The 230,686-nt window shown below is 63.2% G+C and carries 199 protein-coding genes, 7 tRNA genes and 3 pseudogenes (1 of these 209 cut by a window edge); 130 read left to right on the top strand and 79 right to left on the bottom strand.

All coding sequences use genetic code 11. The features are described from left to right. The 3 genes and pseudogenes from ASN89_RS05915 to ASN89_RS05925 form a co-directional block, all read left to right on the top strand. A pseudogene (locus ASN89_RS05915) lies at positions 1-8,405 on the top strand (DUF11 domain-containing protein); the annotation flags it as partial. 52 nt (positions 8,406-8,457) lie between these two features. After that, entirely contained in the window at positions 8,458-11,763 is a 3,306-nt protein-coding gene (locus ASN89_RS05920; protein ID WP_152988460.1) for a hypothetical protein, read from the top strand. A gap of 41 nt (positions 11,764-11,804) precedes the next feature. Beyond that, positions 11,805-12,842 (top strand): OmpA family protein, encoded by a 1,038-nt coding sequence (locus tag ASN89_RS05925; RefSeq protein WP_161911736.1) that lies wholly within the window; start codon positions 11,805-11,807, stop codon positions 12,840-12,842. A gap of 1 nt (position 12,843) precedes the next feature. Here the strand turns inward: ASN89_RS05925 and ASN89_RS05930 are convergent. Further along, positions 12,844-13,260 (bottom strand): annotated as a pseudogene (locus tag ASN89_RS05930) (alpha/beta fold hydrolase); the annotation flags it as partial. Between ASN89_RS05930 and ASN89_RS05935 the strand changes: the two are divergent. Then, positions 13,240-13,939, top strand: a pseudogene (locus ASN89_RS05935) (LysR family transcriptional regulator). The pseudogenes ASN89_RS05930 and ASN89_RS05935 sit on opposite strands and share 21 nt — an antisense overlap. Before the next feature lie 482 nt (positions 13,940-14,421). Here ASN89_RS05935 and ASN89_RS05940 read toward each other — a convergent pair. After that, a complete protein-coding gene (locus tag ASN89_RS05940; RefSeq protein ID WP_058048608.1) occupies positions 14,422-17,121 on the bottom strand; it encodes a M1 family metallopeptidase in 2,700 nt (899 codons plus the stop codon). 251 nt (positions 17,122-17,372) lie between these two features. Here ASN89_RS05940 and ASN89_RS05945 point away from each other — a divergent pair, with 251 nt between their 5' ends. After that, entirely contained in the window at positions 17,373-17,996 is a 624-nt protein-coding gene (locus tag ASN89_RS05945; RefSeq protein ID WP_046684020.1) for a glutathione S-transferase family protein, read from the top strand. Between the two features lie 92 nt (positions 17,997-18,088). Here the strand turns inward: ASN89_RS05945 and ASN89_RS05950 are convergent, their stop codons facing one another. The 4 genes from ASN89_RS05950 to ASN89_RS05965 all read right to left on the bottom strand — a co-directional run bounded on the left by ASN89_RS05950 (position 18,089) and on the right by ASN89_RS05965 (position 22,180). Further along, positions 18,089-20,194 (bottom strand): prolyl oligopeptidase family serine peptidase, encoded by a 2,106-nt coding sequence (locus ASN89_RS05950; RefSeq protein ID WP_058048609.1) that lies wholly within the window; start codon positions 20,192-20,194, stop codon positions 18,089-18,091. A 177-nt stretch (positions 20,195-20,371) separates the two neighbouring features. After that, a complete protein-coding gene (locus ASN89_RS05955; RefSeq protein WP_058048610.1) occupies positions 20,372-21,031 on the bottom strand; it encodes a hypothetical protein in 660 nt (219 codons plus the stop codon). Next, the gene (locus tag ASN89_RS05960; protein WP_058048611.1) at positions 21,024-21,659 is read right to left on the bottom strand and encodes a hypothetical protein; all 636 of its coding nucleotides are present in this window, start codon (positions 21,657-21,659) and stop codon (positions 21,024-21,026) included. The genes ASN89_RS05955 and ASN89_RS05960 overlap by 8 nt, the downstream gene beginning before the upstream one ends. Before the next feature lie 125 nt (positions 21,660-21,784). Then, entirely contained in the window at positions 21,785-22,180 is a 396-nt protein-coding gene (locus ASN89_RS05965) for a RidA family protein (RefSeq protein WP_046684597.1), read from the bottom strand. 128 nt (positions 22,181-22,308) lie between these two features. Between ASN89_RS05965 and ASN89_RS05970 the strand changes: the two genes are divergently transcribed. Further along, a complete protein-coding gene (locus ASN89_RS05970) occupies positions 22,309-23,241 on the top strand; it encodes a LysR family transcriptional regulator (RefSeq protein ID WP_058048730.1) in 933 nt (310 codons plus the stop codon). On the opposite strand, the gene ASN89_RS05975 is transcribed toward ASN89_RS05970, so the two are convergent. Next, positions 23,225-24,925: a CehA/McbA family metallohydrolase gene (locus tag ASN89_RS05975; RefSeq protein WP_058048612.1), complete on the bottom strand. Its 1,701-nt coding sequence runs from the start codon at positions 24,923-24,925 to the stop codon at positions 23,225-23,227. The two genes, ASN89_RS05970 and ASN89_RS05975, sit on opposite strands and share 17 nt — an antisense overlap. Positions 24,926-25,247: 322 nt before the next feature. On the opposite strand from ASN89_RS05975, the gene ASN89_RS05980 reads away from it, so the two are divergent. Genes ASN89_RS05980 through ASN89_RS06010 form a run of 7 tightly spaced genes read left to right on the top strand, consistent with a single transcriptional unit; the run spans position 25,248 to position 36,013 of the window. Continuing rightward, positions 25,248-26,543, top strand: coding sequence for an MFS transporter (locus ASN89_RS05980; RefSeq protein WP_058048613.1), 1,296 nt, complete (start codon positions 25,248-25,250; stop codon positions 26,541-26,543). Positions 26,544-26,553: 10 nt separating this feature from the next. Continuing rightward, positions 26,554-29,106, top strand: a complete 2,553-nt coding sequence (nirB, locus tag ASN89_RS05985) for a nitrite reductase large subunit NirB (protein ID WP_058048614.1) — start codon at positions 26,554-26,556, stop codon at positions 29,104-29,106. A 12-nt stretch (positions 29,107-29,118) separates the two neighbouring features. After that, positions 29,119-29,472, top strand: coding sequence for a nitrite reductase small subunit NirD (gene nirD / locus ASN89_RS05990; RefSeq protein ID WP_034754999.1), 354 nt, complete (start codon positions 29,119-29,121; stop codon positions 29,470-29,472). Beyond that, on the top strand, positions 29,469-30,707 hold the full coding sequence (locus ASN89_RS05995) for an NAD(P)/FAD-dependent oxidoreductase (protein WP_058048615.1): 1,239 nt from the start codon (positions 29,469-29,471) through the stop codon (positions 30,705-30,707). The genes nirD and ASN89_RS05995 overlap by 4 nt, the downstream gene beginning before the upstream one ends. A 22-nt stretch (positions 30,708-30,729) precedes the next feature. After that, positions 30,730-33,399, top strand: coding sequence for a nitrate reductase (locus ASN89_RS06000; protein ID WP_058048616.1), 2,670 nt, complete (start codon positions 30,730-30,732; stop codon positions 33,397-33,399). A 24-nt stretch (positions 33,400-33,423) separates the two neighbouring features. Beyond that, entirely contained in the window at positions 33,424-33,993 is a 570-nt protein-coding gene (cysC, locus tag ASN89_RS06005; RefSeq protein WP_235501885.1) for an adenylyl-sulfate kinase, read from the top strand. Positions 33,994-33,997: 4 nt separating this feature from the next. Beyond that, on the top strand, positions 33,998-36,013 hold the full coding sequence (locus ASN89_RS06010; protein ID WP_082654419.1) for a diguanylate cyclase domain-containing protein: 2,016 nt from the start codon (positions 33,998-34,000) through the stop codon (positions 36,011-36,013). A 3-nt stretch (positions 36,014-36,016) separates the two neighbouring features. Here ASN89_RS06010 and ASN89_RS06015 read toward each other — a convergent pair whose 3' ends face one another. The 3 genes from ASN89_RS06015 to ASN89_RS06025 form a co-directional block, all read right to left on the bottom strand. Further along, positions 36,017-36,934 carry a pyridoxal-phosphate dependent enzyme gene (locus ASN89_RS06015; protein ID WP_058048619.1) on the bottom strand — a complete coding sequence of 306 codons (918 nt, stop codon included), beginning with the start codon at positions 36,932-36,934 and terminating at the stop codon, positions 36,017-36,019. Positions 36,935-37,019: 85 nt separating this feature from the next. After that, positions 37,020-37,523 carry a MarR family winged helix-turn-helix transcriptional regulator gene (locus ASN89_RS06020; protein ID WP_046684031.1) on the bottom strand — a complete coding sequence of 168 codons (504 nt, stop codon included), beginning with the start codon at positions 37,521-37,523 and terminating at the stop codon, positions 37,020-37,022. Positions 37,524-37,878: 355 nt separating this feature from the next. After that, positions 37,879-38,637 carry a DeoR/GlpR family DNA-binding transcription regulator gene (locus ASN89_RS06025; protein ID WP_185982124.1) on the bottom strand — a complete coding sequence of 253 codons (759 nt, stop codon included), beginning with the start codon at positions 38,635-38,637 and terminating at the stop codon, positions 37,879-37,881. Between the two features lie 192 nt (positions 38,638-38,829). On the opposite strand from ASN89_RS06025, the gene glpD reads away from it, so the two are divergent. The 8 genes from glpD (at position 38,830) to glpK (ending at position 48,022) form a co-directional block, all read left to right on the top strand. Beyond that, positions 38,830-40,389 (top strand): glycerol-3-phosphate dehydrogenase, encoded by a 1,560-nt coding sequence (glpD, locus tag ASN89_RS06030; RefSeq protein WP_058048620.1) that lies wholly within the window; start codon positions 38,830-38,832, stop codon positions 40,387-40,389. Positions 40,390-40,463: 74 nt separating this feature from the next. Then, positions 40,464-41,558 (top strand): ABC transporter ATP-binding protein, encoded by a 1,095-nt coding sequence (locus ASN89_RS06035; RefSeq protein WP_058048621.1) that lies wholly within the window; start codon positions 40,464-40,466, stop codon positions 41,556-41,558. 1 nt (position 41,559) lies between these two features. Then, on the top strand, positions 41,560-42,660 hold the full coding sequence (locus ASN89_RS06040) for an ABC transporter ATP-binding protein (RefSeq protein ID WP_058048622.1): 1,101 nt from the start codon (positions 41,560-41,562) through the stop codon (positions 42,658-42,660). Next, positions 42,660-43,544 (top strand): carbohydrate ABC transporter permease, encoded by an 885-nt coding sequence (locus ASN89_RS06045; RefSeq protein WP_034754965.1) that lies wholly within the window; start codon positions 42,660-42,662, stop codon positions 43,542-43,544. Before ASN89_RS06040 ends, ASN89_RS06045 begins: the two co-directional genes overlap by 1 nt. After that, a complete protein-coding gene (locus ASN89_RS06050) occupies positions 43,541-44,347 on the top strand; it encodes a carbohydrate ABC transporter permease (RefSeq protein ID WP_034754968.1) in 807 nt (268 codons plus the stop codon). Before ASN89_RS06045 ends, ASN89_RS06050 begins: the two co-directional genes overlap by 4 nt. Positions 44,348-44,375: 28 nt before the next feature. Beyond that, positions 44,376-44,651, top strand: coding sequence for a DUF2160 domain-containing protein (locus tag ASN89_RS06055; RefSeq protein ID WP_034755012.1), 276 nt, complete (start codon positions 44,376-44,378; stop codon positions 44,649-44,651). Positions 44,652-44,723: 72 nt separating this feature from the next. After that, positions 44,724-46,451 carry an ABC transporter substrate-binding protein gene (locus ASN89_RS06060; protein ID WP_034779106.1) on the top strand — a complete coding sequence of 576 codons (1,728 nt, stop codon included), beginning with the start codon at positions 44,724-44,726 and terminating at the stop codon, positions 46,449-46,451. A gap of 77 nt (positions 46,452-46,528) precedes the next feature. Beyond that, the gene (gene glpK / locus ASN89_RS06065) at positions 46,529-48,022 is read left to right on the top strand and encodes a glycerol kinase GlpK (protein WP_058048623.1); all 1,494 of its coding nucleotides are present in this window, start codon (positions 46,529-46,531) and stop codon (positions 48,020-48,022) included. A gap of 10 nt (positions 48,023-48,032) precedes the next feature. Here glpK and ASN89_RS06070 read toward each other — a convergent pair whose 3' ends face one another. Together ASN89_RS06070 and ASN89_RS06075 are read right to left on the bottom strand one after the other, a co-directional pair. Then, complete coding sequence (locus ASN89_RS06070) at positions 48,033-48,593, bottom strand: YdcF family protein (RefSeq protein ID WP_058048624.1); 561 nt, start codon at positions 48,591-48,593, stop codon at positions 48,033-48,035. A gap of 54 nt (positions 48,594-48,647) precedes the next feature. Continuing rightward, positions 48,648-49,280 carry a cysteine hydrolase family protein gene (locus tag ASN89_RS06075; RefSeq protein ID WP_058048625.1) on the bottom strand — a complete coding sequence of 211 codons (633 nt, stop codon included), beginning with the start codon at positions 49,278-49,280 and terminating at the stop codon, positions 48,648-48,650. Between the two features lie 142 nt (positions 49,281-49,422). Between ASN89_RS06075 and ASN89_RS06080 the strand changes: the two genes are divergently transcribed. After that, entirely contained in the window at positions 49,423-50,391 is a 969-nt protein-coding gene (locus tag ASN89_RS06080; protein ID WP_414842505.1) for a GlxA family transcriptional regulator, read from the top strand. On the opposite strand, the gene ASN89_RS06085 is transcribed toward ASN89_RS06080, so the two are convergent. The 3 genes from ASN89_RS06085 to ASN89_RS06095 all read right to left on the bottom strand — a co-directional run bounded on the left by ASN89_RS06085 (position 50,368) and on the right by ASN89_RS06095 (position 52,302). After that, positions 50,368-51,228 (bottom strand): tetratricopeptide repeat protein, encoded by an 861-nt coding sequence (locus ASN89_RS06085; RefSeq protein WP_058048627.1) that lies wholly within the window; start codon positions 51,226-51,228, stop codon positions 50,368-50,370. The two genes, ASN89_RS06080 and ASN89_RS06085, sit on opposite strands and share 24 nt — an antisense overlap. A gap of 77 nt (positions 51,229-51,305) precedes the next feature. Beyond that, complete coding sequence (locus tag ASN89_RS06090) at positions 51,306-51,653, bottom strand: hypothetical protein (RefSeq protein WP_034754978.1); 348 nt, start codon at positions 51,651-51,653, stop codon at positions 51,306-51,308. A 148-nt stretch (positions 51,654-51,801) separates the two neighbouring features. Then, positions 51,802-52,302, bottom strand: coding sequence for an Lrp/AsnC ligand binding domain-containing protein (locus ASN89_RS06095; RefSeq protein ID WP_034754979.1), 501 nt, complete (start codon positions 52,300-52,302; stop codon positions 51,802-51,804). A 106-nt stretch (positions 52,303-52,408) separates the two neighbouring features. Here ASN89_RS06095 and ASN89_RS06100 point away from each other — a divergent pair, with 106 nt between their 5' ends. From ASN89_RS06100 to ASN89_RS06160, 13 genes are all read left to right on the top strand, one after another. Beyond that, positions 52,409-53,698: a D-amino acid dehydrogenase gene (locus ASN89_RS06100; protein WP_058048628.1), complete on the top strand. Its 1,290-nt coding sequence runs from the start codon at positions 52,409-52,411 to the stop codon at positions 53,696-53,698. A gap of 13 nt (positions 53,699-53,711) precedes the next feature. Further along, positions 53,712-54,827: an alanine racemase gene (gene alr, locus ASN89_RS06105; RefSeq protein ID WP_235501886.1), complete on the top strand. Its 1,116-nt coding sequence runs from the start codon at positions 53,712-53,714 to the stop codon at positions 54,825-54,827. 88 nt (positions 54,828-54,915) lie between these two features. Next, positions 54,916-55,473, top strand: a complete 558-nt coding sequence (locus ASN89_RS06110; RefSeq protein WP_058048630.1) for an NADPH-dependent FMN reductase — start codon at positions 54,916-54,918, stop codon at positions 55,471-55,473. 142 nt (positions 55,474-55,615) lie between these two features. Then, positions 55,616-57,190, top strand: a complete 1,575-nt coding sequence (locus ASN89_RS06115) for a sensor domain-containing diguanylate cyclase (RefSeq protein ID WP_058048631.1) — start codon at positions 55,616-55,618, stop codon at positions 57,188-57,190. A 117-nt stretch (positions 57,191-57,307) separates the two neighbouring features. Further along, positions 57,308-57,844, top strand: coding sequence for a hypothetical protein (locus tag ASN89_RS06120; protein ID WP_058048632.1), 537 nt, complete (start codon positions 57,308-57,310; stop codon positions 57,842-57,844). 41 nt (positions 57,845-57,885) lie between these two features. Then, on the top strand, positions 57,886-58,305 hold the full coding sequence (locus ASN89_RS06125; RefSeq protein ID WP_058048633.1) for a hypothetical protein: 420 nt from the start codon (positions 57,886-57,888) through the stop codon (positions 58,303-58,305). Positions 58,306-58,416: 111 nt separating this feature from the next. Continuing rightward, positions 58,417-58,779, top strand: a complete 363-nt coding sequence (locus ASN89_RS06130; protein ID WP_058048634.1) for a hypothetical protein — start codon at positions 58,417-58,419, stop codon at positions 58,777-58,779. Then, complete coding sequence (locus ASN89_RS06135; RefSeq protein ID WP_082654420.1) at positions 58,766-60,139, top strand: TolC family protein; 1,374 nt, start codon at positions 58,766-58,768, stop codon at positions 60,137-60,139. The genes ASN89_RS06130 and ASN89_RS06135 overlap by 14 nt, the downstream gene beginning before the upstream one ends. 2 nt (positions 60,140-60,141) lie before the next feature. Beyond that, positions 60,142-61,524 carry a multicopper oxidase family protein gene (locus tag ASN89_RS06140; RefSeq protein WP_058048636.1) on the top strand — a complete coding sequence of 461 codons (1,383 nt, stop codon included), beginning with the start codon at positions 60,142-60,144 and terminating at the stop codon, positions 61,522-61,524. Positions 61,525-61,684: 160 nt separating this feature from the next. Beyond that, entirely contained in the window at positions 61,685-63,340 is a 1,656-nt protein-coding gene (locus ASN89_RS29770) for a methyl-accepting chemotaxis protein (protein WP_082654421.1), read from the top strand. Between the two features lie 77 nt (positions 63,341-63,417). Then, positions 63,418-64,182 carry a hypothetical protein gene (locus ASN89_RS06150; RefSeq protein WP_058048638.1) on the top strand — a complete coding sequence of 255 codons (765 nt, stop codon included), beginning with the start codon at positions 63,418-63,420 and terminating at the stop codon, positions 64,180-64,182. A gap of 90 nt (positions 64,183-64,272) precedes the next feature. Beyond that, positions 64,273-64,788, top strand: a complete 516-nt coding sequence (locus tag ASN89_RS06155; protein WP_046684047.1) for a hypothetical protein — start codon at positions 64,273-64,275, stop codon at positions 64,786-64,788. Positions 64,789-64,803: 15 nt separating this feature from the next. Further along, positions 64,804-66,102 carry an NAD(P)/FAD-dependent oxidoreductase gene (locus ASN89_RS06160; protein WP_058048639.1) on the top strand — a complete coding sequence of 433 codons (1,299 nt, stop codon included), beginning with the start codon at positions 64,804-64,806 and terminating at the stop codon, positions 66,100-66,102. A gap of 42 nt (positions 66,103-66,144) precedes the next feature. Here ASN89_RS06160 and ASN89_RS06165 read toward each other — a convergent pair whose 3' ends face one another. Both ASN89_RS06165 and ASN89_RS06170 read right to left on the bottom strand, forming a co-directional pair. Next, entirely contained in the window at positions 66,145-66,660 is a 516-nt protein-coding gene (locus tag ASN89_RS06165; protein ID WP_058048640.1) for a DUF6265 family protein, read from the bottom strand. A gap of 76 nt (positions 66,661-66,736) precedes the next feature. Next, on the bottom strand, positions 66,737-67,450 hold the full coding sequence (locus ASN89_RS06170) for a sensor histidine kinase (RefSeq protein ID WP_046684050.1): 714 nt from the start codon (positions 67,448-67,450) through the stop codon (positions 66,737-66,739). 282 nt (positions 67,451-67,732) lie between these two features. Here ASN89_RS06170 and ASN89_RS06175 point away from each other — a divergent pair, with 282 nt between their 5' ends. Then, positions 67,733-68,128: a hypothetical protein gene (locus ASN89_RS06175; RefSeq protein WP_034754991.1), complete on the top strand. Its 396-nt coding sequence runs from the start codon at positions 67,733-67,735 to the stop codon at positions 68,126-68,128. Positions 68,129-68,202: 74 nt separating this feature from the next. Here the strand turns inward: ASN89_RS06175 and ASN89_RS06180 are convergent, their stop codons facing one another. After that, positions 68,203-69,186 (bottom strand): diguanylate cyclase domain-containing protein, encoded by a 984-nt coding sequence (locus ASN89_RS06180; RefSeq protein WP_046684051.1) that lies wholly within the window; start codon positions 69,184-69,186, stop codon positions 68,203-68,205. 305 nt (positions 69,187-69,491) lie between these two features. Further along, positions 69,492-71,999, bottom strand: a complete 2,508-nt coding sequence (locus tag ASN89_RS06185; protein ID WP_058048641.1) for an ATP-binding protein — start codon at positions 71,997-71,999, stop codon at positions 69,492-69,494. A gap of 428 nt (positions 72,000-72,427) precedes the next feature. On the opposite strand from ASN89_RS06185, the gene ASN89_RS06190 reads away from it, so the two are divergent. The 4 genes from ASN89_RS06190 (at position 72,428) to ASN89_RS06205 (ending at position 73,055) form a co-directional block, all read left to right on the top strand. Beyond that, positions 72,428-72,504 (top strand) — tRNA-Arg (locus ASN89_RS06190). A gap of 82 nt (positions 72,505-72,586) precedes the next feature. Next, positions 72,587-72,663, top strand: a tRNA-Arg gene (locus ASN89_RS06195). A gap of 78 nt (positions 72,664-72,741) precedes the next feature. Further along, a tRNA-Arg gene (locus ASN89_RS06200) sits at positions 72,742-72,818 on the top strand. Between the two features lie 160 nt (positions 72,819-72,978). Next, positions 72,979-73,055: transfer RNA gene (locus ASN89_RS06205), tRNA-Arg, on the top strand. A gap of 55 nt (positions 73,056-73,110) precedes the next feature. Here ASN89_RS06205 and ASN89_RS06210 read toward each other — a convergent pair. Further along, positions 73,111-73,986 carry a helix-turn-helix domain-containing protein gene (locus tag ASN89_RS06210; protein WP_058048642.1) on the bottom strand — a complete coding sequence of 292 codons (876 nt, stop codon included), beginning with the start codon at positions 73,984-73,986 and terminating at the stop codon, positions 73,111-73,113. A 115-nt stretch (positions 73,987-74,101) separates the two neighbouring features. On the opposite strand from ASN89_RS06210, the gene ASN89_RS06215 reads away from it, so the two are divergent. Both ASN89_RS06215 and ASN89_RS06220 read left to right on the top strand, forming a co-directional pair. Then, on the top strand, positions 74,102-75,061 hold the full coding sequence (locus ASN89_RS06215) for a phytanoyl-CoA dioxygenase family protein (RefSeq protein WP_058048643.1): 960 nt from the start codon (positions 74,102-74,104) through the stop codon (positions 75,059-75,061). Positions 75,062-75,143: 82 nt separating this feature from the next. Beyond that, on the top strand, positions 75,144-76,289 hold the full coding sequence (locus ASN89_RS06220) for an alpha-hydroxy acid oxidase (protein WP_046684055.1): 1,146 nt from the start codon (positions 75,144-75,146) through the stop codon (positions 76,287-76,289). On the opposite strand, the gene ASN89_RS06225 is transcribed toward ASN89_RS06220, so the two are convergent. The 4 genes from ASN89_RS06225 to ASN89_RS06240 all read right to left on the bottom strand — a co-directional run bounded on the left by ASN89_RS06225 (position 76,286) and on the right by ASN89_RS06240 (position 80,295). Beyond that, on the bottom strand, positions 76,286-76,792 hold the full coding sequence (locus ASN89_RS06225) for an AAA family ATPase (RefSeq protein WP_058048644.1): 507 nt from the start codon (positions 76,790-76,792) through the stop codon (positions 76,286-76,288). The two genes, ASN89_RS06220 and ASN89_RS06225, sit on opposite strands and share 4 nt — an antisense overlap. Positions 76,793-76,998: 206 nt before the next feature. Beyond that, positions 76,999-77,796, bottom strand: coding sequence for a DUF6624 domain-containing protein (locus ASN89_RS06230; protein WP_058048645.1), 798 nt, complete (start codon positions 77,794-77,796; stop codon positions 76,999-77,001). Between the two features lie 136 nt (positions 77,797-77,932). Next, positions 77,933-78,694 carry a CPBP family intramembrane glutamic endopeptidase gene (locus tag ASN89_RS06235; protein WP_161911737.1) on the bottom strand — a complete coding sequence of 254 codons (762 nt, stop codon included), beginning with the start codon at positions 78,692-78,694 and terminating at the stop codon, positions 77,933-77,935. Between the two features lie 8 nt (positions 78,695-78,702). Continuing rightward, on the bottom strand, positions 78,703-80,295 hold the full coding sequence (locus tag ASN89_RS06240; protein ID WP_058048647.1) for a sensor domain-containing diguanylate cyclase: 1,593 nt from the start codon (positions 80,293-80,295) through the stop codon (positions 78,703-78,705). A gap of 138 nt (positions 80,296-80,433) precedes the next feature. Between ASN89_RS06240 and ASN89_RS06245 the strand changes: the two genes are divergently transcribed. The 10 genes from ASN89_RS06245 to ASN89_RS06285 all read left to right on the top strand — a co-directional run bounded on the left by ASN89_RS06245 (position 80,434) and on the right by ASN89_RS06285 (position 84,977). Then, positions 80,434-80,997: a GNAT family N-acetyltransferase gene (locus tag ASN89_RS06245; RefSeq protein ID WP_058048648.1), complete on the top strand. Its 564-nt coding sequence runs from the start codon at positions 80,434-80,436 to the stop codon at positions 80,995-80,997. Further along, the gene (locus tag ASN89_RS06250) at positions 80,994-81,341 is read left to right on the top strand and encodes an SMI1/KNR4 family protein (RefSeq protein WP_058048649.1); all 348 of its coding nucleotides are present in this window, start codon (positions 80,994-80,996) and stop codon (positions 81,339-81,341) included. The genes ASN89_RS06245 and ASN89_RS06250 overlap by 4 nt, the downstream gene beginning before the upstream one ends. Positions 81,342-81,356: 15 nt before the next feature. Further along, entirely contained in the window at positions 81,357-81,911 is a 555-nt protein-coding gene (locus ASN89_RS06255; protein ID WP_058048650.1) for a GNAT family N-acetyltransferase, read from the top strand. Further along, positions 81,908-82,468, top strand: coding sequence for a response regulator transcription factor (locus ASN89_RS28025; RefSeq protein WP_235501887.1), 561 nt, complete (start codon positions 81,908-81,910; stop codon positions 82,466-82,468). Before ASN89_RS06255 ends, ASN89_RS28025 begins: the two co-directional genes overlap by 4 nt. 5 nt (positions 82,469-82,473) lie before the next feature. Next, positions 82,474-82,623, top strand: coding sequence for a hypothetical protein (locus tag ASN89_RS28935; protein WP_161911738.1), 150 nt, complete (start codon positions 82,474-82,476; stop codon positions 82,621-82,623). Next, entirely contained in the window at positions 82,624-82,959 is a 336-nt protein-coding gene (locus ASN89_RS06270) for a hypothetical protein (RefSeq protein ID WP_058048652.1), read from the top strand. 72 nt (positions 82,960-83,031) lie between these two features. Then, a complete protein-coding gene (locus ASN89_RS29415; protein ID WP_235501888.1) occupies positions 83,032-83,259 on the top strand; it encodes a hypothetical protein in 228 nt (75 codons plus the stop codon). After that, positions 83,165-83,914, top strand: coding sequence for an alpha/beta hydrolase family esterase (locus ASN89_RS06275; RefSeq protein WP_235501894.1), 750 nt, complete (start codon positions 83,165-83,167; stop codon positions 83,912-83,914). The genes ASN89_RS29415 and ASN89_RS06275 overlap by 95 nt, the downstream gene beginning before the upstream one ends. A gap of 89 nt (positions 83,915-84,003) precedes the next feature. Continuing rightward, positions 84,004-84,468: a hypothetical protein gene (locus tag ASN89_RS06280; RefSeq protein ID WP_058048653.1), complete on the top strand. Its 465-nt coding sequence runs from the start codon at positions 84,004-84,006 to the stop codon at positions 84,466-84,468. Continuing rightward, complete coding sequence (locus ASN89_RS06285; protein WP_235501889.1) at positions 84,465-84,977, top strand: DUF1993 domain-containing protein; 513 nt, start codon at positions 84,465-84,467, stop codon at positions 84,975-84,977. The genes ASN89_RS06280 and ASN89_RS06285 overlap by 4 nt, the downstream gene beginning before the upstream one ends. Positions 84,978-84,980: 3 nt before the next feature. On the opposite strand, the gene ASN89_RS06290 is transcribed toward ASN89_RS06285, so the two are convergent. From ASN89_RS06290 to ASN89_RS06300, 3 genes are read right to left on the bottom strand one after another with little or no spacing between them, the layout of a single operon-like run. Then, positions 84,981-85,439 carry a hypothetical protein gene (locus tag ASN89_RS06290; protein WP_058048654.1) on the bottom strand — a complete coding sequence of 153 codons (459 nt, stop codon included), beginning with the start codon at positions 85,437-85,439 and terminating at the stop codon, positions 84,981-84,983. Further along, positions 85,436-86,407 (bottom strand): D-2-hydroxyacid dehydrogenase, encoded by a 972-nt coding sequence (locus tag ASN89_RS06295; protein ID WP_058048655.1) that lies wholly within the window; start codon positions 86,405-86,407, stop codon positions 85,436-85,438. The genes ASN89_RS06290 and ASN89_RS06295 overlap by 4 nt, the downstream gene beginning before the upstream one ends. Continuing rightward, positions 86,404-87,366, bottom strand: coding sequence for a LysR family transcriptional regulator (locus tag ASN89_RS06300; RefSeq protein WP_058048656.1), 963 nt, complete (start codon positions 87,364-87,366; stop codon positions 86,404-86,406). Before ASN89_RS06300 ends, ASN89_RS06295 begins: the two co-directional genes overlap by 4 nt. A 190-nt stretch (positions 87,367-87,556) precedes the next feature. Here ASN89_RS06300 and ASN89_RS28940 point away from each other — a divergent pair, with 190 nt between their 5' ends. The 6 genes from ASN89_RS28940 (at position 87,557) to ASN89_RS06325 (ending at position 95,559) form a co-directional block, all read left to right on the top strand. Further along, on the top strand, positions 87,557-87,727 hold the full coding sequence (locus ASN89_RS28940) for a hypothetical protein (protein ID WP_166446692.1): 171 nt from the start codon (positions 87,557-87,559) through the stop codon (positions 87,725-87,727). Continuing rightward, positions 87,724-88,584 (top strand): alpha/beta hydrolase, encoded by an 861-nt coding sequence (locus ASN89_RS06305; protein ID WP_058048657.1) that lies wholly within the window; start codon positions 87,724-87,726, stop codon positions 88,582-88,584. Before ASN89_RS28940 ends, ASN89_RS06305 begins: the two co-directional genes overlap by 4 nt. 271 nt (positions 88,585-88,855) lie before the next feature. Further along, positions 88,856-90,100: an efflux RND transporter periplasmic adaptor subunit gene (locus ASN89_RS06310; RefSeq protein WP_058048658.1), complete on the top strand. Its 1,245-nt coding sequence runs from the start codon at positions 88,856-88,858 to the stop codon at positions 90,098-90,100. 2 nt (positions 90,101-90,102) lie between these two features. After that, complete coding sequence (locus tag ASN89_RS06315) at positions 90,103-93,303, top strand: efflux RND transporter permease subunit (RefSeq protein ID WP_034751959.1); 3,201 nt, start codon at positions 90,103-90,105, stop codon at positions 93,301-93,303. 44 nt (positions 93,304-93,347) lie between these two features. Next, complete coding sequence (locus ASN89_RS06320) at positions 93,348-94,793, top strand: efflux transporter outer membrane subunit (RefSeq protein WP_058048732.1); 1,446 nt, start codon at positions 93,348-93,350, stop codon at positions 94,791-94,793. A 208-nt stretch (positions 94,794-95,001) separates the two neighbouring features. Further along, the gene (locus ASN89_RS06325) at positions 95,002-95,559 is read left to right on the top strand and encodes a fasciclin domain-containing protein (protein WP_058048659.1); all 558 of its coding nucleotides are present in this window, start codon (positions 95,002-95,004) and stop codon (positions 95,557-95,559) included. Positions 95,560-95,626: 67 nt separating this feature from the next. On the opposite strand, the gene ASN89_RS06330 is transcribed toward ASN89_RS06325, so the two are convergent. From ASN89_RS06330 to ASN89_RS06355, 6 genes are all read right to left on the bottom strand, one after another. Further along, positions 95,627-95,890, bottom strand: coding sequence for a hypothetical protein (locus tag ASN89_RS06330; protein WP_046684064.1), 264 nt, complete (start codon positions 95,888-95,890; stop codon positions 95,627-95,629). A 45-nt stretch (positions 95,891-95,935) separates the two neighbouring features. Then, complete coding sequence (locus ASN89_RS06335) at positions 95,936-96,286, bottom strand: hypothetical protein (RefSeq protein WP_046684065.1); 351 nt, start codon at positions 96,284-96,286, stop codon at positions 95,936-95,938. Positions 96,287-96,401: 115 nt separating this feature from the next. Continuing rightward, positions 96,402-97,415: a serine hydrolase domain-containing protein gene (locus ASN89_RS06340; protein ID WP_058048660.1), complete on the bottom strand. Its 1,014-nt coding sequence runs from the start codon at positions 97,413-97,415 to the stop codon at positions 96,402-96,404. A 213-nt stretch (positions 97,416-97,628) separates the two neighbouring features. Continuing rightward, positions 97,629-97,970, bottom strand: coding sequence for a hypothetical protein (locus ASN89_RS06345; protein WP_058048661.1), 342 nt, complete (start codon positions 97,968-97,970; stop codon positions 97,629-97,631). 39 nt (positions 97,971-98,009) lie between these two features. Next, a complete protein-coding gene (locus tag ASN89_RS06350) occupies positions 98,010-98,360 on the bottom strand; it encodes a hypothetical protein (protein ID WP_046684065.1) in 351 nt (116 codons plus the stop codon). A gap of 222 nt (positions 98,361-98,582) precedes the next feature. After that, positions 98,583-98,894, bottom strand: a complete 312-nt coding sequence (locus tag ASN89_RS06355; protein WP_058048662.1) for a hypothetical protein — start codon at positions 98,892-98,894, stop codon at positions 98,583-98,585. Between the two features lie 210 nt (positions 98,895-99,104). Here ASN89_RS06355 and ligD point away from each other — a divergent pair, with 210 nt between their 5' ends. Beyond that, a complete protein-coding gene (gene ligD / locus ASN89_RS06360) occupies positions 99,105-101,603 on the top strand; it encodes a DNA ligase D (protein ID WP_058048663.1) in 2,499 nt (832 codons plus the stop codon). On the opposite strand, the gene ASN89_RS06365 is transcribed toward ligD, so the two are convergent. From ASN89_RS06365 to ASN89_RS06375, 3 genes are all read right to left on the bottom strand, one after another. Beyond that, the gene (locus tag ASN89_RS06365; RefSeq protein ID WP_082654424.1) at positions 101,587-103,899 is read right to left on the bottom strand and encodes a PAS domain S-box protein; all 2,313 of its coding nucleotides are present in this window, start codon (positions 103,897-103,899) and stop codon (positions 101,587-101,589) included. The genes ligD and ASN89_RS06365 overlap by 17 nt on opposite strands. 120 nt (positions 103,900-104,019) lie before the next feature. After that, complete coding sequence (locus tag ASN89_RS06370; protein WP_058048664.1) at positions 104,020-104,895, bottom strand: Ku protein; 876 nt, start codon at positions 104,893-104,895, stop codon at positions 104,020-104,022. Between the two features lie 3 nt (positions 104,896-104,898). Next, positions 104,899-105,885 (bottom strand): SDR family oxidoreductase, encoded by a 987-nt coding sequence (locus ASN89_RS06375; protein WP_058048733.1) that lies wholly within the window; start codon positions 105,883-105,885, stop codon positions 104,899-104,901. A 127-nt stretch (positions 105,886-106,012) separates the two neighbouring features. On the opposite strand from ASN89_RS06375, the gene ASN89_RS06380 reads away from it, so the two are divergent. From ASN89_RS06380 to ASN89_RS28945, 6 genes are all read left to right on the top strand, one after another. Continuing rightward, positions 106,013-106,582 (top strand): TetR/AcrR family transcriptional regulator, encoded by a 570-nt coding sequence (locus ASN89_RS06380; RefSeq protein ID WP_058048665.1) that lies wholly within the window; start codon positions 106,013-106,015, stop codon positions 106,580-106,582. 67 nt (positions 106,583-106,649) lie between these two features. Beyond that, the gene (locus ASN89_RS06385; protein WP_058048666.1) at positions 106,650-108,290 is read left to right on the top strand and encodes a SulP family inorganic anion transporter; all 1,641 of its coding nucleotides are present in this window, start codon (positions 106,650-106,652) and stop codon (positions 108,288-108,290) included. Continuing rightward, entirely contained in the window at positions 108,287-108,676 is a 390-nt protein-coding gene (locus tag ASN89_RS06390) for an Imm1 family immunity protein (protein ID WP_058048667.1), read from the top strand. Before ASN89_RS06385 ends, ASN89_RS06390 begins: the two co-directional genes overlap by 4 nt. Continuing rightward, positions 108,676-108,948, top strand: coding sequence for a hypothetical protein (locus tag ASN89_RS06395; protein WP_058048668.1), 273 nt, complete (start codon positions 108,676-108,678; stop codon positions 108,946-108,948). Before ASN89_RS06390 ends, ASN89_RS06395 begins: the two co-directional genes overlap by 1 nt. After that, on the top strand, positions 108,938-109,315 hold the full coding sequence (locus ASN89_RS06400) for a DUF2750 domain-containing protein (protein ID WP_152988462.1): 378 nt from the start codon (positions 108,938-108,940) through the stop codon (positions 109,313-109,315). The genes ASN89_RS06395 and ASN89_RS06400 overlap by 11 nt, the downstream gene beginning before the upstream one ends. Beyond that, positions 109,308-109,481: a hypothetical protein gene (locus ASN89_RS28945; RefSeq protein WP_161911740.1), complete on the top strand. Its 174-nt coding sequence runs from the start codon at positions 109,308-109,310 to the stop codon at positions 109,479-109,481. The genes ASN89_RS06400 and ASN89_RS28945 overlap by 8 nt, the downstream gene beginning before the upstream one ends. Positions 109,482-109,485: 4 nt before the next feature. On the opposite strand, the gene ASN89_RS06405 is transcribed toward ASN89_RS28945, so the two are convergent. The 7 genes from ASN89_RS06405 to tssF all read right to left on the bottom strand — a co-directional run bounded on the left by ASN89_RS06405 (position 109,486) and on the right by tssF (position 118,700). Then, positions 109,486-109,965: a GNAT family N-acetyltransferase gene (locus ASN89_RS06405; protein ID WP_058048670.1), complete on the bottom strand. Its 480-nt coding sequence runs from the start codon at positions 109,963-109,965 to the stop codon at positions 109,486-109,488. 72 nt (positions 109,966-110,037) lie between these two features. Beyond that, positions 110,038-111,165, bottom strand: a complete 1,128-nt coding sequence (locus tag ASN89_RS28950) for a T6SS immunity protein Tli4 family protein (protein WP_235501890.1) — start codon at positions 111,163-111,165, stop codon at positions 110,038-110,040. Beyond that, a complete protein-coding gene (locus tag ASN89_RS28030; RefSeq protein ID WP_082654425.1) occupies positions 111,162-113,021 on the bottom strand; it encodes an esterase/lipase family protein in 1,860 nt (619 codons plus the stop codon). Before ASN89_RS28030 ends, ASN89_RS28950 begins: the two co-directional genes overlap by 4 nt. After that, positions 113,018-115,609 carry a type VI secretion system Vgr family protein gene (locus tag ASN89_RS06415; protein ID WP_058048671.1) on the bottom strand — a complete coding sequence of 864 codons (2,592 nt, stop codon included), beginning with the start codon at positions 115,607-115,609 and terminating at the stop codon, positions 113,018-113,020. The genes ASN89_RS28030 and ASN89_RS06415 overlap by 4 nt, the downstream gene beginning before the upstream one ends. Positions 115,610-115,621: 12 nt before the next feature. After that, a complete protein-coding gene (locus ASN89_RS06420) occupies positions 115,622-115,876 on the bottom strand; it encodes a PAAR domain-containing protein (protein WP_046684079.1) in 255 nt (84 codons plus the stop codon). Positions 115,877-115,905: 29 nt separating this feature from the next. Further along, on the bottom strand, positions 115,906-116,886 hold the full coding sequence (gene tssG, locus ASN89_RS06425; protein ID WP_058048672.1) for a type VI secretion system baseplate subunit TssG: 981 nt from the start codon (positions 116,884-116,886) through the stop codon (positions 115,906-115,908). A gap of 8 nt (positions 116,887-116,894) precedes the next feature. Further along, complete coding sequence (tssF, locus tag ASN89_RS06430; protein ID WP_058048673.1) at positions 116,895-118,700, bottom strand: type VI secretion system baseplate subunit TssF; 1,806 nt, start codon at positions 118,698-118,700, stop codon at positions 116,895-116,897. A 174-nt stretch (positions 118,701-118,874) separates the two neighbouring features. Here tssF and tssK point away from each other — a divergent pair, with 174 nt between their 5' ends. The 12 genes from tssK to ASN89_RS06490 all read left to right on the top strand — a co-directional run bounded on the left by tssK (position 118,875) and on the right by ASN89_RS06490 (position 133,822). Continuing rightward, positions 118,875-120,221: a type VI secretion system baseplate subunit TssK gene (gene tssK / locus ASN89_RS06435; RefSeq protein WP_046684082.1), complete on the top strand. Its 1,347-nt coding sequence runs from the start codon at positions 118,875-118,877 to the stop codon at positions 120,219-120,221. A 161-nt stretch (positions 120,222-120,382) separates the two neighbouring features. Continuing rightward, complete coding sequence (locus ASN89_RS06440; RefSeq protein WP_058048674.1) at positions 120,383-123,454, top strand: PAS domain-containing hybrid sensor histidine kinase/response regulator; 3,072 nt, start codon at positions 120,383-120,385, stop codon at positions 123,452-123,454. Continuing rightward, positions 123,451-125,616 carry a sensor histidine kinase gene (locus tag ASN89_RS06445; protein WP_058048675.1) on the top strand — a complete coding sequence of 722 codons (2,166 nt, stop codon included), beginning with the start codon at positions 123,451-123,453 and terminating at the stop codon, positions 125,614-125,616. Before ASN89_RS06440 ends, ASN89_RS06445 begins: the two co-directional genes overlap by 4 nt. Positions 125,617-125,790: 174 nt before the next feature. After that, the gene (locus ASN89_RS06450) at positions 125,791-127,995 is read left to right on the top strand and encodes a GGDEF domain-containing response regulator (RefSeq protein WP_058048676.1); all 2,205 of its coding nucleotides are present in this window, start codon (positions 125,791-125,793) and stop codon (positions 127,993-127,995) included. 137 nt (positions 127,996-128,132) lie between these two features. Beyond that, positions 128,133-128,999 (top strand): urease accessory protein UreD, encoded by an 867-nt coding sequence (locus tag ASN89_RS06455; protein ID WP_058048735.1) that lies wholly within the window; start codon positions 128,133-128,135, stop codon positions 128,997-128,999. A gap of 25 nt (positions 129,000-129,024) precedes the next feature. Beyond that, the gene (locus ASN89_RS06460) at positions 129,025-129,327 is read left to right on the top strand and encodes an urease subunit gamma (RefSeq protein WP_034751936.1); all 303 of its coding nucleotides are present in this window, start codon (positions 129,025-129,027) and stop codon (positions 129,325-129,327) included. A 27-nt stretch (positions 129,328-129,354) separates the two neighbouring features. Then, complete coding sequence (locus ASN89_RS06465) at positions 129,355-129,684, top strand: urease subunit beta (RefSeq protein WP_034751935.1); 330 nt, start codon at positions 129,355-129,357, stop codon at positions 129,682-129,684. Between the two features lies 1 nt (position 129,685). Then, complete coding sequence (ureC, locus tag ASN89_RS06470) at positions 129,686-131,386, top strand: urease subunit alpha (RefSeq protein WP_058048677.1); 1,701 nt, start codon at positions 129,686-129,688, stop codon at positions 131,384-131,386. Positions 131,387-131,399: 13 nt separating this feature from the next. After that, the gene (gene ureE / locus ASN89_RS06475) at positions 131,400-131,924 is read left to right on the top strand and encodes an urease accessory protein UreE (RefSeq protein ID WP_058048678.1); all 525 of its coding nucleotides are present in this window, start codon (positions 131,400-131,402) and stop codon (positions 131,922-131,924) included. Then, positions 131,924-132,604: an urease accessory protein UreF gene (locus ASN89_RS06480; RefSeq protein ID WP_046684088.1), complete on the top strand. Its 681-nt coding sequence runs from the start codon at positions 131,924-131,926 to the stop codon at positions 132,602-132,604. Before ureE ends, ASN89_RS06480 begins: the two co-directional genes overlap by 1 nt. A 22-nt stretch (positions 132,605-132,626) precedes the next feature. Further along, on the top strand, positions 132,627-133,265 hold the full coding sequence (ureG, locus tag ASN89_RS06485; protein ID WP_034783159.1) for an urease accessory protein UreG: 639 nt from the start codon (positions 132,627-132,629) through the stop codon (positions 133,263-133,265). Positions 133,266-133,276: 11 nt separating this feature from the next. Beyond that, complete coding sequence (locus ASN89_RS06490) at positions 133,277-133,822, top strand: HupE/UreJ family protein (protein WP_046684089.1); 546 nt, start codon at positions 133,277-133,279, stop codon at positions 133,820-133,822. On the opposite strand, the gene ASN89_RS06495 is transcribed toward ASN89_RS06490, so the two are convergent. Then, positions 133,819-134,430, bottom strand: coding sequence for a 1-acyl-sn-glycerol-3-phosphate acyltransferase (locus ASN89_RS06495; protein WP_034751930.1), 612 nt, complete (start codon positions 134,428-134,430; stop codon positions 133,819-133,821). The genes ASN89_RS06490 and ASN89_RS06495 overlap by 4 nt on opposite strands. A 250-nt stretch (positions 134,431-134,680) precedes the next feature. Between ASN89_RS06495 and ASN89_RS06500 the strand changes: the two genes are divergently transcribed. Further along, positions 134,681-134,902 carry a hypothetical protein gene (locus ASN89_RS06500; RefSeq protein ID WP_046684090.1) on the top strand — a complete coding sequence of 74 codons (222 nt, stop codon included), beginning with the start codon at positions 134,681-134,683 and terminating at the stop codon, positions 134,900-134,902. 108 nt (positions 134,903-135,010) lie between these two features. Here ASN89_RS06500 and ASN89_RS06505 read toward each other — a convergent pair whose 3' ends face one another. The 5 genes from ASN89_RS06505 to ASN89_RS06525 form a co-directional block, all read right to left on the bottom strand. Then, positions 135,011-136,075, bottom strand: a complete 1,065-nt coding sequence (locus ASN89_RS06505; RefSeq protein WP_058048679.1) for an alkene reductase — start codon at positions 136,073-136,075, stop codon at positions 135,011-135,013. Positions 136,076-136,131: 56 nt separating this feature from the next. Beyond that, complete coding sequence (locus tag ASN89_RS06510) at positions 136,132-136,428, bottom strand: ArsR/SmtB family transcription factor (protein WP_058048680.1); 297 nt, start codon at positions 136,426-136,428, stop codon at positions 136,132-136,134. A 125-nt stretch (positions 136,429-136,553) separates the two neighbouring features. Then, entirely contained in the window at positions 136,554-137,726 is a 1,173-nt protein-coding gene (locus ASN89_RS06515; RefSeq protein WP_046684093.1) for a helix-turn-helix transcriptional regulator, read from the bottom strand. Between the two features lie 74 nt (positions 137,727-137,800). After that, the gene (locus ASN89_RS06520) at positions 137,801-138,382 is read right to left on the bottom strand and encodes a hypothetical protein (RefSeq protein ID WP_138829141.1); all 582 of its coding nucleotides are present in this window, start codon (positions 138,380-138,382) and stop codon (positions 137,801-137,803) included. A gap of 164 nt (positions 138,383-138,546) precedes the next feature. Continuing rightward, positions 138,547-138,906 (bottom strand): DUF1304 domain-containing protein, encoded by a 360-nt coding sequence (locus tag ASN89_RS06525; protein WP_034751924.1) that lies wholly within the window; start codon positions 138,904-138,906, stop codon positions 138,547-138,549. 213 nt (positions 138,907-139,119) lie between these two features. Here ASN89_RS06525 and sugE point away from each other — a divergent pair, with 213 nt between their 5' ends. Then, complete coding sequence (sugE, locus tag ASN89_RS06530; RefSeq protein ID WP_046684095.1) at positions 139,120-139,440, top strand: quaternary ammonium compound efflux SMR transporter SugE; 321 nt, start codon at positions 139,120-139,122, stop codon at positions 139,438-139,440. Positions 139,441-139,463: 23 nt separating this feature from the next. After that, a complete protein-coding gene (locus ASN89_RS06535; protein WP_152988471.1) occupies positions 139,464-139,793 on the top strand; it encodes an SMR family transporter in 330 nt (109 codons plus the stop codon). Here the strand turns inward: ASN89_RS06535 and ASN89_RS06540 are convergent, their stop codons facing one another. Further along, positions 139,794-140,756, bottom strand: coding sequence for a succinylglutamate desuccinylase/aspartoacylase domain-containing protein (locus ASN89_RS06540; protein ID WP_082654427.1), 963 nt, complete (start codon positions 140,754-140,756; stop codon positions 139,794-139,796). It lies immediately after the preceding gene. A gap of 138 nt (positions 140,757-140,894) precedes the next feature. Between ASN89_RS06540 and ASN89_RS06545 the strand changes: the two genes are divergently transcribed. Next, entirely contained in the window at positions 140,895-142,007 is a 1,113-nt protein-coding gene (locus ASN89_RS06545; protein ID WP_058048736.1) for an acyltransferase family protein, read from the top strand. A gap of 3 nt (positions 142,008-142,010) precedes the next feature. On the opposite strand, the gene ASN89_RS06550 is transcribed toward ASN89_RS06545, so the two are convergent. Then, entirely contained in the window at positions 142,011-142,475 is a 465-nt protein-coding gene (locus ASN89_RS06550) for a hypothetical protein (protein ID WP_058048683.1), read from the bottom strand. 137 nt (positions 142,476-142,612) lie between these two features. Between ASN89_RS06550 and ASN89_RS06555 the strand changes: the two genes are divergently transcribed. The 12 genes from ASN89_RS06555 (at position 142,613) to ASN89_RS06605 (ending at position 153,335) form a co-directional block, all read left to right on the top strand. Beyond that, positions 142,613-142,689: transfer RNA gene (locus ASN89_RS06555), tRNA-Val, on the top strand. A gap of 63 nt (positions 142,690-142,752) precedes the next feature. Further along, positions 142,753-142,829, top strand: a tRNA-Val gene (locus ASN89_RS06560). A gap of 211 nt (positions 142,830-143,040) precedes the next feature. Next, a complete protein-coding gene (gene thrS, locus ASN89_RS06565; protein ID WP_058048737.1) occupies positions 143,041-144,948 on the top strand; it encodes a threonine--tRNA ligase in 1,908 nt (635 codons plus the stop codon). 12 nt (positions 144,949-144,960) lie between these two features. Further along, positions 144,961-145,521: a translation initiation factor IF-3 gene (gene infC / locus ASN89_RS06570; protein ID WP_205711303.1), complete on the top strand. Its 561-nt coding sequence runs from the start codon at positions 144,961-144,963 to the stop codon at positions 145,519-145,521. 227 nt (positions 145,522-145,748) lie between these two features. Beyond that, positions 145,749-145,946, top strand: coding sequence for a 50S ribosomal protein L35 (gene rpmI, locus ASN89_RS28035; RefSeq protein ID WP_038493025.1), 198 nt, complete (start codon positions 145,749-145,751; stop codon positions 145,944-145,946). A 26-nt stretch (positions 145,947-145,972) separates the two neighbouring features. Beyond that, positions 145,973-146,332 carry a 50S ribosomal protein L20 gene (rplT, locus tag ASN89_RS06575; protein ID WP_010399214.1) on the top strand — a complete coding sequence of 120 codons (360 nt, stop codon included), beginning with the start codon at positions 145,973-145,975 and terminating at the stop codon, positions 146,330-146,332. A 145-nt stretch (positions 146,333-146,477) separates the two neighbouring features. Further along, positions 146,478-147,494 (top strand): phenylalanine--tRNA ligase subunit alpha, encoded by a 1,017-nt coding sequence (gene pheS / locus ASN89_RS06580; protein WP_046684098.1) that lies wholly within the window; start codon positions 146,478-146,480, stop codon positions 147,492-147,494. A 78-nt stretch (positions 147,495-147,572) separates the two neighbouring features. After that, complete coding sequence (gene pheT / locus ASN89_RS06585; protein ID WP_058048684.1) at positions 147,573-149,999, top strand: phenylalanine--tRNA ligase subunit beta; 2,427 nt, start codon at positions 147,573-147,575, stop codon at positions 149,997-149,999. 170 nt (positions 150,000-150,169) lie between these two features. Then, positions 150,170-150,517: an integration host factor subunit alpha gene (locus tag ASN89_RS06590; protein WP_010399205.1), complete on the top strand. Its 348-nt coding sequence runs from the start codon at positions 150,170-150,172 to the stop codon at positions 150,515-150,517. A gap of 10 nt (positions 150,518-150,527) precedes the next feature. Continuing rightward, positions 150,528-150,932 (top strand): MerR family transcriptional regulator, encoded by a 405-nt coding sequence (locus ASN89_RS06595; RefSeq protein ID WP_058048685.1) that lies wholly within the window; start codon positions 150,528-150,530, stop codon positions 150,930-150,932. Positions 150,933-151,142: 210 nt separating this feature from the next. Beyond that, the gene (locus tag ASN89_RS06600; protein WP_034783185.1) at positions 151,143-151,775 is read left to right on the top strand and encodes a response regulator transcription factor; all 633 of its coding nucleotides are present in this window, start codon (positions 151,143-151,145) and stop codon (positions 151,773-151,775) included. 144 nt (positions 151,776-151,919) lie between these two features. Next, entirely contained in the window at positions 151,920-153,335 is a 1,416-nt protein-coding gene (locus tag ASN89_RS06605) for a CHASE3 domain-containing protein (RefSeq protein ID WP_046684101.1), read from the top strand. A gap of 75 nt (positions 153,336-153,410) precedes the next feature. Here the strand turns inward: ASN89_RS06605 and ASN89_RS06610 are convergent, their stop codons facing one another. Then, positions 153,411-154,220, bottom strand: a complete 810-nt coding sequence (locus tag ASN89_RS06610) for a Crp/Fnr family transcriptional regulator (RefSeq protein WP_046684102.1) — start codon at positions 154,218-154,220, stop codon at positions 153,411-153,413. A 226-nt stretch (positions 154,221-154,446) separates the two neighbouring features. Continuing rightward, positions 154,447-156,504, bottom strand: a complete 2,058-nt coding sequence (locus ASN89_RS06615) for a methyl-accepting chemotaxis protein (protein WP_058048686.1) — start codon at positions 156,502-156,504, stop codon at positions 154,447-154,449. 174 nt (positions 156,505-156,678) lie between these two features. On the opposite strand from ASN89_RS06615, the gene ASN89_RS06620 reads away from it, so the two are divergent. After that, a complete protein-coding gene (locus ASN89_RS06620) occupies positions 156,679-158,355 on the top strand; it encodes a peptide chain release factor 3 (RefSeq protein WP_046684614.1) in 1,677 nt (558 codons plus the stop codon). Between the two features lie 168 nt (positions 158,356-158,523). Here the strand turns inward: ASN89_RS06620 and ASN89_RS06625 are convergent, their stop codons facing one another. Beyond that, positions 158,524-160,416, bottom strand: a complete 1,893-nt coding sequence (locus ASN89_RS06625) for a putative bifunctional diguanylate cyclase/phosphodiesterase (RefSeq protein ID WP_058048687.1) — start codon at positions 160,414-160,416, stop codon at positions 158,524-158,526. A 266-nt stretch (positions 160,417-160,682) separates the two neighbouring features. Beyond that, positions 160,683-160,811 carry a hypothetical protein gene (locus ASN89_RS29680; protein ID WP_268766381.1) on the bottom strand — a complete coding sequence of 43 codons (129 nt, stop codon included), beginning with the start codon at positions 160,809-160,811 and terminating at the stop codon, positions 160,683-160,685. 184 nt (positions 160,812-160,995) lie between these two features. Here ASN89_RS29680 and rnk point away from each other — a divergent pair, with 184 nt between their 5' ends. Next, complete coding sequence (gene rnk / locus ASN89_RS06630; RefSeq protein ID WP_162835757.1) at positions 160,996-161,403, top strand: nucleoside diphosphate kinase regulator; 408 nt, start codon at positions 160,996-160,998, stop codon at positions 161,401-161,403. Between the two features lie 64 nt (positions 161,404-161,467). Here the strand turns inward: rnk and ASN89_RS06635 are convergent, their stop codons facing one another. The 3 genes from ASN89_RS06635 to ASN89_RS06645 form a co-directional block, all read right to left on the bottom strand. Next, positions 161,468-162,496, bottom strand: coding sequence for a transporter (locus tag ASN89_RS06635; protein WP_185982122.1), 1,029 nt, complete (start codon positions 162,494-162,496; stop codon positions 161,468-161,470). A 115-nt stretch (positions 162,497-162,611) separates the two neighbouring features. Beyond that, entirely contained in the window at positions 162,612-163,310 is a 699-nt protein-coding gene (locus ASN89_RS29775) for a YXWGXW repeat-containing protein (RefSeq protein WP_082654428.1), read from the bottom strand. A gap of 188 nt (positions 163,311-163,498) precedes the next feature. Continuing rightward, a complete protein-coding gene (locus ASN89_RS06645) occupies positions 163,499-163,735 on the bottom strand; it encodes a hypothetical protein (protein ID WP_058048688.1) in 237 nt (78 codons plus the stop codon). Positions 163,736-164,067: 332 nt separating this feature from the next. Between ASN89_RS06645 and ASN89_RS06650 the strand changes: the two genes are divergently transcribed. The 5 genes from ASN89_RS06650 to ASN89_RS06670 all read left to right on the top strand — a co-directional run bounded on the left by ASN89_RS06650 (position 164,068) and on the right by ASN89_RS06670 (position 170,861). Continuing rightward, a complete protein-coding gene (locus ASN89_RS06650; protein ID WP_058048689.1) occupies positions 164,068-166,383 on the top strand; it encodes a hypothetical protein in 2,316 nt (771 codons plus the stop codon). 19 nt (positions 166,384-166,402) lie between these two features. After that, positions 166,403-168,718, top strand: coding sequence for an SUMF1/EgtB/PvdO family nonheme iron enzyme (locus ASN89_RS06655; RefSeq protein WP_058048690.1), 2,316 nt, complete (start codon positions 166,403-166,405; stop codon positions 168,716-168,718). 62 nt (positions 168,719-168,780) lie between these two features. Then, complete coding sequence (locus ASN89_RS06660; protein WP_058048691.1) at positions 168,781-169,500, top strand: SIMPL domain-containing protein; 720 nt, start codon at positions 168,781-168,783, stop codon at positions 169,498-169,500. Positions 169,501-169,578: 78 nt separating this feature from the next. Beyond that, the gene (locus tag ASN89_RS06665) at positions 169,579-169,977 is read left to right on the top strand and encodes an OsmC family protein (RefSeq protein ID WP_046684109.1); all 399 of its coding nucleotides are present in this window, start codon (positions 169,579-169,581) and stop codon (positions 169,975-169,977) included. Next, positions 169,974-170,861, top strand: a complete 888-nt coding sequence (locus tag ASN89_RS06670; protein ID WP_058048692.1) for a pirin family protein — start codon at positions 169,974-169,976, stop codon at positions 170,859-170,861. The genes ASN89_RS06665 and ASN89_RS06670 overlap by 4 nt, the downstream gene beginning before the upstream one ends. A gap of 6 nt (positions 170,862-170,867) precedes the next feature. On the opposite strand, the gene ASN89_RS06675 is transcribed toward ASN89_RS06670, so the two are convergent. The 6 genes from ASN89_RS06675 to ASN89_RS29685 all read right to left on the bottom strand — a co-directional run bounded on the left by ASN89_RS06675 (position 170,868) and on the right by ASN89_RS29685 (position 178,044). Next, on the bottom strand, positions 170,868-173,342 hold the full coding sequence (locus ASN89_RS06675) for a TonB-dependent siderophore receptor (RefSeq protein ID WP_058048693.1): 2,475 nt from the start codon (positions 173,340-173,342) through the stop codon (positions 170,868-170,870). 138 nt (positions 173,343-173,480) lie between these two features. After that, complete coding sequence (locus tag ASN89_RS06680; protein WP_152988463.1) at positions 173,481-174,446, bottom strand: FecR domain-containing protein; 966 nt, start codon at positions 174,444-174,446, stop codon at positions 173,481-173,483. After that, a complete protein-coding gene (locus ASN89_RS06685) occupies positions 174,443-174,961 on the bottom strand; it encodes a sigma-70 family RNA polymerase sigma factor (protein WP_200899222.1) in 519 nt (172 codons plus the stop codon). Before ASN89_RS06685 ends, ASN89_RS06680 begins: the two co-directional genes overlap by 4 nt. Before the next feature lie 116 nt (positions 174,962-175,077). Then, a complete protein-coding gene (locus ASN89_RS06690) occupies positions 175,078-175,671 on the bottom strand; it encodes a metal-dependent hydrolase (protein ID WP_046684111.1) in 594 nt (197 codons plus the stop codon). A gap of 389 nt (positions 175,672-176,060) precedes the next feature. Next, complete coding sequence (locus ASN89_RS06695; RefSeq protein WP_235501891.1) at positions 176,061-177,503, bottom strand: FHA domain-containing protein; 1,443 nt, start codon at positions 177,501-177,503, stop codon at positions 176,061-176,063. Positions 177,504-177,921: 418 nt separating this feature from the next. After that, positions 177,922-178,044: a hypothetical protein gene (locus tag ASN89_RS29685; RefSeq protein WP_260687187.1), complete on the bottom strand. Its 123-nt coding sequence runs from the start codon at positions 178,042-178,044 to the stop codon at positions 177,922-177,924. A gap of 40 nt (positions 178,045-178,084) precedes the next feature. Between ASN89_RS29685 and ASN89_RS06700 the strand changes: the two genes are divergently transcribed. Continuing rightward, complete coding sequence (locus tag ASN89_RS06700) at positions 178,085-178,504, top strand: DUF2177 family protein (protein ID WP_058048738.1); 420 nt, start codon at positions 178,085-178,087, stop codon at positions 178,502-178,504. Here the strand turns inward: ASN89_RS06700 and ASN89_RS06705 are convergent. The 3 genes from ASN89_RS06705 to ASN89_RS06715 all read right to left on the bottom strand — a co-directional run bounded on the left by ASN89_RS06705 (position 178,485) and on the right by ASN89_RS06715 (position 180,687). Further along, a complete protein-coding gene (locus ASN89_RS06705; protein ID WP_058048696.1) occupies positions 178,485-179,435 on the bottom strand; it encodes a PP2C family protein-serine/threonine phosphatase in 951 nt (316 codons plus the stop codon). The two genes, ASN89_RS06700 and ASN89_RS06705, sit on opposite strands and share 20 nt — an antisense overlap. A gap of 148 nt (positions 179,436-179,583) precedes the next feature. Further along, positions 179,584-180,036 (bottom strand): glycine zipper 2TM domain-containing protein, encoded by a 453-nt coding sequence (locus ASN89_RS06710; RefSeq protein ID WP_046684114.1) that lies wholly within the window; start codon positions 180,034-180,036, stop codon positions 179,584-179,586. A 120-nt stretch (positions 180,037-180,156) separates the two neighbouring features. Further along, complete coding sequence (locus ASN89_RS06715) at positions 180,157-180,687, bottom strand: GNAT family N-acetyltransferase (protein ID WP_046684115.1); 531 nt, start codon at positions 180,685-180,687, stop codon at positions 180,157-180,159. Positions 180,688-180,861: 174 nt separating this feature from the next. Here ASN89_RS06715 and ASN89_RS06720 point away from each other — a divergent pair, with 174 nt between their 5' ends. After that, positions 180,862-182,310 carry a M20/M25/M40 family metallo-hydrolase gene (locus ASN89_RS06720; protein ID WP_058048697.1) on the top strand — a complete coding sequence of 483 codons (1,449 nt, stop codon included), beginning with the start codon at positions 180,862-180,864 and terminating at the stop codon, positions 182,308-182,310. Between the two features lie 6 nt (positions 182,311-182,316). Continuing rightward, complete coding sequence (locus ASN89_RS06725; protein ID WP_058048698.1) at positions 182,317-183,222, top strand: LysR family transcriptional regulator; 906 nt, start codon at positions 182,317-182,319, stop codon at positions 183,220-183,222. Between the two features lie 14 nt (positions 183,223-183,236). Here ASN89_RS06725 and ASN89_RS06730 read toward each other — a convergent pair whose 3' ends face one another. Continuing rightward, a complete protein-coding gene (locus tag ASN89_RS06730) occupies positions 183,237-184,667 on the bottom strand; it encodes an MFS transporter (protein ID WP_058048699.1) in 1,431 nt (476 codons plus the stop codon). A gap of 127 nt (positions 184,668-184,794) precedes the next feature. Then, positions 184,795-185,652, bottom strand: a complete 858-nt coding sequence (locus ASN89_RS06735; protein WP_058048739.1) for an MBL fold metallo-hydrolase — start codon at positions 185,650-185,652, stop codon at positions 184,795-184,797. Between the two features lie 176 nt (positions 185,653-185,828). Between ASN89_RS06735 and ASN89_RS06740 the strand changes: the two genes are divergently transcribed. From ASN89_RS06740 to ASN89_RS06770, 7 genes are all read left to right on the top strand, one after another. Next, positions 185,829-186,065, top strand: a complete 237-nt coding sequence (locus tag ASN89_RS06740; protein WP_046684120.1) for a hypothetical protein — start codon at positions 185,829-185,831, stop codon at positions 186,063-186,065. Between the two features lie 123 nt (positions 186,066-186,188). Beyond that, positions 186,189-186,437 carry a hypothetical protein gene (locus ASN89_RS06745; RefSeq protein WP_034751890.1) on the top strand — a complete coding sequence of 83 codons (249 nt, stop codon included), beginning with the start codon at positions 186,189-186,191 and terminating at the stop codon, positions 186,435-186,437. A gap of 354 nt (positions 186,438-186,791) precedes the next feature. After that, the gene (gene prpB, locus ASN89_RS06750) at positions 186,792-187,679 is read left to right on the top strand and encodes a methylisocitrate lyase (RefSeq protein WP_058048700.1); all 888 of its coding nucleotides are present in this window, start codon (positions 186,792-186,794) and stop codon (positions 187,677-187,679) included. A 70-nt stretch (positions 187,680-187,749) separates the two neighbouring features. Further along, entirely contained in the window at positions 187,750-188,904 is a 1,155-nt protein-coding gene (prpC, locus tag ASN89_RS06755) for a 2-methylcitrate synthase (protein ID WP_046684122.1), read from the top strand. A gap of 23 nt (positions 188,905-188,927) precedes the next feature. Then, the gene (gene acnD / locus ASN89_RS06760) at positions 188,928-191,522 is read left to right on the top strand and encodes a Fe/S-dependent 2-methylisocitrate dehydratase AcnD (protein ID WP_058048701.1); all 2,595 of its coding nucleotides are present in this window, start codon (positions 188,928-188,930) and stop codon (positions 191,520-191,522) included. A 120-nt stretch (positions 191,523-191,642) separates the two neighbouring features. After that, positions 191,643-192,833, top strand: a complete 1,191-nt coding sequence (gene prpF / locus ASN89_RS06765) for a 2-methylaconitate cis-trans isomerase PrpF (RefSeq protein WP_058048702.1) — start codon at positions 191,643-191,645, stop codon at positions 192,831-192,833. A 102-nt stretch (positions 192,834-192,935) separates the two neighbouring features. Beyond that, a complete protein-coding gene (locus ASN89_RS06770; RefSeq protein ID WP_058048703.1) occupies positions 192,936-194,822 on the top strand; it encodes a propionate--CoA ligase in 1,887 nt (628 codons plus the stop codon). A gap of 43 nt (positions 194,823-194,865) precedes the next feature. On the opposite strand, the gene ASN89_RS06775 is transcribed toward ASN89_RS06770, so the two are convergent. Continuing rightward, positions 194,866-195,579 (bottom strand): helix-turn-helix transcriptional regulator, encoded by a 714-nt coding sequence (locus ASN89_RS06775; RefSeq protein WP_046684126.1) that lies wholly within the window; start codon positions 195,577-195,579, stop codon positions 194,866-194,868. Positions 195,580-195,728: 149 nt separating this feature from the next. Between ASN89_RS06775 and ASN89_RS06780 the strand changes: the two genes are divergently transcribed. From ASN89_RS06780 to ASN89_RS06865, 18 genes are all read left to right on the top strand, one after another. Continuing rightward, on the top strand, positions 195,729-196,145 hold the full coding sequence (locus ASN89_RS06780) for a FeoC-like transcriptional regulator (RefSeq protein WP_058048704.1): 417 nt from the start codon (positions 195,729-195,731) through the stop codon (positions 196,143-196,145). Positions 196,146-196,170: 25 nt separating this feature from the next. Then, a complete protein-coding gene (locus ASN89_RS06785; RefSeq protein ID WP_046684128.1) occupies positions 196,171-196,713 on the top strand; it encodes a zinc finger-like domain-containing protein in 543 nt (180 codons plus the stop codon). A gap of 347 nt (positions 196,714-197,060) precedes the next feature. Further along, positions 197,061-198,266, top strand: coding sequence for a phage tail tube protein (locus ASN89_RS06790; RefSeq protein ID WP_058048705.1), 1,206 nt, complete (start codon positions 197,061-197,063; stop codon positions 198,264-198,266). A gap of 76 nt (positions 198,267-198,342) precedes the next feature. Continuing rightward, the gene (locus ASN89_RS06795) at positions 198,343-198,786 is read left to right on the top strand and encodes a hypothetical protein (protein WP_034751875.1); all 444 of its coding nucleotides are present in this window, start codon (positions 198,343-198,345) and stop codon (positions 198,784-198,786) included. A gap of 140 nt (positions 198,787-198,926) precedes the next feature. Beyond that, positions 198,927-199,130 (top strand): hypothetical protein, encoded by a 204-nt coding sequence (locus ASN89_RS06800; protein WP_052755775.1) that lies wholly within the window; start codon positions 198,927-198,929, stop codon positions 199,128-199,130. Positions 199,131-199,154: 24 nt separating this feature from the next. Beyond that, positions 199,155-202,460 carry a hypothetical protein gene (locus tag ASN89_RS06805; RefSeq protein ID WP_152988464.1) on the top strand — a complete coding sequence of 1,102 codons (3,306 nt, stop codon included), beginning with the start codon at positions 199,155-199,157 and terminating at the stop codon, positions 202,458-202,460. Continuing rightward, complete coding sequence (locus ASN89_RS06810; RefSeq protein ID WP_058048707.1) at positions 202,457-203,926, top strand: hypothetical protein; 1,470 nt, start codon at positions 202,457-202,459, stop codon at positions 203,924-203,926. Before ASN89_RS06805 ends, ASN89_RS06810 begins: the two co-directional genes overlap by 4 nt. Then, positions 203,923-205,935, top strand: a complete 2,013-nt coding sequence (locus ASN89_RS28540; protein WP_152988465.1) for a hypothetical protein — start codon at positions 203,923-203,925, stop codon at positions 205,933-205,935. Before ASN89_RS06810 ends, ASN89_RS28540 begins: the two co-directional genes overlap by 4 nt. Continuing rightward, positions 205,935-206,423, top strand: a complete 489-nt coding sequence (locus tag ASN89_RS06820; RefSeq protein ID WP_058048709.1) for a DUF4376 domain-containing protein — start codon at positions 205,935-205,937, stop codon at positions 206,421-206,423. The genes ASN89_RS28540 and ASN89_RS06820 overlap by 1 nt, the downstream gene beginning before the upstream one ends. Beyond that, complete coding sequence (locus ASN89_RS06825; RefSeq protein WP_058048710.1) at positions 206,420-207,250, top strand: hypothetical protein; 831 nt, start codon at positions 206,420-206,422, stop codon at positions 207,248-207,250. Before ASN89_RS06820 ends, ASN89_RS06825 begins: the two co-directional genes overlap by 4 nt. Then, entirely contained in the window at positions 207,250-209,112 is a 1,863-nt protein-coding gene (locus ASN89_RS06830) for a hypothetical protein (protein WP_058048711.1), read from the top strand. Before ASN89_RS06825 ends, ASN89_RS06830 begins: the two co-directional genes overlap by 1 nt. 453 nt (positions 209,113-209,565) lie before the next feature. Continuing rightward, a complete protein-coding gene (locus ASN89_RS06835) occupies positions 209,566-210,513 on the top strand; it encodes a hypothetical protein (protein ID WP_152988466.1) in 948 nt (315 codons plus the stop codon). Then, positions 210,514-211,818: a hypothetical protein gene (locus tag ASN89_RS06840; protein WP_152988467.1), complete on the top strand. Its 1,305-nt coding sequence runs from the start codon at positions 210,514-210,516 to the stop codon at positions 211,816-211,818. Positions 211,819-211,886: 68 nt separating this feature from the next. Then, entirely contained in the window at positions 211,887-212,315 is a 429-nt protein-coding gene (locus ASN89_RS06845) for a hypothetical protein (RefSeq protein ID WP_058048714.1), read from the top strand. Positions 212,316-212,329: 14 nt separating this feature from the next. Further along, positions 212,330-212,827, top strand: coding sequence for a glycoside hydrolase family 19 protein (locus ASN89_RS06850; protein ID WP_058048740.1), 498 nt, complete (start codon positions 212,330-212,332; stop codon positions 212,825-212,827). Continuing rightward, on the top strand, positions 212,824-213,150 hold the full coding sequence (locus tag ASN89_RS06855) for a hypothetical protein (protein ID WP_046684142.1): 327 nt from the start codon (positions 212,824-212,826) through the stop codon (positions 213,148-213,150). Before ASN89_RS06850 ends, ASN89_RS06855 begins: the two co-directional genes overlap by 4 nt. Before the next feature lie 113 nt (positions 213,151-213,263). Continuing rightward, positions 213,264-213,443, top strand: coding sequence for a hypothetical protein (locus tag ASN89_RS06860; RefSeq protein ID WP_152988468.1), 180 nt, complete (start codon positions 213,264-213,266; stop codon positions 213,441-213,443). Positions 213,444-213,733: 290 nt separating this feature from the next. Continuing rightward, complete coding sequence (locus ASN89_RS06865) at positions 213,734-215,233, top strand: nucleobase:cation symporter-2 family protein (RefSeq protein WP_235432919.1); 1,500 nt, start codon at positions 213,734-213,736, stop codon at positions 215,231-215,233. A gap of 27 nt (positions 215,234-215,260) precedes the next feature. Here ASN89_RS06865 and ASN89_RS06870 read toward each other — a convergent pair whose 3' ends face one another. The 9 genes from ASN89_RS06870 to ASN89_RS06920 form a co-directional block, all read right to left on the bottom strand. Beyond that, on the bottom strand, positions 215,261-220,303 hold the full coding sequence (locus tag ASN89_RS06870) for a diguanylate cyclase domain-containing protein (protein ID WP_058048717.1): 5,043 nt from the start codon (positions 220,301-220,303) through the stop codon (positions 215,261-215,263). 399 nt (positions 220,304-220,702) lie between these two features. Continuing rightward, positions 220,703-221,104, bottom strand: coding sequence for a hypothetical protein (locus tag ASN89_RS06875; protein WP_058048718.1), 402 nt, complete (start codon positions 221,102-221,104; stop codon positions 220,703-220,705). Positions 221,105-222,191: 1,087 nt separating this feature from the next. After that, positions 222,192-222,278 (bottom strand) — tRNA-Leu (locus tag ASN89_RS06890). A 102-nt stretch (positions 222,279-222,380) separates the two neighbouring features. Further along, entirely contained in the window at positions 222,381-224,675 is a 2,295-nt protein-coding gene (locus ASN89_RS06895) for a TonB-dependent receptor (RefSeq protein WP_414842503.1), read from the bottom strand. A gap of 436 nt (positions 224,676-225,111) precedes the next feature. Continuing rightward, entirely contained in the window at positions 225,112-226,836 is a 1,725-nt protein-coding gene (locus ASN89_RS06900; protein ID WP_058048722.1) for a methyl-accepting chemotaxis protein, read from the bottom strand. Between the two features lie 265 nt (positions 226,837-227,101). Then, on the bottom strand, positions 227,102-227,491 hold the full coding sequence (locus ASN89_RS06905; RefSeq protein ID WP_058048723.1) for a DUF4440 domain-containing protein: 390 nt from the start codon (positions 227,489-227,491) through the stop codon (positions 227,102-227,104). After that, positions 227,491-227,703, bottom strand: coding sequence for a hypothetical protein (locus ASN89_RS06910; protein WP_046684150.1), 213 nt, complete (start codon positions 227,701-227,703; stop codon positions 227,491-227,493). The genes ASN89_RS06905 and ASN89_RS06910 overlap by 1 nt, the downstream gene beginning before the upstream one ends. Before the next feature lie 51 nt (positions 227,704-227,754). Next, complete coding sequence (locus tag ASN89_RS06915; protein WP_058048724.1) at positions 227,755-228,258, bottom strand: DUF2939 domain-containing protein; 504 nt, start codon at positions 228,256-228,258, stop codon at positions 227,755-227,757. A gap of 125 nt (positions 228,259-228,383) precedes the next feature. Beyond that, on the bottom strand, positions 228,384-228,830 hold the full coding sequence (locus ASN89_RS06920; RefSeq protein ID WP_058048725.1) for a DUF2939 domain-containing protein: 447 nt from the start codon (positions 228,828-228,830) through the stop codon (positions 228,384-228,386). Between the two features lie 112 nt (positions 228,831-228,942). Here ASN89_RS06920 and ASN89_RS06925 point away from each other — a divergent pair, with 112 nt between their 5' ends. Beyond that, positions 228,943-229,782, top strand: coding sequence for a hypothetical protein (locus tag ASN89_RS06925; RefSeq protein ID WP_058048726.1), 840 nt, complete (start codon positions 228,943-228,945; stop codon positions 229,780-229,782). Between the two features lie 15 nt (positions 229,783-229,797). After that, on the top strand, positions 229,798-230,686 hold the 5' end (the start) of the coding sequence (locus ASN89_RS06930; protein WP_058048727.1) for an acylase. The gene runs 1,337 nt beyond the window's last position; 889 of the gene's 2,226 nt are visible here — the first part of the coding sequence; its start codon is at positions 229,798-229,800; the stop codon falls past the right edge of the window.

Here is a 230,686-nt window from a genome sequence, read left to right on the forward strand (position 1 = left end):
CCGTGCCGGCCGGCCTGGCCGCGAACGGCGGCATCGGCGGTTTTACCGTCACGGCCCAGCCCACGGCTGCCGGCAGCTATGCCAATAGCGTCGTGCCGTCCGGTCCCGACAACCCGGCGTGCGCCACGCCCGCCGATTGCGCCACCACCAGCACGGTGACGAGCCCCAGCGTGGCCGTGACGAAAAGCGTCGACAAGACCACCGTCAACCTGAGCGACACCATCACCTGGACCCTGAAAGCGCGCAACAACGGCAGCGGTCCGACGAACGCCGTCATCACCCTGACGGACAGCTTGCCCGCCAACGTGGGCGCGCTGCAGATATTGCCCGTCGCGCCAGCTTCATGCGGCGTGCCGGTCGGCACCACGCTCACGTGCAGCGTGCCGGCTGGCCTGGCCGCCAATACGGAAGCGAGCATTGTCGTGAAAGCCGTGGCCAATGCGCCGGGCACGGTGGCCAACAGCCTCGTGCCGTCCGGTCCCGACAATCCCGCCTGCGCCACGCCGGGCGCGTGCCAGACGACAACGACCGTCACCAGCCCGAACGTGAGCGTGAAGAAAACCGTCGACAAGACCACGGTCAACGTGGGCGAGATGATCACCTGGACCTTGAATGTCAGCAATAGCGGTACGGGCGCCAGCACGGGCATCGTGACCTTGAACGATACCTTGCCTGCCGGCTTGACGAATGTCATCGTCAGCCCGCAATCGCCCGCCACCTGCGCCCCGCTGGCCGGCGCGACCCTGACGTGCGGCGTGCCGGCCGGCCTGGCCGCCGGCGCTTCCGTCAAGGTGTTCGTGAGCGCCACGGCCACCCTGGCCGGCGCCGCCGTCAACAGCGTGGTGCCGGGCGGTCCCGACAATCCAACCTGCGTGCTGCCCGGCGATTGCGGCACCACCACCACCGTGGTCAAGCTGCTGGTCGACGTTACCACCACCTTGAACAATTTCCCGCCAAACACCCTGGCCGGCGACAGCATTTCCGGCATCGTCACGTATGCCAACGTGGGACCCGGCCCTGCCGAAGGCGTGACGTACACCCTGCAACTGACGCCGGGCCTGGCCAACGTCACCTTGACGGGCGCCGTGGGCAGCTACAATCCGGCCACGGGCCTGGTGACGCTGTCCGGCTTGCCCGCGACCCTGGCGAATGGCCAGAGCACGAGCTTCAATATCGGCTACACGCAGCCGGCCGATAACCTGTCGACGGTGACGTCGACGATCGCCACCACCTCGGTGGAAGTGGCGAACGACTTGCCGAACACGGCCATGGCGACGGTGCCTGGTCCCATCATCCGCGTGACGAAACTGGCCGACAAGACGACGGCCAACGTGGGCGAGACAGTGACGTGGACCATCACGGCCACGAACACGGGCAGCCTGGCCAACCTGGGCGTGGTGACCCTGACGGATATCCTGCCGGCCAACGTGACGGTACTGTCCGTGACGCCGGGCGCGGGCGTGACGTGTCCGCCGCTGGCCAGCTGGCTGGCCAACAGCGCGCAAGCGTGCACCATCTCCCCCGGCCAGCTGGCCGCCGTGAATGGCAGCCGCAGCATCACTATCAGCGCGACGGGAACGGCAGGCGGCAGCCTGGGCAATAAAGTGCTGCCGAGCGGACCGGACAATCCCGCCTGCGCGCAGGCCGCCTCGTGCCAGACCACCACCACCATCCTCAGCCCGCAGGTGGCCGTGCGCAAGACCGTCGACAAGAGCAATATCAATGTTGGCGATGCGTTGACGTGGACCATTGCCGTGGCCAACACGGGCACGGGTGCCACGCGCGGCGTCATCACCCTGACCGATACCTTGCCGGCCAACCTGACCGTATGGCAGGTGCTGCCCGCATCGCCCGCCACCTGCGCCGTGCCGAATGGCAACCAGCTGGTGTGCGCGATTCCCGCCGGCATGGCGGCAGGTTCCACCTTGAATATCATCGTCAAGGGCCTGGCCACGGCGGCTGGCGCCTTCGTCAACACGGTGGTGCCGAGCGGTCCGGACAACCCGGCCTGTCCGCAGGCCGGCGATTGCAGCACAACCAGCACGGCAGTCAAGCTGCTGGTCGACGTGACCACCACCTTGAACGGCTTCCCTGGCAGCACGAACGCGGGCGACACGATTTCCGGCACGGTGACCTTCAGCAATATCGGTCCCGGCGCGGCCGAAGGCGTGACCTACAGCCTGCAACTGGCGCCCGGCCTGGCCGGCGTCACTTTCAATGGCGTGACGGGCAACTACAATGCAGGCTCGGGCCTGGTGACGTTCAGCGGCGTACCCGCCACCCTGGCGCTGGGGCAGGGCTTCAGTTTCCAGCTCGGCTACACCCAGCCGGCCAGCAATCTGTCGACCGTGGTCAGCCGTATCACCACGACCTCGACGGAAGTGGCGAACGACCAGCCGAACGTGGCGACCGTCACCATGCCTGGCTCCATCATCCGCGTCAGCAAGACGGCCAACAAGGCCGTGGCGAACGTGGGCGAGGAAATCATCTGGACGATTACAGCCAGCAACACGGGCAGCCTGGCCAACCAGGGCGCCGTGGTGTTGACGGACTTGCTGCCGCCAAATATCGTCATCACGGCAGTGACGCCGGACAGCGGCGTGACGTGCCCGCCGCTGGCCAGCTGGGTCGCCAACAGCAGCCAGAGCTGCAGCGTGGCCATCGGCCAGCTGGCGGCGGGCAATGGCCAACGCCAGATCGTGCTGACCGGCAAGGCCAGCGCGGGCGGCACCCTGGCCAACCAGCTGATGCCGAGCGGTCCGGACAATCCGGCCTGCTTCCAGGCCAGCAGCTGCCAGACCAATACCACCATCACCAGCCCGGCCCTGGCGCTGAAGAAGACCGTCGACAAGACTGCGCTGAATATCGGCGATAGCCTGAGCTGGACCATCACCCTGGCCAACACGGGTACGGGCGCCAGCACGGCCGTTGCCAGCGTGACCGATACCTTGCCGGCCGGCCTGGCGAATATCGTCGTCACGCCCGCCGCGCCCGTCACCTGTGCGCCGCTGGCCGGCAATGTCCTGACGTGCAGCGTGCCGGCCGGCCTGGCTGCGGGCAGCGCCGCCACGCTGCAGGTGACGGCGCGCGCCGTCGCCGCTGGCAGTCTGGCCAATAGCGTCGGCGCCAGCGGCACGGATAATCCCGTTTGCCTGCAGGCCGGCGATTGCAGCACCACCAGCACGGTCAGTTCGCCCCTGCTGACGGCCAGTAAAACCGTCGACAAGACGGTGGCCAACGTGGGCGACACGCTGACGTGGAGCTTGAGCCTGCGCAATACCGGCACGGGTCCCAGCACGGCCATCGCCACCCTTGGCGACACCTTGCCTGCGGGCCTGGCGAACGTGCTGGTCACGCCGGTGGCGCCCGTCACTTGCGCCGTACCGGTGGGCAATGTCGTCACGTGCAGCGTGCCGGCCGGCCTGGCCGCAGGCAGCGCCGCCAGCGTCAAACTGAGCGCCACGGCCACCGCGTCGGGCAGCCTCGTCAATGCGCTGGTGCCTGGCGGACCGGATAATCCCGCCTGCGCCGTGCCCGGCGATTGCCAGACCACCACGGTGGTGTCGAAATTGCTGGTCGACGTGACGACGACCTTGAACGGCTTCCCCGCCAGCAGCAATGCGGGCGACGCCATCCGCGGCGTGGTGACGTTTGCCAATACGGGGCCCGGCGTGGCCGACAATGTCACCTACAGTCTGCAGCTGGAAGCGGGCCTGGCCGGCGTGTCGCTGAGCCCCATCAGCGGCGCGCCCGGCATCAGCGGCGCCTACAACAGCGGCACGGGCCTGTTCGTGCTGAGCGGCTTGCCAGCCACCCTGATCGCCGGGCAAAGCGCCAGCTTCAACCTGTTTTATACGCAGCCGGCCAGCAACAGTTCGCGCATCGTCAGCGTGGTGGGCACCAGTTCCACGGAAATCGCCAATGACTTGCCGAACACGGCGACGACGAATTTGCCGGGTCCCGTGATCCGCGTCAGCAAGACGGTCGATAAGGCGAATGCGGCCGTGGGCGATATCCTGACCTGGACCATCACGGCCGTCAACACGGGCAACTTGCCGAATCAAAACCCGGTCGTCGTCAGCGACGTGCTGCCGGCAAATATCGTCATCGTCAGCGTGACGCCCGATGCGGGCGTCACCTGTCCGCCAGCGGCCAGCTGGGCGCCAGGCAGCGTGCAGGCGTGCACGGTGGCGGCAGGGCAATTGGCTGCCAGCAATGGCAGCCGCAAGATCGTCGTCACGGGGAGGGGATCGTTGGGCGGCAAGCTGTCGAACCGCGTGCTGGCCAGCGGCGGCGACAATCCCGCCTGCGACACGGCCAGCGCCTGCCAGGCCACGACCACCCTGGTGGCGCCGCAGGTAACGGTGCGCAAGAGCGTCGACAAGAGCACGGCCAACGTGGGCGATTTGCTGACCTGGACCATTACCGCCAGCAATGGCGGCACGGGCGCGACCAAGTCCGCCATCGTGCTGACGGATAACCTGCCCGCCGGCGTCAGCGGCGTGCAAGTGCTGTCCACGCAACTGGCCACCTGCGCGCCCGTGGCTGGCAATATCGTCACCTGCAGCGTGACGGCCGGCCTGGCGCCCGGTGGACAGGCGCAAGTCGTGCTGCGCGCCACGGTCAGCGCCGCCGGCGTGCTGCAAAACACGGTGCTGCCTGCCGGTCCCGACAACCCTGTCTGCGTCCAGGCGGCCGATTGCACCACCAGTACCACGGCCATCAAGCTGCTGGTCGACGTGACGACCACCTTGAACGGTTTCCCCGGCACCACCAATGCGGGCGACCAGATCAATGGCATCGTGACTTTCAGCAATGCGGGCCCCGGCACCGCCGAGAACGTGACGTACAGCCTGAAACTGGCGCAGGGCCTGATGGGCGTGACCTTGAGCGGCGCCGTGGGCAGCTATGACGCCGTCAGCGGCATGCTGACGGTGCAGGGCTTGCCGTCCAGCCTGGCGCCGAACGACGTGCTCAGCTTTGGCCTGTCGTATATCCAGCCGGCCAGCAATGTATCGACCATCGTCAGCATCATCGCCACCAGTTCCACGGAAGTGGCAAACGACTTGCCGAACACGGCAACGGTGACCATGCCGGGTCCCGTGATCCGCGTCACGAAGAGCACCAGCACGGTCAACGCCAACGTGGGCGACAGCATCGTCTGGACCATCACGGCCGTCAACAGCGGCGGCGTGGCCAATGCGGGCATCGTGACCCTGGCCGATATCCTGCCGGCGAATATTGCCGTGCTGGCCGTCAGCGCCGACGCCGGCGTGACGTGTCCGCCGCTGGCCAGCTGGGTGGCGAACAGCGTGCAAAGCTGCCGCATTGCGGCAGGTCAATTGGCTGCCGTGAATGGCGCGCGCAGCGTGCGCGTCACGGCCACCGGCACGGTGGAAGGCAATCTGTCGAACCGGGTCCTGCCGAGCGGTCCGGACAATCCGGCCTGCGCGCAGGCCAGCAGCTGCGAATCGAGCGTGGTGCTGACGGGGCCGAAAGTGGCCGTGAAGAAAATCGCCAACCGCGCGGCCGCCAACGTGGGCGAGACCGTGGTGTGGACGATCAGCGCCACCAACTCGGGCAGCGGCCCCACGCGCGCCGCGATGACCCTGGTCGATACCTTGCCGGCCGGCTTGACGAATGTGGTGGTGACGCCGCTGCGCGCCACCTGCGCGCCCGTGGCCGGCAATGTGCTCACCTGCAGCGTGCCTGCCGGTCTGATCGGCAACGGCGGCGAAGCCAGCGTGGAAGTGTCGGCCACCGTCACCCAGGCAGGCAGCGCGCGCAACAGCGTCGTGCCGTCCGGGCCCGATGCGCCGCTGTGCCTGTCTCCGGCCGATTGCCAGACCACCACCAACGTCACCAGCCCCAGCGTGATGGTCAAGAAAGTGGCGGACAAGGCCAACGCCAGCATCGGCGACACCGTCAGCTGGACCATCACGGCCACCAACGGCGGCAGCGGCGCCACCACGGCGGCCATCGTCCTGACGGACGGCCTGGCGACCAGCCTGACGGACATCGCCGTCACGCCGGCGGCCCCCACCGTGTGCGCACCGCTGGCGGCAAACAAGCTGGTGTGCACGGTACCGGCCGGCCTGGCGCCCAATGCCGTTGCCGCCGTTACCGTCAGCGCGAAAGTGGCCGCCAGCGGCACCTTGAGCAATACCATCGTGCCGACCGGCACGGATTTGCCGCGTTGCGCGCAAGCATCCGATTGCACGGCCGTCACGGAAGTGGCGAATCCGGCCATCGGCGCGGCGCTGGGCGTGGGCAAGGTGACCCAGCTGTCGGCCAAGGTCTTCAACGTGCCCTATACCGTGGTCGTCAAGAACGTGGGCAAGGGCACGGCATCGAACGTGCAGGCGCTCGACAGCCTGCGCGCCGCCTTCCCCGAGCCGGTGGCGTGCCGCATCGCCACGCCGCCTGCCGCCCCGGCCATTGGCGGCAGCAAGCAGCTGGCCGTCAACCCGGGATTTACCGGCGGTTGCGGCGGCAGCGACCTGCGCTTGCTCAGCGGTGATGCGGCCCTGTCCGAAGGCGAACTGAGCGTCATTACTTTCACTGTGGAAATCACCGTGCAAGACAGCAGCGCGCCGCAGTACAACAACAGCGTGTTTGCCAGCGTCCTGGGCGGCAACATCGCCAACGGGGGCGGCAGCATCAGCGTGCCGCCAGCGCCGGCGGCAGGCGCCATCGCGGCCAACCCGGGCTATACGCCGCCGGCGGGCAGCCTGGTGTTTGATGCTTCGAACAATGGTGCCGCGTATGCGGGGGCCGTGGCGACGGCGGCCGAGGTGGCCGCGCTGGCGGAGAAGGTCGATCCCAACCGCAACGGCAACGCGTCGGAAACCGTGGGCGGCGTGCCGTTCACGGGCGAAGACACGCCCACGCCCGTGGTCTTGCTGCGCCAGGTGGTCGACGTCATCAAGGCCGTTTCGGCCCAGCAGCAAGTCGATGCCAGCAAGTTCGAGATCAGCTACACGGTGCAGGCGGCCAACCGCTATCCGGCCGGTTACCCGACCTCGACCATGGTGCAGGTGGCGGAAAACCTGAAGGCTGTCTTCCCGACAGCCACCAGCGTCACCTTTAAGCCGGGCAGCCTGGTCGTCACGGCGCGTCCTGCCAGCGCCACGGCCTGCGTCGCCAATCCCGATTTCAACGGCGTCACGGTGTTTGGCTTGTTGAACGGCAAGGGCGATTTGCAGCCGCAGGAAAGCTGCGGCATCGGCTTCACGGTGCTGGTCGACTTTGGCAGCGTGGCGGCGATTCCCGCCGTGCCGCAGCTGAACCAGGTGTATGCGAGCACCTTGCCGGGCACGGGAACAGGCGGCCCGAATATCGGCCACAGCTACAGCGGCACGGGCACGTCGACGACGCCGGTGGCGCCCGCCAGCGTGCTGGCCGTGGCCAGCTCGGCCGACACCTTGCTGCTGCCGGCCACGCCCGGCGCCACGCCGCCGAGCTTTACGCCCGTGGTGTTCAACACGACGGACAAGCCGATGTTATTGATCAGCAAAAGCGTCAACAAGACGCAAGCCGAGATCGGCGACAGCCTGCAGTACACCATCGAGGTGAAGAACACGGGCGTGGCGACGGCATTCGGCGTCAGCGTGCTCGATAAATTGCCGGCCGGTTTCCGCTACATCGACGGCACCACCACGCGCAACAACGTGGTGCAGCCCGACCCGTCGGGCAAGCCGGGGCCGCAGCTGAGCTTCAAGCTGGAATCCCTGGCGCCGAACGCCAGCGCCAGCTTCCGCTACCGCCTGCGCGTGGGTGTCGGTTCGCTGCAGGGCGACGGCGTCAACCGCGCCCAGGCAACGACCACCAACGGCCCGCCGTCGAACGAAGCGCGCGCGAAAGTGAAAGTGACGGGCGGCGTGTTCACCACGGATGCCTGCCTCGCCGGCAAGGTGTTTGTCGACTGCAACAACAACCACGTGCAGGACGACGAAGAGCTGGGCATTCCGGGGGTGCGGCTGTACATGGAAGACGGTACCAACTTCACCACGGACGTGGAAGGCAAGTACAGCTATTGCGGCATCACGCCGAACAGCCATGTGATCAAGGTCGATGGCGCGACCCTGCCACGTCTGAGCCGCATGATGGAAGCGTCGAACCGCAACCTGGGCGATCCGCATAGCCTGTTCCTCGATACCAAGAACGGCGAGCTGCTGCGCGCCGACTTCATCGAAGGTTCGTGCTCGAACCCCGTGCTGGAACAGGTCAAGGCGCGCCGCGCGCAAGGCGAAGTGCGCAGCGTGGAAAGGGAGGGCAGGGGGCCGGGACTGAGTTTCAGCAGCCAGCCCGCTGGCGCACCGGCTCAGGCGACGGATAGCGCCAACCAGCCTGTCGTTGCGCCCCGCACGGTCACGCCAGCCGATGGAGGCAGCCATGCGCAATAAGCCTCTTTCACCTTGCTTGACGCCTGCCAATGCTGCTAAAGAGAAACAATCCATGAAGAGAACTCTGCCCGCGCCCCGGCGCATGGCCGCCGCGCTGGCGCTGCTGGCATTCCCTGCGGCCAGCCTGGCGCAACTGCCTTTGCCCGACCATGCGGCAGGCTCCGCCGTGGCGGCGCCGTCCTTCCTCGCTGGCAAGGTCGGCGGCACCGATTACGCCATCAACCGGGGCGTGGCGCGTATCGCCGTCGAGACGGATCACAGCGAGGCGCCGGCCGACGGCCAGAGCCCCGTCAAGGTGACGGTCAGGCTGTATGACGAGCAGGGCAAGCCTTTGACGGGCACGGCCTTGCTCACCATCGAAGCCAGCGGCGGGCGCATTTTGCTGCCCGGCGCGCGGACCGATGAACTCGGTCCTGAGCGGCGCGATGCCGACAAGGTCACGCCCGGCACGCAGCTGACGGTGGAAAATGGCGAGGCGGCTTTCAGTCTGCTGGCCCCGGCCACGCCGCAGGACGTGCTGCTGCGCGTCTCGGCTGGCGCCGTGGCGGCGCAGGGCACGATCAGTTTCCTGCCGGAATTGCGCGACATGCTGGCCGTGGGCTTGATCGACGGCATCATCAGCAAGCGCAGCCTGTCGAGCAGCGACATTTCGCCGTCGCGCTTCAATGACGGTTTCGAGCGCGACATTCAGCGCTGGAGCCGCGCCTTCAACAACGGCAAGGCCAATGTGGCGGGCCGCGCGGCCATGTTCCTCAAGGGCACGATCCGTGGCGACGCCTTGCTCACTGCTGCCTACGACTCGGACAAGGATACGCGCGCGCGCCTGATGCGCGACGTCAATCCGGAAGAGTTTTATCCCGTCTACGGCGACAGTTCCGTGCGCAATTTCGACGCCCGCTCCAGCGACCGCCTGTACGTGCGCATCGACCAGCAAAAAAGCTATGTGCTGTATGGCGACTTTGCCACCGGCGACGGCTTCAGCCAGATGACGGGCGGCGGCGCCGTGGCCGACTTGCAGCAGAGAAAACTGGGCCAGTACAACCGCACGGCCACGGGCGGGCGCGGCCATTATGAACGGGACGGCATCGTCGCCAATGCCTTCGCCATCAACGATAGCCTGAAGCAGGTGGTCGAGGAATACCGGGCGAATGGCACCTCGGGACCGTTCGCCGTGCGCAACAACAACGCCATCGAAAACTCGGAAAAGATCGAGATCGTTGTGCGCGACAAGAACCAGAACGGCAATATCGTGCAGCTGACACAGCTGCGGCGTTTCGAGGATTACAGTTTCGAGCCATTCAGCGGGCGCATCCTGTTCAAGCAGGCGATCCCCGCGCTGACGCCGAATGGCGACCCGCAATCGATCCGCATCAGCTATGAAGTTGACCAGGGCGGCGAGAAATTCTGGACCGTGGGCGTGGATGGGCAAGTGCAGCTGGGCAAGATGGTCTCCCTCGGTGGCTCGGCCGTGGAAGACAGGAATCCCTTGTCCCCGTACAAATTGCACAGCGTCAATGCGGGCTTGCGCCTGGGCGAGCACAGCCTGCTGGTGGTCGAGGTGGCGCGCACCACGTCCACCAGCTACAGCGCGGGCGGCAATATCTACACGACGCCGTCGGGCCAGGCGGGCGAGCTGCGCGATGAAGTCAGCGGCAACGCGGCGCGGGTCGAGCTGCAGCACAAGGATGACAAGCTCGACGCGAAAGCCTATTGGAGCCGCTCGGACCAGGACTTCAACAACACGGCGGCCGGCATCACGGGCGGGCGGGGCGAGGCGGGCGTGAAGGCCGGCTACAAGCTCAGTCCCGCCATCACCGTGTATGGCGAGGCCATCCGCAGCGACGAGCGCAGCACGGATGCGCGCCGGGATGCGCAGCGCCTGGGCGTGGCGTGGAACGCCAGCGAGCGCTGGCTGCTCGACGTGTCCATCCAGCACATGAAGGAGAGCGGCGGCATGCCGTCGACGGCCGGCATCGCGCCGAATACGTCGCCGCTGGGCACGGGCTTGAATCCCACGGGCGGCTTCTTCGGCAACGGCACGGCGAACACGGCCATCGACCCCGTCACGGGCGGCAGCATCACCACGTTTGCGCCCATCAATCCTGGCGCGGGTGCGGGCGCGACAATACCGCTGGACGCCACCACCGTACGCCTGGGCGTGCAATACAAGGCGACGGAGCGCTGGACCCTGAATGGCGACGTGGAAAAAAGCATCGCCGACGCGGACCAGCACCGCTACGGCCTGGGCGCGCAATACCAGCTGGCCGAACGCAGCCGGCTGTATGCGCGCTATGAAAACCAGACGGGGCTGGCGTCCGCGTATTCGCTCAATCCGGCCGACCGCAGCACCAGTTTCGTGGCTGGCGCGGACACGGGCTACATGCCGGGCGGCACCGTGTTTGGCGAATACCGCATGCGCGACGCCATGGATTACAGCCTCAGCAACCAGCGCGACTTGCAGCTGGCGTCCGGCTTGCGCAACACGTGGAACCTGGGCGAGGGGCTGGCGGCGAACACGAATGTTGAATACCTGAAAGTCATGAACGGCCAGCAACAGCAAGCCGTGGCCGTGGCGGCAGGCTTCGATTACGCGGTCAATCCGCTGTGGCGCGGCTCCGTCAAGCTCGAGTACCGGCGCCTGTTCGACAGCGAAATCGCACCGGGCGACCAGCGCCAGGATCAATGGCTCAATACCATCGCCTGGGCGCGCAAGCTGAGCCGCGACTGGACTTTGCTTGCGCGCAACTACCTGCTGTACACGCGCAACAATGACGACGCCAGCGGCGCGCCCGTCGGCAACGTGCTGCAAGACCGGGCCCAGCTGGGCTTTGCCTGGCGTCCCGTGGACGACAACCGTTTCAACGGCCTGGCCCGCTACGAATACAAGACCGTGCGCGACCAGTCGCAGATCGATGGCGACAATTACCGCGCGCACATCGTGTCCACCCACCTTGACTATCACCCCAGCCGTCCCTGGTGGTTCACGGGCAGGGTCGCCGCCAAGCACAATAACGACAGGAACCTGCCGGCCGGGCAGGAAAAATACACGGCGTGGCTGTTTTCCGGGCGCACCGTGTATGACATCAGCAAGAACTGGGACATCGGCGTGCTGGCGGCCGTGATGGGCAGCCCGCAAGGGGGCAGCCGCCAGTGGGCCAATGGCGTCGAAGTGGGCTATCTGCTGGCGCAAAACCTGTGGCTGTCGGCCGGCCACAACTGGTCGGGCTTTTCCGACCGCGACCTGACGGGCGCCGACTACACGGCGCGCGGCCCATATTTGCGCCTGCGCTTCAAGTTCGATGAAAACGTATTTAAAGGCAAAGACGCCACCATCAACCGTACCCTGGCCCGGCCATGAAAACTACCATGACTCCAACAATGACACCGATGATGACTCCGATGATGAAAATGATCCCGCTCGCCAGCCTGCTGGCCATGGGCCTGGCCCAGGCAGCCACGCCGACCTTGCCGACGGCGCCGCTGGCCATGCCGCAGCTGCGCATCAGCGACCAGGCCGTCTCCGCCGACCAGCAGGCTTACCGGCTGCTGCAGGAACGCATCAAGAAACTCAACGACGGCGGCGTGCGCGTGGGCGACTATTACCTGTCCAAGGCGCAATGCTGGCTCGACGTATCGTTCCACGAATACACGCGCAACGACCGCTCGGCCTTTCCCCTGCAGGCGCTGCAGGAATCGGCAAAGATCGTTGCCGCGCTGGAAGACGGCAGCACGCCCAATCCCGGCGACGCCACGCCGCTGGTGAATGACGCCACGCGCCTGCGCGACGACCTGTGGGCCGGCTTTGGGAAATTGCGCGAATCGCCGGGCTTCGCCTGCGCGGCGCAAAAGGTGGCCTGCGGCGAAGTGGAACTGGTGCATGCGGGCAATGAATACAAACAGCAGGGCTGGCGCCACGCGAACCCCTATGTGCAACTGGCCGAGGATGCGCAGGCTGCCGCCCAGTTGGCAGCGGCAGCGTGCCCGGCCGACAAGCCCAAGCCAGAGCCGCAGCCGGAAATTTTGCCGCCGCGCATAGAACATGAGCGCATCACGCTCGACATGGACGCCTTGTTCCGCTTCGACAAGGCGGGGCCGGCCGACGTGCTGCCGCAGGGCGTCGAGAAGATCCGCGAACTGGCGGCGCGCCTGAAGCAGGGCTACGTGCAGATCGATACGCTGTCCGTGACGGGCCACACGGACCGCCTGGGCACGGACAGCTATAACCAGGCCTTGTCCGAGCGGCGCGCGCTGACGGTGAAACAATTGCTGCGCGAGCAAGGCATCGCCAATGTCATCAGCGCGTATGGCAAGGGCAAGGCCGAACCCGTCACCGCCTGCGACAAGGTGGCCCCGCGCGCGGCCCTGATCGCCTGTTTGCAGCCGAACCGCCGCGTGGAGATCGAGCTGACAGGAGTCAAGAGCGCGCGCAAGGACTAGATTACTGCGCTTGCCCGTCGACAAACATCAGGATGGCGCTGGCGACCACCTGCGGCGCTTCACGCTGCGGGAAGTGGCCGATGCCTTCTAACAGCACGCGCTGGTGCGCACCGCTGAAATGGCGCTCGCGCCCGGCCGAGCTGTCCGGGTGGTTGCACGTGTCGGCCGCGCCATGCAGCACCAGGGTGGGCAGGCTCAGCACGGGCGCTGGCTGCAGCAGCGCTTCGTCGGCCGCATACGCGGGGTCGCCTTCGGCAAAGGCCCAGCGGTGGCGGTAGGAATGCAGCACCACCTCGGCCCAGTCGGGACCATCGAAGGCGCGGCGCGCCTGTGCGAAATCGGCCTCGCCATACCAGCCGGCCGGCGACCAGCTATCCCACATCATGCGGGCGAACGCATGGCGGTCATGTTCGACGGCATGCCGGCTGAAGTGGTGGACGCGGGCGGTTTCGCGCTGGCCGCGCAAAACCTGGCCTTGACGCCATCGGCCGTCAGCGGCCATATCAAGCGCCTCGAACACAGCGCCGGCAAGCAATTGCTGGCGCGCACGACGCGCAGCCTGGAACTGACGGCGGCCGGTGAACTGCCGTATATGTATGCGCGCAATATCGTCGACCTGGAACGCGAGGCGCATGCCAGGCTCAGCGGCGCATCCATGCAGGGCCGGCTGGTCCTGGGCGCGTCCGAGGATTTTGCCGGCACGTGGCTGCCGCAGGTGCTGCACACCTTCCAGCGCTGGCATCCGCAAGCGTCGATCGAATTGAAGGTGGGCATTACGGCCGACTTGCTGCGGCGCCAGGCGCACGAACAGATCGATGTCATCTTCGGCAAGCAATGCAGCCGTACGGAAGGGATCGGTGGATTGATGTGGGCCGAGCCGCTGGTGTGGGCGTAGGCGGCTGGCCGGTTTTGCCGTGACGCCGGTGGCCCGCAGCCAGATGCGCGACGGCTTGCGCATCCTGGGTGCGGCGGAAGGTCTGCCGGTGCTGCCCGATGCCCGCTTTTACGCGTTTCCTCGCAACAAGACGCCTGCCGTGCTGGCGCTCGTCGATGCGGTGCGCGGCGCGGGCCAGCGGCACCAGTTTCATGCCGCGTGACCACGCCAATGTTTAGCCTGCGTCATAAAGCGGTCATATCGCGCTGTTATGATGCTTTTGTTGGCACACAGCATGCGATGCGCAGATCACTACGCTCCGGGAGCGATAGGATGCAGGCATGACTCAACAGCTTAGCCGGTGAGCTCAACCATCGGCACCAGACACGTAAAATTTGTTTTGTAGTAATGATTGCAGGGTGGGGCAGGGGAAAAACGGGAATCGGGCGGGGATTTAATGAAGTCCTAAGCCTGTCTTCATGAAGGGCTGGCATAGTGGACACATGGCGCACGGAAACCCCGGGCGCAAGGTTGCCGGACACCTCAATGACCGGCACGATTTCCACTTTTTCATGTGTTTCCCGTTTTATCCCTGCGCTTTGAAACAGCGTTTCAACCGGCTACCGCACCTTGCGAAGCCGGTTTTTTTTGCCTGCGTTTTCTTGCTCCCGGCGCCAGGCGCCGGGAGGCTTGTTTGTTCCCCTCTTAGCCCGCCTGTTTCGCCAGCCACGCATCGACGGCCGGCAGCCGTTCGGCGCGCAGCTTGATGCGGTACTTGATGCCGGCCACGGAACTGTCGGCGTCGCCGCGCGCGCTGGCCGGCAGATGCGCTTGCGCGTACGCTTCCAGCTTGGAGATCATGTCCGGCTGCGCCGAGCCGGCGGCCAGGCGCGGGAAGTAGCGGCTGCGCGAGCTGGCGTCGATGCGCGCATTGACTTGTTCCAGGTGCGCCAGCGCGAAGTCGAAAGCCAGTTCCGGATGCGTGCGCGACACGCGCGAGATCATGGCGGGGCTGTTGGTCACGCCCGGCTCGTCCGTCAGCGCCAGGGCCAATGCGCGCTGCGCCAGGGCGGGATCGTCGCTTGAAGCCAGCAGGTCGTACAGCTGGTTCTTGACCAGCGGCGTCTGTTCCTGTCGCGCCTTGGCGTGCAGCTGCTCCCAGGTGGTCGCGTCCGCATGCTGCGCCACCACGCCCAGGATGGTGCGGCGCAACGGCGCGGGCATGGCGGCGGGATCTTGTTCGCTGGCCGCGTAACGGCGGCGCGCTTCCGCGATCACACCCGGTTCGCCCATGTCGCCGAGGATGGCGATCAGTTGTCCGCGCAGGGTCGCCACGCTGGACGCTTCGCCCGCGCGCGCTTCCCAGCCCGTCTGCGCCATCATCGGCGCCAGGCGCGCCACGGCAAAGCGGCCGAAAGCCTGCTGGCGCACGGCGTCGCCAGCATACTGTTGGTACAGGCTGCCCAGGGAGCCGGCCACCTTGCCCAGCACCTGCGGATCGGCCGACAGCGGCGTCGCTTGCACCAGTTCCAGGAAATCGGCCAGGTTTTGCGCACCGGCCAGGCCCAGCGACTGGCTGTCCGCCAGCAAGCCCAGCTGGTCGATCGGCGCCAGGCGCGCAAAGCTGCCCGCCAGCGCGCGCGTGTTGGCCGGCGCGTACACGGTGCGGTAGTAGCCGCTCTGGCCCGCGTTCACGAGCAGGGCGCCGCAGCCGGGCACGTTCAGGGTCGCCTTGCCATTCTTGACCAGCACGGTGGCCAGCTTGCCGTTGCCCACCGTCGCGGCGATCACCGGCACTTTCCACGACAGCGGCTTTTTATTTGGCTGGTCCTTGGAAAATTCCGTCTGCGTCAGGCGCACGCGCGTATTGCCGTTTCTGCACACGGCGTCGCCCACCGTGATCATCGGCACGCCCGGCTGCAGGGTGAAATCATGGGCGATGGCGCTGACAGGCTTGCCGGCGGCCGCATCGACTTCGCGCCACAGGTCGTCGGACACGGTATTGCCATACGCATGCTTGCGCATGTAGTTGCGCACGGCCGTGCGCCACGTATCGGCGCCCACATACGCTTCGAGCATGCGGATCACCGCTTCGCCTTTTTGATAGGTGATGCCGTCGAAAGCCTGGCTGGCCTGCTCCACGGTGGCGATGCGCTGCACCACCGGGTGCGTGGTGCGCAGCGCATCCTGACTCATGGCCGACTCGCGTCCGCCGACGCTGGACAGGGCCGTGTTCCATTCCGGATGCAAACGCTCCGTGGTGCGGCCTTCCATCCACGAGGCGAAACCTTCGTTGAGCCACAGGTCGTCCCACCAGCGCATGGTGACCAGGTCGCCGAACCACTGGTGCGCCATTTCATGCGACAGCGTGGTGTAGATGTTTTCCTTGTCGGCCTGCGTCGAGATGGCCGGGTCGAGCAGCAGGCCGTACTCGAAGGTGAACACGGCGCCCCAGTTTTCCATGGCGCCAAAGAACTGGCTGCGGCCCGGCGCGGCAATGTTGTCGAGCTTGGGCAGCGGGTAGCGCACGCCGAAATAATCGTTGTATTCGCGCAGCAGGGCGGCCGACTCGTCGAGCGCGAAGCGGCTTTGCGCCAGCGCGCCCCGCTTCGTGATGACGCCTATTTCCGTGCCCTCGCTCATGGCCGTGGCCCGTTCGAAGTCGCCCAGGCCGAAGAACAGCAGATACGTCGACATGCGCGGCGTGGTGGCGAAATACACATGCTTCATGCCATTGCCCAGTTCCTCGCTGCGGACGATCGGCATGTTACCGACGGCCATCTGGCTGCTCGGCACGACCACGTCCAGCGCGAAGGTGGCCTTGTAGTCCGGCTCATCCCACGACGGCAGCATGCTGCGCGCATCCGAATTTTCGAACTGCGTGTACAGCGCGCGCTGGCGCCCTTGCGGCGTGTCGTAATCGAGCGAAAACAGGCCCGTGGCCTGCGTGCCGATCTTGCCGCTGTAGTCGATGCGCAGCAGGTACTCGCCCTTGGCCAGCGGCTGGGCAAAATGCACGGTGGCCGTCTGCTTGTCCGCGTCGAAATCGATCTTGCGCGTCACCTGCTTGCTGCCGCCCGCGCCTTCGATGGCGGCGGCCGCAAACGTCAGGTTCAAGGCGTTGAAGGTGATACTCGCCGTTGGCTTGTCGACGGCCACCTTGATGGCGGCTGCGCCCTTGAAGGTGGAGGCGGCGGCGTCCGGCGTGATCGACAGGATGTAGTGCAAGGGCGTGACGCCGCGCGGCAGCTGCGTGGTGGTGCCAATGGCGTGGCTGGCCGAGGCGTATTTGGGTGCTGCGGCGGGAGCTGCGTGGCCCGCATGGGCGGCCGTGATGGAAGCCAGTGCCAGGACGGCGGCGGCCAGTTGGCTGCGGCGGAAGCGCGGAGTCGGTGTGCGATGCATGGTATGCCCTAGTTTCATGGATAAAACGCCCTCCAGCCGGATAGGCTGCGGGCGTTGATGACGTGTGGGGGACATGCTGGAACTGGCGGCCAGCGTTCCCGTACAGCAATCTAAGGCGAAACGGGGGCAAAGTCAACGCGCCAGGGGCGCCGCACCATGACGGTGCGCTGGTATGATGGACGCGTGACCGTACTCCCGCAGGCCAGCCCCGTAGCCGCATCCACTAACATAACAAGACGAGACCCAAGCACATGAAACTGATTATCAGCCCCCGCACGCCCAATCCACGCCGCGTCACCATGTTCATCGCCGAGAAGGGCATCACCGGCATCGAGGAAGTGGCGCTCGACCTGATGGCGGGCCATCACCGCGATCCCGCCTTCCTGGCGAAAAACCCGCTGGGCCGCGTGCCCGTGCTGGAGCTCGACGATGGGCGCGTGCTGACCGAGACGCGCGCCATCTGCACTTACCTGGAAGGCTTGCAGCCGCAGCCGAACCTGATGGGCGAGGGGTACGAGGAGCGCGCGTTTATCGAGATGGCCGACCGCCGCGTGGAACTGCATTTGTTCAGCGCCGCCGCCAACTGGGTGCGCCATGGCCATCCGGCCCTGGTGGCGCTGGAAAATCCGCAGTTTCCCGACTTCGCCACGGCGCAGGCGGGCAAGCTGCGCGAGACGGCGCAATGGCTGGACCAGGTGCTGGCCCACCAGCCATACATCGCCGGCGACCGCTTCACGATTGCCGACATCACGGCCTTCTGCGCGCTGGAATTCGTGCGCGGCCTGATGAAGTACCGGCCCGGCGCGGAAGGGTTGCAGAACTTGCAGGCCTACCGCGACCGCATCGCGGAACGCCCCAGCGCGCAGGCGAAGTAAGGAATACCGCAGCCGGGTAGGCCGGGCAGGTTGGGTAGGTCGGATTAGCGGGGCCGCCGAGGCGCGTGAGCGCGTAATCCGACACCACCGCTTTACTTCAGCTGCTCCCACAGGAAGGTGTAGGTCAGCGCCCACATCAGCGCCTGCTGGTCGTTGTTGGCCGCGCCCGCATGGCCGCCTTCCGTGTTTTCCCAGTACAGCACGTCGTGGCCTTGCTCTTCCATCTTCGCCACCATCTTGCGCGCATGGCCGGGGTGGACCCGGTCGTCGCGCGTCGAGGTGGTAAACAGCACGCGCGGATATTTCTTGTCCTTGAAGACGTTCTGGTACGGCGAGTACTTGCTGATGTACGCCCATTGTTCCGGCACGTCCGGGTCGCCATACTCTCCCATCCACGAGGCGCCCGCCAGCATCTTGTTATAGCGGCGCATGTCGAGCAGCGGCACCTGGCTGACGACGGCGTTGAACAAATCGGGACGCTGCACCAGCACGGCGCCCGTCAGCAGGCCGCCATTGCTGCCGCCCATGATGCCCAGGTGGCGCGGGCTGGTGATCTTACGCTTGATCAGGTCCTGCGCCACGGAGATGAAATCGTCATACGCGCGCTGGCGGTTTTCCTTCAGCGCCGCCTGGTGCCAGCGGGGACCGAACTCGCCGCCGCCGCGGATATTTGCCAGCACATACACGCCGCCTTTCTCCAGCCACGCGACGCCGGTGGTGCCGCTGTAGCTGGGTTTCAGCGACACTTCAAAGCCGCCATAGCCATACAGCACGGTGGGGTTGCTGCCGTCGAACTTCGTCTGCTTGCCCATGATGGCGAAATACGGCACCTTGGTGCCATCCTTCGACGTCGATTCGAACTGCTCCACTTTGTACGGTGTGGCGTCGTAGTAGGCGGGCAGCGACTTGATTTTCGTGCGCTTGTCGCTTTGCGCCGTGGCCAGGTACAGGGTGGTCGGGTTAAGGAAGTCGGTCACCGTCAGGAAGTACTGGTCCGAGTCGACGGAATCGAGCGCGCTGACGGCCAGGGTGCCCAGCTTCGGCGCATCGACGGCGCGGCGCTGCCACTTGCCGTTCACGTGGCGCAGTTCCGTCAGGCGGTTCTTGACCTTGTCCAGCGTGGTGACGAGGATGGCGGACTTGGTTGCCGTGACATTGTCCAGCGACGACGTGGCCGTCGGCGCGTACAGCGCTTCCAGCTCCTGCTTGCCCTGCATGAAGGCCTTGAAATCGGTGGCCAGCAAGGAGCCTTGCAGGTAGGTTTTGCCGTTGACTTTCCAGTCCGAGCGCAAGGTGATGACCAGCTGGTCGCGCACGGTGAAGGCCGTAGCGTCGTCCGGCTTCGGTACTTTCTTCAACTCGGCGCCGTCGCGCAGGAACATCTCGCCGCTGTAAAAATCGATCTGCCGCTCGATGAACTGGTGTTCATGGCCGGGCGTGAAATCCTTGTAGGCGCCGGCGCTCAGGTCGTCGGGCTTGGCTTCGTACAAGGTTTGCGCCTGCGCCAGCGGCGTGCCGCGCTGCCACTGCTTGATGATGCGCGGGTAGCCCGAGCTGGTCATCGAGCCGGGGCCGAAATCGGTGGAGACGAACAGGGTATCCTGGTCGATCCAGCTGGCGCTGCCCTTCGCTTCGGGCAGGGTGAAGCCGCCTTCGACGAAGGCGCGCTTGGCCACGTCGTATTCGCGCACCACCTTGGCGTCGCCGCCGCCGCGCGACAGGGAAATGAGGCAGCGTTCACCCTTCGGATACAGGCAGGAGGCACCGCCCCAGACCCAGTTTTCACTCTCGCCGGCGGCCAGCTGGTCGAGGTCGATCACGGTTTCCCAGACGGGTTCGGCCAGTTGGTATTGCGCCAGGGTAGTGCGGCGCCAGATGCCGCGCACGTGCTGGGCGTCGCGCCAGAAGTTGTAGTAAAACTCGCCTTCCTTGCTCACGTAGGGAATGCGTTCCTTCGAGTTGAGGATGGTCTTCAGGCGCGCCTGCAGGGCCGGGAAGCCGGGCTGGGCTTCCAGTTCCTTGGTGGTGACGGCATTGTGCTGCTTGACCCAGGCCAGCGGCTTGTCGCCGAGGACTTCTTCCAGCCACAAATGGGGATCGGTGTTGGCGGCGGCAGGGGCGGGGGCTTGCGCATGGGCGATGCCCGCTGCGGCCAGGCCGAGCAGCATGCTGCCGGCGAGAATGCGATATGACGACATAGAGGGTTCCTGGTTGGTCCGATGGAGGCCGCGTTGCAGGCAAAACGGCGCAGCCATGGTGCCATGGATTGCCATGAGGAACCAGTGTCTATGGACGGCTGCTTAAAAAATAATTATTTTTCCAATATTGTTTGCTGGAAAAGAGCGGGGCCGTAGAATCTGCGGCGTGTTGGCTCTTCAGGGGGCGCCAGGCCCCATCAGCGAGGTCACGGTGAGCCCCGTCTTTTCGACATCGCTGCCGTCGCAGTGATAAATCCATAAGGCATCGTTGTCGCGGCTGTCGATGAACAGGATGCGCGTGTTTTCCTCGCCGATGGCCAGGCACTCCGCCAGCTCGGCAGGACTGAACGGTGCAGCCTGCTTCGACCCCGTTCCCGCCGCTTGTGCCAGCGCCTGCGCAAAGCCAGCCAGTTGCCTGACTGCCAGATAGCTTGTTCCATCCACCTCGACGTCTTTGCACAGCGCGTCCAGGCTGTACAGCGTGAAGGGGGCTTCATCGGTGAAAATCGCCATGTCGGGACGTGGCTTTGCGCTGCGGAGGTGAGCGAGATAGGCCTGGGGCAGGGCCACTTTTTCCCTGGTCAGCAATTTTTCCAGCTGCTTGCCGCTTTTCTTCGCTGGCCGGGCGGCCTTAGGCGCGACGGCTTCGCACGCCTGCGCTGTCCAGGCGACTGGATTAAACTGGAACATCCTTGCACATGCGGGGCAGTGCAGGAACATGAAGGTCATACTTTTGCCGATGGCCGTTTTCAAGAACGCGCCATCCGAGGCATCCATTGCGCTGCTGTCGAAGTGGCGTCCGCAGTCGCCATCGTAGGGGCAAGTGATGTCAAGCATAGGCGTATTTCTCCATCCGCAAAGCGATCTCTTCTTTTTCCTCCGGAAAAGAGGCTGCGGGATTTTTCTGCCAATAGGCAAGGCCCTCGTTCAGTGCCCACAGGGCTCTTTCCTGCTTGCCCGCCATCAGATAAAAATCGCAGGCCTTGGCATGCGATTCTTGCGCTTCGACGAGAGCCAGGGCTGCATTTTCCCAATTGGAAAGGCGCTCAAACCAGGGAACGGCCAACTCCAGCAGATTGTCCCTCAGGCAGGCCATCACCGTTGCCCGATGGGACGGATCGACGAGCTGGTGTTCTTTGACTTCCTTGCCATCGATGACAGGGAATTGCCAGCTTCTGATATTCCAGTCCGCCACGCCGCCAACGATATTGTTGACAGGTTCACGGCCGTAGCGCGCCGTGTGCCATGTAGCATAGGATCTGGACGAGACTTGATAGTGGCTCCAGAATGCCACGCAGACATCCTCTTCGTTATGGCGGTTGACCTGGAAATGGATGGCCTGGAGAAATTCGTTCTGCGTGCGCTTGAAAGTCAGCTGGCTAGGCGAGAACTTGAAGCCCGCTGCGCTCAGCGGTTCCAGCAAGTACGCTTCAATATTGGCGATGATCAGCGCTTTTGGTTTCATTCCGTTTCCTGGCATGGGTCGGTTGCGCAATGTTGCCATAGATCAGTGTCAACGCACCTTGCGGCGGGCAATCGTGCGAGGGAAAGCCTGCTGCCATTTTCCTGCACGCTTCCGGACGCCGTATCCTAGCCCGGCAGCTTGGCCACCACCTTGATTTCGAACTGGAAACCATACAGCCACGTCACGCCAACGGCCGTGACCGTCGGGTGCGGCGCCTGGCCCCAATACTCTGCCTGCACGATATCCCAGATGCGCTGGAAGTGCGATTGTGGATCGACGATAAAGATGGTTACGTCCTGCACATCGTCGAAGGTACAGCCGGCGGCTTGCAAGATGGCGTTCAGGTTGTCGAAGGCGCGCCGGACCTGGGCTTCGAGCCCGGGTTCGGGCGTGCCGTCTTCGCGGCTGCCGACCTGCCCCGACACAAACAGCAGGCCGTTGGCACGGACGGCAGGGGAATAGCGGTTCTGTTCATACAGGGCCTGGCGGCCCGGAGGGAATACGACGTCGCGTTTCATCAGCTTTCCTTTGTTGATGCAGCGAAGTTGCTGCCTGGAGAACACTTTATCTGCTACCAACCTGCGGATAAAGCGGCCAGATCGGACTGGACTATTTGTATAATCCAAACAATCGAATGGCGGAGGCGTGGATGGACAGGTTTGATGCGATGAAGGCGTTCGTGCGGGTGGTCGAGACGGGCAGTTTTACGCGGGCGGCCGCGACCTTGCACATGAGCCGCACCACGGTGACGCAACTGGTGCAGCAGCTCGAAACGCGCCTGCGCCTGAAACTGCTGAACCGCACCACGCGCAAGGTCAATGTGACGGCCGATGGCGCGGCCTATTACGAGCGCATCGTGCAGGTGCTCGATACACTGGAAGAAATCGAAACGAGCTTGCCGCATGCCGCCGCCTTGCCGCGGGGCCAGTTGCGGGTGGACGTGCCCAGTCCGCTTGCCGCTTTGCTGCTGGTGCCGGCGCTGCCCACGTTTCATGCGCTGTATCCCGATATCGTGCTCGACATGGGCGCCAGCGACCGCATGGTCGACGTGATCGCCGACAATGTCGATTGCGTGATACGCGGCGGTGACATCACCGACCAGTCGCTGATGGCGCGTAAGCTGGCCGACCTGCCACTGGGCGTGTATGCGGCGCCGGCCTACCTGCAAAGGGTGGGCACGCCCTTGCATCCGCTGGACTTGCAGGACAGCGCGCACCGCATCGTGCGCTTTCGCTGGGCCAGCAGCGGCAACGGCTTTCCGTATGTGATGCACCGCGAGGGCCAGAGCGTCAAGATCCATGGCCAGTACGTGCTGTCGATCGACGACGGCAACGCCTACCTGGCGGCCGGGGTAGCGGGGCTGGGCGTGCTGTGGCTGCCCGATTACATGGCGCGGCCGCACGTGGCCAGGGGCGAGCTGCTGCCGCTGTTCGAAACATGGACGGTCGATCCCATGCCGCTCTATCTTGCCTATCCGCCGAACCGCCATGTCAGCAAGAAACTGCGCGTCTTTATCGATTGGGTGGTCGAATTGATGGCCCGGCATTCCGCCCGCCCAGTCGCCGTCACGGCAGTTGATTGACCCACAAGGGCGCCGACCAGACGATATTGCCGTCGTCCTGCGTCAGTCGCGCGTAATAGAAATGGGGGCCGGGCGCGGGCGTGACGGTGAGCTCGGCCTGGTCCGAGATGGGCGTGACGGAACCGTTGCCGCCCGGCACGCCGTGGAAGATGGCGACGGCCGCCGCCTGCCGCCCCGCGCTGTTGCTGAAGCTGGTGGCCAGGCGCAAGGGGCCGCGGTTGTCGAAACGCTCGCCCATCAGCTTGCCGTTGGCCGTGAACAGCAGCTGTGCGTGCTTGTCCATGGTGGCAAACACGCGGCGCGCGCGCAGCGCGTCGAGGAAGCTGTCGCGTGAAACGGACGTGCCAGCGGCCGGACCGGCCACCAGGACAGCCGTGCGGTTGCCATACGATGCGCCCCAGTTGGCGCAGTGGTTGTCCTGGTTGCTGCTGAAGGCCACGTGGTAGCCGGCCGCCAGGGCGCGGTTGCAGGCCGCCTCGTAATTGCTGCGCCGGGTCTCCGTTTCCGCGTCGTTCGTGGAAAACGCGGACGTATTCATGACTTCGCACAGCACCATGGCCGCGTCGCCGTCCGGCGTGTAGCCCAGCGGCTGGCCGTTGACGAGAAACTGGCCTGCATAGGCGGGATGATTGAATTGGCCGATCCAGCCCCTTTTGCGCATCAAGCTGTACAGGCCCGCGTAATCGCCCTTCGGCGTCTCGACATCGGCCAGCAGCTCGCCCTGGGCATTTTTTTCCCAGCCCAGCAACTGCCCGCTATTGATGATATTCAGGTGGCCGCCCTTGTTGATGACGCCCCATTCCATGCCGTACAGGGCCAGGAAACCCGGGTGGGCGGCCGAATACGCGGCCGCTTCGGCCAGGCCCGTCTGGTACAGGGCTATCGCTTCGGCAGGGGTGGCAGCGGCGTTGGTGCCGTCCGAGCCGTCGTACATGTGATTGTGCTCGGACGTCAGCAGGGCGTCGAGCCCGTGGTCTTGCGCATACTTGTAGGCATCGATGGGGCCGTAGGGCGCCGTTTGCGGGTCTTGCGCGCCATGGCAGGCGTCGAGCGCCGCGCCGCCGTCGCTGTGGCGCGTCTGGCTGTGCAGGTTGGCGTAGACGATGCGGTAGCCGGGCTGGCCTTCCAGGCCGGGCAGTTGTTGCAGGCCGGCCTGGAAGGCGCTCACCCTGGGCGCCGTGCTTGCACCGCGCTGCACCTGGATGTGCCACTGCTGTTCCACCTGCGCTTCATGCGGCGTGCCCGCGTCCGCCACCGCAAGCAGGCGTAACTGATACAAGCCGTCCTGTGCCAGCACGCGCCGTTCGCGCGCATCGGCGTCGGCGCGGCCATCCCAGGGCAGGTTCACGCTCTTGCCGCTGGCCCCCACCTGTTCCGTGCCCGACCAGCGCCGCAGCACGGTGCCTTGCGGGCCGGGGCCGGACAAGGTCAATGTCCAGCGCACGGCATGGGGGCGGCCTTCATCGGGATAGGTGAGCCGCACGATAAATGTGCGTGACTGCGTCGTCCGTGCACCGGCCGCGGCGTGAAAGGGCGCGACGACGGTGGCATCGAGCTCGCTGTGTTCCTTCGGCTCTTGCGCGGCGGCAGTGTTGCTCCACGCAATGAGCAATAGCCCGGCGCACGCACATGCCAGCCATGGCGGCCAGGGTGGCCGCCAGCGACGCCGCAGTGTCTGGACCATCGTGGCCTCCCGCTACTGCTTCAGATGGTAGTTAGACAAGAGTTGCCACTTGCTGGTTCCTGCATGCACCAGTAAGTGGCGTGCTTGCACCGCGATTGGCCATGATCTGGCGCAAACCTCGTATCGATAAGGGCGTTTGCCCGTGCGGCAAGCTGGCACGGCGCTTGCTAAACAGGAAGTACGGATCAACGGCGATCCCCTGAATAAACGCACAACGGTCCAACGACGGACCACATGGACAACGGCGTCCGCCCAGGCTGATTTTTCATCGGCGGGGGCGGGCGCCGTTTTGTTTTATCAACGGGATATTTCGGGAACCTATATGGCCAGCCAAAAAGCAACGAGCATCGCGCTCTTCTCCCTCGCCACGCCGCCCATGCGCGCATTTCACCTGACGTGGATGGCATTTTTCGTGTGTTTCTTCGCCTGGTTCGCCTGCGCTCCCCTGATGCCTGTCATCAAGGGCGAGTTCGGCCTTTCCTTGGCGCAAGTGGCCAACATCAATATCGCGGCCGTCGCCATCACCATCCTCGTGCGCCTGATCGTGGGGCCATTGTGTGACCGCTACGGCCCGCGCAAGACCTACACGGGCTTGCTGCTGCTGGGCGCCATTCCTGTGCTGGGCGTGGCCGCTTCGCAAAGCTATGAAAGCTTTCTGTTCTTCCGCCTGGGCATCGGCGCTGTCGGCGCCAGTTTTGTCATCACGCAATATCACACCTCCGTGATGTTCGCCCCGCGCGTTGTCGGCACGGCGAATGCGGCGGCTGCCGGCTGGGGCAATGCGGGCGGCGGCGCGGCGCAGGCGCTGATGCCACTGCTGCTCGGTGCCGTGGTCATGCTGGGCGTGTCCGAATCGCTGGGCTGGCGCGTGGCCCTGCTGGTGCCGGGCGTGCTGATGCTGGTGATGGCCGTTCTCTACTGGCGCTATACGCAGGATTGCCCTGAAGGCAATTACTCGGACTTGCGCGCCGCCGGCATCGCCATTGAGGGTGGAAAAAAGGGTGGCTGGGACAGCTTCAAGGCGGCCAGCTCCAACTACCGCGTGTGGCTGCTGTTCGTCACCTACGGCGCCTGCTTCGGCATCGAGATTTTCATTCACAACATCGCTGCCGTGTACTACGTCGACCATTTTGGCCTGTCCTTGAAATCGGCGGGCCTGGCCGCCGGCAGCTTCGGCTTGCTGGCCCTGTTTGCCCGCGCCCTGGGTGGCTGGATGTCCGACAAGCTGGCCTTGCGCGGCAACCTGAATAGCCGCGTGACCCTGCTGTTCATGCTGATGATCGGCGAAGGCGTTGGCCTGCTGTGGTTTGCCAAGGTCGACAGCGTCACCTGGGCCGTCATCGCCATGCTGGTCTTCGGCCTGTTCACCCACATGGCGTGCGGCGCCACCTACGCGCTGGTGCCTTTCATCGACAGCAAGGCACTGGGCGGCGTGGCCGGCATCATCGGCGCCGGCGGCAACGTGGGCGCCGTGGCGGCCGGTTTTCTGATGAAGGGCACGGGCGACATCCGCCAGACTCTGATCATCCTGAGCGCGCTGGTGGTGATCTCGGCCCTGTGCGCCATCGCCGTGCGTTTTACCCGAGAAGCGGCCGAACCGAACATGGCCGCGGCCTGAGGAGACAGTAATGACTCACCCTTTGAACATCGTCGTCCTTGGCCATGGCATGGTCGGGCATAAATTCCTTGAACGCCTGGCATTGGAAAACGCGCCGCACCTGTCAGTGACGGTCTTGTGCGAAGAGCCGCGCCCCGCCTACGACAGGGTGCACCTGTCCGAATTTTTCAGTGGCAAATCGGCCGACGACCTGTCCCTGGTGGCGCCCGGCTTTTTCGACAAGGGCAACGTTGTCCTGAAACTCAATGCGCGCGCCGTCTCGATCGACCGCGCGGCGAAAACCGTCACGGCCAGCACGGGCGAAGTGCTGGCCTACGACAAGCTGGTGTTCGCCACCGGCTCGACGCCATTCGTGCCGCCGCTGCCGGGCAAGGAGCGCGACGGCTGCTTCGTCTACCGCACCATCGAAGACCTGGAAGCCATGCTGGCCTGGGGCGGAAAGTCAAAAACGGGCGTGGTGATCGGCGGCGGACTGTTGGGCCTCGAATGCGCGAAAGCCTTGCGCGATTTGAAGCTGGACACCCACGTGGTGGAATTCGCGCCGCGCCTGATGGCCGTGCAGGTGGACGAGGGCGGCGCGCGCGTCCTGCGCCGCAAGATCGAGGAACTGGGCGTGACCGTGCACACGCAAAAGAACACCCTGGCCATCGTCGACGGCGAATCGGCCACGCACCGCATGCAGTTCGCCGACGGCAGCCATCTGGAAGCGGACATGATCGTCTTTTCGGCCGGCATCCGCCCGCGCGATGAACTGGCGCGCGCCTGCGGCCTGGACGTAGGACCGCGCGGCGGCATCGCCATCGACGACAGCTGCGTCACGTCCGATCCGGACATTTACGCGATCGGCGAATGCGCGCTGTGGGGCGGCCTGGTGTTCGGGCTGGTGGCGCCCGGCTACGAAATGGCCCGCATCGCGGCGCGCCATGTGCTGCAGGAAGAGGGCGAAGCCTCGTTCAAGGGCGCCGACATGAGCACCAAGCTCAAACTGATGGGCGTGGATGTGGCCAGCCTGGGCGACCCGCACGGCAATGCGCCGGGCAGCCGCTCCTACCAGTTCATGGATGAACGCAAGCAGATCTACAAGAAAATCGTCGTCTCCGATTGCGGAAAATACCTGCTGGGCGGCGTGATGGTGGGCGACGCCAGCGAGTACGGCACCTTGCTGCAGATGATGCTCAATAAGATCGAGCTGCCGGCATCCCCCGAATTCCTGATCCTGCCGCAGGCCGATGGCCAGCAAAAGGTGGGCCTGGGCGTGGACGCCTTGCCCGAGGCGGCGCAAATCTGCTCGTGCAATGATGTGTCGAAAGGCGCGCTGTGCGCGGCCGTCGCCGAGGGCGCCACCACCATAGCCGCCCTGAAAAGCTGCACCAAGGCGGGTACCGCGTGCGGCGGCTGCGTGCCTTTGGTCACGCAGATCATGAAGGCGGAAATGCAGAAGCAGGGCCTGATGGTGAACAACCACGTGTGCGAACACTTTGCGTACTCGCGCCAGGAATTGCACCACCTGGTGCGCGTGGGCAAAATCCGCAGCTTCGGCGAACTCCTGGGCGCGCATGGCCAGGGTCTCGGTTGCGACGTGTGCAAGCCTGTGGCGGCAAATATCCTCGCCTCGTGCTGGAACGATTTCGTGCTGTCTCCCGTACACGCCAGCCTGCAGGACAGTAATGATTACTTCCTCGGCAATATCCAGAAGGATGGCACGTACTCCGTCGTACCGCGCATGCCGGGCGGCGAAGTGACGGCCGATGGCCTGATTGCCGTGGGCATGGTGGCGAAAAAATATGGTCTCTATACGAAGATCACGGGCGGCCAGCGGGTCGACCTGTTCGGCGCGCGCGTCGATCAATTGCCGGCCATCTGGGAAGAACTGATCGCGGCCGGTTTCGAGTCGGGCCACGCCTACGGCAAGTCGCTGCGTACGGTGAAATCGTGCGTCGGCTCCACCTGGTGCCGCTACGGCGTGGCCGACAGCGTGGGCTTTGCAATCCAGCTGGAAAACCGCTACAAGGGCTTGCGCACGCCGCACAAGATCAAGTTCGGCGTCTCCGGCTGCACGCGCGAATGCGCCGAGGCGCAGGGCAAGGACATCGGCCTGATCGCCACGGAAAAGGGCTGGAACTTGTACGTGTGCGGCAATGGCGGCATGAAGCCGCGCCATGCGGAACTGATCGCCTCCGATCTCGATGAAGCCACGCTGGTGCGCTATGTCGACCGCTTCCTGATGTTTTACGTGCGCACGGCCGACCGCCTGCAGCGCACCAGCGTGTGGCGCGACAATCTGGAAGGGGGCCTCGATTACCTCAAGCGCGTCATCATCGACGACAGCCTGGGCATCGCCCACGAACTGGAAGCGGACATGCAGCACGTGGTCGACACCTACGCCTGCGAGTGGAAGGAAGCCGTTTCCAATCCCGCCGTGCGCCAGCGCTTCCGCCATTTCGTCAACAGCGAGAAGAGCGATGAAAACGTGGTGTTCGTCGAAGAGCGGGGCCAGATCCGGCCCGCCACCGAGATGGAACGCCGCAGCACCGTGATCCCCATCCTTGCCGTGGAGGCGTGAGCCATGAATGCGATGAATGAACTTTCCGGCGCCACTGCCGACAACTGGGTGGCCATCTGTCCCTTGGCCGATATCGTGCCCGACACGGGCGTATGCGCATTGCTGGGTGGCCGCCACGTGGCCGTGTTCCGCGTCGGCGATGCGGCGCCGCGTGTATACGCCATCGACAATATCGACCCGAATGCGGGCGCTTCCGTGCTGTCGCGGGGCCTGGTCGGCAGCATCGGCGAGCGCGTCGTGGTGGCGTCGCCGATCTACAAGCAGCACTTCGACCTGGCCAGCGGCGAGTGCATCGAAGCGCCCGAGCATTCGGTTGCCGCCTGGCCGGCGCGCGTGTTTGCCGACATGGTGTGGGTGGCCCTGTGAATCCGCCAGTCAAGGCAACTGCGCGTCCCTCGCTGGTCGTCGTCGGCAACGGCATGGCCGGCATGCGCACGGTCGAGGAACTCTTGAAACTCGCGCCGGACCTGTACGACATCACCGTGTTCGGCGCCGAACCGCACGGCAATTACAACCGCATCCTGCTGTCTCCCGTGCTGGCAGGCGAAAAGTCGGTGGACGACATCATGCTGCACACGCGCGACTGGTATGCGCAGCATGGCATCGCCCTGCACGCGGGCGACCCCGTCGTGCGCATCGACCGCAAGGCGCGCAAGGTAGAGGCGCTGTCGGGCATCACGGTGGCCTACGACCGCCTGCTGCTGGCCACCGGTTCCACGCCGTTCATCGTGCCCGTGCCGGGCCACGAACTGCCCGGCGTGATCGGTTTTCGCGATATCAGCGACGTCGACACCATGCTGCAAACGGCGCGCACGCACCGCCACGCGGTGGTCATCGGCGGCGGCTTGCTGGGACTGGAAGCGGCCAACGGCTTGCAGCGCCAGGGCATGGATGTCACCGTCGTGCACATGAGCGGCGCCTTGATGAACCAGCAGCTGGACGCACCCGCATCGATGCTGCTGAAAACGGCGCTGGAAGCGCGCGGCCTGCGTTTCCTGATGCACGCGCAAACGTCCGCCATCATCGGCAGCACCCGCGTGGAAGGCGTGCAGTTTGCGGACGGCAGCAGCATCCCCGCCGACCTGGTGGTGATGACGGCCGGCGTGCGCCCGAACATCGCGCTGGCGCAAGCGGCCGGCCTGCACTGCGAACGGGCCATCGTCGTTGACGATTGCCTGCAAAGCTACGACCCGCGCGTGTACGCCGTGGGCGAATGCGTGCAGCACCGGCGCGCCACGTTTGGCCTGGTCGCGCCCATCTGGGAGCAGGCGCGCGTGTGCGGCGCCCACCTGGCCGGCGCAGGGCACCGCCGCTACGTGCAGCAGGCCAGCGCCACCAAATTGAAAGTGACGGGCATCGACCTGTATTCGGCCGGCGACATCATCGGCGGCGAGGGCAGTGAAGACCTGGTGCTGCGCGATCCGCGCCGCGGCGTCTACAAGCGCCTGGTGGTGCAGGGCAGCCGCCTGGCTGGCGCCGTGCTGTATGGCGACGTGCAGGACGGCCCCTGGTATTTCGACCTGATCCAGCAGCGCCGCGACATCAGCAAGCTGCGCGCCCATTTATTGTTTGGCCAGGCGCTGTGCGCCCAGGCCGCCTGACAGCGACCAACAGGATACGCCCATGACAAGCTGCACGCCCGTGAAAACCACTTGCCCGTATTGCGGCGTCGGCTGCGGCGTGGAAGCGACACGCCTGCCCGACGGCGCCATCCGCATTGCCGGCGATGCCACTCACCCTGCCAATCTGGGCAAGCTGTGCGTGAAAGGCTCTGCCCTCGGCGACACGCTGGACCTCGACAAGCGTTTGCTGCAACCGCAGGTGCGCGTCGATGGCGTGCTGCGGCGCGCTTCCTGGGATGCCGCGCTGGACCAGGTGGCCGGCGGCTTGCGCGCCATCATCGACAAGCACGGCCCCGACGCCGTCGCCTTGTACGTCTCGGGTCAGCTGCTGACGGAAGACTATTACATCGCCAACAAATTCATGAAGGGTTATGTGGGCAGCGCGAATATCGACACCAATTCGCGCCTGTGCATGTCGTCGGCCGTGGCCGGCCACAAGCGGGCGTTCGGCGAAGATATCGTGCCCGGCTGCTATGAAGACCTGGAACTGGCCGACATGGTGGTGCTGGTGGGCTCGAACACGGCCTGGTGCCACCCGATCCTGTTCCAGCGCATCGCCCGCATCCGCGAAACCCGGCCGGAGATGAAACTGGTGGTGATCGACCCGCGCCGCACGGCCACCTGCGAGCTGGCCGACCTGCACCTGCCCGTGAAACCGGGCACCGACGTGTGGCTGTTCAACGGGCTATTGTGCTACCTGGCGCGCGAAGGCGTGATCGCCGATGCTTTCGTCACGCGCCACAGCAGCGGCCTCGATGAGGCGCTGGCGGCCGCCCATGTCGACTGCTCCGATCCCTTGCAGGTGGCGAAAATCTGCAAGGTCGACCCGCAAGCCTTGCTGGCGTTCTACCAGGCGTTTGCCGCCACGCGCAAGGTCGTCACGGCCTTTTCGCAGGGCGTGAATCAGTCGTCTTCCGGCACGGACAAGGTCAACAGCATCATCAACTGCCACCTGGCGACGGGGCGCATCGGCCAGCCCGGCATGGGTCCGTTTTCCCTCACGGGCCAGCCGAACGCCATGGGCGGGCGCGAAGTGGGCGGCCTGGCCAACATGCTGGCGGCGCACCTGGATCTCGACAAGCCGGCACACCGCGAGACCGTGCAAACCTTCTGGGACTCTCCGCGCATGGCCGACAAGCCTGGCCTGAAGGCGGTGGAGCTGTTCCACGCCATCGAGGCGGGCAAGGTCAAGGCCGTGTGGATCATCGCCACCAATCCCCTCGTCAGCATGCCGGACGCCGACCAGGTGCGCCGCGCGCTGGCCAAGTGCGAACTGGTGGTGGTGTCGGACATCAGCACCGGGTCGGACACGAACGCGCATGCCGACGTGCTGCTGCCGGCCCTGGGCTGGGGCGAAAAGGATGGCACGGTGACCAATTCCGAGCGCCGCATCTCGCGCCAGCGGGCCTTCTTGCCGGCGCCCGGCGAAGCGCGCGCCGACTGGGACGTGCTGTGCGACGTGGCGCGCCGCATGGGTTATCCCGGCTTCGATTTCACGGCGTCGCAAGCCATCTTCGACGAACACGCGCGCCTGTCCGCCTTCCGCAACGAAGGGGCCACAAAGCGCCTGTTCAACCTGGGCCACCTGACCGGCCGGGATGCGGCGCGCTACGACGCCCTGGCGCCGCAGCAGTGGCCGCAGGACCAGGCGCGCCTGTTCGGCGACGGCCGCTTCGCACATGCGGACGGCCGCGCGCGCTTCGTGCCGACGGCGCCGCGCGCGCCGCGCAACATGCCCGACGAGGACTACCCGCTTATCCTGAATACGGGCCGGGTGCGCGACCAGTGGCATACGATGACGCGCACGGGCAAGGCGGCGAAACTGTCGGGCCATATCGCCGAAGCGTTCATCGATATCCACCCGCAGGATGCGCTGCTGTACAGCGTGCGCGAAGGCGAGCTGGCGCGCGTGTCCAGCGCCTGGGGCGCGATGGTGGCGAGGGTCGTGCATGGCGGCGGCATCGCGCGCGGCCAGGTCTTCGTGCCGATCCACTGGAGCGACGCGAATGCATCGGACGCGCGCGTGGGCGCCGTCGTCAATCCCGTCGTCGACCCCGTCTCGGGCGAACCCGAATTCAAGCATACGCCCGTGCGCATCGAGCAGTTCCGCGTACACTGGCATGCGTTCGTGTTGAGCCGCACGCCCTTGGACCTGGACGGCGTGGCGCATTGGACGCGCATCCAGGGCGAGCAGTTCCTGCGCTACGAGCTGGCCGGCCGCCAGCGCATCGATGACCTGGGCGCCTGGGCGCGCGCGTTGTTCGGCGTTACGGACGACAACGCGGACTGGCTCGATTACGCGGACGCCAGCGCCGGCGTGTACCGCGCCGTGCACCTGGACGAGGGACGCATCGCGCAATGCGTGTATGTCTCGCCGCGGCCAGACCTGCCGTCGCGCAGCTGGCTGGCGGGCCTGTTCGCGCATGCGCAAATGGATGCGGCGGACCGCGCCGGCGTGCTGCTGGGCCAGCCCATCGGCAAGGGCGTGGACGCCGGTCCTACCGTGTGCTCGTGCTTTGGCGTGGGGCGCAACACCATTTGCGCCGCCATCCGGGAGCAAAAATTGACGACGACGGCGCAGGTGACGGCCTGCGTCAAGGCGGGCGGCAATTGCGGCTCTTGCGTGCCGGAGATACGACAGTTGCTGCTTGAGGCGCGCAGCGCTGCCTGATCATCTGTCCTTTCCTGCGCGGCTTTGTTATATTGCCAGCTCTACAAGGAGAGAGGCAGTGTGATGACAGCAGGACAACACGACACGGTCTGGCTGACGGGCTTGAGCGGCGCCGGCAAGTCCAGCATCGCCGACGCGCTGGCGCGCCGGCTCAAGGCGCAGGGCCGCGCCGTGGCGGTGCTTGACGGCGACCAGCTGCGCCACGGCTTGAACCGCGACCTCGGTTTTACGCCGGAAGACCGGCATGAAAACATCCGCCGCGCGGCCGAAGTGGCGTGCCTGATGAACGGGGCGGGCCTGACCGTCATCGCCGCCTTCATCTCCCCGTACCGCGCCGACCGGGCCATGGCCGCCGCCATCATCGGCGCGGCGCATTTCATTGAAGTCCACGTCAGCACGCCGCTGGCCACATGCGAGGCGCGCGATCCCAAGGGCCTGTATGCAAAGGCGCGCGCGGGGCAGCTCGCGCAATTCACGGGCGTTTCCTCGCCTTACGAAGCGCCGCTGGCGGCCGCGCTGACCCTGGATACGGGCGTCCTGGCGCTGGACGAGTCGGTCGAGCGCCTGTGCCGGCATTTGCAGCGGCGGATGTGACGGCATGACGGCGACAAGGGATACATTGCGTAAATGGCTGCGCCGGCGCCTGCCAGCCAGCCTGAAAGCGCGCATGAGCATGGTCGTCTTCCTGCTCGTGCTGGGCGCGGTCGCTTCGCTGGCGCTGGCCACCCTGGCCGTGGCCGAGCGCGGCATGCGCGACGTGATGGGGCGCCAGCAGTACGTGTCGCTGGCCAGCGCCGCCGTCTTCATCGACGAGGAACTCGGCGCGAAGCGCAATGTGCTGCGCGCGATGGCGGACAGCCTGGCGGCCGGCGGCGCGCACGACGGCGCCAGCCTGCAGCGCTTCCTGGCCGCGCAAACAGTGCTGAGCAAGGAGTTCTATTCGGCCGGCGTGGTCGGTGTCGACGGTTTTGTGCTGGCCAGCGTGAGTCCCTTCAAGCCGCAGGCGGGGTTGAACGTGAAGGGGCGTCCCTACTTTGAACAGACGCTGGCGACGCGGCGCTCCGTGATTTCCGCGCCGCTCAACGGCAGTATTTCCGGCATGCCCATCGTGGTGGTGACGCAGCCCGTGTTCGACGCGCAGGGCGGCGTGCGCTATGTGCTGGCGGCCAGCGTCAACCTGCGCCAGCCCGATTTCCTCGGCCGTCTCGGTTCGCTCAAGCCTGGCCCGGGCGGCTACCTGTACATCATGACCAGCGAGGGCGTCATCGTCGAGCACCCCGACAAGTCGCGCATCATGCAGCATATCGAAGCCCATGGCCCCGTCAGCGTGCCCACGCGGCGCGCCATGCAGGGCTATGAGGGCTGGATGACGGGCACCACCACGCAAGGCATCGATGCCCTGTTCGCCTACCACCGCATCGCCTCGACGGGCTGGATACTGGCGTCCGTGTATCCGATGAGCGAAGCCTTCGCGCCGCTGCACGCCATCCGCAGCAAGATCCTGCTGGCCGCCGTGCTGCTGGCCGCGCTGGCGGGGCTGGCCGGCTGGCGCGTGGTGCTGCGCCTGTTGCAGCCGTTGGCGCGCTTGCGCCACCAGGTGCATGAGATCCGCCGCCATCGCCTGGGTATCGACGTGCTGCAAATCGAGCGGCGCGACGAGATTGGCGACTTGAGCCGCGATTTTTACTCGCTGGTGGCCGAGCGCGAAATGGCCGAGGCGCAGACGCGCGACAGCGAGCGGCGCCTGAAGCTGCTGACGGACCACGTACCCGTGGTGATCGTCTACATCGACCGCGAGCACCGCTACCAGTTCATCAACGCGACGTTTGAAAAATGGTTCGGTACGTCGCAGCAGGAAAGCCTGATGCAGTCGATGCGCGAGGTGCTGGGCGAGGAAGCCTACCAGCTGCGCGAGCAATACCTGCTGCGCGCCTTCGCGGGCGAGGAGGTCGAGTATGAATTTACCATCGATGGCGAGGGGGACGCCGGCCGGCGCGCCTTCCAGACCAGTTACGTGCCCGACGTGGGCGAGAGCGGCGCAGTGGAAGGCGTGTATGGCCTGATTCACGAAATCACGAAGACCAAGGCGATGCACACGGCGCTGCAGTTTGCCGCCGCCACCGACACCCTGACGGGCATCGCCAACCGCCGCCGCTTCGACGAGCAGCTGGCGCAAAGCATGCAGCGCACGCGGGCCACGCGCGCGCCGATGGCGCTCGCCTATCTCGATATCGACCGTTTCAAGGCCATCAACGACAGCCTGGGACACAAGGCGGGCGACGAGGTGCTGAAGGAATTCGCCGCGCGCCTGGTGCGCAGCGTGCGCGCCAGCGACCTGGTGGCGCGCCTGGCAGGCGATGAATTCGTGATCATTCTCGAAGGCGTGAACGGCGCGGCCGAAGTGCGCCAGGTTGGCGCCAAGATCATCGACGCCATCCGCCAGCCCTTCGAGCTGGCCAGCGGCCCGCTGCCGGTGACGACCAGCATCGGCATCGCCATCTTCCGCGAAGGCGGGCTGACGGCGGCGCAGTTGCTGGACCTGGCCGACCAGGCCCTGTACGCCGCCAAGGGGCAGGGCCGCGATGGCGTGGCGCTGCTCGAGGCGGCGCCGTAGCGACTACAGGGTGGCAGTCCAGTGGTCGAGCTGCTGCGTGGTGGCCGTCACGCCGCCGCACACGATGACGAGCACATTGCGGTAGGGCGCCAGTTCCGGCGCCTTGCAGTAGACGGCCGCCAGCGCCGCGCCGCAGGCCGGCTCCACCACCAGGCGCTGGTCGCTGATAAAACGCTGGCAGGCGTCGACGGCGGCCCGGTCCGACACCACCACGCTGTGCAGCCGGCGCGTCTGGCTGATGGCGTATGCCTGCGCGCACACCTGGCGCGCGGCCAGCGACGTGGCGATGCTCGTCACGGCGGGCAGGGCCACGTGTTCGCGCGCGGCCACGGCCGCCGCCAGCGAGGCGGCGCCTTGCGTTTCCACGGCCACGATGGCCACGTCATCCCAGCCGTTGCGCTGCAAGCCTTCGGCCACGCCCGCCAGCAGGCCGCCGCCGCCCACCGACAGCACCACGGCGTCCGGTTTCAGGCCCGCGCTGGCCACTTCATCGATCATGCCGGCATGGCCCTGCCACAGCAGCGGGTCGTCGAACGGGTGCAAAAAGGCGTCCTGCGGCGTGAGCATGGATTGCGCCAGGGCGTTCGCTTCCTGCCAGGCGGCGCCGTGCACGATGACTTCGGCGCCTTCCTGCGCGATCAGGGCCTTGGCCCGTTCGCTCGTCGTTTCCGGCACGACGACGATGACGGGAATGTTCAGCTGGCGTCCCGCATAGGCGACGGCGATGCCGGCATTGCCGCCGGAAGAGGAGATGAAACGGCTGGCGCCGCGCCGCGCGTATTCTTCGCAGGCCAGGCCGATGCCGCGGATCTTGAAGGAGCCGGGCGGCTGCAAGGCTTCGAGCTTGAGCCAGATGGCGCGTTCGCTGTGCAGGCTCAGCGCGCGCGAGTTGAGCAAGGGAGTTTCGATGTGCAGGGCCATGCGTGTTCCTGTTAAACAGTCAGGCCAGCATCATAGCCGAAGCACGCGCGCCGCCGCGTCACCCTTGCCGTATGTGTTACTGCTGTCAGTTCAGCGGGGCGCTCTTGAGCTGGTGCGTGCGCGCCACTTCCTTCATCGCTTCGAGCAGGTCGTCGCGCAGCTGGCGCGGCAGCTTGCCGAAGAATTCCTCGTCGTTCTGGTCGGCCATCTCGGCCAGCACAGGTACCAGCGCTTCGCCTTCCGTCGTCAGTTCGATCGAGTGCTGGCGGCGGTCGGCCAGCAGGATCGATTTGCTGACCATGCCCTTGCTTTCCAGGCGGTCGATCAGTTTCGAGACGGCGCCCTTGCTCATGCCGGACACTTGCGCCAGCACCGTGGGCGAGGTGCAGCCCAGGCGGAACATTTCGCGCAGCACCACCCATTCGGACACGGTCACGCCATTGGCTTCGGCTTTCTTCTGGAAGCTGTGGGAAACGTGGTTGGAAACGAAACGCAGCCAGTAACCGAGGTGGGCTTCCAGCTCGCTGACGGGGACGCTGTTGGGATGGGCGGCTTGCGGCATGGCGGCCGATTCAAAATTATGGCTCATTTCTCTTCCTTCACTGGGCGGCGTTGCCGGCATGGTTAAGGCCTTCACGCTTGCTGTCGAGTGGTTTGTTTGGGAACAATCATCGTACTTGAGGTATTTTTAACACTGTTTTCACAGGAAAACACTCAGCGGCAAAGAGTTTTTCCTTTTTTCTTGCTCTAGGTGCATAAAAAGCAATATCAAGCAAATAATCGTATTGCTAGAGAGGAAGATTAAAAAAATAACTCATGTTGCATCAATGGTAACAGCATTTTTGCCGAATTGATAAACATTTCATATCATTCTGTATGCTGGCCCACACAAGACGTATTGCCCACGCGACAGGGCGAGGTTTTCCCGCAGAAATGCAGCCCGCTCAGCCCAGCACCACTTTCACGCCCGCTTCGCGCAGCACTTCGGCAAAGCGGGGCGGCGGTGGCGCATCCGTAAACAAGATGTCGACTTGCGCCAGGTCGGCCAGGCGCACCAGTGCCTTGCGGCCGAATTTATGCTGGTCGGCCACCAGCCACACTTCGCGCGACTGTTCGATGATGGCTTGCGCCACTTTCACTTCGCGCGCGTCGAAGTCGCGCAGGCTGCCGTCCTCGTCGATGCTGGAAATGCCGATGATGCCGATGTCGACCTTGAACTGGCGGATGAAGTCGATGGTGGCTTCGCCCACGATGCCGCGGTCGCGCCCGCGCACCACGCCGCCGGCCACGATGACTTCGCAGGCCGCGTTGTCGGCCAGGATGGCGGCCACGTTCAGGTTGTTCGTCACCACGTGCAAGCCCGTGTGCCGGCCCAGCGCGCGGGCCACTTCCTCGGTCGTCGTGCCGATATTGATCAGCAACGAACAGCCGTGCGGCACTTGCGCGGCGACGGCGGCCGCGATGCGCCGCTTGGCGTCGCTGTTGAACACTTGCCGCTGGCTGTAATCGATGTTTTCCACGGACGAGGGCAAGCCCACGCCGCCGTGGTAGCGGGCCAGCAGGCGCGCTTCTTCCATCTGCTTGACGTCGCGGCGCACGGTTTGCGGCGTCACGTCCAGCTGCTGGGCCAGCTCTTCGACGGACATGGTGACCTTCTGGCGCACCACTTCTAGCAGGCGGCGCTGGCGGGGATTCAAGATCATGGTGCTCTCTTTAAAAATCACAAAACGAACAAAAACGAACAAATAGTACTAAAAATATGTTGCTATGGGTTCGTATTCTGGCGTAACCTTATTCATATTGCATGCGTATTACGAAATGGTGATCTTAACGACAGTCGCCGGCGATGCCTAGTCTTTCCGCGCCGGCGTGTCCCCGACAGACATGGAGTCCCGATGGCCGTAGCACAACAGGGTGTGGAGACAGCGATCAAATGCGACGTGCTGGTGGTCGGCGGCGGCATCAATGGCGCCGGCATCGCGCGCGACGCGGCGGGACGGGGCTTGTCCGTGGTGCTGTGCGAAAAGGACGACCTGGCTTCCCACACCTCGTCCGCTTCCACCAAGCTGATACATGGCGGCCTGCGCTACCTCGAATACTATGAATTCGGCCTCGTGCGCAAGGCGCTGATCGAGCGCGAAGTGCTGCTGCGCTCGGCGCCGCACATCATGTGGCCGCTGCGCTTCGTCATGCCGCACGCGAAAGGGCAGCGCCCGGCCTGGCTGATACGCGCCGGCCTGTTCCTCTACGACATGCTGGCGAAGCGGGAAATCCTGCCGGCCTCCAGCGGCATCGACCTGACGCGCCATGCGGCCGGCAAACCCTTGAAACCCGAATTCAAGCGCGGTTTCGTGTATTCCGACGGTTGGGTCGACGATGCGCGCCTGGTGGTGCTGAACGCCATCGACGCGGCCGACAACGGCGCGCACGTGCTGACGCGCACGCGCTGCACGATGCTGGCGCGCGAAGGCGAGGGGGAGGGCGCTTCTTGGCTGGCCACCTTGCAGCACGCCAGCGGCAGGCAGACGACCGTGCGTGCGCGCAGCGTCGTCAATGCGGCCGGGCCGTGGACGGCCGAGTTCCTGCAGCAGGCGGCGCCGGGCGGGCAGGGCCGGCATTTGCGCCTGATCAAGGGCAGCCATATCGTCGTCAAGCGCCTGTTCGAGCATGATCACGCGTATATCTTCCAGCATCCGGACGGGCGCATCGTGTTTGCCATTCCGTATGAGCACGATTTCACCCTGATCGGCACCACTGACCTCGACTACCAAGGCGACCGTGGCAAGGTGGAAATCGATGACGAGGAAATTCGTTACTTGTGCGAGCTTTCCAGTTACTATTTCAGCAAGCCCATTGTGCCGGCCGACGTGGTCTGGACGTATGCGGGCGTGCGTCCGCTGGTGGAAGATGCGGCGGCCGACGCCAAGGCCGTCACGCGCGATTACCGCTTCGAGCTGGACCAGGAAGGGGCGCCGCTGCTGAGTATTTTCGGCGGCAAGATCACGACTTTCCGCAAGCTGGCCGAGGAAGCGATGGACATGCTGGCGCCCTTGCTGGGCAACGCACGTCCGGCCTGGACGCAGCAGGCTTGCCTGCCCGGCGGGGACGTGTATGGCGCCGTGCCGCAGAACCGGGCCGTGCGCGAGTTCGGCCAGTTCGTGCAAGGCTTGCAGCGCGAATATGCGTGGCTGCCGGCGGCGCTGGTGGCGCGCTATGCACGCGCCTACGGCACGCGCATCCATGTGCTGCTCGATGGCAGGGCGGACGTGGCGGCCATGGGCGAGGAAATTGCCGCCGGCCTGTACGCGGCGGAAGTGGACTATTTGCGGCGCCATGAATGGGCCGTCGGCGCGCCCGACATCCTGTGGCGGCGCTCCAAGCTGGGCTTGCACCTGCCGCGCGAGACGGCGGACACGCTCGACGCCTGGTTGTTGCAGCACCCGTTGTCGCAGTAAGACGGACACGTTGGCGACCGCGCCCCGCAGAGGGTGCGGCGAAGAATAAGAAACCATCACTGGAGGAGAAGCGCGTGCAACTGGTACTGGACAAGATCAGCAGGAAGCAGGGGGCTGACGACTTTTTATATCCGATGTCGCTGGCCTTGGTGCCGGGCGCCATCAACGTCTTGCTGGGCACGACACGTGCCGGCAAGACGACCCTGATGCGCGTGATGGCGGGCCTGGACAAGCCCAGCGGGGGCACCGTGACGGCCGATGGCGTCGACGTGACGGGCGTGCCCGTCAGTAAACGCAACCTGGCCATGGTGTACCAGCAATTCATCAACTATCCGGCTTTCACCGTCTATGACAATATCGCCTCGCCCTTGCGCTTGCGCAAGGTGCCGGAGGAGCAGATACGCACGAAAGTGCTGGCGCTGGCCGAGCGCCTGCACATCACGCCGTATCTGCAGCGCACGCCCGGAGAATTGTCGGGCGGCCAGCAGCAGCGCACGGCGCTGGGGCGCGCGCTGATCAAGGATGCGTCGCTGCTGCTGCTCGACGAGCCACTCGTCAATCTCGACTACAAATTGCGCGAGGAATTGCGCCGCGAATTGACGGAACTGTTTTCCATTGGCAGCACGACGGTTGTGTACGCGACCACGGAACCGCTGGAAGCGCTGCAGCTGGGCGGCCACGTGGCCGTGCTGCACGAGGGACGATTGCTGCAGCAGGGGCCGACCCTGGACGTCTTCAACGCCCCCAACTCCATCGACGTGGCGCGCACCTTCAGCGACCCGCCCATCAACCTGATCCCCGCCCGCGTGGATGCTGCCGGCGTGGCGCAGGCGGCCGATGGCCTGTCGATCCGCCTGAGCGGCGCGCAGCGCGCCCGCCTGGGTAGCAGCACGGAGGTGATCCTCGGCGTGCGCGCGCACAGCCTGCATCTCTCGCCGCAGTCCGATGGCGACGTGGCCATCGCAGCTACGGTGGATCTGGCGGAAATCAGCGGCTCGGAAACCTACGTGCATGCGCGCCGGGGCGACTTGGCCCTGGTGGCGCAGCTCGGCGGCGTGCACAACCTGGAGATTGGCAGCGCCTGCACCGTGTATTGCCAGCCGCATGCCTTGCTGATCTTTGCCAGCGATGGCGGCCTGCTGTTCGCTCCTGCGCAAGGAGGGGCATGACATGGCGCGCATCGAACTGGTCGACCTGGCCCACGCCTACAAACCGAACCCGACGGCCCCCGCCGACTATGCGCTGCGGCCGATGAGCATGGCGTGGCATGACGGCGGCGCCTACGCCTTGCTGGGGCCGTCCGGCTGCGGCAAGACGACCTTGCTCAACATTATCTCCGGCCTGGTCAAGCCGTCGCATGGCAAGGTGCTGTTCGATGGCAAGGACGTGACGCAACTGCCGACCGAGGCGCGCAATATCGCGCAAGTGTTCCAGTTTCCCGTCATCTACGACACCATGACCGTGCACGACAACCTGGCGTTTCCGCTGCGCAATCGCGGCTGGAAAGAGATCGAGGTGAAAAAGCGCGTGCAGCAGGTGGCGCAGATGCTGGAATTGACGGGCGACTTGAAATTGCGCGCCAGCGGCTTGTCCGTGGACGCCAAGCAAAAGATTTCGCTGGGACGGGGCCTCGTGCGCCCCGACGTGGCGGCCGTGCTGTTCGACGAACCGCTGACGGTGATCGATCCGCATCTGAAATGGCTGCTGCGCAGAAAGTTGAAGGAAATCCACCACGAACTGAAATTGTCCCTGATCTACGTCACGCACGACCAGGTGGAAGCCTTGACCTTTGCCGACCAGGTGGTCGTCATGACGCAGGGCGAAGTGGTGCAGACGGGCAGCGCGCAAGCGCTGTTCGAGGAGCCCGAGCACACGTTTGTCGGCTATTTCATCGGCAACCCGGGCATGAACTTGCTCGATTGCACTCTGGACGATGGCGGCGTGCGCGTGGCGGGACAGCTACTGGCCGTGTCCGCTGACGCCCGTGCGGCGCTGTCTGGCGCGCAAGGGAAGATCACGGTGGGCGTGCGGCCGGAATTCGTCGAATGCCTGGCGGTGGGTGAGGGCGGCGAGGCAAGTGATCACTGCCTGGACGCCACGGTCACGGCCGTGCGCAATATGGGCACGCATTACCTGGCGGAATTTCAGCTGGGCGGCGCGACGGTGGCGGCCAAGCTGCGCGCCATCGACGCCGTCGCCGGGAATGCTGTGCGGCTGCGCTTTCCGCCGCAACGCACCCTTTACTATGTCAACGATAAGCGGGTGGCCTGATGATACATAACGGTAAAACCGATAACAACCGCCGCGCCTGGCTGCTGATCCTGCCCGTGCTGCTGTGCGTGGCCTTTTCCGCCATCCTGCCCCTGATGACGGTGGTCAATTATTCCGTGCAGGATATCCTGAGCCCCACGCAAAAGGTGTTTGTGGGCACCGAATGGTTCCGCATGGTCATGCTGGACGGCGACTTGCACAGCGCCTTGCTGCGCCAGTTGCTGTTTTCCGGCTCCGTGCTGGCCATCCAGATTCCGCTGGGCATTTTGATCGCCCTGTGCATGCCGGCCGACGGCTGGAAGGCGTCCCTCGCCTTGGTGCTGATCGCGCTACCCCTCTTGATACCCTGGAACGTGGTGGGCACCATCTGGCAAATTTTTGGCCGCGGCGACATCGGCCTGATGGGCTACACCCTGAACCAGCTGGGCTTTGACTACAACTACAACGGCAATTCGCTCGACGCGTGGCTGACGGTGATGGTGATGGATATCTGGCATTGGACGCCGCTCGTCGTGCTGCTGTGCTATGCGGGCTTGCGCGCCATTCCCGACGCGTACTACCAGGCGGCGCGTATCGACGGCGCCTCGCGCCTGGCCGTGTTCCGCTACATCCAGCTGCCGAAACTGCGCAATGTGCTGATGATCGCTGTCTTGCTGCGCTTCATGGACAGTTTCATGATCTACACGGAACCGTTCGTGCTGACGGGCGGCGGTCCCGGCAATGCCACCACCTTTTTGTCGCAATACCTGACGCAAAAGGCCGTGGGCCAGTTCGACCTGGGGCCGGCGTCCGCGTTTTCCCTGATCTATTTCCTCATCATCCTGCTGTTCTGCTTTGTGTTGTACACGTGGATGCAGCGCGTTGGCACGGGAGACCAGAAATGATGCACAAGAAAATGAGCAGCACCATCCTCGTCGTCTTTCTGCTCGCGTCCCTGTTACCCATCTACTGGATGCTCAACATGTCGCTCAAGACCAACGAGGAAATCGTCGGCGTCTTGAGTCTGTGGCCGCAGCAGCTGACGTTCGCCAACTACCACACGATTTTTACCGACCGCTCCTGGTACAGCGGCTACATCAATTCCATGATTTACGTGGCCTTGAACATGGTGATGTCGGTCACGGTCGCCTTGCCGGCCGCGTATGCTTTCTCGCGCTACAACTTTGTCGGCGATAAACATTTGTTCTTCTGGCTCTTGACCAACCGCATGACGCCGCCCGCCGTCTTCCTCGTGCCCTTCTTCCAGCTGTATTCCACGGTTGGCCTGATGGATACGCACCTGGCCGTGGCGCTGGCGCACATGGTCTTCAACGTGCCGCTGGCCGTGTGGATACTGGAAGGTTTCATGTCCGGCGTGCCCAAGGAAATCGACGAGACGGCATATATCGACGGCTACAGCTTTCCCCGCTTCTTCATCCGCATCTTCTTGCCGATGATTAAGTCGGGCGTGGGCGTGACGGCTTTCTTCTGCTTCATGTTCAGCTGGGTGGAACTGTTGCTGGCGCGCACCTTGACCTCTGTCAATGCCAAGCCGATCGCCGCCACCATGACGCGCACGGTGTCGGCGGCCGGCATGGACTGGGGCGTGCTGGCGGCCGCGGGCGTGCTGACCATCGTGCCCGGCGCGCTGGTGATCTGGTTCGTGCGGCATTACATTGCCAAGGGTTTCGCGATGGGGAGGGTGTGACATGGAAAATACCGATAGCACAGCCAGCCTGTTCGGCTGGATGGCGTGGACGCCGGAAGTGGCCATTTTCTTTATTTGCATCGGCTTGATGCTGGCCGGCATGACGGTGTGGCAAATCCGTTCGCCCAGCATCGAGCGCAAGGGTTTTCTGCCCATGCCGACGACGCGCGGCGACCGTTTGTTCATCGGCTTGCTCACGGCGGCCTATGTGAACCTGGCGTGGGCGGGGTTTACGGAAATGCAGCAGGCGATAGGGGCTGCCATCAGTTTTGTGTTGTTGTTGATTGTCATGCGTTGGGGATAACCGGCTTGCCGGTGTTGATGGATGCCGTACCGCCAGCAGGCGGCCGGTAAAAACTATAAAAGGAGATTCACGATGAAATTGAAGTTCACGGTCTTCGCGGCTGCGGCCATGCTCGTGTCGAATGCGGCCCTGGCCGACGCCAAGCAGGCGCAAACCTGGATCGACAAGGAATTCCAGCCATCCAGCCTGAGCAAGCAGCAACAGCTTGCTGAAATGAAGTGGTTCATCGATGCGGCGGCCAAGCTGAAAGCCAAGGGCATCAAGGAAATTTCCGTGGTCTCGGAAACCATCGACACCCACGTCTACGAATCGAAGACCCTGGCCAAGGCTTTCGAGGAAATCACGGGCATCAAGGTGCGCCACGACATCATCCAGGAAGGCGACGTGGTAGAAAAGCTGCAAACCTCCATGCAGTCCGGCAAGAGCATCTATGACGGCTGGATTTCCGATTCCGACCTGATCGGCACCCACTACCGCTATGGCGCCGTCGAACCGCTGTCCGACTACATGGCGGCCAAGGGCAAGGAATTTACCAATCCTGGCCTGGACCTGAAAGATTTCATCGGCATCAGCTTTACGACGGCGCCGGACGGCAAGGTCTATCAATTGCCCGATCAGCAATTCGCCAACCTGTACTGGTTCCGCGCCGACTGGTTTGCGCGCAAGGATTTGCAAGCCAAGTTCAAGGCCAAATATGGCTACGAGCTGGGTGTGCCGCAAAACTGGTCTGCGTATGAAGACATCGCCGATTTCTTCACGAATGACGTGAAGGAACTGGACGGCAAGAAAGTGTATGGCCACATGGATTACGGCAAGAAAGATCCTTCGCTGGGCTGGCGCTTCACCGATGCGTGGCTGTCGATGGCTGGCGCGGCCGACAAGGGCATTCCGAACGGCATGCCCGTCGACGAGTGGGGCATCAAGGTGGCGGCCGACAAGTGCACGCCCGTGGGCGCGTCCATGTCGCGCGGCGGCGCCACCAATTCCCCGGCGGCCGTCTTTGCGCTGACGAAATACATCGACTGGATGAAGAAATACGCGCCGCCGCAAGCGAACGGTATGAATTTCTCGGAATCGGGTCCCGTGCCGGCGCAGGGCGAAATCGCCCAGCAAATCTTCTGGTACACGGCATTTACGGCCGGCATGACGAAACCGGGCTTGCCAGTGGTCAACAAGGACGGCACGCCAAAATGGCGCATGGCGCCGTCGCCGCACGGCCCGTACTGGAAAGAGGGCATGCAGAACGGCTACCAGGACGTCGGTTCCTGGTTCCTGTTCAAGTCCACGCCGGACGACCGCAAGGCCGCCGCCTGGCTGTACGCGCAGTTCGTCACGTCGAAAACCGTGTCGCTGAAGAAATCGATCGTCGGCCTGACGTTTATCCGCGATTCCGACATCCGCCACGATTACTTCACGAAACACGCGAACGAATACGGCGGCTTGATCGAGTTTTACCGCAGCCCTGCCCGCGTGGCGTGGACGCCAACGGGCAACAACGTGCCCGACTATCCGAAGCTGGCCCAGTTGTGGTGGAAGAACGTAGCCACGGCCATCACGGCGGAAAAAACGCCGCAAGCCGCCATGGATAACCTGGCCGAGGAAATGGACCAGGTCATGGCGCGTTTGCAGCGGGCCGGCATGAAGGCCTGTGCACCCAAGCTTAATCCGAAGGTCGATCCGAACCAGTATCTGTCGGACCAGCACGCCCCATGGAAAAAGCTGGCGAATGAAAAACCGAAGGGTGAAACGATAGCCTACGACAAGCTGCTGCAAGCCTGGAAAGAAGGCAAGGTAAGGTAAACTGCCGCCGCAGTGCTGAGGGCACGGAGCTTGATGGCTCCGTGCCTGTTTTCACCCGTTTTTCGCACCACCAGAAAATGACCAAATACATACTTGCTTTAGATCAGGGCACCACCAGTTCGCGCGCCATTCTGTTCGACCATGCGGGCCGGCCGCACGCCAGCGCGCAGCGCGAGTTCCGCCAGATTTTCCCCCAGCCGGGCTGGGTCGAGCATGACGCGAACGAAATCTGGGCTTCGCAAGAAGGCGTGCTGCAGCAGGTGCTGCGCGACAGCGGCGTGGCGGCAAGCGACGTGGCCGCCATCGGCGTGACCAACCAGCGTGAAACGACGGTGCTGTGGGACCGCGCCACGGGTGAACCCGTCGCCAACGCCATCGTCTGGCAAGACCGCAGAAATGCGGCTTATTGCGAGCAGCTGGTCGAGCAGGGCAAGGCGGACTTGATCCAGCAAAAGACGGGTCTTGTGCTGGACGCCTATTTTTCCGCCACCAAACTCAAATGGCTGCTCGACAATGTTCCCGGTGCCCGCGCGCGCGCCGAGCGGGGCGAGCTGGCCTTCGGCACCGTCGACAGCTGGCTGATTTACAAGATGAGCGGCGCCCACTTGACGGATACGAGCAACGCGGCGCGCACCATGCTGTTCAATATCCACACCCTGCAATGGGACACGGACTTGCTGGCGCTGCTGGGCATTCCCGCCTCGCTGCTGCCCGATGTCGTGCCCTCGAGCGGCGTGGCAGCGCACACGCATGCGGCACTGCTGGGCGTGTCCGTGCCAATCGCCGGCATCGCGGGCGACCAGCAGGCGGCCACCTTCGGCCAGGCCTGCCTGAAGCCGGGCATGGCGAAGAATACCTACGGCACGGGTTGCTTCATGCTGATGAACGTGGGCAAGCGCCCCTTGCCATCGAAAAACCGGCTGTTGACGACGGTGGGCTGGAGCCTGGGCGCCGGCAGCGACAAGACCGATTATTTGCTGGAAGGCAGCGCCTTCATCGCGGGCGCTGCCGTGCAATGGATGCGCGACGGCATCGGCATCATCCGCGACTCGTCCGAAGTGGAAGCGCTGGCCACCAGCGTGCCCGATTCGGGCGGCCTCGTCTTCGTGCCCGCGTTCGCGGGCCTGGGCGCGCCGTACTGGGACCCGTATGCGCGCGGCACCCTGATCGGCATCACGCGCGGCACGGGCAAGGCGCACATCGCGCGGGCGGCGCTGGAGGGTGTGGCTTACCAGAACGTGGATGTACTGTCCGCCATGCAGGACGACGCGGGCATCGCGCTTTCCGAATTGCGCGTAGACGGCGGCGCTGCCCGCAACGACATGCTGATGCAGTTCCAGGCCGACATCTTGAATGTGCCCGTGGTGCGTCCCGTGGTGACGGAAACGACGGCCCTGGGCGCCGCCTACCTGGCGGGCCTGGCCGTGGGTTTCTGGGAATCGCAGGAAGAAATCGCGGCCCAGTGGCAGGTGGGACGCCGTTTCGAGCCGGCCATGGCGGCCGATGAACGCTTGACGCGGCTGCACAAGTGGCAGCGGGCAGTGGAACGCTCGCGCGACTGGAGTGAGTGAAAGCTCGTGCTCAGTGGCGCATGAAATACACGGCATAACCTACCGTTTCGCGGGGCACGGAATACAGGTCGCGCAGCTCGAAATAGGGTGCATGCACGTTGCCGCTGACGGCGATGCCGCTGCGCTCCAGCGCCAGCCGGAAGCGGGGCACGTGAAAATATTGCGTGGCAACCATGGCCGTCTTCCAACCATGCGCGCGCATGAGTTGCGCCGCGTTGCGGGCCGTGGCGTCCGTCGTCCAGCCTTGATTATCTTCAATGATGGCGCCAGCCGGCACGCCGCGCGACTGCAGGTAGCGGGCCATAGCTGCGGCCTCGTCAAAACCTTCCTTGCCCGTCGCCCCGCTGACGAGGATGCGCGGCGCCCTGTGTTCCTGAAACTGTTTCAGCGCCACGTCGAGCCGCGCCTGCAGGCGGGGGCTGGGCGTGCCGTCGGGCAGGATTGTGTTGCCGGGCACGACGATCACGTCGGCGGGGGCAAGTTTGTCGTTCAGGCCCGCCAGCACCAAGGCGGCGGTGGCCAGCAGGAAAACACCGACAGCGCTTGAACCGAGCACAATTATTTTTCGCATCGTTCATCATCAAGTTGGGAATGGACGCATGATACCCGTCCATTCCCGCCGGCGTCAGTTCGACTGCGCCTTGCGCGCGCGCTGGTTCGACAGATAAATATTGTCGATTTCCAGCGGCTTGCCTTCGCGCACGGCATCGAGCCAGTCTTGCGTGCTGGCCACGGCGGCGAAATTCGAGTGGAATACGGCGCTGAAGACGCGGTGGATTTCCTCGGCGCTGGCCGTGCCGCCCGCATTGGCGTAGGGCAGGGTACCAGTGGCGTCCTGCAGGAACTCGACTTGCAGGCCGTCGTGCGCGGCGTGGTAGATGGTGGCCGCGTCGCAGTTGTGCGTCATGTAGCCGATCACGCTCAGGGTGTCGATGCCGTGGCCGGCCAGCCATGCGCGCAAGTCCGTGCCCGCAAACGCGCTGCCCATGGTCTTGTTGATACGGTGGTCGGCGGCAAACGCTGCCACTTGCGGATGCAGCTGCCAGCCGTCGCTGCCCTTGGCGAAGATGGGGGAAGCTTCCGGCGCATCGTGCTGGACGACGATCACGGGCACGCTGGCGGCGCGGGCGGCGGCCATGGCCTGGACGATGTTCGGCAGGGAAATGTCGACGGATGGATATTCGATGGGCATGTCGCCCGTGAAGTATTCATTTTGTACGTCGATGACGAGCAGGGCGCGGCGTGGGGTGCTGGACATGGGTTCTCCTTGAGTGGTTGAAAGAGGAAACAGCTCCTCGATACAGCCATTTTCAGGCTGCGGGGCGCAAATAAAAAGTGGCCCGAAGGACTATCTGCGATAAAATCGGGCCATGACTACTTCTCTTGCCTTGCCCGCTCCGTTGACGGTGGCCGTGATCGCCTTCGACGGCATGACGCCGTTTCACTTGTCCGTGCCTTGCCTCGTATTTGGCGCCCAGGCCGACGAGGCCGATCTGCCGCCTTTCCACGTGCGCGTGTGCGCCGCCGATCCCGTGCCCTTGCGCACGGCGGCCGGCTTCGGCATCACGCCCGAGTTCGGCCTGGAAGGATTGGAGGGCGCCGATATCGTCATCATGCCGGCCTGGCACGACGATTGCCGCGATGCGCCGCTGCCCTTGGTCGCTGCGCTGCAGATGGCGAGCCGGCGCGGCGCGCGCATGGTGGGCCTGTGCCTGGGCGCATTTCCTTTGGCGCAGGCGGGCTTGTTGGATGGCAAGAGCGCGGCCACGCACTGGGGCATGGCGGACCGGTTGGCGGCCCGTTATCCCAAGGTCAGGGTGGACCGGGAGGTGCTGTACGTGGACGATGGCGCCGTGCTGACGTCGGCCGGCGTGGCGGCCGGCCTCGATTGCTGCCTGTACCTGCTGCGCCAGCTGGCGGGCGCCGAAGTGGCGAACCGGGTGGCGCGCCGCCTGCTCGTGGCGCCGCACCGCCAGGGTGGGCAGGCGCAATTCATCGAGCGCCCGCTGCCCGTGTCCGGCAGCGAAGGGCGCTTTGCCGACGTGCTGGCCAGCGTGACAGCCAGCCTGGGCCAGGCGCACAGCATCGATGCGCTGGCCGAACAGGCGGCCATGAGCCGGCGCAATTTCACGCGCCACTTCCGCCAGGCCATGGGCACGTCGTTCAAGCAGTGGCTGCTGAACCAGCGCCTGGCGCATGCGCAAGGCTTGCTGGAAAAGAGCGGGGCTTCGATTGACGTCGTGGCGCAAGAGGCCGGCTTTGGCACGGCCTTGTCGCTGCGCCAGCATTTCCGCGCGAACTTGCAGACGTCGCCTTCGGCGTATCGCAAGCTGTTCCGGCAGCAGCTAGGCCAGGTCGTTGGACCATAGCGCCGCCGGGTCCCGGCTGCCCTGCGGCAGCCCCGCGCTGACGGCGATTTGCCGCGCGATGAAGGCGGCCGGCTCGAAGGCGTAGCGTTCCTGGAACGAGACGGTTTCCGCGCTCATCAGTTCGGCATAGGTTTGCATCAGGGTCGAGGCGCGTATCGAGTCGCCCTGGGCCAGGTAGTCGTCGATGGCGGCCAGCAGCACGGGGTAATCGGCATTTTCCTTGCTGCCGCCAAAGTTGAACGATAACTGCCCGCAGGCGCGCCAGATGGGATCAGGTTCTCCATCCGGCACCGGCTGCGTGCGCAGCCATTGCAAGGCTTTCAGGGGCGGGCCGCCAAATGAGGGCGGCGAGATGATGGCCTGGATGGCCACCCTGACGGCGTCATCGGTTCTTCCCGCGCGCACATACTGGCCGTGCAGCAAGGCCAGGGCATCCGTATATTCGGGAACGATGGCGAGCGCCGCTTCCAGCAGGGCGATGGCCGCCTCTGGATTGCGCTGTGCGATCTGTTCCTTGGCTTCCAGGAAGGCGGCGCGCGGCGAGGCGGGGTCGTCGGCCAGCGTTGGCGTGCCGACATACTCGTCTTCCGCGGCCGCGTGGGCTTGCAGAAACGCCGCCAGGCTGGAAAAGTGCGGCTGGATGCGCCATTCGTCGTGCCACGTCTCGACGACGATGGGCTCGCTCGCTTCGCTGCCGATGGGCCAGTACAGGCCGAAGGTGTCGCCATTGCCCAGCGCGCCTTCAGAGAAGGGAATAAAACCGAGCGGTGGATACGCTGTCGTGTGTTGCCAGTCTGGTTCCGCCGAGATGTGGGCGAGGCTTGTGGGTAATTGCATGGAGGCACCGGAGGATAAAACGCCAGTGTAAAACAAGAGGACGCGGCGGGCGCGTCCCCATGGTTTGCTTGCGCGGCCTACTTGCGCGGCTCGTGTATCCGGAATTTCCTGACGATACCAGCCTGGTCGAACATGACGGCCACTTCGCGCGTGCCTTTTTCGCCCAGCAGGGGGATCAGCCGCGTCACCTTGGGCGCTTGCAGCTGGTTCTTGTAGACCCAGACTTCATAGCCGGGATCGAAGCTGACGACGGTGGCGTTGCCCAGGGCTGCGTCGAGGTCGAGGCGGGTGGTCTTGCCCACCTTGATGTTCTGATAGATGGCGCCATTGTCCGGCGCGCGGTTGACCTTGTATTCACTGGCGGTGCACATGGCCACGGCCAGGCCCGCGAGGCAGGAAGCTGCCAGTTTTATCAATGTGTTCATACGGACTCCCAGTGTGCATCACTGCTTCCAATCTCAGAGGGGACGGGCGTGATGTCAGGAGAGGAGTGTGCTTGCGAACCAGGCAATGTGCTACAAGATTATACAAAGGTGCATAAAACGATTCCTTTGGTGCCGGCAGCCGGTACTTTTACCGGCTCTGCAATACGTCGGTCGACAGCGCTAGCGTTTCCTTGATTTCTTCCATCACCACATAGCTTTTCGATTGCGCGGCGCCGGGCAGCTGCAGCAGCATGTCGCCCAGCAATTTGCGGTACTCGGCCATTTCATGGATGCGCGCTTTGATCAGGTAATCGAAGTCGCCCGACACCAGGTGGCATTCCTGCACCTCGGGAATCTGCAGCACTTCGCGGCGGAATTGCTCGAAGGCGGACGCGGATTTTTGATTGAGCGTAATCTCTACAAAGACGAGCAGCTTGGCTCCCAGCGCGGCCGGGTTCACCTTGGCATGGTAGCCCGTGATGACGCCGTCGCGCTCCATGCGCTTGACCCGCTCGATGCAAGGCGTGATGGACAGGCCCACCTGTTCACCGAGGTCTTTCATCGAGATGCGGCCATCCTGTTGCAGGATGCGCAGGATGTGGCGATCCAGCTTGTCGAGGCCACGTGCCGATTCTTTAAGGATTCTCATGATTTATTGCTGAATATCTCGATTTATACGTGAACAAATACTGGCTCTTTCCCAATATGATAGCGGTTAATCTGGCGTCAGCCTAAAAAAATATAATGAGGAAACTATGCGTATCGTGATTCTGGGTAGCGGCGTCATCGGCGTCACCAGTGCTTACTATCTGGCCAAGGCAGGACATGAGGTGACCGTCATCGACCGCCAGCCGGGCCCTGCACTGGAAACCAGCTTCGCGAATGCGGGGCAAATCTCGCCCGGCTACGCTTCGCCATGGGCTGCGCCCGGTATTCCCCTGAAAGCTGTGAAGTGGATGATGCAGCGCCACGCGCCCCTGGCCATCTCGCTCGACGGCAGCGCCGCCCAGCTGAAATGGATGTGGCAGATGTTGCGTAATTGCACACCGGAAGCGTATGCCGTGAACAAGGAACGCATGGTGCGCCTGGCCGAATACAGCCGCGACTGCTTCAAGGTCTTGCGCGCCGAGGCGGGCATCACCTACGAAGGCCGCCAGCAAGGCACGATGCAATTGTTCCGCACCGAAAAGCAATACAACGACGCCGCCAAGGATATCGAAGTGTTGAAAGACGCTGGCGTGCCGTACGAAGTACTGCAACGCAACGAACTGTCGCGCGCCGAACCGGCCCTGGAAGCGGTCAAGGATAAACTGTTCGGCGGCTTGCGCCTGCCCAACGATGAAACGGGCGATTGTCAGCTGTTTACCACGCGCCTGTCCGAGATGGCCGTGGCGCTGGGCGTGAAGTTCCGCTACGGCGTGTCCATCGACGCGCTGCTGACGCAGGGCGATGAAATCGCTGGCGTGCAATGCGGCGCGGAAATCGTCAAGGCCGATTCCTATGTGGTGGCCCTCGGTTCCTACTCGACGGGCTTCATGAAGCCGCTGCTGGACATTCCCGTGTATCCGTTGAAGGGCTATTCGATCACCGTGCCTATCGTCAACGCGGCCAAGGCGCCCGTGTCGACCATCCTCGATGAAACTTATAAAATTGCCGTCACCCGTTTCGACGACCGCATCCGCGTGGGCGGTATGGCGGAAATCGCCGGCTACAACCTGAACCTGAACCCGCGCCGCCGCGAAACCCTGGAAATGGTCGTCAACGACCTGTTCCCGGGCGGCGGCAACACGGCCGAAGCGACATTCTGGACGGGCTTGCGCCCGATGACGCCGGACGGCACGCCTATCGTCGGCCGCACGCCGATGCGCAACCTGTTCCTCAACACGGGTCACGGCACCCTGGGCTGGACCATGTCCTGCGGCTCGGCGCAATTGCTGGCCGACCTGATGTCGTCGAAAAGGCCGGCCATCCTGGCCGACGACCTGTCCGTCAGCCGCTACAGCGGCTCGCAGGGCCATGGCAAACTGCAACACGCGGCGGCCTGAGATGGCGGCCAGCATGCCTCCAAAGGAACGTAGCGGCGCCATCCTGACGGTGGATCTGGACGCCGTGCGCGCCAACTACCGCTTGCTGCGCGACAAGGCGCACCCGGCCGCCTGCTCGGCCGTCGTCAAGTCCGACGCGTATGGCCTGGGCGCCGCGCAAGTGGGCGCGGCCCTGTATGAAGAAGGTTGCCGGCATTTCTTCGTGGCGCACCTGGAAGAGGGCATCAGCCTGCGCCCGCACGTGGCGCCGGACGCGGACATCTTCGTGCTGCACGGTCCGCCCGTCGGCACGGAAGGCGAATTCACGGCCCATGGCCTGATTCCCGTGCTCAACAGCGAGCCGCAGGTGGCTGGCTGGCGCGCGCATGCGAAGGCGCTGGGCAAAACCTTGGAAGCGAATGTGCAGGTCGACACGGGCATGTCGCGCATGGGCTTGTCGCCGCAGGAAATCGACGCCTGGCTGCTGGACGAACACTTCCTTGATGGCATCAAAGTGCGCTACCTCATGAGCCATCTGGCTTGCGCCGACGAGCGCAGCAACCCGATGAATAGCGAGCAGCTGGCCAGCTTCCTCGCCATCCGCGCCCGTTTGCCGCAATACCGCGCCAGCCTGGCCAATTCCTCGGGCATCTTTTTGTCGCCCGATTATCACTTCGACCTGGTGCGCCCCGGTGCGGCCCTGTACGGCATCGGGCCGCAGGGCGGCGAACCGAATCCCCTGCGCTCGGTAGTGCGCCTGCAAGGCAAGGTGCTGCAGACGCGCACGATTGCCGCCGGCGACCACGTGGGCTACAGCCGCCGCTACACGGCCAGCGAGCCGCGCCAGGTGGCGACTGTTTCCGTCGGTTATGCCGATGGCTGGCTGCGCAGCATGAGCAACCAGGGCCTGGCCATCGTCGACGGCGTGAAAGTGCCGCAGATCGGCGCCATCTCGATGGATTCCATCACGCTCGACGTGAGCGCCATCGCCGAGGAGCGCGTGGCGCCGGGCAGCCTGGTCGACCTGATCTGCGCCGAACACCCGGTCGACGCCGTGGCGGCCATGGCCAATACCATCGGCTACGAGGTGTTGACCAATTTGGGCGGACGCTATTATCGCGAATACCAGGGATTGGCTGGCGCACGCTAAACAGCGCGAAACCCATGATTGTGTGGCAAGATAGCCCTGTAGTGAGCTTCACTCCAGGGCTATTCTTTTACCAAGATCGGGGATTTATATGAGTCAATATAACGTTGCTATCATCGTCGGCAGCCTGCGCAAGGATTCCTTCAACCGCAAGCTGGCTGACGCCATCATCAAGCTGGCGCCGCCCGAATTTTCCTTCAAGCACATCGAAATCGGCGACTTGCCGCTGTATAACCAGGATGACGATGGCGCGCAGGCCGAGCAGGTGCTGCGCCTCAAATCCGACATTTCCGCTTCGCAAGCCTTGCTCTTCCTCACCCCCGAATACAACCGCTCGATCCCCGGCGTGCTGAAAAATGCCCTCGACCACGGTTCGCGTCCGTATGGCCAGAGCGTGTGGGGCGGCAAGCCGGGCGCCGTGCTCGGCGTGTCCGTGGGCGCCACGGGGACGGCCCTGGCGCAGCAGCATTTGCGCAATGTGCTCGCTTACCTTGACGTGCCGCTGCTGGGACAGCCCGAAATGTTTATTCAGGCCAAGGACGGCCTGTTTGACGAGCATGGCGGCATCGGCCCGGCCAGCCTCGGTTTCTTCCAGAGCTGGATGCAGCGCTATGTGGACTGGGTCCGCAAGCACGCGATCCACGCTTGATGTAGGTCAAAGCGGCAGCGTTCTGCGTTGCCGCTAGTACATTTTCTTTGACCATGGATGCCAATATTTCAATATTGGCACGGGTGTCTCGGTATAATGCGCTCTTTCTTTAGCGCAATACTTTCCAAATCTTGCCGACTCCATGTGGACTAAACCTGTTCTGCGCATGAATTTGCGCCGTTTGATCGTGCTCGTGGCCTTTGCCAGCGCCCTGGTGTCCCTCGCCAATACCTTCTATGCCAGCTACAGCGTCCAGCGCCAGTTGCTGATCGACACCACCCTCGAAGCGAACCACGCGTATGCGAGCAAGCTGGCCAGCACGGCCGAGGATTTCCTGCAGTCGGCGCGCCAGCAACTGGCCTACAGCGCCGGCAGCCTGCCATCGCGCATGGGGGACGACGCCTGGCTGACGGACGAGGCGCAACGGCTGCGTTTGCAAACGAACAGCTTCAATTCCGTGCTCATCGTCAATGCGGACGGCAAGGTGCTGGGCGTGTCGCCGGAAACCCTGGCCCTGAAAAACCGCACGCTCGATTCGGCCGGCGCCATCCAGGCGCTACGCGAGCGGCGACCGCTGGTGACGCAGCCGTACGTCTCCTCGGCCGGCAACCTGGTGGTCTTCATTTCGCATCCCATCCTTGGCAAGGATGGCCGCTACCTCGGCTATGTGGGCGGCAGCATCTACCTGAAACAGAAAAACATCCTGTACACCATGCTGGGCCAGCATTACTACCGCGACGGCTCCTACCTGTACGTGGTGGACCAGAACCGGCGCCTGCTGTACCACCCGGACCCCGAGCGCCTGGGCGACCTGGCCGGCAAGAATGACGTCATCGACAACATCATCGCGCAGCAGGGCGGCGGCAACCGGCGCATGCACAACAGCCTGGGCGTGGACATGCTGGCTGGCTACGCCGTCATGCCGTCGACGGGCTGGGGCATCGTGGCGCAGCGTCCCACGGCCATGACCCTGGCCCCGCTGAACCAGCTGATGGCCGACACGGTATGGCATTCGCTGCCGATCGCCTTGCTGAGCCTGCCATTCATCTGGTGGCTGGCCAGCCTGATTTCACGCCCCCTGATGCAGCTGGCCGACGGCGCGCGGCGCATGGATGCGCCCGGCACGGCCGAGCACATCGCCGGCATCCGCGCCTGGTATGTGGAGGCGGCGCAGATCAAGAAAGCCTTGCTGAAGGGGCTGATGTTATTGCAGAACAAGATCGGCAAATTGAAGACCGACGTGCAGACGGACCCGCTGACGGGCCTGTCGAACCGGCGCGGCATGGCTGCGGCGCTGGAGGTCTGGCAGGCGCAGGCGCGGCCGTTTTCCGTCATCGCCATCGACATCGACCATTTCAAGCAAGTCAACGACCAGTGGGGCCATGCCGTGGGCGACGACGTCATCCTGCGCCTGGCGCAGCTGATGCGCGCCTGTTCGCGCGATGCCGACGTGCTGTGCCGCAATGGCGGCGATGAATTCATCATGCTGCTGCCCGACGCCGACCTTGACGCGGCCCTGCAGGTAGCCGAGCGCCTGCGCGCCAGGGTGGCCGCCGCCGTGATTCCCGGCGCGGGTCCCATCACGGTCTCGCTGGGCGTCGTGTCGTCGGAACAGGAGGCGGGCGCCACGGACGCCGTGCTGCTGGCCGCCGATGCGGCCCTGTACGTAGCCAAGGAAAACGGGCGCAATTGCGTGGGCATCACGGAGCCTGCTTGATAAACTGATCCGCTGTTTTCTGTTGCATCTGAGCCTGTCCGCTTTGCCCGCCAGCGCTTACCATGTGACCCTGATCAGCTACAACGAGGACAACGGGCATGGTAGGGAAGGATATTGATGACGTTTGAGCAAGCACCTGGCATCCGCTGCGAAGTCGCTGGACAGCCGCACCCGCTGGCCTTCCTCGGCTGCCGCGGACTCAACTATGGCCAGCACAGCGTGCTGCCGCTGCATCCGTTCCGCCTGAGCGTGCCGGAAGCGGCGCTGGCGGGACTGCTCGACGAGCCGTTCAACAGTTTTATCCAGACTTGCCGCGAAGACGACCTGCAGGACGAGGAAAGCGATTTGCCCGCGCTGAAGGAAGCGGGCTATCCCGACATCACGGCCATGCTGGCGGGCCACCGGCAGCTGCTGGCCGACATGCTGTACGACTTCATGATCAGCGATTTAATGGACGCGATCGGGCGAGCCAGCGGCTACCGGAGTCAGGTTCCACGCTACTGGGGCGACGTGGAGGCGGCGGACAACCGCGCGTATTTCATCGTCAATGAAGTGCAGACAGTCTCCTTTGCCGACGGTCAGGTCATATTCGAAGGGCAGGGCTACTACGGTGCCTACGTCATCTGGCTGACGCACGGCTACGTCCGTAAATAGGGGCTTGACCTTCCTCGTGTGGGAAGGTTTATAGTTGTGCCATGAACCGTGCCTTTTTCCGCTTTCTCGCCCGCTCGCTGCTCTGGCTGCTAGCCGTCACGCTGCCCTTGCAGGGCTTTGCGTCGGCCATGCGCAGCTGCTGCGTGGACGAGCTGGCGTTCACGGTCGCCGTCGAGGCAATGCAGGCGCCCCAGTGCCACGACATGGGCGACATGGCCGGCATGCACATGCAGGACCAGCCGATGAAAATGGCCATGGACGATGGCGGCGCCACGCACCACGGCCACGATTGCAGCAACCACGGCGCGTGTACCGTGGGCGCCACGGCGCCGCCAGGCATGCCTGTCTTGCACGCCTTGACCCTGCGCGCGCCGCCTCCGGCGCTGGCGCCCGAGTCCCTGTTCGCCGGGCATATCCCGCCTGGTCCCGAACGTCCCCCGAGAAGCACGCGCTCCGCCTGACCGCCCGTTGAACCTGGCGGTGCCGCCGTCGCACGTCCCTGCACGTTGCACCGGCCGCGCCAGCGTTCCAGTCGCGCCCGCCGCGCCATACCCTGTCATTCAAGGAATACCATGAAATACCTGTTCAGCCTTGCGCTGGCCGTGCTGCCGCTGGCCGCCGCAGCGCAATCCCCGTCGCCGTCCCCGTCCTCCCCGCAAGAGGCGCAAGCATCCGTGCCGGCCACCACTTACCGCTCCGCCTTTGCCGGCTACCGTCCCGCCACCGAGGACGAGGCTACGCCCGACCAGACCTGGCGTGCCGTCAACGACAAAGTCGGCAAGGCCGGCGGCCACATGGGCATGATGAAAATGGATGGCCACAAGATGGAAGGACACGAGATGGAAGGGCACAAGATGCCGATGGCTCAGCCCAGCCCCAAGCCGGATGCCAAGCCTGCCCCGCAACATCAGCACCACCAGCATGAAGGACACTGACATGGCGCGTTTCAAGAACTCGTACGGCCTCACGCCGCTGGCCCTGGCGGCCGTCCTGCTGCTCAGCGGCTGCGCCAGCTTCAGCCAGGATGGCGGCATGCAGACGGTGTCCGCGCTGGCCGACGCCCGCACGGGCGCCCCCGCAGCGCTGGCGGACAAGGGCGGCGAGGAAAAGTTGGCCAGCCTGCTGGCCCAGCCCTTGGACGCCGACAGCGCCGTGCGCATCGCCCTGATGAACAATCACGGCATGAAAGTGGCGCTGGCCGAACTGGGTGCGTCCGAATCGGACCTCGTGCAAGCGGGGCGCTTGCGCAATCCCGGCCTGTCGTTCGGCCGCTCGCACGGCAGCAACGGCAATGAAATCGACCGCGGCGTCAGCTTCGACCTGGCCGGCTTGCTGACCATGCCGATGCGCGTGAATATCGAGCGTGGCCGTTTCGAGCAAGCCAAGCTGCAGGCCGCCGGCAGCGCCGTGCAATTGGCGGCCGATACGCGCCGCGCCTATTTCAACGCCGTGGCCGCCGTGCAGACGGAAGCGTTCATGCAGCGTGCGCTGTTGTCGGCCGAGGCGGGCGCCGAACTGGCCACGCGCTTGCAGCAGGCGGGCAACTGGAGCCGCCTCGACCAGGCGCGCCAGCAAGTGTTTTACGCGGACGCCGTCGGCGACCTGGCGCGCGCGCGCCACCAGGCCACGGCCACGCGCGAGCACCTGACGCGGCTGCTGGGCCTGTGGGGCAAGCAGACCAGTTTTACTTTACCGTCGCGCTTGCCCGACTTGCCGGCCCAGGCGGCGGACGCCGGAAATATCGAGGCGCAAGCGATGGAGCAGCGCCTCGACGTGCAGATGAGCAAACTTGATGCGCATGCGACGGCCGATGCGCTGGGCTTGTCCAAGGTGACGGGCTTCGTCAACGTGCTCGACGTGGGCTACACCAACAAGAGCAGCAGCGAGGCGCCGCGCGAAAACGGCTATGAAGTGTCGCTGGAACTGCCGTTGTTCGACTGGGGCTCGGCGCGCAATGCCAAGGCGCAAGCCTTGTACGAGCAGTCGCTGCAGCGCACGGCAGGCACGGCTGTCAAAGCCCGCTCGGAAGTGCGCGAGGCGTATTCCAGCTACCGCACGGCCTACGACCTGGCGCGTCACTACCGCGATGAAGTCGTGCCGCTGCGCAAGACGATCTCGCACGAGGTGCTGCTGCGCTACAACGGCATGCTGGCCAGCGTGTTCGAGTTGCTGGCCGACGCGCGCGAACAGGTCGCCAGTGTCAACAGCGCCATCGAAACCCAGCGCGACTTCTGGATCGCGCAAACCGAACTGCAAGGCGCCATCAATGGCAGCGGCCCAGCCAACAAGGAATAATAATGATTACACGTAGAAACTTTTTCATGAACGCGGGCGCCGTCGCCCTCAGTGCCGCAGCCGTCAGCCGAGTCGGCGCGGCGTCGTTGCCGGAAGCCGTCAGCATGGCTGGCGCCGACACCAAGGCGCCGCCACCGCCGCCGAACGGGCGCCCGTACAACCCCGTCGTCACCCTCAACGGCTGGTCCTTGCCCTGGCGCATGAACAACAACGTCAAGGAATTTCATCTGGTGGCCGAACCCGTCGTGCGCGAACTGGCGCCCGGCATGATGGCCAACCTGTGGGGCTATAACGGCCAGTCGCCAGGCCCCACCATCGAAGTGGTGGAGGGCGACCGCGTGCGCATCTTTGTCACCAACAAATTGCCGGAACACACAAGCGTGCATTGGCATGGCCAGCGTTTGCCCAACGGCATGGATGGCGTCACGGGCCTGACCCAGCCGGGCATCGCCCCCGGTAAAACCTTCGTCTATGAATTCGTCGCCAAGCGGCCCGGCACCTTCATGTACCACCCGCATGCCGATGAAATGACGCAGATGGCCATGGGCATGATGGGTTTCTGGGTGACGCACCCGAAAGACCCGAACTTCATGAAGGTGGACCGCGATTTCGTCTTCTTGCTCAGCAACTATGACATCGATCCCGGCAGCTACACGCCGAAGATCATGACCATGACAGATTTCAACTTGTTCACCTTCAACAGCCGCGTCTTCCCGGGCATCGACCCCATGGTTGTGCGCCAGGGCGACAAGGTGCGCGTGCGCGTGGGTAATCTGACCATGACGAACCACCCGATCCACATGCATGGCCATGAATTCGAGGTGACGGGCACGGATGGCGGCTGGACGCGCCCCGAATCGCGCTGGCCCGAAGTCACCACGGACGTGGCCGTGGGCCAGATGCGGGCCGTGGAATTCACGGCCACGGACCTGGGCGACTGGGCTTTTCACTGCCACAAGTCGCACCACACGATGAACGCCATGGGGCATGATGTGCCGACCATGATCGGCGTCGACCACCAAGGTGTGGCGGCAAAGATCAACCAGCTCGTGCCCGGCTACATGGTGATGGGCGAACGGGGCATGGCCGACATGGGCGAGATGCAGATGCCCATCCCCGACAACACCTTGCCGATGATGGCCGGCGACGGCCCGTTCGGCGCCATCGGCATGGGCGGCATGTTTACCACGGTCAAGGTACGCAAGGACCAGAAACCGGGCGACTACCGCGACCCGGGCTGGTACAAGCATCCGGCCGGCAGCGTGGCCTATGAATGGACGGGCGCCTTGCCGGAACCGGTGCGCGGGCAGGGCGCGGGCAAGCAGGTGGTGAAAGGTGGCGTGGAGATGACGGTGCGCAAGCCGGGCGGACACAGCGGGCATTGACGTTCCCCCGGGGCTTGCTAGCACGGCAAGCTCCGGGACATGTTGCTTTAGATCAAGGAATTATTGCTTAGTGACAATCCGAGCATTTTAGTGCCTGTTTTTTCCTTATATTCAAGTCATACGCTTAAATTATTGGCTACCGTCTTGTCCAGGAGGAAACATGTTGAATCAAATGAAAGTGGGGACGCGCCTGCTCGCGGCCTTCTTTTGCGTGGCGCTGATGGGGGCCATCGTGGCCGGCATCGGCATCTTCAACATGGGCAAGATCGACACCATGGCGGGGCAGATGTACAACCATGAGCTGCTGGGGCTGTCGTACATCAAGGAAGCCAATATCGCCCTCATCAAGGTGGGCCGGGCGCGCAGCAATTTCCTGCTGGCCACCACCAGCGAAGAGCGCGCGGGGCGCCAGGCCGATATCGCCAAATACCTGGAACAGAACAGGAGCAACTTGGCCAAGGCCCAGCCGCTGTTCGTCACGCCGGCCGCCAAGGAGCTGTTTGCCCGCTTCGCCACCGTTGAAGCCGAATATGTGAGCGCCTTGCAGCAGTCGCTGGCGCTGGCGGCGGCCGAACCGCTGGCGCAGCGCAGCGCGCAGCTGACGGCGCTGCTGGCCAAGACGCGCCAGCATGCCGACGAGCTGGACGGCGTGCTAGATAAATTGTCATTGCAGAAAGAAGAACGGGCCAAGGCGGCTGCCGAGCAGGCGTCCGGCGTGTACCAGGCCAGCCGCAGTTTCATGATCGCGCTGGTGCTGGGCAGCGTGGCGGCCGGCCTGGCGCTGGGGGCGCTGATCACGCGCGGCCTGACGCGCCAGCTGGGCGGCGAACCGGCGTATGCCGTCAGGATCGCCGGCGCCATCGCCGAGGGCGACCTTACTGTCGATATCCGCACTGCCAGCCACGACAGCGCCAGCCTGCTGTTTGCCATGAAGACCATGCGCGACAAGCTCGTGGGCATCGTCAGCCAAGTGCGTTCGGGCACGGATACCATCAACACGGCCTCGGGCGAAATCGCCCAGGGCAACCTCGACTTGTCGTCACGCACGGAAGAGCAGGCCAGTTCGCTGGAAGAAACGGCGTCGTCGATGGAGCAACTGACGTCGGCCGTGCGGCAGAACGCGGACAATGCGCGCCAGGCCAATGCGCTGGCGGGCGCCGCGTCCGACGTGGCCGGCAAGGGCGGCGCCGTGGTGGGGCAGGTGGTGCAGACGATGGAATCGATCAATGCATCGTCGCGCAAGATCGTCGATATCATCAGCGTCATCGACAGCATCGCTTTCCAGACGAACATCCTGGCCTTGAACGCGGCCGTGGAAGCGGCCAGGGCGGGCGAAGAGGGACGCGGATTCGCCGTCGTGGCGTCCGAGGTGCGCAACCTGGCGCAACGCTCGGCCAGTGCCGCCAAGGAAATCAAGACCCTGATCGGCGACTCCGTCGAGCAGGTGGAAATCGGTTCCAAGCTCGTGCATGACGCGGGCAAGACGATGGATGAAGTGGTGGCCAGCGTGCGCCAGGTGGCCGACATCATGCAGGAAATCACGGCCGCCAGTGCCGAGCAAAGCGCCGGCATCGAGCAAGTCAACCAGGCCGTGCTGCAGATGGACCAGGTGACGCAGCAAAACGCGGCCCTCGTGGAAGAGGCGGCGGCGGCCGCCGAATCGCTGCAGGACCAGGCGCAGACCCTGACGGAACTGGTGGGCGTATTCCGTCTGCACGCCCAGGCGCAACAGATGGCCATGCCGGCAGCGAGCAACGTCACGCCGCTGCGCCGGTCGGTGCAGGCCGCCAGGCAGGACGTGCGGCGCCTGGCCTGAAGGCGGCGGGCGCCGGCGCAATTGGCGCGGCGGTGGTAGGCTGTCGCTATTGCGCGTTTGCCACTTACGGATCTTTCATGTCGTCTCCCCGCTTGCTTTGCTTATCCCTGCTGCTGTCCCTGGCGCCCGTGGCGCAGGCGCAGCAGGGCGATCCAGTCCTGCCTTACCGTCCTTCCGTGGCCAGTCCTGCCCAGTTGCCCGTGCCGGGCCAGCTGGAATTCGAGGCCGGCGGCTTGCTGTCGAAAACGGACGACACGCGCCGCGCCAGCCTGCCGTACACGTTCAAGCTGGCGTTCACGCCCGAGTGGGGCGTGCTGCTCGAAGGCGAGGGATTCGTGCGTGCGCGCGATGACACGGGGCGGCGCGAAACGGGCGTGGGCGACACGACGGTCGTGCTCAAGCGCGCATTCTTGCTCGACAGCGCCACGGCGCTGGGCCTGGAACTGGGGTGGAAATTGCCGACGGCCAAGGACAGCATCGGCAGCGGCAAGAGCGACGTGTCGCTGAACGGCATCGTCAGCCGCGACCTGGGCGCCGTGCACGTGGACGCCAACCTGAACGCCACGCGTCTGGGAGCAGCCGATCCGAATACCGGCAGGGTGCAAACGGGCTGGGCGACGTCCTTTTCCACGCCCGTCAGCGAGCGCTGGGGCGCCACGGCCGAAGTGTCGGGCACGCGCTTGCGCGGCGCGCCGGCCACGGCGCAGCTGCTGCTGGCCGCCACCTACAGTCCCACGCCACGGCTGGCCATCGACATCGGCATGGCACGCGGCTTGACGGCGGCGTCGCCGGACTGGTCCCTGTTCAGCGGCTTGGTCGTGCCCTTGGGCAAGCTGTGGTGAGATTGCCACGGCAATCCTTATGTGTCCTTGCGAACAAACAGTTGGTCACACAAGGTCTACAATGATGGCATAACTAAAAGGAGTGTCACCATGAAAACCCTGATTCTTGCTGCTGTCTTGCTGTCGGCAGGCACCGCCGCCGTCGCCCAGGTCGGCGTCTCCGTTACCGTCGGCCAGCCAGGCTTTTACGGACGCCTCGACATCGGCGACTATCCCGCGCCGCAACTGATCTATGCCCAGCCCGTCATCGTGCAGCGTCCGCAATACTATTCGGCCCGTCCGATCTACCTGCGCGTGCCGCCCGGCCATGCCAAACACTGGTCCAAGCACTGCCGCAAGTATAATGCCTGCAACCAAGAGGTATATTTCGTCCAAGATAGTTGGTATAACAACCAATATGTGCCCCGTTACCGCCAGCAGCATGGCGACCATGGCCGTCCCGATTACGGCGACCGCGGCCGTCACGACGACAAGCATGACAAGCATTACGACAAGCATTATGACAAGCATGAAGGCAAGCGCGACAAGCATGATGACCATCCGGGCAAAGGCCATGGCAACGGCAATGGCCGCGGGAATGGCAACGGCAACGGGCACAGGGATTAACAAGCAGGAGGATCTTTGCACAGTAAAATCGTTATCGTAGGGGGAGGTGCAGGCGGCCTGGAGCTGGCCTGCAAACTCAGCCGTAAGCTCGGCCCAGGCCAGGTCACCCTGGTCGACAGCCGCCTGTACCATATCTGGAAGCCGTCGCTGCATGAGGTGGCGGCCGGCACCCTGGACATTCATCAAGAGGGCCTGTCGTACCAGATGCTGGCGCATGACAATGGTTTTACCTATGTCTATGGTCCATTGATCGCGCTCGACGCCGCGTCGAACAGCCTCACCGTGGGCGCCATCGCCACCGACAAGGACGAGCAGCTCTTGCCGCAGCGCCAAGTCAGCTACGACCAGCTGGTGCTGGCCGTGGGCAGCACGTCGAATTACTTCGGCGTGCCCGGCGCCAAGGAAAACACGATTTCCCTGAATGCCACGGAAGACGCCGAACGTTTCCGCCTGACCCTGCTGAAACTGCTGGCCATGGCCGAGCAGCGCCAAGGGGACGCGGGCCATCCCGGCGTCGACATCGTCATCATCGGCGGCGGCGCCACGGGCGTGGAGCTGGCGGCCGAATTGCGCGAAGCGAGCGGCGTGTATGCCGCGTATGGTTTCCAGAATCTCAACGCCATCAAGGATGTGCGCATCACCCTGCTCGAAGGGGCGCCGCGCATTCTGGCGCCGCTGCCCGAGCGCGTCTCGATTGCCGCCTCGAAACTGCTGCACCAGCATGGCATTACGGTGGTGACCGATACGCGCGTCACCACGATCGAAGCGGACAAGGTGACGGTGGCCAGCGGCACCAGTTATGCGGCCGACATCTGCGTGTGGGCCGCAGGCATTCGCGCGCCGGAATTCCTCGCTACCCTGGGCTTGCCGACCAACCGTTCCGGCCAGCTGGAAGTGACGGGCATGCTCAATGTGCAGGGCCATGCGAATATTTTCGCGCTGGGCGACTGCGCCGCCTGCACGGGGGCCGATGGCAAGCTGGTGCCGCCGCGCGCCCAGGCTGCCCACCAGCAAGCCGATTACCTGCTGAAAACGTTCCTGCTGCAAGCGAAGGGCAAGCCGCCGCAAACCAAGCCGTACGAATACCTCGATTACGGTTCGCTCGTGTCGTTTGGCCGCACTACCTCGGTCGGTACGCTGATGGGTTCGCTGAAGGGCCTGAGCTGGTTCGTCGAAGGCTTTGTCGCCCGCATGATGTATGTCAGCCTGCACCTGATGCACCACAATGCCGTGCTGGGCAGCGTGCGCACGGCCGTCATGGCCATGGGCCGTTTCCTGATCAAGCGCAGCACGCCGCAGGTCAAGCTGCACTAAGCCGTTTCCATTCCATCAAAAAGGGGCCGCGAGGCCCCTTTCTTATTTGCTGCGCGTAATTGGCGCCGCTTCGCAGCGGCCCCGCGTCATGGGGAAGGCGATGGTGGTGAGCTTGCCCTTCAAGGTGCCGGTAATGCTGGCGTGCAAGATGCGCTCGCTGTCGTGGCGATAGATGATGCGGCTCGGGAAGTCATTGTCCAGGTTGGCGAAGATGAATTCATTCGGCTTGTCCTGGCGCAGCAGGTTGAAGATCACGGGCGGCTCTCCCGACGGCTGCACGATGTAGGCCAGCTGGCCCGGCTCGGTGAGGCGGATCTGCACGAATTCAAAGGCCGTCGTCTTGCCGCCCTTGACGGTGCGGCTGGTGCCGAGGATGGTGCCGCCGGCAGCCGTGCTCCATTGTTCTCCGGAACCGGGTTCGGCGCCGTCGACGTTCCAGCAACCGGCCAGCCAGGCCAGCTTGTCGACGGTTTCCGGCGGCGGCACGGTGTTGTCGGCGGCCTGGGCGGCGCCCATGGCCAGCAGCGCTGCCAGCAGGGTGGGGATCAATCGGTGCATGCGGTCTCCTGTCGTCGAATCGTTCTGCGGTTCGGGCGTTCCGGCAGTGTTCTGGCCTGATGCGGCCTGGCAAACACTATTCTTTTGGCGTAATGCGCGGCAAGACGACGGTCAGGGCCGTGCCGCCTTGCGGATTGGTTGCCAGGCTCAGGGTGCCTCCCAGGTAATGCACTCGCTCGCGCACGGAACGCAGGCCGTGCTTGCTCATTTCGACGGGTTCGCTCGCTGGCAGTCCCACGCCGTCATCCTTGACGGTCATCATCAGCGCTTCGTCATTGTCGTCGATGATGATGTCCACCTGCGTGGCATTGGCGTGCGCGGCGATGTTGCCGAGCGCTTCTTCCAGGGTGCGCAGCAGGGCCACGCCCACGTTGCGCGGGCAAATCAGTTCATCTTCGGGCAGGCTGCAGCGCACGGTGATCTTGTGCTGTTCGGCAAATTGCGCGGCCAGCTCGCCGAGCGCCACATTCACGCCCAGAAACTCGAGTTTGTCGTTCCACAGCTTCATCTGCATCTGGCGGTTGGTCTCGATCACATTCAGCAGCAATTGCTTCATGGTCGCCGCGCGGTCGAGCAGGGCCGCTTCCTGCGGCATCTTTTGCGTCAGCAGCGACAAGTGCATGGTCAGCGCCGTCAGCGACGAGCCGAGGCTGTCGTGCAGCTGGCGCGACAGGGCGCGCCGTTCATTGTCCCAGCTGGTGTTGACATGACCGAGCAACTCGCTGAGATCGGCGGCGCGTTCCGCATCGGCCTGGGCCGTTTCCTTGTTCGGATCTGTTTGTGCGGACATAGCGCCCCGTGAATGGTGAAAGGTGGACCAAATTCAAGTTGTGGATCATACATGAGGATTTCATCGCGGGGCGCATGGATGGAAAATTTCTGTCTTTTCGGCAATTTTGATCTCCTTCCATCATTTTTATATGCCAGGCAATATTATCGTTTGCGCCAGCAGATGCCGTTCCCGCCGTTACGTACGGCTGCGCACATACCGGGGCGCCGCACGCTGCCATAGTGGTGTCATGCATTTTCTCCATGCAGCACAGGCCCGCTTACCGAAACGAAAGGACATGCCATGAATATCGATACCATCGTCGACCAGGAATACGCCGACAAAAGCTTCCGCGACATCGTCAATGCGCCCATCAGCGCCCTGCGCGGCGTCAGCCCGAAGGACGCCAAGGCCTTGCAGCAAGCGTTTGGCGTGCACACCGTGCGCGAACTGGCCAATCTCAATTTCGTCAAATGGGCCAGTGCGCTGGCCATCCTGGCCGATGAAGAAGGCATGAGCGGCGAAGAGCGGGCCAAGGAAGAGTTGCTCGACGACGCTGTGGAAATGACCTTCCCCGCCAGCGACCCGATTTCCGTCGATGCCGGCATCACGCGCATCGAAGTGCCGCCGGAAACGGTCGATGCACAAACGGACCACCAGCATGCGGGCCAGCATGAAGCGGCCGCTGGCAAGAAATAAAGCATCCTGCCCATGAAAAAACCGGCAAGCCTCATGGCTTGCCGGTTTTTTTGCGTGCCGCGTGGCGTAAAAACTCAGGCGATCGACGGGATGCTGCTTTTCTGCATGTTGACCTGCGCGGCGATTACCTCGTGCGGGATGCAGCAAAAGCGGTTCTTGCCGGCGCGTTTGGCTTCGTACAGGGCCGTGTCGGCCGCGCCCAGCAGCGATTCGACGGTGCTCGCGTCGTCCGGGTAGATGGCGATGCCGATGCTGGTCGACAGGCGCAATGTCAGGTCGTTGATGAAATAGGGTTCGGAAATGACTTCGATCAGCTTGGCGGCCGGTTCGCGCGCGTCGCCCTTGCCGGCCAGGTTGCCCAGCACGATGACGAACTCGTCGCCGCCGATGCGCGCTACCGTGTCTTCCTTGCGCGAGGCGCCCACCAGGCGGGCCGCCACCATTTTCAGGATTTCATCGCCATAGCCGTGGCCGTAACTGTCGTTGATGGCCTTGAAGCCGTCCAGGTCCAGGTACAGGATGGCCGACTTGCCGCGGCTGCGCGCCGATTGCTGCAGGGTATGCTCGATGCGGTCCTCCAGCAGGCGCCGGTTCGGCAAGCCCGTCAGCGGATCGTGCAGCGCCAGTTCCTGCTGCTGCTTGCTGTATTGCGCCAGTTCCTTGTACAGCAGGCGCACTTCCAGCATGTTGTGGATGCGCTTGTGCACTTCCATCAGGTCGAAGGGCTTGCTGATGAAGTCGCGCGCGCCCGCTTCCAGGGCGGCGATCTTGAAACTCGGCTGTGCCGTCAGGGCCAGCACGGGCAGATAGCCGCCATGCTCGATTTCCTTCAAGCCTTTCATGACCTGGAAACCATTGAGTTCCGGCATTTGCAGATCCAGCAAGATCAGGTCGTAGCAATGCTCCCGGTGCAGGGGGCAAACCTGGGCCGGACGCATGGTGGCCGTCACATTGGTATAGCCGGCATCGCGCAGGATTTCCAGCATCAGGTCAACATTGTCGGGTGAATCGTCGACGACCAAAATTTTGGCTTTCAAAATCTCATCTTGGCTGGGCATGTAAGGTCTCGGTTATACGGTCTATGCAACGCTGGCTTCTACCGCAAATGATAGGTTGACGGCAGTGGAAAGATAGTAGCGCCTTGCAACAAGATAGGGCGCACAACAGCGCTTGAGCTCGCTTTTGCCATTCTAGCCGGCCAAGGCTGCCGTCTCCAGCCTGCCGTGCAGGTGTGCTTCTGCATTTCAGTGTAGCAAACTTTGGCTTAGTTGCTTGTAGGACAGTGCCGCGTCTGCAAGTAGGAAGGCTAACCCATGAAAATAGTCATTTTGTACTGCACTATGTATTTCTTTGCATCATCTTTTTAGGGCTGTGTATTGCGGCCCTGTTCAGGGCGCTGGGCTGGCATGCGCGTTGCGGCCAGTTGCGCCACGGCCGCCAACAGTTCGGCCGGGTCGAGCGGTTTCGAGACCCAGGCCTGGAAGCCGCTGGCCAGCGCCCGCTGGCGGTCCTGCGGTTGCGCGAACGCCGTCAGCGCCAGCGCGGGCAGACCGGCCGCATCGGGGGAGGGGTGCGCGCGTATGTGTGCCAGCAGGTCGAAACCGTCCGCGTCGGGCATGCCGATGTCGCTGACCAGTACATGCGGATGCACCTGGTCCAGCAGTTGCAGCGCTTGCGCCACGCTGCCGGCGCCATGCACTTCGGCGTGGCTGTCGCGCAGGATGCGCGCCGTCAGTTCGCGCGCATCGGCCTCGTCATCGACCAGCAGCACCGTGACGCCGCGCAAGTCAGGGCTGGCGGACAGGTCGCCGCCCCTTGGGCGCGCCGGCGCGGCCCGCGTCCCCAGGGGCAGGCGCACGGTGAAGCTGGCGCCCTGCATGTCGCCGGCGCTGCTGACGGTGACCGTGCCGCCATGCTGCTCCACCAGGTGCTTGACGATCGCCAGCCCCAGCCCCAGGCCGCCATGGCGGCGCGTGGTGGAGGCGTCGGCCTGGCGGAAGCGGTCGAACACGTGGGGCAGGAAGTCTTTCTTGATGCCGACGCCGTTGTCGGCCACCGTGATGGCCAGGCGGCTCGCCTCGCGGCGCACGCCGATCTCGACCCGCCCCCCTTGAGGCGTGAATTTGAGGGCATTCGACAGCAGGTTCCAGATCACTTGCTGGATACGGCTGGGGTCGCCCGTGATGGTGCCCGCATCGCTGGCGATGTTGCTGTGGATGGCGATGTGCTTGGCGTCGGCCGCCGGACGCAGGGTTTCGATGGCCGAGGCGATGATGCTGGCGGGCACGACCGTTTGCAGGTCCAGCAACACCTTGTCGGACGTGATACGGCTCATGTCGAGCAAGTCTTCGATCAGTTGCGCCTGCGCGCGCGCATTGCGTTCGATGCTTTGCAGGCCCCGGTGCAGGTCGGCCTGGTCGCGCGTGCCGCGCCGCAGCACTTGCGCCCAGCCCAGGATGGCCGACAGCGGCGTGCGCAATTCGTGCGACAGGGTGGTGAGGAAATCATCTTTCAGCTGATTCGTGCGCTCGGCTTCGGCGCGCGCCTCGCGTTCGCTGTCGAGCAGCATCTTGCGCTCTTCGGCAGCGCGCGTGGCGGCCGCGTACAGGCGCGTATTGTCGAGCGCGACGGCGGCCTGGGCCGCGATGGCCGAAACGATGCGTTCGCTGCGCGCGCTGAACATGCCCGCCTGCGGATGGCCGAGCAGCAAGCGGCCCAGCAACAGGCCCGAGCGCGAACTGACAGGCAGGCTCAGGCAGCTGCGCAAAGGCGGCGCGCCACCGGCGCTGGCGTCGGGCGCGGCCAGCAAATCGTTCTGGCGCATGGCCGGTCCCTGGCGCAGTTCCGTGGCGACGGCGTCGGCCTGGCGCAGGCTGATGCCGTTGACGGCGCGCGCCGATGGCAGGGGAGCGGCGCTGTCGTGGACCTCACCCACATCGTCATAATAAAAGGCGCCGAAGCGCGCGCCGCTGATGCGCGTGGCCGCATCGACGGTTTCCTGCAGCAGGGCCGGCAAGTCGAGGGTGCTGGCCAGGGCCGCGCCCGTATTGTTGAGCAACTCGAGCACGCGCGTTTCGTCGCGCAAGGCTTCCTGCGCGCGCTTGACCTGGTCGACGTCGGTACTCGTGCCAAACCAGCGCAGCAGCTGGCCGCCCCGGTCGCGCACGGGATTGGCGCGCGTCAGGAACCAGCGGTACTGGCCGTCGGCGCCACGGATGGGGAACTCCATTTCGAAGGGCGTGCCATCACGCAAGGCGGCCTTCCACGCGTGCAGCATGGGCGGCAGGTGCTGCGCGTCGTAGGCGATGCTCCAGCCGTCGCCCGCCATCTGTTCGGCAGTCGTGCCCGTGTAGTCGTGCCAGCGCTGGTTGTACCAGGCAATAGTGCCGTCGAAGCTGGCGATCCAGGCCAGTTGCGGGATGGAATTGGCCAGTGCGCGCAAGTCTTCCTCGCTGTGGCGCAAGCTTTCCTCGGCCGCCTTGCGCTGGCTGATGTCCTGGATATACGTGGTCAGGCCGTCGCTGGAAGGGAAGATGCGCACTTCCAGCCAGCGCCCCAGCGGCGGATACAGCAGCTCGAAACTGCAGCTGTGCTGCTGCGCCATGGCGCGCCGGTACTGCGTTTCCAGTTCCGTGCCGTGCAGGTCGGGGCAGGCTTGCCACAGGTTCTTGCCCGTCAGGCTGGCGCCAGGCGCGTGCTGCGGCGCCAGCATGGCGGCGCCGCGCGTGTTGAGGTAGCGGATGGTCCAGTCGCGGTCGAGCAGGCAAAAGCCGTCGGTAATACTTTCCAGCAAATTGGACAGGCGCTCGTCGGAAAGGCTCAGCGACGCTGATGGGGGAAGCAGGTCTTGCTCGCGGTCATGCTTGGCCATCGGAAATCCTGCAACAGTGAGTCTGCCGCACGGGCTCTTGCCCCGCCGGGCCGCCGCCGCTAAGCTCAGTTAAATAGGTCATGATGCTCAATGCCCGCCGTCATGCATTAGGGGAGGCGCAAACGCCCCTGTCTGGCTGGTATTGTAGCCCCAAGCGGCGCGCCGCCACCGCACGCTTGCGCGCCGCCTGCAGATAGCACTGGACAGGCTGGAAAGCAGTCCCTATAATCCCGCTTCTTTCGAGACAGCAACTTCTCGATTCGCTGGGCGCCACTGTGAAAGCAGAAGCGTCCATCGATAAAAAGGCGTGCGCTTTTTGGCAGTGAAAAGGTAGTCGATCATGCGGGGCGGTATTCTGCAAAATCAGCTAAGCGATTGAAAAATCGAACTTTTCAAAGCGAAATGAATACGCTATAATGTTTGCCTGCGCGGCTGTAGCTCAGCTGGATAGAGTACTTGGCTACGAACCAAGGGGTCGTGGGTTCAATTCCTGCCAGCCGCACCAGAATACTGAAAATCAGACTTTGCCTGGTTTTGTTGTAACAAGTTTCACCTCCATGTTGTTAATGGGATGTTGTAGAAGTTTTGCGGCTGTAGCTCAGCTGGATAGAGTACTTGGCTACGAACCAAGGGGTCGTGGGTTCAATTCCTGCCAGCCGCACCAGTATTGCCAAGATGAAGTTCGCTTCGTTTTGATGAAAGTTTCAAGCTTCGCGCCGTCTGGCGAAGTGTGTCAGAGTTTGCGGCTGTAGCTCAGCTGGATAGAGTACTTGGCTACGAACCAAGGGGTCGTGGGTTCAATTCCTGCCAGCCGCACCAGTATTAGCAGTAGTGAAAAAACCCGGAAAGTTCGCTTTCCGGGTTTTTTTTCGTCATCACGGCGCCTTCGCAGCGACCATGCTGGCGGCCTGGGCAATTGTGAAATATCCGCACGACGCCCTTTGCCATTCTGCAAAGCCCTGCTATAATCTTGTCTTAGGCGGCTGTAGCTCAGCTGGATAGAGTACTTGGCTACGAACCAAGGGGTCGTGGGTTCAATTCCTGCCAGCCGCACCAGAATATTGGGGGTCAGATTGTAAAATCTGATCCCCTTTTTCGTTTCCGAACAGATTTACGACAGGTCGTTGGCGCCGCGCCTGTATTGCAGGCGAAACGCGCGCGGCGTGACGTGCTTGGCGGCACGGAACTGGCGGTTGAAATGCGCGAGGTTGCGGTAGCCCGCCTCTTGCGCGATGACGGCGATGGCCAGATTGCTTTCGATTAGCTGTTGGCAGGCGCGGCCGATGCGCAGCCGCGCCAGATACTCGCCCGGCGTGCAATGCGCGTGGCGCTTGAAGCAGCGGTGAAACGCGCCCAGCGACAGGGCGGCCCGCTGCGCCAAGGTCTCCAGTGCGATCTCTTCCCGGAAATGCGCGTGCATGAAGTCAAACACGATTGCCATGCGCTTTTGCTGTCCATCGGCATGCACCGGCGCCTGCGCTGTCGAGGCCAGCGGCCGCGCGGCGCCATCGCCGGCCAGGTCCAGCAGCACGTCGAGCAGCAGCGGCAGGCGCTGCGGCACGGGCAGGGCGTTCAGTTGCAGCAGTTGATGGGCGCAGCGCGCGCTCGCGTCCGCTGAAAAATGCAGGGCCGGGCCGGCGCGGGCGGCCAGTTGCCGCACGCTGTGCAACTCCGGAAAGCAGGCGGCCAGCTGCTCCACCCACTCCAGCGAAAACCACACGACGACGGCCAGCATCGGTTGCGTGCTGTCGATGCGTTCGCTGGCCGACCACGTGTGCGGCAAATTCGGCCCCAGCAGCACCAGGTCGCCCGGTTCGAAGTCGCCCAGATGGTCGCCGATGTAGCGTTGCCCGCGCGCATTGACCGTCAGGGTCAGTTCGAATTGCGGGTGGTAATGCCAGATGAAGGGAATGGCGTCGAGTTCGCGCCACAGCAAGCCCCAGGAGTGGCCCGTCGGGATCGTGACTTGTTCAAATAAAGGCGTCATCGTGACGTTTTGAGGATATGGATAGTCAGGATAGTATCAGTATTGGTTGCTGCGCACGCATTTTGCGCGGCACCGGCGTAGCACAATCCGTCTCATACCAACACAGGAGACAGCGATGCAAGAAGATCGATACCAATACGGCGAAGACCGTCCCGGCAACCCGTCCGTGGCCTACACGGAACAAACCCAGTTGTGCGACATCCAGAAACAGCTGCCGCTGCGCGTGCTGTCCGACAGCGACTTCTTGCACTGGCAAACCTACGGCTACGTCATCGTCAAGGATGCCGTCTCGCCAGAGCAGGTGCGCCGTACGACAGATTTCCTGTGGGAATTCCAGGGGCTCAACGAGAACGATCCCGCCACCTGGAACCGGGACCAGTTGCGCGACCACGCGATGAAAGAACTCAACGGTTCCGGCATGGTCGAGGCCTACCACAACCAGACCCTGTGGGATAACCGCCAGACCCGGCGCGTCTATGACGCCTTTGTCGACATCTGGGATCGCGAGGACCTGTGGGTGACGATCGACCGCGCCAACTTGAACACGCCGAACAATGGCAAGCGCAAGTTTGGCGGCTTCATCCACTGGGATGCGGATACGACGCTCGACCCGCTGCCCGTCAACGTGCAAGGCGTGTTGGCCCTGTCCGATACGTCGCCCGAGAGCGGCGGTTTTCAATGCTATCCGGAACTGTTCAACAACTTGCTGGCGTGGCGCAAGACGGTGCCGGCGGACCGCAATCCATGGCAGCCGGACTTGGCGACGGTGCCGTATCCGATGGAATTCATCGCCATGAAGAAAGGGGAGCTGCTGATCTTCAACAGCCTGCTGGCGCACGGCATCCGCCCGAACACGTCGACGGACCAGGTGCGCCTGGCGCAATACATCTCCTTTACGCCAGCGCAGGAAGACAATCAGTCGCTGCGCGACTGGCGGGTGCAAAGCTGGCGCGAGCGCAGCGCGCCGCAAGGCTATGCGTTTCCCGGCGACCCCGAGGAAAAGGAAAGCCGGCGCTATCCGCAGGCACAGTTGACTGAACTGGGCGAGAAAATTCTCGGCGCGCGCGCTTGGTAAGCGTGGCGGCATTGCCTGCCGGATAGACAATTGCAGGCAAATGCACGATCATGGTTCGACTTGCCATCGACCGAGGAAACGCATGAGTATCATCACCAGCATCGAAGACTTGCGCGTGCTGGCCCAGAAACGGGTGCCGCGCATGTTTTACGACTACGCCGATTCCGGCTCCTGGACGGAATCGACGTACCGCGCCAACAACAGCGATTTCGCCAAGATCAAATTCCGCCAGCGCGTGGCCGTCAACCTGGAAAACCGCAGCCTGGCTTCGACCATGGTGGGCCAGCACGTGGCGATGCCGGTGGCCCTGTCGCCCACGGGCCTGACGGGCATGCAGCATGCGGATGGCGAAATCCTCGCGGCCCAGGCGGCCGAGCGCTTCGGCGTGCCGTTTACCCTGTCGACCATGAGCATCTGCTCGATCGAGGACGTGGCGGCGAACACGACGAAACCGTTCTGGTTCCAGCTGTACGTGATGAAGGACCGCGAATTTATCAACCGCCTGATCGACCGCGCCAAGGCGGCGAAATGCGGCGCGCTCGTGTTGACCCTGGACTTGCAGGTGCTGGGCCAGCGCCACAAGGACTTGCGCAACGGCCTGTCGGCGCCGCCGAAATTGACGATTCCGAATATCCTCAACATGGCCACCAAGCCGCGCTGGGTGGCGGGCATGCTGGGCACGAAACGCCGCGGTTTTGGCAACATCGTCGGCCACGCCACGTCCGTGTCCGACATGTCGTCGTTGTCGGCCTGGACGCAGCAGCAGTTCGACCTCAGCCTGTCGTGGGCGGACGTGGAATGGATCAAGCAGCGCTGGGGCGGCAAACTGATCATCAAAGGCATCATGGACCCGGAAGACGCGCGCCTGGCCGTGGCAAGCGGCGCTGACGCGCTGATCGTTTCGAACCACGGCGGGCGCCAGCTCGATGGCGCGCAATCGTCGATCGAAGCCTTGCCCGCCATCGTCGACGCCGTCGGCAGCCAGATCGAAGTGCACATGGATGGCGGCATCCGCTCGGGCCAGGACGTGATCAAGGCCGTGGCCCTGGGCGCAAAAGGCGTGTACATCGGCCGCCCGTTTTTATACGGCCTGGGCGCCATGGGCGGGCCGGGCGTGACCAAATGCCTGGACATCATCCGCAACGAACTGGACCTGACGATGGCCTTTTGCGGCTTGCGCGACTTGCAGCAGGTGGACAAAAAGATCCTGCTGCCGGGCACGTTTTAAGCGGCAATCCGCACGATGTGAAAGCCCTCCGAAGAGTCGGGCGGCACGAAGTGGCGCGTGATTTCATCAAATTGCGCGTCGCTGGTGGAGAACGGGTGCAGCCTGCTTTCATTGCGCTGGCGCAAGCGCGCCTTGCATTCTTCGTCCGAAACGTCCAGGTAATGCAGCACGTGCGGCGTGCCTGCCTGCTGGAACAGTGCGCGCATCCAGGCGCGGCTGGCCGGCGTATTCGCGGGAAAATCGAGCACGACGGACACGCCCGCCCGCAGCATCTGCAGGGCCAAGGGGGCGATGGCCGCGCGCAGCCGTGCCGCGCATGCCACGTAGTCGGCCAGGCTGGCGATCTGGCCCGGATACAGCTGCGCCAATAAAGTGTCTTCGCTGATGCGCACCGTGTGCGGCGCTTGCGCAAGCCGGCTGGTCAAAGTGGATTTTCCGGAGGCTATCTTGCCGCAGACGAGGTGCAGGGTGGGGGAAGCGTTGGTGCTGGAAGTCGGGGTCATGGTCGCTCGCTAAAAAAGAAATGAAGCCTGCGAGACGGTTTGACCAGTGACTGCACATCAAAGCCGCCCCTCAGGCGGCTTTGGCAATCACACTGCTGCTAAGCCACCATCGTTGGAATGGCGGCAATAATGGAGGGCAGGGGAGGGAATGGCGATTGCATGGCGTAACGATGCCATGCGATGGGCGGCCTTGTCAATGCCGGTGCCTATTCGAAGAATTGCCGGTACTGCGCAAACGGCTCCAATCCCACGCTGGCGCGGCGCTGCTCCAGATGCTGCGGATCGGCGATGGGGAAAGCGACGCTCTTGCCGTCGCTGCCCGTCTGGAACTGGCTGCCGTACAGTTGCGGCAGTTTGTCATTGGTCAAGTCGCGGTCGATCGCCAGTGCCAGCCTGGACGGCGTGATTTCGCCTTGCGCGGCCGCCGCGCGCATCAGCGCCAGGCTGCTTTTGAGGAAGGCGTCCGAGCCGTGCTGGGCGATCAGCCATGCGCTGGCCGCCGCCTTGTAACCGACCATTGTTTGCGTGGGCCATCCCTTGCTGGCGATGATGTGGCGCAGCCGCGCTTCGTTCCTCGCATCCGTCTCGCGCATGCGCTGCCGTGCCTGCAGGTCGGCACCTGTTGCCGGCCAATCCGTGCGTGCGGCCACGTCTTCCTTTTCCATGGCCAGCAATTCCTGCGCCATCGCCGCTTCCGGCACCGCCGTCCCATACAGCAGGATATCCGGCGCGCCCGCCGTGGCGGCGTCGTGGATGAGCCTCGGTTCCGCTTCCCATTGCGGCGCCCGCGCGACCAGCGCCAGCAAGGTGCCTTCCGGCACGTCGATGCGGTAGCGGCCATTTTCGACCGTGCCATGTATCTGCGGCTCGCCGTGCATGCGCTCGGCAACGATGCTGATGGCTTGCGGCAGCGGCGCACCGTTGCTGCGGATGGTGCCGCTCAGTTCAAAGGCACCCGCGTGGTTGCTGAAGCAGAGCAGGGTGACGCAAAGCAGGTGTCGCATGGGAGTCCGATCAGGATAGGTGTGGCGTCAGTTCAATGCGCGTCCATTGCGCCGCCTGCCACAGCGGCGCCGCACCGGGCGCGGCCAGCAGCGGGAATACGTCGTAGTCACGTGAAAAAAACGCCATGCGGATTCCTTATGCTTGCAAGATGGTCGCGCGCTGGCTGGGGCGCAGCAGGTAGACGCCGTACAGGCACAGGGGCAGCACGGCCAGCAGGGCGATGTACGGCAAGATGGACGCGCCGTCTTCGGCCGGGTTGGGCAAGGTGGCCGTCACCAGCGCGTAGTCCCACAGGCCATGCACGAGCACCATCGGCCAGATGGAGCGGGTGCGCAGGCGGATGGCCGCATAGCCGACGCCCTGCAAGGCGGCGGCCACGGCTTGCCACAAGGCGCCGCTGACGTCGCCCGTGGCCAAGCCGTTGGCCGTGTGGGCCAAGCCGAACAGCGCCGAGGAAATCAGCACGGCCGGCCAGACGGCGTAGCGGTCCAGCATGCCCTGCAACAAGATGGCGCGGAACATCAGTTCTTCCGAGATGGCCACCAGCGCCGCATTGCACGCCACGATCAGCAGCACGCGCGGCTGCGGCCAGCCGCCGGCCCAGGCCAGCAACAGCATCAGCAGCGCATACAGCAGGGGAGGGCAGACGAGCCACAGCGATTTCCAGGGCTGCGGCGCGCCCAGGCCCGCTTCGCGGGGCCGGCTTGACGCCAGCAGCAGCGCCAGCGCGAACACTGCGGCCAGCGCCCACGACAGGCCGATACGGCCCGTGACGGCTGCGCCCGGCAAGGCGTAGCCGGCGGCTTCCAGCCAGCGGCCGCCCATGCTCAAGCCCAGCCAGACGGCCAGTGCGATGAGGGACAGCGGCATGGTGAGGGCAATTCTTTTTCCGGACATAAGCGGCCTCATGCTATTGGTGCGCCGCCGCTGACGCGGTTGCGGCCCGTGTTTTTCGACTGGTACAGCAAGGCATCGGCCTCGCGTATCAGCTCGCTGCTGTCGCTGCTGTCGCTGCGTTTATCTTGGCCGGGCTGGAGCGTGGCCGCGCCCAGGCTGACGGTCACGACACCGTTTGCGCTGGCCGCGTGGGGAATCTGCAAGGCTTCCACGGCCGAGCGGATGGCTTCCGCGACGTCCAGCGCGCCCGCCGCGCCCGTGCCGGGCATGATCACGGCGAACTCTTCGCCGCCATAGCGGGCCGCCAGGTCTTCGGCCCGGCCGACGCTGCGCGCCACGGCGCCGGAAACTGCCTGCAGGCATGCATCGCCCGCCACGTGGCCATACTGGTCGTTGAATTTCTTGAAGAAATCCACGTCGAGCATGATCAGCGACACCGCGTGCCCGCCGCGCTGGGCGCGTTTCAATTCATGCGCCAGGGTCTCGTCGAAACAGCGGCGGTTGGCCAGTCCCGTCAAGCCGTCCTGCGAGGCCCGCGCCGCCAGGTCCGCATTCGCGAGTTGCAACTCCGTCGTGGCCACGCGCAGGCTGGCCTCGATACGGTCGCGTACGGCAATTTGCCGCATCAGCTTGCGGAACAGATAGATCAGCGCCGCGCCTGCGGCCAGCGACGCCAGCACGATTTGCATGCTCAAGCGTTGCCACTCGGCGAAGATATCTTCCTTCGACAAGCCCGCCGCAACGATGACGGGAAAGCGTTCCAAGTGGCGATAGCTGTACAGCCGCTCGATTTCATCCACCTTCGCCGTCATCATGGCCGTGCCGACCGGCCCTTTTTCGCGGTAGGCGCGCAACAGTGCGCCCGACGAAATATCCATGCCGATGACATTGGTCTGGAACGGACGGCGGTAGATCAAGGTACCGTCATCGAGGGCAAAGAAGGCCGTGCCCGTCTTGCCAAGGTTGAGGCTATCGTAGATGCGTTCGAAGGAGGCGAGCCCCAGGGTGACCAGCACCACGCCGGCAAAGGAGCCGTCCGCCAATTCCACACGGCGCGATACGGGCAAGACCCATTGCCCGCTGGATTTGCTGCGCACGGGCGCGCTGATACGGCTGCCCAGCTGCGCCTGCGTCTTGTGATAAATGAAGTAATCGCGGTCCGCATTGTTGCCGTCCTGCCCGGCGCCGGACGAGCTGGCCAGCCAGTCTCCTTGGCTGTCAAAAATGAAGACGCCGGCAATTTCCACGATATTCTTCGACAGCTGCTGCAGATGCGATTGCAGCCGCTCGCCGGTCGCGTCATTATTGCCTTCGTTGCGGATGTGCTCGACGATATCTTCCAGCATCACATCGGCCACTTCCAGTTCCATGTACGCTTGCGTAGCCAGGGTGCGCGCCATGTGTTGCGTCGTCGACTTCGCTTCGTGCAAGCGCACTTCGCGCGAAGACCAGACGATCCAGACAGTCATGCCAAGCAGCATGGCGCACATGCAAAAGAAGCCGACGCTGGCCCAGACGATCACTGGCCGCTTGTGCTTGCTCAAGATCTCAGGCTGCGCCGGGACGGCGTGGGTAGGTGCTGCTTCTTTTACTGCGTGCATAGGCGGATCATGAAGTTGCATCTATGATATGGTGAAATATTGCCATACTACATTAAAAAGCAAAGCCACAAAGTTGCCACATCGTTATAGTTGCATGGAATAATATGCATTGCCCTTTGAACCTTTGATTGGAGTTGCATGGCCTACACGAAAACCATCACCACCGAGCGCCTGATCCTGCGCAAACCGCAACCATCGGATGAAGCGGCCTTCTTCACCATGCATGCCGATCCCGAAGTGATGCGCTATTTCAGCGAGCCGCCATGGCAAGATGCCAGCATCGCCACGCGCAAGCTTGCCGAGGACATCGCCGCTTTCGAGAGCGAGGAATTCTTTCGCTTCGCCGTCACGCTGAAGGCGACGGGCGAATATATGGGCAGCTGCAGCCTGTTTTCCGAGCACCGCCAGAACCGCCGTGCCGAAATCGGCTATGCGCTGGCGCGCCCGCATTGGGGCAAGGGCTATATGCAGGAAGCCTTGTCGGCGTTGCTGGAATACGCGTTCATCGAGCGCGACCTGAACCGCCTGGAAGCCGATATCGACCCGCTCAATACGGCTTCGGCCAGCGCCCTGGAACGCCAGGGTTTCAAGCAGGAAGGTTTCTTGCCCGAACGCTGGATCGTCGGAGGCCACGTCAGCGATACGGCCCTGTACGGCTTGCTGCGGCGCGAGTGGGAAGCGCGGCGCAAGAGCGCCGCGTGAGCGGGCCAGCTATCGAAGCGCTCGAGCGCTGGCTGGGCCACGCCTTGCCGGCGTACTACCTGCGCTTTCTGCAGGGCTGGCAAGAAGACATGCGCGGTGAACAGGTATTACTGTACGGCGTGGAAAGTTTAATGGAGCGCAACGAAACGTATGACACGCTGCAATCCTGTCCCGGGTACATGACCATCGGCGACGACAGCGGCGGGCGCGCCGTCATGCTGGCGCTCGATGGCGGCGACCGCGCCGTGTATCTGGTCGGGCACGGTTCCATGCACCGCGACGATTTCGAGGTGGCCGCCGATGATTTTACATCCTGGCTGGCCGCCGATTGCCCGCTGGACTGAGGGGAATGCCAAGCGATGAAAACTGCCGATTTACCCGTTTCAGCCCATCCATTGGTGAGTTTTCGCCACCTGGAACGCAGCGACGCGCCCGCCTGGTATGCCTACCTGGCCGATCCTGTTGTCGTGGAGCACACGAGCTGGGACTTGCGTTGCGTCGACGATCTGCAGGCCAATTTCGATGATTATGCATCGGCCCAGCCAGCGTCCTCCATCCGCCTGGCCATCGTGCTGCGCGAGGGCGGCCAGTTGGTGGGCACCATCGGCTTCAATGCCGTTTCCCCGCAGCACCGCACGGCGGAGATTGCCTACGATCTTTCTCCCGCCGTATGGGGGCAGGGCGTGGCCACGTCCATCGCCGCGTCGGTCGTGGACTGGGGCTTCCAGCGCCTGGGCTTGCTGCGCATCCAGGCGACTGTGCTGGAGAGCAATGAACGCTCGATCCGCGTGCTCGAGCGCTGTGATTTCGAACGCGAAGGCTATCTGCGCTGCTACCGGCAAATTCGCGGAAAATCAGGCAACTTCTGGCTGTATGCGCGCATCGCCGGCGTTTGGCGAATAAACTTTCCTTGAGCATACTGCTGGTGGAAGACCACCTGGCCATCGCACGCCAGGTGCTCGACTTCCTCGACGGCCTGGGTTGGCAGACGGACCATGCGGGCACGGGCGCGCTGGCCGTGCAATTGGCCACGTGCAACAGGTATGACGTGGTGCTGCTGGACCTGAACCTGCCCGACATGGATGGCTTGCAAGTGTGCCGCGCCATCAAGGCGGCCGCGCCCAGCAATGTGCCGATTTTGATGCTGACGGCGCGCGACTCTTATGGAGACAAGGCACGGGGCTTCCGCGACGGCGTCGACGATTACCTGCCCAAGCCGTTCGACTTGCGCGAAGTGACCTTGCGCTGCGAAGCGCTGGCGCGGCGTCTGGTGCTGCCCTTGCAGCGCCTGCCCGGGAAGCGCGCCAGCTGGCGTCCGGCAGCGCCGTCCATTTCAGCGAGCGACACCGTCCCGACGAGATCGGTTTCCTGGCGCGCCGCCTGGAAACCACCTTTGCCGAACTGCAGGCGGTGTTGCAGCGCGAACAGGCATTCACCCGCGACGTCAGCCATGAATTGCGCAGGCCGCTGACCTTGATGCACAACACCTTGGCGCTGGCCGATGCGCAGCCCCTGGGCGGACAGGAGCAGGCGCAGCTGCGGCAATCCACGGACGAGATGCGTGCCACCATCGACGTGCTGTTTGCGCTGGCTCGGGCCGAACAGTTGCCAGGCGCAGCGGTGTAGTTGCGCGGCTGCATAGAGCAATGCCTGCTGTCCCTGGACTTGCCCGAGCGGCTGGAGGTGGTTGGCAACCCGCAACTGGTCATGTTGCTCATCAATAATTGCCTGGCGAATGCCTTGTTCCATGGCGGTCCTGATTGCCGCATCAGCATTGCGTTTGCGCAAGGCCACCTGAACATCGTCAATATCGTGCAGGCTGGGCAGCCACCGCGCGTCCAGGGTTTCGCGCATGGCCAGAACCTGTTGCTGCGCCTGGCACAAGCCATGCGCTGGGACATTGCGTTCCACCCCGGCGCGACGCAATACCGTGTCGCTATCGTTCCCACCCAGGCGCAATAAAGTCAGCGGATTTCACCGCGATTTCACCTCGTCCTGTTTATGCTGGCTGCTCTTTTACTTGAAGGGAAGCCCATGAAAATCGCCATCAGCCTGCTCATCCTGTCCTGCCTGTGCACATCCGCGCTGGCCCAGCTGCAATCGCTGCAACACAAGAAAGGCAAGCGCCGCTACATCGTCTATACGCCCCCCCGCCTACGACAGCGCGCTGCAGCAAGTCTTTCCCGTCGTCTTCAATTTCCATGGCGGCGGCATGAGCATGGCGGAACAAATGCTGTACACGCAGATGAACAAGACGGCTGAATGGCACCAGTTCATCGTTGTGTATCCACAAGGCATCAGGCAGGACTGGAACGTGGGTTTCGGCATGGATTACCTGGCGGGCACGGACGATGTCGGTTTCACGCAAGCCATGTTAAGTAAACTCAAGCAGGATTACCGCATCGATGACCAGCGCGCGTATGCGACGGACCTGTCGCGCGGCGGTTTCTTTGCCCTGCGCCTGGCGGCCGAGCTGCCGCAGCAGTTCGCCGCCGTCGCCTCGGTGGGCGCGCCCATGCAGGAACCCGTGGTACAGCACCATCAGCAGCGCGGCAAGATCGGCATGCTGTTGATACAAGGGACGGCCGACAAGGTCGTGCTGCATGAAGGCAAGGCCGCCAGCTACCTGTCGGCGCAGGGCACGTTCGATTACTGGCGCAAGCACAACGGCATCGACGGCGCCACGCCGCAGCCGCGCCTGCTTCCTGGCCCTGCTGGCGATGCCACGCAAGTGAGCTGGCTGGAGCAGGGGAGCGGTGCTGGTGGCGCCAGCGTTGCCTTGATCAGTGTCAAGGACGGCGGCCACACGTGGCCGGGCGCCGATGCCTTCAATATCGGCCTGCCCATCGGCAAGACCACGCGCGCCATTGATGCGAATGAGGTGATTTGGGCATTTTTCAGCCGCCATCGCCGTTGACGCCATGCTAGGATGGCGGCGCGTGACGCAATCATCGGGCGACAGGAAAGGCAGGCACAGTGGCATTATCAACAGCAGGTATCGCGGCCATGGCCGAGGCAATCTTTGCCAAGCCTGGCGCGGCCGTGGCGCAGGCGTATTCGGAGGCGGAACGGGAAGCGCTGCATTTCCACTCGCCTGCCGAGCTGTGCGCATATGCGGCCAAACTGGAGGCCGAAGGCGACAGCTGCGTGCTGCTGGCCGTTTATTACCCCGACATGGCCGGGCACTTTGCCCCGCGCCGTATCGCGCTCGACCCGGCCCAGTGCGACGGCCTCACGTACCGTTACGTCTGCGAAGGCTGGGGCGTCATCCGGGTGTACCTGCGCTTGTCCAGCGGCAAGGGCCCGGACTCGAATGTGGGTGCCAATTCCCAGAAACGTGCGGAAAAATGGCAGCGCCATTACCCGGAATTCGGTCCGGCCGACGCATGGGACTGGGACGCCGTGGGCCGCCATGAACGCCGGCTGATCCGCGTGTTGAAGCAGGTTGCCGCACAGGAGGGCTTGTCATGACGGACGCGATGCAGATCAACCCCGTCACCATCTTTTGCCGCTCGCTGGCGCAGCTTTCCGCCATGCTTGACAAGACCGGTACCGCGCCGCACATGTTGGCGGCGCGTTTGCACCCGGACATGCTGCCATTTGCCCAGCAGGTGCGCGCGGCCGTGAGCTTTTCCCTGCGCGGCTGCTGCCCGCTGGCGGGGCTGGACGTGGTTGATTTCAGCGCCGCCGCCAGCCTGCAGGAGCAGATCGCGCACACCATGCTCTATCTCAAGGCCATACCTGTGGAGCGTTTTGACGGGCCGCCCGAACGCATCTGCCGCGACCGCGCCGGCTTTGCCGACATCGCGCTGCCAGCCGGTGAATACCTGAATTTGTATATTTTGCCGAATTTCTACTTCCACTTCAGCATGGCGTATGCGATTGCGCGCAGCCAGGGAGCCGCCATCGGCAAGGGCGATTTCGACGGTTATCACGCGTATGCGCCGGGATTTTCATTCGAGACGCCGGCCGCGTCGTAATAATTACAGTCCCGCTTCCTTCCAGGCGGAAAACCCCAGCCGTTTCAACAGCCGGCCCGACAGCCCGCAGCTCCAGCAACTGATCTGGATTTTCCTGTGTCTTGCCGGCCCCTGCGCATGCCAGGCTTGCTCGGCATAATCGAGCAGGGCGTCGCTGAGCGGGGAGACGTCGGCTGTCGCAGGCAGGCGAGTCATCAATTCGAACACGCCGTGAGGCGTCTCCTTGACCTGCAGCAAACCGGACAGCAAGGCGCGCAGCACGGCGCCGTCGATGGAGCCGCTCGCTTGCGTGTAGCGCTGTTGCCAGCACAGGCTGCGCGCCTGCCACAGGGCAAGCAGCGCGGGCACGTCGGCCGCCCGCAGTTGCCCGATCAGCTCGTCCGCTTCGTGAAACAGGTCGAGGCGGTCGTATTCGTCGCTGTCCAGGCCCAGCAGTTCATCGAGTTCGTGCAATATGCTCATGCCACCACGTTCGTGGGCGCGCCCCGCTCGAATGCTTCCACGTTGCCGATCAGGATGTCGGCCAGCTTTTGCATGGCCTCGCCACTGGCCCAGGCCGTGTGCGGCGTGAGGATGAAGTTGGGCAGGCGCAAATTCAACAGCGGGTTGTCGGGCAGCGGCGGCTCTTTCGATAACACGTCGAAACCGGCGCCGGCGATCACGCCGTTTGTCAATGCATCGGCCAGCGCCGCTTCATCGACGAGACCGCCCCGCGCCGTGTTGATCAACAGCGACGTCGGCTGCATGCGCGCCAGTTCTTGCGCGCCGATGATGTTGCGCGTCTTGTCCGTCAAAGGCAGGTGCAGGCTCAGCACGTCGGACGTGGCCAGCAGCTCGTCGAACGTCACTTGCGTCACGCCGTCGTCCTCGATGGGCGAGCGGTTATGTACGATGACTTGCATGCCGAAGGCGCGGCCCAGCTGCGCCACGGATTTGCCCAGCGCGCCGTAGCCGAGCAAACCCAGGCGGCTGCCGGCCAGGTCGCGGATCGGGTGGCCGAACAGACAGAAGCGGTCCGACGCTTGCCACAGGCCCGCTTCCACGTCGGCGCGGTAGGCCACCAGCTGGCGGCGCAGGGCCAGCATCAGGGCCAAGGTGTGTTCGGGCACGGTGGCGCGCGCATAGTCGCGGATATTCGCCACGACGATGCCCCGTTCGCGGCAGGCGGCCAGGTCGACAATATCCGTGCCGGTAGCGGCCACGGCGATCATTTTCAAGTCGGGCAGCTGTGCCAGCTCGGCCGCGCGCAACGGCACCTTGTTCGTGATGGCGATGCTGGCGCCTTGCAGGCGGGACACCGTCTGTTCGCTGCCCTTGGTGTGCGCATGTTCTTCCCAGCTGTGCGCGAAGGCGGGCGGGCGCACGGTGGCGATCAGGCTGTCGCGGTCGAGGAAGACGATGCGGTGGGGCGATGTGCTTGCTGCGGTCATGGCTGGGCCTCGGTCAGGGTGGCGCGCGGGCTCGGGCTGGTGTTCCTGCTCTTGAGCTGCGTGGCCGGGTGGTTGGTAAACATGTCGGCGACCCATTCGACAAACACGCGCACCTTGGCGGACAGATGGCGGTTGGGCGGATAGATCACGTGGATGGGCAGCGGGTCGGATTCCCATTCACTGAGCAATTCCACCATTTTGCCCTGTTCTATCAGCGGCGCAAGCATGAAATGCGTCATTTGCACGATGCCCAGACCCGCCAGGCCCGCGGCCGAGTAGGCATTCGAATCGTTCAGGGCGATATGGCTGGGCATGGCGATCTGGATGCGTTCGCCGGCGCGCGTGAAATCCCAGTCAAACGTTTTACCCGTCTTGGCGGAGAAAAAATTCACGCCCCGGTGGCGCGGCAGGTCGTTTGGATGCAGCGGCGTGCCGTGGTGCGCCAGGTAGCCGGGCGAGGCGCACGTCATGAAGTGCAGCACGCCGACCCGGCGCGCGATCAGGTTCAGGTCGCCCAATTCGCCGCCGCGCACGGCGCAGTCGACGCCTTCCTCGATCAGGTCGACGGGACGGTCGCTGCAACCGAGTTCCAGCGAGATGTCCGGGTAGCGGGCAAAGAAATCGGGCAGGGCGGGGATGATCAGTTCGCTGGCCAGGGCCGTGGGTGCATCCACGCGCAGCCGTCCGCTGGGGCTCAATCGCGTGCGCGACAGCGATTCCTCGGCCTCGCGCACGTCCGACAGGATGCGCACGCAGCGTTCGTAATAGGCGGCGCCGTCGGACGTGATGCTGACGTGGCGCGTGGTGCGGTTGAGCAACTTGACCGACAGGCTTGCTTCCAGCGACTGGATCAGGGTCGATACGGTGGCTTTCGGCAGCTGCATGTTTTCCGCCGCGCGCGTAAAGCCGCCCGCATCGACGACTTGAATGAAAACTTCCATGGCTTGCAGCTTGTTCACTTGATTTCCTATCACTTTAGACGCGATTATTCAGAATCCTGAACAATCAATTCGTCATTGCACTCTTTATCAGATTGTAGATCAAGTCTATAGTTGTTGTACTGCAGCATAAATGTGATTGCCGCAGGAAGTTCACAGGAGAAATATCATGGGTCATCGGAATGGAATCTTTGCAGTGCTCGCTCTCGCTATGAGCTCGCTCGCTCTGGCCGCGATGGTATCGACGGATGCATACTCGATGGCGGCGCAAAGCGAAGCCAGCGGTTATAGCGCCCTGACCCATGAAGTGGGCGGTGGCGTCCTGTTGTGCCTGAACGACACCGTACTCGATGTTGCGGTGCAGCCGGTGGTGGCGCAATGAGCGTTGCCGGTACCGCGGTTGAACTGGCACCTGGCCAGGCGCTGAAGATACGCGACATCCAGGTGCAGGGCGCGCAGGATGCGCTCGGCGCGCGCGTCTACACGGCCGGCGTGCCGGGCGCCAAGCAGTCGAGCCTGATCGTCTTCTTCCATGGCGGCGGCTTTGTCGACGGCGACCTGGACGACGCGGACGACTTCCTGCGCTGCCTCGTGCTGAGCAACCCGGACCACGTGGTGCTGGCCGCGAACTACACCTTGGCCAAGGTGCGGCCGTTCCCCGCCGCCGTGGAAGACGCGCATGCCGTGTTGCTGTGGGCAAAAAAGAACAAGTCCAAGCTGGGCTGGACGGGCAAGCAGATGGTGGTGTCGGGCATCGAAGCGGGCGCCAACCTGGCTGCCGTGTGCGCCATGATGTCGCGCGACCGGGGCGGACCGCCCCTCGCGGGCCAGGTGCTGATCATGCCCATGCTCGACCCCGGCCTGTCGACCTGCTCGATGCGCAACTTGCCGACGTGCCCAGACCTGGCGGAAGTGGCTGATCAATGCGCCGCCGCCTACCGTGGCTACCTGCCAAATGCCGCTGACCGTACCCATCCGTACGCGTCGCCATTGCAGTCGAGCCGATTGAAGAACCTGCCGCCGGCGCTCATCCTGTCCGGCGAAGACGACCCATTGCGCGACGAGGCTGAACAATACGGCAGCAAGCTGATCGCCTGCGGCATCAAGACCACCGTACGGCGCATGCCCGCCGCGCCGCTGCAGGATGCGGGCGCGCGTAATGAATGCGCCTGCAAGGTACATGCCTTGAGTGAAATCGCCAGCTTTGTCGCTGGACTGGGGCAGGAGCCCGAGTCATGACGCCGCCATCTGCGGCACCGCAAAAAAACTTACACTAATCAGTTTACTTTTTGAGTTTCGGTTGTTACACTACGGAGTGTAGTTCCCATCTTGCCTGAGTTGTGCGCTCGCACAGCCAGCTTTGTCGTCCCCGTCCGCTTTTAAACAGCTGGCGGCCTGTTTACCTTTGATCGAGCGCCGTCGGGCGCCATGGCACCACCATTCACTTTTTCAGTTGGGTTGCTTCCTGCCGCCCATATCATTAGAAATTTTCATAAAACAGGGAAATAAAATGAAAAACGCTCAACAATTTTCCACCCTACTGAAGCCCCTGGCTGCCTCGCTCGCGCTGGCAGGACTGGTGGCCGTGAGCCTGGCTGGCTGCGATTCGGCCAATAGCAAGGTGCCCGACGCGCCAGCGGCCGGCGGCCCGCCCATCTCGGCCGCCGCCGTCGTTGAAAAACAGATCACGGAAACGCAGGAATTCTCGGGCCGCCTGGAAGCGATCGAGCGCGTGGAAATCCGCTCGAGAGTCGGCGGCTTCATCACGGCCGTCAATTTCAAGCCGGGCAGCGAAGTCAAAAAGGGCGACGTGCTGTTCGTCATCGATCCGCGTCCATTCCAGGCCGAAGTGTCGCGCGCCGAAGGTACGGCCGCCTCGGCCCGCGCCAAGGCGGAACTGGCCAAGCTGGAACTGTCGCGCGCTGAAAAGCTGCTGGCTGAAAAAGCCATCGCCCAGCGCGAATTCGATGAAAAAGCCTCGGGCCTGAAAGAGCTGGATGCGAATGTCCGCTCGGCGCAGGCAGCGTATGAAGCGGCGAAACTGAACCTGTCGTACACGCAGGTGCAGGCACCGATCAGCGGCCGCGTCAGCAAGGCGGAAATCACCGTCGGCAACCTGATCGACGCTTCCGCCATCCTCACCTCGGTGGTGTCGACGGACCGCATCTACGCCAGCTTCGACGGCGATGAAGATACGTACCTGCGCGTGGCCGGCACGGCGCAAAAGGGCACGCCCGTCACCGTCAAGGTAGGCCTGGCCAATGAAACGGGCTTCCCGCATGAAGGCAAGCTGGAATTCGTCGACAACCAGCTCGATCCGGCCACGGGCAGCGTGCGCATGCGCGCCACCTTCGCCAACGCCGAGCGCCAGCTGGTGCCTGGCCTGTTCGCGCGCATCCAGCTCGACGGCGGTAACGGCCCGCAGGCGCAAAGCACGGCCCTGTTGATCAGCGACCGCGCTGTCGGCACGGATCAAAGCCGCAAATACGTCTACGTGGTGGGCGCCGACAACAAGGCCGAATACCGCGCCGTCAAGCTGGGCCCGACCTCGGATGGCTTGCGCGTGGTGCGTGAAGGTTTGAAAGCGGGCGAAAAAATCGTCGTCAACGGCTTGCAGCGCGTGCGCCCCGGCGCCCCGGTGACGCCGCAGATAGTGGCGATGGATTTCGATCCGACCGCGCCTGCCGCCCCCGCAAAACCTGAAGCAAAAGATGCCAAGATCGCCGCGAAAGCAGCATCGACTTCCAAGGAATAAACATGAACTTTTCCCGCTTTTTCATCGACAAGCCGATTTTCGCGGCGGTGCTGTCGATCGTCATATTCGTGGCCGGGCTGCTGTCGATTTTCGGCCTGCCCATCTCCGAATATCCCGACGTCGTGCCGCCATCCGTGGTGGTGCGCGCGCAGTACCCGGGCGCCAACCCGAAAGTGATCGCCGAAACCGTGGCCGCGCCGCTCGAAGAGCAGATCAACGGCGTCGAGAACATGCTCTACATGTCCTCGCAAAACACGTCCGATGGCGCGATGATGCTGACCGTGACCTTCAAGATCGGCACCAACGTCGAGCAGGCCGAGACGCAAGTGCAGAACCGCGTGCAGCGCGCCTTGCCGCGCCTGCCCGAGGAAGTGCGCCAGATCGGCGTGACGACCGTCAAGTCCTCGCCCAACCTGACCATGGTGGTGCACCTGGTTTCGCCAAACAAGCGCTATGACGATATGTATCTGCGTAACTACGCGGTGCTGAACGTCAAGGATCAACTGGCCCGTTTGCCCGGCATGGGCGACATCCAGATCTTCGGCGCCGGCGACTACGCCATGCGCATCTGGCTCGACCCGCAAAAGGTGGCGGCGCGCGGCATGACGGCCAATGACGTCGTCGACGCGATTCGCGAGCAGAACGTGCAGGTGGCCGCCGGTGTGATCGGCGCCTCGCCAGCGAAGAACTCGGACTTCCAGCTGACCGTCAACACCCAGGGCCGTCTGCAGACGCCCGAGGAGTTTGGCGCCATCATCGTGCGCACGAATGCCGACGGTGCAGTGACGCACCTGAAGGACGTGGCGCGCGTGGAAATGGGCGCCAACAGCTACTCGCTGCGTTCGCTGCTGAACAATAATCCGGCCGTCGGCATGGGTATTTTCGAAGCGCCGAACGCCAACGCGCTGCAACTGTCTTCCGACGTGCGTTCCAAGATGGACGAACTGAAAAAAGACTTCCCGCAAGGCGTGGAATACCGGATCGAGTACGACCCGACGCAGTTTGTGCGTTCGTCCATCGAAGCCGTGATCCATACCCTGCTGGAAGCCATCGCCCTGGTGGTGCTGGTGGTGATCATCTTCCTGCAAACCTGGCGCGCATCGATCATCCCGCTGCTGGCCGTTCCCGTCTCCATCGTCGGCACCTTTGCCGTGATGCTGGGCTTTGGCTTCTCGATCAACACGCTGTCGCTGTTCGGCCTCGTGCTGGCCATCGGTATCGTCGTCGATGACGCCATCGTGGTGGTGGAAAACGTCGAGCGCAATATCGAGGAAGGCTTGTCGCCGCGCGACGCCACTATCCAGGCCATGAAAGAGGTGAGCGGTCCTATCGTCGCCATCGCCCTGGTGCTGTGCGCCGTGTTCGTGCCGATCGCCTTCGTGCCAGGTTTGTCCGGCGAGTTCTATCGCCAGTTCGCGCTGACCATCGCCATTTCGACCGTGATCTCCGCTTTCAGCTCGCTGACCCTGGCGCCAGCCCTGTCGGCCGCGCTGCTCAAACCGCACGATGCGCCGAAAGACGCGCTGACGCGCGGCATGGACATGGTCTTCGGCCGCTTCTTCGCCTGGTTCAACCGCTTCTTCGGCCGCGCTTCGCACCGCTATGAAGCGGGCGTAAAAGGCGTGTTGGGCCGCAAGAGCGCCTCGCTGGGCGTGTATGCGCTGCTGGTCGTTGCCGCCATCTTCACCTTCAAGTCCGTGCCGGCCGGCTTCGTGCCAGCACAGGACAAGCAATACCTGGTGGGCTTTGCGCAATTGCCTGACGCCGCTTCGCTGGACCGCACGGAAGATGTCGTGCGCCGCATGTCCGACGTCATCAAGTCGGTGCCTGGCGTCGAATCGACCATCGCCTTCCCCGGCCTGTCGATCAACGATTTCACCAATGCGCCGAACGCCGGCATCGTGTTCGCCACCCTGAAACCGTTCGACGAGCGCACCAGCAAGGAATTGTCGGGCGGCGCCATTGCGGCCGAGATCAACAAGCGCCTGGGCGGTATCCAGGACGCCTTCATCATGGTCTTCCCGCCACCGCCGGTCAACGGCCTCGGCACCATCGGCGGCTTCAAGATGATGATCGAAGACCGCGGCAATCTCGGTTACGACGCGCTGTACAACGCCACCCAGGCGCTGGCCGCGAAAGCGTACCAGACGCCGGAACTGGCGGGCGTGTTCTCGGGTTACCAGATCAACGTGCCGCAGCTGTTCGCCGACGTCGACCGCGTGAAAGCCAAGCAGATGGGCGTGCAGCTGCAAACGATTTACCAGACCTTGCAGATCAACCTCGGTTCGCTGTACGTGAATGACTTCAATCAGTTTGGCCGTACCTACCAGGTGCGCGTGCAAGCCGATGCGGCGTTCCGTTCGCATGCGCAGGATATCGCGCAACTGAAGGTACGCAACGACAAGGGCGAGATGATCCCGCTGTCGTCGCTGATGCGCGTCAAGGACAGCTATGGCCCGGACCGCGTGCAGCGCTACAACGCGTATGCCGCAGCCGACTTCAATGGCGGTGCAGCCCCTGGCGTATCGAGCGGCCAGGCGCAAGCGGCGCTGGAACGCATCGCCAAGGAAGTGCTGCCGCAGGGGATTTCGTATGAATGGACGGAGCTGACCTACCAGGACATCTTGTCCGGCAATACGATGATCTATGTCTTCCCGCTGTGCGTGCTGCTGGTGTTCCTGGTGCTCGCCGCCCAGTACGAAAGCTGGACATTGCCGCTGGCCGTGATTCTGATCGTGCCGATGTCGATCCTCTGCGCGCTGTTGGGCGTGAAGCTGACCGGTGGCGACAACAACGTGTTTACCCAGATTGCGCTGTTCGTGCTGGTGGGGCTGGCGTCGAAGAATGCGATTCTGATCGTGGAATTTGCCCGCGAACTGGAAGAGCATGGCCGTACCGTCGTGCAAGCGGCGCTGGAAGCGTGCCGTCTGCGTCTGCGTCCGATCCTGATGACGTCGATCGCCTTCATCATGGGCGTGGTGCCCCTGGTGTTCTCGAATGGCGCCGGTTCGGAAATGCGCCATGCCATGGGTGTGGCGGTCTTCGCCGGCATGCTGGGCGTGACCTTCTTCGGCCTGTTCCTGACGCCCGTGTTCTACGTACTGCTGCGCACCCTGGCGCAGCGTTTTGAGAAAAAACCAGCCGCCGTTGCCGCCAAGCCTGTCGCCGCGCCAGCGCTGGATCTGGAAGGAGATATATATTGAAAACCAAGGAAATCATCTGGCGCGTCAAGCCCGTGCTGACCGCCATGGCCGCAGCCGTGCTGCTGGCCGCCTGCGCGGCGCCGGAGTTCAAGCAGCCGCAGATCGAGACACCGGCCGCGTTCAAGGAAGCGCAAACCTTGCCCGCCGTGCAGACGGCGGCCGACGGCACGCGCTGGAAACAGGGCGTACCTGCCGAGCGCCAGGCGCGCGGCGAGTGGTGGCTGGCGTTCAATGATCCGGCCCTCACGAGCCTGATCAACGAAGCCACGCAAGCGAATGCCAACCTGGCCGTCGCCGCCGCCCGCGTCAAGCAGGCGAGGGCGATTGCCGGCATCGCCGAAGCGGACCGCATCCCGCAAGTGGGCGTGAACGTGGGCGGCCAGCGCAACCGCGCTTCCGCCGTGTCGCTCGGCTTGCCGAACGGCGCGCCGGTGGCGGCCACGAATGTCTATCAGGCCAACCTGACGGCCAGCTACGAAGTCGATCTGTTCGGCCGCGTGGCGTCCAACGTCAGCGCCTCGCGCAGCGATGCGCTGGCCGTGGAAGCGACTTACCGCTCGGTGCTGCTGTCCTTGCAGGCCGACGTGGCGCAGACCTACTTCCAGCTGCGCGCCACGGACGCCGAACTGGCGACCCTGGAACAGACGGTGCGCCTGCGCGAGGAAAGCGTGCATGTGAACCAGCGCCGCTATGACCTGGGCGACATCGGCGAGTTCGATCTGTCGCGTGCCCGCACGGAGCTGTCGACCGTGCGCGCCGAAGCCATCGGCCTGCAGCGCCAGCGCGCCACCAGCGAGCATGCGCTGGCTGTCCTGCTGGGTAAACCTGCCGCCAGTTTCACGGCGACCGTCAACCCGCTGCAAGATAGCGGCTTCCTGCCCGTGATCCCGGCCGGCATGCCGTCCTCCCTGCTGGAACGCCGTCCCGACATCGCGTCGGCGCAGCGCACCATGGAAGCGTCGAATGCGCGCATCGGCGTGGCGAAATCGGCCATGTTCCCGGCCTTGACCTTGAACGCCTCCGGCGGCGGCGCGTCCGATACCTTCTCGGACATCTTCAAGTGGAGCAGCCGCTCCTGGCTGCTGGGCGCCCTGATGTCGATGCCGATCATCGACGGTGGCCGCAACAAGGCGGCCGTGAGCCGCAGCGAAGCGCAGCTGGAAGAGTCGGTGGCGACGTATCGCCAGAGCGTGCTGGTGGCCTTCGCCGAGGTGGAAGACAACCTGGCCGGCCTGCGCATCCTGTCGGGCCAGACGCAGCAGATCGACGAAGCCGTCGTCTCGGCGCGCCGTTCGGCCGACCTGGCGCAAAAGCTGTACGACGCTGGCCGTTCCAGCTACCTCGATCTGCTCGACGCGCAGCGCAACCTGGCGGCCATCGAGCGCAACGCCGTGCAATTGCGCGGCAACCGCGCCGTCACCACGGTGGCGCTGATCCGCTCCCTGGGCGGCGGCTGGGGCGAGACGGAGCCGCAAGTAGCTGCCAACTAGTTTCCGGTCCGCGGCGATAAGCCTCTCAAGAACGGCGTCGTGCTTTGCACGGCGCCGTTTTTTTTATGGGGGGCTTGTGTAGGTCGGCTTAGCGCGTAGCGCGTAATCCGACATTTCCCGCGGCGTAAAATAAATTGAATCCAATCCCCGTCCGACCACGTAAATACTCCTGCAATCATGCAAACGCCGTCATCCAGGAGATACCATCATGCGCACCTTCGTTCCCGCAGCACTGTTCTTTACATCCATGCTGGCCGCCAGCGCCCCGTTTGCCGCCGACATGACGACCATGGTCGGTGGCCAGAGCATGTATCCGTCCAAGGACATCGTCGACAATGCTGTCAATTCGGCCGACCACACGACCCTGGTCGCCGCCGTCAAGGCGGCCGGCCTGGTCGATACCCTGAAAGGCAAGGGCCCATTTACCGTGTTCGCGCCGACGAATGCGGCCTTCGGCAAGCTGCCGGCCGGCACCGTCGAGACTCTGGTGAAGCCGGAAAACAAGGCGACCCTGACGAAAATCCTCACCTACCACGTGGTGCCCGGCAAATACGACTTCAAGGCGCTGGCCAAGGAAATCAAGATGCACGATGGTAAAGCCACCTTGCCCACGGCCAGCGGCGGCAAGTTGATGTTCGCCATGAACGGCATGCACAACATCGTGGTGATGGATGAAAGCGGCAATAGCGCCAACATCAGTACCTATGACGTGTACCAGTCGAATGGCGTGATCAATGTCATCGACTCGGTGCTGATGCCTAAATAAGCGAACGAAAAAGCGGACGAAAAAAAAGACAGGGAAAACCCTGTCTTTTTCATTTATGCCGCCGTGATTACTTGGCTGGCGCTGCTGGCGTTGCCGGCACCGCTGGTTCCGCAGGTGCTGCCTTGTCGGCTGGAGCGGCTTTCTTCGCCTTGTGATGCTTGGCTTTCTTGTGCGCCGCTGGCTTGACGGCGGCTGCCGGCGCTTCGGCCTTGACGACAGGAGCGACGACAGGAATCGGTGCCACTGGAGCGACTGGCGCAACGGCTGGCGTCTGGGCGAAAGCGGCGGTGGCGAACAGGCTGGCGATCAGGGTGGCGATAACTTTTTTCATGATGAGATCCTTGGTGTTTTTTCGGGTTGATGCAGTGAGAATGAATTACTTGGCTGCTGCAGGTGCCGCTTCAGCGGTGGCCGATGCCAGTTTTTCGTCAGCTTTGGCCTTGGTTTTCTTGGCCTTGTGGTGTGCCTTGGCTTTCGTGGTGGCCGCTTCCGCCTTGGCGCTGGCGACGTCCGTTTTCGCTGCGACGACTGCTTTCGCTTCTTTGGCATCCGCTTTGACGACGGCTTGCGCTTCCTTGGCGTCCGCTTTCACGACAGCCTTGGTGTGGGCCGCTTCCACTTTTGCTGGTACCGAGGCTGCCGGAGCGGCCGCAGGTGCTGCCGGGGTTTGGGCGAAGGCTGCGGTTGCGAACAGGCCGGCGATCAGGGTAACAATTGCTTTTTTCATGGTGCAGTCCTCAGTGGTGGTTTGTCTGGTATGTCTGTTGGTGCCGGGATGATTCCCGTGTCACTGAGCATAAAACGCGCCCCCGATCGCTTGCGTTGACGGTCATTACAAACGCTTACATCTGCGTTGTATCCGCCTTCAGGATGGCCTTCAGGATGTCTTCCGAACGGCGCTGTCCATAAGGCTTGCCGTACGCGCTGGACGCGATGCTCACCACCATGCGCCGCGCGGGTATCACGTAGATCTTGTTGCCGCCATTGCCCGAGGCGAAATGCACGGCGATCTTTTGTCCCCCGATGTCCTGCGTCTTCGCATACCAGAAATAGCCGTAGCTGTCGGCGTAGCGGTCGACGGCGCCGGTGGCCACGCGTGGCGCCAGCGCCGCTTGCAGCCAGCTCGTATCGATCACCCTCTTGCCGTCAACTACGCCGTCGTCGAGCACCATCTGGCCGATTTTTGCCGTGTCGCGCGCGCGCAGCGACAGATTACCCTGGCCCTTCGGATGGTTGGCCACGTCGCGGCCCCAGCTCCAGCGGGTGATGCCCAGTGGCGAGAACAGCACCTTGGCGGCGACATCTTCCAGGTCGGCGCCGCTGGCGCTTTCCACCACTCTGCCCGCGACATACGCCCCCAGCGAGTTGTAGCGGTAGGCGCTGCCCGGCGCCGTGGCAGCGGGCACGCCGCGCACGAAGGCGGCAGGGTCGGGCGCCGCATCGAGCTTGTCTTCATTGCCCGGCGACTGTTCGTCTTCATCGAAGGCGGCCAGGCCCGAACGCATGGTCAGCAGGTCGTCGATGAGCACCTTGCCTGCCGGGCTGCCAGCGACTTCGGGCCAGTAATCTCCCACCGTTTTTGTCGTCGCCAGCTGGCCGCGCGCCACGGCCGCGCCCGCCAGCAGGGCGGTGATGCTCTTGCCGGCCGAGCGGATGTCGTGCAGGGTGTCGGCCGTCTCGCCGTTGTAATAGCGTTCGGCCACGATGGCGCCGTCGCGCAGCACGACGACGGCGCGCAAGTCGCCATGGCTGTCGCGGTCCTGGGCTTGCAGGACTTGCTCCAGGGTGGCGGGGGCGGTTTGCGCATTGGCGGCGCAAGGCAGGGACAGGGCGGTAAGCAGCAGCAGGTGGCGCATGGGATAGGCTTCGCGGCGATGGTCGGAGTGCCAGTGTCCCCCATCTGCGCCGCTTTGTCGCGCGCAAGGTGCCTGGTTCGATGAAGTTTGCATGAAGATGCGGTGGAAGCTGCGCCATGCAAAAAGGACAGCCGAAGCTGTCCCTGGTACTGCGGGCGAAGTGGTCAAGCAAGCGCAGACCCGGCGGACGCGCTCGCGTGACGTCGTTCGCGCTTACTTCGCTGGCGTTGCCGGTGCTGCTGGAGCGGTTTCCGCCGCTTTCGCCGCATCCGCCTTTACTTTGGCTTTGCTGGCCTTGTGATGGGCCTTGGTCTTGGTGGCTTTGGCGTCGGCCTTGGCGCTGGCGACATCGGCTTTCGCATCGGCGACGACGGCTGCTTCTTTCGCATCGGCTTTCACGATGGCCTTGGTTTCCTTGGCTTCAGCCTTGACCACGGCTTTCGTGTGGGCCGCTTCCGCCTTGGCCGGAACCGATGCTGCAGGAGCGGCAGGGGTTTGGGCGAAGGCTGCGGTTGCGAACAGGCCGGCGATGAGGGTGGCGATAACTTTTTTCATTGTATTTTCCTGGCGAGTGGTAAGCGATGGTAGGGGGGATTACTTGGCTGCGGCTGGTGCGGCTTCGGCGGTGGCCGATGCCAGCTTTTCGTCAGCCTTGGCCTTGGTTTTCTTGGCCTTATGGTGCGCCTTGGCTTTCGTGGTGGCCGCTTCCGCCTTGGCGCTGGCGACGTCCGTTTTCGCGGCAACGACTGCTTTTGCTTCCTTGGCATCCGCTTTGACAACGGCTTGCGCTTCCTTGGCGTCCGCTTTCACGACCGCCTTGGTGTGGGCCGCTTCCACTTTCGCTGGTACCGAGGCTGCCGGAGCGGCCGCAGGTGCTGCCGGGGTTTGGGCGAAGGCTGCGGTTGCGAACAAGCCGGCGATCAGGGTAACAATTGCTTTTTTCATGGTGCAGTCCTCAGTGGTGGTTTGTCTGGTATGTCTGTTGGTGCCGGAATGATTTCCGTGTCACTGAGCATAAAACGCGGCCCGGAAGGTTATCGTTGACCTTGTTTACACTTTCTTACAATCGGGTGATTTAAGTGGCGTTAATTGAAAAAGACGGCGTGAAAATGCAAAAAGACAGCCGAAGCTGTCTTTTTGCATGGCGCAAAAAACGCGCTGCGTGAATTATTTGGCTGCTGCTGCGGTCGCTTCAGTTTTGGCTTCGTCAGCCTTGGCCTTGGCTTTTTTCGCTTTGTGATGGGCTTTGGCCTTGGTGACTTTGGCGTCGGCCTTGGCGCTGGCGACATCGGCTTTCGCATCGGCGACGACGGCCGCTTCCTTGGCATCGGCTTTGACTACGGCCTTGGTTTCCTTGGCTTCCGCTTTGGCCACTTCCTTGGTGTGCTTGGCTTCGGCCTTGACAGGCGCGGCTGGCGTTTGAGCAAAGGCTGCGGTAGCGAACAAGCCGGCGATCAGAGTAGCGATTACTTTTTTCATGGTGCAGTTCCTCGAGAAGTGGGGTTGTAGTTCAGGAGATCAATCCCCTGTCACTGAGGCAAAAACGCGCCGTGTGGCAATAGCGTTGACACGTTTTTTGCGAATTACAAACACTTACATTTGCCGGGGCAGGCACTCTGTTAGCTGGCGTACCGCGCCCGAGCCTGTCGCAGCCTAGACTCGAATCCATCATCACCGCATGGGGCCGCCATGAAAGCCGCCTTGAAAACCTATCAAGCCAAGCGCAATTTCGCCGTTACGCCCGAGCCTGCCGGAGGCGACGAGGATGCGAACGACGTGCTCACCTTCGTCATCCAGAAGCACTGGGCCAGCCGTTTGCACTATGACTTCCGGCTGGAACTCGATGGCACGATGAAAAGCTGGGCCGTGCCGAAAGGACCCAGCTACGACCCGCGCGACAAGCGCATGGCCGTGCAGGTGGAAGACCATCCGATTGCGTACGCGAGTTTTGAAGGCACGATCCCCGAAAAACAGTATGGCGCTGGCAAGGTCATCATTTGGGATAAAGGAACGTGGCAGCCCCAGCCCGCCACGCCCGATGCGCGCAAGGCGCTGGCGGCCGGCGAGCTGAAATTCACCCTGCATGGTCACAAGATGCATGGCAAGTGGGTGCTCGTGCGCATGAAAGGAAAGGGAGACAAACGCAGCGAAAAGCAGCCTGCCTGGCTGCTGATCAAGGAAAAAGACGACTACGCACGGCCGGCAGCGGAGTTTTCTGTCGTGGAGGAGTTCCCCGACAGCGTCAAGAACAAGGCCCTGCCCAAGCGCAAGAAGAGGGCGGACAGCTCCGCAGCGCCCGATGCCGATCTGCCCGCTACCTTGTCGCCGCAGCTGGCCACCCTGGTCGATACGCCTCCGCCAGATGCGCAAGACTGGATTTTCGAGGTGAAATTCGACGGTTACCGCATCCTCGCGCGTTGCGATGGGGAGCAGGTCAGCTTGATGACGCGCAATGGCAACGACTGGACGGCAAAACTGCCGAAGCTGCGGCGATCGCTGGAAAAACTGGGCTTGCCGCCAGGCTGGTATGACGGTGAAATCGTCGTCAACGACGCCAGCGGCCACCCGGATTTTGGCGCCTTGCAGCGCGCGTTCGATGCGGAAACGACCAGCGACATCGTGTATTACCTGTTCGACGTGCCGTATTTCGATGGCCACGATCTGCGGGGACAGCCCGTCGAGGCGCGCAGGGCGTTGCTGCAACAACTGCTGCAGAGCTTGCCCGCATCGCCGCTGGTGCGCTTCAGCGACGCGCTCGATGCTGCGCCGCAGCAACTGCTGGCCCACGCCTGCCGCCTGGGGCTGGAAGGGGTGATCGGCAAGCGGCGCGGCTCGCCCTATGTCACGCGGCGTTCCGGCGACTGGCTCAAGCTCAAATGCGGGCTGCGCCAGGAATTCGTCATCGGCGGCTATACGGCGCCGCAGGGCGCGCGCGAAGGGATCGGTTCGCTGTTGCTGGGCGTGCATGATGCGCAAGGCAAGCTGCGCTATGCGGGCAATGTGGGCAGCGGCTTTGACGATGCCAGCCTGCGCGACTTGCGGCGCCGGCTCGATGCGCTGGCTATCGAGACGAGTCCGTTTGAAGGCAAGGCTGGCGGCGTGCGCCAGCCCATCTGGGTCCAGCCGCAATTGGTGGCCGAGGTCGGTTTTGCGCAATGGACGAGTGGCGGCGCCGTGCGCCATGCCGTGTTTCACGGCTTGCGCGAGGATAAAAAGCCGGCCGCCATCGTGCGCGAGCGGGCGCGGCGACTCGACAGGGAGAAAACAATGGAGAGTAAATCCACACCGGACTGCGTCTTGCCGTCCAGTTTCAAGGTCAGCCATGCGGACCGCGTGATCGACAGGGACAGCGGCGCCAGGAAGATCGACTTGGTGTGCTATTACGCACTGGTGGGCAAGCTGATGCTCATGCATTTGCGGGGCAGGCCCGTGTCGCTGGTGCGCGCGCCATCGGGCGTCGGTGGCGAGCTGTTCTTTCAGAAGCATGTGGAGACGTCGAAGATGCCCGGTGTCAAACAGCTCGATGCAAGGCTGGACCCGGAACACCCGCCCATGCTGGAAGTGGCCAGCCTGCAGGGGCTATTGTCGGCGGCGCAGTGGAATGTGGTGGAATTTCACACGCAAAACGCGCTGGCCAGTGCCTACGACACGCCGAATCGCCTGGTGTTCGACCTGGACCCGGGCAAGGGCGTGGCCTGGCCCGCCATCCGCGAGGCGGCCGTGCTGCTGCGCGCCTTTTTGACGGAGCTGGGCTTGCCCGCCTGGCTGAAAACCAGCGGCGGCAAGGGCTTGCACGTGGTCGTGCCGATCCGGCCCAAGCATGACTGGGACACGGTAAAGGCGTTCTCGCAAGCCATCGTGGCGCACATGGCGCAGCACATCCCGGCGCGGTTTGTCCTCAAGAGCGGCCCCGCCAACCGCGTCGGCAAAATCTTCATCGATTATTTGCGCAATGGCAGGGGCGCCACCACCGTGTGCGCGTGGTCGGCCCGCACGCGTTCCGGGCTGGGCATTTCCGTGCCGCTGGCCTGGGAGGAGCTCGACGAGCTGACAGCGGGCGACCAGTGGAATGTGGGCAATGTGCACAGCCGCCTCGACGTGGGCAACACGCCGTGGGACGGCTATGCGCGCAGCGCGAAAGGTCTCGATGCTGCCATGAAAAAGCTGGCGTTTACTCCCCCGGCTTGAGCGGCAGGGCGCTGCGGGCCAGTTGCAGCGCTTCCTCGATGGCCGCGTTGAGCAGGGTGATCTCGACAGGCTTGGTCAGGTAGCGGAAAAAGCCCGCGGCCAGGCCATGCCGGATATCGCCCTTCATGGCGTTGGCCGTCAGGGCGATGACGGGGATGTGCGCCGTGCGCGTATCGTTGCGCAGGATGCGCTGCGCCTGGTTGCCATTCATGCCGGGCAGGTTGATATCCATCAGGATGACATCGGGGCGGCGCTCCAGCGCCAGCGCGATGCCCTGGCGCGCGTCGGTGGCCGAGATCATGCGCAGGTGGGGCAGGAAACTGACGATGTCTTCCACCAGGCGCAAACTGGCCGGATTGTCTTCCACGTACAGCAGCAGCGCCTGTCCGCCGTCATCGTCCCCGGTGTCGCAGGCGGGTTCGGGCAGGTATTCCGTGTCCGCTAGCCGGCTGGCGGGCGGCGCCGCCGTGGTGCCCAGTTCGATCCAGAACACGCTGCCCACGCCGACGCAGCTGTGCACGCCCATGCTGCCGCCCATCAGTTCGACCAGGCGCTTGGTGACGACCAGGCCGATGCCCGTGCCTTCCTCGCTGCCCGCCTCCTGTCCCAGGCGGTTAAACGGCTGGAACAGTTCGGCCATCTGCGCCTCGTCCAGGCCCTTGCCCGTGTCGCGGATGGCGATGCGCACGCGCTGCGCATCGGGCTGAGAAATTTCCAGTTCCACCTTGCCGTCCGGGCGGTTGTATTTGATGGCGTTCGACAGCAGGTTCAGCAGCACTTGCTTGAGGCGCGTATGGTCGGCCCTGAGCGTCAGCGGCGCGCAAGCGGGAACAACCAGGTGGATCTGGCGCTGCTGCGCCTGCTCTTCCACCATCACGCGCACTTCCTCGATCAGCGCGGGCAGCGTCACCGCTTCCATCGACAGGCTCAGGCTGCCCGATTCGATCTTTGCCAGGTCGAGGATTTCATTGATCAGGGTAAGCAGGTGGCGTCCCGAGGTGACGATGTTTTGCACGAAGGCGCGCTTTTGCGGCACGGTGGCGGGCAAGGCTTCGTTGGCCAGCAGCTGGGCAAAGCCGAGGATGGCGTTCAGCGGCGTGCGCAGCTCGTGCGACATGCTGGTGAGAAAGCGGTCCTTCGCCTGGCTGGCCCGCTCGAGTTCGATTTTCTGTTCGTTGAGCGTGCGTTCGATGCGCTTGCGCTCGGTGATGTCGCGGATGGCCGACGAGACCAGCACGCCTTCGTCCGTTTCCAGCGGCGACAGGCTGATTTCGACTGGAAACTCGGTGCCATCGCGGCGCAAGCCGTACAGTTCCAGCCCCGCGCCCATGGAGCGGGCGCGCGGCGCCGTGGAAAAGCTCTGGCGGTGGCGCGGATGATCGTGTGCGTAGCGGGCCGGGATCAGCACTTCCACGTTGCGCCCGAGCAGCTCTGCGCGCGAATAGCCGAACAGGCGTTCCGTCTGTGAATTGACGAGCACGATCTCGCCATCGCCGTTGACGATGACGATGGCGTCCGGCGCCGATTCGAGCAAGCCGCGAAATTTCTGCTCGGCCCGGCGGCGGTCGCTGACGTCGCGGATGGCGCTGATGACGAAGGTACCGATCTCCGTCTGGATCGGCGACAGGCTGATTTCCACAGGGAACTCGATGTTGTCCTTGCGCAAGCCCAGCAATTCCAGGTCGGCGCCCATGGTGCGCGTACGCGGCTGGTCGAAATAGCGCGAACGGTGCGTCACGTGCGAATGGCGCAGGCGTTGCGGCAGCAGGCTATCGATTTGCCTGCCGTTCAATTCGCCTTCCGCGTAGCCGAACAGGCGCTGCGCCTGCTGGTTGGCCAGCACGATGGCGCCCGTGGCATTGACCATGATGACGCTGTCCGGCGTCGACTCGAACAGCACGCGGTAGCGCACGTCGACGAACTGGGCGTCGCGCGCCGCCTTCAGCAAGGTCGTGTCCTTCATGGTGGAAATCAGGTAGCGGGTGGCGTCCGCACCGGCCTGTGCCGTCTGGCACGCGACGTCGACGTAGATGAGCTCACCATCCTTGCGCCGCCGCAGCGATTCGCGGTCGTAGCTGCCGTGCAGTGCCAGCTGCTCGTCGATCAGCGGGGATGCTTCGGCCTGTCCCGGCAAGGAAATCAGCTCCCACAGCGTGTGGCCCAGCGCTTCGTCGCTGGCATAGCCGAAAATGCGCTGCGCCCCGGCCGTCCAGCGCACGACGACATGCTCTTCGTTCGTGATGACAACGCCGCCAGGGGCGCCGTTGAGGATAAGCTGATCTAACTCGGCATCCATTTTTTCCCGCACGCATGACAAGGCTTGCCGGGTGGCAGGCCAGTGCATAACGTAGCGAGAAGCCTGATCAAAGTCAATGCATTTATATTATTGAAGATTCTCCTGGCTGCGAGGCGTGTTTCAGGCCGCCTTGCGCCTGGAATGCGGCGGTTTGCGGGTAGTGGACGAGGCCGCGCGCTTGCGGGCCGGCGCGGCCGGCGCTTTCTTGCCCAGGCTTTGCTGCAGCAGTGCCACCAGGTCGATCACGTTGCTGCCGTGTTCTTCTTCCGGCTCGGGCGCGGGCGGCGTGATGGTCTTGGTCTGTTTGGCCTTGATTTTCTTCTTCACCAGCGCCAGCACGTCTTCGCGGTAGCTGTCGTGGTATTGCCCGGGTTCCCAAGCTTCGCTCATGCCTTCGACCAGCGACAGGGCCATCTTGAGTTCCTTGTCGGAAATACCCGCCGCTTTCAGGGTGCTGCCGGGCAAATCAAGGTCGTCCGTGGGGCGGATTTCATCGGCGTAGCGCAGGGTGTTGAGCACGATGGCGTCGCCCACGCACACGAGTGCGCACAAATGCTGCTTGGTGCGCATGACCACGCTGGCGATGCCCACTTTATTGGCCTTGCGCAAGGTTTCGCGCAGCAGGGCATAGACTTTCTCGCCGCCCTTGGCAGGCAGCAAATAATACGGGTGCTCGTAAAAGGTCAGCGGCACCTCAAGCGCATCGACAAAGGTCAATATGTCGATGGTTTGCATGGCCTTCACATTGGCTTGCCGTAAATCCTCCTCGGACAGCACCACGTACTCATCCGTCTTGTATTCATAGCCCTTGATGATGTCGTCCCATTCGACTTCCTTGCCCGTCTTCTTGTTGTAGCGCTTGTAGCCGATGGGCGCGAAGTCGCGCCGGTCCAGCATGGACAAGTCCAGTTCATGGTCGAGACTGGCTGAAATCAGCTCGACGGGGATGTGCACGAGGCCGAAGCTGATGGCGCCTTTCCACAGTGCGCGCGCCATCGCTTATTCCCCCACGCTGCCGGTGATGGGCAGGACGATGCCGCTGATGTAGCTGGAACAGGCGGGCGAAGCCAGGAAGACGTAGGCGGGCGACAGTTCTTCCGGCTGGGCAGGGCGGCGCATGTCCGTGTCCTGGCCGAACTTCTGGATGTCCTCGGGCGATTTGTCGGCCGGATTGAGCGGCGTCCAGACGGGCCCGGGCGCGATGGCGTTGACGCGGATGCCCTTGTCGAGCAAATTGCCGGCCAGCGCCATGGTAAATGCATGGATGGCGCCCTTGGTGGTGGAATAGTCGAGCAGGTGCTTCGAGCCTTGCAAGCCTGTCACGGAACCCGTGTTGATGATGGAGGCGCCGCGCTGCAAGTGGGGCAGCACGGCCTTGGCCATGTGAAAGTAACCGTAGACATTGGTTTTCATGGTGAGGTCGAAGCGTTCCTCGCTCAGGTCGAGCAGCGATTCCGCATGTTCCTGGAAGGCGGCGTTGTTCACCAGCACGTCGATGCGTGTGAACTTGGCCATCACCTGGCTGACGGCTTGCTGGCAAAACCCCTGGTCGCGCACGTCGCCGGGAATCAAGAGGCAGCTCTGGCCCTCCGCTTCCACGTAGCGTTTCGTTTCGTGGGCGTCTTCATGCTCGTTCAGGTAAATGATGGCGACATCGGCCCCTTCGCGCGCGTACAGCACGGCCACGGCGCGGCCGATGCCCGAATCGCCGCCCGTGATGACGGCCACCATGCCGGCCAGCTTGCCGCTGCCGCAGTAGTCGGGCGCCAGGAAGCGGGGTTTGAGCTGCATCTGTCCTTCGATGCCCGGCTTGTCCAGATGCTGGGCGGGCAGGGGCGGGACAGGCTGGCTGCCGTGGCCCGTCTGCACGGGCTGCTTGCTTTCCTTGCTGGATTTGGCGGCATCGCGCTGCTTATCGTCCTGATCCTGTTCCTGTTGAATGCTGCGCTGCAAATTGCCGGCGGACTGGTCCTTGTTCTCGTTCATGCTGGCCTCCTTGTAAACGAAGGTCCAGTATCGGCGCGGCATGCGCATCAAACGGTGCGCTTGCTAACAGAGTGGCGCAAACGGGCGCAAAGTTATATGATGGTTGACATAAATGTAGGAGGGCAGCATGAAAGTAAGCAGGGAGCAGGCGGCGCTGAACCGCGAGCGCATCGTGGAGGTGGCGGCCAGATTGTTCCGCGAAAAGGGCTATGACGGCATCGGCGTGGCGGACCTGATGAAGAACGCGGGCCTCACGCATGGCGGCTTCTATGGCCACTTCGCGTCCAAGGAAGACTTGATGATCGAGGCGTGCCAGCATGCCCTGGAGAAATCGCTGGAAGGCTGGCGGGCGAAAGTCGCCAGCGATCCGCAACGGGCGCTGCCGGCGATTATCGACAACTACCTGACCACCCGGCACCGCGACCAGCCCGGCGGCGGTTGCCCGGCGGCGGCCATGGGCGTCGATGCGGCGCGCATGTCGCCCGGCGCGCGTCCCGTCTTTACCAAGGCGACGCAGCAGCAGTTCGCGCTGCTGCAGGATGTGATGCCCGAAGGCGCGCCGGAAGAACGGCGCCAGCAGGCGATCGCAACATTTGCCGCCATGGTGGGCGCCATGGTGCTGGCGCGCTGCGTCGATGACGAGGTGTTATCGGCGGAAATCCTCGACGCCGTGAGGGCGCAATTGCTGCAAGCGTAAGCACGTCCCCCTGTCAGCCGGCCTCGTCGCATGATAGGCTTCGGTTTTCAGATTTTGGGATCTCATCATGCTGCTTTGGCTCAGGCAATACCGGCGTCCTCTGTTGGCCGGGGACATCACTGCCGGTATCGTTGTCGCCATGATGATGGTGCCGCAAGGCATGGCCTACGCCTTGGTGGCCGGCTTGCCGCCCGTGGTGGGCATCTACGCCAGCATCCTGCCGCCCGTGCTATACGCCTTGTTCGGCAGCAGCATGACGCAATCGGTGGGGCCCATGGCCATCGTTTCCCTGATGACGGCCGCCGCCCTGGCACCGCTGGCCGATCCCGGTTCCTCCCTGTACATCGTCCTGGCTGCCCAGCTGGCCTTTATCAGCGGCCTCGTACTGCTGCTGTGCGGCGTGCTGCGCCTGGGTTTCATGGCCAGCTTTTTATCGCGCCCCGTGATCAGCGGTTTCAGCAATGGCGCCGCGATCCTGATCATCTGGGGGCAAATCACGCCGCTCCTGGGCGCCACCTGGCCCCACTGGCATACGCCCAGCCTCGTGCTCGGACTGTCCGGCCTGCTGTTCCTGTGGCTGGCCAAGCGCTATCTGTCGCGCCTGCTGCAACGCTGCGGCTTGAACAAGGTGGCGGCCGACGTGGGCGCGCGCCTGGCGCCGATGGCGCTGGTGCTGGCCGGCATCGCGCTCGTCTCTTATGGCGGCCTGGAAGCGATGGGTGTGCAGACGACCGGCCATGTGCCCAGCGGCTTGCCCGGCCTGAACCTGGCCACATCGAGCGCCCATTGGCGCACCTTGCTGTCGCCGGCGCTCTTGATCGCCTTCATCATCTTTTTGATGAGCATGTCCGCCGCTCAGACCCTGGCGCAAAAACGCGGTGAAAAATTGCATACCAACCGCGAACTGCTGGGCCTGGGCGCGGCCAACGTGGCCAGCGCGCTGTCGGGCGGCTTCCCCGTCACGGGTTCCATTTCGCGCTCGGCCGTCAATTTCCAGGCGGGCGCCAACACGCCGCTGGCCAGCATCATCACGGCGGGACTGCTCGCGCTGGCGCTGGTGGCGCCCACGGGCTGGCTGGCGCTGCTGCCGTTGCCGGTGCTGGCGGCCACCATCATCTTTGCCGTGTCCAGCCTGCTGGACTGGGATACCTTGAAACTGTCGTGGCGCTACGACCGCAGCGATGCGCTGGCCCTGCTGGCGACGACGGCCGGCGTGCTGGTGCTGGGCGTGGAAGCGGGTGTCGTGATCGGCGTGCTGCTGTCGATGGGCACCCTGATCTGGCGCGCCAGCCGCCCACACATCGCCGTGCTGGGGCGTATCCCGAACAGCGAGCACTTCCGCAACGTGGAGCGCTATGAAGCGCAAACCTTGCCGGACGTCTTGCTGCTGCGCATAGATGCGGGCCTGTTCTTCGGCAATGTCGAGGCGGTAACCGAGCGTGTGGAAGACGAATTGCGCGGCCACCCGACGGCGCGGCACCTGGTGCTGGTGTTGTCGGCCGTCAACCAGATCGACAGCACGGCCTTGCTGGGCTTGATCGAGCTCAACAGCACGCTGGCCAAGCGCGGCATCAGCCTGAACCTGGCCGAAGTGAAGGGCCCCGTGATGGACCGCTTGCGCCAGAGCAGCCTGCTGCACGACTTGAGCGGCAAGCTGTACCTGAGCACGGCCCTGGCGACGGCCGACTTAAGTGGAGAAAATGCATGACGATGGAACTGAATCTGCATGGCGAGCCGCGCGTGGCCGATGGCATCAGCGCGCTGGAGCAGGCGCTGCAGGAAGCGCGCGCCCTGGCCCAGTGCGAGCTGTGGCTGACCATGGCCGAAGATGCCGAGCAGGGACCGGCCCTGTGCATGCTGCGCAATGGCGGCAATGCCTGGCTGATGTATCTGTCGGGACAGGACGACCTGAGTTTTCACTCCTTGGGCGACGAGGAGGAAACGGGCGAATGCAGCTACCTGCTGGCCAACGGCCAGGTGGATGTGTATCCGGAAGCGTGGTGCGTGGAGGTGGAACAATGCCAGCGTGCCTTCGTCGCGTTTTTCAGGACAGGCGGCGCGCGGCCGGACTCCATCGCGTGGGAGGCGGATTGATGCCGCAAACCATCATTGCCGACATCGACAGGGATTTGCTGGCCGCGCTGGCCGCCAGGGCAGGTTTATTGACGCTGCGCACCATCCTGCTGCGCTACCACGCCAGCGGCGTGACGGCGGCGCAAGTGGCCAGTTTGCTGCAGGAACTGCGTCTCGCCACACAAGAGGGGCCGCTGGAAGACGCGATACTGGACGCCCTCGACATGGTGACGGGCTGGTGCGGGCCGGAGTTACGGGTCTGGGACGGGGTAGGGGGAAACCGTGCATCCTGAAAAAATCAAACAGGTGATGCAGTTGCCGGCGCAGCAGCGCTACGACTATTGCGTGCGCAAGGTCACCGATACACAAGAAGTGTGGGGCTTGTACGATACTGGCTGGGCCACGGCGCAACCCCATGGCCACGTCGCCATCCCGTTCTGGCCGGAAGCCGCATACGCGCAAGCGTGCGCCAGCGGCGACTGGGCGGATTTCCAGCCACGCGTGATCGCGCTCGGCGATTTCCTGAACAAATGGCTACCCGGCATGGAGAGCAACGGCCAGCTGGCTTCCGTGTTCCCCGTGCCGCAAGGCAGCGCCGGCATCGCGGCGCCTGCCGACCTGCTTGCCGACCTGCGAGATGAAACCAGACAATATGAATAATCAAGAAGAACGCCTGGACGCCTGGTACGACGGCTCGTCCATCTGCCTGATCGCCGTCGGCGCGCAGGGCGACCCGCTGGACCTGGGCGACGACGAAGTGCGCGCCCTGATCGAGAAATTGCAGCAATGTCTGGCCGAGTCCGAAGCGGCTGCGGCAGACGACTGAAGGCTCAGGCCGCCGCCAGCTGCTTTTCCATCGCCACGCTGGCCAGGCTGATGCCGCTGGGATGCGCATACGCTTCCTCGCGCAAGGAGATAAATCCGGCGGCCTGGTAAAACGGCACGGCGTTCAGCGACGCGGACAGGTGCAGACGCGCAATGCCGCGCCCGCGCGCCAATTGCTCCAGCGCCGCCAGCAGCCGCTTGCCGATACCGAGTCCTGCGCGCGCAGGATCGACAAACACGGCATCGACTTCGTGTTTCACGGCGTCCAGCATGGCGTAACCGGCAATGGTCTCGCCCTGCATCGCCACGATGCCGTCACCTGCGGCCAGCATGGCGGGATAAAAGTCCGGCACGGGCGAGGCCGTCCACACAGCAATTTGCTCCGGCGCATAATGCGTCGCGCAACTGACGCGCACGGCCACCGTGCGCAGAGTCCACAGGGCGTCGATGTCAAGGGGCAGAGCGGGGCGCAGGGTGATGGGCATGGAAGCTTTCCGGGCAAAAGGATCATGCTAGCGCAATGGCTTGCATGGCGCCAGCATGAGCTTATTCAGCTGTCACTGCGCTGGCTTGTCTGGATCGAAGTAATACGAACCCGGCGGCGCACCCGGCACCTTCACCCGGAACTTCAGGCCGGACAACAGCTTGTCCCACAAGGCAATCGCCTCTTCGTCGGTCAGCGACGATGCTTCGGCGGCGCCGACCATGTTGTGGGCGACTTTGGTGTACATGGATGCTTCCAATACCGCTGGATAGGCGATATCGCGCGGCGTACCCACCAGTGTCCATTCAAAGTCATGCACGCCATCGGTACGCCGTATCAATGATTCCTCGCCATGCCAGTGCTGCACGTCACGCTTGCCCTCGCGTAGAAGAGTACGAGGAGGGTAGTTCTTGCCTTGCTGGTCTTTTGCTTCCTGGATACGAGCAAGTAATGATAATTTCCCACGTACTTTTGCATCATATTCAGCAGGAGGATAGTCGCCGTAAGCGTCCTTATTTGAAGTAATGGAAAATGTCACATCCGGGAAACTAGGAAAATATAAGCCGGCATCTGCCATCTCTTGATCATTATAATTTTTGTCGCTCATGAAGCCACCTCCTAAGCAATGGCCGGGTTCTGCAGGGATTTCATTTTTTCCGCGCAGACGTAAACTATTTGCCCGTGCTAACTGTATAGCAGTCGCACTTGTAATCGTTCCACCTTTTGGAATTGATCCGCTAAGGATAAATGTAATATCTCCTTTGTTGACGTACGTTCTGAAAAAAACATCGCCATCTTCTTTGGAGAATTTATTTTCAAAGTAGTGAAATTGCCAGCTGTTTTCTAAGGGGCCTTTTCCGTTGTATATAATTTCAGAGGATGAATCACTGGTCTTTATTTTTCTTATATCCTCAGATATTTTTTCATCTTTTGCGATGATTCCTCCTTTTATGATATCAATTCTTGAAGGGGATGATGTGTTGCCATATATCAATTCTGCCTCTTGTGGGACTTTAATCGCATAACGTCCGAAACATACAATTTTTGTTTTTGTAAAGAGCACGTCAAGACGTTTGCTAATTTTTAAGTTGTCAGACGTATTGCTTTCCTTGTTTGTATTTTTTTGTGAACATGCTGAAATAAATATCATTATCGCAAGTGTAGTTATTGAAAATTTTCCACTGTTGGTTTTATTATTCATGATTTAATCCAATTTGCTTTTTTTGCAATTTGTACGATGGAATACAGCATGGATGCCAGTACATTCGGGTCGGCGTAACTATTTTGGTGTTCATAGCTGGTCGCTTCCGTCGTGCCGTGTACGAATAATGTACCCGTGATGTGTTGGGCAGAACGATCTGATGGTACGGTTCCATCTCCGCGTGCATTAGCTGGCTGTAGCTTTAACTTCAAGAATTTTCCACCAGCTTGGACAAGGAGTTGGCCCTTGCTATCATCTTCAAGTAATTTCCATTTTTCTGGTAGCGGCTCGAATTTATTCCAAGGATCATTAGAGCCACTGTGAAGGCCCTCAATTAATTTAAATACGACATCTCCATAACTTAAAAAATTTCTCGAGGCACAATAGCTTGCATAAGTGTTTGGATGAAACGTTTTTTCTATGGATGATAGAAATTCTGTAGCTAATTTTAATCGACGCATTACCATTTCAAGGCCGCCACCTTTATCGTGCGGAATGCGTGCCGGATTTACCCAATTTGGATTGATTAGTCGCCACCATGCACTGGCTGGCTGAAGGTAAATGCTTTCCAATGCAGTAGTTTTATCGCGAGGCCAGCTCCATAAAATTTTATCCTGTGCATCTACGATTTTCAGCCAATTCTGGCCATATGCCGGACCAGGCATCATTTCCAGTGGCGCCGGTGCGTTTGCCAGAATGGCGGTGGCATGCACGCCATTGATGCCTAGAATGCTGGCCTCTATTTCAGCAATGGAACCTTCCCTTTCCTGAAATCCAAAACGCATGCGTTTATACGCCCCAGCTGCTCCAATGGTTGGCATCACGTTATGATAAATTCCGAGGATTTTTACATCCTTATCGTCAAGCATATTTCCATAACAGGGGTGTATCAACGCCCTGGCCAGCAAGCCACCCATGCTGTGCGTGACGAGAATGACTTCACTACATTTGAATCCGCGTTTTTTGTAGCCTTTGACAAGATCTCGTAGTCTCTCTGCAATGATGATGGCAGATACGCCATTACTATTAATAAAGTTATAACCCATTGCGTGCACTGGATACCAACAAGGTGAAATTTTCTTTAAGTCATTGACATTAATGGCCTTGCCAGATGACGCGCCAAAAGTTGTTGGGTCTTGCATTAGCATGGCACCAAGGCCACTTGTCCTGCGCCAGAACGGATGTGCTTCTCCGTTGGAAATCATATTGTTTAGATGCTGTTCTGTGGTGCGCAGCATGGTTCCGTATGCACCGTCGAAAAGCACCTCACTCCACCCGCGCCAGCGTGCTATTTGCGCGGGACTTTGGCGAGCGCGTGCTTGAGCTTGCAAAGGTCCCGTTGTTGGAGGTATTCCATAGGATCCAATTAAGGGTGGGATGGGGGTAATGCTGTCGGGAACATTTTGATGTCGTGCATCTGCAGCCTTGGTTTCCGCGCCATCTGGATCAAAACGACTATTGCTTTCGGTGTAATGGTAGTACTCGACTTCGGTTTCCGTGGGATCAAACACCAATTGACGCTGCCGTGGCGAGGCACTTTTGAACCAGCCACCCAAGCCATTGCCTGTGAGTACTGCCGTCTTGCCTCCCGCACCCATCATATCGTCTGGTCGCCAGGCCCGATTGTCTGAACGACGCAATTCTTCCTGGCGAACCTTGCTCATCCTTAGATTGCTGCCCATCACGCCTGGTAAAAAAATGACAGGAATTACTTTGTCTGGTGGTAGGGTGACGTCATGTCGCGCGGTATCTTTTGTTTCCGTCATCAAGACGGTGAGTTCCGCCCAGCCTCCCACGCCCTGACTAAACTTCGCAGGATGATTGCCGCGGTTATTCAAGTCATCACATTTGCTCATGGCAGTTCTCCCTTATAGCGAATGATGTAACTATCCATGCCGGTGGATTTTTGAAGTTGTGTGGATCCGTCTTCCGCGCTTTTGCCGGCCATGTTGCCGTCATCGCGCAGGATTTCAAAAGCAACGCCAACGGCTGGCGTATCGTCGGCATTCACCAGCAAGACCTCCTGATCAAAACTGCTGTGTGGCCTCTCATTAAATTCCTGCGACACGCTCTTCGGCGCCAGGGTTTCCAGGTTGCCGTTGAAGAGCACGGGGGAAGAGGTGAAGAACTGCACCTTGTCGCTGATTTCCAGCATGTGGTTGGCACCGTGCAGGCGTACGCCTTTCTTGCCCTTGATGTTGACCCAGTCCGCTTCGCTGATCAGCGACAAGACTTTCTGGGCGAGGATTTCCACCTCGTCGCTGTGCGCCTCGATGGTCACCTTGCCGCTGGCGGCGATCAGTTTCATGCCGGCCTTGTGCACGAACAGGCTGAAGGTTTTGGCGATGCTGGCAAACATGCTGTCGCCGCTGACAAGTGAAATATGCTTGCTGCTGGTGAGCGCCACATGTTCGCTGGCGGCCACGTGCACGGACTGGGCCGTGCTCAGCTCAATGCCAGCTGGACTGGCCAGCAGCAAATGCGGTTCGGACAGCTCCGGGAAATCGCCGCCGGCGCCTTTGATCGCGGCGTTTTGTCGCTGGATGGACTCGGCAACGGCGCCCTGTTGTGCTGCGCTGTCTTGCGCACCGGCGTCAACGGCCATGCCGGCCAAGCCTTGCTGCAGTTGGCGTGCTTGTGCAAGGCGGGCCTGTGTTTCGTCGAGTTGCTTCACGGAGCCGCCTGCCGGCGTTTCGGTGGTGATCAGCATGCCCTTGGCTGCGCGCAGGGCACCCCAGGCGTTGCTGGCCAATTCAAAACCGACGCCGCGCGCTTCCTTGCGGCCGGCATTGTCATCGATGCGGGTGATGCTGCCCAATGAAAGACGGCTGTCCTGGTGCTCGCTGCGCAGCTGCGCCTGGATCGCGCCCTTGGTATCGTCGAGCACGAGATGGTTGGCGCTGCGGGCGCCCAGTTCGCGGCTGCGCAAGCCGGACAGGGCGCGTTGCTGCGGCAGCTGCCACGGCGGCGGATTGGCGCTGTTGTAGACCACGCCGATGACGATGGGATGATCGATATTGCCGTCCTGGAATTGCACGACGACTTCCTGGCCCACGCGCGGCAAGGCGATTTGTCCCATCTGCGGGCCCGCCATCGGCATCATGACCCGTATCCATGGCGAGCTGCGCTCATCGAATTCACCCAGGCGGTCCCAGTGAAATTGCAGGCGGACGCGTCCCAGGGCATCGGTATGGATTTCCTCCCCGGCCGGTCCGACGACCAGCGCCGTCTGTACACCGGCAACGATGCATGGCGTGCTGTTGTAGCCGCGGCCCGGGCGCCAACGGATGTCCCGGCGCACGCACAGCATATTGTTGACATAGTGGGACTGTGCATTCAGGCCGACCTGATAATTATTGCTGGCGCGATGCTCGACTGACAGGATCAGGTATTCGCGTTCGGCGATACTGTCCGGGCGCTCCTCGCCAGGCTGATAGCGTTTTTCCTCGGCGCTGAAATGGCCATCGAGCCGGAAGCAAAAGCCGGGCTGTGCGCCACGGTGATTACCGGCCGCCTCGAAATACTGGCGCAGGTGGTCGCTTTCCTCCATGCGGCGTTGGGCCAGAGCTTCCCCGGCGTCGACATCCTTATAGCCATAGGCGCCCGTGTTTTCATATAGTTCGTGGGCAAATACATCACCCTGGCGATTCAGGGAGTAGCCGCTGGCAAGGCGTGGCTGCGGATTTTTATAGTCGAAACTGGCCAAGGTCAGTTGCCCGGAGCCGATCCGGCGCACGGCTTGCCACTGTTGCAGGCCATCGTCTTCCATGGAGCCCGATTCGGAGTGAAAACGCATGGCGCCGTCGCCGGCCGCCGTGGCGATCAGGTCAGCCAGGGTGGTATTGTCCGCGAGCCACAGCGTATGTCCATCGGCGCGGTGCTCGTACCAGTAATGCCAGCCCAGCGCCTCCCAGCGCCGGTGCAGGTGGTTGTAGTCGGTTTCATTGTGCTGGTTGGCGCAGGTGATCTGCGGATCGTCGCCATGGATGCCGGTTTTCCAGTCGCGCTGTTCGTAGTGGGCAAAGGTCGATTCGGTCAACTGCATCACGCTTTGGCCATGGAATGAAACATTGTCCTGGCGCAGCCGGGCGAAGGCCAGCCATGGTTGCAGCACCATCCGGTACCATGCAAAGCCGCCATCGGCGCGCAGCAGGCAAAACTCGCCCACATAGCCGTTAAAGTAGCGCAGCGTACCATCGTCGCGCACCATGGAAATGGTCACCATGCGGCCCATCATGGCCTTGAGCGCAATATGCGCATCATCGGACAGCAATTCGGCCTCGAAACGGAAGTCGCGCGACACTTCTTCCCTGGCGGTCAGCGAATTGACCAGCAGGATGGCACCGGCTGGCCCATCTTCATGGGGGAAATCGATCTTCAGCAGGCGCCGTTCTTGCGCGGCGAGGTCAAAGGCCGACAGTGCCGCCTGGATGCTTGCATGCATGGCCCGCCTCCTTTACAGGGATGTGATCAGGTGGGCGCCGCAGGCGGTGACATCGCCGTCATAGGCGTACGGCTTGCCCATGTGTTTTGCGCCGGCGCCGTCTGGCGTGATGGGGAAATTGCCCTTGCACTTGGGGCAGAAGGTAGTGTCATCGGCCAGTGCCGCCGTCTTCCCCATCACGGTGCTGCCGGATGAGGCGCTGGTGACCTTGCCGCCGTGATCGGTTGCGTCCCCGAGCCGGATGACGCCGCGTCCCGCATGTTTCATGCTTGCCTCGCTTTCCAGTGATGGGCTGCTCAGGTCAGTTGCAGCAGATAACGCACTTCGGCGCCGCGTACCTTGCCTTGTGCTGTCTGCAAGAACGTCGTCCAGCCCAGGCGCCGTCTTGCTGAAGGGTTGGAACTCAGGAGCAGGGGAGTAATACATGGCGGACTCAATATCAGCCGCACTTCATATTGCAAGTCTGGTACGCCAAACAGCATCAGCATTTTTGCCAGGGCCGCGGCGCCCGTGCTGCGCGGCAGGAAGCGTTGCAGGCCAGCAGGATCCAGAGGGTCGATATGCAGGCAGACGCACATGTCCTGGCGCCAAAGCCGCTGGCCAAGCGTTGCGCCGCGCGCCAGGGTAAAGTTGACACTGCCCAGCAGGCTGCGGCGGTTTTTTTCCAGATAGTCCCAGCCACCGACAAATTGCTGCACGGTGACGGGGACGCCGCAGTACTCGGCCAGCACGGGACCAATCGCTTGCGCGGAGACGGGGCGGCAGCGCAGCAGGCCCGCGTACCAGGCCGCGACGTCCTGCGTCACGGCATCCGGTTCGCCGCTCGACGGCAGCGCGGCGCGCCGCACGCCGGCCAGTGCCGTCAGCAAAGGCAGTTGTACATCCCTTGCCTGGGTCTGCAGCGTGGATTCCAGCCGATACTTTTCCCACGCCTGGTAATACAGCGTGAGCATGCGGTGTGAAAAGATATCGAGGAAGGCCGAGACGCCAGCGTCTTTGCTCGACAAACGGTGGCCGGCGATGCGTTCCGAATGGTGCAAGGGCAAGGTGCCTCCGACGCCGAGAAAACGCATGAATGTGGGTGTCAGGGTCAGCTGCTCATTGTCGTCGAGCGAGAGCTGTTCGATTTCACTGGCGGGAAAACTCAAGGACAAGCTGTTCTTGAAGCGCAGCACGTGGCCGAAGGCTTGCGCATGGGACACGTTCTGCTGACGCAGCCAGCACAGCAGAATACGCACCGCCTGCACAAACTGGTAGCGGTATGGCTCGGCCAGCAAGTGTTGGATTACACCAGATTCTGCAGTCCGCTTCTTGGTTTGCATCGGATCAGCTCCTTTCCGCTTTGCCCTGACAGCACCACCAGTTCGATGAAACTGTTGATTTGCACATACAGCCCAAGGAAGTGATCGATTACCTGTACAAACAGGTGCATGCCGCTGCCGACGAACGCTTCCTCGTCCAGCGTGAGGCGTACCTCCACGCCATGCGCCAGCGAGGTGCCGCGCTTGTGCCGCAGCCATGTCGTGGTCGGCGAGTGCGCCAGCGCGACGATGCCGCCGATCTGGCGCTGCGAGCTTGCCGATTGGGACTGGTCATATAGCGTCAGCATTTCGCGCAGCGCCGGCAGGCCCTCCTGGACCAGCGCGTGATGATTCAGCGCCAGGTGTGAAATCAGGCGCCAGTGCAGGCCCGCGCCCGGTGGGAAACGTCGGGGCTGGCTGGGGCGTCGCAGCATGTGCAGTGCAGGTCCGCCGCCGCACGGTTGCAAGTCTCCTTGCGGCTGGCCGTATTTGAGTGACAGTGGAAGATCGCGGTTACTGCATGTCAGCGACAGCGACAAGCTGGCTTTTTCATTGATCAAGGGATGGAAGTCGCTATCGACCAGCGTGATTTTCTTTTCATGGCCAGGGCTTTTGAGGGCAAGCGTCGTGTCGTGGCGCATGACCCAGTAATGACCTTGTTGCGCCGCGCCCTCGCCATGGCGCAGACTGTACAGCGGGCGAAATTCGGTCAGCGTGCTTTCGCCTCCGCGTTGACGCAGCAAACGCACCGCATCAACGGTGACGACTTCGTAACCATGGGCATGGGTCGCATGGGCCAGCACGGAATAGTCGGTTTTCTGTCGGGTGATGGCGATCGGCACGCCTTCCTGGCGGAAGAGGTTGACCGCCGGACTGCAGCCCAGCCTTAAGTTGTCGCTGGAAATGCTGGATAACATGCGGGCCGCAGCGGAATCGGGTCGCAAACCGGCCATGCACAGATGCAGGGTAAAGCGCTGGCAGCCAGGCGGCAGGGCAGCACTCAGCGCTGCGATATCGATGTCGAAGAAATTGAATTTTTCCGGATACGCAAAATACTCGCTCAGGATGCGGTAGGCCGGCTGCGAACGGGCACCGAAAGGTATCAAGGCATCCGCGTCGGCGAAGCCGACGGGCGTCAAGGGCAAGGCGGGCAAGGCTATCCACTGCACCGCGTCGATGGACACAAAAGCGCAGACTGCATGCAGGAACATGGCATCGCGCAAGGCGGCGGAAAAAGAGGCTTCGCCATCGATGAAAACGCGCAGTGATGCTGGCGCTGCGTCAAGGTGCCGGATGCCGATGTTCAGGGCGGAGCTGGCTGATGCTGGCAGGCGTACGCCTGGCGGCGGCTTGATCATCGCATCGAAAGCCGCGCTTTCCACTACCGATGTTCCGGTCGTCATGCCGTAGACCGTCTTGAAGCGGCAGCGCACGCCGCGCACAGGCGTTGCGTCCATTTCGCTGCCGGCCGGCAGGTGCATTATACCCGCTCCAGCCGCTGGGACAGACTGATGGACGATGGTGCACGATGGAAAGGGGCGCAGATAATGTGGAAACAGGGCTTCGAACAAGGCTTCGGTAAATTGCGGATAGTCGTCATCGAGCCGTTTCGAGATGCGGGCCGCCAGCATCGCCACCGATTCGATCAAGTGTTCGACGTGCGGATCCTCGCAAGACTCGCCGGACATGTGCAATTTGCCGGCGATTCTCGGATAGCGTTCGGAGAACTCACGGCAATGCCGTCGCAGCATCACCAGCTCGCGTTCGAAATACGGCAGCAAGTCCTCCATCTCTCTTTTCCTGTGTCTTCGCGGCGGAGTGGTCAGTATCCGAGTGTTTGCTCTGAGGCAAATTGCGTTTGCGCAATAATTGAACAGGGTTGCTGTGCAATATCAAGGACTTCCAAGCTGGCAACATCAGACTGGCAAGGCAGCATGATTCCAACGGTCAACATGGAGAACGCAATGACATTGCCATCCAAATTACTTTGGTCCGAGGGCCTGGCCATCGGCCCCCAGCAATTCCAGCAGCTGGACCGCTACCATGAAGCGCGCCTGCAGCGTCTGGCTTCACTCATCAATCCACATTTATGGGGTGTGCACGGCGTCAGCTGGAATGCGGATGCACTGGCCAACAATAGCCTGCGGGCGGACGCCATGTCGCTCGTCTTTCAGGATGGAGAGTTCTTTGAAGCGCCGCTTGGCGATGTATTGCCCAGTGCAGTAGACCTGTCCAAGCTGCCTTCCAGCGAACATAGTTTTACTTTTTATGCCGCGTTGCCCACGCTGCGGGCACATGGCGGCAATGTGAGTGCTGCCGGCGCGCGGTATGTCCAGGCGGATATCGAAACCCCGGATCTGTACAGCGAGGCAGTCAGTGTCGATGTGGCTTACCTGCAGAAGCGCGTGTATCTGCTGTCGCAACTGGACCCCCTGCATGATTACCTTGCCATCCCGGTGATCCGTTTGTACCGCGCCGGCAATGGCAGCTTTGAAATCGATGCCTCCTTCATTCCGCCTGGCCTGACCATCAGCGCCGAGTCTTCGCTGCAGAAAATGCTCGATTCGCTGATCGACCGGATGGGCGCGAAAATTGAGGCGCTGTACAGCCGCCACCGTCAACCCGGTAACAATACGGTTGAATTCCATGGCGGGGATGTTTCCTCGTTCTGGATGCTCAATACCTTGAGCACGGCCAGTGCCACGCTCAGTCATTGCGCCAGTTATCGGCGCCACCATCCTGTATATCTGTTTGAAAAATTGATGGCATTGGCCGGTGGCCTGATGACGTTTTCAAAAAAATACACGCTGAGCGACTTGCCGGCGTATTGTCACGATGACCCGGCTTCCGGTTTCGGCAAGCTCGATGGCATCATCCGTGACCTGATCGATACGGTGCTCCTGTCGCGTTACTTCCCGATTCCATTGTCCAACGACACGCAACAAAACACCCACTATCACGGTTTGCTCGATGCCAAGCGGATTGACCGGCAGACTGAACTTTGTCTTGCGGTCAACGCCGATATGCCGGCGCTGGAACTGGTTGCCACGGTGCCGTTGCAGTTCAAGATATCCTCTCCGGACAATATCGAACTATTACTGGGCCGGGCATTGCCGGGTGCCGAGCTGCGGCATATGGCCCAGGTTCCTGCTGAAGTACCCGTGCGGCCCAATACATATTACTTTTCGATCGATAACAAGGGCAGTATCTATGACAGCATGATCAAGGCACAGGCGATTGCGATTTATGTGCCGTCTGGCATAAAAGGGCTGAAGCTGGAATTGTTCGGCATCAGCGTCACCGCCGCATAACGATAGTTGGCGTGGCGGGTGCTTGTCTTGTCAAAAGATTGCCCTAAGGAATAGACTTGTCCCGGCAGTTGACGTTATCATGTTTTTGTAAGTGTCGGTGGCTGAGCAGTCGGCGCAATGGTGAAACATGGTGACAGCGGGAGTGAGCATGGGCATGGCGAATGATGCGTGATGTGCCGGGTGACTTGCAGCCTGGCGGCGGGATGGGCAGGGCAGCGGTGCGCCGCTGCGGCCGCGCATTGCTGTTGATGCTATGCGCCGCTGTGGCTGCGCCTGCGCTGGCTGCAAGCGCCGCGCCGCCGCACCGGGGCCAGCGCGTGCTGTTCCTCAACGCCTACGATTACGGCCGCGCCGGCGTGGAATCGTACACGCGCACCTATGTGGCCGCCATGGCCGCCGCGGGCCTGGCCAGCGAAGATATCATGGTCGAGCACCTGAACCTCAATACCCAGGGTGACCCGGCGCTGCGCAACGAGATGCGTGATTTGTTGCTTTTAAGATACACCCAGATGATGGGGCGCAAGGCTGACCTGATCATCGCCATGCAGCAGCCGGCGCTCGATTTTTTGCTGTCCGACCTGGCGCCGCTGGCGCGCGGCGTGCCCGTGCTGGCGATTAACACCTCGGGCAATGCCTTGCCGGCCGGCAGCCCGCTGGCCATCTGGCAGCAAAAGGCGAACGTCGATTTTCCCGGCACCCTGGCGCAAGCGATGGCGCTGTTCCCGGAAACCAAAACCATCGTCATGGCCGTCGGCGCGAGCGAGGCCGACCAGGCCCTGAAGCGCAACATGCAGCAGGCGGCGCAGGCGTGGCAGGGCAGGGTTTATATGGAGTATCTCGACGGCCTGACCCTGGCGCAGATGCGCGTGAAGGTGGCGCACCTGCCCGCCGATACGCTGCTGCTGGCGGGCAACGTCAACCGCGACGTGGCCGGCGCCATCGCCACGCCCGTGCAGTTTGCCGGCGAGCTGGCGCGGCTGGCGAACGTGCCTGCCTTCGGCATGTACAACACGAATGTGGGCAAGGGCATCCTGGGCGGCTCCATCCTGCACATCGAAGGGGCCGCGCAGCAGGTGGCGCAGATGTCGCTGGCCGTGTTGGCCGGCAAGGCGCCTGCCGCGCCGGGCGCCTTGCTGCCGCCGATCCGCCCGGTGCCCATGTACGACTGGGAGCAGCTGCAGCGCTGGGATGCCGACATCAGCCAGCTGCCGCCAGACACCCTGTTCTTCAACCGTCCGCCGCAGCTGTGGCACGAACACCGCGCCGCCGTGCTGCTGGCGGCCGGCGTCTTCATCGTGATGGCCGGCTTGCTGAGCGCCTTGCTGCTGCAGCGGCGGCGTTTGCGCCGCGCCGAGAGCGAGGCGCGCGAGAGCGAGCAGCGCTTCCGCATCCTCGTCGAGCATGCGCCCGAAGCCATCGTCGTGTATGACCTGGACCAGGACCGCTTCATCGACGCCAACAGCAGTGCGCAGCGCATGCTGGGCATGTCGCGCGAAGCGCTGCTGGCGCGTGGACCGTTCGACCTGTACAGCATGGAGCAGCCCGACGGCATGCCTTTGGGCCTGATGATGGAAGAGCATCTGCGCCGCGCCATGCTGGGCGAACCCATCCTGGTCGAGCGCAATGTGCGGCGCGCCGACGGCAGCATCTTCCCTTGCGAAGTGCGGCTGGTGCGCTTGCCGATGGAAGGGAGGCGCCTGGTGCGCAGCGGCATCGTCGACATTTCCGAGCGCAAGCAAAGCGAGCAGGAATTGCTCGGCTACCGCGACCATCTGGAAGAGCTGGTGCAGCAGCGCACGGCCGCCCTGTCGGTGGCCGTCACCGAGGCCGAATCGGCGAACCGCGCGAAAAGCGTCTTCCTGGCCAACATGAGCCACGAATTGCGCACGCCCTTGAATTCCGTGATCGGCTTTTCGCAGATGATGGCCGATTCGAGCAGCATGTTCGAGGAAGAAAAACATAACCTGGCCATCATCAACCGCGCCGGCCATCATTTGCTCACCTTGATCAACGATATCCTGGAATTGTCGAAAATCGAGGCGGGCCGCATGCAGCTGCAAGCGGGACCCGTCGACTTGAACGGTTTGCTCGACGAAGTGCTCGAGATGGTGCGCATGCGCTCCGGCGACCAGGGCATCGCGCTGCGGCTCGAACGTGTCGGCGTGCCGCCGCTGGTGCGCCTCGATGGCGCCAAGCTGCGCCAGGTGCTGCTCAATTTGCTGTCGAACGCGCTCAAGTTCATCGAGCAGGGCAGCGTGACCCTGTCGCTGGCCTGCGAGACGGGCGGCGATGGGCAGGTGGCGCTGGCGTTCGCCGTGCGCGATACGGGCAGCGGCATCGCGGAAGAGGATCTGGAACGCATCTTTGAACCGTTCGTGCAGGCCGACAGCGCCGTGGCGCAGGCCGGCACGGGACTGGGGCTGACCATTTCGCGCGAGTTCGTGCGCCTGATGGGCGGCGAGCTGCGCGTCGAATCGACCTTGGGCGCCGGCTCCCGCTTCAGTTTCGAACTGCGTGCGCCGGTGCTGCAGCAGCCGGCCATCGCGGCGCTGGCGCCGGGCCGCGTGGCGCGCCTGCCGCCGGCCCAGCGCGGGCGCATGGTGCTGCTGGTCGACGATGACGACAACTGCCGCAAGCTGCTGGCCGGCTTGCTGGCGCCGCTGGGCTTCCAGCTGCACGAGGCTGCGGGCGGCGTGCAGGCGCAAGCCATGCTGGCGGCGCAGCGCTACGACATCGTGCTCAGCGACTGGCGCATGCCGGACATGGACGGCCTGGCGCTGACCCGCTGGCTGCGCGCGCAGCCGGCGCTGGTGCAACCGCGCCTGGTGATCATGACCGCTTCCGCCTTCGAGGAAGAAAAGCAGGAGGCGCTGGCGGCTGGCGCCGACGGCTTCCTGCGCAAGCCGATCGAGCAGGAACACCTGTTCGCCATGCTGGAGCAGCAACTGGGCGTGCGCTTCCAGCGCACCGGCGCCATGCCGCCGCGCGTGCCGGCGGCCGCCTTCGACTTGCAGCAGTCGCTGGGCCAGCTGGGCGCGGCCGAGCGTCAGGCGCTGCTCGAATCCGTGCAAGCCCTCGATTTGCGCCGCAGCGCCATCGTGTTGTCAGGCGTGGCGACCAGCCTGCCGCAGCTGGCCGCGCACATCGCCGCCATGCTGGAACAGCATCAATATCAGCCGCTGTGCGCCTTGCTGGCGCAGCTGGCCAGCGAGCCGCAGGGCGAAGACGCATGACGCTTCACGCATCCAAGGGCGCGCGCCTGGGCGGCGTGTCCATCGTGCTGGCCGTCAGCGTGGCGCTGACGTTTGTCGTCACGGCGCTGCTGCTCGTGTTTGCCGTGCTGTTTTACCAGTCCGAACGCGAGCAGCGCTGGCAGCAGCTGCAGCGCAGCCTGTCCGTGAGCGCGGACCAGCTGGCCGTGGCCATCGAACTGCCCTTGTGGAATCTCGATGAAAAGCAGATGCAGGCCATCATGCGCAGCATGCTGGGCAAGCGCGACCTGGTGGCCAGCTCGCTGACGCCGGGCATCGGCAAGGAGGCGCTGGTCCTGCGCCGCACCGCGGACGGCGCCATCGGCAGCTTTTCCTCGCTGTCCGCGGAACCGGACTGGCTGGTGCAGCGGCGCCCCGTGACGATGGGCGGGCAGGTCATCGGCAGCGTTGCCGTGTATGCGACGCCGGCCCTGCTGCACGCGCAGCTGCGGCAGCGTGCGCTGGGCATCGGCGCCATGATCGTGGCGCTCGACGTGATCCTCGTGGCCAGCATCTGGCTGCTCATGTGGTGCCTGATGCTCAAGCCCCTGAAGGCGATCGGCCAGTATGCGGCCGGCATCCAGGCGGGGCAGGGCGAAGCGTTCGGCACGCCGCCGAAAGCGTGGTTCCTGGGCGAGCTGCGCACCTTGTACCGCTCCATCCGCGACATGGTCGCGCTGCTCGACAGCCGCTATCGCGCCTTGCAGCGCAGCGAGGAGCGCGTGCAGATGGCCACCGGCGCGGCCAGCATCGGCATCTGGGACTGGAACGTGCGCAGCGGCGCCTTGCAGTGGGACGAGCAGATGTACGCGCAGTTCAAGGCCGATGCGGACAACGGCACGGCGCCGGCGGCGATCTGGCGCGCGGCGCTGATGCCCGACGACGTGCCGGCCGCCAAGGAAGCCTTGCGCGCCGCGCTGGGCGCCGGCCAGGCGTTCACGCACGAGTACCGCATCCTGTGGCCCGATGGCGCCATCCGCTACATCAAGGTCGATGCCGTGATCTTCCGCGACGGGCAAGGCCTGCCCATGCGCCTGGTGGGCTCGAACTACGACATCACGGCGCACCGCGAGGCCGAACTGGAACTGCTGCGCCACCGCCATCATTTGGAAGAGCTGGTGGCCGAGCGCACGAGCGCCCTGTCGGTGGCCGTCAGCCAGGCGCAGGCGGCGAACCGCGCCAAGAGTACCTTCCTGGCGAACATGAGCCATGAACTGCGCACGCCCCTGAATTCCGTGATCGGTTTTTCGCGCCTGATGGCCGCCTCGCCCAATATGCACGACGATGAAAAGCGCAACCTGGCCATCATCCACCGTTCCGGCAATCATTTGCTCACCCTGATCAATGAAATCCTCGAACTGTCGAAGGGCGAGGCGGGGCGCCTGCAGGCGCAGACGGCCGTGGTGGCGCTGGCGCCCCTGCTGCAGGAAGTGATGGACATGCTGGGCATGCGCGCCGAGCAGCAGGGGCTGGCCTTGCGCCTCGATTGCGCGGGCCTGCCGGCGGCCGTGCTGCTCGACGCGATGCGCTTGCGCCAGGTGCTGCTGAACCTGATGTCGAACGCCATCAAGTTTGCCGGCGGCGGCGAAGTCATCTTGCGCGTGCGCGGCGAGCGGCGCGATGCAGCCACGTGGCGTTTGTCGTTCGCCGTCAGCGATACGGGCATCGGCATCGCCCAGGAAGACCAGCAGCGCATCTTCGAGCCCTTTGTGCAGGCCGACAGCGCGGGACCGAAGGATGGCACGGGCCTGGGCCTGGCCATCTCGCGCGAATTCGTGCAGCTGATGAAAGGCGAACTGACGGTGGAATCGACGCCGGGGCAGGGCGCCACCTTCCGTTTCAGCATATCCGCGCAGGCGGCCGAAGCGCCCGTGCAGCCGCCCGTGCCGCAGCCCGTGGCGCCGGCGCCCGAGGTGTTGCCGGCACTGCGCGCGCAAGACTTGCTGCTGCTGGCCGGGGAAGAACGCGCCGCCTTGCTGGTGGCGCTGCGCGAATTGAACCTGGCGAGGGTGGCGCAGCTGCTGGCGGCCTTGCCCGCGGCGGCTGCGCCTTTGCTGGCGCCGCTGCAGGCCATGCTCGACCAGCATCAGTACCGCCAGTTATGCGACTTGCTGGAGAATGAGGGGGCGCTGGCGCACGTTTGAAAGTGTGGGCTGACAACATCGGATTCGCTGAAAAGAAGGACTAAGTGGCGCCGATGGATGGTGCTAAATTGCAATAAAGATTATGATGATAGTACGTAGTTCATCGCAAAGAAATGTCTTGTCCAGCGCGGCAACCGATCGCCGCGCCTCATCCAAAGCTGAGAGAACTGCTACATGCACCGCGATTTTTCGGAAGTGAACTCGAAGGGCGAAGTACTGATCGTTGAAGATACGCCGGCTTCGCTGAAGCTGTTGAGCGATTTGCTGGGCGGCGCCGGCTATGCCGTGCGCCAGGCGCCGAACGGTGAACTGGCCCTGTGGACGGCCCAGGCGCGCCCGCCCGAGCTGATCCTGCTCGACGTGCGCATGCCCGGCCTCGACGGCTTTGAAGTGTGCCGCCGCCTGAAGGAGATACCGTCCCTGCGCCAGGTGCCGGTGATCTTCCTGTCGGCCCAGTACGATACGGACGACAAGGTGCGCGGCTTTGCGCTGGGCGCCGTCGATTTCATCGCCAAACCCTTCCAGGCCGAGGAAATTCTGGCCCGCACCGACGCCCACGTGCGCCTGGCGCGGGCGCAGCTGCAGTTGGCGCAGGAACGCGCCAACCTGGAACGGAGGGTGGCCGAACGCACGGCCGAACTAGAGCAGGTGGCCAGCACCCTGGCGCGCGAAGTGCAGATCCGCCGCGCCAATGAAGAATTGCTGCGCCTGTCGGGCCAGGTCTTCGAAGCGACCCAGGACGCCATCCTGATCACGGATGCGGCCGGCGTCATCGTCACGGCCAATCCCGCTTTTACACGCATCACCGGCTACGCGGCGCCGGAAGTGGTGGGCACGGACATCCTGCGCCTGCATGCGGAACACACGGGCGAAGCGGTGCTGCAGGCCATGCGTCAGGGCTTGCGCAGCAGCGGCTGCTGGTCGGGCGAGGTGCAGACACGACGCAAGAGCGGCGACACCTATCCCTGCCTGCTCAGCGCCTCGACCGTGCACGGCCCCGATGGCGCCGTCGTCAACTATATCGGCGTCTTCCTTGACATCAGCGAACGCAAGGCCGAGCAGCACCTGATCGATTTCCTCTCCTACCACGATGCGCTGACGGGCTTGCCGAACCGCGTGCTGCTGCGCGAGCGCTTCGAACAGGCGCGCGCGAACGCTCTGCGCGACGGCCAGCAGGTGGTGCTGATGTGCCTCGACCTGGACCGCTTCAAGAACATCAACGATTCGCACGGCCAGGCCGTGGGCGACAAGGCGCTGCAGGTGGTGGCGCGTTTCCTGTCCGGCTGCGTGCAGGAGGGCGACACGGTGGTGCGCCAGGGCGGCGACGAATTCCAGATCCTGCTGCAGGACGATGCCCTGCTGGGGCGTACCCTGGGGCTGGCGCAAACCATCCTGGCCGGCTTGCGCGAGGAACTCAGCGTCGACGGCGAACGCCTGGCGCTGACGACCAGCATCGGCATCGCCATGTGCCCGGCCGATGGCGACAGCCTCGACGACGTGCTGCGCCATGCCGACACGGCCCTGGTGCGCGCCAAGGAAATGGGGCGCGACCATTACGCCTTCTTCACGGAGCGCATGGGCAGCGATATCCGCGCCCGCCTGGCGATGCAGCAGCAGCTGCGCGGCGCCATTTGCCGCGATGAATTCGAAGTGCACTACCAGCCGCAGATGTGCTTGCGCACGGGCGCCTTGCTGGGCGCGGAAGCCCTGCTGCGCTGGGATAATCCGGTGCTGGGCAAGGTGCCGCCCGGCCTGTTCATCGCGCTGGCCGAGGAATACGGCTTGATCACGGCCATCGGCGAATGGGTGCTCGAAAGCGTGTGCGCGCAAATTCGCGCCTGGCACGACGCGGGCCTGGGCAGCATCAAGGTGGCCGTCAACCTGTCCGGCAAACAGTTCGCGCAGGACCGCACGGTGCCGTTCGTCGAGGCGGCCTTGCGCAAATACGGCATCGCGCCCGCCTGCCTGGGCATCGAGATCACGGAAAGCACGGTGATGGGCGACCCGGACAAGGCCGTGGCGGCCCTGACGCGCCTGAAGGATATCGGCGTGGGCATTTCCCTCGACGACTTCGGCACCGGCTATTCCAGCCTAGGCTACCTGAAACGTTTTCCCATCGACGTGCTGAAGATCGACAAATCCTTCGTCGACGACGTTACCACCAGCAGCAGCGACGCGGCCATCGCCCGCTCCGTCATCTCGCTGGCGCACAACCTGGACATGCGCGTCATCGCCGAAGGCGTGGAAACGCGCGCGCAGGTCGACTTCCTGACGGAACACGGCTGCGATGAAATGCAGGGCTATTTTTTCAGCCGCCCCCTGGCGGCGGGTGCCTTCACGGCCTTGCTGCGCGAACGGCACACCCTGGCCGTGGCGTAAGAGGTAAGCACTGCGGTGCGGCCGATGCACCATGCCGGTGCGTCCGCTGCAGCGCGGTGCGCGATTCTCACTTTTCCTTCCCCTGACGCTGGCACATATCCTGCTTAGGTAATCGCTTATTTACGCGATTGCCCCGCATGCCAGACAGTCCCCATCCAGCCACGCATTTACCAGCCAGCGCCCACGGCGCCTGGCAGGCGCACCTGCGCCTGGGCTTTGCGCTGCACGATGGCGTTAGCCGCCTCGTCGAGCGCACGCACAGCGGCCCCCTGCGCGTGCAAAAGCCCCTGTACCCGGAAGGCGACGCTGTCTGCCACGCCATCATCATCCATCCGCCCGGCGGCGTCGTGGGCGGCGACCAGCTGGCCGTCGACGCCACGGTGGGCGAGGGCGCACGCGCCTTGCTCACGTCGCCGGGCGCGGCCAAGTGGTACCGCGCCAACGGCCACGTCTCGGGCCAGCACATCGTGCTGCGCGCCGGTAGCGGCGCGGCCATCGAGTGGCTGCCGCAGGAAAGCATTTTCTTCGACCAGGCGTGCGTGCGCCTGCGCCATGAAGTGGAACTGGCGCCGGACGCCAGCTACATCGGCTGCGACATCGTCTGCCTGGGCCGCAGCGCCTCGGGCGAAGTTTTCAACACGGGCAGCATCAGCCAGCAGGTGCAGATCCGCCGCGGCGGCAAGCTGCTGTGGTGGGAGCAGGGCGTGCTGGCGGCCGGCGGCGCACTGATGGCCAGCCCGCTGGGATTGGGGGGCCACACCGTGTGCGCCACCCTGATCGCCGTCGGCACACAAGTTACGCCTGCCGTGCTGGCTGCCGTGCGCGAGATCGGCGTGCCGGCCGGCGCCGCGTTTGGCGCCACGCACATGAAATCGCTGGTGGTGGTGCGCCTGCTGTGCGGCGACAGCGAGGCGGCGCGCCGCATCATGCTGACCGCATGGCAGCTGCTGCGCCCCGCCATGCTGGGGCGCGACGCCGTCGTGCCCCGCATCTGGAACACTTAATCAGGAAAGAAGCGCAAGGAAAACCATGGACCTGACTCCCCGAGAAAAAGACAAGCTGCTCATTTTTACGGCCGCGCTGCTGGCCGAACGGCGCCTGGCGCGCGGTTTGAAATTGAATTATCCGGAAGCGGTGGCCCTGATCAGCGCCGCCATCATGGAAGGCGCGCGCGATGGAAAGTCGGTGGCGCAGCTGATGTCGGACGGTACCAAGATCCTCTCGCGCGCCGACGTCATGGACGGCATCGCCGAGATGATCCCCGACATCCAGGTGGAAGCGACCTTCCCCGATGGCAGCAAGCTGGTGACCGTGCACCACCCGATACCGTAGTTTTTTTTTTTTGAGAAGGAGTCCGTCATGACCCCAGGCGAATACCAATTGGAAGAAGGCGAAATCAGCTTGAATGCCGGGCGCGCCACGGCCACCGTGGTGGTGGCCAACCGGGGCGACCGGCCGATCCAGGTCGGCTCGCACTTCCACTTTTTTGAAGTCAACCCGGCATTGGCGTTCGAGCGCTGGCGCGCCTACGGCATGCGCCTGAACATCACGGCCGGCACCGCCGTGCGCTTCGAACCGGGCCAGCAGCGCACCGTGGAACTGGTGGCGCTGGCGGGCGAGCGCAAGGTGTACGGCTTCAATGGCGAAGTGATGGGCGAACTGCAAGACACTCCACCGGGAAAGGATTGAGATGGCCAGTATTCCCCGCAGCGCGTATGCCGAAATGTTCGGCCCCACCAAGGGCGACCGCATCCGCCTGGCCGACACGGAACTGTTCATCGAGATCGAGCATGACTATGCGATCTACGGCGAAGAGGTGAAATTCGGCGGCGGCAAGGTGATCCGCGACGGCATGGGCCAGTCGCAGCGCTGCGCGGCCGAGGTGATGGATACCGTCATCACGAATGCCGTCATCCTCGACCACTGGGGCATCGTGAAGGCCGATATCGGCTTGAAAAATGGCCTGATCTTCGGCATCGGCAAGGCGGGCAACCCCGACATCCAGCCCGGCGTGACCTTGCCCATCGGCGGCGCCACCGAGATCATCGCCGGCGAAGGCATGATCGTCACGGCCGGCGGCGTCGACACGCATATCCACTTCATTTGCCCGCAGCAGATCGAGGAAGCCTTGATGAGCGGCGTGACCACCATGCTGGGCGGCGGCACGGGACCTGCCGTCGGTACGGCCGCCACCACCTGCACGCCGGGGCCGTGGCATTTGCACGCGATGCTGGCGGCGGCCGATGCCTTCCCCATGAACCTGGGCTTCATGGGCAAAGGCAATGTGAGTTTGCCGCTGCCGCTGGAAGAACAGGTGCGCGCGGGCGCCATCGGCCTGAAACTGCACGAAGACTGGGGCAGCACGCCGGCCGCCATCGACAACTGCCTGTCCGTTGCGGACCGTATGGATATCCAGGTGGCGCTGCACAGCGATACCCTCAACGAGGGCGGCTTCCTCGAGCACACGCTGGCCGCCTTCAAGGACCGCACCATCCACACGTTCCACACGGAAGGGGCGGGCGGCGGCCATGCGCCCGACATCATCGCCGCCGTGGGGCAATCCAACGTGCTGCCCTCGTCGACCAACCCGACGCGCCCATTTACCGTCAACACGCTCGACGAGCACCTGGACATGCTGATGGTGTGCCACCACCTGGATCCGGCCATTGCCGAAGACGTGGCGTTTGCCGAGTCGCGCATCCGCCGCGAAACCATCGCCGCGGAAGACATCCTGCACGACATTGGCGCCATCTCGATGATGTCGTCCGACTCGCAAGCGATGGGGAGAGTGGGCGAGGTGATCATGCGCACCTGGCAGACGGCGCACAAGATGAAGGTGCAGCGGGGCGCGCTGGCGCCCGACACGGCCCGCAGCGACAATTTCCGCGCCAAGCGCTACATCGCCAAGTACACGATCAATCCGGCCATCACGCACGGGATTGCGCACGTGGTTGGCTCCATCGAGGCGGGCAAGATCGCCGACATCGTGCTGTGGAAGCCGGCGTTTTTCGGCGTCAAGCCGTCGATGATTCTGAAGGGCGGCATGATCGCTGCCGCGCAGATGGGCGACCCGAACGCGTCGATTCCCACGCCGCAGCCCGTGCACTACCGCATGATGTTCGGCGCCTTCGGCGGCGGCCTGAAAAAGTCGTTTACCTTTGTCTCGCAGGCGGCCTACGACCTCGATATCGGGCATCAGCTGAAACTGAACAAATCCGTCATCGCCGTGAAGAATATGCGCGGCTTGCGCAAGCACGACATGATCCACAACAGCGCCACGCCGCACATGGAAGTGGACCCGGAAACCTATGCCGTGCGCGCCGACGGCCAGCTGCTCGTGTGCGAGGCGGCCGCCGTGCTGCCGATGGCGCAGCGCTATTTTCTATTTTAAGCAGGAGACAAGCATGCTGACTTTGCATACCAAATTAGGTCCCGACGATGAGCGGGCACCCACCGCGCAACTGGTTCTGCCCTACGACCAGCGCGAAAAATGCCGGCTGCGCGCCGTGCTGTCGAATGGCGACGACGTGGCCGTGTTCACCGTGCGCGGCACGGTGCTGCGCGACGGCGAGCGCATGACGGGACCGGAAGGGCAGGTGGTGCAGATCGTCGCCGCGCGCGAACCGACCTATCTGGTGCGGTGCGCCGATGCCCATACCTTGCTGCGCTGCGCTTTTCACCTGGGCAACCGCCACACGCAGGCGCAGGTGGGCGATGGTTTTCTGCGCATCCGCAAGGACGTCGTGCTGAAGGAGATGCTCGAAGGATTGCAGGCGACGGTGACGGAAGAAAGCGCGCCGTTCGAGCCGGAGGCGGGCGCGTATGGCGGCGGCCATGGTCATCACGACGGCCACGGCCAGCACTTGCTGGTGCCCGTGCCGCTGCGGCAGAAGATTCACCGTCCCGGCGATGTGCCAGGCGTTGCGTGATGCAGGCCGCGGCCCTGCTGCATTTGCTGCAGTTCGCCAGCCCGGCCTTGCCGATCGGCGCCTACAGCTATTCGCAGGGGCTGGAAGCGGCGCTCGAATCTGGCCTGGTGCACGACGCGGCCACGGCGCGCGCGTGGATCGCCGAGCATCTGGCGCAGGTGGTGGCGCGCTGGGAAGCGCCCCTGTGCTGGCGGCTGATGCAGGCGTTTGAAGCGCAGGATTTGCGCGCCGTGCAGCGCTGGAGCGAGCGTTTCATCGCGTCGCGCGACACGGCGGAATTTCGTGCCGAGACCATCCAGATGGGCTATTCCTTGACCAAATTGCTGGCCGAGTTGGGCGTGGCCGACGGCGTGCTGATCGACATGCTGCAGGGACAGGCGGAAGTGGCCCTGCCGACGGCCTATGCCTGCGCCGTGGCGGCGCTGGCCATTCCCCGCGAAGAGGCGCTGCTGGCCATGCTGTTCGCCTGGGCGGAAAACCAGGTGCTGGTGTGTGTGAAATCCGTGCCGCTGGGACAGGTGGCGGGCCAGCGTTTGCTGCTGTCGTTGCGGCCCGATCTGGAAGCGGCGGCGCTGACGGCGCAAAATTTACAAGACGACGAGATGGGCAACTGGGCGCCCGGCCTGTCGCTGCTGTCGATGCGCCACGAAGTGCAGTACAGCCGCCTGTACCGTTCCTGAACCATTTTATGAGAGAGTAAACATGACTTCGATCACCTCCAATCCGCTGCGCGTGGGCATCGGCGGGCCCGTCGGCTCGGGCAAGACGGCCCTGTGCGAAATGCTGTGCAAGGGCATGCGCGAGCGCTACGACATGGCCGTCATCACGAATGACATCTATACGAAGGAAGACATGGAAATCCTGCTGCGCGCGGACGCCTTGCCGGCCGAGCGCCTGATGGGCGTGGAAACGGGCGGCTGCCCGCACACGGCCATCCGCGAAGACGCATCGATCAATCTGGAAGCGATCGCGCGCATGCAGGCAGATTTTCCCAACCTTGATTTGATCCTCGTCGAATCGGGCGGAGACAATCTGGCCGCCACTTTCAGTCCGGAATTGTCGGACCTGACGATTTACGTGATCGACGTGGCCGGCGGCGAAAAAATCCCGCGCAAGGGCGGGCCCGGCATCACCCGTTCCGATTTGCTGATCATCAACAAGACGGACCTGGCGCCGTACGTGGGCGCCAACCTGGACATCATGGCGCAGGATGCCAAGCGCATGCGCGGCGAGCGCCCCTTCGTATTTACCAACTTGCGCAGCGGCGATGGCGTGCAGGTGGTCATCGATTTTATCCGCGAGCAAGGTTTGCTCGATCAACCAGGCAAGGAGCTGCAATGACTGCAAGACTGATGAGAAAAACAGCCGCCGTGGCGGCCCTGTGCCTGCTGGCCATGCCCGCCATGGCCCACCCCGGCCACGGCGAAAGCGTGGGCTTCCTGGCCGGTTTCGCCCATCCGTTCACGGGCATCGACCATTTGCTGGCCATGCTGGGCGTGGGCATCTGGGGCGGCCAGCAGCGCCGCGGCCTGGCGCAGCCCACCACGTTTCTCGGCATGATGCTGCTCGGCGCCCTGGCCGGCATGGCGGGCTTGACGATGCCCGGGCTGGAAACGGGCATCGCCGCCACGGTGGCGCTCGTAGGGCTGGCCATCGCACTGGCGCTGGCCTTGCCGAACTGGCTCGGCATGGGATTGGTGGGTCTGTTCGCCTTGGCGCATGGCAATGCCCACGGCCAGGAATTGCCGGCAGCCTCGGCCGCCTGCGGCTTCATGCTGGCCTCGGCTGTCCTGCTGGGTGCGGGGCGTTTCACCGGCCAGGTGCTGGCCGAGCGCATGCTGCGTGTGGCCGGCGTGGCCTTGACGGCCGCCGGCGTGGTGTTGATGGGAGTTGCTTAGGCGCCGGGACGGCGTTCCGACAGCACGATGGGCGCCGCTTTTTCAGGATGCAAGCCCTGGTGGCCCGCATACACGGCGGCAATCGCCGCCATGTCGGCGTCCTTGTCGCCCGTCAGATATAAATGGTCGACGACACCCAGCACCTTGTTCGGGTAGTCGATGTAGACCAGCAGCAAGGGCACCTTGGCTGCGACGGCCAGGTGATAAAAGCCGCTTTTCCAGTTCGGGCGGTAGCTGCGCGTCGCTTCCGGCGTGATGGCCAGCCAGTACCAGTCGGCGGCCAGCATGCGTTCGGCCTGGCGCTGTATCGTGCCGCTGGTGGTGCTGCGGTCGACGGGTTCGCCGCCCAGGTAGCGCAGCACCTTGCCCATCGGACCGCGGAACAGCGAATCCTTGGCCAGCCAGCGGAAGGGCAGCGACAATGCCCATTTGCCGAACAGGCCGACGATGAAATCCCAGTTGGACGTGTGCGGGTAGACGACGGCGATGCCGCGCGGCCCCGGCAAGGGGCGAAAGCGCATGCGCCAGCCAAACAGGTGCAGCACGCGCAGCGCGCAGCGCTGGTGCCAGGTCGGCAAGTCGCCCGCTTGTACAAATAAATCGTCCATTGATACCCTTCAGTGACACTGTTCTTAATGGGATGGCGCTGGTGGCCATTTTCCTTGAAGCAAAAATTCTGCGCAGGCATTCTATACGGGGCTGGCGGTGGCGACAAGCAGCCGAGGCCGCTATTCATGCGGTGCCGCGGCCGTTGCTGCCCCTATTTTAACGATGCTTTGCCACGGTGTCGGGCACTAAATGCGCACAATGTGGTCAAAACTTGATGCAAGGTTGATCCACCCGATAGGGAGCCATGGCATGAAAAACAATATCGATGATGGACATGGGCAGCAAATCCGAACGGACAAAGTGATGGCCGAGCTCGTCGAGCGGGGCGTGGCGTTTCATCATGCGCTGGGGCGAACGGTGGCGACGGCCTACCTGCGCGAGCACGCGGTGCCGGCCGAGGTGATACGCCGCGTCTTCAGCAGCGTGCAGGCGCGCCGTCCGGCCCGGCCGGCACGGCGCCGATGGCGCTGAAGGGCAGAAAAAACGGCGGGCGCCGCGACCGTCACGCAATCCGTTGCGTTGGTATCGTTGCGCCCGCCGCCAGGGGGAGGAGCAGCTCATTGCTGCTCAGGGTGCCGTTCAGCCGTGGGCCGCCAGCGCCGGATAGTCCGTGTAGCCGGCCGCGTCCGGTGCGTACAGGGTGGCCGGGTTCAGCGGGTTCAGTGGCGCGTCGCTGTGCAGGCGGATGGGCAGGTCGGGGTTGGCGATGAACCACAGGCCAAAGGCCACGGCATCGGCTTCACCCTTGGCCAGCAGGGCTTCGGCCGCCGCCTTGTCCATTTTCTCGTTGGCGATGTACACGCCGCCGAATTCCTGCTTCAGGTACGGGCCCAGACGGTCGTCGCCCAGCGCTTCGCGCGCGCAGATAAAGGCGATGCCGCGCTTGCCCAGTTCGCGCGCCACATAACCGAAGGTGGCGCGCGGGTCGGAATCGCCCATGTCGTGCGCATCGCGGCGCGGCGCCAGGTGCATGCCGACCTTGTCCGCGCCCCATACTTCGATACATGCGTCCGTCACTTCCAGCATCAATCGGGCGCGGTTTTCAATCGAGCCGCCATAGTTATCGGTGCGCAAGTTGGTGCTGTCTTGCAGGAACTGGTCTAGCAGATAGCCATTGGCGCCGTGGATTTCCACGCCGTCGAAGCCCGCTTTTTTCGCATTTTCCGCGCCCAGGCGGTAGGCTGCCACGATGCCGGGAATCTCTTCCGTATCGAGCGCGCGCGGCGTGACGAATTCCTGTTGCGGGCGCACCAGGCTCACGTGGCCGGCCGGCTTGACGGCGCTGGGCGCCACGGGCAGGTCGCCGTCGAGGAAGAGCGGTGCGGAAATGCGGCCCACGTGCCACAGCTGCAGCACGATCAAGCCGCCCGCGTCATGCACGGCCTTGGTGATGTGTTTCCAGCCTTCCACCTGTTCCTCGGACCAGATGCCTGGCGTGTCGGCGTAGCCTACGCCCTGCGGCGTGACGGCCGTCGCTTCCGAGATGATCATGCCGGCCGAAGCGCGCTGCGTGTAGTACTCGGCCATCAGGGCGTTGGGCACGCGGCCCGGATTGCCGGCGCGCGAACGCGTCAGCGGCGCCATGATGATGCGGTTTTTCAGTTGCAGGCTGCCAATGGTGATGGGGTCGAATAAGGTTGCCATGGTGGTTGTCTTTCCTGTCGAGAGTGCCGCGTGCGGCGATGTGGATGGGGTTGCTGTTACAAACCTTGCTGCATGTGATCGAGAAAGGCCTGGATGGTGGCTTCATTGCGGCTGAAGAAACTCCATTGGCCCACTTTTTTGGTGGAAATCAGGCCCGCCTTCTGCAAGCTGGCCAGGTGCGCCGACACCGTCGATTGCGACAGGTTCAGGCGGCGGTCGATCAGTCCGGCGCACACGCCCAGGTGCAGCGAGTGGTCCTGTTCACAGAAATGCTGTTCCGGTTCCTTGAGCCATTGCAAAATCTGCCGGCGCACTGGATTGGCCAGCGCCTTGTGGATGGCGTCGATATCCATATTGTTTCTCCTGAATATATAATTCGCTTTCCAGCGATGTATATATCGTGTTTTTCAAATTTTAATATCGTCATCTTACGATATAAATGAAAAGCGTGCTGGCGCCCTCTTCGTTCTGGCAGGGTTCAGGCGGGAAGGGGATTGCGCTGCAGCACGGCAGGACCTGTCAGCACGATGCGCACCAGGTCGACCTGGCGCTGGGCGCCGGCCTTGGCGGTGGCGCTCTTGATCTGCGTGCGCGCCGTGTGAATGGAGATGCGCTGGCGCTCGGCGTATTCCTGCAAGGAATAGCCATTGACGAGCGCTTCCGTCAGGCGCGCCTCGGCCACTGTCATGCCATAGAAATTGCGCAGGGTGGCCGCCAGGGAGGTGATCAGGTCGCTGCTATCGCTGAGGAAAACGGCGATGGCACTGGCCGAACCGAACGGGCTGTGCCAGGAGGGCAGGGGCGTGACGCGCAGACGCAGCTGTTCGCCCGTCAGTCCGTTCAGATTGAGCACGCCGCCGGGGCCGCCTGCCGCCGTCGTGCCCGTTTGCGCGGCCTCATGCAGCATGCGCCGCAGCGCGCCGTTGTCCGCTTCGCGCGGGCAATACAGGGGTGCGCCTTCGCGCAGTTGCAGCAGCCGTGCCGAAGCCGTCATGGCCAGCGCCCGCTCATTGGCGTACAGCAATTGCGACGTGGCGTCGAGCAACAGCACGCCAAACGGCAGCAATTCCAGCACCTGGGTGGAACTCTGGGACAGCACTTCCAGTCGGCGCAGCTTGCGTTGCAGGGCAAACGCCGTTTGCAGATGCGGCATCAGGTTGCGGATCAGCGCCAGCTCGCCCGCGTCGTAGGCGCCCGCCTGTTCGCGGCGCACCACGGTGACGTTGGTGGAGCGTTCGGCGCGCAGTTCGACGATGGCCGCCGCCGTATAAAAGATGTCTTGCGGGCGCAGCCAGTCCGTCCAGTATTCGGTTTTCTTCAGGCAATGGTCGGGAAACAGCATGGAGCCCGTGACGACCGCGCCTTCGCGGTGCAGGGAAGCGTCTTCCAGCCACACATTGCGCGCCCCGTAATAGCAGGCAAAGCTGGCCATGGCGTCCGATTCGAAGCCATACGTGGCGGCCAGGCCACTGCCCGGCAGCAGGACGTCGACCGAGCGGTTGCTGAAATCATTGGCCCAGATCAGGCCCGCGTGCGACTTCAGCTGTTGCGCCAGGGCGGCCAGGAATTGCGACCAGGCACCATGTTGCGTGGCCGCTTCGTAGATCAGGGTAATCAGTGCCTGGCTGGCGACGGCGAGCGACGGCGTCATTGGCGATCCTCATGGCGGCAAGCAATGGGCAAGACAAACGGAAGGGGCGGTCGGAACAAAAGGCCGCCCCCTCCTTAGCGCGATTCCAGCCAGCTTTTGCCGCCGGACGTGCACGTGCTGAGGCTGCTGTACTGGCTCACGTAGTTATAGCCGCTGCCGCAGCCGCCTTCGCCCGATTTGACGGGGCCGTAGCAAGCGCCTTCATAGCTGAGCTTACCATTGACGGTGGTGCTTTTGACACAGAAATTGTAGTTGCTTGCCGTGCTGTTGTTGGGCAAGGTGGTGCCATTGTTTTGCCCGCAGCCAAGTTCCTTGCTCACGCTGCGCGCGTAGTCGACCATTTTCTGGTACGTGCCGCTGTAGTAGGCATCGGCCTTGGCTTTTTCTCCCAGCTTGCAGGCGGCGATCACGCTGTCGTAGCCAGAATCGGCCTGTGCATAGTTGCCCGATACCTGGATGCCGCAGGCGCTGGCCTGCTTGCGTTCCGCGTCGCTGATCAGATTGCTGTACTGGCAGTTTGCCGAGGTGCCGCTGGTGCCGCCGGCGCTGGTGGAACCGCTGCCCGAGCTGGTGTCGTCGCTGCCGCCGCCACCGCAGGCCGACAGCATGAGGCAGCCGAGTAAAGTGACGGCAAAGGTGGTTGGATGTGCTTGCATGATTTCCCCTGTGGACTGTGACGTGCCACCATGTATCTGGTGGTATCTTTTTTATTGCTACAAGGAATTATATCGGGCATGTTTTTTGGAAACATCACCCATATGGGGTATGCGCAGGCAGCACGGAGCGGGGAAGGGCGGCCGGCTGGCCGCCCCGGCAGGCATCAGGCGAAGTGGAACAGCAGCAAGGCGATGACGGCAGGCACTGTTTGCAGGTAGAGAATGCGCGTCATGACGGTGGCTGCGCCCCACACGCCGGCCACGGCGATGCACGCCAGGCCGAACACGGTGAAGGCATAAGCGATGGCCGCGTCCGGGTGAAAAAAGCCCAGTGCCAGCGCGGCGACGAGAAAGCCGTTGTAGCAGCCCTGGTTCGACATGGCGGGACGCACGATCTCCGCCTTTTCCTTGGACAGTCCAAACACCTTGCGTCCGCGCGCATCGAACAGCACGGTTTCCAGCAGCACGATATACACGTGCAGCAGCAGGATGAGGGCGGTAAGGATTTGGGCCAGTAGCAGCATTGTTGTTCCTGAAAGTGAGTGGATGCGGCAATTATGCTGCCAAGTGCATGTTTTTTGGCAACTTTCGATTAGAGCCGTGATACTAGCGAATAGTGTGCTTGCGGCAAGAGTTTTCACCCGATGGTATACTTTTCCCTTTGCTCCTGTGGGGACGACCCCGCTCGATGTGGGGGCTGTATGGCGGGGACGACCCTGCCGCCTCGGGAGAAAAGTATGGCGTGGATCATTCTGGTATTGGCGGGTTTGCTGGAAATCGGCTGGGCCATCGGCCTCAAATACAGCGCCGGCTTTACGCGCCTCGTGCCCTCCGTGCTGACGGCTGTTTCCATGGTCGGCAGCGTGGTGATGCTGGGCCTGGCCTTGCGCACCTTGCCGCTGGGCACGGCGTACGCCATCTGGACAGGCATCGGCACCGTCGGCACGGCCATCTTCGGCATCATGGTGCTGGGCGAACCGGCCAGCGCCGCGCGTATCGCCTGCATCGCCCTGATCGTGTCGGGCATCCTGGGCTTGAAACTGCTCAGCCCACAATAAAGGATGCCAGCATGAGCCTCGCCATGACGTATTTCTACCTGGCCATCGCCATCGTCGCCGAAGTGATCGCCACCAGCGCCTTGAAGGCGTCCGAGGGCTTCAGGCGCTTGTGGCCCAGCGTCATCACCGTGGTTGGCTACAGTATCGCCTTCTGGTGCCTGTCCCTGACCTTGAAGGTCATTCCTACCGGAATCGTGTATGCGATCTGGTCGGGCGTGGGCATCGTGCTCATTTCCGCCGTCGGCTGGTTCTGGTTCAAGCAAAGCCTCGACACGCCAGCCTTGATCGGCCTGGGGCTGATCATTGCCGGCGTGCTCGTGATTAACTTGTTTTCCAAGTCCGTCGGGCACTAATCAGAAACTGCTGGCAACCCGCGCCAGGTAATACCACTCGGCATTGGCTTGCGCGTTGACGTCCGGGAACAGGATATAGGCGTCGAATTCGGCCGTCACGGGCGTGCCGTCCGCGCGCACGCCGATCTGCTCGCCCTGTTTCACCTTGTCAAAGCTGGACCAGGTCTTGATGAAGCGGTCGCCTGCATCGAGCTTGTCGTGCACGACGACCATATTCAGCGCTTCCATGTCGGCGTCGGCGATAGCTTCCGGCTGCGGCGCGTCGATGAAGCCGAGGAAGGCGAGCGTGTTCATGATGGCGCGGTAGGCAACGTCCGGCGCGGCCGGGTCCGCGTGCTGGCCGCATTCCAGGGTCAGCGCATAGCCGCCCGTCGAGCGCATGTATTCCGTGGTGCCCACGCCGTAGCGCAAGACCATGCCCACCTGGTCGCTGCTGCCCAGGCGGCGCTGTACGCCGGCGCCATACGTTTGCAGCCAGCCGTCGACGAAGCGGCGCACGCCCAGGCGGCGCGCCAGCGCGCGTTCCTTGTCTTCGTGCTTGAACGGCTGCAGCGGGCCATCGTTGTTGCGCGGACCCACCATGACGAAGGGCTGGCTGTCGGCATTGAACGAGTGCAAGTCGAGCAGCACGTCGTGCTGGCCCAGCAGAGGGCACAGCCAGTTGGCGATGCGGTCTTCGAAATCCTGCGGATTGTCATTGGGGAACAGGTTCCGGTTCAGGTTGCGGTCGCCGCTGCGCACGCCCTTGGCGTAAGCGAGCGGGTTGGTGATGGGCACGAACGTGACGCTGCCGGCCACGATGGAGAGGGCGCCGCTGTCGAGTTCAGCCATCACGCGGTGGATGCCCTTGGTGCCGCAGGTTTCATTGCCGTGTACGGCGCCGGTGACGATCAGGCGCGGGCCGCTGCCCTGGCCCGTGTAGTTGATGGACTTGAAGTGGAGTGCGCTGCTCATGCTGGACATATCCTATGCTGTTGCGGAAAGGGAAAGCGGGGTCGGCATATTTTAGCGGGATTCGCCACGGGCTCCCGTAAAAATGTGCGCATGGTCGGGCCCGGCATGGCATGATCGGCGCCACCGTTGTTTTTCCTTGCCGATTCCATGTTTAGCACCTCCCATCCTTCCCGCCTGTACGGCCTCGACACCTTGCGTGCGCTGGCCATCGTGCTCGTCTTCATGAACCATTATTTGCTGTTCGTCAGCGAGGGCGGGGCGTTCGGTTTCTGGGGCGAAATCGGCTGGACGGGCGTGGACCTGTTCTTTGCCCTCAGTGGCTACTTGATCGGCAATCAGATCTTTGCGGCCTTGCGCAGCGAGCACGGTTTTTCCTTGCCCCATTTCTATGCGCGGCGCTTCCTGCGCACCTTGCCCAGTTTCTATGCCGTGCTGGCCTTGTATTATTTGTGGCCCGCATTTCGCGGCGATAGCGCGTTATTGCCGCTGTGGAAATTCCTGACGTTTACGCAAAACATCAATCTGACGCCGGGTACGGCGTTTTCCCATGCGTGGTCGCTCTGCGTGGAAGAGCAGTTCTACGTGCTGCTGCCGGCCGTGGCGCTGCTGATCGCGGCCTGCCGCAAGTCCCTGCTGTGGGCGTGGCTGGCCGTGGCCGCCAGCTTTATCGTCGGCATGCTGGTGCGCGCCTATTTGTGGGATGAATACGTGCAAGTGCCGCGCGGCGGCCTCGGCTATTACAAGTATATTTATTACGCGTCGTGGTGCCGCTTCGACGAGCTGGTGGCGGGTGTGGCGCTGGCGCTGCTGAAGAATTACCATCCGGCCGCCTGGGCACGCCTGACCTCGTACGGCAACCGCACCTTGCTGGCGGGAATCGCGGGCACGGCGCTGATGTTTTATGTGTTTCTCACTGATCACTATGGTTATTCGGTGACGGTGTTCGGCTATCCGGCCCTGGCCGCCAGTTTTACCTTGCTGCTGATCGCGGCGCTCAGTCCCGCCAGCGCCTTGTATCGACTGCGCGTGCCGGGCGCGGCCAGCCTGGCCCTGTGGTCGTATGCGATTTACCTGCTGCACAAGCAGCTGTGCATCTTGCTGCGCCCGATCTTGCAGGATATCGGTTATGGGCCGGATAGCCTGACAGCGATACTGGCCAGTATCGCTGTCAGCATCGCCACGGGCTGGCTTTTATATGCATTGGTGGAAACACCGTTCATGCGCTTGCGGGCGCGCTACGTTCCCGCCAATCATGCGTGACGATTACATGTCGATCACGTCGAGACCGCGCGGCGTACCGACCAGCAGTTCCAGGATGGCATGCACGCGCAGGTTCGTCTCTTCGTGCTGGGTGTTGAAGATGAGGGTGCGCAGGCCGGGTACGGCTTCCGTGATGTGGTCGCTGGCGTAGGCATTGATCAATAACAAGACCAGGTCCGTGGCGCCCGCGCCGGGCTGGCGCCGCAGCCGGTCGTGGATCACGTTCAGCAGCGCGCGCTGCATGCGCGGCGTGGGATTGGTGATGTAGGCGAAGACGCTCGGCGTGTTGGCGATGGCTGCGCAGATGCGCCGTTCGATCTCGTCAGGTTTCACGTCGGAAGCGATATCGAAATACGCGGCTTCCCAGCGCGTGCGCGCGTAGGGGTGATTGGGCGGGAAGGAGTCGGCCGTTTCAAAACCGCAGATGCGGCTCAGGGTTTTCAGCCAAGTTAGTATGGTGGGATTCATGCCCCGATTCTAGCGGCATTCAAGGCGCCTCGGGTCCTCTCCATATAAAGGAGGCTGACGCCCGGAGAAATGATTAAAGTTTCCTGTAAAACAGCCCTTGTCATTCTGGGAAAGCCTCTCTATAATGCTGGTCTTCGGGGCGGTTAGTTCAGCTGGTTAGAATACTTGGTCGACATCCAAGGGGTCGGGGATTCGAATTCCTCACCGCCCACCAGAATTTAGCAGTAGATGGTTTTAAAGACGATTGCTGATGCAGTGATCGATAAAAAAGTTTTACGGGCGGTTAGTTCAGCTGGTTAGAATACTTGGTCGACATCCAAGGGGTCGGGGATTCGAATTCCTCACCGCCCACCAGAATGCAGTTAGAGAGAAAGGGTGAACCGGTTATGACACCGCGAACTACTACCAAGCTTTGGGAGTGACGCTAGTCGAACGGGTTTCCTTTGTCTCAAGAAAGTGAAAAACGCGGCTAGTCCGCGTTTTTTTGCGTCTGCGTTTTCCTTTCAGTTATTTTACCCATCACATTGCAGTTTTACCTGGCGCCAGCGCCGATATGGAGATCAATATGCTTACAATCCGACTTCCCGATGGTTCCGCCCGTCAATTTGACGGCCCGGTCACCGTGGCCCAGGTTGCGGCCAATATTGGTACTGGCTTGGCCAAGGCTGCCTTGGCCGGCAAGGTCGACGGCAAGCTGGTCGATACCTCCTATCTGATCGAGCAAGACGCGGAACTGGCGATTGTGACGGACAAGGACGCCGATGGCCTGGAAGTGATCCGCCACTCGACGGCCCACTTGCTGGCGTATGCCGTCAAGGAATTGTTCCCGGACGTGCAAGTGACCATCGGTCCCGTGATCGACAACGGCTTTTACTATGACTTCGCCTACAAGCGTCCGTTCACGCCGGAAGATTTGACGGCGATCGAAAAGAAAATGGCGGAACTGGTCAAGAAGGATGAGCAAGTCACGCGCAAGGTGGTCGCGCGCGACGAAGCCATCGAGTACTTCAAGGGCATCGGCGAAGCCTACAAGGCTGAATTGATCGGTTCGATTCCGGCCGACCAGGAAGTGTCGCTGTATTCCGAAGGCAAGTTCACGGACTTGTGCCGCGGCCCGCACGTGCCATCGACGGGCAAGCTGAAAGTGTTCAAGCTGATGAAGCTGGCCGGCGCCTACTGGCGCGGCGACTCGAAAAACGAGATGCTGCAGCGTATCTATGGCACGGCCTGGGCCAAGAAGGAAGACCAGGAGCTGTACCTGCACAATCTGGAAGAGGCGGAAAAGCGCGACCACCGCAAATTGGGCAAGCAGCTCGATTTCTTCCATTTCCAGGAAGAAGCGCCGGGTCTGATCTTCTGGCACCCGAAAGGCTGGTCGATCTGGCAGCAAGTCGAGCAATACATGCGCAATGTGTACCAGGTCAATGGCTATCAGGAAGTCAAGGCGCCGCAAATTCTCGACCGCGGCCTGTGGGAAAAAACCGGTCACTGGGACAATTACCGTGAAAACATGTTCATCACGGAATCGGAAAACCGCGCCTATGCGCTGAAGCCGATGAATTGCCCTGGCCATATCCAGATTTTCAACAATGGCATGCGCAGCTACCGCGATTTGCCATTGCGTTACGGCGAATTCGGTCAGTGCCACCGCAACGAGCCGTCGGGCGCCTTGCACGGCATGATGCGCGTGCGCGGCTTTACGCAGGATGATGGTCATATCTTCTGCCTGGAAGAGCAGATCGCCGGCGAAGTGACGGCCTTCCACCAGCAGGCGATGGATGTGTACACGGCTTTCGGCTTCACGAATATCGACGTGAAACTGGCTTTGCGCCCCGATAACCGCATCGGCACGGAAGAGTCGTGGGATTTCGCCGAGGAATCCCTGCGTTCGGCCCTGCGCGCCTGCGGCGTGGAATGGACGGAATTGCCGGGCGAGGGCGCGTTCTATGGTCCGAAGATCGAATATCACCTGAAGGATAGCCTGGGCCGCGCATGGCAAGTGGGCACCGTGCAGATCGATCCGTCGATGCCAGGCCGCCTGGGCGCCGAATACGTGGCCGTCGACAACACGCGCCAGGTGCCGATCATGCTGCACCGCGCGATCGTCGGTTCACTGGAACGTTTCATCGGCATCCTGATCGAACACTATGCGGGCGCCATGCCGCTGTGGTTGTCGCCGGTGCAAGTGTCGGTGTTGAATATTTCCGACGCTCAAGCTGATTATGTACAAGAAGTAACAACAAAACTGCGCAAAGCGGGGCTGCGCGTACAGGCTGATTTGCGTAACGAGAAGATTACCTATAAAATACGTGAACATTCCGTACAAAAATTGCCTTACATCTTAGTGATTGGCGACAAAGAACGGGATGCGAATACAGTGGCCGTGCGGGCGCGGGGCAATGTCGATCTGGGCGTCATGTCCGTCGATGCCCTGATTGAGCGACTCAAACATGAAGTCGACACCAAGGCCTGACGAGGAAACTCGCTGCACGACCGTCTTACAAGATTTTTAAAGGAAATTACAATAGCTACTGACAAGTCACATCGCATCAATGGCGAAATCACTGCCCCTGAAATGCGTTTAAGCGGGGTCGATAACGAGCCACTCGGTATCGTAAGTTTGGCTGAAGCCTTCCGCCTGGCGGAAGAGGCAAACGTCGATCTGGTGGAAATTGCGCCTACCGCGCAGCCACCAGTGTGCCGTTTGATGGACTACGGCAAATTTAAGTATTCGGAGCAAAAGAAAGCTCACGAAGCCAAATTGAAGCAAAAGATCATCCTCGTGAAGGAAGTCAAATTCCGTCCGGGGACTGATGATGGTGACTACAATATCAAGTTGCGTAATCTCATCAAGTTCCTTGAGGATGGCGATAAAACCAAGATCACCTTGCGTTTCCGCGGTCGTGAGATGGCGCATCAGGATATTGGCTTCCGCATGCTGGAACGTCTGAAAGCCGATCTGGAGCCATACGGCCAGGTCGAGCAGTTCCCGAAGATGGAAGGCCGCCAAATGATCATGGTTCTTTCGCCTAAGAAGAAGAAGTAAGCTACAATAGCGTTTTACTGTGGATCGACGTGGTTTGTGCCTGCATGGGCGCGACACCAGATTCCAGGCAGAATTTGCGCGGCCCGCTCAGCAATGTGCGGGCCGCGTGAACTGTAGCGGACTCGCATCCGCTGCACAACATGTGAAAGCAGGCATCTAAGCGCAGCGTCGTGTTGCCACCTGCAATCCTGTTATAAATGGAGCTGTCCGTAAGAGGACAGATTGCTATGCCTAAAATGAAGACCAAAAGCTCCGCGAAAAAACGTTTTCGCGTGCGTCCAGGTGGAACAGTCAAGTCGGGTCACGCGTTCAAACGCCACATCCTGACCAAGAAAACCACCAAAAACAAACGTCAGTTGCGCGGTACCCGTAACATCAACGCATCGGATGTCACATCCGTCATGCGCATGATGCCGACTGCTTAATCTCACACTCAATTTAAGGAGTTACTATGCCTAGAGTAAAACGTGGGGTTACAGCTCGTGCCCGTCATAAGAAGATTCTTGTTCAAGCTAAAGGCTACCGTGGTCGCCGCAGCCGTGTATACCGTGTTGCCAAGCAAGCAGTTATGCGCGCTGGCCAATACGCTTACCGCGATCGCCGCAACAAGAAGCGTGTTTTCCGCCGCCTGTGGATCGCCCGTATCAACGCCGCTTCCCGTGAGCATGGCGTAACGTACAGCGTATTCATGAACGGCTTGAAAAAAGCAAATATCGAACTGGACCGTAAAGTCCTGGCCGATATGGCTGTGATGGACAAGCCAGCATTCGCTGCGATTGTCAACGCAGTTAAAGCAAAAATCGCTGCGTAAGCATCGGTTATTGCACAACGTCATCCGTAGGGTGACGTCATAAAGAGCGGGGCAGGGGTGTGAACCTTATGCCCCGTTTCCGTTTTTGATTGTTGGACTTTTGATAAGCAAGTCCAGAATTGATGTCCAAAACAGGAAATGCCGCATGAACCCCCTAGAAGAACTCGTCGTCTCGGCCCAGGCTGACTTTATCGCCGCCGCAGACGCTGCCGCACTTGAAAACGCCAAAGCCCGCTACCTGGGCAAGACTGGCCAGATTACCGAAATGATGAAGGGCCTGGGCAAGCTGGACCCGGACGCGCGCAAGGCGCAAGGCGCCCTGATCAACGCCGTCAAAGTGCAGATCGAAGACGCGCTGACGGCGCGCCGTGATGCGCTGGCCGATGCCCAGATGCAAGGCCGTTTGAACGCCGAAGCGATCGACGTGACCTTGCCAGGCCGTGGCCGCATGCCTGGCGGCATCCATCCCGTGATGCGCACGTGGGAGCGGGTCGAGGAAATCTTCCGCTCCATCGGTTTCGACGTGGCCGACGGCCCCGAAATCGAAAACGACTGGACCAACTTCACGGCGCTGAACAGCCCGGAAAACCATCCAGCCCGTTCCATGCAAGATACGTTCTACATCGATGGCAACGACACCGATGGCAAGCCCTTGCTGCTGCGCACGCACACGAGCCCGATGCAGGTGCGCTATGCGCGCACGCATACGCCGCCGATCAAGGTCATCGCGCCAGGCCGCACCTACCGCGTCGACAGCGACGCCACCCATTCGCCGATGTTCCACCAGGTCGAAGGCCTGTGGATCGCCGAAGACATCAGCTTTGCCGACCTGAAGGGCGTGTACCTGAATTTCGTCAAGGCCTTCTTCGAGACGGACGACCTGCAGGTGCGCTTCCGTCCGTCGTACTTCCCGTTCACGGAACCGTCGGCCGAGATCGACATCGCCTTTGGCTCCGGTCCTTTGAAAGGCCGTTGGCTGGAAGTGTCGGGCGCTGGCCAGGTGCATCCGACCGTGGTGAAGAACTTCGGCCTCGATCCCGAGAAATTCATCGGTTTCGCTTTCGGCTCCGGCCTGGAACGCTTGACGATGCTGCGTTACGGCATCAACGACCTGCGCCTGTTCTATGAAGGCGACTTGCGTTTCTTGAAGCAATTCAACTAAGCATTGTTCCGTTTGATTCATGGCGCTTGAGCGCCTGTGCGCTCGCGCTGTGAGCTTTGACCCTTTGAAGGCTTGATTATGCAATTTTCCGAAAACTGGCTCCGTACCATGGTCGATCCGAAGATGACTTCGGACGAGCTGGCCCATCTGCTGACCATGTCCGGTCTCGAAGTCGAGGACGTCGATCCTGTCGCGCCCCCGTTCTCGAACGTGGTGGTGGGCCTGGTCCTGGAGATGGAAAAACATCCGAACGCGGACCGCCTGAATGTATGCCAGGTCGACGTCGGCACGGGCACCATGCTCAACATCGTCTGCGGCGCGCCGAACGTGCGCCCGGGCTTGAAAGTCGTCTGCGCGATGGCCGGCGCCGTGCTGCCGCCTGGCGCCGATGGCAAGCCGTTTGAAATCAAGGTGGGCCAGCTGCGCGGCGTCGAGTCGCAAGGCATGCTGTGCTCCGCGCGCGAATTGAAATTGTCGGAAGAAAACGCCGGCTTGATGGAATTGCCGGACGACGCGCCGATCGGCCAGAATTTCCGCGATTACTTTGCGCTCAACGATTTGAAATTCACCATCAAGTTGACGCCGAATAAGGCGGACTGCCTGTCCGTGCTGGGCGTGGCGCGCGAAGTGTCGGCCTTGACTGGCGTGCCCCTGCATGCGCCGCAGTTCCGCACCGTGCCTGTTTCCAGCGATGAAATCCTGCCGGTGAAAGTCAGCGCGCCGGACCTGTGCGGCCGTTTCACGGGCCGCGTCATCCGCGGCTTGAACGCCAAGGCGGCCACGCCGGACTGGATGAAGCAGCGCCTCGAGCGCAGCGGCCAGCGTCCGCTGTCGGCCCTGGTCGATATCTCGAACTATGTCATGCTCGAACTGGGCCGTCCCAGCCACGTGTTTGACCTGGCCAAGATCCACGGCAGCCTCGACGTGCGTTGGGGCAAGGCGGGCGAATCCGTCAAGCTGTTGAATGGCAACACCATCGCCGTCGACGAATGGATCGGCGTTATTGCTGACGATAAAGAAATCGAATCCTTGGCCGGCATCATGGGCGGCGACGCCAGCTCCGTGTCGGACGATACGGACAGCATCTACCTGGAAGCGGCATTCTGGTGGCCGAACGCCATTCAAGGCCGCGCGCGCCGTTTGAATTTCTCGACCGATGCGGCGCACCGCTTCGAGCGCGGCGTCGATTTCGCCACCACCGTCGAACACATCGAGCGCATCACGGCGCTGATCGTGGAAATCTGCGGCACGCCAGCGACGACCGTCGGCCCCGTCGACGACCACGTGGTGAACTTGCCACAGCGCCAGCCCGTATCGATGCGCACGGCGCGCGCGCAAAAAGTCATCGGCGTGCCGCTCAACGATGAGCTGATCGCCGATATCTTCACGCGCCTGGCCCTGCCATACACCCTGGCGGACGGCGTGTTTTCCGTGACGTCGCCCAGCTACCGCTTCGACATCGAGATCGAGGAAGACTTGATCGAGGAAGTGGCGCGCGTGTACGGCTTTGAAAACATCCCGACCTTGCCGCCCGTGGCCGCGAACGTGATGCAGATCGCGCCGGAAAATACCCGCTCGCTGTTTGCGGTACGTCATGAGCTGGCTGACCTGGGCTTCCAGGAAGTGGTTAACATGAGCTTTGTCGATACGGCATGGGAGCGCGATTTCTCGGGCAACACGAACCCGATCAAATTGCAGAATCCGATCGCCAGCCAGATGAGCGTGATGCGTTCCTCGCTGATCGGCAGCCTGATCGCGAACGTGCGCTATAACCTGAACCGCAAGACGAACCGCGTGCGCATCTTCGAAGTGGGCGCCATCTACCAGCGCGACGACAGCGTGGAAAACGGCCCCTTGTCGGTGGCTGGCTATGCCCAGCCGAAGCGCGTGGCCGCCATGGCTTACGGCGCGGTTGCCGACGAGCAGTGGGGCCAGGCCTCGCGCACGGTCGACTTCTTCGACGTGAAGGCGGACCTGGAAGCGCTGTTCGCGCCGCTGGTCTTGCGTTTCACCAAGGCGGAACATCCGGCCCTGCATCCTGGCCGTTCGGCCAACGTGGAGCTCGATGGCAAGGTCATCGGTTTCATCGGCGAATTGCACCCGCGCTGGATGCAAAAGTATGACTTGCCGCTGGCGCCCGTGCTGTTCGAAGTCGATGCCGCTGCCTTGACGCAACGAGTCGTGCCCGTGTACCAGGAAATCTCGAAATTCCCTGGCGCCAGCCGCGACTTGGCCGTGGTCGTCAAGCAATCGGTGGCCGTGCAGGATCTGCTCGACAGCTTCCACGCCGCCGCAAAGTCGAGCCCGGCGGCGCGTATCGTGCAAGCCATTGTTTTATTTGATGAATATCGTGGAAAAGGGCTGGAAGCGGACGAAAAAAGCCTTGCTTTCCGGATTAGCTTGCAAGATACTCAAAACACCCTGCAAGACGATGTCGTCGATGGCCTGATGGCTGTCCTGATCGATGCGGCCAAGCAGGGCCACGACGCGAAACTGCGTTCGTAATTACCGGACCGGCCGTCGCCTTGCGTGACGGCCTTTCCGTCGTCAACCGTAGACGAGCTTGCCATGTGGTGGGCTCGGGCGCACAGAAAAGGCAGGGCAGGAAAATTAATAACAGCGACGTTGATTCCGCCGTACTGCAATCCGCACTGGCCGCCGATTTGCATCGGGCCATGCTGGTTGCCAAAGTGCGCCAGGAAGCGGAAAAAGATTTACCCACCTTGACCAAGGCGGAACTGGCCGAACTGTTGTTCGAGCAAGTGGGCCTGAACAAGCGCGAAGCGAAGGATATGGTCGAGACCTTTTTCGATGAAATCCGCAATGCGCTCGAGCGTGGCGAGGCCGTCAAGTTGTCCGGTTTCGGCAATTTCCAGTTGCGCGACAAGCCGCAGCGGCCGGGCCGCAATCCGAAGACGGGCGAAGAGATTCCCATCACGGCGCGCCGTGTCGTGACCTTTCATGCGAGCCAGAAGCTGAAAAGCATGGTCGAAGAGACCAGTCCGCTGGCACGTGCTGCCTGAGTGAGTGGCGATGAACGAGCGCATCAGTAAAACCGAGTTGATCGCCTTGCCGCCCATTCCGGCGAAACGCTATTTCACGATCGGTGAAGTGAGCGAGTTGTGCGGCGTCAAACCGCACGTGCTGCGCTACTGGGAGCAGGAGTTTTCCCAGCTCAAGCCGGTCAAACGACGTGGCAACCGCCGTTATTATCAGCACCATGAGGTGCTGCTGATACGCCGCATCCGCGAATTGCTGTACGAGCAGGGCTTTACCATCAGCGGTGCGCGCAACAAGCTCGACAGCCGTGGCGCATCGCATGGCATCCCCGACGAGCTGCCAGTGCTGCCGGCCATACCTGCCGTGCCGCAGGAAGCGCCACTGGACCGCGTGTGGATACGCAATGAATTAATTGCGATTTTAAACTTGCTAAAATAAGATTTGTACCAATATAGGTGGGGTTGTCCGGTAGCAGTTGACCAAGTTGACTATACTGCATGGATGCTCCGCCTTGGCGTTGACGCTACCGTACGGCGCGCCATATTTTGAATATAATGTTAATGTTGCGTTTTTGTTAGTGACGCTGAACCGGAGCAGCGTTCAGGTTCCGGTAGTCTTTCCCAGGCCAGGAAAATTTAAGGGGAAACAATGATACGCGTTGCCATTTGTGATGATCACCAAATAGTACGAGCTGGATTCAAACAGATTTTTTCGTCGTCAAGCGATTTCAGTGTGGTGGCGGAAGCCGGTACCGGGCGCGAAGCGCTCGATATCGCCCGCCGCGAAATTTGCGATGTATTGCTGCTCGATATCGCCATGCCCGATCAAAGCGGCATCGATACCTTGCGCACGATCCGCCAGGGTCAGCCGGAATTGCCCGTGCTGATCCTCAGCGGCTATCCCGCGCAGCAATACGCGCTGAACCTGTTCAAGATGGGCGCGAATGGCTATCTGAACAAGGAATGCGAAGCCGACGAACTGATGACGGCCGTGCGCACCGTGTTCCAGGGGCGCCGCTATGTCAGCTCCACCGTGGGCGAATTGCTGGCGCAGTCGTTCGACCGCGACACGAATGCCGCCCTGCATACGGAATTGTCGGACCGCGAGTTCCAGGTCTTCCTGCGTCTGGCGCGTGGCGCCACCGTGTCCGACATCGGCGTGGCCTTGTCGTTGAGCATCAAGACGGTGAGTACCTACCGTACGCGCATCATGGAAAAAATGGGCTTGCAATCGAACAGCGACTTGACCTATTACGCAATGAAAAACAATTTGCTTGACTAGCGTTGCGGTGCGATCATGGAAACATGATCGCTCAGCCCGCTAGCCAGCACGACTTGTGCAGTGCAGCAGTTTGTGGCGAGGACTATAATTGGCCGGCGCCGGCGCTCTTTCCCGCGCCGAACCTTGCTAAGGATGCACATCAGGATGTATTTCACCGCTGAACCGGCCCCGAATCACCGCCTGCCCCTGTACAAGACGATCCTGTGCGTGACGTGCGCCTTGCTGCTTGTCCTCAATGGTTTCAGTCTCTATCACAACCTGCAGTCGCTGAAGGGCACGAATGCCTTGCTCAGCCAGAGCGCCCGCGTGGCCGACCGCCTGCAGTATTTGAACGTGCTCGTGCTCGATGCGGAAAGCAGCTTGCGCGGCTATTTTATTTCCGGCTCGGAAACGTATCTGGGACCGTCGAAGACGGCCACCACGGAAATCGAAAACGAATTCAACGAGCTGCAAACCTTGCTTGCGGGCAGTCCCACCCAGCTGAAGAACCTGGGCCAGCTGAAAAGCCTGATTCGTCGAAAGATGTCGATGTTGCAACAATCGATCGACGTCTACAAACAGGGCGGGCTGGCCGAGATCGTCAACATTTCCCGCGTGACCGATGACCGCGCCACCATGGACGAAATCCGCCTGCAGGTGGTGATCATGACGCGCGAGCAGAATGAAGCGCTGTCGACCGGCAGCGCCGCCTTTTATCATGAGTACCAGAAGGCCGTGCTGCTCGGCATCGGCATCAATGCCCTGGCCATCCTCGTGCTGATCATGTTTTACCAGCTGGTGCGGCGCAGCTTCCAGAACCGCGCGGCCGTCGAGTATGCATTGCAAAATGCTAACGACACCCTGGAATCGACGGTCAGCAAGCGTACCGAGCAGCTATCCGTGCTGTCGCGCCATTTGATCAGCGTCAACGAAGTGGAAAAAGCACGCCTGGCGCGCGAGCTGCACGATGAGCTGGGCGCCAACTTGACGTCGATCAGCATGGACCTGGGCGCCGTCACGCAGCAACTGGCGCACACGCAGCCGGAACTGGCCGCGCAATTGCGCCGCGCCAAGGCCACTTTGCTGGAAACGGTGGAGCTCAAGCGCCGCATCGTCGAGGATTTACGCCCCAGCCTGCTGGACAACCTGGGCCTGTGCGCGGCCATCGAAAGCTATTGCGAGGATTTTGCACGCATGAGCTCGGTACGCTGCGAAACGGACGTGGCCATCAATATCGACAACCGCGAAGCGACCCTGACGATTGCCCTGTTCCGTATCGTGCAGGAATCGCTGACGAATATCATGAAATATGCGCGCGCCGGCATGGTCAGCGTGACCTTGAAACGCAACGAGCACGGCCTGGTGCTGCGCGTGATCGACGACGGTATCGGCATTACGGAAGCTGCGCTGCAAAAACCCATGTCGCACGGCTTGCTGGGCATGCGCGAACGGGCTTTGTTGCTGGGCGGCACGCTCACCGTGCGCCAGGGGCCGGAAGGCAAGGGAACGTGCGTGGAAGCCGTGATTCCCCTGCCGCTGACGCCGGAGCTGGAAGACATCGATGCGGATATCGAAGCGTAATTTTCTTTGAGATAAAAAATGGCCGGGCATGCAGCCCGGCCATTTTTTTAGCTATCTTGCATGATCAGCAGCGGATCAGCAGCGTGACACGTCGCGCAGCAAACGGTCGTATTCCGTCTTGGCGACCTTGTAGCACTCGCCCGCATAGCATTCCAGGCCGGCGCGGTCCAGCACCGTGATATTGCCGCGGCGATAGTGGATCAAGCCTTCTTCCTGCAGCTTGCCGGCAGCGGCCGTGATGCTTTCGCGGCGCACGCCCAGCATGATCGAGATCAACTCTTGCGTCACTTTCAATTCATTCGATGGCGAACGGTCCAGGCGGTCCAGCAGCCAGCGGCACAGCTTTTGCTCGATCGAACTGTGGCGGCCGCCGACGGCGTTCTGCGCCATTTGCGCAAACAGGGCGTTGGTGTAGCGCATCAGCAGCTGGGGCAGGGCGCCGCCTTGATTGAAGGCATCACGCAAGCTTTGCGTCTTCAGGCGGTAGCCATAGCCGGCGCTTTGCACGACAGCCGTGCACATGGCGCGCTCGCCTGCCAGCAGCGAGGCACCGGCCACGCCTTCATGGCCGACGACGGCGATTTCCGTCGTGGCGCCATCTTCCATCACGTACAGCAGCGAAATGATGGCGGTGGTGGGGAAGTAGCTGTACTCCATGTTGTTACCGTAAGCATACAATTCCTTGCCGAAAGGCAGTTCCACCAGTTCCAGGTCTTCGAACAGCGATTCAAGCGCGGCGCGCGGCAGGGCGGCCAGCAATTCATTCTGTTGGGCACTGCTGAGGCTAACCCGCGACGCAAGCTTGATTTCCCGTCCGGCCGCCGGCATGGCGCGCGGCAGCAACTGGTTCTTCTGGACCGGGGTGCTAAGTTGAGTTTGGTTCATAGTATTCCTCACAGGCTTTTTACATCGGAGTGCGACTGCCGCGTTGCTGGTCAAAAAAAGTTGCCATATCCATTTGGTAACGGCGTTTTGTTCGACCGCGCGGTGCAGATCGCGATGTAGTTACTTTAAAAGCTTATGTAAGTGGCGAACATAAGATTAGCAGTCGCCACTTTGTAGTCTCTTTTGAGGCGGAATTGTAGTCCTTGTCCTACGTGCACACTTTTGACTAGCTGGCCTTGCGCCGTTCTGCGCGATTTTGTGATATGACGCGCGGCTTGTTGGCGCTCCACAGGCCGGCCGGACGCACGCTGGGCAAGCCGTCGCGCACGGCTGCGGCGGGCGCCTGGCGCGGGTTTGGCGTCTCGTGTTCCCCCAGGCGGAAGCGGCTGACGGCCTGCGTCAGCGCCTCGCCTTCCTGGTGCAGGCGTTGCGAACCGGCGCGGGCCTCGTCGACCAGGCCCGCGTTCTGGCGCGTCATGTCGTCGATTTGCGCCAGCGCCTCGTTGATACGGGCGATCTCGCCATTCTGCTCGGCGCCGGCGCTGCTGATGCGTCCGATCACCACGGCCACCTGCTGTACCGCGTCGACCACTTGCCGCATGGTGTTGCCGGCGGCGTTGACGAGGTCGCCGCCCGCGTCCACGGTGGCGACGGAATCGCCGATCAGGCGCTTGATTTCCAGCGCCGCGTCGTTCGAGCGCTGCGCCAGGCTGCGCACTTCCGAGGCAACGACGGCAAAGCCGCGCCCTTGCTCGCCGGCTCTAGCCGCCTCGACGGCTGCATTCAAGGCCAGGATATTCGTCTGGAAGGCGATGCCGTTGATGACGCCGATGATGTCGACGATCTTGTGCGAGCTGGCCTTGATCGACGCCATGGTGTCGACCACGGCGCCCACGGTCTGGCCGCCGCGCAGGGCCACATCGGCCGCCGTCGCCACCAGGCTGCGCCCCTGTCCTACGTGCGCTTCGTTGCGGCCCACGGTGGCCGTCAGTTCGCGCATCGAGTCCACGGTGGCGCCCAGCGCGTCCGCTTGCGTGGCCGTGTGGCCGGACAGGGCGGCGTTGCCCTGGGCGATATCGGCGCCCGCCGCCGCGATGACGGCCGCGCCGCCGCGGATTTCCTGCACCAGGGTGGCCAGGCCGTGCGTCATGGCGCCGAAGTCGCGCACCAGGTCGCCGATCTCGTCGTGCGCTTGCGAGGTGATGCGCTGCGACAGGTCGCCCGCCGCCGCCGCGCCGACGGCCACGCGCAATTGCTTCACGTCGCGCGCGAATGCGGCATAGAAGCCTGCGCACAGGTAAGCGGCGGCCAGCAGCACCAGCAGCATGGCGGCCAGGATCAGGGCGCGGCGCGCCTCGTCGCGGGCGATGCGTTGCGCCAGCAAATCGTGCAGGGCGCTGGCGGAGGCGCCGGAGAGCGCGTGCAGGGCGTCGATCGCCTGCATGCCGGCCGCGTGGAATTGCGCGCCAGACGTCTGGTCGTAGGAATTTGTCACTTCGTTTTTCGTGCGTTCGAGGAAGGCCAGCGCGGCCGGCACGGCTTTCAGGGACGCTTGCAGGCTGGCGCGCAATTCCGGGCGGCTGGTGAGGATTTCGTCGAAGCGGGCCGGCAGGCGTTCCAGTTCGTGGCGCGCGATCAGGGCGTTGGCGTTGACGAGTTGATCTTCATTCGCTTCGAACAAGCCCGTGTCGATGTAGGCGGCGCCGCGCCCGCCGATGTCGGACAGGCTTTCGGCCAAGTCGGGCAAGGTAGCGGTGAAGACGGCGCTCAGGTGGTTTGCGCCCGCGTCCGGGTCCAGGCTCAGGTGCGAACGGTCGGCCACCAGCTGGCCCAGTTTGGCCGCCTGGCGCAGCAGCGCCGTATGCGCCGCGTAGCTGTCGCGCGCCGCGAGACCGGCCTGGCGGCCCAGCAGGGCTTGCCACTGTTTCATCAGCTCGGCCGCCTGCGGCAAGCCGGCGCCGGCCGGCAAGCGCGCCAGGGCCGCCAGCGCGGCTGTGATGCGTGCGTTCAATGCCGTGTTGTCCATGCCCGCCTTGCCGCTCAGGCGCAAATGCTCGAGGCCGCGCCGTTGCTGCAGCAGCCGTGTGCCTTCCTGCAACTGGCGCACATAGGCCACGCCTCGCTGCGCATCCTGTGCCTGAGCCAGCGATTTGCCCAGCTCCGAAATCAGCAGGGTGGTCGCCAGCGCCAAAGGCAGCAGGAAGACCAGGCAGACAAGCATGAATTTTGGTAGCAGGCGCAAGCGCTGCATGAGTCGGATGGCGGGCGAGAGGAGGATTTTCATCGGGTTTCCAGGGTAGGGTGACAACATTTCTGCAGTGCAATGTTGCCTGCCGATTGTGACCCCTTGATGAAGTGGCCAATTTTGCCGTTCGCCAGAGTGAAGCAGTTCACACGGAAGGGCGATCCTTCTGTAAAATCGAGGGTTTTTTGCGAGGGCCATATTATGGTCACCAATATGGCCAACGAGAACGACATCAACACCCCCGATTCCAGCGACAACGCGGACAGCGCAGCAGCGCCAGCGAGCAGCAAGGCGCCGGCCGTGATCGCGCGCGAAGTGCAGCGCCGCCGCACCTTCGGAATCATTTCCCACCCGGATGCGGGTAAGACCACCCTGACGGAAAAACTGCTGCTGTTCTCGGGCGCAATCCAGATGGCCGGTACCGTCAAGGCACGTAAATCGGGCCGCCACGCGACGTCGGACTGGATGGAGATCGAGAAGCAGCGCGGCATTTCCGTCGCTTCCTCGGTGATGCAGTTCGAATTCCGCGACCACGTCGTCAACCTGCTCGACACCCCCGGCCACCAGGACTTCTCGGAAGATACCTACCGCGTGCTGACGGCGGTCGACTCGGCGCTGATGGTGATCGATGCGGCCAAGGGCGTGGAAGCGCAGACGATCAAGCTGCTGGCCGTGTGCCGCATGCGCAATACGCCGATCGTCACCTTCATGAACAAGATGGACCGCGAGACGCGCGATCCGCTGGACCTGCTCGACGAACTTGAATCCGTGCTGAAGATCCAGTGCGCGCCCGTCACCTGGCCTATCGGCATGGGCAAGAACTTCCGCGGCGTGTACCACTTGCTGAACGACGAGATCATGCTGTTCAAGGCCGGTGAGGAGAAGGCCGACGGCGCCTTTGAAATCATCAAGGGTATCGACAACCCGCGCCTGCAGGAGATGTTCCCGCTCGAGATGGATCAATTGCGCATGGAAGTGGAACTGGTGCACGGCGCGTCGAACCCGTTCAACCTGGAGGAATTCCTCTCCGGCGTGCAGACGCCCGTGTTCTTCGGTTCTGCCATCAACAACTTCGGCGTGCGCGAGATTCTGTCCGCGCTGGTCGACTGGGCGCCGGCGCCGCGCGAGCGCGATGCGACCGTGCGTTCGGTGGCCCCGTCCGAGCAGCCGTTTACCGGTTTTGTTTTCAAGATCCAGGCGAACATGGACCCGGCCCACCGCGACCGCATCGCCTTCTTGCGCGTGTGCTCGGGACGTTTCGAGCGCGGCATGAAGGTCAAGCACTTGCGCCTGGGGCGCGAGATCAAGGTGTCGAACGTGGTGACCTTCATGGCATCGTCGCGCGAACAGGTGGAAGAGGCGTACGCGGGCGACATCATCGGCTTGCCGAACCACGGCAACATGCAGATCGGCGACAGTTTTTCCGAAGGCGAGATGCTGACCTTTACGGGCATCCCATATTTTGCGCCGGACTTTTTCCGCTCCGTGCGCATCCGCAATCCGCTGAAGATCAAGCAGCTGCACAAGGGCTTGCAGCAGCTGGGCGAAGAGGGTGCGGTACAGGTCTTCAAACCGGTGCAGGGCGGCGAACTGGTACTGGGCGCCGTCGGCGTGCTGCAGTTCGAAGTGGTGGCCAGCCGTCTGCTCAACGAGTATGGCGTCGATGCCGTGTTCGAAGGCACGAGCATCAGCAGCGCGCGCTGGGTCAGCTGCGACGACAAGCGCATCCTGCAGGACTTTGAAAACGCGCTGGGCCACAACGTGGCCTACGATGCGGCCGGCAACATGGCTTACCTGGCCACGTCGGGCGTCAACCTGCGTTTGACGGAAGAGCGCTGGCCGAAGCTGACGTTCCATGCGACCCGCGAGCATTCGGCCAAGCTGGCTTGATATAGCGTAGTGGTGTCGGGTTACGCGCTAGCCCGACCTATGCTTTGAGGTGCTGGTGATGTCGGATTACGCGCTGCGCGCTAATCCGACCTACGCCGACCTACCTGTTCATGGCGCAGGTCGGATTAGGCCAACGGCCGTCATCCGACAACCATCGTTGGCAGTTACTCAAGCCGGCAAAATCGTGCGTGTACTCCAGTCGCGCCGTTCCAGCAGCAATGCCGTCAGCTGCGCCGCCGTCATCGGGCGCGCGAAGAAGAAGCCCTGCACGTTGTCGCAGCCGGCTGTCCGCAAAAACTCCACCTGCCGCAAGGTTTCCACACCCTCGGCCACCACTTTCAGATGCAGGCTGTGCGCCATGGCGATGATGGCCGTGACGATGGCTTCGCCTTCGCCGGGCAGGTCGTGCACGAAGCTGCGGTCGATTTTCAATTGGTCGATCGGCAGGCGCTTCAGGTAGGACATCGAGGAATAGCCGGTGCCGAAATCGTCGATCGACAGGTGGATGCCCGTCTCCTGCAGGCGCCGCATCAATTCCACGTTGGCGTGGATATTGTCCATCAAGACCCCTTCCGTGATTTCCAGCTCCAGCAAGCCATGCGGCAGCTGCGTTTCATGCAGGATGGCGCGGATGTCGTCCATCAGGCCTGGATCGCGCGCCTGGCAGGCCGACAGGTTGACGGCCACGTGCTCGAGCGAATCGAGCAGGCCCGCCTTGCACCAGAGGGCCGCCTGGCGGCAGGCGCTTTGCAGCACCCAGCGTCCCAAGTCGACGATGATGCCGCTTTCCTCGGCCACGGGGATAAATTCGGCGGGGCTCAGCTGGCCCATCTCGCGGCAATTCCAGCGGACCAGCGCTTCCACGCCGACGATGCGCCCGCTGCGCAAGTCGATCTGCGGCTGGTAGTGCAGATACAGTTCCTCGTTTTGCAGCGCGCGGCGCAGGTTCGCTTCCATGCGCAGGCGGCGCTGGGCGCGCAGTTCCATTTCAGCCTTGAACACGGCGTAGCGGTTCTTGCCCTGATGCTTGGCGTGGTACATGGCCGTATCGGCATTGCGCGTCAGCGTGGCCACGTCCTGCGCGTCGAACGGATACAGGCTCACGCCGATGCTGGCGCTGACATACAGCTGGTGGCCTTCGAGGTCGAACGGCGGGGCCAGCACGGCGAGGATCTTGCGCGCCACGCTGGCCATTTCCGAGGCGTCGTCGGCCGGTTCGACGATGACGACGAATTCGTCGCCGCCGATGCGGCAGATGATGTCGGTGCCGCGCAGGATGGCCACCAGTCGCTCGGCGACGAGCTTGAGCAGCTGGTCGCCGCAGTGGTGGCCCAGCGTATCGTTGACCACCTTGAAGTTGTCCAGGTCCAGCAGCAGCAGGCCCACGCTGCTGTCCTGGCGGTCGGCGCGCGCCAGCGCGTAGGCCAGGGCATCGTTGAATTCATGGCGGTTCGGCAGCTGCGTGACGGAGTCCACGTGGGCCAGGTAGTGCAAATGGTTTTCCGCATGCTGGGCGGCGGTGCGCGTGCGGCGCACCATCAGGAACGTCAGGCCGAACGCGCACAGGCAGACGAGCAGGGTGAAGGCGGCAAATTGCGCCAGGCTGGCGTACAGCGGCGCCAGGCTGGCGCGCAGGTACAGCGCGCCGCCGCCAGGCAAGGCCTTCAATATCGCGGCGCTGCCGTCCAGGTAATCGATGTGCATGCCGTTGCGCGGCGCCGCCGGCACGGCATCGTTGCTGCTGCGCGCGTAGCGGGCAAACGGCGTGCCATAGGGACTGTAGAGCAGGGCTTGCCGGACATGCGGCGCGGCGGCGAGGGGAGCGAGGAGTTGTTGGGCCGCAAGGCGATTGTCCTGGCGCATGGCTTGCGCGGCGGCGGGGGCCAGCATGTCGGCCTGGATGTGCAGGTTGCGCTGCAAGGATGCCTGAAGGGAAAACAATTGGTAGAGGATCAGCAACAGGCTGGCCATGGCCAGCATGGCTGCCGCGGCCAGCAAGTTCAGCCGGGCTATGCGGTCGCCGCGCAATTGCGACGACGGCAGCATCAATGGCGCCATCATGACGCTTCCTCCTGCCGGCCCCGCTTGCCGCCGCCCCGTGTGATCGCGCCTCGCCCTGCCATACTTTACGTTCCAGTCTGATGAAAACCGAAGTGAGCCGGAACTCTCAACGTGTTGCTAAGGCCGACATATTGTCATTTTGCAGCGTGAAAGTACAGGGTGCGCGGCAATTTAGTGCCCATGCCGCACATCGGTGGCGGCAGGCAAGGCGACAAGACAGGCGGAAAAGGAGGACGTGTCTTTCTAATAATAATTCATGCTGAATTTTAATCCTTTTTTTGTCCGCCGTTTTTTTTCTCTAAAAACATGCTGATGGTAAACAAAATACTACCAAGAATAACTTCCATGTTTGCAGTCATCCCGGCACGGATTAACTTTTTGACTGCATCAGCCATTGCAAGTCATTGATTTTAATAAATTTTAATGAAGAATGCGAGAACGCTATGGCCTTGCTCCGCGAGTTCGTCCATAATCCGCTGATGATGGACGTTCTGATGCTGTTTGTTTTGTCTGCCGCGGCCAAGCAAGCTGCCGCCAGTAAAACCGGACGTCGCCCTAATGATCAATAGTGAGGATATCTTGGAAAAAAAACCAAAAATTATTTTGTCGTCACAAGACCTGGAACGACTGGAAGCGTTGTTGTATGCCTTGGGTAATAATCTGTCGCCGGACAAGGCCGCCTTGCTCGACGAACTGGGCCGCGCCGAGGTGCTCGAGCCGCAAGAGATTCCACCGACCGTCGTGACGATGAATTCCACCGTGCGCTTCACGGTGGAAAACAAGGAGGAATTCTGCCTGACGCTCGTATATCCGAAGGATGTGGAAGGCCAGGCCGACCGCATTTCCGTGCTGGCACCCGTCGGCAGCGCGCTGCTGGGCCTGTCCGTGGGTGACAGCATCGCCTGGCCCATGCCGGGCGGCGTGGTGAAGGTGAAGATCGAGGAAATCGTCTACCAGCCTGAACGGGCTGGCGAATACCACCGCTAAGCGCGGCAAGCAGTGACGGCGGACGGCGCCTGCCGTTCGCCTGCAAGGCCGTGCTTTCCGATAGTCAACTATTGCGTTGCACGCGCACCACCAGCCATCCCGCCACGACCGTAAACGTGACGATGATGGCGACGATGATCCAGAAACCCTGCGGATGCTGGGCCAGCGGAATGCCCCCCACGTTCATGCCCAGCATGCCGGCGATGATATTGATCGGCAAGGCCAGCACGGTGACGATGGTCAGCACGAACAGGCTGCGGCTGTTTTCCTCGTTGACGCTGGCGGCGATCTCTTCCTGCAGCAGCTTGATGCGTTCCTGTAGCGAAGACATATCGCTGAGCACGACGGAAAATTCCTCCGTCGATTGGCGCAGTTCCAGACTGTCCAGCTCCGACACCCATGCGGGCGGGCGTTGCAGCAGGCGGAACAGGGCGGCCGGTTCCGGCGCCAGCAGGCGCTGCAGCCGCACCAGCACGCGCCGCATGGCGCCCAGGTCTTCGCGTTTCGGCACCAGGCGCCCGGCCAGCAAGTGATCCTCGATATCGTCGACCCGCGCCACGGCGTCGCGCACGATGTTGACGAGCACGTCGGCCTGGTCGCGCAGCAGATGGATCAGCAGTTCCACCGACGAGCGTATCGGCTCGTGGTTCTTGATGACGGCCTGGCGCAGGCGCTCGATCGACTGCAGCGGCGCGCGGCGCGCCGTGATGACAAGGTTTTGCGCCACGCTGGCCCACATGGTGGAAATGTCGGACGCTTCGAACGAGAAGTTGTGCACCACATCGTTGACCACGGCGATCAGGGTGTTTTCCGCCTGTTCGATGCGCGTCGAGCGGGAACCCTGGTGCAGGGTTTCATAAAATTCGTCGGCCAGCTGCGTGTGCGTCATCAGCCATTTTTCGCTGGCCGCATGCGACAAATTGAAATGCAGCCAGACGAATTCCTGCGCCGGGCGCGCCGCGCCATCGGCCAGCCAGGCCAGCGCCGCCGTCGAGTCGAGCGCCAGCGGCTGCCCATCGCGGCCAAACAGGAAGCCCCAGACCAGGCCCGAGGTATCCGAGCCGTAGGTAAAACCGGCAGTTTCCATCGCCATCGTGAATCTTTCTCGCGCAGTGTGATTGATCGTCGCGCGATGTTAATACACGGATGTGTCGGGAAAATGACAAGGCCACCGCGATGGGTGGCCTTGTCCGGACTATAGATGCGTATTAATTGCGGCGCGGGTTATCGGGCCGGCGGTCGTCGCGGTTCGGAACCCCGTCGCCGTCGCGGTCGTGGCGGTTGCCATTGTCGCGGTCATAGCGGTTAGGGATGCCGTCGCGGTCGCGGTCGCCGTTCGGGCCGCGTGGCGACCAGCGGCCTTGCTCCATCTGCCAGCGGCCATCGCGCTGGTTCCAGGCGGGTGGCGCATACACATAGCCGGGGCGCTCGGCGATCCATACGCCTGGCGTCCACGCGTAGCGCTGGCCGCGCCATTCCCAGTGGCCGGGCGCCCAGGTGTAGCCATGGCGGGCGCGCGGGATGGCTTCGCGGCGCGGTGGCGGAGGGGCGATGCGGATCTCGTCATAGCGCACGGGCTGCACTTGCGCGGCGACCCAGCCGCCACGGTCCAGGCGCCAGCGGTTGTTCTCTTGTATCCAGGCGGCGCGGCGGTACTGGTTGCCGCCCCGTTCGCGCAGCCATTCGCCGTTGGTCCAGACATGGCGCTGGCCATCCCAGTTCCAGTAGCCGGGCGCCCAGACATAGCCGGCACGCGGTACCGGGGCGCTTTCAAACCGTGGCGGAGGCGGGGCGTCGCCGATGACAATGCTGACGCCGAGCTGATTCTGTGCCATCGCTTGCGCAGGCAGGAAGGCCGCGGTGCTGATGGCAAGCATGGCTGCCGCGTAGAGTGTGATGGGTTTCATGATGTGCTCCATTTCGGTGATTGCGTGAAATGGACTATAGGCGCTTGCTGGCGGTTTTTCGCCTTTGATTCAACTTATTACAATTGACACAATGCTGTGTGTCCGTGTATCCGTGGCGGATACAAATGGCGGCCTGGCGCGGCGGTATTCAAGCGGGCGCCAGGCGGCGTGGTGTCAGCATCGGTGGCTCACAGGGTGCTGGCGGTGGCGTTGCCCAGCAAGGCTTGCCGCTCCTCGATCAGCGAGATTTTCTTTTCCTGTTCCGTCAGGCGCTTTGCGCTGACCACCACGACGGGGATGGCGTTCGCCTGTGCCACATCGGCTGTCCTGGCTGCCGATGGCTGGTTGAAGCTGGCATAGCTGGCGCCGCAGGCAATGGCGACGGCGACGGTAAAAATGGCTTCCATGTTTTTCAGGGTTTTCATGATCGTTCCTTTCGGGTGGCGGGTGGGTATGCATGCACTGTAGCCAGGCGCGGGCCGGCGCGCCATGCACATGCGACCAGCCGTGGTTTTGGCGGGATGGCCTGCAAAAAAACGGCGCTGAAATGCCTGCGCACGGCGTTGGCGGGCGACGGCTTGAATTGAGGCCTAATTAGCCCTGTATCCGCGGATATGAATGCAATTGCCCTATGGCATTATCTGATGCTGCGCACTGCCATGCCCATGCCGTGTGCGGCGAGTAAGGCCCGGCTATCCTGCTAGAATCGGCATGGCAGCCGTGTTGCGCACACCATTATTCTCATCAGGAGTCACACATGTTCCAATTGTTTGGTTTTGGCGGCGCCCGCTGCCCGCGCTGCGAGCACAAGAACGGCGCCGCCGCCGGCTATTGCGCGCAGTGCGGCTTGTCGCTGGGGGCCCCCGACAGCGATGCGGTGCTGCATGCCAATCAATGGCATCTTGCTGACGGGCAACTGGCCCTGTTCTTCGGCGTGCGCGAACTGTCCTCGCTGTTCGGCAGCGCCGCGCGGCGCCTGCAGGTGCCGGCCGAGTCGCGCGCCTGGATCGTGCAATCGGACGCTTTCACCTTGATACCGGCTGGCGACTACGACAGCGCCGCCTTCTTTGCGCGCCTGCCCGCGCTGCTGCCGGCGCGTCCGGCCGAAGTGCTGATCGCGCGCGCCGACGCCGTCAGCCTGGAATTCGACCTGCCGGCCCTGGCCAGCACGGAGCTGCTGAACGTGGCCGCATCGCTGCGCGTGGACATCGCGCTGGGCCAGCCCGATGCGTTCGCGCGCCAGTTCATGCGCGCGCCGGGCGCCGTCACGCGCGCCCATTTGCACGCCTTGCTGCTGCCATCCGTGCGCCAGATTGCGCTGGAATTCATCGGCAGCCGCGCGCTGCGCGAGATGGACGCGAATGCCGACTTGCGGCCCGAATTGAACGAACGCCTGCAATCGGCCCTGACGCAGCGCCTGGCGCCCAGCGGCCTGGCCGTGGCCCGCGTGGAAACGCTCAGCCTGCGGCACGACAAGCGCGCAGGCGACGGCGATGCGGCCATCGGCACCCTGTGGCTGGGCGGCTTGCCGGCGCAGGAACTGGAGCAGCACAGCCTGGAACGCATGAAGCAGCTCGACCAGCTGTATGACGAGGAAGAGTGGCAGCGCATCCGCCGCGAGGAACTGGCGGCGCGCCACGCGCACCGCCGCGCCGAACTGCGGCAGGATGCGATGCTGGAAAAGGCGGAGCTGAACCACCAGGAAGCGGAGCGCCTGCAAGCGCTGCGCGGGCGCCAGATCGACCTGTACGGCCGCATCCTGGAAGCGAAATCGCGGCGCCAGGCGCTCGACCATGGCGCCGCGCTGGCGCTGGGCGAGCTGGAACAGGAGCTGGCGCAAAAGGGCGCGCAGCGCGCCGATGAAGCGGCCAACTGGGAACACGTGCGGGCGCTGGCCGCCATCAAGATGCGCAGCGAGCTGGAACTGTCGCAGCTGCACGGTCGCGAACAGATCCAGCTGGCGCAGCAGCGCTTTACGCATCAGGTCCATTTGCAATCGATCGCGCAGCAGGTGGAAAGCGCGCTGCTGATCGACGACGAGACGGGCCGCCGCACCCAGCTGGCGCGCCTGCGCCAGGCGGAAGCGGACGCGGCCCAGCGCGAGGCGCAGCTGGAGGCGGAGCAGCACCAGGCCGCCTGGCAGGGGCTGATGCTGGCGAATGCGGCGCGCAAGCGCGAGGCCGAGCGCGTGCAGGAGTGGGAAGACCAGATGCAGCTGGCGCGCCAGCGCGAATTGCTGCGCGCCGAGGCGCACAAGGATGAAGCGGCCCAGGTGCAGGCGGCGGAAATCGCGGAAAAGGTGGCGGCGCTGCGGCGCGGCGGCGCGCGCGAAGACGCCGTCGCGCAGCAGGAAAAACTGCTGCGCACCATCGAGGCCGACGGCGTGCACGCGCGCCAGTTGCAGCAGCAAACGCAGCTGGCGCAGCTCGACGCGCTGGCCATCGAGGAGCAGCGCCAGCAACTGCGCCAGCTGGAACAGGAAGCGCAATGGCAGCGCGACTTGCTGGCCATGGCGCAGCAGCGCGAAAGCGATTACGCGCGCTGGAAAGGTGAATATGAAGCCCTGCTGGCGCAGCAGGCGCATGCGGCCGAACTGGCGCGCATCGATATCGATCGCATCGAGAAAATCGGCTCGCTGAGCGACACGGGCAAGGTGGCCATGGCCGCCGGGCAGAATGCGGCCGTGCTGGCGCAAGTGCTGAAAACGCAGCTGCAGGCGGGCATGAGCGCCGAGCAAATCCACGCGCTGGCGGCGCTGGCGGCGGCCGAGAACAGCGTCGCGCCGCTGGACGCCATGCGCATGGCGCAGGACAGCGTGGCGCAGGAGCGCAACTACCTGGAAGGCCAGGCGGAACGCGAACGGCGCCAGCAGCTCGACCTGATCAACCTGCAGAATGCGGCGCACGCGCATGGCCTGTCGGCGCAGGCGCAGCTGGGCGTGGCCGTGGCGCAGGCGCTGCAGCCGGGCGCCGCTGCAGCCGCGCCGGCCCGCTGCAAGAACGGTCACGCGCAGCGCGCGGGCCATCCGGAAGATAAATTCTGCGCCGCCTGCGGCGTCGCCTTGCAGCCTTGATGGAAGCGTTTTACCCCAGATGATGCAAAAAGCACGAGACAAACTGCGGGAACTGCGCGCCCTTCACGACGACGGGCTGCTCAGCGAGCAGGAATTTGAACGCCGCAAGAACGCCATCCTCGACGCCGAGTACGCGCCGCCCGGCGCCGCGCCTGTGCCGGCGCCGCTGCCCGTACGTCAGGGCACGGAGCTGGGCTTCATGACAGGCCAGGAAATCGGCCCGCAAAACCGCCGCTACCGGCTTGAACGGCTGATCGGCACGGGCGGCATGGGGCAGGTGTGGCAAGCGACCGACCTGGCCACGCACGCGGAGCTGGGCAGCAGCGAAATGGTGGCGCTGAAGATCTTGCCGCCGCAGCTGACGCAAAGCGCCACGCACGCCAAGCTGCTGATCGAGGAGGCGACGCAGGCGAGGAAGCTCGCGCATGAAAACATCGTGCGCGTCTACGAGTGGGCGCAGGACCCGGCCACGGCCAGCTATTTCATCATCATGGAATGCCTCGATGGCGAAGACCTCGAGCACTATCTGGCGCGCGAGGGCGCGCTGCCCCTGTCCACGGTGCAGGAACTGCTGCAGCCGGTGGCCGAAGCCCTGTCGTATGCGTGGGAAAAGCACAAGCTCGTGCACCGCGACATCAAGCCGGGCAATGTCTTCCTGACGGCCAAGGGCGACGTCAAGCTGCTCGATTACGGCATCGCTTCGCGCGTGCGCAATGCGGACAGCAGCCTGGCGTTGGACATGCCGAATGCGGGCACGCATGGCTACCGGGCGCCCGAGGCCGGCGTCAACCAGCGCCAGCCCAGCCCGCGCCTGGACGTGTACGCCGTGGCCGTGATGATCTATCAGATGCTCGAAGGGCGCATGCCGTTCGACGACGCGCGCAGCGCCAGCCATTTGCCGTCCGCGCCGCAAGCGCTCAATGCGCAGCAGTGGCAAGTGCTGCAGAACGGTTTTTCGCTGACGCCGGAACTGCGGCCCCAATCCGTGCAAGCCTTGCTGGAAAACCTGGAGCGCGCGGCCGGGCCGTCGCCTGAAGAACTGGCGGAACAGGCGCGCCAGCAGCAGGCGCGCGCGGCGCAGCAACAAAAGGAAGCGGCGCTGGCGGCCGAACAGGCCCGCGAGGCGGCGGTCAAGGAGGCGCGGGCGCGCCAGGAAGAACTGGACCAGCGCCGCAAGGCCGAGATCCAGGCGGCCGCGCTGGAAAAGCAGCGGCAAGACAAACTGCGCCGGGAACAGGAGGCGCAGCGGCATTTCGAAGCGGAAGAGGCGCGCAAGCTGCGCAAGGAAGCGCTGCGCGGCCAGCTGCGCGCGCGCCGCGAAGCCGATGCGGCCACCGCCTTGCAGGAACACCAGGAATTGCAGCGCAAGGCCATCGTCGCCAAGGCGGAAGCGGCCTACCGCGCCGAGCAGGAACGCGCGCGCAAGGAGCAGGCCAGCCGCGCCGCCGCAGCAGCAGCCGTCCCTGCGCCGGCATCCGCGGCGGCGCCGGAACCGGAGCACGTGGAACCGGTGCCCAATGCGGAAGGCGTCTTGCGCGACGATTTTCTCGATGGTTCGGGCCAGGGGCCGGAACTGGTGCTCATTCCCAGCGGCCGCTTCCAGATGGGCGCGCACGAGACGGAACACAAGGCCGCCATCCAGGCCGGCTCGCAGCAGACGTGGCTGGAACGTGAAACGCCGCAGCACTGGGTCGGCATCGAGCGCCCGTTCGCGCTGGCGCGCCACCCCGTCAGCGTGGGCGAATGGCGCGCCTTCGTCAAGGCGACCGGCTGGGCGGGCGGCTCGGAAACGGACTGGGACAATCCCGGCTTCGTGCAGAACGACCAGCACCCGGTGGTGGGCGTGAGCTGGAATGACGCGCAGCTGTACCTGGCGTGGATGAGCGAGCGCACGGGCCGCCACTACCGTCTGCCCAGCGAAGCGGAATGGGAATACGCATGCCGCGCCGGCACGCGCACGGCCTTCAACGTGGGCGACACGATCAGCACCGAGCAAGCCAACTACGACGGCCTGTACGTCTACAACGGCGGCCCGCGCGGCGTGTACCGGGGCGGCACCACGCCGCTGGGCACTTTCGCGCCGAATTCCTGGGGCCTGTTCGACATGCATGGCAATGTGTGGGAATGGGTGCAGGACGTCGTGCACGACAATTACGAAGGCGCACCCGTCGATGGCAGCGCCTGGGAAGAGGGCAGCGACAGCGGCCGGCGCATCCTGCGCGGCGGCTCCTGGCTGTACCACCCGCGCTACCTGCGCTCGGCCCTGCGCAACGGCTTTTCCACCGTGCTGTCGAACGATATCGTGGGCTTCCGCGTGGCGCGCACGCTCGACTAATCCATTGTCATATTGGCCATCTTGACGGATACTTCATGCACCTTAACCGTGCTGGAGTGTCCGTGTTCAAACGCCGCCTGCTGTCCCTCATGTTCGCCTGCCTGCCCATCTCCGTCCTGGCCGGCGATTTGCCTTCCTATCCCTTTATTCACGCGACGGGCACGGCCTACAGCTTCGTCACGCCGGACCTGGGCGAGATCGACTTCGATGTCAGCGCCTTCGACCCGGCGCCTGACGTGGCCACCGCGCTGGTGAAGACGCGCATCACGGAAATCAAGGCGCTGCTGGTGGAGCAGGGTTTGCCGGAAGCGGCGGCCGGCATCGAGGTGCGCGACGTGCGCAAGGAAATCCGCAAGGGCGCGGAGCAGGACCCGGCCAATCCGCAGTACCAGATCAAGGCCAGCGTGCATATCAACGTGGCCGATTTGTCGAAGTGGCCCGCCGTCATGGGCCCGCTGCTGGCCATGCCCAACCTCGATGCGTTTGCCGTCACCTTCGGCGCCACGCAGCGCATCCGCCTGGAAGAGGAGCTGGTGGGCGAGGCCGTCAAGGATGCGCAGCGCAAGGCCGACGCCATGGCGCGCGGCTTGGGCAAGCGCGTGGGCGCAGTGGCCGGCATCTCGTCGGACCAGCTGAAAAACCTGGGCAATGCGGTGGGCCTGGTGCCGTCCGACCGCTACCAGCGCGCCAACAGCCGCCAGCGGCAAAATCCCGACGACATGCTGATGGTCACCGTCCTCAAGATGGGACAGACGGTCGATGCCGTGTTCCGTATCAAATGACCAGTTAGCCGGGCGGCGGGCTGCGCCAAGCGGCCAAACGGTGTAAATTGTGGCTTTCCAAACGCACCAAGGAACGCCATGACCATCAAAGCCATCCGCGACCAGTCGCAACCCATGCGCCACATCGTGCACGTGCGCGATCACATCATCTCCGCCGACGCCTCGGTGGAGGAGGGCGGCGGCGACGCCGGTCCTTCGCCGCACGACCTGTACGACGCGGCCCTGTCGGCCTGCAAGGCGCTCACCGTCGTCTGGTACGCCCGGCACAAGGGCATCCCGCTGGAACACGTGGAAGTGTCGACCGAGCGCGATGCCAGCGAAGAGCGCAAGGGCGTGTACCGCCTGGCCGCCACCCTGCACCTGACGGGCGAGCTGACGGATGCGCAGCGCCAGGAATTGCTGGCAGTGGCCGGCAAATGCCCTATCCACAAGCTGATGACGGCCGTCACCACGGAAATCACGACGGTGCTGGCATGAGCGCGGCCATCCTGAAAAGCCACGAAAAGGACCTGGGCGGCGGCTTCGTCGTGCGGCGCTTGCTGCCTTCCGCTGCAAAACAGGCCGTCGGCCCCTTCATCTTCTTCGACCATTTCGGCCCCATCGACGTGGCGCCCGACGCCAACCACGACGTGCGCCCCCATCCGCACATCGGCCTGGCCACCGTCACCTATCTGTTCGAGGGAGCGATCGACCACCGCGACAGCATCGGCTCGTACCAGCGCATCGAACCGGGCGCCATCAACTGGATGACGGCCGGGCGCGGCATCGTGCATTCGGAACGCACGCCGCACGACCTGGCCGGCCAGCCGCACCGCACGCACGGCTTGCAGCTGTGGGCCGCGCTGCCCAAGGCGCACGAGGAAGACGAACCGAGTTTCACGCACACGCCGCAAGCCGACATTCCCGTCGTGCCGCTCGATGGCGCCGTGGTGAAGGTCTTGATCGGCACAGCCTTTGGTCAGACCTCGCCCGTGCGCACGTATATGCAGACGGTGTACCTGGACGTGGCGCTGCAGGCGGGGCGCGAGTTGCGCCTGGAAGGCTTGCCGCCGGAAGCGGCGATCTATCCGATCAGCGGGGACGTGCTGGTCGATGGCGTGGTGCTCGTGCCGCACACCATGGCCTTGCTGGAAGCAGGCACGGTGCCTGTTGTAACGGCAGGCAGCGGCCCGGTGCAGTTTGTCGTCATCGGCGGCGAACCGCTGGACGGCCACCGCTTCCTGTTCTGGAACTTCGTCTCGTCAAGCAAGGAGCGATTGTCGCAAGCGGCCGACGACTGGACCGCCCAGCGCATGGGGAGCGTGCCGGGCGAGACGGAATTCATCCCGCTGCCGAAGGCGCCATTGCGTCCTCCGGCATAAGCTGGATTAGAACCGCGCGCGCAAGGTCAGTTGCGCCTTGCGCGGCTCGCCATAGAAATTGCCCCAGGCCGGCGCACCCACCGTCTGGTAGTAGCGCTTGTCGAGCAAGTTCGTCACGGACAGCGACGCCGTCCAGTTGCGGTCGATCTGGTAGGCGCCGCGCGCGCTCCACAAGGCATACGCGCCTTGCGCCACCGTGATGTTCTGCGTCACGCGCGAACTTTCCGTCTGGAAGTTCACGCCGCCGCCCACGCTCCACTTTTGCAGGGCGCCGGGCAGGCGGTAGTCGCTCCACGCGCGCAGCATGTGGCGCGGCGAGTAGGTGCTGGCGAACATCACGCCCGCATTCGACGTCTGCTCCAGATATTTAAAATTGTTCAGTGTGTAGCCGGCGAACAGCTGCCAGCCCGGCGCCACTTCGCCGCTGATTTCCGCATCGACGCCTTCGCTGCGAACCTTGCCCGCCGAGAAATAGCATTCCGTGCCGCTGGAGCAGGTATTGACCAGGTCGAGTTCGGCGCGGTTGCGCTGCTCGATGCGGAACAGCGCCAGCGAGGTGTTCACCTTGCCGTCGAAGAGTTCACCTTTCACGCCCACTTCCAGGTTGCGGCCCTTGAGCGGGTCGAGCAGGGCGCCTTCGGCCGTGCGCTGGTTTTGCGGCTGGAAGATGTCGGAAACGCTGGCGTAGCCGTTCCAGCGCTTGTCGAATGCGTAAATGACGCCGCCATACGGCGTGACGACGCCGTTTTCGCGGTAGGGATCGATGTACACCTCGCCCGTGTCACGGTACACGCTGCTCCATTTGTAGTTCGATACGCGCGCGCCCGCCACCACGGTGAGCGGATCGCTGACGCTGAAGCGGGCCACCCCATAGGCGCCCGTCTGCGTCATTTTCGTCACGCTGGGATCGCCCCGGTAGCTGTTCTCGCGGAACCAGGCGTCGCTCGGTTCGGCCACGCCGTGATTTGGGCGCAGCGGGTTGTTCGGCTGCTGCAGCAAGGCCAGGCTGAAATCGCTGTCGCTTTCCAGGCGGTTCGTGTTGATGCCGGCGCTGAAGCCGTGGCGGCGGCCGAAGGCGTTGAATTTGCCGTCGAGCGACAGGTCGAGGCCCTTGTTGGTGCTGCCGTAGTCGAACACGCCGCCATACATCATCATGCCGGCCATGGTGGCGGGATTGATCGCGCCCTGACTGAACATGTATTTCACGTCATGCCGCTCGCGCGTGTAGTTGGCGCTGGCCTTGAACAGCCAATCGGCGTCGAAGCGGTGCTCGAATTCGGCGAAGACGGCCGTCTGCTTGCTGTTCCAGCGGTTCCAGTCGGCGCCGAGGAAGGTTTCGCGCGGCAGCTTCGGATCACTGCCATCGCGGTAGCGGGCCATGCCGGAAAAGAAGGGCGTCGAATGCAGCTTTTCGTAGCTGGCGCCCGTCGTCAGCTTGCTGCCCGGCGTCAGGTCGAATTCCAGCACGCCATACAGCACGTCGGTGCGGCTGTCGGCCACGTCATAGAAATAATCGCGCTGCTCGTGCGCGGCGACGGCGCGGCCGCGGATGCTGCCCGACTCGTTCAGCGGACCGGTGACGTCGACTTCGCCGCGCACGTCGTTCCAGCGGCCGGCGCTCAGCGCCAACTGTACCTGCTTTTCCGCCAGCGGGCGCTTGCGCACCATGTTGATGGCGGCGCCCGGCGAACCCGTGCCCTGCAGCAGGCCCGTGGCGCCGCGCACGATTTCCACCCGATCCAGCACGGCCGTATTGCTGGTAAAGCTGTTCGCCTGCGGGTAGTACATGGCGCGGTTCACGCCGTCGAACTGGTAAGTGTCGACCATGAAGCCGCGCGAATACACATAACGCCCGCCCATGGGGCTGTCGTACATGGTGATGCCGGTGGTATTGGCCAGCACGGCGTCGATGGTGTTGAGGTTCTGGTCGTCCATTTTCTGGCGCGTGACGACGCTGACGGATAGCGGAATCTCGCGCAGGGTTTGCACGCCCTTGCCGACGGTGACGGCGCGCGCCGCATACGAGTTGCTGTGCTCACTGACGGGGTCGCGCTCCATGCTGGCGCTGACCGTCACGGGCGCCATGGTCTTTTCCACGCCGGCCGCCGCTGCGGACGATGGCGCCGCCTGGCGCAGCACGTAGGCGCCGTTCGGCAGTTGCACGGCTTCCAGGCCGCTGCCGGCCAGCACCTGGGCAAAGCCCTGGGCTACGCCAAAGCTGCCGCGCACGCCGGGCGAGCGCAGGCCGCGCGTCTGTGCCGGGTCGGTCGACAGGCTGACGCCGGCGGCGACGGCAAAGTCATTCAAGGCGGTGGCCAGCGGACCGGCCGGTATGGCGTAGGCTTGCGGGGCAGTGGCGGCCTGGCCTTGCGCCAGCGCGGGTGCGGCGACAAAGGCGGCGGGGGCGGCGCAAGCCATGGCGATGACGGCCAGGCGGATGGCGCGCGCGGCGGGATGGAGGACGGGGGTGGTCAGCTGCATGCTCGGTCTTTCTGCTCTAAGGGATAAGAATTGGCGTATGAATCGGCTACGTGATTGGCTACTTAATTGACTACTTAACTAGGAAGCCGAAGCAGCGCAGCGAAACACCAACCCCTGGCGCAAAAAAACTGAAAATAATTATGCAGGCCGGGCCGACACCGTGGCCCAGTAGCGCGTGAAGTACGTCACTTGCAGCCCGTGCGAGGCGCACAGGCTTTCCAGCACGGCGTCGATATCGTCGAGCCGGTAAGTGCCCGTGACGGGGCGCCGCGCCACGCCGGCGTCGCACACGAGGCGCCCGCGCCGGTAGCGCGCCAGTTCCGTGACCAGTTTTTGCAGGGGCCAGTCGGTGGCCACCAGCATGCCGCGCAGCCAGCTGTCCTGGTGCGCCGGCATGGCCAGCACGTCATCCGCGCCAGTGTCGCTGAAACGCAGCTGCTGTCCCGCTTCCAGGCGGCGCACGGCGTCCGGGCGCGCAGCGCAGCGCACTTCCACCGCGTGTTCGAAGACGCTGACCGTGCTGCCGTCGGCATCGCAGCGCACGCCGAAGCGCGTACCCAGCGTGCGGATCACGCCGTGCGGCGTGTCGACGAGGAAGGGGCGGGCATCGGACGCCGTCGTGATCATGATTTCGCCATGGTGCAGGCGGATGCGGCGGTGCGTGGCGCCGTAAGCGACATCCACGGCGCTATCCGTATTCATTTCCATGCGCCCGCCATCGGCCAGGGTTACGTGGCGGCGCTGGCCCGGCGCCGTGCGCAAGGACGCCGTCAGGGCTTGCCATGCGGCGGATTGCAGGCCCGCCTGGCCCAGCGCGATGCCGCCGCCGGCCGCCATCAGCATGGCCAGCACCTTCGCGGCGGCGCGCCGGCGCTGCTGCGCCGCCTGCAGGGCAGGCATCGCCAGCGCTGCCGGTATCGCGCCCAGCTGGCCGTCCATGCGTTGCAGCAGGTCCCAGGCCCGTTCATGTTCGGCGCTGGCGTCGCGCCATGCCTGCAGGACGGCCGGATCGGCGCTGCCGCACTGGAGTTCCACGTGCCAGTGGGCGGCGGCGGCCAGGATGCTGCGGGCGATAGGATTGGACGACGATGTGCCGAACATCATGCGGCCGCCAGCATCAGGCATTCCGTGTAGGCGCGCACCAGGTGTTTTTTCACGGTGGGCAAGGATACGCCCAGGCGCCGGCTGATCTCCACATAGCTGAGCTCTTCGATCTGCGCCAGCAGGAAGATGGCGCGCGTGCGTGCGCCCAGGCGGTCGAGCAGGCGATCGATGGCCAGCAGGGTTTCGATGATGATGGCATGCGTTTCGGCGCAGATTGACGCCGGTTCGGCTTGCTGCGCCAGCGCTTCCAGGTAGGCGTGTTCCAGCGCCTGGCGGCGGTAGCGGTCGATCAGCAAGCCGCGCGCGATCGTCGCCAGGTAGCCGCGCGGTTCGCGCAGGGGCGCCAGCGGCGTCACCTCGCGCTTGCCCAGCAGGCGCAGGAACGTGTCCTGTGCCAGGTCGGCCGCCTCGGCGCGGTTGCCCAGCTTGCCGCGCAGCCAGCCATACAGCCAGCCGTGATGCTCGCTGTACAGGGTGCTCAGGTGATTGGCATGGGTGGGACTGACGGTAATCACTGCGTTCTCCAGGCAAGGGAAGAGCTGGGCTGACGGAACGCGGGGGTGCCGGCTGGCTGGGCTGTTTGAGAATGATACTCATTATCACATTGCCATGCGGCCCCCGTCAATCGGCGTCAGCCACCGAGGCGCCAGCGCTCCTGCCACTGTTGCAGATCCGCCCAGGCTTGCTGCAGGGCAGTGGCGGACCAGTGCAGCAGGCTGTCCAGCGCCAGCACGCTTCGCTGCCAGTGGATGCCGTCAAAAAACACGTGGTCGGCCACGATGGTGGCGGCCAGCCAGGCGGCGATGATGACAATGATGTCGTGGCGCCCGCTTTTCCACCAGCGCAGCGAGTGGCGGCGGAAAATCCACGGTACGCCCAGCGGATTGGGCCAGTCCGCCAGAAGATGCATGATGCCGCCGGCCGCAAAGCCGAACAGGGGCGGTGCCCACAGGTGGTGCGGCAATTGCAGATACGTGTAGACAAGCAGGGCGATCCAGGCCAGGCCCCAGTGCGTCCATGTGCGGTGCGTGATCCACAATTTGTGCGTGCGCGCCCACCAGGCCACTTCCAGCCAGTCCGGCGCCGTGCCGCCCAGCGCGCCCATGACAAAGGCGAGCAGGCTCAGCACTTGGTAGGGACCACCGGCGCCAGCGTGCGCGACCAGGGCCGCGGCGATCACGCCGGCAGCCCAACCGGTCGCATGATGCGCTTTGTTGGAAGCCATAGAAAATGTAAAACGCCATGCGTGGCGTTGTGTGAAATGCAGGGGATATTAACTGGATGAATATACAGTATGCAAGGGCGTGGAGGGGTGCTATTTGCAGAATATCTGCTGATAATTTGTTAAATTGTGTGTCGGGATAGCTTGGCCAGCGGACTCTGCAATGCATGCCGTCCGGTCAATTGTGTTATGCGGCTGATAATGTAATTGGCGCAGGGCGCGCTATGCTGAAAGCAGTTTGACGTTTTGAGGAGGTGTCGCCATGAAAATCCCGCGCGAATTGCAGATTCCCGCCCTCGTGTTTTCGCTGGAAGCGGTGTTCATTATTGGCTTGTCGCTGATTTTCCTGGTGCTGGTACCGCGCTAGCGGTCAGGTGTCAGGAGGTGCTGTATCAGGCAGTTTGCATGGTTGTGCTGTCGCATAGCGCCGCGCCTTCGGTGCGGATGATCCAGCATTCCGGATACGGTTCGCTGGCGAAGCGGTTGTGCCGCGCGAAGCCGCTGAGCTTGTCGAGCGCGGTGGCGGGGGCCAGTGCCGTTTCCTTGCCGCTGGCCGTGTCCACGTGCCAGAAACCGCCGTTGCGGTGGAAGAGTACGGGAAGGCAGCTGGCTTGCGGCGTGGCAAGGTGGCTTGCCGGCGTGGGCTGGGTGTCGGGCAGCAGCAGGTAAAAACACTCGGCACGGGCGCCGTGGTCGATGCGGTGCAGGATCACGCCGTGCGCGAGCAGGGCCGTGACGCTGAGCACGACGATGCCCTTGATGCTGGCAGACAATTCGATGCGCATGCCCAGGCGCAAGGGTACGGGCTTGTGCTTGCCTGGCCACACGCCGTCGAGCAGCAGGCCATAGCGCGACACGTCCTCGATTTCAAAACCTTGCTGGCTGCGCCGGATGATGGCGTGGCGGCCCGACAGGCGGCGCGTCAAGCCATTGTTGTCCTGGCCGTCGGGGCTGAAATGGCTGAGCAAGACATCGGCTTCCGGGTCCACCAGTTCGAAGCGGCCCAGCATGCATTCTTCCAGCGCGAACAGGCGGATCTGGCGCTGTTCGCCCGCTTCCGGCGCCGCATTGACGAGACAGGCGGCCTGGCTTGGGTGCGGATGGCAGTGGCTGGCGGCGGGCAGGTCGACTTCGATCAACTCCTCGTCCCAGGCAATCGTGGTAAATCCCATGTCGATCTTGCCTTGCGGCGCAGACAGATCCACGTGGGCGATGCCGGCATTGCGCGCCGTCACGTCGAGGTTGCAGCCGTCGCCGCCCGTCACGCGGGCGATCGAAGCGTCGTCGGCCATCACGCGCACGTTCTTGTGCGTGCTGAGGAAGATCTGGTGGATTTCCGTCAGGGTGGCGTCGCGGCGCGGCACGAGGATGACAAACGTGCACACCCATTTCTGCGCCACGGCGCCATCGACATGGCTGTGCACTTCCACTTCGATCTGGTATTGCCCGTGTTCCTTGTTGCGCGAGGAAAACTCGACAAACACGGGACGCCAGTCGCCGCGCGTGGTGCGCACGAAATCATGCTGCACGTGCCCGCGGGGGATCAGGTCCGAGCGCAGGCGCAAGGTCAGCTGCGGCGCGCAGGCGGCGCTCATGCCGCGCAACTCCATCTTCAGGGTTTGCCGTCCGCCTGCCGCGCGCGGATCGAAGCCGCTGATGTGCAGGTGGGCTTGCACGGGCTGGTAAGCGGGCGGCACCGTTGGCGGCGCAACGGGCGCTGGCGTGAAGGCCGGGGTGGCGGCGGAGGCGGGTACAGAGCGGCTTACCGTTTGAATGGCGGCATCGCGAATAACGGCATCGCGAATAACGGCATCACGAATAACAGCATCGCGCATATCAGAATCATGTGCAGGGGCGTGCGAAAGCGCCGTTGCCGATGGCTCGGAACGGGCGCTGCGCAGTGCGGTCAACAGGTCGTAGCTGCTGGAGGCAGTCGTTGCTTGCGGGTGGTTGCCCGCGCAGACTGTTTCCCCAGGCAAGACCCAGAACGTACAGTGCGGGTGCTCCGGGTTGCTGCATTTTTTCATGACATTCTGACTCGAATCGAGCGGGGACATTCTGCCCTCTGTTATACATGAGAGCTTACGCGCTTTTGCGCCTGCTTGGCAACTTTCGCGACACCGGAATGCGCTCTTTTTACCCAAATTCATGCCCCTGGTCACACCTTGTCATGCCTGCCATGGAAACCATTGCTCAAAAGAACATTTTATATCTTTCTGGATATGTTATTTTGATATCGGTATGCGGCTGCGTTCAGCCGCGCCGTTTGCTGACGATGACTTCCAGGTATTCGCCCGGCACCACCAGCGAGTGGGCATGGTTCGATTTATACCGGCCGTCGTGAGCGTGGCGGGGTTTTGCATTATGCTGGCGCAACTGTTATCCCCCACATGCCGCCTGACTCCGAAAGATGACCATGCCCGTGCAACGTCCGCTCCAGCTTGCCATTGCCTATGGCGCCACCTTGTGTGTATTCCTGGCCATCGATGCCCTGTGGCTGGCCGTGCTGATGAAACCGATGTACGCCGCGGCGCTGGGGCCGTTGCTGGCGGACACGCCACGCTGGGCGCCGGCCGTGCTGTTTTACCTGCTGTACGTGGCGGGGCTGGTGGTGTTCGCCATCTTGCCCGGCTTGCGGGCGCGCTGCGGGCGCACGGCGGCGGCGCTGGGTGCGCTGCTCGGGCTGCTCGCCTATGGCACTTATGATTTGAGTAACTATGCGACCTTGCGCGACTGGCCGCTGGCCTTGACGGCGATCGACATGGCCTGGGGCGCCGTGCTGTCGGCCATGTCGGCAACGGCCGGCTACCTGGCCGCTAGCCGCCTGGGACGGTGAACTCCGCATCGAAGCGCAGCGCCAGCATGGTAATGTTGTCGCTATGTAAGCCTTTTGGCGGCTGGTAGAGGAAGTCGTCGAACACGGCGCTGACGGCCTGCGCCGCAGTCTTGCTGGCGCACAGGGCGGGCCAGCGGGCCGTGAGGGCGAGCGGATCGTCGCACGCCCAGAAGCCGTCGCTGGCCAGCAGATAGTGGGCGCCGGGCCGCACGCGCAGCACGCGGCGGTCGCCCAGGTGTGCGAGGAAGGGCGGCAAGTTGGCCGCATCGAGGCCGCGCAGGGGCTTGTCGAGCTGCAAGCTGTCGCTGATGGCGTTGCCTAAAATAAAGGCCTGCGAGATTTGCGGATGATGTTCGCCATGCACGGCGGCCCGCCAGCGCGTCTCGTCGAGCGCGCCGCGCATGGCGTACACGGTGGCCGGCACGTGGTCGACGGTGAGGATGCTGGCCACCCCGTCGGCAATTTCATACAGGCGCGAATCGCCCACGTGATACAGCAGCGGCGCTTCGCCGGGCGGCACTTCCAGCAAGGTCAGGGTGGTGCCGGGCGGTCGCGCCTGGGCTGGCTCGGCCCCCGCGAAACTGTCTTGCAAGCGCGTGTGCAACTGGTCGAGCCTGGCTGCCAGGCTGGCCGTGTCGAGGCAGGCGGGCATGGCCAGCAAGCCTTGCACGGCCGCTTCCGCCGCTTCGCGTCCATGGCCGTGGCCGCCCATGCCGTCGAGCACGGCGGCGCGCACATGGCCGCGCGGCCAGCCAGGCACCTGGCAGTGGAATGGCGCTTGCTGCGACAGGCAGACGGCGTGGCCGCTGGCATCGATCAGCAGGAAATTGTCCTGGTTCTCGCGGCGCGGCATGGGGCCGGCGCCCACGCTGGTGCCGGCGGCGGCGTCGAGCCAGGGGCCGAAGTCGAGCCCGTCTTTGATTAAATGCATCGGTTGTTGCGGTCCAGGCGGCCAGCAATGTTGATCATAGGACACAGCTTAGCCGAAATCATGCGGGAGCGATACCTTGCCTATTTTGCAAAAAAACCTGCGGCAGCAGGCTGGCGCAGGTTTTTCATGGTGCAGTGCAGGGCGGTGCTTAACGGCGATGGCCCCATCCGTGACCGTGGCCGTGACCGTGGCCACGGTCATAGTAGTCGCGGCGGTCATAATCACGGTAGTAGCCGCGGCCCGGTTGCACGTAGACGACAGCCGGCGGGCCGTAGTAGCGCGGTGGCGGCGCGTAGTACACGGGCTGCGGCGCCGGGGCGTAGTACACCGGTTGCGGCGCAGGCGCGTAATAAGTTTCGCGGTAGCCGCCGCGATAGCCGCCACGGTCGTAATAGCGGTCATTCGTGCTGATGCTGTTGCCGACGGCCGCGCCCAGCACGCCACCGACGATCGCACCATTGCGCCCGCCGGTGCTGTTGCCAATGGCCGCTCCGACAACGGCGCCTGCAACGGTATTGAAGTCGCGGTCACCGGCAACTGCGGCCGAAGACACAGCCACTGCCGCTACCATTACCGCACCCAGGAGTTTCTTGTTCAACATGGCATTTCCTTCCATTCCGGCGAGATCACAATGATCTGCATGAAGTGGACTATATCTGCTGCCGCAAGCTTGTTCCACGTCTAATACAACTTATTACAATCCTGCCCCGGCCGTAACAAGTCAGCGCCGGCGCGCCTGCCATTCGGGGCGTAGCAAGCTGTACATTTTGGCATCGCGCATCACGCCATTGATAAAGAAGGCCTGGCGTATCAATCCCTCCTGGGTAAAGCCGTTCTTTTGCGCGATGCGCTCGGAGCCGATGTTCAGCGGGTCCATCAGCAGCTCCAGCCGGTGATACGGATAGGCACTGAACAGGTAGTCCACCACCAGACGCGTCGCTTCGCTGATGTAGCCGCGCCCGTCCCGCTGCCGGTCGAACAGGCGGTAGCCGATTTCGCGCGAGGCCGGCGTGCGGCTCTTGAAGTGCGTGATCGTGCCGATGATGTGCTGTGAGTGATCTTCGATGAGGAACAATTCGCTGTCCTCGGTGACGAAGCCCGATTGCAGGAAGTCGCGCCGCATGGCTTCGGGCGACTTGAATTGCATCGAGAAAAACTCGCCGCGCGATGGCAGGTCGTTGACGAGGGAGATATAGGTATTCAGGTCGGCGGCCTGCAAATGCCGGACGGTACAGAGGGTTCCCTTGAGCATGTCGGTTTCCGGTAGCGATCACGATCTTGATGGTAATCGACTCCGGGGGAAACAGGCAATCGATCCCGTAAAAGTTGCTGCAATGACAGAATAAATACGCTATCGTAGAAAAAGTCGCGCCTTGCCCATGGCCACGGCGTACCCGCTTCGACCTCGTTGACTGGATTTGAATACATGCATAGCATCCTGACTGGCGCGCCACTGCGCCGTTCCGCTTTATCCCTTGCCCTTGGCTGCATCGTCAGCGCCGGCGCCTTTGCCGCCGCGCCGGGCAATACGCCGCAAGCGCTGGCGCAGGTGCGCGATACGGCGCTGCAAAGCGACTGGGCCTACGCCCGCCTGGCCGACATGACGGATCTGATCGGTCCGCGCCTGTCCGGTTCCGCTGGCGCCGCCGCCGCCGTGCAGCAGGTGGCCGACACCATGCGCCAGCTGGGCGCCACCGTCTCCTTGCAGCCCGTGAAAGTGCCGCATTGGGTGCGCGGCGTGGAAACGGCGGAAATCGTCGACTATGCCGGCCGTCCGCAGGGCGTGTCGCAGCGCGTGGTGCTCACGGCCCTGGGCGGCTCGGGCGCGACGCCGGCCGCCGGCCTGACGGCGCCCGTGATCATCGTCAAGAGCCTGGAAGAACTCAAGGCGCGCGCGCCGGAAGTGAAGGGTGCCATCGTGCTGATCGATACGCCGTTCGACCAGGAGATGGCCGAGCGTGGCCTGGCGGGCGTCACCTATGGCCAGGGTTCGCGCTCGCGTTTCCTCGGGCCGAAGGCGGCGGCCGACCTGGGCGCCGCCGCCGCGCTGGTGCGCTCGGTCGGCGGCGCGAACTTCCGCATCCCGCATGCGGGCGCCACGGGCCTCGATGAGAATAAACGCATACCGGCCGCGGCCGTCACCGTGGAAGACGCCTTGCTGATCGCTCGCCTGGCCGCGCGCGGCCCCTTGAAAATGCACCTGATACTGACGCCGCAAACCCTGCCGGAAGCTGACAGCTACAATGTGATCGCCGACTGGCCGGGCACGGACAAGGCCGACGAAGTGGTGGTGGTCTCGGGCCACCTCGATTCCTGGGACCTGGCGACGGGCGCGCACGACGACGGCGCCGGCGTGGTGGCGGCCATGGGCGTGGTGGAAACCCTGAAAAAGCTCGATTACCGCCCGCGCCGCACCATCCGCGTGATCGCCTGGATGAACGAGGAAAACGGCGGGCGTGGCGGCCAGGCCTATTTCGAAGCCCACAAGCAGGCGCTCGGCAAGCAATATGCGGCCATCGAGATGGATAGCGGCGCGGGCCGCCCGTTCGGCATCAAGGCCAGCGTGGGAGCGAAGGCGGAAAAACTGTTTACGCCTTTGCTGGCCGCCCTGCAGCCGATGGGCGCGCATGCGTTCACGCGCCGCGACGCGCTGGGCACGGGCGACTTGCACCGCCTGGAAACGGGCGGCGTGCCCAGCTTCGAGCCGCTGGTCGACAGCCACAGCTACTTCCATTACCACCATACGGCGGCCGACACCCTGGACAAGGTCGACCCGGAAAACCTCAAGCGCAACGTGGCGCTGATGTCGTCGCTGGCCTGGTTCCTGGCCAATATCGACGGCGAGATCGGCCGCGCGCCGGAGCAGGGTGAATAGGCGCCAATGTCGCTACCCGACCTGAACCTGTTGATCACGCTCGACGTCCTGCTGGCCGAAGGCAGCGTCACGCGCGCGGCGCAGCGCTTGCGTTTGAGTCCATCGGCCATGAGCCGCGCCCTGGCGCGGCTGCGCGAGACGACGGGCGATCCGCTGCTGGTGCGCGCCGGGCGTGAGCTGGTGCCCACGCCGCGCGCGCTGGAGTTGCGCGAACGAGTGGGGCCCCTGTTGGGCGAGGTGCTGGCCGTGCTGGGACCGGCGCAGGCATTGGACCCGCGCCAGCTGGCGCAAACGTTCACGCTGCGTTCGAGCGACGGCTTCGTGGAAAATTTCGGTCCTGCGCTGCTCGCGCATATCGGCGCGCAGGCGCCTGGCGTGCGTCTGCGTTTCGTGCAAAAGCCCGACCGCGAAAGCGTGCAGCTGCGCGAGGGCAGCATCGACCTGGAAACGGGCGTGATCGGCAGTCTCACCAGTCCGGAAGTGCGCACCCGCAGGCTGTTCGGCGACCGTTTCGTGGGCGTCGTGCGCAGCGGCCATCCGCTGGCGCAAGGCGAGATCAGCGCCGAGCGCTATGCGGCCGGTCAGCATGTGCTGGTGGCGCGGCGCGACCAGGATACGGGGCCGATGGACGACGCGCTGGCCGTGCTGGGATTGCAGCGCACGATCGCCAGCATTGTCGGCGGCTTTACGGCGGCGTTGGCGCTGGCCGCCGGCTCCGACCTGATCGCCACCGTGCCGGAACGGCATACGGGCAATCTGCGCGCCGGCATGTTCACCTTTGCGCTGCCGCTGCGCATGCCCGAGCTGACCGTGTCGCTGATGTGGCATCCGCGCATGGATGCCGACCCCGCCCACCGCTGGCTGCGCGGCTGCGTGGTCGACGCCTGCGCGGGCCAGATCAACGGGGGTTGATGCCTCCGCGCGCATCATGCGGGCTTTCCAGCCTTGTTCATGACGCGGCCGAGCACGAAAATGGCCAGCGCGGCAAGTATCAGCACGCTGGCCACGCCAAAGGTGGCGTGCATGCCGCCTATCATGGCGGCTGGCCGGGCGCTGGCGATATCGCCGGCGCCGGCAGCGAAGACGGCGCCCATCACGGAGGCGCCCGTGACGAGCCCCAGATTGCGCGACAGATTGAGCATGCCGGAGATGACGCCGCGCTGCTCGGGAACGATATTGACCATCACGGCCGTATTGTTGGCTGCCTGGAACAGCGCGTAGCTGGCCGTGAGCAGCATGATCGGGGCGACGTAGCCAGCAATGCCCAGGCTGGCGGGCAAGAGGGCCAGCGCCAGGCTGGCGCCGGCCGCGCCGCACAGGCCCGCGCCGCCCATGCGTTGCGCGCCATAGCGGTCCACCAGCCAGCCGGATGGCACGCCGCAGAACGCCGCCACCAGCGGCCCCGCCGCCAGCACCATGCCAGTGACTGCCGCGCCCAGGCCCAGGCCGCGCGCCAGATAGAAGGGACCGACCACCAGGGTGGACATCATCACAGTCGACACCAGCATGCTGGTCGCCAGGCCGGCGCCGAGCACGGGCGCGCGCAGCATGGCCAGGCGTATCAGCGGCGCCGGCGCCTTCAGTTCGACGCGGACAAACAGGATGGCGCCCACGCAGGCAGCCAGCAGCAGCCCCACGTTGCGCGCGCCGAAATGGCCGCGGCCCAGCGTCATGGCCAGCGCATAGGCGACCAGGGTCAGCGCCAGCAGCACGGTGCCGCGGTGGTCGAACACGGGGCGTTTGGCATTGGCGCCGCGCTGGTCGGCGGGAAGGTAGCGCCAGGCCAGCAGCAGCGCCACGCCGGCCAGCGGCACGTTGACGAGGAAAATGGCTTGCCAGCCGAAGCGCGCGATCAGCAGGCCGCCCAGCGCGGGGCCCAGCGTGGTGCCGACGGCGGACATGGTGCCGAGCAGCCCCATGGCGCTGCCCGTCCTGGCCTTGGGCACGGTGCTGCCGACAAAGGCCATGGTCAGCGCCATCATGACGGAAGCGCCCAGGCCCTGCAGGGCGCGCGCGGCGACCAGCAGCCACAAGGTGGGCGCCAGCGCGCACAGGATGGAGGCGACGGCAAACAGGGCGATGCCGGCCAGCAGCAGGCGGCGCCGGCCGACCATGTCGCCGAGACGGCCCACGCTGACGATCAGGGCCGTGATGGCCAGCAGGTAGGCCAGCACGATCCATTGCACGTCCTGGAACGGTGCATGCAGAGCCCTGGCCATGTCGGGCAAGCCCGCGTTGGCGATGCTGGTGCCCAGCGCTGGCAGCAGCATGGCCAGCGACAGGCTGGCAAGCGCGCCGCGCACGGGTCGCGTGATGGCCTGCTGCTCGGGTGGTGCGGATGTTGACGGTGGTTGCATGGCGTGGCGGATCCTCGAATAGGGTCACCACATGGTACTGAGGGATATGGCATGGCGGAAGACGCCGCATGTGCATTGTGCTGTTGCGTCTGACGCCATGTGAGCTGAAAGAAACTACATCGCTAGGCTAGATCGCATTGAGCGGTATTTTGAGGTAGCGCACGCCGTTGTCTTCCGGCTCGGGCAGCTTGCCCGCGTTGATGTTGACCTGGATGGCGGGCAGGATCAGGGTCGGCATGTCGAGGGTGGCGTCGCGGCTGGTGCGCATGGCCACGAATTGTGCTTCCGTGATGCCGTCGCGCAGGTGGATGTTGCTGGCGCGCTGTTCCGCCACCGTCACTTCCCAGCGCGCCTCGCGGCCGTTGGGCGGGTAGTCGTGGCACATGAACAGCCGCGTCTGCGGCGGCAGCGACAGCAAGCGCTGCGCGGAGCGGTACAGCAGGGCAGCGGAGCCGCCGGGAAAATCGCAGCGGGCCGAGCCGACATCCGGCATGAACAGGGTGTCGCCGACAAACACGGCGTCGCCGATCTGGTACGCCAGGTCGGCCGGCGTGTGGCCGGGCACGTGCAGGGCGCGCACTTCCAGCGTGCCAATGTGAAAGACCTGGTCGGGCGCGAACAGCTGGTCGAACTGCGAGCCGTCGGCCCTGGCGCCGTCCTGGTGGTAGACGGCCGCGAACGCCTGCTGCACCGTCTGGATGGCGGCGCCGATGGCCACGTCGCCACCCAGCTGCTGCTGCAAATAGGGTGCGGCGGACAGATGGTCGGCGTGCGCGTGGGTTTCCAGTAGCCAGCGGCATTGCAAGCCGTGTTCGCGCACGAAGGCGATCACCTTGTCGGCCGAAGCGGTCGAAGTGCGGGCCGCCTTCGGGTCGTAGTCGAGTACGGAATCGATGATGGCGCAGTCGCGGCCATCGGCCTCATACACGACATAGGTGACGGTGGCGGTGGCGGGGTCGAAGAAAGCTTGGATTTGTGGGGTCATCACGGCGGCAGTGGACGGGCAGGGAATAACATTATATCGCCAGAGATCGTTCAAAAAATGTTGAAAATTAACATTTAACATGCGAAAAACAGATAAGCGAACGAGCCAGGCGCGCGACTACCGTGCGCACCCTGTGTCTTGCCGCGTGCTAACCTCATTCTTCCAAGGAGGAATTCATGAACGATATCACTGCACGCAGCGAACAGTACCGCGGTTTTACGATTTCCGTGACCCCGCAAAAGGATAACGACGACTTATGGGATTTCACCTACCGCCTGCAGCGCGAAGGCGAGCCGGACGCACAGGCGATCACGCGCAGCCGCACCCTGGGCGGCTACGCGGCGCCCGAGACGGCTTGCACGGCGGGTCTCGAAGTGGCCAGGACGGAAGTGGATAATCTGCTGCGCCCTTGAGCCAGCGTAAATCGTTTAGCCCGAAAGTGCGCCTGGCTGCGGCCGGCGCGTGAAACACGTCGCTGCCAGTCGCGCTTCATGCTACGATTTCCAGTATTGAGTCAGTCACCAAGGAGGCACCCCATGAATAGCAGTTCTAAAATTCACTATAAAGGCTGGGAAATCGTTCCCCTGGCCGTGCCCACCACCGACGGCAAATGGTCGGCCAGCTGCGACATCGAACGCGCCACGGCGGAAGGCCTGGAAGTGTTCGAAGGCTCGACCATGCAGTTCGTGCGCGACGACGAGGAGGGCGCCATTGCCGCCGCCTGCGAAGAGGCCGTGCGCCAGATCGACAATATCATCGCCAATCCGCTGGTGCGGCTGGCCTAGTTTGCCTTGGTAGTATCAATTGTATAAATCAGCCGGCGCCCGCCGGCTGTTTTTATTGCGCGTCTTGCAACCTGGGCTTCCACCGCGATGTGTACCTGTTACATGTTTCATTCAATGTTTCAAAATGAGTTTCATGAAACAATAGTGAAACATTTTTGATACCAAACGTGACATCGCTGTTCCGCTGCGCCACAGCGCACGGTGCGTGGCCTCGTGGCCGTTTGCCTGCCTTTTCACTCTGCATTCGACGGTTTCCGTCCAGACAGAAGGGGCCTGGCACGGCATTTGCAATACTGATGCTCATAGCCACTCCGTGAAACATTCGGGACCATCCGAAACCCATAAGGTGAACACATGACTCAATACTCCGCAGGTGCCGCATTCCGCAAGGCCGTCCAGGAAGAATCCCCATTGCAAGTCGTCGGCACCATCAACGCCAACCACGCCTTGCTGGCCAAGCGCGCCGGTTACAAGGCCATCTACCTGTCCGGCGGCGGTGTCGCGGCCGGCTCGCTGGGCTTGCCCGACCTGGGCATTTCCAGCCTGGACGACGTGCTGACCGACATCCGCCGCATCACCGACGTGTGCGACCTGCCGCTGCTGGTCGACGCCGACACGGGCTTCGGTGCATCCGCCTTCAACGTGGCGCGCACGGTGAAATCGATGATCAAGTTCGGCGCGGCCGGCCTGCATATCGAAGACCAGGTTGGCGCCAAGCGCTGCGGCCACCGTCCGGGCAAGGAAATCGTGAGCAAGGAAGAGATGGTCGACCGCATCAAGGCGGCCGTCGATGCGCGCACGGACCCGAACTTCGTCATCATGGCGCGCACCGATGCGCTGGCCGTCGATGGCCTGGAATCGGCACTCGAGCGCGCCATCGCCTGCGTCGAGGCGGGCGCCGACATGATCTTCCCGGAAGCCATCACGGACCTGGACATGTACGCCACCTTCGCCAAGGCCGTCAACGTGCCGATTCTGGCCAACATCACGGAATTCGGTTCCACGCCGCTGTTCACCCTGGATGAACTGCGCAGCGCCCACGTGGGCCTGGCCCTGTATCCGCTGTCCGCCTTCCGCGCCATGAACAAGGCGGCGGAAAACGTCTACCAGGCGCTGCGCCGCGACGGCACGCAAAAGAATGTGCTCGACACCATGCAGACGCGCATGGAGCTGTATGAATCGATCAATTACCACGACTTCGAGCAAAAGCTCGACGCGCTGTTCGCCGCGCAGAAAAAATAATCGCATAGAAAAAAGCGGGCCGCTCGATGGCCCGCCGCACTGGACTGACAATCATCTTCTGGAGAACACAATGACCGCACCGCAAGCCGCCACTTTCAAGCCTAAAAAATCCGTCGCCCTGTCCGGCGTCACCGCCGGCAATACGGCGCTGTGCTCGGTCGGCAAGACCGGCAACGATTTGCACTACCGCGGCTATGACATCCTGGACGTGGCCGACAGCTGCGAGTTCGAGGAAATCGCCTACCTGCTGGTGCACGGCAAGCTGCCGACGTCCGCCGAACTGAAAGGCTACAAGGCCAAACTGAAATCCTTGCGCGGCTTGCCGTCAGCCGTGAAACTGGCGCTGGAAGCGCTGCCCGCCGCCGCCCACCCGATGGACGTGATGCGCACGGGCGTGTCCGTGCTGGGCTGCACCCTGCCGGAAAAAGACGACCATAACGCGCCGGGCGCGCGCGACATCGCCGACCGCCTGATGGCGTCGTTCGGCTCCATGCTGCTGTACTGGTACCACTACAGCCATAACGGCAAGCGCATCGAAGTGGAAACGGACGACGACTCGATCGGCGGCCACTTCCTGCACCTGCTGCATGGCGAAAAACCGTCGGCGTCGTGGGAAAAAGCCATGCATACGTCGCTGATCCTGTACGCGGAACACGAATTCAATGCCTCGACCTTCACCAGCCGCGTGATCGCCGGCACGGGGTCGGACATCCACTCGGCCATCACGGGCGCCATCGGCGCGCTGCGCGGCCCGAAACACGGCGGCGCCAACGAAGTGGCGCTGGAGATCCAGAAACGCTACGACAACCCCGACGAAGCGGAAGCGGACATCCGCGAGCGCGTCGCCAACAAGGAAGTGGTGATCGGTTTCGGCCACCCCGTCTACACGATTTCCGATCCGCGCAACGTGGTCATCAAGGAAGTGGCGCGCAATCTGTCGCTGGAAGCCGGTTCCACGAAAATGTTCGACATCGCAGAGCGCCTGGAATCGGTCATGTGGGAAATCAAGAACATGTTCCCGAATCTGGACTGGTTCTCGGCTGTGTCCTACCACATGATGGGCGTGCCGACGGCGATGTTCACGCCGCTGTTCGTCATTTCGCGTACCTCGGGTTGGGCCGCCCACATCATCGAACAGCGCATCGACAACAAGATCATTCGTCCGAGCGCCAACTATGTCGGCCCGGAAGACCTGGAATTCGTGCCGATCAAGGACCGCAAATAATGAGCACTGCAATGACTACGCCGATGAATACCCTGCACCGCAAGCGCTTGCCGGGCACCCAGCTAGACTACTTCGACACGCGCGCCGCCGTCGATGCGATCCAGCCAGGCGCCTACGCCACCTTGCCCTACACCTCGCGCGTGCTGGCCGAAAACCTCGTGCGCCGCTGCGACCCGGCCACCCTGAATGCCTCGCTGAGCCAGTTCATCGAACGCCGCCGCGACCTCGATTTCCCATGGTTCCCCGCGCGCGTCGTCTGCCATGACATCCTGGGCCAGACGGCCCTGGTCGACCTGGCCGGCTTGCGCGACGCCATCGCGGCCCAGGGCGGCGACCCGGCCCTGGTCAATCCAGTTGTGCCGACGCAGCTGGTAGTGGACCATTCGCTGGCCGTCGAATGCGGCGGTTTCGATCCCGACGCCTTCGCCAAGAACCGCGCCATCGAAGACCGCCGCAACGAAGACCGTTTCGACTTCATCGACTGGACCAAGAAAGCCTTTAAAAACGTCGACGTGATCCCGCCAGGGAACGGCATCCTGCACCAGATCAACCTCGAGCGCATGTCGCCCGTGATCCAGGTGCAGGACGGCGTGGCCTATCCCGACACCCTGGTCGGCACGGATTCGCATACGCCCATGGTCGACGCGCTGGGTGTGATCGCCATCGGCGTGGGCGGCCTGGAAGCGGAAAGCGTGATGCTGGGCCGCGCTTCGTGGATGCGTTTGCCCGACATCATCGGCGTCAAGCTGACGGGTAAACCGCAGCCGGGCATCACGGCCACGGACACCGTGCTGGCGCTGACGGAATTCCTGCGCAAGCAGAAGGTCGTCTCGTCCTACCTGGAATTTTTTGGCGAAGGCGCCTCGCACCTGACACTGGGCGACCGCGCCACGATTTCCAACATGGCGCCCGAATTTGGCGCCACGGCCGCCATGTTCTACATCGACGCGCAAACCATCAAGTATCTGAAACTGACGGGCCGCGACGACGAACTGGTAAAACTGGTGGAGCTGTACGCCAAAGAGACGGGCCTGTGGGCCGACAGCCTGGTCGACGCGCAGTACGAGCGCGTGCTGAGCTTCGACCTGTCGTCCGTCGTGCGCAATATCGCCGGGCCGTCGAACCCGCACAACAGAGTGCCGACGTCGGAACTGGCCGCGCGCGGCATTTCCGGCGTGGTGGAAAACGAGCCGGGCAAGATGCCGGACGGCGCCGTCATCATCGCGGCCATTACCAGCTGCACCAATACGAACAATCCGCGCAACATGATCGCCGCCGGCCTGATCGCGCGCAATGCGAACCGCCTCGGTTTGACGCGCAAGCCATGGGTAAAATCGTCGCTGGCGCCAGGCTCGAAGACCGTGGAACTGTACCTGCAGGAGGCGGGCCTGATGCCGGAACTTGAAACATTGGGCTTTGGCGTCGTGGCGTTTGCCTGCACCTCGTGCAACGGCATGTCGGGCGCGCTCGATCCCGTGATCCAGGATGAAGTGGTGTCTCGCGACCTGTACGCCACGGCCGTCTTGTCGGGCAACCGCAACTTCGACGGCCGCATCCACCCGTACGCGAAACAGGCTTTCCTCGCCTCGCCGCCGCTGGTGGTGGCGTATGCGATCGCCGGCACCATCCGCTTCGATATCGAGAAGGATGTGCTGGGGATTGATGCGGACGGCAAGGCTATCCTGCTGAAGGATATCTGGCCGTCGGACGAGGAAATCGACGCCATCGTCGCGTCCAGCGTCAAGCCGGAGCAGTTCCGCAAGGTGTACATTCCGATGTTTGCCGCGCAGGCGGACGACGGCATCAAGGTCAGCCCCCTGTACGACTGGCGTCCGCAGACGACGTATATCCGCCGTCCACCATACTGGGAAGGCGCGCTCGCTGGCGCGCGCCCATTGAAAGGCATGCGTCCGCTGGCTGTGCTGGGTGACAACATCACGACCGACCATCTGTCGCCATCGAACGCCATCATGCTCGACAGCGCGGCAGGCGAATACCTGGCGAAAATGGGCTTGCCCGAGGAAGACTTCAATTCCTACGCCACGCACCGGGGCGACCATTTGACGGCGCAGCGCGCCACGTTTGCCAACCCGGCCCTGAAAAACGAGATGGTCATCGAGGACGGTAAAGTGAAGGCGGGTTCGCTCACGCGCATTGAACCGGAAGGCACGATCTCGCGCATGTGGGAAGCCATCGAGGTGTACATGGAGCGCAAGCAGCCATTGATCATCATCGCCGGCGCCGACTATGGCCAGGGTTCGTCGCGCGACTGGGCCGCCAAGGGCGTGCGTCTGGCCGGCGTGGAAGCCATCGTGGCCGAAGGCTTCGAGCGCATCCACCGCACCAACCTGGTGGGCATGGGCGTCTTGCCGCTGGAATTCCTTCCTGGCGTGAACCGCAAGACCCTGGGCCTGGACGGCAGCGAAACCTATGACGTCGTCGGCGAGCGCACGCCGCGCTCCACTCTGACTCTCGTCATCCACCGCAAGAACGGCGAAACGGTCGAAGTGTCCGTCACCTGCCGCCTCGATACGGCGGAAGAGGTGTCGATCTATGAGGCCGGCGGCGTGCTGCAACGGTTTGCGCAGGATTTCCTCGAGTCGTCCAAGGCAGCGTAACAGGTAGGTCGGATTAGCGCAGCGTAATCCGACGTTATTTGCCAAAAGACGCGCCAACAATGTGTCGGATTACGCGTGGCGCTGCCCCGCTAATCCGACCTACCACTTTTCAGGAGTGACATGACCCACACCCCCCAAATCAAAATCCCCGCCATCTACATGCGCGGCGGCACCAGCAAGGGCGTGTTCTTCCGCCTGCAGGATTTGCCCGCCAGCGCGCAAGTGCCCGGTGCGGCGCGCGATGCGCTGCTGCTGCGCGTGATCGGCAGCCCCGACCCCTACGGCAAGCAGATCGACGGCATGGGCGGCGCCACGTCGAGCACCAGCAAGACGGTGATCCTGGCGAAAAGCAACAAGCCGGAGCACGACGTCGATTACCTGTTCGGCCAGGTTTCCATCGACAAGCCGTTTGTCGACTGGAGCGGCAACTGCGGCAACCTGTCTGCCGCCGTCGGCTCGTTCGCCATTGCCGGCGGGCTGGTGGACGCCGCCCGCGTGCCGGCAAACGGCATCGCCACGGTGCGCATCTGGCAAGCCAATATCGGCAAGACCATCATCGCCCACGTCCCCATGACAAATGGCGAAGTACAGGAAACGGGCGACTTCGAACTCGATGGCGTGACCTTCCCGGCCGCCGAAGTGAAGCTGGAATTTCTCGACCCGGCCGCGGAGGAAGAGGGCGGCGGTGGCGCGATGTTCCCTACTGGTAATTTGGTCGATGACCTCGACGTGCCCGGCATCGGTATTTTAAAAGTCACCATGATCAACGCCGGCATCCCGACGATTTTTGTCGACGCGGACGCTGTCGGCTATACGGGCACGGAACTGCAGGACGCCATCAATGGCGATCCGGCCGCACTGGCCCGTTTCGAGACCATCCGCGCGCATGGCGCGCTGCGCATGGGTTTGATTTCTCACCTCGATGAAGCGGCGAAGCGCCAGCACACGCCGAAGGTGGCATTTGTCGCCAGGCCGGCCAGCTACGTTTCGTCCAGCGGGAAAACGGTGGAAGCGGGCGATATCGACCTGCTGGTGCGCGCCCTGTCCATGGGCAAGCTGCACCACGCCATGATGGGCACGGCCGCTGTCGCCATCGGCACGGCGGCGGCCATTTCCGGCACCCTGGTCAACCTGGCGGCCGGCGGCGGTCCCCGCAACTCGGTGCGTTTCGGCCACCCGTCCGGCACCCTGACGGTGGGCGCGGAAGCGGTGCTGGCCGATGGCGTCTGGAGCGTCACCAAGGCCATCATGAGCCGCAGCGCGCGCGTGCTGATGGAAGGAACGGTGCGCGTTCCCGGCGACGCGTTTTAATAAGAAATACGCAGCAAGATGGCACACAGGTGGTGCACATAAAGCAGCGGCCAGGCCAGTTCGCCCAAGCCCGATACGGATTGCACGCATACCGGAGGAGACATGAATTTCGCAGCATTTTATCAACGCTCGATTGACACGCCTGATGCTTTTTGGCGCGAAGAAGCGGAAAAGATCGATTGGCATACGCCGTTTTCGCAAGTGCTCGATTATTCCCGCCCGCCGTTTGCCAAATGGTTCGTCGGCGGCACCACCAATTTGTGCCACAACGCCGTCGACCGCTGGGTCGACAGCCAGGGCGATGCCGCCGCGCTGATCGCCATTTCCACGGAAACGAACACGGAGCGCACTTACAGCTTTCGCGAGCTGCAGCGCGAAGTGGAGCGCTGCGCCGCCATCTTGCTGGCGCTGGGCGTGGTCAAGGGCGACCGCGTATTGATCTACATGCCGATGATCGCCGAGGCGGCGTTTGCCATGCTCGCTTGCGCGCGCATCGGCGCCGTGCATTCCGTGGTCTTCGGCGGTTTTGCCGCCAACAGCCTGGCCAGCCGCATCGACGATGCACGGCCCAAGCTGGTATTTTCCGCCGATGCCGGTTCGCGCAATGGCAAGGCAATTGCCTACAAGCCGCTGCTCGACGAAGCCATCCGCATCGCCGCGCACAAGCCGCAACAGGTGCTGCTGGTCGACCGCCATCTCGTGCCGATGGAACTGACGGCGGGCCGCGACGTCGATTACGCGGCTCTGCGCGAACAGCACATGGACGCGCAGGTGCCCGTTGCCTGGCTCGAATCGAACGAACCGTCGTATGTGCTGTACACCTCGGGCACGACGGGGAAACCGAAGGGCGTGCAGCGCGACGTGGGCGGCTATGCGGTGGCGCTGGCGTCGTCGATGCAGTACACGTTTTGCGGCAAGCCCGGCGAAACCTTCTTTGCCACCTCGGATATCGGCTGGGTGGTGGGCCATTCCTACATCGTGTATGGCCCGCTGATCGCCGGCATGGCCACCATCCTGTACGAGGGTTTGCCCATCTGCCCCGATGCGGGCATCTGGTGGAGCATCGTCGAAAAATACAAGGTCACGCGCATGTTCTCGGCGCCGACGGCCATCCGCGTGCTGCGCAAGCACCCGGTGGAACTGATGCGCAAATACGACCTGTCCTCGCTGAAGGCGCTGTACCTGGCGGGCGAGCCGCTCGATGAAACCACGTCGCAGTGGATCGCCGATGAACTGAAGGTGGACATCATCGACAATTACTGGCAGACGGAGACGGGCTGGCCTATCCTCTCGGTGGCGAAAGGCGTGGCCGACACGCCGACGCGCCTGGGCAGCCCGGGCCTGGCCATGTACGGCTACCAGGTCAAGCTGCTCAACGAAGCGACGGGCGAGGAGTGCGGCGCGAACGAGAAGGGCGTGCTGGTGCTGGAAGGCCCGCTGCCACCGGGCTGCATGCAGACGGTGTACGGCGACGATGCGCGCTTCATCGATACCTACTGGTCCACCTTCAGCGACCGGCAAGTGTATTCCACGTTCGACTGGGGCGTGCGCGATGCGGACGGTTATTACTTCATCCTGGGCCGCACGGACGACGTGATCAACGTGGCCGGCCATCGCCTGGGCACGCGAGAAATCGAGGAAAGCATCACCAGTCATCCGAACGTATCGGAAGTGGCCGTGGTGGGCGTGGAAGACAAGCTCAAAGGCCAGGTGGCGATGGCTTTCGTGATCCTGAAGGACCCGCAAGGCTTCGACAGCGTGGAAGCGAAAGCGGTGCTGGAACGCGAAGTGATGGCCGTCGTCGACCGCCAGCTGGGCGCCGTGGCGCGGCCCGCACGCGTGCTGTTCGTGGCGCAGCTGCCGAAGACGCGCTCGGGCAAGCTGCTGCGCCGTTCCATCCAGGCCATCTGCGAAGGACGCAGCCCGGGCGACCTGACGTCGATGGACGATCCGGCATCGCTGCAGCAGATTCAGGCGGCGCTGGCGTAGCGCCATGCTGCAAGCGAAGTTTATCGATCGATAAACTTCGCTTTCAAATCCGGTCGCTTTCCTTGCGCACGACCCTGCCCACGATCAGGCATTCATTACCGCGGCACAGCTTGCGGTGGTATTTGCGCTGGTCCGGGTTGTCCGACGTCAGCCACCATTCGCCGATATCGCGCGCCATGCGCTTGACCACCGGTTCGCCTTCGTAATTGATGGCAAACACGATGCCGTCAGCCGGCCGGTTGTCGGCCGTATTGATGATCACCACGTCGTCCTCGTACAGCGCCGGCTCCATGCTCTCGCCCTTGACCTTGATCGCCACCAGTTTTTCAGGGTGGTAGCCATTGCGCTCGACCCAGCTGCGCGGCACGCTGATGGTGCTGCCGTCGTGGGTTTCCGGTTCGATGGCAAAGCCCGTGATGCCGGCCGACAGCCGCAGTTTCACCTTGCGGATCGGGTAGAAGCGCTCATCCTCGCCATCTTCCACGACCACGGGCTGTGCGCCGGCCAGCGCGCGCGCGGCCATGGCCGCCTGGTCGGGCGCCGCGCCCTGGTCGAAATACATGCTGTCCAGCTGCAGGTCCGCTTCCAGCTTGCGCGCGATCTTTTCGCTGAAGGCGCGCCCTTCGCGGTAGGTGGGCGAGAGGATTTGCGAGATGCGCGCCTCGCTCCAGCCGCTGACGTCGGAAATTTTCTTGCGCGTGTTGTCGTAGTGCTCGCGGATCAGGGCCAGCAGGCGGTCGCGTCTGTATTGATACATATTCATCTCCACATTAAACCCGAAATTTACCGTTTGATAAATTACCAAATGCTTGACTTTAACATTAGCGATTGATAAAGTCCACTTGTTGCCTGTCGCAAACGCACTACAGCGTCTGCCGGTTGGCGACACCACGGGAGGTCAGGCAGATGTTGAACAGCAGTCAACTGGTTGAAAGCAGGACGGCGCCACGGCAGGGGCGCCAGTTACAGGGACGCAGCAAGAAGTCGCAGCTGCATATCGCCCGCATCGCGCAGTATATCCGCGAGCAGGGCCAGGCGAGCGCGGCGCAGTTGTCCGCCTTGCTGGGACTCGATGCGGGCACCATGAGCCGCTATTTGCGCCACATGTGCGGCATGGGGCAGATCCACCTGGCGCAGCCCCATTGCACGGAGCCGGGACGCCAGCGGCCCGCCCTGTACGCCTTGGGCGAGCAGGACGAGGACGTCGACGGCTGGGCCGAACTGCCGCCGCAGGTGCGCCGCACGGCCAGCTGGCCACGCGGTGCGGCGCGCCGCGATCCGCTGGTGGCGGCGCTGTTTGGCCCGGCAAGTAACAACGATTAGTATCAACGAAGAACGAGGAGAAATCATGGGATTTGCAGAAAAATTCATCGCATCGCTGTCGTCGCAGAACCTGCGCGACGATGCCGTCCACCACGACCTGGACGTGATCGCGGCCGCCGCGCTGGCGGGCGACATGGGCGCCTTGCTGTGCCGCGTCAAGTATGCGGACGGCACCGTCAGCCGCCTGTTCGAAGGCAATGCGGGCAACCTGGCGCAGTTGCTGCGCGCCTGGACGGCGGCCGTGACGCAGAAGGGCCGCGCGCGGCGCTGGGTCAAGGCGCAGACGGCCTGGGATGCGCAGGCGGCCAATACCTTGTACCGCCGCGTGGCCGAAGCGTCACTCGCGCATTGGCTCGACAGCAAATGCAAGGTCTGCCACGGCACGGGCGTCGTCGCTGCCATGCAAGCCGGCGCGCCTGTCGTTTGCAAGACGTGCCACGGCGCAGGCGAAGCTGCCATCAGCTGCTCCGGCGGCTTCGAGCTCGAACGCATCAAGGACATGGTCAGCGAACTGGAAGGCATCTTCCAGTCGCACGGCGCCCGCGCCATGCGCCGCCTCGGTCACTGAAATTTTTTTTGCAATATGCCCGGCACTGAAAAAAACGCCCCTACAATAGAGTCTCGATCACGCAGCAACAGAAACACCGGCAATACCGCAGTACAGCAAGACCACATGCTTCTCCACTCGTAATAGACGCGCTTTCGGCGCGACACCGATAGGGGAAATCAGCGCAGCGAACGGCCTTCATGGTCCCTTCGCCCACCTTCCATCCGGCATGGCCTCGCGCCATCCGGACGCCAGCCCGCCGCCTCACCGCGTGCGGGCTTTTTCATTTGTCTTCATGATTATTCGCAGTTCCTTCCCCAAGACCGCCCCTGGCGGTCTTTTTTTATCCCACGAAAGGTTTTACAACTATGGCACTGACAGCAAACGGCATCGACAGCTTGATCGTTATCAGCAAACAAAGCGCCGAAGGCAGCAAGGCCGCCGCCGGCGGCGGCCAGATTTATCCCCGCGTGACGGCCACCTTCGACACGGAAGCGGACAAATACGCAAGCGCCGAAATCGACGCCAGCCAGCAGCAGGGCGATACCCGCCTGGGCAACTTCCGTACCACGGGCGCCATCAAGGCCGAAGCGGCGTGCGGCACGTATGCGCCGTTGATGGCTGCGCTGCTGCGCCGCGACTTCACGGCAGGCGGCGTGGCTGCCGCGCAAACCACCATCGCCGCTGCCGCCTCCGGCCTGACGCGCAGCGCCGGTTCCTGGCTGAGTGAAGGCTTCCGCGCCGGCAGCGTGGTGCGCATCACCGGCATGACGGCGCCGGCCGCCGCCAACAATGCGAAGAACTTCTTCGTCACGTCGGTGACCGCCACCAACCTGAATGGCCAGTTCATGGACGGTTCGGTCATGATCGTCAAGGCGGCCGGCGACTCGGTCGGCGTGGCGGCGGTGGGCAAGCGCAGCTTCACCCCGTTGACCGGCCATACCACCGACTGGTTCACGGCCGAAGTGCAGGACCCGAAAATCGGCGTGCACCGCAGTTTCGTCGACCAGCTGGTCAGCAAGATGGATATCGCCGTGCAGCCGAACGGCATCACCAGCCTGGACTTCACCCTGATGGGCAAGTCGGAAGGCCCGACCACGGCCGTGCCACATTTCGCCACGCCGCTGGCCGCGCCGGGTACCGGCAAGTTTTCGGGCGCCACGGCGATGCTGTCCGTGAACGGCATCCCGTCGCAGATCTGCACCGGCATGTCCGTCTCGCTCGACGGCCAGGTCAAGGTCGACCCGGTGATCGGCTCGAAGTACGCCACGGCCGCCTCGCGCGGAAAGGTGATGGGCTCGGGCCAGTTCACAGTGCTGCTGCAGGACGCCACCTACCTCGACTACTTCAAGTCCGAGACGGAAATCCCGCTGGCCTACGCCATGGCGTCGGGCACGGCGCCGACCGCCGACGTGCTGGCCCTGGCCATGGGCCGCATCAAGATCACCTCGGCCAAGATCGACGACGGCGAGAAAAACAAGATCGTCACCTGCGCCTTCGACGTCCTGCGCTACAAGGGTGCCGATGCGCAGCACGAAGCGACCACCCTGACCATCCAGGACAGCGCGCTGTAAGAAGCTAGCGCCTGCACCGGGGCCGCCGTGATGGCGGCCTTTTTAATTTTTCTACTTCATTCAGAAAGCAGCACACATGAACAACGCGCAAAAAATCCAGGCAGGTTTCGACATCGGCAATATCCACGCGGCGGCCACTCCCGTCACGTTCGACGTGCCCGTCATCTTCGACGCGGATGGCGAAGCGGTGGCTGGCCTGACCATCGTCGGCAAGAACAGCGAGCAATATCGCGTCGCCAACAACGCCGTGCGCGCCGAAGGCTACAAGAAATCGGCACGCCGCAAGACGGCCATCGACGCCTCCACCGATGAAGGTGCGGAACTGCTGGTGCAAGCCATCGACGGCAACCAGAAACGCCTGGCGCTGGCCGTGGTCACTGGCTGGTACGGCTTCACCAGCAACGGCGCACCCGTGCCGCTCGATCCGGCGCTGCTGGAAGCGGCCTTTGAAAAATACCCGACCTGGCAGGAAAAGGTCACCACCGCGCTGGAAAACGAGTCGAATTTTTTGAAACTCTGACGGCCAGCCTGCTGCGCTACGCCGGGCATCAGTTCGAGCGCGGCGCGCGCGCGGCCGATGGCCACGCCAAGGGCGAGCATATCGATGCCGCCCAGCGCCATCCGCTGTACCGCGCGCCGCCCGAAGAGGCGACGCCGCCGATGCCGTTCGAGCTGGCCCACGTGTGGGAATGGTTCGCGCAATTGAACCGCAAGCGGCAGAACGGCATGGCCGTCAACCCCATCGCCAGCACGGAAATTCTCGCCTGGCAGGCGCGCCACGCCATCGTCATCGAGCCGTTCGAGCACCAGCTGCTCGACCAGCTCGACGCGCTTTTCCTGTCGCACCAGAACGCGGCGGGCTGACCCGCATTTTCCAACCCGGCCGCCATGCGCGGCCTTTTTTATGGGCCAACCATGCCAGAGATAACAGAATTAAAACTTGTCATCGATTTGACGAAGGCAACGGATACGGTGCAAGTGCTGAAAGCAATCAGCGAGGCCAGCCTGGCTGCGGCCGAGGGCTTGAAGGTAGTCAATACGGAGGCGGAATCGTCGGCGCTGTTGCTGCGCGCCCAGGCGGAGCAAGCACGCGATGCCACCGCTGCAGCAAAGGCCTTGGGAGCATTGAATACCGGCGAGGCGAAATCGCTGGCCGATGCCAGCAAAGTGGTCGGTGGCCTGGGCAATGCTTATACGCGGCTGGCGGCTTTCCGCGCCGCAGGTAGCCCCGCCACAGCCGGCGCAGGCGCCAAATATGGCGCTTTTGCGTTGGAAGAACAGCGCCAGGACAAGCTCGATACCGCAGGCAAAGAGGCGGCCGATGCCAAGGCAAAAGCGGCACCGGCGGCGCCCACGCGCAAATATAGCGAGGCGGAGTGGAAGGAGGCAGGTGAATTTGCCAAGACGTTCGCTGAAAAGCTGGAGACGGCTTTTGGCAAGGTCGGCGGCACCATCGGCAAAATGACGACGGCCTTGCTGGGATTCCGGAAAGCGCAGGACGATATCGATTTCACCTTTACCAAAGAGATGGGCGAGGCGAAGACCGACGATGACAGGGGCAAGGCACAAGACAAAAAACACATGTCGACTGTCAGGCAATACCGCGAAATGGCCACTGCGGCGAAAGGCTTCTTCAAGGAGCACTCGACTGGTTATGAAGTCATGGAAAAGGTGGAAAAGGGTTTTCGCGCCTATGAATTCGCCATGAATGCCAAGTCGCTGTTTGAAAAGCTGACGAATATCACCCTGGTGACAACGGCGAAAACGGCGGCGACGACGGCCGAGATTACCAGTACTGCGTCCTCTGTTGCTCCAGTGGCTGCCGCCGAAGCTGCCAAGTCCAGCGCTTATGGTACGTCGGCCCTTGCCGCTTCGCTGGCTGCGCCATTTCCCGCCAATATCGGTGCGTTCGCCATGGTGGCAGGCATGCTGATGGCAATCGGCGTTGCCGTTTCCGGCGGCGGTGGTGCCGATACTACGGCCAAGGACCGGCAGGCGGCCACCGGCACAGGTACGGTGTTGGGGGACTCCAGCGCGAAGAGCAATTCGATTGCGAATTCTCTGGAAATCATGGAGAAAAATTCCGGACTGGGGCTGGCGTATTCCGCCTCGATGGCTTATTCGCTGCGCCAGGTGGCTGCAGGTATTGGTGGCTTGGGCGGACTACTGGTGCGCAATTCCGGCGTGACCGGCGCCATGGCAGCCGATAGCAAGGGCAGCGCGGCTGCATTTGGTTCTTCCGCACTTGGCGTTGCAATCACCGGCGGCGTCATTGGCCTGACGCTCGACAAGCTGACGGGTGGCCTGGTAGGAAAAATCACGGGCGGCATCCTTGGCTCTATCTTCGGCGGTAAAACGACGATGATCGATACAGGCCTGATGTTGAACAAGGCTACGCTGGACAGAATTCAGGCGGGCGGGGTATCTGCCAGCCAGTACACGGATACCAAAACGTCGGGCGGCTGGTTTTCCAGTGATAAGAAACGTACGGCCTTGAGCGGCCTTGACCGCGAAGCAAACGATCAGTTCAGCAAAGTCATTCTCGGCTTGTCCGACACCGTCAAGGCGGCTGCCGGCATGCTGGGAATGGGCGGTGACGCATTCAATGCGCGATTGAAATCCTTCGTGGTCGATCTGGGCAAGATCTCGCTGAAAGACCTGAAGGGCGACGAGATTCAGAAAGCGCTGGAAGCCGCATTTTCCAAGCTTGGCGACGATATGGCCAAGTTTGGCGTGGGTGGCCTGGAGCAGTATCAGAAGGTCGGCGAAGGCTACCTGGAAACCCTGGCGCGTGTTGCGAATGACTACATGCAGGTGACTGATGTACTGGCGGTGCTGGGCAAGTCATTCAATACGACTGGCCTGGGTGCCGTGAAGTTGAGCGAACATCTGATTGAAGCAGCTGGTGGCATCGACAAACTCACAAGTGGTACCGGGTTTTTCGTGGAGAACTTCCTCACCGAGGCGGAACGCCTGGCGCCTATTTCCAAGTCGGTCAATGAGGCCATGGGCAAACTGGGTATGGCTGGGGTGACGACGATGGATGGCTTCAAGGCTGCCGTATTGTCGGCAGCCGATGGCGTGGCAACGGGCCGGGATGGGGCTGCGGAGTTGTACGCGTCTCTGTTGGCCCTTGCCGAGCCGTTCAAGACCGCTGCCGACTATGCGGCCGACCTGGCCGCCGCCACGGGTGAACTGGCAGAAGTGAACAGGACTGCCAGCGACATCGCCAGCGAACGCAAAGATCTGCAACAACAGTTGAACCAGTTGACGCAAAGCGAAGCGCAGTTGCTGGCTGCCCAGCGCGCCGGCGTCGCCGATGTCAATCGCGGATTGTTCGACCAGATCCAGGCCGTCAAGGCGGTGACCAGCGCGAAGGATGCGCTGGCCAAAGCCTACGAGACGGAATCGGCGGCGGCCAAGTCGGCGCTGGAGAAGTCGAAATCGTGGGTGACGACCTTGAATGGGCTCAATTCCAGCATGGCTTTGGGTGCCCAGTCGACGCTGACGCCGGAGCAGAAGTACGCCGAAGCGCGGGCACAGTTCGAGAAAACCCTGGCGGCTGCGAATGCGGGCGACACGACGGCGCAATCGGGGCTGTCTGCCGCGGAACAGGCATTTTTGACGGCCTCGCAAGTGGTCAACGCCTCCGACGCCCGCTATGCGGCCGACTATGCCCGCGTGGTGGAAGCGAACAAGGAAGCGTTGAAATGGGCGGCCGCACAGGTCGACGTGCAGCAGGCCAGCCTCGATGCGCTCAATGCCCAGGTGTCGGGCTTGATCAAAATCAACGACAGCGTGCTGACGGTGGCGCAAGCCATTGCCGGTCTGCGGGCGGCGATGGGTGGTGCGGCGGACCTGGGCGTGCAGCTCGGTAATCCTCCCGTGGTCGCCGCGCTGGCCGCGATGACTTCCCCGGTTACAGCGGCCGTCTTCGACCCTGTGCGCTACTCGTCGGCTGCGAACGTCGGCTCAGAGGTGCTGGTGGCCGAAATCCGCGGCCTGCGCGAAGACAACCAGGCCATGCGCGTGGAGCTGGAAGGCTTGCGCGCCGACCAGCGGGCGCAAACGGGTGCCACCATCCAGGCCACCTTTGAATCGAACGCCAATGCCGCCAGGACGGTGGTCGATGGCGTGGATAAATCATCCCGGGCATCCGCCTGGGCCAATGCCGTGAAAGGAGAATACGCATGACCGATGCGCAATTTCAGGAATGGCTGCAAAGCGCCTCGGCCATCCGCATGGTGCTGATCGAGGCGCAGGTGAATGTGGCCGGCAGCGAGGTGACGCGATATATCGCTTCGCGGCCTTACGTGACCGGGCCGCTTGAGGTACCGGCGAATACCGCATACCTGCCGCTGGCCAAGGGCGGCCTGGCCTTCACGGAACAGGCCAGCCTGTCCGGTGAGGCGGGGCTGTCGGGCGGCGATATCGAACTCGATAACGCCGATGGCGCTCTGGATGGCTGGCTGGGAGACGTGTGGATGAACCGGCCGGTCAAGGCCTGGGCGGGCGATCCCTCCTGGCCGCGCGCCGACTTTCAGCTGGTCTTCGATGGCATCATTGCCGACGTGGCCAGTGCAGGGCGCGAGTCGGTCAACCTGGTCCTGCGCGACAAGCTGCAACGCCTCAATACGCCGATCTCCGAAGCCAAGCTGGGAGGCACGACGCCGAACAAGGACGCCATCCTGCCGATTCCGTTCGGCGAGTGCCATAACGTGGCGCCCTTGCTGACCAATCCGGCCACCTTGGAATATGGTTTTCTCGGCGCTGTCGAATCGACGTTCGAAGTGCGTACCAATGGCAAGCCGATCGCGGTCGCCTTGAATGACCAGGCGGGCCGATTCAACCTGACCACCGATCCATTTTCCACCACGATCACGGTCAGCGTGCAGGGCGATAAAGGCGGCGGTTATGCGCCGCGCATTGCCGCGTTGGTGCGGCGCATCGCTACTGCCTACGGCAAGGCAGCCGACCGTTTCACCCTTGCTGACATGGACCTCGACAACCTGGCCGCCTTCGATGCGGCCCACCCGCAGCCGGTGGGGCTGTATGTTGCCGACCGCACGAACCAGGCGCAGGCCATCCAGCAACTGGCGGCCAGCGTGGGCGCCCAGGCGATCATGTCGCGTACCGGCCAATTGCGCCTGGTGCAGATCGCGCTGCCTGCCGCCGGCGTGCCGCTGGCGATCGGCCCGGAGCAGATGCGCGAACGCTCGCTGCGTCCGGCGCAGCGCCTGACGGTGGCGGCTGCCGTGAAGATCGGCTTCGACCGGAACTACACGCTGCAGGCTGGCCTGACGACCAGCATCCCGCCCGCGCATGCGGATTTGTATGCCACCGAGTGGCTGACCGAAACCGTGGTCGATGAGGAGGTACGTGCACGCTATCGCCTGTCCGACGACCCGGTGCAGATCGATACATGCCTCAAGACGCGGGCCGATGCCCGCGCGGAAGCGCTGCGGCGCCTGGCCTTGAACAAGGTGCCGCGCACCATTTACGAATTTGACGGAGAACCCGAGATGATGATGCTGGAACTGGGGCAGCCCGTACGACTGCGCGCTGAACGCTTTGGTTTGCAGGACGGCGTGCCGGGCGTGGTGGTGATGCTGTCGCGTTTCTGGCTGACGGGCAGAGTGACGGTGGGGGTACTGGTATGAGTGCGATTATGGGGGCACGCGATACGCTGCTGCAGGCGACGGCGGAGCGCTTCAGCACGACGGCCGATGGCAAGGCGATCCTGATGTCCGCCAGTACGCCCGTTTTTCGCGTCAACAGTGCCGGTGCCGGCGCGCCTGGCTCGATCGCCATCACCGCCAAGCCAGTCAATGTGGTGGGCGATATTGTGTTTTCCGTATCCGCCGGCACGACCTTGCGGGTCAACGGCAACGTGGCCACGGTCGATTTTGCCAGCATGACTACCGATACGGCATTGGTGCAGGCAAGCATCCGTGAATTTGGCGTCGAATACCTTGCCAATTACATGGTCAGCAAGGTCTTCGACGGCGTCGCCGGCGAGACGGGCCTGGCCGGCTTGAACACGGGCCAGGCCTTTGCCTACAAGCGCGCTGCCGCTGTCCCAGCCGATTCGCCGGGAGATGTGATTTTTACCTTTTCCACAGCCGCCATCACGACACCGGCTGGCAATGACCTGGCCAATGGCTGGTCGAAGAACATCCCGGCCGGCACGGCGCCGTTGTACGTGCGCGTGGCGGCAGCCAGTTCGCGCAATGCGACGGACAATATTGCCGCCAATGAGTGGGCGGGGGCGGTGCAACTGGCCAAGGACGGCACCAGCGGCACGAACGGCTTGGACGGCCTGAATGTGGCGCCCGTGCGCATCTACCAGCGCGGCGCCACCAACATCGCGCCGGCATTACCGAGTGCGGCATGCACATTCACCTTTGCCACCGGTGCGTTGACGGGCCTGAACAATGGCTGGTCGACCCAGGTGCCGGCGGCGGGCGGCGCCTATCTGTTCACATCCGGCGCCACGGCCGCGTCGCGCACGGCGACCGACGACATCGCCCCGGGCGAATGGGCGGCAGCAGCACGCCTGGCCGCCGACGGCGCCACCGGTCAGCGCGGCACGGTGACGGTGACGGCGCCCGGCTATTCGGCCTGGTCCGATGCCTCGGCCGTGTATGAACTGGGGCGTGCGGGCTATGGCGCGCCGATCAACCGCGACGCGGTGACCTTGTATGACGCGACGCATGCGGTGACGAAGTTCTTTGTCGATGGCGCATGGATGGTGCTGGGTACGGTGCTGAATGGCAACTTGCTCGTGGATGGGTCGGTGGCGGCCAAGGCACTGTCGGTGGATAAGGTCTCTGCCATCTCTGCCAACCTCGGCGAAGTGACTGCCGGCGATATTTATGGAGCGACGCTGCATGGAGGCGCTGGCTATCCCACTAACACCTATCTTTGGCCGAGCAACGGCGGCCTTGGCTTTCACCTGAGTGAACGGGGCTTACTGCTGGGTAACCCTGCAACCGGTGGCTATGTAGAGTTGGGAAGTGGTGGTTATGTGTCCATGCCGGGCCTGCTCATCAATGGTGGAAAGGCGACTTTTTCGGGCAAACTTTCAGCAGCTTCCGGAACGTTTTCTGGAGAGTTACAGACCGCGAGCGGAATTTTTACGGGCGAATTGAAAGGTGCATCAGGAACATTTTCCGGCGACCTCTCATCTGCGCGGGTGTCTGTCGGCACAGCCGCTGCAGCAACTTCATTCTTCGAACCGGGCTATCCATCGATTTCGCTGCAGTCGTCCGCGTCAGGAGTGTTTATTCAGGATTCGCCGACCAGTTCCGCCGTTGTATTCACGTCCGAGGAAGTTCTGTTCATGCACAACGCTCCATGGTGGCCTGCCGAGCGCCGTATCCGCTCTGGCGCCGTTTTCTTTTCGATCGTTTGCACTGCGGTGGTCGACGACCAGTTGAGCATCTGGTACCGCACCAATGGCGGGGTGTGGGTATGGCTGAGCGGAGTCCAGGAGCGGCAAGCTGGTGATGCTCCTGTAGCGACGGGCTATGGAAAAACGCTGTACGTCAACGCGGGGGACACGGTCCAGTTTGGCGTTTCCGCTACCAATGCATCGCTCACAGCTGCGGATATGCGGCGGCTTTATCTTAAACAATGTCAAGCGACAGTGATCGCGAGGAATTTTTAATGCAAACAATCATTGTCAACAGTGATGGCACTCTCACGAACGAGCGCACCGGTAAGACGCTGCCGCCACAGCCCAGCGAGCATCACGCATACGATGCGTTGGCAGACATGTGGATAGATGCAAGAACGCTCGATAGCGTCAAAGTGCGCACTTGGGAGCGCATCAAGGCGGCACGCAGCGTGGCTGAAACCGCAGATTTCATGTGCTGTGGCTTCGTGTACCAGGCAGACAAGGACCGTATCGTCGGAGCCACGCAGCTAGCCCTGATTGCGCAGGCTGCCGACCAGCCCTACAGCATCGACTGGACCTTGTCGGATAACACCCACGTGACGCTCGATGCATCTGGCATGATTGCCGTCGGCGCCGCGTTGGGGGCGCACGTCACCGAGGCGTTCGCTATCGCTCTTCGGTTACGGAAGCAGATCGCTATCGCCACCTCGTTTGACACGCTTGAGGCCATTGTTTGGCCGGTGCAGGAGGGTGCATGAGCAACTTGCGCATCATTTACGACAATGCCGCCGACCGCGCAGTGTTGACGGCATCGAGCCAGGCCGGCATCTTGGGTCCTGCCAACCTGCAGCGCGAGGGTAAGTCTTCGGTTTTGCGCTCAATCGGCGCAGCGCTGAGCATCACTGCAACGTGGCCGACACCGGACATCGTTGGCGGCGTGGCCCTGCCGTTTTGCAATCTGACCCCAGGGGCAACCATCCGCGTACGCGGCTACATCGAGCCCGGCAGTGCTGCGCCTGCATTCGACACTGGCGTCATGCCAGCCTGCGAGTATGCGCGGCTGGGCATGTGGGATTGGGGTGCATTGCCGCTGGGCTTGAATGCCTACAGTTACGGCGGCGGTACCTACGCCCGCGCCTGGTTCCAGGTGCGCAGCATCAGGAAACTGGTGATTGACCTGGCCGACCCTGACAATCCTGCCGGTTATATCGAGGCTGCGCGCCTGGTGGCGGGGGCATATTGGAGCCCCGAGCAGAACGCTTCATATGGCGCCGGTATCACGCCGCTCGATACCAGCAGCCAGTATCGCAATGGCGCTGGCGAACAGAAGGTCGAGCGGGGCGTGATGTACCGCAAGCTGTCGCTGGCGCTTGATCACATGACGCCGTTGGACCGGGCCGAGTTGTGGCGCATCGTGCGCGGCAATGGCCTGTCGCGCCCGCTTTTCATCAGCCTGTATCCGGACAGCGACGACGTCGAGCTGGAGCAAACGCACCAGGTGTATGGGCGCCTTGCCAATCTGGCAGCCATCACCACACCATCTTTTCAGGCGTATGCCACCAATATTGAAATCGAGGAATTGTAATGGGTGACTTTTTTTACTATGGCCAGAAGGATACGATCCAGCGCTTGAATGAGCTGGCTGGACGGGGCGCCGTGGTGGCGTCGTATGCGCCAGCCGTGGGACGGTCGCCGCTTGCTGGCCCAAGTGGCTATATGCACCCGGCATGGATCGATCCGAACATGCCAATCCAAATGAACGCCAGGCTTTGCTCTGGCCCCACTGCCAAATATGGCTACAGTTACCTTGCACAAGGGGCGCCAACGCCAAAGTGGTTCTTGATTGCCACCTTGCGCGAGGAAAACTTGGGTGGTCATGATAATTTGCTCATCAAGGGGATTCTCAATGAGAATTGGGGAGCTGTTTCCACTACGCCGGTGACCATTCTGATAGGGGTGCGAGGCGGATTTTATGTCGACTGGCATATGGAGGGTGCGCGTACATCTCAGTCACGCTTCATTGTCTACAAACGTGCTGACGGGAAATATGATGTCTATGCCTATTTCCAGGCCGGTTGTTATTCCACGCTCTCCTTTGACTTAGTGGGGATGGACGCAGCGACGATACAAGCTCCCATCGAAACTACGTCGCAGCCAGAAGGAGTCATTGTTTTTGATACGGCGCAAATTCCAGGTGCCCCGGGCTATATTGCCCCACGCTGGCAGGCCATGACCGGTAATGAAGGAACGAATCGCGGTATCTTATTTACCGATATCATCGGCGTCGGCGCTGCGGCAACCTTCGATTATGGGAATTCATTTTTAGCGAGAGGGCAAACCAGGCAAAACCAGACGGACGAGCAAGAGGGTTTGCGTTTGGGATTCGGCGGCATTCCCGGTTTCGCTTACCCCGGGCAGTTTGGATTTATGGTTGGCGGCGGCAATGGAAGCGTCAACAAGGAAGGTTATAAATTAACACTCAGGGCTTGGGACAATAACTCCAATTCCTGGACGGGAAATTTAATGGCTACCTATGGCAATGGGCGGTTATATATGCCGGTTCTCAAAGCAGGCAGTACCGATACATCAATCCTCCGTCATAACATTAGTCGTTATACCGCGATGGGCACAGAGATTTTGTATGTTGGCCGTGAGGGGTTTGCTGCTCCGTGCGTCGGCGTCAACGCTTCTGATGGCACAGGGGGATGGGCCGCCTCACCCGCTGTTTTATACGTTGGAAAAAATAGCAATACTGCGCGGGGCGCCAATATCGCCGGCACCGTCAATACCATGGGGAATGACTATGCCGAGTATGTGCACAAGTGTGCTGGCTGTAGCGATATTGCACCCGGTCAGGTAATTGGCATTACCGACAACAACGAAATTACAGACCAGTGGACCTCCGCCATTCTGTTTGCGATCAAGTCTACTGCGCCGTCCTTTGTTGGCGGCGATACTTGGGCGCTGGCAGTGGGAGCGCGCCCTGAACCCATTGCCGGTGCGGAACCGTCAGAGCCGCAACGTCGTGCGGATGTGATCACGCAGCAGCCAGTCGCTGGCACTCAGCCAATGCAATACGCGGACGTAGTGACACAGCCGGGTGATACGGACAGTGAATGGGCAGCCAAGCATGAGGAGTACGCCGCAGCCGTGGCCGCTTACAGGGTGGCGACAAAACTGGACGCCGAAGCCATGACTGCCTTCGACGCCGCCCTGGAAGCCGAGCGCCAAAAGGTCGACCGCATCGCCATCGCCGGCCGCGTACCGGTCAACGTGCTGGGCGCCCAGCCGGGCGATTACATCGTGCCGGTGCAGGACGGTGCTGGCATCAAGGGCATCGCCGTGCACGAGGACGATCTCAGCATGAAGCAGTACCTGCACGCCGTCGGCCGCGTGATATCGATCGAGTCCGATGGCAGGGCCTACGTGATGGTCAAGGCCGTGTAGCAAATTAGCCGTTGGGGGTATTTCAAGTATCGGATTGCGCATGATGTCCGGTGACATGGGCATTGAATATGCCACTCGATAGCAACATCGGCATCATTTCATCAGCCGAGGTGGCAGCAGGGTAGTGGCAGGTGATCTGCCACTACGGCTCATCGCGCGACGCGTGTCAGTTCGATTCCGTGCAGTTGTCCCTGGCAGTGCGGGCCTACGTCTTCGTTTCGACGCTATACGACGGTGGCATCCGTGCTGCGTTCTACAACGCCAATGGCGCTCTTGCCTGCGACTTCAGCCATCCTGCCCCACTGTTCCCGCTCGCATCTGGTGCAGCCAATAGGGCCGTCATGACGGTCCAGCTGCTGATCCGGACTGTCGTGATGGGTTGCCCAACCTCCGGCCCGTCATACGAGCCCAGCGCTGGCACCAATCTCTGGCGCACCGAGTTTATTGGGGCATGTGGCGCCGCACATCCAGTACCGAGCCTATCGGCGTTATCACTGGGTTTATTTCACCAACCATTTACCTCATCCTGAAAGGGGCACTGTTGCCATGAGCAATCTTCGCATCATCTATGACAACGCGGCTGACCGCGCGGTGCTGACTGCATCGAGCCAAACCGGCGAACTGGGTCCGGCCAACCTGCAGCGCGATAGCAAGAATGCCGTGTTGCGCGCCAGCGGCACTGCACAGACCATCAGCGCTACCTGGCCGACACAGGAGCCCATCGCCTGCGTGGCGCTGATCTTCACCAACATGACCAGCAGCGCGCGCATGCGTGTGCGCGGTTATGCCCAGCCGGGCGACGCCGTGCCGGTACTCGACACCGGCAGCATCTTCCCGTGCCCGGCTGCTGTGCATGGTTCCTATCCCTGGGGCGTGCTGCCGCTCGGCTGGAACGCCTATCAGTGGGGCGGCGTGAACACCTGGCCGCGCGGCGGCGGCTCCGACGGCGTGACATGGTTCGCCCCTGTGCGCGTGCGCCAGATAGTGATCGACGTGTCTGCGCCGCAGAGCCCTGAAGGCTACCTGGAGATCTCGCGTCTGGTGGTCGGCAACTACTGGTCACCGCAATATAACGCCGAGTATGGCGCCCAGGTGCAGACGCAGGATAGCAGTGAAAATTACCGCACGGGTGCAGGCACCCTGAAAACCGTGCTGGGTACGACCAGCGACAAGCTGAGCATTAACCTGGCACACCTGACACCGATGGACCGTGCGCGCTTCATGCGCATCCTGCGCGAGAACGGCAAGGGCAAGGCGATGCTGTTCAGTTTGTTTCCGGAAAACCCGGATTCGCTGCTGGAACAGGACTACATGCTGTATGGCAAGGCCAGCAATAGCGACGCGGTAACCACGCCGTACTTTGAAACGTATTCTGCACCACTACAAATTGAAGGAATCTAAATGGCTGATAAATTTTATGACGGTATGCCCAACGTCAACGAGAAGTTGAATGACATGGATCGGGCGTTTGCGGCGGGACCGTACAACGCCGTACCGTTGACAGGCGGCGTGATGAGCGGCCCGTTGGCCAACACATACCAGATCTATAGTACCCACAGCATCTACGCGCGCAGTGTAGACGGTCTGACGAACACCAGTTTGTATGCGCCTGTAAACAATACAGGAAACGCGCTGGACAGAATTAACCCAGCCATGTCTCTTGGCGTGACGGGCATAGCGGGCAAGGCGTTTGAAGGGGCATTCATTTTTGCTACACGTGCTGGGCGTGGAGGTAGCTATGTCAAGGACGGCTTTTCCCTCTATTTAAAGGCGCTCGATACCTCGCCAGGCGGACAATTGTCGCCAGGCTTGCTGATCGTTCGTGGAAACGGCTATGTGACGATACCGAAATACGTGCGCATCGGCACGCCGGAAGAATATGATGACACGTATTACAGCGTCATCCAGAATCCCAATCAGGTCGAGGGAACGCGTAATCTGGAAATCGTCAACTCGGCAATTTTTAACGTGGGCGCTACCGGTTACGGCAACGGTTCGGAATGCGTCATGCGCGTGACGCAGACCTCCTTGACTGGCCGCAGCATTAATGCTGCCGGCACGATCAACGCCAGTGGCGCCGACTATGCCGAGTACATGTTCAAGGCCCCGGCGTGTGGCGTCGTCGCGGCAGGTCAGGTGATCGGCATCGGCGCAGATGGCAAGCTCACCGATCGCTGGGCTGACGCCATCTCGTTTGCCGTGAAATCCACCGATCCGTGCATGGTGGGCGGCGACAAGTGGTCGCAGCAGCTTGGTCAGCGTCCGGCATCCGTGACGCGTGCGCTTGACCGCGTCGAATCGATGCTTGCCAGCGAGGCGCAACCGGCTGTCGAAGCAATCTACGACGGCCTGACCCTGCTCACGCCAGCGATTCCTGCGAAGGCGGCCGTGTACCGCGAGGTGCCGCTGGCAGGCGATACCGATGAAGAGTGGGCTGTTCGGCAGGCTCCCGGACTTGCCTTCGATGCGGCACTCGAAGCGCTGCGCCAGACGGTCGACCGCATCGCCTTCGCCGGCCAGGTGCCATGCAATATCCAGGGGGCAGTTCCCGGCCAGTTCATCGTACCGGTACAGGATGGTGCAGGCATTGCGGGCATTGCCATCAATGAGACGGACATGACGCTTCAGCAATACACGCGTGCCATCGGCAAGGTCATCGCCGTCGAAGACGATGGCCGTGCTCGTGTAATCGTGAAGGTGGCATAAAGATTGTGCTTGCCACACCCAAACCCGCTTCGGCGGGTTTTTTCATTTCCACCATCTGAAAGGCAACCATGGCCCTCGAAACCACCGCCGCCGGCGGCGCATTGATCAAACTGTTTGGCGTGCCCGTGCTGGCCGGCGCCGCCGCCACGTCGCTGGGCTTCATGTTCATGTGGCCCCAGTCCACCAAGGAGGCATTTATTCGTTTTTGTTCCAGCATCATCATTTCCACCTTTCTCGGTCCCGTGCTCGTGGCCGCCGTGCTGTCGTGGTGGCCCAGCCTGTTCGACAGCGCGAAAACGGTGGCGGGCCTGTATGGCGGCGACCCGTCCACGGGGTTTTTGTTCATCGCCGCACCGGTAATGGTGGCGGCCGGCTTGCCCGCCTGGTGGGTGCTGGGCGCTTGCGTGCGCTGGTTCGACAAGCGGCGCGGCAAGGATATCGGCGAACTGGCGGCCGATGCGGCCGCTGCGGTCAAGGATGTGCGGGGCATGTTGTGACAGGCGCCCAATTGATGCAGATCATGCCGCTGGCTGGTCGCCGCGCTACGCTGTTCTTGGCGCCCTTGAATGCGGCGATGGCCGAGTTCAGTATCGATACGCCGCTGCGCCAGGCGGCGTTCCTGGCGCAGGTGGGCCACGAATCGGGACAATTGCGCTATGTGCGCGAGCTGGCCAGCGGTGCTGCCTATGAAGGACGCGCGGACTTGGGCAATGTGATCGCCGGCGATGGCGTGCGCTTCAAGGGGCGCGGCTTGCTCCAGGTGACGGGGCGCGCCAACTATGCGGCGTGCGGCGTGGCGCTAGACCTGGATTTACTGGCGGCGCCGCAACTGCTGGAGCAAACGACTTGCGCGTGCCGCTCGGCGGGCTGGTTCTGGCAATCGCGCGGCTTGAATCGCCTGGCGGACGCGGGCGACCAGGAACGGGTGACGCGCCGCATCAACGGCGGCGTGAACGGCCTGGCCGAGCGCCTGGCCTTGTACCAGGCAGCGCGCAAGGTGCTGGCATGAAGCCGTCATTGAGCATGGTGGCCATGCTGCTGTTGCTGGGGGCAGCCGTGTTTTGCGCCCAGCGCTGGGGCCGCGAAACGGGCCGTGCCGCGTGCGCGGCGCAAGTGCTGGCGCTGCAAGCCGTGTTGCAGCGCCAGAACCAGGCCCTGAATGCGATGCGAGAGGAGGACGCGCGCCGGTCGGCGCGGGTACGGCAGGCGCTGGCCACCGCGCAGGCTGGACAGGCAGATGCGCAAGCGGCTGCGGCGCGCATCCTGGCGTTGCAGCCCGAAGGTGATGCTTGCCGTGCCGCCGAGGCGCTGATCGCCAGCGAAATGCCATGAGGCTGCCGCGTGAACGTGCTGAAAGGCATGCAGGCGGCCTCGCCAGCAGTTTAGCCACCTTATTGCTGGCGAGCTTGTTGACCGGCTGTGCGGCATGGGCGCCGGCATCGCAGGTGGAAGCTTGGCCGGTGAGTGCGCCGTGCATCGCCAAGCGTCCTGCCGCGCCCGTCTTGTCGGCCGTGCCAGCCCACGGCATCTTCGAGCAAGTGCAAGCCTTGCTGGCGCGCGAGCAATTGCGTGCCGCACATGTACGCCAGCTGGAAATATTGCTCGATGCCTGCACCGGCGGCTAAGCAGCAGTCACCAGCGGCCTGCCAACGCCGCCTTCTGGTGCATGCGCAGGGGCGGGACGCAAGAAAACGGTGCACCCACCGCCAGATTGGCCGATCTCCAGCGATTTTCGGCACAATTCCTGTATACCATCCACCTGGCACGATGCGTGCATGGCTACCTTGGTCATCCATCCCAGGAGCTTCGCATGCATCATCGGCCGCTAGTGTGTTCCTGTTGTCCCGTTTCTGTCTTGCTTTTCCCTTTCACCTGCGCCCATCCTGGCCGCGGTCACCCAGGAAGTGGAGCGTAAATGGCCTCTCCCCGTTTGAAATCCATCCATCGCAGCGTGCCCGGTACGACGCCTGCCGCGCCATCGCCTGTCGATGAAATCCTGCCGGCTGGCAAACTGTTTACCTTGGGCTTGCAGCACGTGCTCGTCATGTATGCGGGCGCCATCGCCGTACCGTTGATCGTCGGACGCGCCCTCAAGTTGCCGCCCGAGCAGGTGGCGGCGCTGATCAGTGCCGACCTGTTTTGCTGCGGCCTCGTGACCCTGATCCAGTCCCTCGGGATAGGCAAGCATTTCGGCATCCGCCTGCCCGTCATGATGGGCGTCACCTTTGCCGCCGTCAGTCCCATGCTGGCCATGGCGAACAACCCGGCCCTGGGCATCACCGGCATCTTTGGCGCCGTGATCGGCGCCGGCGTCGTTTCCATGCTGATCGCTCCCTTCATCAGCCGCCTGCTGGCGCTGTTTCCGCCCGTCGTCACGGGCAGCATCATTGCCGTCATCGGCGTGTCGCTGATGCGCGTGGGCGTGAACTGGGCCATGGGCGGGCCGCCGGCCATGGCGCAGATTGCCGATCCTGCTTTCCTCAAGATGGCCGCTGCCGCCACGGCGGCCGGCCTGCCCGCGCCGGCCGGTCCCGTGCCCATGATCGCCAACCCCGGCTATGGCGCGCTGGACAACATGGGCATCGCCTTCTTCGTGCTGGCAGTCATCTTGCTGGTGGCCAAGTATGGCCGCGGTTTCCTGTCGAATATCGCGGTATTGATCGGCATCATCGCCGGCACAGCCCTGTCGTTTGCGCTGGGCAAGGCCGATTTCGCCAAGGTGGCCAGCGCCAAGGCTTTTGCCGTCGTCACGCCATTCCAGTTCGGCATGCCGACTTTCGACGTGGTTGCCATCGTTACCATGAGTCTGGTGATGATCGTCGTCATGATTGAATCACTGGGCATGTTCCTGGCCTTGGGTGAAATGACGGGCAAGCGCATCACGCAGGCCGACATCAGCCGCGGCTTGCGTGTCGATGGCCTCGGTACCCTGATCGGCGGCATCTTCAATACTTTTCCATACACCTCGTTCTCGCAGAACGTGGGCCTGGTGGGCGTGACGGGCGTACGCAGCCGCTGGGTCTGCGTGGCGGCCGGCATTATCCTGCTCGTCATGGGCGTGATCCCGAAGATCGCGCAGACGGCTGAAGCCGTGCCGGCGTTCGTGCTGGGCGGGGCAGGGCTGGTGATGTTCGGCATGGTCGCCGCCACGGGCATCCGCATCCTGGCCGGGGTCGACTACAAGAGCAACCGCAACAACCTGTTCATCGTGGCCCTGGCTATCGGCTTCGGCATGCTGCCGCTGGTGGCCGAGCAATACGCGCAGCACATGCCGAAAGCCTTGTCTCCATTGCTGCACAGCGGCATCCTGCTGGCCGCCATCGTCGCCGTGCTGCTCAATCTGTTCTTCAACGGATTGGCGTCGCAGGAAAAGGCGCAGGAGCAGGCGCGCGAGAACAGTCATGGCAGCGATTGAGGAGCCGCCCCGCTCCGTGAACGCGGATTAGCCAGGCGGCAGAATTCTCAGCACCACGCAATTGCGCCCCGCATCCTTGGCCAGGTACAGCGCGGCATCGGCCAGGCGCAGCAGGGTGTCCGGATCAGCTGCGCCCGGCGCCGACTGGACCGCGATGCCGACGCTGATCGTCACCTGCTGCGTATCCGCACTTTCATGGAAGATGCCCAGATCTGCGATGGCGCGCCGCAGCGCTTCGCCGGTCTGGCGCGCTTCATCCGCGCCGGTGTTCGGCAGCACGATCGAAAACTCTTCGCCGCCGTAGCGCGCCGTCAGGTCGCCCGCGCGCCGCATGCCGGCCGCCAGCGCCTGCGCGACCCGGGTCAGGCAGGCGTCGCCGGCCTGGTGGCCATGCCGGTCGTTGAAGCGCTTGAAGTAGTCGACATCGAGCATGATGACGGCAAGTGGCTGGCCGACGCGCGTGGCACGCGCACATTCGGCGCGCAGCACGTCGTCGAAATGGCGCCGGTTCGCCAGGCCGGTCAGGCCATCGGTGATGGACAGGGTCGCCAGCTTGCGGTTGGCGTCTTCCAGCTGCTCCGTGCGTTCGGCAACGCGCCGTTCCAGGCTGTCATGCAGCCTGGCGCTGGAGATCGAGATCATCGCCTGTGCGCCGAGCATGCGCAGGAACGCCACGCGTTCTTCCGTAAACGAGGCTTCTGCAAGCCGGTTCTCGAAGTACAGGATGCCGCCGATCTGGCCGCCGTGCCGTATCGGCAGGCACATGACGGCGCGCGGCAGGTGCAACTGCACGTACGGGTCGGCGGCAAAGCGCGAGGCGCCCGTGATGCAATCTTCGATCACCTCGGCACCGGTGCGCACGACGTAGCGCAGCAGCGACAGCGGGAACTGCGGGTCGCTGGCGGCGTTCAGGTCGAGCTGGCGCGATTGCAGGACAGTGACGCCATCGCCATCGATATTGGCCTCCAGCTGGTAGCTGCCTTCTGACAGCAGCAGCAGGCGCGCCACCTGCGCGCCGGCGTTTTCGCACACGATGGCAATGAGGCGCGTCAGCACCTTGCGCAGGCCCACCTCGTTCGACAGGATCTGCGACGCCTTCAGCAGCGACACCAGGTCGAGCGCGGAACTGCCGTGCGTGTGGGAGACAGAATGCCGTTGCGTGCTGCGGCCTTCCATCCTTGACAACAGTACGCCGTGGCGTGCCTGCAGCTGCGCCACCTTGCCCTGCGCACCCCACTGGCCGTAATGCGCGATGGCGTCCTGGATAAAGACGCCGGCCACGCGCGCATGTCCTTGGTCGAACCAGCATTCGCCGCACAGCTCATTGCCCAGCGCTTGCATATTGACGTAGCCGGCCAGGCCGGCCGCGTCGATCGCCTGCTGGTAATGGCGCGTGGCCAGTTGCAGGTCTTCCCGGTAGCGCGCCATCTCGGCCAGCACCAGCAGGTGTTTGGCGCCGCTGTTGTCCGAGCCTTGTTTGGCCCACTTGGCGAGGCTCGCCTGCAGCGTGCCGATCATGGTCAGCAGATCGCCCGCATCGGGGCGCGCAGGATGGCGCCGCAAGGCGCGGATCAGGATCAGCGCGGCGTAGAAACTGCACTCGGCAACCTTGGCCTGGCCGCGCATGATCTGGGTGACGATGCCGAGCTGGCCGGCCAGTAGCTCGGCGTCGGCGCCGTCGAACAGGTAGGCGTTGCGGATCTTCCCCTGCAAGAAGTAGGCACGGTACAGGTGCGAGTCGCCATATTGATCGAGGAAGCGCGCCTCGCTGAAGGCCCCATCATCGTAGCTGTCGTGGCGGGGCAGGAGGCCCATCAGGCATTTGATGGGCTGGACCGCGGCGGCGACGCAGCAATCGGCCATCGCCTGCTGGCCGTTGGCGCGCATCAGCGCCAGGTCGTGCTCGATATCGTGCATCAGGTGCGGCAGGTAGTCGCCGAGGATGAGTCGGTCGGTGGCGCGCACGGCCGCCACCACGCCGACCTGCACGAAATCGGCGATTTCCAGGGCCCAGCCAAACGCCTCCTCGTACAGGGCGTCGGAGCTGCGCAGCGGCTGCGTCCAGTGGTTGCTGAGCGCGCCGAACATCAGGCCCGTGAGCGTGCGCGTCTGCAGGTTGGCACGGCGCCTGGCCAGCGCCATCGCCATCGCGCCGAATTCGTAGCCGCGCGCGATGTCGCCGCTGTACAGCGCGACCATCATCGCGTAGCCGACATAGGCGACGGCGCTGAAATCGCTGTTCCCCCGCTGCATGGACAGCCGCGTCATCGACACCACCATCAGCGCGCTGAGATCCTGCTGGCCGGCGTAATAGCTGGCCATCCACAGGCCTTGCATCATCTGCATGGCGGCCACCGCGTCCGGCTCGCACATGTCGGCCGCCGCCAGCAAGGCCTCGGGCGCCTGCGCGCCAGGCTGCCGCCCGATGTCGGCGAGGATGTCGGCGAAGCGCGCCTTCATCTGCGCCACGTCGTGCGGAATGTCGATGTGCAGCAGCGCCAGGCCATCGCGTTGCACGGCGATGGCGTCGAGCAGGCGGCCCTGCAATTGATACTGGTGCGCCTGGATGGCAATGCAGCGAACCTGCAGCAAGGGGTTCAAGGTGCGGGCGCGCACCAGCGGGTAGATCGCTTCGGCGGCATCGAACTGGCCACACAGGTAGGCCGCTTCGGCCGCGCCCAGCTGCAGGTCCAGCCAGAGGTCAGCGTGCGCGTTCCATGCCTGCGCCGGCAGCAGGTCGAGACCAATGCGCGTGTGCTCCAATGTGGACTGGAACGCGGCGCAGCGCCGTGCCTTGGTGCCAGCCTGGAGATTGAGCATCGCCAGTTGCACGCGCTCGCCCGCATCGTTGATCAGCGCGCGGCCGGCGTTGAGCTGCTCGACGATTTCGAACAGTGTCTCGTCCCGACGCTCCGGCGCCGTATGCCGCAGCAGCAAGCGGCCGATGAGAAGATGGTTGGCCGTGCGCGCATCGTCGTCGGCGATCAGGTAGGCGGCCTGCTGCACACGGTCGTGCAGGAAGCGGTAACTGACGCCGCTGTTGGCCGCATCGGTGTCGCCATCGATGTATTTATAGCGTTCGTCGAGCGGCTGGATCAAGCCTGCCCTGAGCGCCGGCCACAGATCTTGCTGCGTTTTCCGGGGCGCGCGGTCCACTGCCAGCGCGAGCGTGTCGAGCGCGAAGCGGTTGCCGCAGGAGGCGGCCAGTTGCAGCAGATGCTGCGTCACCGTGGGCAGGCGGCGGATTTTTTCCAGCAGTACCTCGACCACGTTGTCGGTATATCCGGCCTGTTCTATCGCGGGCATGTCCCAGTCCCAGCAATCGTCGGCGGCCCGGTAGCGCAGCTGGCCCGTCTCATTGAGCGAAGCGAGGAACTGGTTGAGGAAAAACGGATTGCCGGCCGTCTTGCGGTAGCAAATACTGGTCAGCGGCGCGCAGTCGGGGGCCGTCACGCGCACGGTGGCCGAGACCATTTGCGCCACCTGCGGCTCGGTCAATGCGCTCAGTAACAGCGTCGACAGGCGTACGTCACGGGCCAGCAGCTTGTCGCGCAGCGCGATCAGCGGATGCGCGGCGCTCACTTCGTTGTCGCGGTATGCGCCGATGAACAGCAAGCTGCTCTTGTCGCAGGAGACCATCAGCAGTTCGATCATCCGCAAGGTGGCCGCATCGGCCCATTGCAGGTCGTCGAGGAACAGCACCAGCGGATGCCCGGCGCAGGCGAACACTTCGACGAAGCGGGGGAAGAGGCGGTCCAGGCGCACCTGTGCCTGTGCCGGCGCCGACGCGGGCACCGCGTCCGTGGGGCCGACGATCAACGCCAGTTGGGGAATCAGCTCGACCAGCATGCCGATGCCGCTGCCCAGGGCCTGGTGCAGTTTGGCGGACCACTGCCGCAGCGTTTCCTCGGGCTGGCCGAGCAGCTGGCGCACCAGTCCCTGGAATGCCTGGATCAGCGAGGCATACGGCACGTCGCGCTGGTGCTGGTCAAATTTGCCGGACAGGAAGCAGCCGCGCCGGGCGGTGATGGGCTTTTGCACTTCGTTGACGACGGCCGACTTGCCGATGCCCGAATGGCCGGCCACCAGCAGCATCTCGCACGTGCCCGCGGCGCTGCGTTCAAACGCCGCCAGCAGCACGGCGATGGCATCCTCGCGCCCGTGCAGAGTTTGCGGCACGAGAAAGCGGCCGTTGTGGTCGGACAGCTTGAGCGCCTGCGCCGGCTTTTGCGCGCGGCAGGCTTCGAGGTCGCTGCGCAAGCCCTGCAAGCTCTGGTAGCGTTGATCCGCATTTTTTTCCAGCAGCCGCTGGATGATCGGCAGCAGCTGGCCAGGCAAGTTTGCCAGCGCCGGGTGCGACCAGTCGGGACTGCGCGCAATGTGGCAATGCACGAGTTCCATCTCGTCGCGCGACTCGAACGGCGCCTGGCCGGCCAGCAGTTCGTAGAAGGTGGCGCCGAGCGCATAGAAATCGGCGCGCCAATCGATCCTCCGGTTCATGCGCCCGGTCTGCTCCGGCGCCATGTAGCGCAGCGTGCCTTCCAGTGTCTGGAGATTGACGATGCCGTGGCTTTCGTACGGCAGTTCACAGGCGATGCCGAAATCGATCAGCTGCAACAGGCGCCGCTCGCCATTCCATACCAGGTTGGAGGGATTGATGTCCTTGTGGATTACTCCCTGATGATGGACCTCTTCCAGCGCTACGCACAGTTGCAACGCGATGTCGAAAAAGTCCTCCAGCGCCAATGCAGGCTGCGACGGCGTCCTGCGCGCCGCCACCTGCGCGCACAACACCTGATCGAGCGCCTGGCCGCCAGTATCTTCGAGGACCATCGTCCAGCACCCGCCGTGCAGCTGCAGTGCCAGCGGATGCGCCACGCCAGGATGACGGCAGCGGCGCGCGATCGCATATTCGCGCTTGAATTGCGCCAGTTGCTGAAAGGAGGGAAACTGCTGATTGGGTTTCTTGACGATCAGCGCGGTGCCATCCGCAGCCCTGACGCGGTAAACCCGTGAGCGGGCACCGCTATGCAGCTGTTTGATGATCTCGTGATCGAAAAGGGAGCGCATGGGCTGGGCTTAGCAGTACACAGACGGTTGCGGGAGCCGGAAGGCGCACATTTCGGAATGTTACTTGATTGTAAGTATTATATCAGCAGGAAGGCTTGGAGTAAGCGCGAGGCACGTGGTGCGATTGGCGGTGTTGTATAAAAGTCGGCTGGGTTGCGACGGCCGCGTGCAGGGCTTCCCGCAGCCTGACCAGATGTTCCTTGCGCGCTGTGGCGATGGTTTTGACGTCCGGCACTTCCACCGCGCAGGGCGCCGGCAACTAGCCAGGTCGATCTGGGTGCGTGCGACGCTTACTTGTGTACCGGCACGGCCAGGGTGACGGCTTGGCCGGACAGGCCGGCGTTCGTGCAATGCATGATGCCGAAATCCGCGTGCGGATGCACGCGGTGGCGGAGCGATTTAGCTCTTCATCATCTTTATGAAGCCGATCAGGACAATGAAAAAGGCAATAAGGCTGATCCATCTATAGACGTTATTGGTTTTTGTAACGTTATCTAAGAGTTGATTGGCAGTTTGTGAATTCATCGCCATGGTCTTTTCGACCGAGGCTTGGGTAGCTGCATTCAACTCCTGTTCGTAGAGAGCGGAGAATTTTGGTCTATCGTCAGGCTGCAGAGTTTTGATGAGTGTCTCTATTTCGTCGCTTTGATCAAGGGCTAATTGATGAGTATTCTTCCCCGCGATGGCGGCTGCTTGTAGCGCCTCAAAGTTTTTAACAGCCAGGTTTCTGACAAATGCTCTATCTACAGCAGGAGCAATGCTGCCATCGGCGGATGGTGGCATTTCTTTTTCTAAATTCATACTTTCCTCAGCTTGCTATTGTGAAAAACCATAATGTTTACCAGCCCCTTGTCTTCCGACCACGCTTCGCCATCATGCCAACAGTGACTAGGCGTGTTCCTCGTTTCAGAGCGTAGGATAATCCTATTGAGCGGAATCAATTCAAAAACGACTTCGCCGGTGGCAACTATGCCACGTTGCCTGTATTTTTTGAAGACGGCTTTCCCCATGCCCCACTTTTTTGCGGTCAAATACTCGCCAGGTTGTGGTTACCAATCGAGAGCGATACAGGGACGTAAATCATCAGGCGGCAATGGGCGATTTTGTATCGCTCGAAGGCTTGTTCACTATTGAGAAGGAGGATTGGGCCTTGTGCATCGCCTGCTCACAATCCTTGTTGGGGAAGATCCGGGACAACATGCGAATCCGTAGTTGTGGTCCGTTGTTTGAGCAGGAAGTGGCAATAACTGAAGGGCAAGGGCCTAATTTTGTGAGGTAATGAGATCGAATTGGTCGACGAAACGCTAATCCAGTATGTTCAGGTGTGATTTGTAAGCCTATTTTTCCTGGCGCTGATGTAGCTGTTACTGGACTCCACCTAAGTAATCCTCGGAAAAGTATTGTAGATTTATGATAAACAGAACCGGATGCAATGCAAGGCGCCCAATGCTAGCAGTGGGCAAGCTAGTCGCTGCACTTTGCAGAGCCGGGTATGGAAGTCAGAAATCACAATAATTTATGGAGGGTTACTTAGGCAGCCCGTAGCGGGCGGCGACGGCGAAGCTAGGCATCCCGATGATATCGGTCGTTTTGCCATCCCACTGTCTTCCTTTCGCAATGCAGAATAAACTGAACGAATGATGTGAGAGCATGATTGACGACCCCGCATAGTTGGGCAATTGGGAGCTCCCAATGCCCGCGCAGGCCTTGCGCAATTTCAGGCTGAGCCAAAAAATTGGCAGTCAGACTCATGAAACTGACGATTCAGAAGAATCTGAGAGACGATATTGCAGTACGTTGGAGACTTTTTGCGGAACAAAACCAGTTTTGCGGAACTGGCAGGGAGGAGAGAAATAGTGATTACTATCTCTGGAGATGGCATGTGCGCTGGTGCCCGGAGCCGGAATCGAACCGGCACGCCCTTACAGGCGGGAGATTTTAAGTCTCCAGTGTCTACCAGTTTCACCATCCGGGCAGCGCGGCGAGATTCTAGCACAGGTGATGTACATCACGCCATCTTGTGCCTGAGCCATGCTGTCCCGTTTGCGCCGGACAGCATGGTTTTATCTGCGCGCCGTCAGAACGTTGCCTTGAACTGCACTCCGTACGTACGCGGTTCGTTGATGATGCCCGTCAGGTTGTCGAAATCGATCGCGCCCAGCGACTGGATCTGGTTGGTGATGTTGCGGCCATACGCGGAGACTTCGTATTTGTCCCATTTGTAGCCGACGCGCAAGCCGCCTTCGAGCAGTTCCTTGGCCTTGTATTCCTTCGCTTCATACAGGAAGAAGTTGTAGCTGGTGCGGTAGGCCCAGTCCGTGTAGGCGTAGAACTCGCCGTTGGCCAGGGGAATGCTGTATTTCAAGGTGAAGTTGGTTTGCCATTCCGGCGCGCGCGGCAGCGGGTTGCCGTCGATGTAGGCCGTGCCCTTGAACGGGCCCAGCGGGTCGGTGACGGTGCAGCCGCTGGCCGGGTTGTTTTGCGCGTTGCCGCAGCTTTGCACGAACAGCTTCTTGTCCTGGATTTCCGTGTGGTTGTAGCTGCCGCCCAGGGTCATGCTGAGCGAATCGCTGAGGTTAGCCTGGAAATCGAGTTCCACGCCACGGCCAGTGGCCTTGTCGGCGTTGATCAGCTGGTTCATGTTGACGGCGCCGCTGCCGGCCGTCAGCTGCTTGTCCTTGACCCGGTACTGGAACACGGCCAGGCTCAGGCGCGCGCGTTTGTCGAACAGGTCCTGCTTGATGCCTGCTTCGACGGACAGGGCTTTTTCGGCGCCCGCAAACGAAGGGCGGTCGGCCAGGCCGTTCAGGCGCCCCTGCATCGACGGCGCGCGGTAGCCGGTGGCGATGCGCGCGTAGGCATTCGTTTCCGGCGTGAGCACATAGGTGCCGCTCAAGTCCCAGCTGACGTTGTGCGAGGTGTCGTTCAGGTTGAAGGGGCCGGCCGTGGTCGCTTCCACGCGCTTGGCGGAAAAATCCTTCTTGTCGGTCGTGTAGCGCAGGCCGGCGCGCAGTTTCAGGGCGTCCGAGACCGTGTAGTTGAGCGAACCGAAGGCCGCGTACGACTTCGAGCTCTGGTTTTGCGTGGCGTAGGCGCTGTTTTGCGGATTGCCGGGTGCCAGGCTGTCAAAGCTGATGCTGTCGATCTGGATATCTTCCTTGAAGTAGAACAGGCCGGCTATCCATTGCAGCGGGCCGCGGGCAGACGATTCGGCGCGGAACTCCTGCGAAATCTGCTTGTGGTTGGGAATCACGTCGGCCGTTTCCACGACGAAGGGGATGAAGCCGGGGCCCATCGGCGGCGCGTACACGGCGCCATAGCCGCCGTCGACGTCGGCACGGCTGAAGAAATCGAGTTTTTCATAGCCGGTGATCGAATGCAGGGTGACGCCGGGCAAGTCCCATTTCAGGCGCATGCTGCCGCCCTTGGTTTTCAGGTGCTGGCGGTTGATGCCGTCGGTCGGGTAGTTATCGTAATCAAAGCCGTCAACCAGGTCGTTCGTGCCCTGCTTGAGGATATTGGCGCGGAACAAGGTGGCCGTGCCGTCGAGGTTGCGCGCGTGCACGTTGAACAGGGCCGTGAAGTCGCGCGTGGGCTTGACCAGTACCTGCAGGCGGGCGGCGCTGTCTTCATAGCCTTCGAAGTCACGCGTGCCGGTGGGGCGCGGGTTGTGCACGCGGTCGTCGCGGCGTTGGGTCTGGCCGGAAAAGCGCAGGGCCACGGTGTCGCTGACGGGCACGTTGAAGGCGCCTTCCAGGTTTTTCATGCCATCCTTGCCGAAGCCGCCGCTCAGGTAGCCTTCCGTCTTGAAGACGGGTTTGGCAGAATCGAACTTGATCACGCCGGCCGGCGAGTTGCGGCCGAACAAGGTGCCTTGCGGGCCGCGCAGCACCTCGACCTGGTCGACGTCAAACACGGGAAAACCTTTCAGCATGGCGTTTTCCTGCACCACGTCATCCATCACCAGGCCCACCGGTTGCGAGGCGTTCAGGTCGAAGTCGGTATTGCCCAGGCCGCGAATGTAGAAGCGGGGGAAGGTGCGGCCGTAGTCCGATTCGACGGAGACGCTGGGCGAGCGGCTGTTGAGAAAGCGGATGTCGGCGCCGCCGGCCGTCAGGGTGTCGAGCTTGTCGCCCTTCAGGGTGGCGATGGACATGGGCACGTCCTTGATGTTTTCCGCGCGCCGTTGTGCCGTCACGATCACCGTTTCCAGCTGGCCAGGTCCGGCCTGTGCCGCAGGAGCGGCAGGGGCGTCGGCGGCTGGCGCCGGGATGCTGTCCTGTGCCTGCGCCATCGCCTGCAAGGGGAAGGCGGCAGTGATTGCCAGGGCAATCAGGGTGTGGCGTACTGTGCTGGCATGCGGTGTCATCATGAAACGGCTCCTGTCGGTCAAGGTTGTTGGGGGCATGCAAGCTGGCGCTGGCCAGCTGGACGAAAAGTCATGCTAGCACGGAAAGTTTTGGTATTCATGCCATTTTCCAGTGACGGCTATTCATATTCGTTTCGACTGAATACACGAATAAAATCGTATTTGTCGTCAATATCTGGCGGGTGCATAGTGGAGTGCCGGCAGGCTTCTACGAGCGCAGAGCGGCGGGGCGTGGCGACGGGGTTTCCTGCGTGAACGCAAAGAGAGCGATGTTTTTTGCCGTGCTACCCGCTTGCGGACACTGGAAATACAACAGCTGCCGCGGATTTTTTTGGGGAGGGGCGTGTTGTTGCTGCGCGACAGGGGAGGCGCCTCCTGCGGCTATCCCCCTGTGCGTGTGATGCAGGGCATGCGAGGCCGCATGCCCATATTGGCTGAATTAAAACTCTTCCCAATCGCCGGCCGTCACGGCTTCCGCTTGTACTGAACGGTGTTTTGCCGGCGCGGCCTGGCGCTTGACGGGGCTGCTGGCTGGCGCCGGTACCAGGCGCAGCGGTTTGCGGCTGGCGCGCGCGGGCGCTGGCGCGAATGCTGCCACATGGCTGTCGTGCGTCTTGAAGATGCTCACGGTTTGCACCAGGTGGCTGGCCTGGTCGCGCAAGGATTCGGCCGCGGCCGCCGCTTCTTCCACCAGCGACGCGTTTTGTTGCGTGACGCTGTCCATCTGGGTCACCGCCTGATTGATCTGCTCGATGCCCGTGGACTGTTCCTGGCTGGCCACGGTGATTTCAGCGATGATGTTGCTGACGCGGGCGACGCTGGCGACCACCTCGGACATCGTCGTGCCCGCCTGCGCCGCCAGCCTGGAGCCCGCATCGACGCGGCTCACGGAATCGTCGATCAACGCCTTGATTTCCTTGGCCGCGCTGGCGCTGCGCTGGGCCAGACCGCGCACTTCGGTGGCGACGACGGCGAAGCCGCGGCCCTGTTCGCCGGCACGCGCCGCTTCCACGGCCGCGTTCAGGGCCAGGATGTTGGTCTGGAAGGCGATGCCGTCGATGACGCTGATGATGTCGACAATCTTGCGCGACGATTCGCTGATCAGCTCCATGGTGCCCATCACCTGGCCCACCACGGCGCCGCCCTTGCTGGCGACGTCCGAAGCGGTGGTGGCAAGCACATTGGCCTCGCGGGCATTTTCCGCATTCTTGCGCACGGTGCTGGTGAGTTCTTCCATCGAGGAAGCGGTTTCTTCCAGTGAACTGGCTTGTTGTTCCGTGCGCAGCGACAGGTCGCTATTGCCGGTGGAAATTTCCTCGGCGGCGAGGGATACCGTGTCGGAATCCTGGCGCACGGAGGACACGACCGAAGTCAGCGACTCCTGCATGCGCTGCAGCGCGGACAGCACGCTGACGCTATCGTTCGGTGCGACGCTGAGTTTACCCGTCAGGTCGCCACCGGCAAGCAGGCTGACGGCGTCGCATAGCTGCTTCGGTTCGGCGCCCAGCGCCTTGAGCAGGCTGCGCGTGATGAGCCAGCCCGCCAGGGCCGCCAGCACGATGGATAGCAAGCTGACGCCGATGAGGATATTCCTGTTGAGAATGTAGCGCTCGTTGTCTTCTTGCAGAATGACGGCGGAGCGTTGCTCCGTCAGGGCGAAATATTCATCACTGGCGGCAACGAGGGCGGCCAGCAGCGGGCGGCACTCCTCGTTCATCTTGACGATGGCCAGTTCGGTTTTCTTTTGCAGCGCCAGGTCCACGATGCCCAGTGCCACGGGGGCATAGCGTTTTTCGATGCTGTCGATCTTGGTGATGATGGTGCGCACCTCGTCCGATACTCCCGGCTGCTGTGCCAGCTGCAGCAGTTGCTGCATGTTCTTGACGACATTGGCATGCGCTTGCAAGACTTGCTTGCGTTCGATTTCCAGGTCTTCCGGCTTGGTCACGAGCACCAGGTTCCTGGCCGCCACGGCGCGCATGTCGATCGCGTCACGCACGCGGTGCGCCGTGTTGGCGCGGGCCGTGATGCCGTTGACATATTGGTCAAAGCCGGCGTTGAAGGTGGAGAAACTCCGTACGGACAGGATCGAGATGCCGATGAGTAAAAAGACCAGCAGGCCAAAAGCCAGAGTGAGCTGGGTGCGTACGGTGAATTTATCCATGATGTCTCTCCCAAAAATACGTGGTGACGATTAGAAAGGGGGCGTGCGTGGGACGGATGGCAGGCGCTTGCCTGGCAGCGGGTCGTACCCTGCGCAGTGCTTCTCTATCCAGAACACGGATTCGTGGTGTGAGGATGGCGTTACTTGAAAACTGATTTAAATAATTTATTTGTTTTATTTATGAAAATCATTTTCACACAAAAAATTCAGTAGATCAATGAGATTTTGCGTGCCAAAAAACAACTTTTTGACATGGAATACTTGTTCATGCGGGTATCGGCGTACCTTGGTGAAATGTCATTTGCCAGCGGCCGTCGCGCCATTTCCATAGCGAACTGCGCAAGCTGGCGCTGGGTGGCAGGGCGCCGCTGGCGTGGCGCTGCGAGCGGTAGGTAACGAAGGCCACATCGTCCGCCAGCAAGCGGGCATGAAAATCGCTGATGCTGCGCGGGCAAAAGTCTTCCCCTGGCAAGGCCGCCAGGGTTGCCGCGCGCGTCCACAGCGTGCCCGAGCTGCCGAATTCGACAAACTCGTCGGCCAACAGCATTGCCAGCCTGGCGCTGTCGGCGCGCACGGCCTGGCTTTGCAGCGCCGCTTCCAGCGCCTGCAGCTGCGCCACCAGATCCGTGGCGTTAGGCCGCTCCAGCCCTGTCATCAGATGGGAAACCCGCCCGCGCCCGATACATTCATGCAGGCGACCTTGTCACTGGAAAAGTACTTGATGAGTCCCAGGCCGATGGCGTAGTAGCCGTCGCTGAGCGGTGAAATGGGGCCGGTGAGCTTTTCACCGCTGACCAGGGTCACCACCCACGGCGTGGTGGCCGGTTTGCCCGCATGGTCCAGGGCGTGTTGTACCAGGTCTGACATGCTGCCTCCAAAGAAATGTAGTTGGGCAGATGATAGCAGTGCGCGGCCGTTTCAAGCGTCGGCCAGCAGATTCTTGGGCAGCGCCACCGACGTGAGTTTCCAGCTCCACAGGCCATCGCGAGTCAGGGTCAATTCACCGATATGACTTTTGCTGTGGGCGCGCTGTACCACGACGCTGTTCCACGAGGTGTAGCGCAGTTTGTAGTCGGGCTTGGTGTTGCGCTTGCGGCCGCTGATGTCGCTGACCTTGGCGAGGGGTTTTTCATAGCGGTCATTGAGTTTCATCAAGGCGACGATGCCTTCGGGCATCAGCATGGTGTCGAGCAAGGGATCGATGACGTCGGGACTGATGTCGTCAGCCACTTCCGGCGCCGAGAACAGGGCATGCAGTTGCTGCCCCAGGCTGCCGCGCAACTGGGACAGGTCGATCTGTGCAGCCAAGGCCTGGCTATCCTCGTCCATGGTCGCCGCGTGGATCTTGTCCATGGTGAAATACGGGCTGCCATAGAAGACGCCGGCCAGTGCGACCAGTACCGCTACAGCGAGAAGCATCATTCTTTTCATCGTGCAATCTCTTGGATGCCTGGCGACCCGGTGCGCCTGAAGTGTTGGCATTCTACATAATATTTCTCAAAATCAATATGGAGGTTTAGGTAAGTGTTGTTTTGGATCAAGTTTCGTCAGAGTAATTCTGGCGGCAGGGTAATGTCCGTCAGTTTCCAATCCCAGATGCCATGGCGGCGCAGCAGGAACTGGCTGGCGGCGGGGCCGGCGCCGCTGCGCCGCAGCACCACTTCATTCCACGAGCGGTACGCCATGCCGAAGTCGTGGCGCTTGCCATCCGCTCCCTGCTTGCCGTGCAGGATCAATACCGTGATGCCGGGCGGCGAGACGATGGCGTCGAGCATTTCCTTGAAATCTTCTTCGCTGGCCGTTTCGCCGGCCGCCCGTAACTGGCACGCCACGCTGGTCCGCACGGCCGGCAGGTCGGCCTGCTGCGCCAGGGTTTCCAGGCGCACGGATTTGGCCGCGATGCTGATGCGGTACATGGCGATGTAGGGGCTGACCCAGGTGAAGCCGATGGCGGCGACGGTAAAAATGATCGCGGTGGCGTACTTTCTTTTCATGGTCCGTGTTTTTGTATGAGCTGTGCCGCCGTGATTTTACCCGGCCAGCGGTGGCGGATGGTGTAGCATTCGTGCCGGCGCGGACCATCGCGCCGCAATATTGAGGACAACCATGAATATCACTATCAATCAGGTGCTGCAGTCGTATATCGACCCGCTCACCGCCAGCGAGTACGCGGCGCTCGAGCGCAGCCTGCTGGCCGAAGGCTGCCGCGATGCGCTGGTGCTGTGGAACGACGTGCTGATCGACGGGCATAACCGCTACGCCATCTGCCGCCAGCACGGCATCGAATTCAAGACCATCCAGAACACCAGCTTTACTTCGCTCGACGACGTCATGCTATGGATGATCGACAATCATTTGGCGCGCCGCAGCGTGTCGGACTTCCAGCGCGGCGTGCTGGCCCTGCGCAAGAAGGAAATCGTCGCCGCGCGCAGCCCGGCGTCCGTCAGCGCGGCTGATGCGCCCGAAGGCGAAAACGCGCCGAAGCCACCGATGAGCACGCGCGAAGAGGTGGCCAAGGCGGCGAGATTGAGCAGCAACCAGATCAGCCAGATCGAGAAGATCCAGAAGGCCGCTTCGCCGGAACTGGTGGAAGCCGTCCGTTCGGGCACGATTTCCATCAACGCGGCGGCCACCGTGGCATCCCTGCCGCCGGAAGAGCAGGTGGCGGCTGTCGCCGGTGGCAAGAAATTGCTGCGCCAGGCGGCCAAGGAAATCCGCGAACAGCGCGCCGCCACGCGTACGCCGCGCGAGCCGAAGGCGCCCCACGTGTCGCAGGATACGCCGGAGACGGGCAACGAGCCATGGGCCGAGAATGCGGCCCAGGCACCATCCGAAGCGGAGCGCCTGCGCGGCGAGATCGCCGGCTTGAAACAGCGAGTGGCGCAGCTGCAGGCGGAAAATACCGAGTTGAACCAGCGGATTGCCACCCTCATCGACGCATCCTGATTATTGGAGTAGTGCATGCCAGCTCGCCGTGCCTTGTTTGCCGCCATCGCCTGCGGCACCGTTGCCGTACCTCCCGTGCTGGCGGCGCCCGCCGTTTCTGTCACGGACATGGCCCGCTGGCAGGCGCAGGCCGCCCATGTCAGCATCGCGCGCGACACGTGGGGCGTGCCCCATGTGACGGGCAAGACGGATGCGGATGCCGTCTTTGGCCTGATGTATGCGCAGGCCGAGGACGATTTCCCGCGCGTGGAACTCAATTACATCAACGCCATGGGGCGCCTGGCGGAAGTGGAGGGCGAACGGGAGCTGTATCGCGACCTGCGCATGAAGCTCTTCATCGATCCGCTTGAGCTGCAGGCGCAGTACCGCGCCAGCCCGGCCTGGCTGCGCAAGTTGATGGATGCGTTTGCCGATGGCTTGAATTTTTACCTGGCCACGCATCCGCACGTCAAACCAAAGCTGATCGCGCATTTCGAGCCGTGGATGGCCCTGAGCTTCAGCGAGGGCAGCATCGGCGGCGATATCGAATCGGTCAACCTGGCGCAGCTCGAAGCGTTTTACGGCCAGCAGGCCAAGCCTGCATCGGTGGCGATGGCGCTGGCCAGCGTGGAAACCGGGTTGGCGTCAGGCCTGGAGCCTGAGCCGAGCGGCTCGAACGGTTTCGCCATCGCGCCCGCCATCACGAAAAATGGCCATGCACTGCTGATGATCAACCCGCATACCTCGTTCTACTTCCGTCCTGAAGTGCAGGTCACCAGCGGCGAAGGTCTGAATGCGTATGGCGCCGTCACCTGGGGCCAGTTTTTCGTCTACCAGGGTTTTAACGACCGCCTCGGCTGGATGCATACCTCGGGCGGCGGCGACGTCATCGACGAATACCTGGAAAGCATCGTCGACAAGGATG

Origin of the sequence: Janthinobacterium sp. Ant5-2-1 (assembly GCF_001445815.1) — a bacterium.
Taxonomy (GTDB): Bacteria; Pseudomonadota; Gammaproteobacteria; order Burkholderiales; family Burkholderiaceae_D; genus Janthinobacterium; species Janthinobacterium lividum_E.

Coding starts and splice junctions, on each gene's coding strand:
- ASN89_RS05920 (WP_152988460.1), top strand. CDS start 8,458: ATGAAGAGAACTCTGCCCGCGCCCCGGCGCATGGCCGCCGCGCTGGCG.
- ASN89_RS05925 (WP_161911736.1), top strand. CDS start 11,805: ATGATGAAAATGATCCCGCTCGCCAGCCTGCTGGCCATGGGCCTGGCC.
- ASN89_RS05940 (WP_058048608.1), bottom strand. CDS start 17,121: ATGCATCGCACACCGACTCCGCGCTTCCGCCGCAGCCAACTGGCCGCC.
- ASN89_RS05945 (WP_046684020.1), top strand. CDS start 17,373: ATGAAACTGATTATCAGCCCCCGCACGCCCAATCCACGCCGCGTCACC.
- ASN89_RS05950 (WP_058048609.1), bottom strand. CDS start 20,194: ATGTCGTCATATCGCATTCTCGCCGGCAGCATGCTGCTCGGCCTGGCC.
- ASN89_RS05955 (WP_058048610.1), bottom strand. CDS start 21,031: ATGCTTGACATCACTTGCCCCTACGATGGCGACTGCGGACGCCACTTC.
- ASN89_RS05960 (WP_058048611.1), bottom strand. CDS start 21,659: ATGAAACCAAAAGCGCTGATCATCGCCAATATTGAAGCGTACTTGCTG.
- ASN89_RS05970 (WP_058048730.1), top strand. CDS start 22,309: ATGGACAGGTTTGATGCGATGAAGGCGTTCGTGCGGGTGGTCGAGACG.
- ASN89_RS05975 (WP_058048612.1), bottom strand. CDS start 24,925: ATGGTCCAGACACTGCGGCGTCGCTGGCGGCCACCCTGGCCGCCATGG.
- ASN89_RS05980 (WP_058048613.1), top strand. CDS start 25,248: ATGGCCAGCCAAAAAGCAACGAGCATCGCGCTCTTCTCCCTCGCCACG.
- nirB (WP_058048614.1), top strand. CDS start 26,554: ATGACTCACCCTTTGAACATCGTCGTCCTTGGCCATGGCATGGTCGGG.
- nirD (WP_034754999.1), top strand. CDS start 29,119: ATGAATGAACTTTCCGGCGCCACTGCCGACAACTGGGTGGCCATCTGT.
- ASN89_RS06000 (WP_058048616.1), top strand. CDS start 30,730: ATGACAAGCTGCACGCCCGTGAAAACCACTTGCCCGTATTGCGGCGTC.
- ASN89_RS06010 (WP_082654419.1), top strand. CDS start 33,998: ATGACGGCGACAAGGGATACATTGCGTAAATGGCTGCGCCGGCGCCTG.
- ASN89_RS06015 (WP_058048619.1), bottom strand. CDS start 36,934: ATGGCCCTGCACATCGAAACTCCCTTGCTCAACTCGCGCGCGCTGAGC.
- ASN89_RS06020 (WP_046684031.1), bottom strand. CDS start 37,523: ATGAGCCATAATTTTGAATCGGCCGCCATGCCGCAAGCCGCCCATCCC.
- ASN89_RS06025 (WP_185982124.1), bottom strand. CDS start 38,637: ATGATCTTGAATCCCCGCCAGCGCCGCCTGCTAGAAGTGGTGCGCCAG.
- glpD (WP_058048620.1), top strand. CDS start 38,830: ATGGCCGTAGCACAACAGGGTGTGGAGACAGCGATCAAATGCGACGTG.
- ASN89_RS06040 (WP_058048622.1), top strand. CDS start 41,560: ATGGCGCGCATCGAACTGGTCGACCTGGCCCACGCCTACAAACCGAAC.
- ASN89_RS06045 (WP_034754965.1), top strand. CDS start 42,660: ATGATACATAACGGTAAAACCGATAACAACCGCCGCGCCTGGCTGCTG.
- ASN89_RS06050 (WP_034754968.1), top strand. CDS start 43,541: ATGATGCACAAGAAAATGAGCAGCACCATCCTCGTCGTCTTTCTGCTC.
- ASN89_RS06060 (WP_034779106.1), top strand. CDS start 44,724: ATGAAATTGAAGTTCACGGTCTTCGCGGCTGCGGCCATGCTCGTGTCG.
- glpK (WP_058048623.1), top strand. CDS start 46,529: ATGACCAAATACATACTTGCTTTAGATCAGGGCACCACCAGTTCGCGC.
- ASN89_RS06070 (WP_058048624.1), bottom strand. CDS start 48,593: ATGCGAAAAATAATTGTGCTCGGTTCAAGCGCTGTCGGTGTTTTCCTG.
- ASN89_RS06075 (WP_058048625.1), bottom strand. CDS start 49,280: ATGTCCAGCACCCCACGCCGCGCCCTGCTCGTCATCGACGTACAAAAT.
- ASN89_RS06085 (WP_058048627.1), bottom strand. CDS start 51,228: ATGCAATTACCCACAAGCCTCGCCCACATCTCGGCGGAACCAGACTGG.
- ASN89_RS06090 (WP_034754978.1), bottom strand. CDS start 51,653: ATGAACACATTGATAAAACTGGCAGCTTCCTGCCTCGCGGGCCTGGCC.
- ASN89_RS06095 (WP_034754979.1), bottom strand. CDS start 52,302: ATGAGAATCCTTAAAGAATCGGCACGTGGCCTCGACAAGCTGGATCGC.
- ASN89_RS06100 (WP_058048628.1), top strand. CDS start 52,409: ATGCGTATCGTGATTCTGGGTAGCGGCGTCATCGGCGTCACCAGTGCT.
- alr (WP_235501886.1), top strand. CDS start 53,712: ATGCCTCCAAAGGAACGTAGCGGCGCCATCCTGACGGTGGATCTGGAC.
- ASN89_RS06110 (WP_058048630.1), top strand. CDS start 54,916: ATGAGTCAATATAACGTTGCTATCATCGTCGGCAGCCTGCGCAAGGAT.
- ASN89_RS06115 (WP_058048631.1), top strand. CDS start 55,616: ATGTGGACTAAACCTGTTCTGCGCATGAATTTGCGCCGTTTGATCGTG.
- ASN89_RS06120 (WP_058048632.1), top strand. CDS start 57,308: ATGACGTTTGAGCAAGCACCTGGCATCCGCTGCGAAGTCGCTGGACAG.
- ASN89_RS06125 (WP_058048633.1), top strand. CDS start 57,886: ATGAACCGTGCCTTTTTCCGCTTTCTCGCCCGCTCGCTGCTCTGGCTG.
- ASN89_RS06130 (WP_058048634.1), top strand. CDS start 58,417: ATGAAATACCTGTTCAGCCTTGCGCTGGCCGTGCTGCCGCTGGCCGCC.
- ASN89_RS06135 (WP_082654420.1), top strand. CDS start 58,766: ATGAAGGACACTGACATGGCGCGTTTCAAGAACTCGTACGGCCTCACG.
- ASN89_RS06140 (WP_058048636.1), top strand. CDS start 60,142: ATGATTACACGTAGAAACTTTTTCATGAACGCGGGCGCCGTCGCCCTC.
- ASN89_RS29770 (WP_082654421.1), top strand. CDS start 61,685: ATGTTGAATCAAATGAAAGTGGGGACGCGCCTGCTCGCGGCCTTCTTT.
- ASN89_RS06150 (WP_058048638.1), top strand. CDS start 63,418: ATGTCGTCTCCCCGCTTGCTTTGCTTATCCCTGCTGCTGTCCCTGGCG.
- ASN89_RS06155 (WP_046684047.1), top strand. CDS start 64,273: ATGAAAACCCTGATTCTTGCTGCTGTCTTGCTGTCGGCAGGCACCGCC.
- ASN89_RS06165 (WP_058048640.1), bottom strand. CDS start 66,660: ATGCACCGATTGATCCCCACCCTGCTGGCAGCGCTGCTGGCCATGGGC.
- ASN89_RS06170 (WP_046684050.1), bottom strand. CDS start 67,450: ATGTCCGCACAAACAGATCCGAACAAGGAAACGGCCCAGGCCGATGCG.
- ASN89_RS06175 (WP_034754991.1), top strand. CDS start 67,733: ATGAATATCGATACCATCGTCGACCAGGAATACGCCGACAAAAGCTTC.
- ASN89_RS06180 (WP_046684051.1), bottom strand. CDS start 69,186: ATGCCCAGCCAAGATGAGATTTTGAAAGCCAAAATTTTGGTCGTCGAC.
- ASN89_RS06185 (WP_058048641.1), bottom strand. CDS start 71,999: ATGGCCAAGCATGACCGCGAGCAAGACCTGCTTCCCCCATCAGCGTCG.
- ASN89_RS06210 (WP_058048642.1), bottom strand. CDS start 73,986: ATGACGCCTTTATTTGAACAAGTCACGATCCCGACGGGCCACTCCTGG.
- ASN89_RS06215 (WP_058048643.1), top strand. CDS start 74,102: ATGCAAGAAGATCGATACCAATACGGCGAAGACCGTCCCGGCAACCCG.
- ASN89_RS06220 (WP_046684055.1), top strand. CDS start 75,144: ATGAGTATCATCACCAGCATCGAAGACTTGCGCGTGCTGGCCCAGAAA.
- ASN89_RS06225 (WP_058048644.1), bottom strand. CDS start 76,792: ATGACCCCGACTTCCAGCACCAACGCTTCCCCCACCCTGCACCTCGTC.
- ASN89_RS06230 (WP_058048645.1), bottom strand. CDS start 77,796: ATGCGACACCTGCTTTGCGTCACCCTGCTCTGCTTCAGCAACCACGCG.
- ASN89_RS06235 (WP_161911737.1), bottom strand. CDS start 78,694: ATGTCCGGAAAAAGAATTGCCCTCACCATGCCGCTGTCCCTCATCGCA.
- ASN89_RS06240 (WP_058048647.1), bottom strand. CDS start 80,295: ATGCACGCAGTAAAAGAAGCAGCACCTACCCACGCCGTCCCGGCGCAG.
- ASN89_RS06245 (WP_058048648.1), top strand. CDS start 80,434: ATGGCCTACACGAAAACCATCACCACCGAGCGCCTGATCCTGCGCAAA.
- ASN89_RS06255 (WP_058048650.1), top strand. CDS start 81,357: ATGAAAACTGCCGATTTACCCGTTTCAGCCCATCCATTGGTGAGTTTT.
- ASN89_RS28935 (WP_161911738.1), top strand. CDS start 82,474: ATGCACAACACCTTGGCGCTGGCCGATGCGCAGCCCCTGGGCGGACAG.
- ASN89_RS29415 (WP_235501888.1), top strand. CDS start 83,032: ATGAAAATCGCCATCAGCCTGCTCATCCTGTCCTGCCTGTGCACATCC.
- ASN89_RS06280 (WP_058048653.1), top strand. CDS start 84,004: ATGGCCGAGGCAATCTTTGCCAAGCCTGGCGCGGCCGTGGCGCAGGCG.
- ASN89_RS06285 (WP_235501889.1), top strand. CDS start 84,465: ATGACGGACGCGATGCAGATCAACCCCGTCACCATCTTTTGCCGCTCG.
- ASN89_RS06290 (WP_058048654.1), bottom strand. CDS start 85,439: ATGAGCATATTGCACGAACTCGATGAACTGCTGGGCCTGGACAGCGAC.
- ASN89_RS06295 (WP_058048655.1), bottom strand. CDS start 86,407: ATGACCGCAGCAAGCACATCGCCCCACCGCATCGTCTTCCTCGACCGC.
- ASN89_RS28940 (WP_166446692.1), top strand. CDS start 87,557: ATGAGCTCGCTCGCTCTGGCCGCGATGGTATCGACGGATGCATACTCG.
- ASN89_RS06305 (WP_058048657.1), top strand. CDS start 87,724: ATGAGCGTTGCCGGTACCGCGGTTGAACTGGCACCTGGCCAGGCGCTG.
- ASN89_RS06310 (WP_058048658.1), top strand. CDS start 88,856: ATGAAAAACGCTCAACAATTTTCCACCCTACTGAAGCCCCTGGCTGCC.
- ASN89_RS06315 (WP_034751959.1), top strand. CDS start 90,103: ATGAACTTTTCCCGCTTTTTCATCGACAAGCCGATTTTCGCGGCGGTG.
- ASN89_RS06320 (WP_058048732.1), top strand. CDS start 93,348: ATGGCCGCAGCCGTGCTGCTGGCCGCCTGCGCGGCGCCGGAGTTCAAG.
- ASN89_RS06325 (WP_058048659.1), top strand. CDS start 95,002: ATGCGCACCTTCGTTCCCGCAGCACTGTTCTTTACATCCATGCTGGCC.
- ASN89_RS06330 (WP_046684064.1), bottom strand. CDS start 95,890: ATGAAAAAAGTTATCGCCACCCTGATCGCCAGCCTGTTCGCCACCGCC.
- ASN89_RS06335 (WP_046684065.1), bottom strand. CDS start 96,286: ATGAAAAAAGCAATTGTTACCCTGATCGCCGGCCTGTTCGCAACCGCA.
- ASN89_RS06340 (WP_058048660.1), bottom strand. CDS start 97,415: ATGCGCCACCTGCTGCTGCTTACCGCCCTGTCCCTGCCTTGCGCCGCC.
- ASN89_RS06345 (WP_058048661.1), bottom strand. CDS start 97,970: ATGAAAAAAGTTATCGCCACCCTCATCGCCGGCCTGTTCGCAACCGCA.
- ASN89_RS06350 (WP_046684065.1), bottom strand. CDS start 98,360: ATGAAAAAAGCAATTGTTACCCTGATCGCCGGCTTGTTCGCAACCGCA.
- ASN89_RS06355 (WP_058048662.1), bottom strand. CDS start 98,894: ATGAAAAAAGTAATCGCTACTCTGATCGCCGGCTTGTTCGCTACCGCA.
- ligD (WP_058048663.1), top strand. CDS start 99,105: ATGAAAGCCGCCTTGAAAACCTATCAAGCCAAGCGCAATTTCGCCGTT.
- ASN89_RS06365 (WP_082654424.1), bottom strand. CDS start 103,899: ATGGATGCCGAGTTAGATCAGCTTATCCTCAACGGCGCCCCTGGCGGC.
- ASN89_RS06370 (WP_058048664.1), bottom strand. CDS start 104,895: ATGGCGCGCGCACTGTGGAAAGGCGCCATCAGCTTCGGCCTCGTGCAC.
- ASN89_RS06375 (WP_058048733.1), bottom strand. CDS start 105,885: ATGAACGAGAACAAGGACCAGTCCGCCGGCAATTTGCAGCGCAGCATT.
- ASN89_RS06380 (WP_058048665.1), top strand. CDS start 106,013: ATGAAAGTAAGCAGGGAGCAGGCGGCGCTGAACCGCGAGCGCATCGTG.
- ASN89_RS06385 (WP_058048666.1), top strand. CDS start 106,650: ATGCTGCTTTGGCTCAGGCAATACCGGCGTCCTCTGTTGGCCGGGGAC.
- ASN89_RS06390 (WP_058048667.1), top strand. CDS start 108,287: ATGACGATGGAACTGAATCTGCATGGCGAGCCGCGCGTGGCCGATGGC.
- ASN89_RS06395 (WP_058048668.1), top strand. CDS start 108,676: ATGCCGCAAACCATCATTGCCGACATCGACAGGGATTTGCTGGCCGCG.
- ASN89_RS28945 (WP_161911740.1), top strand. CDS start 109,308: ATGAATAATCAAGAAGAACGCCTGGACGCCTGGTACGACGGCTCGTCC.
- ASN89_RS06405 (WP_058048670.1), bottom strand. CDS start 109,965: ATGCCCATCACCCTGCGCCCCGCTCTGCCCCTTGACATCGACGCCCTG.
- ASN89_RS28950 (WP_235501890.1), bottom strand. CDS start 111,165: ATGAATAATAAAACCAACAGTGGAAAATTTTCAATAACTACACTTGCG.
- ASN89_RS28030 (WP_082654425.1), bottom strand. CDS start 113,021: ATGAGCAAATGTGATGACTTGAATAACCGCGGCAATCATCCTGCGAAG.
- ASN89_RS06415 (WP_058048671.1), bottom strand. CDS start 115,609: ATGCATGCAAGCATCCAGGCGGCACTGTCGGCCTTTGACCTCGCCGCG.
- ASN89_RS06420 (WP_046684079.1), bottom strand. CDS start 115,876: ATGAAACATGCGGGACGCGGCGTCATCCGGCTCGGGGACGCAACCGAT.
- tssF (WP_058048673.1), bottom strand. CDS start 118,700: ATGGAGGACTTGCTGCCGTATTTCGAACGCGAGCTGGTGATGCTGCGA.
- tssK (WP_046684082.1), top strand. CDS start 118,875: ATGACATTGCCATCCAAATTACTTTGGTCCGAGGGCCTGGCCATCGGC.
- ASN89_RS06440 (WP_058048674.1), top strand. CDS start 120,383: ATGATGCGTGATGTGCCGGGTGACTTGCAGCCTGGCGGCGGGATGGGC.
- ASN89_RS06445 (WP_058048675.1), top strand. CDS start 123,451: ATGACGCTTCACGCATCCAAGGGCGCGCGCCTGGGCGGCGTGTCCATC.
- ASN89_RS06450 (WP_058048676.1), top strand. CDS start 125,791: ATGCACCGCGATTTTTCGGAAGTGAACTCGAAGGGCGAAGTACTGATC.
- ASN89_RS06455 (WP_058048735.1), top strand. CDS start 128,133: ATGCCAGACAGTCCCCATCCAGCCACGCATTTACCAGCCAGCGCCCAC.
- ASN89_RS06460 (WP_034751936.1), top strand. CDS start 129,025: ATGGACCTGACTCCCCGAGAAAAAGACAAGCTGCTCATTTTTACGGCC.
- ASN89_RS06465 (WP_034751935.1), top strand. CDS start 129,355: ATGACCCCAGGCGAATACCAATTGGAAGAAGGCGAAATCAGCTTGAAT.
- ureC (WP_058048677.1), top strand. CDS start 129,686: ATGGCCAGTATTCCCCGCAGCGCGTATGCCGAAATGTTCGGCCCCACC.
- ureE (WP_058048678.1), top strand. CDS start 131,400: ATGCTGACTTTGCATACCAAATTAGGTCCCGACGATGAGCGGGCACCC.
- ASN89_RS06480 (WP_046684088.1), top strand. CDS start 131,924: ATGCAGGCCGCGGCCCTGCTGCATTTGCTGCAGTTCGCCAGCCCGGCC.
- ureG (WP_034783159.1), top strand. CDS start 132,627: ATGACTTCGATCACCTCCAATCCGCTGCGCGTGGGCATCGGCGGGCCC.
- ASN89_RS06490 (WP_046684089.1), top strand. CDS start 133,277: ATGAGAAAAACAGCCGCCGTGGCGGCCCTGTGCCTGCTGGCCATGCCC.
- ASN89_RS06495 (WP_034751930.1), bottom strand. CDS start 134,430: ATGGACGATTTATTTGTACAAGCGGGCGACTTGCCGACCTGGCACCAG.
- ASN89_RS06500 (WP_046684090.1), top strand. CDS start 134,681: ATGAAAAACAATATCGATGATGGACATGGGCAGCAAATCCGAACGGAC.
- ASN89_RS06505 (WP_058048679.1), bottom strand. CDS start 136,075: ATGGCAACCTTATTCGACCCCATCACCATTGGCAGCCTGCAACTGAAA.
- ASN89_RS06510 (WP_058048680.1), bottom strand. CDS start 136,428: ATGGATATCGACGCCATCCACAAGGCGCTGGCCAATCCAGTGCGCCGG.
- ASN89_RS06515 (WP_046684093.1), bottom strand. CDS start 137,726: ATGACGCCGTCGCTCGCCGTCGCCAGCCAGGCACTGATTACCCTGATC.
- ASN89_RS06520 (WP_138829141.1), bottom strand. CDS start 138,382: ATGCAAGCACATCCAACCACCTTTGCCGTCACTTTACTCGGCTGCCTC.
- ASN89_RS06525 (WP_034751924.1), bottom strand. CDS start 138,906: ATGCTGCTACTGGCCCAAATCCTTACCGCCCTCATCCTGCTGCTGCAC.
- sugE (WP_046684095.1), top strand. CDS start 139,120: ATGGCGTGGATCATTCTGGTATTGGCGGGTTTGCTGGAAATCGGCTGG.
- ASN89_RS06535 (WP_152988471.1), top strand. CDS start 139,464: ATGACGTATTTCTACCTGGCCATCGCCATCGTCGCCGAAGTGATCGCC.
- ASN89_RS06540 (WP_082654427.1), bottom strand. CDS start 140,756: ATGTCCAGCATGAGCAGCGCACTCCACTTCAAGTCCATCAACTACACG.
- ASN89_RS06545 (WP_058048736.1), top strand. CDS start 140,895: ATGTTTAGCACCTCCCATCCTTCCCGCCTGTACGGCCTCGACACCTTG.
- ASN89_RS06550 (WP_058048683.1), bottom strand. CDS start 142,475: ATGAATCCCACCATACTAACTTGGCTGAAAACCCTGAGCCGCATCTGC.
- thrS (WP_058048737.1), top strand. CDS start 143,041: ATGCTTACAATCCGACTTCCCGATGGTTCCGCCCGTCAATTTGACGGC.
- rpmI (WP_038493025.1), top strand. CDS start 145,749: ATGCCTAAAATGAAGACCAAAAGCTCCGCGAAAAAACGTTTTCGCGTG.
- rplT (WP_010399214.1), top strand. CDS start 145,973: ATGCCTAGAGTAAAACGTGGGGTTACAGCTCGTGCCCGTCATAAGAAG.
- pheS (WP_046684098.1), top strand. CDS start 146,478: ATGAACCCCCTAGAAGAACTCGTCGTCTCGGCCCAGGCTGACTTTATC.
- pheT (WP_058048684.1), top strand. CDS start 147,573: ATGCAATTTTCCGAAAACTGGCTCCGTACCATGGTCGATCCGAAGATG.
- ASN89_RS06590 (WP_010399205.1), top strand. CDS start 150,170: ATGCTGGTTGCCAAAGTGCGCCAGGAAGCGGAAAAAGATTTACCCACC.
- ASN89_RS06595 (WP_058048685.1), top strand. CDS start 150,528: ATGAACGAGCGCATCAGTAAAACCGAGTTGATCGCCTTGCCGCCCATT.
- ASN89_RS06600 (WP_034783185.1), top strand. CDS start 151,143: ATGATACGCGTTGCCATTTGTGATGATCACCAAATAGTACGAGCTGGA.
- ASN89_RS06605 (WP_046684101.1), top strand. CDS start 151,920: ATGTATTTCACCGCTGAACCGGCCCCGAATCACCGCCTGCCCCTGTAC.
- ASN89_RS06610 (WP_046684102.1), bottom strand. CDS start 154,220: ATGAACCAAACTCAACTTAGCACCCCGGTCCAGAAGAACCAGTTGCTG.
- ASN89_RS06615 (WP_058048686.1), bottom strand. CDS start 156,504: ATGAAAATCCTCCTCTCGCCCGCCATCCGACTCATGCAGCGCTTGCGC.
- ASN89_RS06620 (WP_046684614.1), top strand. CDS start 156,679: ATGGCCAACGAGAACGACATCAACACCCCCGATTCCAGCGACAACGCG.
- ASN89_RS06625 (WP_058048687.1), bottom strand. CDS start 160,416: ATGATGGCGCCATTGATGCTGCCGTCGTCGCAATTGCGCGGCGACCGC.
- ASN89_RS29680 (WP_268766381.1), bottom strand. CDS start 160,811: ATGGCTGATGCAGTCAAAAAGTTAATCCGTGCCGGGATGACTGCAAAC.
- ASN89_RS06635 (WP_185982122.1), bottom strand. CDS start 162,496: ATGGCGATGGAAACTGCCGGTTTTACCTACGGCTCGGATACCTCGGGC.
- ASN89_RS29775 (WP_082654428.1), bottom strand. CDS start 163,310: ATGAAACCCATCACACTCTACGCGGCAGCCATGCTTGCCATCAGCACC.
- ASN89_RS06645 (WP_058048688.1), bottom strand. CDS start 163,735: ATGAAAACCCTGAAAAACATGGAAGCCATTTTTACCGTCGCCGTCGCC.
- ASN89_RS06650 (WP_058048689.1), top strand. CDS start 164,068: ATGTTCCAATTGTTTGGTTTTGGCGGCGCCCGCTGCCCGCGCTGCGAG.
- ASN89_RS06655 (WP_058048690.1), top strand. CDS start 166,403: ATGATGCAAAAAGCACGAGACAAACTGCGGGAACTGCGCGCCCTTCAC.
- ASN89_RS06665 (WP_046684109.1), top strand. CDS start 169,579: ATGACCATCAAAGCCATCCGCGACCAGTCGCAACCCATGCGCCACATC.
- ASN89_RS06670 (WP_058048692.1), top strand. CDS start 169,974: ATGAGCGCGGCCATCCTGAAAAGCCACGAAAAGGACCTGGGCGGCGGC.
- ASN89_RS06675 (WP_058048693.1), bottom strand. CDS start 173,342: ATGCAGCTGACCACCCCCGTCCTCCATCCCGCCGCGCGCGCCATCCGC.
- ASN89_RS06680 (WP_152988463.1), bottom strand. CDS start 174,446: ATGATGTTCGGCACATCGTCGTCCAATCCTATCGCCCGCAGCATCCTG.
- ASN89_RS06690 (WP_046684111.1), bottom strand. CDS start 175,671: ATGGCTTCCAACAAAGCGCATCATGCGACCGGTTGGGCTGCCGGCGTG.
- ASN89_RS06695 (WP_235501891.1), bottom strand. CDS start 177,503: ATGCGCGATGCTGTTATTCGTGATGCCGTTATTCGCGATGCCGTTATT.
- ASN89_RS06700 (WP_058048738.1), top strand. CDS start 178,085: ATGCCCGTGCAACGTCCGCTCCAGCTTGCCATTGCCTATGGCGCCACC.
- ASN89_RS06705 (WP_058048696.1), bottom strand. CDS start 179,435: ATGCATTTAATCAAAGACGGGCTCGACTTCGGCCCCTGGCTCGACGCC.
- ASN89_RS06710 (WP_046684114.1), bottom strand. CDS start 180,036: ATGTTGAACAAGAAACTCCTGGGTGCGGTAATGGTAGCGGCAGTGGCT.
- ASN89_RS06715 (WP_046684115.1), bottom strand. CDS start 180,687: ATGCTCAAGGGAACCCTCTGTACCGTCCGGCATTTGCAGGCCGCCGAC.
- ASN89_RS06720 (WP_058048697.1), top strand. CDS start 180,862: ATGCATAGCATCCTGACTGGCGCGCCACTGCGCCGTTCCGCTTTATCC.
- ASN89_RS06725 (WP_058048698.1), top strand. CDS start 182,317: ATGTCGCTACCCGACCTGAACCTGTTGATCACGCTCGACGTCCTGCTG.
- ASN89_RS06730 (WP_058048699.1), bottom strand. CDS start 184,667: ATGCAACCACCGTCAACATCCGCACCACCCGAGCAGCAGGCCATCACG.
- ASN89_RS06735 (WP_058048739.1), bottom strand. CDS start 185,652: ATGACCCCACAAATCCAAGCTTTCTTCGACCCCGCCACCGCCACCGTC.
- ASN89_RS06740 (WP_046684120.1), top strand. CDS start 185,829: ATGAACGATATCACTGCACGCAGCGAACAGTACCGCGGTTTTACGATT.
- ASN89_RS06745 (WP_034751890.1), top strand. CDS start 186,189: ATGAATAGCAGTTCTAAAATTCACTATAAAGGCTGGGAAATCGTTCCC.
- prpB (WP_058048700.1), top strand. CDS start 186,792: ATGACTCAATACTCCGCAGGTGCCGCATTCCGCAAGGCCGTCCAGGAA.
- prpC (WP_046684122.1), top strand. CDS start 187,750: ATGACCGCACCGCAAGCCGCCACTTTCAAGCCTAAAAAATCCGTCGCC.
- acnD (WP_058048701.1), top strand. CDS start 188,928: ATGAATACCCTGCACCGCAAGCGCTTGCCGGGCACCCAGCTAGACTAC.
- prpF (WP_058048702.1), top strand. CDS start 191,643: ATGACCCACACCCCCCAAATCAAAATCCCCGCCATCTACATGCGCGGC.
- ASN89_RS06770 (WP_058048703.1), top strand. CDS start 192,936: ATGAATTTCGCAGCATTTTATCAACGCTCGATTGACACGCCTGATGCT.
- ASN89_RS06775 (WP_046684126.1), bottom strand. CDS start 195,579: ATGTATCAATACAGACGCGACCGCCTGCTGGCCCTGATCCGCGAGCAC.
- ASN89_RS06780 (WP_058048704.1), top strand. CDS start 195,729: ATGTTGAACAGCAGTCAACTGGTTGAAAGCAGGACGGCGCCACGGCAG.
- ASN89_RS06785 (WP_046684128.1), top strand. CDS start 196,171: ATGGGATTTGCAGAAAAATTCATCGCATCGCTGTCGTCGCAGAACCTG.
- ASN89_RS06790 (WP_058048705.1), top strand. CDS start 197,061: ATGGCACTGACAGCAAACGGCATCGACAGCTTGATCGTTATCAGCAAA.
- ASN89_RS06795 (WP_034751875.1), top strand. CDS start 198,343: ATGAACAACGCGCAAAAAATCCAGGCAGGTTTCGACATCGGCAATATC.
- ASN89_RS06800 (WP_052755775.1), top strand. CDS start 198,927: ATGCCGTTCGAGCTGGCCCACGTGTGGGAATGGTTCGCGCAATTGAAC.
- ASN89_RS06805 (WP_152988464.1), top strand. CDS start 199,155: ATGCGCGGCCTTTTTTATGGGCCAACCATGCCAGAGATAACAGAATTA.
- ASN89_RS06810 (WP_058048707.1), top strand. CDS start 202,457: ATGACCGATGCGCAATTTCAGGAATGGCTGCAAAGCGCCTCGGCCATC.
- ASN89_RS28540 (WP_152988465.1), top strand. CDS start 203,923: ATGAGTGCGATTATGGGGGCACGCGATACGCTGCTGCAGGCGACGGCG.
- ASN89_RS06820 (WP_058048709.1), top strand. CDS start 205,935: ATGCAAACAATCATTGTCAACAGTGATGGCACTCTCACGAACGAGCGC.
- ASN89_RS06825 (WP_058048710.1), top strand. CDS start 206,420: ATGAGCAACTTGCGCATCATTTACGACAATGCCGCCGACCGCGCAGTG.
- ASN89_RS06830 (WP_058048711.1), top strand. CDS start 207,250: ATGGGTGACTTTTTTTACTATGGCCAGAAGGATACGATCCAGCGCTTG.
- ASN89_RS06840 (WP_152988467.1), top strand. CDS start 210,514: ATGGCTGATAAATTTTATGACGGTATGCCCAACGTCAACGAGAAGTTG.
- ASN89_RS06845 (WP_058048714.1), top strand. CDS start 211,887: ATGGCCCTCGAAACCACCGCCGCCGGCGGCGCATTGATCAAACTGTTT.
- ASN89_RS06850 (WP_058048740.1), top strand. CDS start 212,330: ATGCAGATCATGCCGCTGGCTGGTCGCCGCGCTACGCTGTTCTTGGCG.
- ASN89_RS06855 (WP_046684142.1), top strand. CDS start 212,824: ATGAAGCCGTCATTGAGCATGGTGGCCATGCTGCTGTTGCTGGGGGCA.
- ASN89_RS06865 (WP_235432919.1), top strand. CDS start 213,734: ATGGCCTCTCCCCGTTTGAAATCCATCCATCGCAGCGTGCCCGGTACG.
- ASN89_RS06870 (WP_058048717.1), bottom strand. CDS start 220,303: ATGCGCTCCCTTTTCGATCACGAGATCATCAAACAGCTGCATAGCGGT.
- ASN89_RS06875 (WP_058048718.1), bottom strand. CDS start 221,104: ATGAATTTAGAAAAAGAAATGCCACCATCCGCCGATGGCAGCATTGCT.
- ASN89_RS06895 (WP_414842503.1), bottom strand. CDS start 224,675: ATGATGACACCGCATGCCAGCACAGTACGCCACACCCTGATTGCCCTG.
- ASN89_RS06900 (WP_058048722.1), bottom strand. CDS start 226,836: ATGGATAAATTCACCGTACGCACCCAGCTCACTCTGGCTTTTGGCCTG.
- ASN89_RS06905 (WP_058048723.1), bottom strand. CDS start 227,491: ATGACAGGGCTGGAGCGGCCTAACGCCACGGATCTGGTGGCGCAGCTG.
- ASN89_RS06910 (WP_046684150.1), bottom strand. CDS start 227,703: ATGTCAGACCTGGTACAACACGCCCTGGACCATGCGGGCAAACCGGCC.
- ASN89_RS06915 (WP_058048724.1), bottom strand. CDS start 228,258: ATGATGCTTCTCGCTGTAGCGGTACTGGTCGCACTGGCCGGCGTCTTC.
- ASN89_RS06920 (WP_058048725.1), bottom strand. CDS start 228,830: ATGAAAAGAAAGTACGCCACCGCGATCATTTTTACCGTCGCCGCCATC.
- ASN89_RS06925 (WP_058048726.1), top strand. CDS start 228,943: ATGAATATCACTATCAATCAGGTGCTGCAGTCGTATATCGACCCGCTC.